Origin of the sequence: Haloarchaeobius caseinilyticus (genome assembly GCF_051207395.1) — an archaeon.
In the GTDB taxonomy this organism is placed as follows: domain Archaea; phylum Halobacteriota; class Halobacteria; order Halobacteriales; family Natrialbaceae; genus Haloarchaeobius.
Window position 1 is genome coordinate 273,852 of sequence record NZ_JBPJZC010000001.1, and the last position, 216,223, is coordinate 490,074.

Sequence of the window (216,223 nt, forward strand, 5' to 3'; positions counted from 1 at the left end):
TCACCCTGCGCGTGAATCAGGGCGAGTTCCGGAGCATCATCGGCCCGAACGGCGCCGGGAAGACGACCTTCTTCAACCTCGTCTCGGGGGCGTTGCTCCCGAGCGAGGGGTCGGTCGTCTTCGCCGGTGAAGACGTGTCGCAACTGCCGCCGCACGAACGCGTCCGCCGCGGTATCGGTCGCTCGTTCCAGATTACGAACGTCTTCGGCGGGCTCTCGGTCAGAGAGAACGTCCGGCTCGCCGCGCAAGCGGTCGGCGAGCGACGGTCGGCGGCGGAGAACGTGTTCCGGCACAAGGACTCGTTCGACGACCTGAACGGGCGAACCGACGACGTGCTGTCGCGCGTCGGCCTCGCGACCCGTGAGGACGAACAGGCGTCGACGCTCTCTTACGGCGACCGGCGGCGGCTCGAAATCGGCCTCGTGCTGGCGACCGACCCGAAACTCGTCATGCTCGACGAACCGATGGCCGGGATGAGTACCGAGGAGACCAGAGCCACGATGGACCTCATCAAGGACGTGCTGGGCGACCGGACCGTCCTCCTCATCGAACACGATATCGAACTCGTGATGAACGCATCCGACACCGTCACCGTCCTCAACCGCGGCGCAGAGTTGGCGACTGGGCCACCGGAGGCTGTCGCCGAGAACGAAGACGTGCAGCAGGCGTACCTCGGGGGTGGCACGCTATGAGCCTGCTCGAACTCGACGACGTACACGGGGGCTACGGCGAGACGGACGTCCTCACCGGCGTCACGATGGACATTGAGGAAGGGGAGGTCGTCTCGCTCGTCGGGCGTAACGGCGTCGGCAAGACGACCACGCTGCGGAGTATCGTCGGTGTGGTCGACCCGACCGCCGGAAGCGTTCGGTACGATGGCGAAGACATGACGGGCGCGTCCGCCGAGGACGTGGCCCGCGCTGGCATCGGCTTCGTCCCAGAGGAACGACGCGTCTTCCCCGGACTCACCGTCACCGAGAACCTGCGAATCGGCCAGTTCGGCGGCGGCGACAGCAGCTATCGCCGGTCGGTCGAGGACATCTGGGAACTCGACGCCTTCGAGAACTTGCGCGAGCGAAAGAACTCGCGTGGGACCGACCTCTCCGGCGGCGAACAGCAGATGCTCGCCATCGCGCGGGCGCTCGTCGCCGGGGCCGACACGCTCTTGCTCGACGAACCGACAGAGGGCCTCGCGCCTATCATCGTCGAGCGCGTCGCCGACCTCGTCGCGGAACTCAACGAGGAGGGCATCACCGTCTTGCTCGTCGAGCAGAACGTCGCCGTGGCGAGCAGGCTCGCCGACCGGGTGTACGTCCTCGACAAGGGCCACATCGTCTTCGAGGGGACGCCCGAGGAACTGGACGAGAATCAGGACGTCAGAGACCGCCACCTCGGCGTGAGTCTCTGACAATCAGCTGACTGCACCGACCTCAAGCTATTTACTGACACGAAAGATGGTTCAAAACATGGTTTACAACGACATCGAGACTGCCTCGCGCGAGCAACTCACCGAGGTACAGACCGAGCGCCTCCGAGACACCGTCGAACACGTTTACGAGAACGTCCCGTGGTACCGCGAGCAGTTCGAAGAAGCGGGCATCACACCCGAGGACGTCGAGAGCGTCGACGACATCTCGAAGCTCCCGTTCACAACGAAAGAGGACATCCGCGACAACTACCCGGACGACCTGTTCGCGGTCGGCCACGAGGACCTCCTGCGGGTTCACGCGTCCTCGGGGACGACCGGCAAGCCGAAAATCGTCGGCTACACCGAGGGCGACCTCGGCGTCTGGCGTGAGGTCATGGCGCGGTCGCTCGCCGCCGCAGGCGTCGACTCGGACATGATGGTCCAGAACGCCTACGGCTACGGCCTGTTCACCGGTGGTCTCGGGTTTCACGACGGTATCGAAGAACTCGGTGCGGCCGTCATCCCGACCGGCGGCGGCAACACGGCCCGACAGATTTCGATGCTGCAGGACATGGAGTCCGACGTCCTCTGCTGTACCCCGTCGTACTGTCTCTACCTCGCCGAGCGCGCCGAGGAGATGGGCATCGACGTACGTGACCTATCGCTCTCGCGAGTCGTCATCGGCGCGGAGCCGTTCACCGACCCGATGCGCGAGGAGATCGAGGAGGCCCTCGGCGTCACTGCGGTCGACGTGTACGGTCTCTCCGAAATCATCGGACCGGGCGTCTCCATCGAGTGCGCCGAGGCACAGGACGGGCTGCACATCTGGGAGGACCACTTCTACCCGGAGGCCGTCGACCCGGTGACGGGCGACCCCGTGGAGCCAGGCGAGGAGGGCGAACTCGTCCTGACGTCCATCACGAAGGAGGCCTTCCCGATGATTCGCTACCGCACCGGCGACATGACGCGACTGCACTACGAGACCTGTGAGTGTGGCCGCACCGCGGTCCGCATGGACAACGTCACCGGGCGCTCGGACGACCTGCTCATCGTCCGCGGCGTCAACGTCTACCCGAGTCAGGTCGAAGAGGTCATGCTCGACATGGAGGCCGTCGCGCCGTACTACCGCATCGACCTCTACCGCGAGGGCAACCTCGACACGATGGAACTCACCGTCGAACACCACGAGGACTACGACGGGACCCACGACGACCTCGAAGCCGACATCGAGTCGAAGCTACTCGACGTGCTGGAAGTCAAACCCGACGAGGTCGAAGTCGTCGGTCCCGGCGTCATCGAGCGCACAGAGGTCGGGAAGGTAAAACGCGTATTCGACCACAGAGACGAGTAGCGCAGTCGACAGTCCAGCCGTCTTTTTCAGTCGACGAACCGGTACACCCGACCGCGGAACGTCGCCACCCGTTCGCCGTCGTCCACTGTCGTGATGTCTATCTGGTACTCGGCGGTTCGTCCGGCCATGTGCGTCTCCTCGGCCTCAGCCCGAAGAGTCTGGCCGACTTCGGCCGCCATGAGGTAGCTCATGTTCGTCTCCAATGCGACCGCAGTCGTCCCGTGGGAGTTCGAGGAGGCGGCGAAGGCGGCGTCGGCGAGCGAGTAGATGACGCCGCCGTGGGGCGTCCCGTGGAAGTTACACATGTCCTCGGCCAGCGTGAGTTCGAGCGTGGCTGTGCCCGCGCCGAGGTCGACCAGTTCGATGCCGAGTCGGTCGCAGAACGGGTCTGCGTCGATTTTCTCTCGCAGTTCGTCGGGGATTTCGTCGGCGTCGTCGCTGGATTCGTCGCTCATCGCTCCACCTCCGCCACGTCCTCGACGGGGCCGCCGTTCACGTACAGTTCTTCCGGGGGCAATCGCTCCGCGTGGTAGTCGTCGTGGTACTCCATGAGTTGAAACAGGGTGCCGGTCGGATTCGCCGGCGAGACGAACGCTTCGGTCCACGTATCGAACTCGGCGCGGTCGACGACGCGGCAGTCGGCCGCTTCGAGCGACTCAACGACGGCGTCGATATCGGCGACTTCGAGCGTGACGTGGTGCAGGCCGGGACCGTGCCTGTCGAGGAAGTCGGTGAGAAACGAGTCCGATTCGATGGGCTCGATGAGTTCGATGCGCGAGGCGTCGCCCAATCTGTAGTAGACCCACCTGAACCGGTCCTCGACGGTCTCGTCGGAGAGTTTCTCACAGCCGAGTGCCGTCAACACGGGTTCGGCATCGGCGACCGAATTCACGGCGATGCCGACGTGGTCGACCCGAATCGGCGTGTCGTGTGTCATCGGGAAACACGAGGGCTGCGGGGACCTTAGCCGTTCAGGTGCGAACAGGCTGCACTCGCCAATTCGTCAGGCGTGCTGTCGAACAATCCGCTCGAGTTCGTGCTGCACTTTCTCGCGGTTCGTCCCGGTGACGGTCATGCCGGCGCGGGACTCGTCCGTGTCGGCCCACTCCGAGAGGAGGCCACCACGCCGGTCGATTTCGAGGTACACTTGCACTGCGTTCTGGCTGGGCGAACAGATGACTTCGAGTTCGTCGAGTTTGCCACGGAACTCGCCGCCGCGCGGCTTGAACTCGAACTCCTGGATGAACGGCTGGCTGTGGCCGAACGAGGCCTTCTCGACGTCGGCCTTGTAGAAGCTGAAACCGAGTCCCTCGACGGCGTCGAACAGCGTGTTCATCCGGTCGCCGGGCTGGACGTCGATGTAGTCCGTGTCCTTCGGGTCGACCGCCCAGTCGATGTCGAGGCCGGTCTTCAGCCAGACCTTGACGTTGCCCATCGTGACCGGTGTGCTGTACGGAACTCGGATGTCGACCGTCTCCTCGCGTCGCTCACCTTCGCCGATGGTGAAGTCGTGGCCGACGTGGAACTTGTCGATAACGGCGTCGCGGTAGCCGTCGTCGGTCTTGTACCGCGTCATCAGCGCGAAGTAGATGTCGTCGATCTCCTGTTCCGTGGAGCCGCCCTCGATTTCGACGGTGGCCTCGACCGTCTCGCCTGGGTTGACCGTCGTCTTCGGGAGGATGGTGTCGACGTTCGCTGCGCCGATTCCGACGCTGGAGAGTATCTTCTTCATGAACGTCCGGGATTACACCCAATCGATTTATAAGTTTTTTGTGAGTTTTCGGACCGGATTCGCCGTCGTGTGCGGGAGTCTATCACCGTAGTTTGATAGGGATACTGCGGGTAGAGTCGAGTATGTACGAACGCACGTTCATGGAAGGGACGCGTGGGACGCAGGCGGTGGACTGGGAAGAGCGCATCGACGTGAAGCGACTCCGTGAAGAGCGCTACGCGAAGGCGCTCGCCCGCCTCGAAGACTCGGACCTCGGTTCCATGCTGCTCGTCTCGGACCCGAACATCCGCTACGTCACCGGCCTCGCGATGACGGGCGGGTCGGGTGCCGACCACTACACCCTGCTCACAGAGGAGGGCGACGTGGTCCACTGGGACACCGCAGACCACGCCACGAACCAGCGGTTCAACTGTCCGTGGCTGACCGACATCCGCTACGCCTGTCCCGGTCTCGGGAACGTGCCGCGGGCCTCTGGGCGCGACTCGGCCCGCGGCTTCCTCAAGCAGAAGATGGCCGACATCGTCTGCGAGGCGATGGAAGAGTACGGCGTCCACAAGGAGCCGATGGGCCTCGACGTGGGCAACGCCGGCCTCATCTCCGCGTTCGAGAACAACGACGTGGAGGTCCGCACGAAGGAGTGCGTCGACCTGATGCACGACGCGCGAAAGGTCAAGACGAAGGACGAAATCGAGTGCCTGCGACAGGTCGCCGCCATCTGTGAGGCTGGCTTCCAGAAAGTCACAGAGAACGCGCGACCGGGCAAACGCGAGTCCGAAGTCTGGGGCGACGTGACGAAGGAACTCTGGCGACACGGCGCGTTCGTCGGCGGCGGCTACCTCACCTCCGGCCCGAACACGTGGCCGAAGCACCAGGCCAACACCACGGACCGGATGATTCGCCCCGGCGACATCGTCTACGCCGACATGTACAACATCGGCTACCTCGGCTACCGTTCCTGCTACTACCGTACCTTCTCCATGGGCGAACCGACGCAGGCCCAGAAGGACGCCTACGAAATCGCCCGCGACAACCTCTACGACGTGCTCGACCGCATCGAACCGGGTGCGACGACGGACGAAATCTGCAAGGGCTTCCCGGACATGGAAGGCGAACACGCCGACTGGTACGGTGCCACCGACCACTGGCAGATGACCACGAACCATTGGGCGCACGGGCTCGGTCTCCAACTGTACGAGGTGCCGCTCATCTGGCGCGGGCTCTCGCCCGACCACCCCATCGAAATCGAGGAGGGCATGACGATGGCCGTCGAGACGATGGAACCCGCCGACCGGCAGGGCGTCCGCGTCGAGGAGATGGTCGTCGTCCGCGAGAACGGCGTCGAAGTGCTGAGTCAGTGGCCCGTCGACGAGATTACGCGAATCGACTACTGATTGCGGTCCCGGGGCTCAAGAGCGCATTTTTCGGACTGTTGCCAGGGCGACATTCGGCGAGAAGATTCATCCTTTCTGCTGTCCATGCTCGGGCAGCACGTATGGATACTCGACCCCCATCTCTCGGCCACCGGCTCTACTTCTGGTTCACGCTGGCGACCCTGTCGACGGTACTCCCGGAGGTGGTCACCTTCAACGACCCAGTTCCGTGGGATTCGGCGTTGGGGTGGTACCTCGGGTATCCAGTCTACGGCCTCCACGTCCTCGTCCTCGGCGGATTCATGTTCCGACACCGATTGGCGGGATACGCTACGTTACTCGCCTACGGCGGCCTGTTCGGCCTCTTCGAAGGCTACCTCATCAAGCAACTCTGGAACCCGAACTGGGGCGTCGAACTCACCGCGAACGTCGGCGGGGTTCGCCTGTTCCACACGACGATGCTGGTCTTTTTCGTCCATCCGATACTGGCGTTCGTCCTGCCACTCCTGCTCGCCGAGCGCCTGCTTCTCCGCCCGGGTCGGCTGACCGAGCGACTCCCGGCCCGGATTCAGGGCTTCCGGGGGACCGCCACGATGCTCGTGCTACTCGGGGTGTACCTCGGGGTCGTGCTGGGCGGAAACTTGCCGGGGCAGGCGGCTATTCGCCAGCCACTCGTCTCCACCGTGGTACTGACGGGGCTGGGGTTGGTGTGGCGGGTCGGGCTGTGGGGACACCGGTACCGACTGGAAGAACTGCTCCCGACTGGCCGCTGGCTGTCCGGGTTTGCAGGCGTGCTGTTCGTCCTCTATCCGGTGTACACCGTCACGATACGACCCGACGCACTCCCCGAGCGACTGCTACCCCACGCCATCGTCTGGGGATTGTATCTCCTCTTCGCTGCGACTATCGTGCTCACCACCTGGGGAACGACCCCCGTGAGCGTCCCACCCCGAGCAGGACTGACGAGGCGGCAGGTGGTGGCGTTGACCGGACTCTTCCTCGGTGTGTTGTTCGTCGTCGCGCTGGTTCAGGCACCGACCACGCAACCCGGTATGACCCTGACGGTCCTCTCGTTCGTCGGTCTCGGGGTGGTCAACTGCTGTTTGCTGGTGGCAGTGGTTGGGCGAGGGGTGGTGAGCAGAATCGTCGGGACGATGTGAGACAGGCAGCGGCGGTGTACCAACGGCTGAAACGACTTTGTCCCGACTATTGCGCCCCAGATGCGACCGTCTCACTTTTCTCTGTCTCTGCTGGCGATCGCTGGTGGAGCCAAATAGCACAACCGAGCGCGATGAGTCCGTTCACGGCAGCGATGCCGAAGGCGACGCGATAGCCGAACAGCGAGTACACGCGCGACCCGGCGACGAGTTCGCCGGTCCAGTACGCGTCGAGCGCCGCGCCCAGTACAGCAGGAAACACTGCACCACCGAAGAAGCCGAGGGCGTTGACCGCACCCGTGGCCGTCCCGCTGACTGCACCGTCGTACCGTTCTCGCATGACGGTGTAGGCGAGGGTGAACGAACCGAGCAGGAGCATCACCGTGAAGAAGATGACTGCGACGAGTGCGAGCGGCGGCGTTCCGAGGGCCGCGATGATGCCGTACCCGAGCGTGTAGACGACGGCGGCGACCACGATGAGGCCGGTCCGTTCGTCGAACCGGTCCGAGAGCCAGCCGATGATGGGCGAGCCGACGACGAGTCCAGTGTTGCCGAGCAGCGTGAACACCGACGCCTCGGAGACGGAGAGGCCGTACGCCTGTACGATGTACGGAATGCCCCACAGCCCCATGACGGTGAAGTTCGTCCCGATGACGAAGAAGAGCATCCCGCCGAGAACCCACGTCACGCGCCCGGAGAGGACGAGTTTCACGTTCGAAATCGCCTCGCGCAGCGTGACGTCTGGCGGGTCGGCCGCGCCCTCGATTGGGTCCATCCCGGCCGCCGCCGGGTCGTCTCTGACCGTGACGAAGATAGCGAGGGTGCCGACCACGCCGACCAGACCGACGGTGAGGAACGCGGACCGCCACCCGTACTCGGCGACGAACAGTGCCAGCGGCGTGGTCGCGATGATGCCGCCGACCGCCGACGCCGAGAGCGTCATCCCGGCGACCGTCGCGAACTCGCCCGTCTCGAACCAGTTCGCACAGAACCGCAAGGTGGCGATGTAAATGACGCTCGCGCCGACACCGATGAGCGCCCGGCTTGCGAAACCCGTGAGATACGTCTCGCTCACTGCGAAGCCGAACACGCCGAACGCCATGACGAGCGAGCCGATAGTCGCGACCCGACGCGTCCCGGTCTTGTCGGCGAGCACCCCGGCAACCAGTTGCATCGGCGCGTAGATGTAGAAGAACGACGCGTGGAGTAGCCCCAGCTCGGCGGCGCTGGTGTCGAACGCCTGTGTGAGGTCGTCGGCGAGGACGCCGGTCGAGACTCGATGGAAGTTCACGAGCACGAAGGCGGCCGCGAGCGTGAACCACCCGAGCCATCGGCGTTTGGTCGGGTCACGCCAGAGAGACATTTCGCTTCGAACACACGGCGGCGACGGGGAAAGTTGTAGGGGAACACTCGACCGCTCGCTGGGGGTTGAGGACTCCTTTTCTCCGTCTCGAAGTGGCAGCAGTCGTACGTCGCGCGAGAACCCGACGCGATGCTACACGTCGATGCGACGCTATTCGACGATACAGCGACCCCCCAACCGCGAAAACGAGGCCTTACTTCGCCAGCACTGCCCGCTCGCTGCCGTCGGCCGTCTCGATGACTGCCGACACTTCGCCGTCTTCGATACCGGTCACGGGCACGCGAACCAGCGCGGTCGATAGCTGGACCTGCTGGGTACACACCGCGTCTTTCTCTTCGACGGCGGCCCGGACGCGCAGGCGACGGCCCTGTTCGGCCCCGCGAATCGCGAGCGACTTGCAGGGGCTGCCGACGCGGGTCTGAACCGCGACGAGCGACTGCGAGGAGAAGTCGGTCTCGTCGACGAACGCCTGTGCCTCGGCGTGGCCCGAGAGTGAGAGGGCGTCGGCCGCCGAGAACGCCTTCACGGCGAAGGCGTTCGTGTCCGACTTCGACATGTCGAGCGCATCGGCGTACAGTCGGTCGGTGTGGTGGAGATGAACCGACTGGGCGTCCACGGACTCTGGCGCTTTCACGGCGAAGGTGCCGGCCGACTCGCCGTCGACTGAGAGCGAGATGGATTCGGTCGCGGCGTCGGCCGCGGGGACGCGTGCGAGGACCGTTTCGTAGGTGATCTGTTCTGCACCCATGCCCTCGCTCTTCACTGCCGCCTGTACGTCGAGTTCGGCCCCCACGCGGGTGACCGAGTCCAGCGAGAACTGCTTCCCGACGCTGTCGAGGTACGTCTGGACGACGAGCAGTTCGTGCGAGGCGAAGTCGGTCCCCTCCACGAACGTGGCCGTCTCGTCGTCGAGCGCGCCGGAGACGAAGCGTTCGGTCGCGGCGGCGTCGGAGAGGACGGTCGCGTAGCGGCCGCCGGTCGATTCGGGACCGAGGCCGTCTTCGACCACGAGGTCGGTCGCACGATACTGGTGTACCTCGAAATCGAGGTCGGCGTTTTCACCGTCGCCAGTTCCGGAGCCGTTTCCGTCTGTGTCGGAACCGTCGCCGGGGGTGGTCGTCGAATCGGTCAGGCACCCGGCCGCGCCGACGATTGCGGCACTGCCGAGGGCGCGGAGCAGGTTTCGTCTGTTCGTCCGCATACTTCCCCCGATGGGGTACGTATTTGAAGCTTTTCGGCTAGCTCAGATATCTCTTTCACCGATATCGATTGATACGATGCTCCTACTGACTGTTTAGTGATTCTACCTGTCGTCGAACGGTCGTAGGACGTTCACTGCTGGGGTGGCCTCGTGGGCCGTCCGCGACTACAGCAGTTTGAGGTAGACGTTCTCGTCGTAGGACTCCCCACCGATGGTCGTCGTCGCACGCTGGACCCGCTCGTAGCCCAGTTTGTGGTAGAAGGCATTGCCGGGTTCGTTCGCGTCCAGCACCATCGACTCCAGTCGGTCGACCCCGCGGGTCGCGAAGTCGTCCTCGGCGAACTTGACCAGTGCCCGGCCCAACCCCTCCCCGCGGTGGTCGGGGTCGACGTACACCCGCATCAGTGTCCCCGTGTCGTCGGCGAGGACACCGTGGGCGAAGCCGACCACGTCGTCGCCGTCGGCCGCGACCAGCACGAGCGCGTCGGCGCTGTCGACGTCGGCCCGAAGTCGGTCCTCGCCGTACCACTCGTGGACGCCGTCACGGATGCTCTCGCGGCTGATGATGTCCGGATAGTCTTGCTCCCACGACCGCTCTGCGACGCGCTGGATGGCCGCGATGTCGGCCATCGTTGCGTGACGGTAATCCATGCTAGTCAGTAACGTCGTCGCGGTGTATCACTGTTTCCGGGGGTGGGTCCCAGTCGGCGGCGTCCCCGTGTCTTCACTATCGTCCGTCGCCCGCTGTCGCACGACACTGTCGGTGTCGACGTAATAAACGAACGCGGCCGTCCACAGGTCCCCGTATCGTTTGGTCCCGTCGACCTCGTAGGTGGCCGACCCCCGCCTGCTCACGACGACTTCGAAGCCGTCCTCAGCGCGCTGGACAGACCCGACGGTGACCGACACTGTTACTGAGTCGGGCAACACGGACTCGCTCCAGAGGTCGTTGTAGACGTATCGGTACTCGTGTGTTCGGACGAACGCTCTCACAGTTCCCTCGGTCAACTCGTCGGGGCGTTCTGGCCGGTCCTTCGGGCCCTCAGGGAAGGGGACCTCCGTGTCGGGGAAGCCAGCGGTGGCTGCCGTCGTCGACGCCGTTCCGGTGGAGGTCTGTGGCGGCGCGCCGGGGTCGGGTTGACCGTCGTCAGCGTCGGACAGACAGCCAGCGACGGCGGCGAGTGCGACGCTCGCACCGCCAGCGAGGAGAGCACGTCGTGTACGAGCCATACGACTAGCTGACGAATAGACCGGTAAGTGTCTTGTCGAAACTACGACCGTTCTTTCAGTGTCGCAGGTTCAGAGCGACTCCCACGTCCGCGGCGAGTCGTTCAGTCGCTCACAGCCGTCCTCGGTGACGACGACGAGGTCCTCGACGCGGACGCCGAACTCACCCTCGATGTAGACGCCGGGTTCGACCGAGAACACCATGCCCGGTTCGAGTTCGAGTGCGTTCCCTTCGACGATGTACGGCGGCTCGTGCACGTCGAGACCGACGCCGTGGCCCGTGCGGTGGATGAACTGGTCGCCATAGCCCGCGTCCTCGATGACTTCGCGGGCAGCCCGGTCGACCGCCTGTGCTTCGACACCGGGTTCGACGGCTGCGACGCCGGCATCCAGCGCGTCACAGACTAGCTCGTGGACTTCCTCGAATCTGGCGGGCGGGTCGCCGGCGAAGACGACCGTGCGGGTCTGGTCGCCCGGGTAGTGGTCGACCCACGCGCCGAAGTCGAGCACGACCGGTTCGCCGGTGCGAATCTTTCGGTCGCTGTGGTGGTGGTGCGGTTTCGCCCCGTTCGGGCCTGCACCGACGATGACCTCGAACGAGAGGCCCTCACCGCCTGCACTCGCCAGTGAGGACTCGATCTCTTCGGCGAGTTCGCGCTCGGTCATCCCGATGGCCGACCTGCCCAGTTTCCGAACCTCGGTGCTGACCGAATCGGCGAGTTCGCCTGCGCGTCGGAGTGCGTCGAGTTCCGTCTCGTCCTTTCGCATCCGCAGGTCGTCGAACACTTCGCTCGCCAGTCCGAACGTCGCGTCGGGCAGCGCGGCTTCGAGGTCCTGCGTGAACAGCGCCCACATCGTGTCGTCGACGAGGACGTGTGCGCCACCGGAGACGATCGGTGCCAGAATCTCGCGGACGTGTTCCACGGGGTCCTCGCCGTCGGCCCACGTGTGGACCTCACCAATCCACGACTCGTCGCGGACCTGCGACCCGTACAGTTCAGGTACCAGAAACACTGGGTCTCCCTCGCTCGGGACGAACAAGAACAGGTGGCGTTCGCCCGGGCTCTCGTGGAATCCGCTCGCGTAGTACAGATTCGGACTCGGGAACAGCACCGCAGCGTCGACGTCCTGTTCGCGCAGTCGCTCCTGACACGCGCGTGTCCGGCGCTCGAAGTCGGTCGTGCTCATGCCCGGATATTCGGGAGAGGGGGTGAAGAACCATGGTGTGCCAGCAGTCCGAGTGCGCGAACGAGTTTGACCGCCGACAGGATGATGTCGGCCCGGTGAGAGCGTCGAATCGATGCGCAGAGAACGGGGTCCCGAGAACCGCCTCTCGAAGCGAGAGCAGATTACCCAGCTCTCGGGCATCGGGTTCGTCGTCGGGCTCTTCGCGTTCGTCGCCGGCGGCCACACCAGTCTCGGACTCCCACCATCGGTCTCGATATCGGTGCTCGTCGGCGGTGTCATCTGCTGTCTCGTCTCTGCCGTCGTCGGCCTTCGATACGGCGACTTCGAACGCTATCACGAGGATTACGACGAGGAGACCGGTCGCGTCGGTGGCGACTCGCCCATCGCACAACTCCAGTTCCTCGTGGACCCACCCGAGGACAGGCCACCGTCCGAACCCGACGACCTTTTTAGCGACGCCGACCCGACCTATCGGTCCACCATGCCCACTGACCATGCCCAGCGATTCGCCAGTACCGAGGAGTACTACGCCCGGTTCCGCCCCGGCTACTGCGAGGAGGCGTTCGACCTGCTCGCCGAGCGATTCGCCCTCGACGACGAGGCCCGCGTTCTCGACCTCGGCTGTGGCGCGGGCCAGCTGACGGTCCCGATGGCCCAGCGAGCGGGTGCGGTCGTCGCCATGGATCCGAACGAGGCGATGCTGGCGAAGGCTGAAGAACGGGTTGAGGCGGCTGGCCGCTCGAACGTCGAGTTCGTCGTCGGCTCCGACGCGGATTTACCCAACCACATCGACGACCTGCGACCGCTCCGACTCACCACTATGGGCCGGTCGTTCCACTGGACGAATCAGGAACGGACCCTCGAACACCTGTTCGAGGCGACAGAACCGGGCGGTGGCGTCGCCCTCATGACCGACCAAGAGTGGCTGACCAGGGGGCGCGAACCGTGGCAAGCCGCGGTTTACGAAATCGCCGCCGAGTACCTCGACGACCTGCCCGAGTGCGTCGACCCCGAGGAAATCGAGTACGACGACCCGTGGGCCAAGAAACTGGCCGCCTTCGGGTTCGAGGACACCCAGACCGATGAGTTCCGGTTTGAACGCGAGTGGACCGTCGACGAAGTGGTCGGCTACGTGTTCTCACTGTCGTACTGCTCACCGCAGAAATTCGGCGACGACATGGCAGCGTTCGAGGCCAACGTTCGGGAGCGACTCGTGGAGTTCGGTGAGCCGCTGACGGCCCCGGCGGTCGTCGAGGTCATCTCTGGGAAGCGGTAAGAGGTGGATGTGGTGTGTCGTCCCGAAGACGACGGCCGGTCTACTGTCCGGTGCGGTTGTCGCGCTGGAAGACGTCCGTCGTGCTGCTGGAGCCGAAGTCGATGACGCCACAGACGTTGTTCTTGACCCACAGGCCGCTAATGGCCGTGTCGTAGAACTGGATGTCGTGGTTCGACCCGCCAGTGAGGTCGTTGCCGACGACGTGGACGTTTTCCAGCGTCTGTGTCCCACCGGCCCACGCACTGATAGCACCGTAGCCGCTCCCCGAGTTGGCTCCGATACGGTTGTTGTCGACCGAGACACCGGAAATAGTCGTCCCGCTGCCAGAGAACAGGACAGCACGACCGGCAACGTCGATGTGCGAGTCGTGGATGTTCACGTCACTACACTGTTTCAGCTTGTAGGCGTGGTGACCGGCATCAGTGCCACCAGAAATATCGAGCGAGGAGTCGACGCTACTCGCGCCACCTTCGACGACGACGAAGTCGTCGGCGAACGTCCCTCGAACGCTGCCGCTCAAGCGTACGTTCGACCCCGTCACGTGAACTGCAATATCCCGCGTGCCAGCCGTATGCTCGATGGTCACGTTCTCGAACGCCACATCGTTGCCTTCGATGTTGAGCAGATACGTTCCAGAACTCCCTTCGGCGGTTCGAAGCGTACAGTTCGAGACGAAGACGTTGTTCGGGCTGGACGACATTATGGCAGACCGACACACCATGTCGACACCCTCGAACTTGTGGTGCCCCTCAGCCGAAGACCCGGAGAACGCGACACCACCTTGGTACTCCTCGGGGCTGCTGGAGAGGGTCGGATCGGTGATACGGGCGGAGAGCAGCCCACCGCGGACTTCTACGTTCCCTCGGACCGTGGCATCGCTGCTGTTGTGATAGGATATGCAGTGCAGCGTTGCCCCACGAATCTTCGGTTCTTCGACCCGGAGGGTCTTACAGCCAGACCGAAGGTCGATGCCGCGGCGACACCCCTCGACGACTGGCCGAACGATGCTGATGTCGCTAGAGCCAGCGACGCGGAAGCACTCGCCGTGGCTTCCGTGGAGGTTGAGTGGGTCTCGGGCACGGCAGTCGACGAGCGTCGCGTCGAGGCCGTCGATGACCTGATACGCGTGCTGTCGGTAGCCGTCACTCTGGCAGTTCTCGGCGCGAGCGTCGCGCGTGTTCCAGAAACTGACGTGACAGCCAGCATCGCCAGTAAAGTGTGCGTTCTCGACGCGCGGCCCGACGACTGCATCGACCTTGTACACGGCGTTGTTCGTGTCGTAATCGTACTTCGCTGGCGTGTGTAGGTGGAGCGTGCTCCCGTCGATGTCCCTGACGACCGCTCTGGTCGGTTCGTACGTTCGCGAGAGATGGCCCTTGTTCGGGTCCTTGATGAGAACGTCGTCGCCGACACTGAAGATCGAGGCGTCCGCGACGGAAACCTGGTCCTCGTGTTTGGTGACCGCACCGGTGATGCCAGTACTCGCTCCGACCGAGCCCTTGAATAGGAACACGGCCTCTTCGCTGTCGTAGAGGTCGTCCTGTGAGACCGTACTCTTGTTCCCGTTATACTGGGTACACTCGAGTGTCGAACCCGCTGCGTCGATGGTGTACGGTTCGGTGAACGTATGGTACTCGTCGAACAGGTAGTCGCCGTTCGTCATCTCGATGCGGTCGCCAGGATTCGCCGCGTTCGCCGCGTCCATCAACGCCTGGTCGGACGGCGTGGTGCCGGTCGGGTCGGCCCCGTAGTCGTCGATGTCGTGCGTCGTCGGACCAGCGGCGGTGAGGTTCCCGCCACTGTCGATGGAGAGGTTATCCCCGACGAGACTCACGAGTCGCTGTTGACCGGTAATCGCCGAGTTGTCGAGTGCCCCGATGTCGTTGAGTGAGCCACCGCGGAACCAGGCGTCGGTCGTCACGATGACCGTCTCGTCGGCGCGGTCCATGTGGAGGAAGTCCAGACTCGCGTTGGCGTCCCGAAACGTCAGGCGGTCGCCGTTGTAGCCAGACTTCGCCTCCATCGTGATAATGTCGGCCACGGTAAGAGAATCGTACGAGGCCGCGGTAGCCGCCGCGGCGGTGCCAACTGCGCCGCCGGAGAGTCCGAACAGTCCACCGGCCCCGAGCAGGCCACCTAACGCGAGTGCGCCTCGGCGAGAGATCTCCGACTCTGCGTTCTGTGTATCGTCAGTGCTTGGTTCGTCAGGCTTCTGCAAATTGTCCACGGTGATTGGTCATGGTGACTAAAGGTAAAACCAGAGTCTATTCTGTTTTTCGAGAATTTACAGTACGATGAGTATAGGTGGGGGCCTCTCCAGTCGGAGTATCCTGACCAACTGGCGTCGGCTGGGTGTGGCATCGGTACGGAGTACCCACTGCCGAATAGCGAATCGTTTTCACCCGACGCGGCAAATCTTTCCAGCATGAAACTCGGCACGGGACTGTTCACCTGTCAGCGACGCCCGGACGACGACCGGACGACGACCGAGATTTACGACGAGATGCTCGAACTCGGTCGGACAATCGACGAGTCCGGCCTCGACAGCATGTGGGTGTCCGAACACCACTTCACCGAGGACGAGTACATGCCGGGGCTGCTGCCGTCGCTGTCGGCGCTCGCGGCCCAGACCGAGAACGTGGAACTCGGGAGCTGTATCGCACTCGCGCCGCTGTACGACGGCGTGCGACTCGCCGAGGACGCGGCGACGGTCGACCACATCTCGCACGACCGACTCACGCTTGGGCTGGCCATCGGGTCGAACCCCGGCGAGTTCGAGGCCTTCGGCGTGCCGCAAGAGGAACGCGTCGAGCGTCTAGAGGACCAGGTGAACATCCTACGCGCAGCATGGTCGGAGGGGCCACTCGACTACGACGCACAGTTCCACGACATCGATTCGTCGATCTCGGTGACGCCGAAACCCGTCGGGGAGCACGTGCCCATCATGCTCGGCGGCGGCGCGAAACCGGCCGTTAGACGGGCCGCCCGGACCGCGGACGCGTGGTGTGCGCCGTCGAAACTCTCCATCGGCGGGCTGAAAAAGCGCGTCGACGACATCCGAAACGTCCGCGAAAAGGAGGGCATCGAGGGTGACTTCGAAATCTACCTCATCAAACACGGGTTCGTCGCGGATTCAGCCGAGGAAGCGTGGGACGCGATGAAGCCCGGCTACTTCTACATCCAGCGTCGCTACGCCGAGATATTCTCGGGCGACGAGGTCGACGAGTTGCCGGACGAGCGCAAGGAAGAACTGAAAGAACAGGCCATCTTCGGCACGCCCGAACAGGTCACTGAAGAACTTCAGAAGTACAGGGAAGCACTTGGCGACGACATCCACTTCATCTTCCGAACGTACCATCCCGGCATCGGCACCGAGACCATGAAGGAGTGTATCGAACGACTCGGCAGCGAAGTCGCGCCCGAACTGCGCTAGTTCTCGTCTGCTCTTTCTGCGTCCTGCCCATCGCACCACTCCTCAACCAGCATTCCCCACGAGAGCAGGTCGTGGTACTCGCCGCAGACGAACGCCTTGTTCCTGGCGGTCCCTTCGTGGCTGAACCCGGCTTTCCGGAGCACCGCTTGTGAGGCTTCGTTCTGGCCGACGGTCGCGGCTTCGACGCGGTGGAGTCGTAGGTGGCCGAAGGCGTACTCCAGCGCCAGTTCGACCGCGGCAGAGGCGTAGCCCTCGCCGTGGTGGTCGGGCAGGACGAAGTACGACAGGCGACAGATACCGGACTGCCAGTGGATGCCTTTGACCTGACACAGGCCGACGAGGCCATCGGCGTCGATGGCGAAGGAGACGTGACCGTCTTCTGCGCGCCAGTCGTCGTACAGTTCGCGGAAGTCGGTGGCCGACTGTGGTTCGACCGTATCCAGCATCTGCCAGACCGCGGGGTCGTTCCACGCGGCGCGGAGCGCGGGCAGGTCGTCGACCTCCACGGGCCGGAGCGAGACACGGCCGTCGGTCAGGAAGGCGTGTTCGGTCATGGCTGTCGCTCGTTCGCTCGGGAGAAAAGTCCACCGAGACACCTCAGAAGTGGCTATTTCTGGGGGTAGATAACCATCGCCTCGAGTCCGACACGTGTCTGACGCTTCACTTGCGGCGGTGGTGGGTATGGGGCGATTGATGTGGGGGCCACCCCAAGCACCGGTATGGGATTTCACACGTTCCCGGTGGAGCGCGCCGACAAACTCGAAGACCCCTCCCGCTATCGCTACTGTTCCCGTGAGGAGCTACTCGCTGGCCTCGCACTCACTGGTGACGAGACCGTCGCAGACCTCGGTTCTGGAACTGGCTTCTACACGGACGACGTGGCCCCATTCGCCGACACGGTCGCGGCCGTCGACGTGCAGGCCGAGATGCACGAACTCTACCGGGAGAAGGGCGTCCCCGAGAACGTCGATCTCGTCACCGCGGGCGTGGCCGACCTCCCGTTCCCGGACGACTACCTCGACGCAGCCTTCTCGACGATGACCTACCACGAGTACGCCGCCGACGACGCCCTCGCGGAACTCGCGCGAGTCCTCGGTCCCAGCGGCCGTCTCGTCACCGTCGACTGGACTGCCGAGGGCGACGGCGAGTCCGGTCCGCCCGTCGACGAACGCTTCTCGCTCGACGATGCTATCTCGCAGCAGGAAGCGGCCGGGTTCACCGTGGAGACGGCCAGTGAACGTCCAGAGACGTTCCTGCTCGTGTCACGACTGGACTGACGCCCCGGACTGCTGGCGGGACAGGTGACCGTTCGGTCACTTTTCTTGGTTCTATGTGTATTATGGCCTTGGCCATGCACCAACAATATGCCTATGTTACAGGATAACGCTTACGTGTGTGAGAAGGTCACAGCCTGTTACGATGGTACGAAGCGACCCATACACCCCGACCCGAACCGAGTACGAGTGCGTCCGGTGCGGTGCCCGCGTCGACTCGCCCGGGAGCTGTGACAACTACCTGTGTGATGGCTCGGTGCGAAACGTCGCAGTACCACGAGAGTAAGAAAATATAACGAACTAGAATCCAATATCAAACTCTTGTAGATTTTACCCGCAGGAGTGAGCTATCGAAACTCCCTGAGAACCCTTGGAATGTTTTAATATTTTAAGATCAGTTAATGCTAAACCGCCACAATTTGCGGTCACCAATTCTATTATTTCATCTCGGTCATTATATGCAACGACTACAATAGCGATATCTGAGGAAAGATTTGAAATGTCTCTCTCAATACTCTCATCTGGTTCTAGTGAGAAAATTCCGTACTGGCGAGCAGAATTTGGAAACTCAATTTTCTCAAATCGTATACTATCACTAGGTGTGGTTTGAGCCGTTCCTTCGCCAATAGTCCGATTTACCACATCACCATCACTATGGAAAATTTGGATAGGACCCGGACGTTCTACAACCGCCACCTTAAACGTATGTGAAGTATTTCCCTTATTTTCTAGTACAAGATGAACTGGTTCGTCTTGCCCAGACCCATCTAGGTATGGTAAAGTGCTACACCCAGACAGTAATGTCATTAGTGTTAGTGCAACTCCGATAATCCGATTTGTTTTAGTCGTCATATCCAATATTATTGAAAATTAACAACTATGCCTATTTAAAACAGGCTCCTACAATAGATTATCTACATCATCTGAAAACATTGGATTAGAACCGTCTCGAAAGCGGTTTGGAGTATCTGGCAACGACTCGGCAGAATCGACTTCAGAACTCCGGCAGGTCTTCCGGCGGCTCGTACGCCGCCTCCCAGTCGATGTACTCGTCTTTGAGCACGTCACAGACGACCTGCCCGAGCTCGGTCATGTTCGCGTTGATGGCCGAGACGGTCCCCCACGACGAGAGGTCGTCGTGGTAGTTTCGCTCTTTCCAGTCCTCTGGGATGCCCGGGGCGTGGTAGCCGACGCGGTCGGCGAAGTCGTCCCAGAAGAAGTCGAACTGCTCGAACATCCCGAGTTCGAGGGCGATGCGGAACTCCTCTTCCGTGAAGTCAGTATCCTCGGCCCAGAGTTCGAACGCGTGCTCCCACGCACCGTCTTTGAGGAAGCCCTCTAACTCTTCGCGCCGGTAGTCGGCGTCGGCCGCGACCGACGCGTCGTCGTACTCGTTCGGGTCGACGAAGTCCAGTTCCGGCGCGGGTGGCACATCGACACGTAATCCCATACTCGGTGATACGAGTCGGGTAGGGATAAGGATACGCGACTTTCCGCTACAGTGTCCCGTCGTCGGCGTGTTCTTTGACCGCCGATGCCCGCTCGCGGATGGCCGCCAACTCGTCGTCGCCCTTGCGGTCCAGATGGGAGTACATCAGCCCCATCCGGTGGTTCGACCGGAGCGTGTCCTCATGTCGGTCGAGGAAGTCCCAGTACAGCGCGTTGAAGGGACAGGCGTCCTCGCCCGTCGTCTCGTCCGGGTCGTACCGACAGTCTCCACAAAAGTCGGACATCTTCTGGACGTAGTTCGCCGAGGAGACGTACGGTTTCGTCGAGAGCACGTCGCTGGCGAACGACCCCATCCCGACGACGTTCGGCGTCGTCACCCAGTGATAGGCGTCGGCGAAGGCGAAGTGGAACCAGCGGTTCAACTCCTGTGGGTTCGCACCGAGGATGGTAGCGAAGTTCGAGAGCACCATCAGGCGCTCGATGTGGTGGCTGTAGGCGTTGTCCCAGACGTGTCCGACGCACTCGGACAGACACCGCATCTCCGTTTCGCCAGTGTAGTACGCCTCGGGCAGGTCTCGGTCGTGGCCGAACTGGTTCGCGTCGGCGAGTTCGGGCATCGACCGGCGGTAGACGTGGCGCATGAACTCGCGCCAGCCGATTACTTGCCGGACGAACCCCTCGACGCTCTCGATGGGTGCCTCGCCAGCCTCGTAGGCGGCAATCGCCGGTTCGACGACTTCGCCGGGCAAGAGCAGTCCGAGGTTCATCGCCGGAGCCAGCAGTGCGTGATTCAGCGACCACGACCGCGTGACCATGGCGTCCTGATAGGGACCGAACTCGGGAAGCCGGTTCTCCACGAAGTCGTCGAGGGCAGCCAGTGCGTCCCCGCGAGTGACGGGCCACGCGAAGTCGTCGGCGTCACCCCACGTGTCGAACTCGGTGTCGACCCACTCGATTATCTCCTCGGTGAGTTCGTCAGGCTCGAACCGCGGAGGATCGAGGAAGCGCTCCTCTGGTCGAGGGAACTCTCTGTTCGACTGGTCGAAGTTCCACTCGCCGCCGACCGGGTCGCCGTCGTCGGTCAGCAGATAGCCCGTCTCGCGTCGCTGCATCCGGTAGAACGACTCCTGTTCGAACGTCACGCGGTCGCCAGCCCACTCGTCGAAGCGCTCGGCAGAACAGAGGAACGTCTCGTTCGCGACGACCGTCAACCCGAGACCGGCCTCGTCCGCAAGTGTGCAGAGTCGGTCGGCCGCGTCGTGACTGGCAGGTTCCATCACCGTGAGGTCGTCGTCGGGGTTGGCCTCGGCGTGTTCGCGCAGGCCGTCGGCGAACGTCTCAGCCTGTCGATACTCGACCTCGTACCCGTCGGCCCGAAGCCGGTCGCGGAAGTGACGCATCGCGCTGAACACGAGGACGAGCTTCTGGGCGTGGTAGGGCATCCGACGGGCGAATCCGCAGGACTCGACCATGAGCACTCGTTCCACGCCCGGGGCGACGTCTGCGAGTGGCCCAGTGTCGGTCGTGAGCTGGTCGCCGAAGACCCAGAGTGTCATCGTTTCCTAGTTAGTTGGCGAAGGGATAAGTGGGGATTCGAACCAGTCAGGGTAGGCGGTCCAGTCCGGCTGTACTCGTCTCTGCGTCACGGAATTAGTAGGAACAGCAACTGTCAGATATTACACTAAATTTATAGTGTCTCGGCAGAGTCGTCAAACCACCAATGCCTGCCATCGAAACGACCGCCCTGACGAAGCGTTTCGGTGAGGACGTCCTCGCCGTCGACTCTCTCGACCTCCGAGTCGAGGAAGGGGAGATATTCGGCTTCCTCGGCCCGAACGGTGCCGGGAAGTCGACCACGATCAACATGCTGCTTGACTTCCACCGGCCGACCGCCGGGACGGCGACTGTCCTCGGCATGGACGCACAGGAGCAGATAGACGATATTCGCCAGCGCGTCGGCGTCCTTCCCGAGGGGCTGGAATTGTACGAACGTCTCACCGCCCGCGAACACCTCGAACTCTGTATCGAAATGAAAGACGCACACGACACAGTCGACGAGATGCTCGGCCGTGTCGGCCTCTCGGACGCGACCGACCGGAAAGTCGGTGGCTTCTCGAAGGGGATGCAACAGCGCCTCGCACTCGGGATGGCCCTCGTCGGCGACCCCGACCTCATCATCCTCGACGAACCCTCCTCGGGACTGGACCCAAACGGCATCCAGCACATGCGCGAACTGCTCCGCGATGAGGCCGCGAGCGGGACGACCGTGTTCTTCTCCTCGCACATCCTCTCCGAGGTCGAAGCGGTGTGTGACCGCGTCGGCATCATGGCGCAGGGGGAACTCGTCACCGTCGACTCCATCGACAACCTCCGCGAACGTTCCGGCGACGCTGGCGACGTTGAGCTCACTGTCGAGCACGTCCCCGACGACCTCGGGCTGAAAGTGATGGACGACGTGAGTAACGTCCGTGTCGAGGACGACGAGATTCACGCCTACTGCCACTCCGGTGAGGCCAAGATGAACATGATTCGCCACGTCGACCGCTCGACGACCGTGACGAACGTCGTCGCCACCGAGACGTCGCTCGAAGAACTGTTCAACAAGTACACCGGTGGCGGCCGCGACGGACTCGACGACGACGCCCGTGAACTCGCCGAAGAGAAGGAGGTCGCGGCATGAGCCTCCAGAACGTCATCAGGAAGGACCTCCTCGACGTTCGCCGTGCGAACGTCGTTCGTGGCGTCGGCGTGGTGTATCTGGCGTTCACGATGCTGTTCTTCTACGGGGTCGGCTCGGGGACCAACACGCAAGTACTCTCCAATCAACTCTACGGAATGGCGATTCTGGGCGTTCTCATCATCCCGCTCGTCGCGCTCGTCGCGGCGTATCTCTCGGTCGCGGGCGAGCGAGAGTCTGGAAGCCTGAAGTTCCTACTGTCGTACCCGAACAACCGTCGTGACGTTGTGTTCGGTAAGTTCGTCGCCCGGAGTGCCGTCGTCACCGCGTCCATCATCCTCGCGTACGTCGTGGGACTCGCGATGGCCCTCTTCTACTTCGACACCGTCGAAATGGCCACGTACGCCGGGTTCGTCCTGCTGACGATTCTGTTCGCCCTCGTGTACGTCAGCATCGCTGTCGGCATCTCCGCGGCGACCAGTTCCCGGTCTCGTGCGATGGGACTCGCCATCGGGTCGTGGTTCATCCTGAACGTCTTCTGGAACTTCCTCCCGGTCAACCCCGCACAAATCGTCAACTTCGTCACCGAGAAAATCGGTGTCGAACTCTCCGACGCAGTCCTCCAATTCATCACGTCGATCAGCCCGACGGCCGCGTACCTCATCACGCTCGACCTCGTCCTCGAACAGAACCCGGCGACCGGAAAGGGCTTCGAGGGGATGGGCGGCATCCCCGACGTGTGGTACCTCACCCCTGAGTTCATGTTCGTCATCCTCGCCTTCTGGTTCGTCGCGCCCCTCCTGCTCGGCTACTGGCGGTTCGAGCGCGCTGACCTCGGATAACTACCGACTAACTGCTCTTTTCGGTCTGTCAGTCCGACCCGTCCCTCCCAAGCGATTATGTCGCCTACCCGAGACTGTGCAGTCATGCCCGACTTCGTCACGCCGCCACCCATCGAGCGCGGCGATTCGGTCGCCATCGTCGCCCCCGCCTCCAACGCCGCCGACGAGTTCCCGCACGTCTACGAACTCGGCCTGTCGCGGATGCGAGACCAGTTCGACCTCGAACCGGTCGAGTTCCCGACTGCCAGGAAGTCGGCCGGGTGGCTCGCGGCGAACCCGAAAGCCCGCGCGAAAGACGTGATGGACGCCTTCCGAGACCCCGACATCGGCGCAGTCGTCGCCAACATCGGCGGCAACGACCAGATACGCGTCCTCGACCATCTCGACCCCGATGTCCTCCGCGAGAACCCGACGCGGTTCTACGGCTGGTCGGACAACACGAACCTCGCGCTCTACCTGTGGAACCAGGGTATCGTCTCGTACTACGGCGGTTCGACGCTGCTCGAATACGCGATGGAAGCCGAGATGTTCGACTACACCGTCGACTACCTCGGTCGGGCGCTGTTCGACGAGACCATCGGCGACTGGGAGCCGACCGACCGCTTCACCGACCAGCCCGGAAACTGGAGCGACCCAAGAGCGGCCGACTACCACCGCGAGATAGAGCCAGCCGACGGTCGGACGTGGCTCGGGAGCGACCGGGCCGCCGAGGGCCGTATCTGGGGTGGCTGCTTCGAAATCCTCGACCAGTGGTTCGTCCACGACGCCTCCCTGCCCGACGACGAGACGCTCGATGGCTGTATCCTCGCGCTGGAGACCAGCGAGGAACTCCCCGACCCCGGCCTGCTCGCTGGCTGGTTCCGCGCCCTCGGCGAACGCGGACTGCTCCAGCGCTTCGACGGCATCCTCGTCGGGCGGGCCTGTGCCCGGAACCACACCAAATTCGGTGACAACCCGAAACTTGAGCGCGAGTCCTATCGCGACGACCAGCGAGCAGTGTTCGAACGTGTCGCCGGGGAGTACGACCTCGACGTGCCAATCGTCCTCGACTGCGAGTTCGGCCACACCTACCCGACCTGCCCACTCCCCATCGGCGGCCGGGTCGAAATCGACCCGCAATCGGAGCGCATCACACTCTCCTGACGGGGCGAAGATTACCACCGTCAGGGACTTTATCGCCTCGTGTTTCCTCCACTCGGGCGTGCCTACGATTCGGATTCGCCCCGCGACACTCGACGATGCGCCAGCAGTCCACGACATCTACGCGCCGTTCGTCGCCAGCACCGCCGTCACCTTCGAGGACGGTGAAGTGTCCGTCTCCGAGGTCGCTGACCGTATTTCCGACACACTCGCTCAGTTCCCGTGGCTCATCTGCGAGCGCGATGGCGAGGTCGTCGGCTACACCTACGGCCACAGTCACCGCGGTCGCGGTGGCTACCGCTGGTCGGCCGAGACGTCGGTGTACGTCGCCGAAAACTACCGGCGGCAGGGTATCGCTCGTGGCCTCTACGAATCGCTGTTCGCGGTGCTCACTGCACAGAACTACGTCAACTGCTACGCCGGCATCATGATTCCCAACGAGCGAAGCGTGGGCTTCCACGAGACGATGGGCTTCGAACCGGTCGGCGTGTACGAGAACGTCGGCTACAAACTCGGCGAGTGGCAGGACACGCAATGGTGGCACTATCTGTTGCGAGAGCCGCCAGAAGAGCCGGACGAACCGGTACCGTTCTCCGAGATCCGAGAGGACGAGAAGGTGAGACAGGCGAGTCGTCGATTCGGTAGTCAGTCTTCTTTCGCGTTCACGGCCGCGTCGAACAGCGTCTGGCCGCGCTCGGTGTCGATGGTCAACTCCGGAACGCTGATGGGGTGACCATCGTCGTCGATGGCGACGAACACCATGTACGACTCCGTGGTGAGTTCCGTCTCGCCGGTCCGGATGTTCTCGCGGTACACCCGGATACGGACCTTGACGCTGGATTTCCCGGCGTCGTAGACGTACGAGCGAACGAGTGCAGCGTCGCCCTGCGGAATGGGTCGCCGAAAGTTCGTCTGGTTCAGTCGGGCGGTGACGCAGGTTTCGCCTGCGAAGCGCATCGCCGACATCGCGCCGATTTCGTCCATCCACTTCATCACGTTACCCCCGTGGGCCGACCCGAGGATGTTCGCGTCGTCGGGGTTGACGAGGAAGCGGTTCTCGATGTAGGTGTCCATCAGATTCGGCATGAGCGAGGCTTCGACGGGCCGTGGGAATAGCCTGCCGGGTCGTGGCGGGCAGAAGGATTTTCTGCGGTGGCTTCGAGCGTCCGCCATGGTTTCACAGTGGGTGGTGCTGGCCGGTGTCGCCGCCACGACTGCTGGTGCCCTGTTCGTCTCGACGACGAGCGACGACCAGTGGCAACAGAGCGTCGAGGGCCCGCTACAGGTCGTGACGAGAGTCGTCTTCGGTACGGTCGTGCTGACGCTCCTCGTCGCTGGCGTCGTCTCGTTCGCCCAGCTCATCGCCGGAACCGAGACGCTCACTGGCCGAACGGTACCGTCGTTCTTCGACGAACTGGTCGCTGTCCTGTGTGTGATCGTCGGCGCCTATCTCGTCGTCGCTCGTGGCGGCCGCTTCGTGGACAAGAACGAATCGCCGATGTCCACACGGGCACAGACGACTATCTGGACTATCACGGGCGCGTCCGCTGGCGTCGCCGCACTCGTCACCTACTTCCTCTGACATCGACTGGGTGGTCGCCGAGGCTCGGGCAGTACCAAGTGTCCGACGCGAAGCAGACTCTGACACCACGACCCGCGTGTGGTACTCCCTCTCGACCCGTCTCCGACAACAGTTTACGATGTGAGACAGAAGCGAAGGGCAATGAGCGAACGAGCCGACCCGCCGGCACCCGAGCCACCCGGACCACCGGGCTCGGGCGAGGGGTCAGTCACCGTCCTCGGGACAGCACACGTCTCCGAGAAGTCGGTGGAGGAGGTCCGAGACACTATCGAGGAGGACCAGCCAGACGTCGTGGCGGTCGAACTCGACGAGGGTCGCTACCGGCAGATGAAGGGCGAGACGCCCGACGACATCGAGCCGCGCGACCTGCTGGAGGGCAACACCGTCTTCCAGTTCCTCGCGTACTGGATGCTCTCGTACGTGCAGGCGAGACTCGGTGAACAGTTCGACATCCAACCCGGGGCCGACATGCTCGCGGCTATCGAAGCCGCAGAGGACCACGGCCTCGGCGTCGCCCTCGTCGACCGTGACATCCAGGTCACGATTCAGCGCTTCTGGCGGCGGATGACCACGAAAGAGAAGTTCCAGATGGTCGCCGGACTCACGTTCGGCGTCGCCGACGCGCTCGTCGTGGGCCTCACGATGGGGCTGGTCGTCGGGATGTTCCTGGGCCCGATTCTCGGCGTCCTCTCCGGGCCGCTGCTCGGCGCGACCACGGCACAGCTACAGGCTGTCGCCGCGGGCGGTGTCGTCGCCGTCGTCGCCGGGTACCTCCTCTGGGAGTTCGGCACGACGAGTCTTCCGATGGACAAAGCCGTCGCACTCGGCGCTGGCGGCGGTATCGCAGTCGGTGGCATCGTCGCACTCACCGGTGCACTGAATCCGGCTGTCGCAAGCGTCGTCGGCGGTGGCCTGTTCCTGAGCGTCGTCGCCGGCTTCGTCGGTGGCCTCGTCGGAGGTGCCGGTCTCGGCATCCTGCTCGGCACCGTCATGGCCGTCCTCGGCTACGATGCGGACCCCGAGGAGGACTACGAAGAGTTCGACATCGAATCGATGACCGACGCCGACGTGGTGACGGTGATGATGGAAGAGTTCCGCCAGTTCTCGCCCGGCGGGGCACAGGCACTCATCGACGAGCGTGACGCCTACATCGCGCACAAACTCGTCGCACTGCGCGAACAGGGCTACTCCGTGTTGGCGGTCGTCGGTGCCGGCCACCGCGCCGGTATCGAGCGCTACCTCGCCGACCCGTCGACGCTCCCGACGCTCGACTCCATCTCCGGGACCGACACATCAAGACGGTTCTCCCCGGTCAAGGCGTTCGCCTACCTCCTCGCAGGCGGCTACGTCGTCTTCTTCGCCCTGCTCATCATGGCCGGTGTGAGCAACCTGTTCCTGCTGAAGTTGTTCGCCGCGTGGTTCCTGTTCAACGGCATCATCGCGTTCTCGCTGGCCAAGTTGGTCGGTGCGCGCTGGTCGTCGGCCGCCGTCGGCGGCGCAATCGCGTGGCTCACCAGCCTGAACCCGCTGCTCGCCCCGGGTTGGTTCGCGGGCTACATGGAACTGCGCCACGACCCGGTCAACGTCGGCGACATCGCTCGCCTCAACGAGATTCTCTCGGACGAGGAGAGTCCCATCCGCGACGTGCTCGGCCGGATGTTCGACGTGCCGCTGTTCCGCCTCATCATGGTCGTTGCGGCGACGAACATCGGCAGCACCATCGCCAGCCTGCTGTTCCCGGTCACGGTCCTGCCGTGGCTGGCACAGGGTGAAGTCGAGACGGTCGGGGAACTGATGGACCTGCTGGTACAGGGCGCGAACAACAGCTTCGACATCATCACGGGGCTGCTATGAGCCGGAGCCAGAACCCGACCCGGCGTCGGAACGTCGGCATCAGCTTCGGCAAGCGCGAACTTCGTGACCTCGCCGTCGCGTGGGTCGCGCTCTCCGTCGCGTTCGCACTCCTCACGTCCGGCCCGAACCGATTCGTGTCACTGGCACCGTCCGAGATGGTCGCCACGCTGCTGTTCACGGGATTGACCGCAGGAATCGGCTTCCTGCTCCACGAACTCGCCCACAAGTTCGCGGCTATCCACTTCGGCTACCCGGCCGAGTTCCGTGCCGACTACCAGATGCTCCTGCTCGCCATCTTCAGCGCGATGGTCGGATTCCTGTTCGCCGCTCCCGGTGCGGTGTATCACCCGAAAACGGGGCCACGAGAGAGCGGTCTCATCGCACTCGCTGGTCCGGCGACGAACGTCGTGCTCACCGTCGTCTTCCTCCCACTCGCCTTCGTGGGCGGCGTGGTGGGGGCCATCGGTGTCTACGGCGTGTTCATCAACGCCTTCCTCGCGGGCTTCAACATGATTCCGTACGGGCCGCTCGACGGCCGGAAGGTGCTGCGTTGGAGCAAGCCCGGATTCGTCGTCTCGTTCGCGGTCTGTGGTGGACTGGCCCTGGCGGCACTGTTCGGTCCCCTCCCGACCCCGTTCTAACCCGTTTCTCGTCCGTTTTCAGTGCAGTCCCATACCACTGTGTACGGAGGTTTCGGATGGGTGAGTCGTCAATATATCTACTCTCACTGCCTCTAAAGCGACATGAGTGTCAGTAGACGTGCCGTCCTCCGAGGGGGGAGCCTTGCTGCGGTACTGTCGCTGGCCGGCTGCCTCGAAGGATTCGCCTTCGGGGGCGGGGGTCAGGCAGTAGTCGATGGACCGACGACGAACTTCGTGTACGACCATACCGACCTACTCGACGGGAACGCGTCGTTTTTCTTCCACCTCGATGCGAACGCCATGGCGACCGCGTTCGTTCCGAAGGACACCGACGCAAAGGTCGAAGCGACGGTCGACGCGGTCGCATCCGTCGACGAGGTACTCGGCGTCGGCTTCCTGAAGACCGGGTCGAAACAACAGGGTGGCGGGACGATGCTGGCCCGTGGTGAGGTAGACACTGGAGCCATCGCCACCGACCTCGTGAAGAAGGGCTTCCGCTCGGCCGGGGACCACTCGGGGTACGACCTCTACCGGGCCGACGTCGCCGGTGGCCTCGACGTTGCTACGGCCATCGCCGGAAACGCCGTCGCCTACGGTGTTGGGACCGCCGCGGTCGGTGCGGCCGACGCGGTCACCGGGATGGTCGACGCTGGTAACGGGAAGGGCTCGCGTCGTCTCGACACCAGCGCCGACGCGAAGTGGCTTCTCGAACGTTTTACCTCGCGGGCAGTCCCGCCGTCTGGTGTGTTCGTCGCCGAGTTCGACTCGAACTCGGTCGTCGACCTCTTCCCGACCCTCGACAAGGGTGTCCGGGCGTCCGTGAGCAGTGCCCGTGCCCTCGGCGTCGGCTGCACGGTGAACGGGAGCGGAACCGACGTAGAGGCTGTCCTCCTGTTCGGGACGCCGACAGAGGCGTCGTCGGCTGCGACCGCGGCACAGGCTGTGGTCGACCGGATGGCCAACGACGACCGGTTGCCCGGCCCGTTGTTCGGCGCGTGGAACGGGAACGTGACCATCGACGGCTCCGCCCTCGTCGTCACGTTCGGGACCGAGACCGCTGCGCTGTGGGGTCACGTCCTCGGCCCGTTCGTCAAACTGGCGACCTCGCTCACCGACATCGACACGTCGGCTGCCCCGAACGTCGGGTTCTCCTACCAGCCGGCCGATGGCGGGAAGATACGCATCAAACACGAATCCGGTGACCCGTTCGACAACGTCAGGGTGGTGTACAGCAGCCGTGGCGAGCAAGTGAGTGAGTTGTGGGCGGGCGGGAAACAGGTCAATCCTGGTGACACCCACACCACGAAGGAGGCCGTCAGCTTCGACCAACCACTGCAGATAATCTGGTACGGCGGGCAGGTGCCCATCATCATAGCCGAGTACAACCAGAAGGCAGAGGAGGAGAAGGACCGAAAGCGCGAGGCCGAAGAGGCCCAAAAGGAGGAGCAGGAGACCGAGCGCGAGGACCCAACTCGTCGCTGAAGGGCTATTCCCTCACTTCAGCGTGACCCACGTGAGGAACACCAGTGCGACGAACTGGAGCGTCCGTAACACCGCGACCGACTGCTGGACGGCGGCCGATTCTCCGTAGAACATCTGCATACTGAAGAAGAAATACAGTGCCGTCGCGTTTTCGAGGAGCATCACCACTGCGAAGGCGATGAGGCCGAGGGTCATCGAGGTGCGAAACGTCAGATAGTTCCGCACCCACACCGCCGTCAGGACGGCGAGCAGTACCACGTTTATGCCGGCGAACACACTCGCGATCACCAGCGTCTGTTCCATTGCCATTGTTCAGTCCATGTGTTGGATTATCTCTTCGAACGACTCGCGATGGTGTTCGAACTGGTCGGTGAGGAAGTACAGCGCGCCGTAATCCTCACTGCCCTTCTCGATGACGTTGTGGTCGAGGAGCATGTCGAGGTGGTGTCGAACCGTGTTGTAGTCCACGTCGATGTCCGCCGAAAGCTGGTTCGCGTTTCGCGGTCGCTCGTCCAGCGACCGGATGATGCGGACGCGGTTCTTCCCGCCGCGCGTCCCGACCAGCAAGTACCACAACGCCTTTTCCATCTGTTCCTGTCGAGTACCTGCCGAGGCTGTCTACTTAGTGACACCGTTACCCCTGCACTGTCTTTCTGACCCAGCCAGAGGCCCCGCTGGGGAACGACTCGGCCTCTTCTTCTGGCTGAAGTGTCCCGGTGCCGTCGGTGGCTCGGACGACCACCTCGTGTTCGCCCTCGGGCGTGAACTCGTACTTCCACATCCGCCACACGTCGGTGCCGGGGAGCGCCATCGAGAGTTCGGCGTCGGTCCACGTCTCACCGCCGTCGGTCGAGACTTCGACGCGGTCGACCCCGCGGGTCCCGGCGTAGGCGTGCCCGGCGACCTGCACCCGGCCGTCGTCCAGACGATTGGTCGCGTGGAGTTTCGCGACGGTGTTGACCGGGCCGGTTCCGTGCCAGCCGCGCTTCTCCCAGTAGCCGTCGGCCGCCTCCTCCAGCAGTTCGAGTTCGGTGATCCACTTCACGTTCACCTCGCCCCAGTGCCCCGGTACGAGCAGTCTGACCGGCCGCCCGTGCTTTCGCGGCAGCGACATCCCGTTCATGCCGTACGCGAGGAAGGCGTCTTCGAGGGCCGACAGCGGGAACTGGACGAAGTAACCGTCGGCGGCGTGGGCCATGACGCAGCCACAGTCGCTCGACGGGCCGGCCTCGTCCAGCAGTGACTTGACGGGCACGCCGGTCCAGAGCGCGGTGTCCATCTTGTGGCCGTTGAGGTGCTCGCCGACGCAGCGGAGCGTGATGAAGCGGTGTTCCGGCTCCATCTCGGTCAGCTGGTCGTAGTTCAGCGAGACCTCCTGGTCGACCGCACCCGTCACCGACAGCGAGAAGTCGCCACTCGTCGTCTCCGGGTCGAACGCGTTGATGTCCGTCTCGTAGAACTCGCCGATGGGCGTGATGAGTCCGCCGAGTCCCTCGACCGTGAACGACTGGCGCTCCGCGTCGGCCAGCAGTTGCTCGGTGTCGTTGGCGCTCGACAGCGGCGTCGGTTCCGGGTCGGCATCCTTCGACGCATTGCTGCCGAGGACCGCGCCGATGCTGGCGAAGACGGCCGTCCCGAGGAACAGACTGATGAGTCGACGGCGACCCGGTTCCGGCGTCGGTTCGTCACTCGCAGAGCTGGCCACGTCCGGGCGACCGAATCCACCCAGCGGTCCCGCTTCGAGCGTCCCGATAGCGACGACTGCGCCCGCCGAGAGGCCGCCGATTGCCGACGAGGTGAGCGAGCCAGTGACGGCGAGTAGCAGTCCGCCGACCGCGCCCGCAGTCAGGGCTGCTCCCACCAATGGCTGGCCGAGTCGCCGCCCGAGGACGAGCGCGCCGAGTGTTGGAAGCCCCAGCGCGACGACGGTCAGCGCCAGCGCCAGCGCGATGTGCAGGATGTGCCCTGCAGAGCCCAGCCACTGGATGCTGTAGCGGACGATTACGTCCGGCGTGTTGTTCACGACCAGCGCGTCCACCGGCGCGACGGCGAAGCGCTCGCGCGACCACCCCGCGACCGCGTACGACCCGGCGACGGCGGCGACCCCGGCGAGCACGGCCAGTACCGCGTCGGTCCGGTTCGTCGATGTTCGAAGCGTCATCTCTACCGAAGGAGAGGAAGCAGCTACTCAAAGGGGTTTTTCGAACTGTGACCAGATTCGTTCTAGAATTCGTCCCGAGACGAGTCGGGACCGGTCGTCGTCGACGGTTTGCTGGTGGCGGGCGTCTGTTTCGACGCAACCGGTCTGGCGCGCGCTGACGGCAGTCCCGAGCGACGCGAGGCGACGCAGTCGCCTCGATGTGAACGGGGAGTACCACGACCCGTGAGCGAAGCGAGTGGCTGCCGTCGATATCGCGCGAGGGATGAGCCAGACGAAGCGGGCGAGGCGGCGAAGCCGCCTCGACGCGAACGGGGAGTGAAACGACCCGTGAGCGTAGTGTAGTCTGGTGAATCGGATGGGGAGGCGCGTGGGAGGTGTGGTCATGTTCCGCCGGTAATCGTGAACTGTTTCTCGGAGATGCCGACCTCGACGCGACCGACCAAACAGACAACGAACACGACACGAGACGACACGAATCGCCACGAATACCGGTGGGCTTTTGCGCGCTGCCGTGTCGCAAACTCGTATGACCGAGGACGAGGAGGAACTCACCTACGCCGACGCGGGGGTCGACATCGAAGAGAGCGAGGCGGCCACAGCCGCGCTTCTAAACGCCGTCGGCAACGTCGTCGACACGGAGTACGCCGGACTGCTCGACATCGGCGACCAGTACCTCGGCCTCGCGACGGACGGGGTCGGGACGAAGCTGCTCGTCGCCGAAGCACTCGGCGACTATTCGACGGTGGGCATCGACTGTATGGCGATGAACGCGAACGACCTCGTCGCGGCGGGCGTCGAACCGGTCGCGTTCGTGGACTATCTCGCCGTCGACGAACCGAGCGAGGAGTTCTCGGAGCAGGTCGGCGAAGGACTGGCAGAAGCCGCAGAACGCGCCGGTGTCGCACTGCTCGGCGGCGAGACAGCCGTCATGCCCGAGGTCGTCAACGGACTCGACCTCGCGGGCACGTGCGCGGGAATCGCGCCGAAAGGGGCTGTCTTCGACGGCGAGGCACAAGCAGGCGACAAACTGGTCGGCTGGCCGTCGTCGGGTATCCACTCGAACGGGCTGACGCTCGCTCGGAAGGCCATCCAGCGCGAGCACGACTACGAGGACGAGTACCCGCCGAACCCCGAGAAAACCGTCGGCGAGGAACTGCTCGAACCGACGCGCATCTACACCGGGATTCTGGGCGCGATGCACGAACACGGTGTCCACGCCGCAGCGCACGTCACCGGCGGCGGGTGGACCAACCTCCTGCGCATGGGCGAGTTCGAGTACGACGTGACCGATCCGTTCGGCGCGCAGTCCATCTTCGGGCTGATTCAGGACCTCGGCAACGTCTCGCCCGAGGAGATGTACCGCACGTTCAACATGGGCACCGGCTTCGTCGCCGCGGTGCCGGCCGACGAGGCCGAGGCGCTGGCTGACGCCACGGAAGACGGCAAGGTCATCGGCGAGGTCAGCGAAGGTGCGAGCGTCGAGATTCGCGGCCTGTCGCTCGACTGAAAATCACGTCTCTGTCTCGCGTTCTTCTACTGGTCGCCCGGAAACGCCCGTTTCAGGTACGCCATCACCGCGCCACCGCCGACGACCAGCGCCGCGCCCAGGCCGAACAGTGGGAGCGTCGCGCCGACGAGACTCGGGGTCAGGTCACCCATCGCGGCCAACGCGTACAGGAGGACGAACCCGCCGCCGATGATGGTGATGCCTGCGGCGTCGCGGATGCGGTTCTCTGAGACCATACGAGAAATAGCCAATGGAAATACAAAGCGTTTGTTCTCGGGGCCCTGCCCGACAACCCGACAGCCTCGTTCAGCCCAGGTGCGTCGCGATGTCGGCCTCGGTGATGATGCCGACCATCTCGCCTCGCTCTTTGACGAAGACCGCTTTCTGGTAGTCCAGTTGGGCGTTGATTTCGTCCAGCGTCGTGTCGAGGCCGACGATGGTGATGCTCTCGTTCATGATTTCGGCGACGGGCAGTTCTTCGAGGTCGTGGTCCTCGCGGTGCTGGCGGATGTCACCGTTGCTGATGATGCCGACGGGTGCGCCCGTCTCACTCACGACCGGGAGTTGCGAGTAGCCAGCTTCGCCCATGATGTCGATGGCACGTGCGACCGGGTCGTCCATGCGGACGGACTCGACGGAGGTGTGCATCACGTCCTCGGCGCGCTTGATTTCGCCTTCGGCAGCGTTGAGTGCGTCGACGATGCGCCCAAGGGTCGAGAGCCGCGGGTCCACGTCGCCGCCCTCGATACGGGCGATGAGGGGCTGGGACACGTCGGCGGCGTCGGCGAGTTCGCTCTGGGTCAGGTCCAGTTCGATTCGCCGCTCCTTGAGGTCTTTCGGCGTGGGCAGTTGCATACTCAGGGATAACCCGGGGTTATAAAATAAGCTTTCGGCGTCCGGTAGCGAGTCGGCCGGTGGCCGTCCGCCGAGCGAATTCGCTTACTCGTCCTCGTCGTCAGGGTCGCGCGAGATGGTCTCGACGACCGAGAGCGGCACGTCACGGAGCGCGCCGCCGACTTCGCTCTTCGCGATGCGCTTTGCGTGCTCGACGCTGTCCGCGTTGAAGACCTCCATCTCGAGGACGAGGCCGACGAGCGCGGTGTTGGCGGCGATGAACGCCGAGTCGAAGCCCTCGCCACAGGCGGGACAGCCCGTGATGCCCACGTCGACTTCGACGTAGTCCTTGCCCTGATTGTTGAGACGCTTGCCGGCCTCGCTGACGGCGACCCCGATGGCGTCGTCGATCTCCTCTACGTCACGGACGAGCCACGCGGCCTCCATGACTACCAGATAATTGCTCATGTACAGAGACGATGGACCGGAGTAAGGCTTGCTTTGCGGTTCGCCTCGGGTTCGCTGGGTGGTCACAGGGGGACCGATGGGAGGATACGAGGCGACCAGTCGACGCGGATGCCCGGCGTATTATTTGCATAACTTATGGCTACGTCCGGTGCATCTGACCCATCATCGACCGAAATCTGGTCCAGATTTTCGCCTCTGCTTGGATACTAGCAAAGTAGAATTGAATCGCAAGACGGCGTCGGGATGACACTCCGTTACAGACTCGGATTTAGGAACAATGTTTATATACTGGTCGTTGCTCACGTCGAATTGAAGGCAGATGATACACACGGCCACCCGCGCCGCCCTGTTCGCCGCGTACCAGCTCAGCATCGCACTCGGCATCGTCCTGATGCCACTCGCACTCGCCATGCGTCGTTTCGGCGTCTCGCTCCCGGTGGGCGAACTCGTCGAGCGGACCGGTGGGGCGTACGAGCGCGTCAACACAAACTGAGCGGTCCTCCACTTCTGACCGACCAGAGAACACACCTCGCGAGCGGTTTCCCTCGACGACCGCACTCTCGTGGGCTTACTGCAGTCGCGACAGCCGACCGTAGTGCAGTCCCAACAGCCCGGCAGTAGTCCACAGTCACCCGTTTTCACCCCCACGAACAACCGCGGGATTATATACCCGTGAACGTGTTAGTCCGCGACAATGCACGAACCCTTCGCCGACGGCCCGTCTCGTCCCGACCCGCTCTCGCTCGATACGGTCGACCCGTACGAGCCGCAGGTCGGGTCGCTCTCGGAGTCGACCCACACGGCCACGGACAGCGACACCGTGAACAAGACCGGCACGACGACGGTCGGCCTCACGACCGCCGACGGCGTCGTCATCGCGACGGACATGCGCGCCAGCCTCGGCGGCATCTTCGTCTCGAACAAGGACGTCCAGAAGGTCGAACAGATTCACCCGACCGCGGCCATGACGCTCGTCGGCAGCGTCGGCGGCGCACAGTCGTTCATCCGGAGCCTCCGCTCCGAGGTCGACCTGTACGAGGCTCGCCACGGACAGGCGTTGTCGATGCAGGCGCTCGCGACGGTCGCCGGGAACTTCGCACGAAACGGTCCCTACTTCGCTATCAGCCCGATTATCGGGGGCGTGGACGACGAGGGCCACCACGTCTACTCCATCGACCCCGCTGGCGGCGTCATGAAAGACGACTACACCGTCACCGGCTCGGGCATGATGGTCGCCTACGGCCTGCTCGAACAGGAGTACGAAGCCGGCTTGACGAACGACGAGGCGAAGACGGTCGCCGCCCGGGCAGTCCGCTCGGCCGCCGAGCGTGACACTGGCTCAGGCAACGGCGTCTTCCTCGCCGAAATCACCGACGAGGGTGTCGACATCGAGGGGCACAAGGACTTCGACGAGGTCTGTTGAGCGAGACGGGCCACCGCCCGCTCCGACCGTTCTTCGTCTGCTCTCCGACTGTTCTCCAACCGCTCGAACCGCCGATTAGTCACGCTAACGTCCGATTCGGTGCCTTTAGAGTCGTCTCTCGCCCACACTCTGGCTCCCGACGGTCCCTCGCAACAGTCAGACCGAACGCGGTATGCTGCGCCTGCCGTGTCTGCTAGCAGAACATTCTCCGTGAGGAATATTTCGTTCCGTTCACACCGTTCTTCCGAAGGATTCGTTCAGACGAGTTGAAGTTCCCCATAGGTAATCTCTCCACTTTCCTATACTTTTTCGACCCTAGGTGGCCCCCATTCGCGGAGGCCCGGGGGAACGACGATACTATGACCACCAAGACATCTTCCAAACTGTCCCGGCGACAGGTGCTCGCCGGGCTGGGAACCATCGGCGTCGCGTCTGCAGGCGCAGGTCTCGGCACGACCGCGTTCTTCAGTGACACAGAACGACTACAGGGCTGGTACGAAGCGGGTCGTGTCGACCTCATCCTCGACTATCGCTCGACGTACAAGCCGTGGGAGCGCTACGACCTCCACATGGTTCCCGAGGACCAGCGGCCCGCCATCGTCAAGGACTCTGGTGGGATGACGTACGAAATCGGTGCGGCACCAGCCATCCGCTACGTAGACTCGGGCGAGGCGCTCTCGCACGAGGAGTGGGGCCGAGTCGTCACTGGGCTGACCGACGTCCCGACCGCGTGTAATTTCGACGACCCGACGGACATCTCGAACTCGCTGCCTGCTCGCTTCGAGACGCTCGCTGGAGCGACCTATCTCCCGGGCTACGTCGACGGCCAGGACAACGATGGCGGTGCGCCAGTGATGTACGTCGACCTCGACGACATCAAACCGTACGACGAGGGTGAGACGACGTTCAGTATCCACCTCTGTGGCAACCCGTCGTTCGTCACCGCACGATTGCTCGACGCAGTGGACGACGAGAACGTCCTCTACGAACCCGAAATCGAAGCGGGCGAACCCGAAGACGAGGCCGGTGTCTTCGAGGGTGGCGAACTCGGCGACTACCTGTACGTCGTCGTCTCCGCCGACCCCGACTGCGACAACCTGAGCGCGAACACTATCCTCGGTGAGAGCGACACCGACGACCTCTCGGGCCCCGTCGACATCGACGAGGACTTCGACGTCGTGACCAACAACGTCCTCTACGCCGGGTCGTTCAAGGGCTGGGTGTCGCTGCTCGAATCGGGATTCGAACTGCCACCGACCGGTGGGTCGACCGGCGCGAACGGGTCCAACGGTGGCATCGAGGTACAACCGCTGAATGGCAGCACCACCGCCCACGCGACCTACTGTGGGCCGTTCTCACCAGGTGCACAGGTCCAGCAGTGTATCGACTGCCTGCCCTGTGACGAACCCGCGGTCCTCGGGCAGGTGTCCGGCCTCTCCGGGTTCACCTACGATGGGGAGATTCCCGAAGGGACGACGCACGTCACGCTCAAAGCGGCCACCGCCTGCTACCTCGCCGCGGTGACGAGCGACACCGAGGAAATCGAGATGCCGGAGTCGAACCCGACGAACGAGCCGAACCAGTACGGCGAAATCAGCAACGCCACGTTCTACCAGTGCGACGGCGAAATCGACACTGAGGGCGACCCCGAACCGGGCGACTGCTTCAAGCCGGGCGTCCACTGCTACGCGATGGAGTGGTACCTCCCCTGCATGGAGAACGACGACGGCCGCTTCGGCTTCACCGACTTGCCTATCTACAACGCGGTGGACCAGGACGGCAACCCCATCGAGGAACAGGACGACGACACCGACGGCTTCGATGGCGCGAGCCGGCTGAGCTTCAACGACGAACTCAGACAGCGCGGCTTCGTCGACGGCGACGACAACACCCTAAGCGCGAACGTCGCCCAAAGCGACGCGTGCCACGTCACCATCGAGTTCGTGGCCGAGCAATGCCGCCACAACACCGAGACCGAGGTGTCGACCGGAATCTGACCGAATCGAGTGACGACCGACTGCTCAGCAGGTTGCCGCTGCTCGTCGGCGATGAGCCGACCCCTTTTATACGAACGTGCCGAATCCACCGGCAATGAAGACCATCAAGGACAGCGTCCACGACCACATCGAGGTCGCTGGGGTGGCCCGAGAGCTACTCGACACACCGGAGATGCAGCGACTCCGGCACATCACGCAACTCGGGACCGTCTCGCTGGTCTATCCGTCGGCGAACCACACGCGCTTCGAACACTCGCTCGGTGTCTACCACAACGCCTGCGAGGCGCTCTCGCACCTCGGCGTCGAGGGCGAGAACGCCGAGAAAGTGCGGGCTGCGGCGATTCTCCACGACGTGGGTCACGGCCCGTTCAGCCACAACCTCGAATCGCTCACCTACCGTCGCACCGGGAAGTACCACGACGACGTGCACGAACTGTTCGAACGCGGGCGCGTCGGCGAGGTCCTGCAAGACCACGACATCTCGCCGCACGAGGTGGCAGACCTCGTCGCTGGCGACGGGAAGTACGGCCAAATCGTCTCTGGAGAACTCGACGTGGATCGGATGGACTACCTCGTCCGCGACGCCCACCACACTGGCGTCCCGTACGGGACCATCGACCACGCACGCCTCGTGCGTGAACTCACCTTCGACGGCGAGGGCAACCTCGTCCTCGACGAAGGGAACGTCCAGACCGCAGAGAGCCTGCTCGTCGCTCGGGCACTCATGACGCCGACGGTGTACGGTCATCACGTCGCCCGCATCTCGAAGGCGATGCTTCGCCAGGCGGGTCGGCGACTCCTCCAAGGGAGCGACACCACCGCAGAAGAACTGCGGCGGATGGACGACCACGACCTGCTCTGTGCGCTGCGGAACACCGAGGCGACGGCCGAAGCCGCCCGCCGAATCGACCACCGTGACCTGTTCAAACGAGCGGTCTGGGCGGAACTCTCGGATGCGCCAGACGTGCTGCTCGCAGCCGAACACGAGGACCTCCGCGGGTACGAACTCGAAATCGCCGACGTGGCGAACGTCGACCCGAGTCACGTCATCCTCGACGTGCCGGGCGAACCGTCGATGACCGAATCCTCGACGCGGGTGCTGGTCAACGGCGAAGCACGTCGACTCGACGAGCAGTCGGCGCTCGTTCGAGCACTCCAGAAGGCACAGGAGTCTCAGTGGCGCTTCGGGGTGTACGCGCCGGAAGAGGACACCGAGGCGGTGCAGGCGGCGGCTGCCAGAACGCTCGGTATCGAAGAGAGTGCCCTCCTCTCTGAGGTCGGCGGTGGCGGTGGCCTGCAGGCAGCACTCGACGAATTCGGTGATGACTGATGACGGGAGACATCAACACGGTCGAAGGAATCGTCCTCCGCGGCGAGGACTTCGACCCCGTGGAGGGCCGCGTCGTCGTCGAAGACGGCGAAATCGTGGCCATCGAGGAGGAAACGGTCGATAGCAACGACATCGTCTGTCCCGCGTTCGTCAACGCGCACACGCACATCGGCGACTCTATCGCCAAGGAGGCCGGCGGCGGCCTCTCGCTCGTGGAACTAGTCGCCCCACCGGACGGCCTGAAACACCGACTCCTGCGACAGGCGAGCACCGAGGAACTGGTCGAGGCGATGCACCGCTCGATGCGGTTCATGCAGTCGACCGGGACGGCCGCGTTCGTGGAGTTCCGCGAGGGTGGCGTCCCCGGCGTGGAAGCCATCCGAGCGGCCGAACAGGGCCTCGACATCGACCCGGTCGTCCTCGGGCGCGAGACGGTCGACGCGATGCACCACGGCGGTGCGGACGGCTTCGGTGCCTCGGGCGCGAACGACGCCGAGTTCGGGGCCGAGCGTGAGGCGACCCGCGAGGCGGGGAAGATATTCGGTATCCACGCCGGTGAGGCGGACCCGACCGACATCGACGCCGCGATGGCGCTCGACCCGGACTTCCTCGTCCACATGGTCCACCCCAAACCCGAGCAACTGGACCGACTCGCGGAGAAGGGGACGCCGGTCGCGGTCTGTCCCCGGTCGAACCTCGTCACGAAGGTCGGTGTGCCGCCGGTCCGAGAACTGCTCGACAGAACGTCGGTCGCGCTCGGCACCGACAACGTGATGCTCGACTCGCCGTCGATGTTCCGCGAGATGGAGTTCACGGCGAAACTGTGCGACGTGACGGCGACAGAGGTTCTGCGAATGGCCACGCTCGCCGGGGCCGACCTCGCGGGCCTGAACTGCGGCTGCATCGAACCCGGCCGGGACGCGAAACTGCTCGTCCTCGACGGCGGCTCTGACAACCTTGCAGGCGTCAGAGACCCCGTCAGGGCGGTCGTTCGCCGTGCTGGTTCGAGCGACGTAGCTCGCGTGTTGCTGTAGACGTGCTGATTTGTTGACGACCACCGTAGTTGCGTTTGCAAGTCAGTACGCACTCGACGGCACGACAGCGTGCGGTCGGGGACGCGAACAGTTCCGAACGCTACTATAATGCCCACTCGTGGCATATGTGGTACCATACGACATGTACGACCGGATTCTAGTGCCGACGGACGGGTCCGAGGGGGTCGAACGCGCCATCCAGCATGCCGTGGACTTGGCTGCAGAACACGGCGCGACGCTCTACGCAGTGTACGTCCTCAACTCGGCGAGCTACGGCGGCGTGCCGATGGAGACCTCGTGGGAAGGCCTTCACGATATGCTGGAACAGGAAGGCGAACACGCCGTCGAGCGCGTCCGAACCATCGCCGAACCCAAGGACGTGCCAGTCGTCGCCGCAGTCCTCGAAGGCTCGCCGAGCAAGGAAGTCGTCCGCTACGCCGAGGAGAACGACTGTGACCTCATCGTGATGGGGACCCACGGCCGCGGTGGTATCGACCGCCTGTTGCTCGGGAGCGTCGCCGAGCGAGTCATCCGCTCGTCGACGGTCCCCGTGCTCACCGTGCAAGTCACGGGAGCGTGATATCGATGCGACAGCCAGACACCGTAAACCCATGATGACGCTCGGCGACAAGGTGCTCGCCGTGGCGGCCATCGCGGTCATCGACGTGTCGTTCGTCTACTTCGAGCCGTGGCTGGGTGCGCTGGCGCTCGTCGCGTCGATACCCCTTCTCGTCGCCGTGTTGCTTCGCTGATTGTTTTCCGGCACGGCGTCACTCCGTCGGCCGGAGATGCTCACAGTCGCCCGCACTCACCCGCCGCGTGCCCTCGTCGGTCTCGACGACGAGCGTGCCGGGATACTCCACGTCGACGGCCTCCCCGACCACGTCACCGCTCGGTGTCTCCACGCGGACGCGCTGGCCCAGCGTGATGGCGTGTTCGCGCCACGCATCGAGGACCGTACCGAGGTCGGTCGACAGGTCGTGGAACGATTCGAGCACGCGCTGGCAGAACACCCGGCGGTCCACCTCACCGACGAGGTCGCTGACACTCGTTGCGGTGTCGGGCAGTTCGTCGACGTCGATGTCGACGTTCACGCCGATGCCGACGACGACCCACGAGACGCGGTCGGCTTCGCCCTCCATCTCGGTGAGGATGCCCGAGAGTTTCTTCGTCCCGTCCTCCGTCTCCACGAGGACGTCGTTCGGCCACTTGATGCCCGCGTCGACGCCGGCTTCCCGGGCCGCCCGCGTGACAGCCACGGCGGCCGCGAGCGTGAGCAGTGGCACCTGCGCTGGCGGCACGTTCGGTCGCAGGACGATAGAGGCCCAGACGCCGCCGGACGGTGCGTCCCAGGGGCGGTCGAGTCGGCCGCGACTCCCGGTCTGTTCGTCGGCGATCACGACGACGTTCTCGGCTCCGTCACCGGCGAGTTCGCGGGCACGCCGGTTCGTCGAGTCGATGCTATCGTGGTACTCGACGGTGTACGGCGTGTCTAGCCCGTGTTCGATAGCGAGACCGCTGTACTCGGGAAAGCCGCCGAGACGGTAGCCGTCGTCCGTACTCTCGATTTCGAAGCCGTCGTCTCGGAGGGCTTCGACGTGTTTCCACACCGCAGCTCGCGAGACGTCGAGTGACTCGGCGAGTGCCGGGCCAGACAGTGGTCCGTCGGCGAGCGCAGCGAGGACGGCCCGCCTCGTGTCGTTCATGGAGGGTCGTAGGAGAGTGCGTGTCTTGAATCCGTCCGAATCCGGATTCGGGTCGTGCTCAGTTTTCGCCGCGAATCTCGCGCAGTTTCTCGCGGCCCGGCTCGATGAGTTCGTCGAGGTAGTCGGCGAGCGTGTTCTTCGCGTCCTGCGGGTGGAGTTCGCCGGATTCGAGGTCGGCTTCGAGCGTCTCGTAGTCATCGTACGTGAGGTCGCCGCCGTACTTGTCGGGGCGCTCGACCGTGACCGTCTCGAAGCGCGGGAAGACGTGGAACTGGAACAGTTCGAGGACCGGGTTATGCAGTTCGTTCCCGTCGTCGTCGGGTTCCGGGTTCGCACTCGGCGGACAGAACGCGGAGTTGACCTTCTCGCGCAGTTCCTCGCTGCCGTCCTCCATCGAGATGGTGACGCCCTTCGAGGAGGACATCTTGCCCGAGCCGGTCGTCAGGTCGGCGATGATGGGCGTGTGGAGACACGGCCGAGACTCGTAGCCGAGGCTCGGAATCTCCTCGCGGTGGAGCATGTGGACCTTTCGCTGGTCCATCCCGCCGATGGCGAGGTCCAAGTCGAGGTACTCGATGTCGAGCGCCTGCATCAGCGGGTAGACGACGTGGCTGACCTTCGCGGCCTCGCCGGACTGGAGTTCCGCCATCGCGCGCTGGGCGCGGTTCAGACTCGTGTTCAGTTCGAGTTCGTGGAGGTCCAGCACGTAGTCCTCGTCCATCTCGAAGTCGCTCCCGTAGACGAACTCGGTCTGGTCGTCGTCGAGGCCGTACGCGAGGAACTGCGCGCGCATCTGCTCGGCCGTCTCACGAATCTCGTCGAAGGTGCCCTTCCCGTTGAGGTAGGCGTGCACGTCGGCGAGCAGGATGACGACCTCCATGCCGGCCTCCTGCAGGTCGATGAGTTTGTTCGCCGTGAGCAGGTGGCCGAGGTGGAGGACGCCAGACGGCTCGTAGCCGACGTAGACCCGCTTTCCGTCGGGGTCGTCGGCGAGCGCGCGGACTTCCTCCTCTGTGATGACCTCCTCGGTATTCCGAGTGATCAGGTCGTAGGTGTCCATATGAACACGATTTCGCCCGGAGGATTTGAAGGTTTTCGACCTGTTCGACCGTTCCACACGCAATACGACGTGACAGCGCGAACGTCGATGAGCGACGACTCGACTAAATCTACCAGTATCCGCGACTTTTCCGTGTAAAACAGTCAACTGTCCCGGTTCAGAAGGGTTTGAAGATTCCTTCGACGGAGTCTCGCACCGACCCGGCGATGTGGCCGCTGGCCGCACCGAAGCCAGCCCCGATGCCGGAGCCGACGGGCCCGAGTGGACTGCCGATTTCCGCGCCGATTTCGGCCCCTTTCTTCGCGCCCTCTTTCGCGTGTTTGTTCTTCCGCATGAAGGGTGGCTTGAGTGGATTCATGGTTCCTCTCGGCGTACGGTGTCGACCTATAAAAAGTTGGACTCGTCATGCGGCCGTGAGTTCGCACTCGGCGTCGAGGGTCCGGCCGGATTTTCTGGGTGCGCCCGGGTGTGATACCGAAGGTTCGGTGGCGCATCTCGTGAAACCAGCTAGTTGTGAGTGACGCCCCCTCGTGACACCGATGTCATCTGGTTGCCCTTATGTCGCCTGAATTATAAGTTGGTTCCAGAACGTACTGGGTTACGTGATGATACTCCGAACTGACGCCAAAGCCCGAATCGTCGACCACCACACGAACGCCACCGAGGAGGCCCGATGACGCTCGAACTCACCGGCACGGCGGGCGCAGTGTTGCTCGTCGCGCGAGTGCTCATCGGTGGCGTTTTCGCCTTCACCGGCCTGAACCACTTCATGAACACAGAGGACATGGCTGGCTACGCCGACATGAAGGGCGTGCCGATGGCGAGTCTGGCCGTCCCGTTCACCGGCGGCTTGCTCCTGTTCGGCGGCCTGAGTCTGGTGCTCGGCGTGTATCCTGCCATCGGTGCGGGCGCACTCGTCGTCTTCCTGCTCGTGTCGACGCCGATGATGCACGACTTCTGGGCGGTCGACGACCCGCAGCAACAGCAGACCGAGATGACCCAGTTCCTGAAGAACGTCGCCCTGCTCGCGACTGCACTCGCCTTCATCGTCCTCGCCGGGACCGACTGGCCGTACGCGCTCGGGGTGGGCCTGTAAGATGGAACTCGACCCGCAGGCGATAGATGGGACGCTCTACCGAACCCTCTCGGGGGCGGTCGTCCCGCGACCCATCGCGTGGGTCAGCACGACGAGCGACGCGGGAGTCGACAACCTCGCCCCGTACTCGTTCTTCACGGTGGCGGCCATCGACCCGCCGCTGCTCGTCTTCGCGCCCGTCGACGGCCCGGATGGGCTGAAGGACACGGCCCAGAACGTCGCGGATACCGAGGAACTCGTCGTGAACATCGTGACCGAGGCGACCGTAGAAGCGATGAACGAGACGAGCGCGAGTCTCGCTCGCGAAGAGAGCGAGTTCGACCACGCGGGCGTGACGCGTGAGGGTTCGACACAGGTCAGCCCGCCGCGGGTCGCCGAGTCGCCCGTCGCCTTCGAGTGCGAACTGTACGACCTGCAGGACGTCGGCTCGTCGAGTCTGATTCTGGCCGAGGTCGTCCACGTCCACATCGACGACGACGTGACGACCGAGGGGAAGCTCGACGTGAAAAAACTGGATGCCGTGGGTCGCCTCTCGGGGTCGCTGTACACGCACACCACCGACCGGTTTGGGCTGGAACGGCCGCCCTGACCGGCGCGTTTTAGTGTTCCTGTACCAGCAACCGCTCGATGGCACGTAGCGCGTGTTGACAGACGGGGACGTACGGTGCAGCCACCAGTGGCACCTCGAAGACCACACGACAGCGGTCCTCGCCGAGGTACTCCGCCCGGTGGCCGGTCGCGGGGAGTCCGGCGACGTCCCACGTCCAGCGTTCGCCGTCCGAGAACGTGATTTCGAACGGGACCCACGGCCCGTGGAACAACTGTACCTTTCCGGTGTCACCGGCAGCGATGAACCGGTCGTCGGCGTCGACGTCAGTCACGGTCGGTCCCCACTCCGGCCACCGCCACGTGTCGGTGAGTAGCTCCCACGCGAGCATTCGAGAGACGGGGAGGTCACGGGTGACCTCGATGCGCCGCCCGTCGGGTGTGGCCGCCACGCGCACCTGTGAGTGTTGGGACATGTTCGACGTACGAAAGAGTGCGTGGTGCAGTCGCATCAAGCTACCGTCGCCACCAGTCGTGTAGAAGCGTTGAACAGTGTGGCCGGTATCTTCAACAGGCCCCCGTCCAACCCTCTCGATATCGAATGATAACCGTCGAAGACCTGCGAAAGGAGTACGACGGATTCGTCGCCGTCGACGGCAGCACGTTCTCCATCGAACGCGGCGAGGTCTTCGGCGTCGTCGGGCCGAACGGGGCGGGGAAGACGACGACGTTGAAGATGCTCGCGGGACTCATCGAACCGACTGCCGGCCGGATTTCGGTCGCCGACCACTCGGCCGGTGACCCGGAAATGCGACGAAATCTCGGCTTCCTCCCGGAGGAGTCACCGCTGTACGAGGAGATGACCGCGCACTCGTATCTGGAGTTCTTCGCAGACCTGTACGACGTGCCCGGCGACGTGGCGACGGAACGCATTTCGGACGCGCTCGACCGCCTCGATCTCGAACACCGCGAGCGACGCATCGGCGACATGTCCAAAGGAATGAAGCGGAAGGTCGCCATCGCCCGGTCGCTCGTCAACGACCCCGACGTGCTCATCTACGACGAACCCGCGTCTGGGCTGGACCCGCTCACGACCAACTACATCATCGAGTTCACGGAGCAGTTGGCGAACCAGGGAAAGACCATCGTCTTCTCGGCGCACAACCTCTACCACGTCGAGAGCATCTGCGACCGGGTCATCATCATGAACCACGGCGAAATCATCGCCCGTGGCTCCATCGACGAGATTCGGCGTGAACACGGCCAGACTGAGTATCACGTCGTCACGGACAAGCGCGTCACCGGCAGCGAGGAGGTCGGTGACGCTCGGTTCGAGACCGTCGTCAGCGACATGGACGACGTAGAAGAACTCCGGACGCAGGCGACGCGCCGCGGCGGGAGTGTCCTCGACATCCAGACCCGAAATCCGAGCCTCGAAGACATCTTCCTCGACGTGGCCGGCGAGACCCCCGAGGAGGCACGCGAAGCCGAGCGCGACCGCACCGTCTCGGAGGCCGAGACGTGACGCGAGGGTCGGACGAGTCCGACAGCCGACTGCGGTCGTTCATCTCGCCACGCAAGACCCTCCGCATCGCGCGCTGGGAAGTGACCAAGAGCGCGGGGACGCTCGACCGCCGAACCCTCGCGCTCGGCCTGATTCTCCTCGCGGTCGGCGCAGTCGTCGGGCCGATGGTCATCGCAGACGGTCCAGGCCTCTCCGACGGCATCTACCGCGTCGGCGTCACCGAGGATTCGCAGTACTACGCTGTCGTCGAAGCGAGCGACGAGTTCGTCGCCCGACCCGACGACGCGAGTGCGGCAGCGCTCAAACAGGGCGACATCGAACTCCTGATACCCCAGCAAGGGCCGCCAATCGCCAGCGAGACCCGCAAGGGACAGGCCGCCTACGCGGAGTTTCGAAGCGCCATCGAGTCGTACAACGACCGGCTGATGGCCAGTGAGGGGAACCAGAGCGCAGCCTTCCCGGTCCTCGTCGAACTCACGTACGAGAGCCGGGTTGCCGCGGCCGGCGCGAACGGAACCGGCGGTGGGGCCGGCGCAGGCGGTACTGGCGGTGGTTCGGGCGGGAGTGGTAGCGGTGGCAGCGGAACTGGCGGCGGTGTCGGAGCTGGCAGTGGCGGAACTGGGGACGACGGGCAGGTCAGTGCGCCGAACCTCGGCGGGTCGTCGCTCGCTCAAGGGTCGACCACGGGCGCGCCTGGAGCCATCCAGCCGCCGTTCCCCTTCGCCTCCCTCGTGCTCGCGTTCCTGTTCATCGTCCCGATGAACTTCGTCATCCAGGCGTACGGGTCGAGTATCATCAACGAACGCATCAACCGCCGTGGTGAGTTGCTGCTGGTTGCGCCGGTCTCCCGACGCGACATCATTGCCGGGAAGACGCTGCCCTATCTCACCGCACTGGTCGTCGTCACGGCGGCCATCGCGGCACTCATCGGCGGGAGCATCGTCTCGGTGGGGGCCGTCATGCCCGTCGCGCTGTTGTTCCTCTCGTCGACGTTCGTCGGCGGGATGTTCGCGCGCTCGTTCAAGGAACTCACCTTCGTCACCATCGCTGTCTCCGTCTTCCTGACCTCCTACGTGTTCGTCCCAGCCATCTTCACCGACGTGACGCCAATCGCGCTCATCTCGCCACTGACGGTGGTCGTGATGGACTTACAGGGTGAAGCCGTCACGGCGGGCCAGTTCACGTTCGCGACGCTGCCGTTCACCCTCACGTCGCTCGTCCTGTTCACGCTCGGGGCGGGCACCTACCGTGAAGAGGACATGTTCAGCCAGCGGCCGGTCCACTACAAGGCGCTCGATGCCATCGCCACGCGTGTCCGCAGCGCCAAAAGCGTCACGCTGGTCACGATGCTCTTGCTCCCGTTCGTCTTCCTCGCCGAACTGCTCGCCATCGCGTTGCTGTTCATCGTCCCGGAAGCGCTCTCGGTACCGGTGCTGTTCGGGGTCATCGCCGTCATCGAAGAGACCGCAAAGAGCATCCACGTCTACGCCGGCTTCGAGTACGCCCGGTTCGAACGGTCGCCGAAGACGGCCCTCGTCCTCGGCATCGCCAGCGGGGTCGGGTTCTTCCTCGCCGAGAAGGTGACGCTGGTCGTCCAGTTGGTCCAGTTACAGACGCTCTCGCTCGGTGAGCAGGCCTATCCCGAGGCGGCCGCGGTCGACCCGCTCGTCGTCGTCGGCCTGCTATTCCTCCCATTGCTGTTGCACACCGTGACCGCCACCATCTCGGCGCTCGGGGCGCAGCACTCGAAACGGGCCTACGCCGCGGCGTTCGCCCTCGCCTCGGTCGTCCACGTGGCGTACAACATGGGGGTGACCCGCTTTGTCCCGTGACCCGCCGAACCCAGAACCGGGCAGCGAGGCAGCCTCGGCGGCAGACGAGGCGCGCAGCAGTAGTACCCGCGCCTCACTTCGGGCCAGACTCGCCATCGCTAAACGTGAGATCGCGTCGCTCCGCAGCGAGAAGACCATCGTCCTCGCGCTACTCATCCAGTTGTTCGTGGCGACGTTCTCGTCGTTCCTCGTCGTCGGGCTGGTGTCGCTGTACGACCCCGGTTCCGTCGAGGGCTACGAACTCGACATGGCCGTGACGGGCAACGCCTCCGACGAGGTGCTGGCGGCGGTCCGCGGGCAGGAGGGCATCGACCCGCGCCGGTACGACTCGGTCGCGTCGGCGCGTGCCGCGTTCACCGGCTCCGAGGGCGGGCCCAGAGTCGACGCGGTGATGGTCGCTACTCGTGGCCCGAACGGGACCGTCTCGGTACAGGCGACGGTGCCCGAGGAGAACATTCAGACGACCATCATCGTCGTCCAGCTACGCGACACGCTGAACGCGATGGAGGAGAACTTGCGTGCCGACTACCGGACGAGTCTGGAGCACGAGACGGTCGACGTGCCGCGAAAACGCGGCTCCAGTCCGTACTTCGGGTTCACGTACACCGTCCTCGTGCCCCTGCTGATGTTCCTGCCCGTGTTCATCAGTGGCTCTATCGCGGTCGACTCACTGACCGAGGAGATGCAGCGCGGGACACTCGAACTGCTCCGAGTCGCACCCGTCTCACTCGCGGACATCGTCGACGCGAAGCTGCTGGCGACGGCGACGCTCGCACCCGTGCAGGCCGCGATGTGGCTGTTGCTGTTGTGGGTCAACGGGACGAACGTCTCGAACTGGCCGATGTTAGTTGCCGTCGTCGCGGGACTCTCCGTGACCGTCGTCACGACGGGGCTGTGTCTCGCCCTGCTCTCGTCCGACCGACGGCAGGCACAGTTCCTCTACTCGACCGGTATCCTCGGTGCCATCACCGTCTCGGGGCTGCTCTACGAACACCCGGCGAACACTATCGCACGACTCGCTATCGGCAGTCCCGGTACGTACACGTGGGCCTTCGCCTTCGGCTACGTCGCGCTGGGCGTCCTCGCGTATCTGGCGATGCGCGTCGGCGTCGACTACGTGAACGCCGAATCGGTGTGAGTCGGTGTGCGGGTCGGTCGTCCCTGTTCTCCGTGTCGACGTGAGCCGTTACAGCCAGTCTGGCGCGCGCTTCCGAGCGTGCCGAGCGAGGCGGCAAAGCCGCCTCGAAGCGAACGGGGAACGGAGTGACCCGTGAGCCGCGCAGCGAGGGCCACGAGGTGTAGGCGCGCGAGGGATGAGCGTCGTGGAGGGAACGAAGTGACCGAAACGACGCGAATCGGATGGGGAGGGTGTGGCTGCGGTATGTACCGTCGTGATTCGTGGACTGGTCGTCGACGCCAGCAACCAGTGTGCTGGTCGCGTCGTGATTCGAGAACGATTCCGCGGTATCGGTTCTAGAGACGACGCCAAAACGCAGTCCCTGGAATCGATCGGGGCGACTATCCGCGCCAGAAGGTCTGCATGATGACCGGCACCCCGATGGTGTACATGAAGACGATGGCGAGCATGAACAGTGCAATGAAGAAGATGAGTGTGAGCCCCGGGACCGGGTTACGGTCGCCACGCTCGTAGCGGTACACGTCCCACGTCTTGCTCGCCTCCAGCGTCCGGCCGTCACTGGTCTCGACGACGACGCGAACCGTCTGGTTCCCTTTCTCCTGCCACGTGTAGGTCGTCGGGGTACCTGACGCGGTACTCCCGTCCGGCAGGTTCCACGTCACGGACTCGATTTCGGCCCCGGAGACGCCGACGGAGAGTTCAGAACTGGCGTTCCACACCGCGGTCTCTGGTCCGTAGATGGTGACCGAATCGCTCCCGGTGGCGTTCTCCGAGGTCGAACTCGTGTTCTCCTGTGCGAGTGCTGCTGGGGAATCGACAGCGACCGGTGCGTCGGTGAGCGACTGACTGGTCGCCGAGTGTGCATGGGGGCCCGCGTCGGCGGCCGCCGCTGGTGGAACGACCAGCGTCGACACGACGACTGCGAGCATGAGGAGGGCTGACAGGCGGCGCATATCCCATCGAAGATACCTCTGTCAGTTAACTATTCCGACCACGCGTTTTTCACGGGACCACGCGTCGGTCCGCATATGGAGTACACCACGCTGGGTGACACCGGACTGGAGGTTTCACGCATCTGCCTCGGCTGTATGAGCTTCGGCACGTCGGACTGGCGCGAGTGGGTCTTAGACGAGGAGGAGGGCATCGAACTCGTCGACCGGGCGCTCGACCTCGGAATCAACTTCTTCGATACGGCGAACATGTACTCGAACGGCGAGTCGGAGCGCGTCCTCGGGAAGGCGCTCGATGGCCAGCGCGACGAGGCCGTCGTCGCCACGAAGGGCTACTTCCAGATGAACGAGGACGACCCGAACTCTGGCGGCCTGTCGCGAAAGGCCATCGAGCAGGAACTGGAGAACTCGCTGGATCGACTGGGAATGGACACCATCGACCTCTACCAGATTCACCGCTGGGACGACGACACACCCATCGAGCAGACGCTGCGGGCGCTCGACGACGCAGTTCGCCGCGGCAAGGTTCGGTACCTCGGCGCGTCGTCGATGTGGGCACACCAACTCGCCGACGCCCTCCACACGAGCGACTCGCTCGGGCTGGACCGCTTCGCCACGATGCAGAACCACTACAACCTGCTCTACCGCGAGGAAGAACGCGAGATGCTCCCCTTCTGTGAGAAGGAAGGAATCGGGGTCATCCCGTGGTCGCCGCTGGCTCGCGGGTACCTGACCCGGCCGCACGAGGACTTCGACGCGACGACGCGCGGGAAGTCGGACGACTACGCGAAGGCACACCCGTACTTCGAGGGTGGCGGCCGTGAGGTGAACGAGCGCGTGCAGGAACTCGCTTCGCAGGAGGGCGTCTCGATGGCCCAGATTGGCCTCGCGTGGCTGTTCTCGAAGGACACCGTCGACGCGCCCATCGTCGGGACGTCGAGCGTCGAGCATCTGGAAGCGGCCGTCGAAGCCCTCGACATCGACCTCTCCGATTCCGACGTCGAGTGGCTCGAAGAGCCGTACGAGCCGGTCCGCGTGTCCGGCCACGACTGAGTCTGCTCGGAGAGTGCACAGTTTTAGGCGAACCAAAATCTATTTGGTGTCGTCTGCACGTACACTCATGCAATGAGTTACCCGGCACCTTCGGGCGACACCGACGTCGAAATCGACGCGGACCACGATCCGCTCCCACCGGTCCGCGCCAACGAGTCCGCACCAGGAACCGTCGTTTTCTCAGAAGACCACAACACCGACGGCTGGATCGCGACGGACCTCACGGTCTCGGTCGAGCGATAACCGAACGACCCACGACGAAAAAACCGACCGACCCGACGCCTCGTCTTACTGGACCAGCGTGTCGTCTTCGAGGTAGTGTTCGACGTGGTGGACGTACTCTTCCAGTTCGAGGAGCTGTTCGCGGAGCATGTGCGCCGTCGCGTGGTCACCGAGGTTCGTCGTCAGTTCGATGTGCTCGCGCATGGTCTCGATGATGTCGCCGCCCATCTCGATGTCGTTCTCCAGTGAGGCACGAATCGTGTAGACGTCTTCGTCCTCTGGGGTGACGGGCGATTTCTCGGCGAGCGCCCTCATGCCACTGACGGGGACGCCACCGAGTGCCTGGAGGCGTTCGGCCTGCTCGTCGGCAGCCTCTTCGAGTTCGTGCGCGAAGTCGCCGAAGAAGATGTGCAGGTCGTGGAACTCCGCACCTTCGACGTTCCAGTGATGCTTCTTGACCTGGTGGTACAGTGTGTACGTCGCGGCGAGGTCCGTGTTGAGCGCGTCGATGATCTGCTCTGCCTTCTTCTCCTCGATGCGAAGTGCGTTGTGTTCGACGGTGTCGGCCTGCTGGCGGACGGATTTCTGGGTGCTCATACGACCCAATATACTCGTGCTGACAGCTTAAGTATGCGCGTCGACTACGCTCTCGCATAGCACAGACGACTATTTGTACTTGTTTCGTGATATTCGTGTTAGCCGTCAGACTGTTACTCCACCGAGCCGGTAGCGTGTTTAATTCTACACCGAGTAAATTTTTTAGTGCTGGAGGACACACCTACGAGTATGGCTACCACGACCGCACAACGGAGAGAGCGGCTCCTCATCGACGGCGAGTGGCAGGGCGCCGACGAGACGCTCCCCGTAACCGACTTGGCAGACGGGGGCACCTTCGCAGAGGTGGCGGCTGCGACGCCGGAACAGGCACGTGACGCACTCGCAGCGGCGCACGCGATGAAAGAACCGCTGCGCGAGACGACCATCGTCGAGCGCGCCGAGTGGTGCGAAGAAATCGCCGAGAAGCTCGAAGCCCGCGAAGAGGAACTCGCGGAGGTCATCGTCCGTGAGGCGGGCAAGCCGATTTCGAGCGCCCGCGGTGAAGTCGGGAGCGCGGCCGAGCGATTCCGCCGCGCCGCCGAAGAGATTCGCCACATCAAAGGACAGTACCGTGAGGGTACCACGTCCGGCCACGAGGGCTGGGAAGCTATCGTCAAGCACGAGCCCGTCGGCACGGTGCTCTGCATCACGCCGTACAACTACCCTCTCGCGACGACCGCGCTGCAAGTCGCACCGGCACTCGCCGCCGGGAACAGCGTCGTGCTCAAGCCGGCGTCGAAGACGCCCATCTCCGGGGCCATCCTCGCCGAGGTCGTGAACGAGGTCGTCCCCGACGGGGCCATCAACTTCGTCACCGGGAAGGGCTCGGTCATCGGTGACGTGCTCTCCGGCGACGAGCGCGTGAACGCCATCGCGATGACCGGATCCTCCGGTGCTGGCGAACACGTCGCGAAGGAGTCCGGCATGGTCGAACTCCACATGGAACTCGGTGGGAACGCGCCGGAAGTCGTCTTCCCCGACGCCGACCTCGACGAGGCCGCCGCGGCCGCCGCGAAGGGCTCGCTCAAGTACGCCGGCCAGCGCTGTTCCGCAGTCAGTCGCGTTCTCGCACACGAGGACGTGCACGACGACCTCGTGGAGCAAATCGACGACGCGATGGACGACTGGATTAAGGGCGACCTGTTCGACGAGGACACCGACCTCGGGCCGCTCATCTCCGAAGAGCAGGCCGAGTGGGTCGAAGAACTCGTCGACGACGCACTCGACAAGGGCGCGACGCTCGTCCGCGGTGGCGAGCGCGACGGCCGTGACTTCGAGCAGACGCTGCTCGCCGACGTGCCCCACGACGCCCGCATCGTCCACGAAGAGCAGTTCGGGCCGGTCTGTGCCGTGACGAAGATTTCGGACGAGGACGAGGCTATCGAACTCGCCAACCACGGCGACCTCGCACTCGACGCCTGTGTGTTCACGGGCGACTACGACCGCGCGATGCGCCTCGCCGACAAACTCGACGCCGGTGCAGTCCGCATCAACGGCGCGCCGAGCCACGGTCTCGGTGACATCCCGTTCGGCGGGAACAAGAAGTCCGGTATCGGCCGTGAAGGCATCGACGCCTCCATCCACGCCTTCCTCCGCCAGAAGAGCATCGTGCTGTAGACGGCCGCACCGTCTCGTCTGCTGCGCTTTCGTCTGTCGCACTTTCGTCTGCTGCCGTTCTCGCCGCGTTTCGGTCGCTGGCTACTCGACTCTGTACAGTGCGATGATCGCCGAGTTGTTCTCGCCGAGCCACTCGACTTTCAGTTCGTCTCCGCTTTCTGCCCCGGCGACGGAGACGGTGAGTGAGTCACCCGCCTGTACCTCGGTGAATTCGTCGGCCCACTGCGTGTCGGTCGGTTCGCCCGCCACCGAGACGTTCAGTTCGCTCGCGGTCAGCGTGTCGCCGCCGTGGTGTTGAATCGTGACCGTCTCGGCACGCTGGTCCTGCTCGAAGCCGAAATTCACCTGCGGGGGCACCTCGTAACTCGTCGGATGGTTGCCGGGGTCGCCGTTCGTGAGCAGGTCGAAGTTCTCCGTCTCGATACTGCCAGTCGAGACGACGACGCGACCGGTCGCCGACGCCTCGAATCCGTCGTAGTCGGCGAAGCCCGCCCGCCCGCTGATGAAGTCGGTGAGTTCTGTCGGGGCGGGTGCGTCGCCCTCGGGATAGGCGATACCGACGTGCAGGTCGGTTCGTGACTCGCCGAACGACCAGGCGTAGCCGATGCCCCTACTGCCGCCAATCGGCGTCGGACCGTCGTCCTGGTCGTCCGAGGAGAGGAACCCGAACTGGCCGTCCGGGAGCGCCTCGTCCAGTGCGACGATGTCCTCGTCGGTCGTGAGGTACGAGTCACCGTCGCCTGCGCGAGCGTCGAGGACTGCCTGTACGTACGCCAGTTTCGAGGACACGTCACCGAGGACGACGAGTGCGTCGCCGACCACGGCGGCCGTCACGTCTTGTCCCTCGACGGTGCCGTCGTACACCGGCACGTCCGCCAGCACGTCGGTATCGGAGAGGCCCGCGTCGGTGAGCGTCGTGGCGAGTTCGTCCGGCCCGAGTCGTGTTCGGGCGAGTGTAACCGTGTCACTCCCGCCGAAGGTGACGCTCTGTCGGATGCTCCCGTCGAGTGGGAGGGCGGCCGCAGGGCCGAGTGTCGAGTTTCGAAGTGCGCCGTACCCGTCTTCCCAGAACGAGTCTTCGAGTCGACGGAGACTGTCGAGGTCTGCGAACATCACCGTGAACGACGACCGGGTGGTCGGGGTGGCGCCCGGCATCGGGACCCACGCACGGATATCGGTCGACGCCGACGCCGTCTTCGTCGACTGTTCGGTCTCGGTAGAATCCGTCTGCGAAGCCGAGGCAGTGATTTCGTCAGTCGTCGGTTCTTCGGGGGTTCCGCTTCCAGAGCTATCAGAGAGGCAGCCAGCCGTTCCGACGGTTGCGAGCGTCGTTCCGACGCCGAGTCGCAACAGCCGACGACGTGTCACGTTCTTCATGAAAGCAGGTCTTTCACCCTGTTTGATAACTGTACTGGCCGCCTCGGCACTCGTTTCTGTCGCCGGTTTCTGCGTGTGTGTTAGTGGACAACTCACCTCACAGGTAGTGACAGTGTACGACTACTAGTGGGGTCGATGCGTGTCGTGCCACCTCTGTTCACGGGTTCCGTCTCTGCGCAATCTTCTGGCTGCCTTCCCGACGCTTTTGCCGAGTGGGGCCGAAGCACTCGTCGTGACGGGACCCACGGCCGCCGCCCGCGAAACGATATGCACGGACCACGCCGAACTCGTCGACGACATCGCAGCGAGTGCCGACGCACTCGCGGCGACGTGGACCGACCCACCCACCGACCGTGCAGCGGTCGTCCCACCGTTCGAAGCGCTACTCGACCAGCGTGGTGTGTTGTCGGCGCTGCCGGCAGTGCTCACCGACGCAGTGGCCGCCGCAGGCTACGAGCTGCGGGCGACACCGGTCGCCGGGCCACCCTACGTCGTCGTGACGAGCACAGGCGTCGTCTGCCGAGCGACCGTCGCTGACGGGCGACTCGTCGTCCGGTTCCGCTGTTTTGCCGTCGACCGAGACGGTGACGGCCCGGCCCGGTACGTCCGCCGTGACGGCGGCCCAGCGCAACTGGTAGACGTCTCGTTCCGCGACGCGTAGGGTGGAACGGGAGCGACGACGCAAGCCTAATACTTATGGGTGCCGAGCCGTGAGCACATCATCATGCACCCGAGCGCAGCGGATTTCGTCGCCGACGCACGCGAGCGATACAGCGTGGACCTCGACGTGAAGGAGTTCCCGGAGGGGACCAAGACGGCGCACGACGCCGCCACGGCCATCGGTTGCGACGTCGCGCAGATCGCCAGCAGCATCGTGCTCGTCGCCGACGGCGACGTCGTCGTGTCGGTCACGTCAGGGTCGAACCGGGTGGACACCGACAGGCTGGCCGCACTCTGCAACGCAGACGAAGCGCGACTGGCGACCGCGGACGAGGTGAAGGAGGCGACGGGCTGGACCATCGGTGGGGTCCCGCCGTTCTGTCACGACCACGACCTGCCGGTGTACATCGACGACAGGCTCACCGACTTCGAGACGGTGTGGGCCGCCGCGGGGACGCCCATGGCCGTGTTCCCGGTCGAACCGGCACAGATAATCGCCTTCGCCGGTGCTGAAATCGCCGACGTCGCGGAGTGAGGACGGCGGGACGGTCGCTCTCCAGACTACTGGTGTGATACGTCAGGCGTGGAGGACTGGCGCGTGCATCATCGTTGCGACCGAACCCACCACCGCTGCAAGTGAAGCGGTACCACGCCCGCTCGCGAAACTCGGGGTTGTGAGACCCGGACACAGTTTTATCCTACGACCGCTCGTCGGTTCGAACGATGGGAACGTTGACAGGCCTGTTCGCCCCGAACCGAGTCGCCGTGGTCGGCGCGACCGACCGCGAGGGTTCGGTCGGGCGAGCGATATTCGAGAATCTCGACGCGTTCGACGGCGACGTGGTCGCCGTGAACCCGAGTCGTGACGAGGTGCTCGGCCAGCCCTGCTATCCCGACCTCGCGAGCGTCCCCGAGCCGGTCGACCTCGCCGTCGTCGTGGTGCCAGTCCAGTACGCGGTGGACGTGGTCCGCGACGCGGGCGAGGCCGGCGTCGACAACGTCGTCGTCATCACCGCCGGTTTCGGCGAGACGGGCGGCGACGGCGCGACACGCGAGCGGGAACTGGCCACAGTCGCCGAGGAGTACGACATCAACCTCGTCGGGCCGAACTGCCTCGGCGTGATGAACAGTCAGGTGAACATGAACGCGACGTTCGGACCGGACCGAGCCTTACCGGGCAGCATCTCCTTCATGAGTCAGTCCGGCGCGTTCATCACGGCGGTACTGGACTGGGCGAACGACCAGGGAATCGGCTTCAAAGACGTCGTCTCGCTCGGCAACAAGGCTGTCTTGGACGAGACGGACTTCGTCCGGGCGTGGGGTGACGACCCAGACACCGACGTGGTGCTTGGCTACCTCGAATCCATCGAGGACGGTCGTGAGTTCGTCGACGCTGCGCGCGAGACGACCGACGACACGCCCGTCGTCGTCGTCAAGTCCGGACGAACCGACGCCGGGGCGAAGGCTGCGTCGAGTCATACCGGCGCGATTGCGGGCAGTGAGGCCGCCTACGAAGCCGGCCTCGACCAGGCGGGCGTCATCCGCGCCGAATCGGTGCAAGAACTGTTCGACTCGGCGCAGGCACTCGCCGGGCAACCATTGCCCGACTCCGACGACGTGGCAGTCATCACGAACGCGGGCGGGCCCGGCGTGATGGCGACCGACGCCATCGGCGACTCGTCGCTCTCGCTCGCGTCGTTCACCGAGGACACCCTCGACCGACTGAAGGAGACGATGCCCGCGGAGGCGAACGTGTACAACCCGGTCGACGCCATCGGCGACGCCGACATCGACCGGTTCGAGACGGCCATCGACATCGTCCTCGCCGACGACAACGTCTCCGCAGCCGTCGTCGTCAGCGCCCCGACCGCCGTGCTCGACTACGCGGACCTCGCCGAGGTCGTGGTCGACCGCCAGCGTGAGTACGAGAAACCGGTCGTCACCTGTCTGATGGGCGGCGACCGCGCCACTGGTGCGAACGAGGTACTCCGCGAGGCGGGCGTCCCGAACTACTTCGACCCCGCCCGGGCCGTCGACAGCATCGACGCGCTGGCGCGCTATCGCCGAATTCGAGACACGACCTACGAGCCAGCGACCGAGTTCGACGTGGACCGCGAGGCCGCTCGTGAGATACTCATGGGCGCGAAACGCCGCGACGACAACCGCCTCGGTGTGGAGGCGATGGGGCTGCTCGACGCCTACGGCATCCCGACGCCAGAGGGCGAAATCGTCGACTCCCCGACCGACGCGGTGCAGGTCGCCGCTGGCATCGAGGGTCCGGTCGTGATGAAGATAGTCAGCCCGGACATCCTGCACAAGTCCGACATCGGCGGTGTGAAAGTCGGCGTCGAAACGGACGACGTGGCCGACGCGTTCGAGGACCTCGTGACCCGCGCTCGGAACTACCAGCCGGACGCGGACATCCTCGGCGTCCAGGTACAGGAGATGGTCGACCTCGACGCGGGCACCGAGACCATCGTCGGGATGAACCGGGACCCGCAGTTCGGCCCGCTCGTACTGTTCGGCCTCGGCGGCATCTTCGTCGAAGTGTTGGAGGATACGACCCTGCGAGTCGCGCCGGTCTCCGAGGCGGAGGCCCGCGACATGATAGACGACATTCAGGCGGCACCGCTGCTGCGTGGGGCACGCGGCCGGACACCGGCCGATATCGACAGCGTCGTCGAGACCATCCAGCGCCTCTCGCAACTGGTCACCGACTTCCCGCAGATACTGGAACTGGACATCAACCCGCTCGTCGCCGGCCCCGACGGTGTACAGGCCATCGACGTGCGACTCACCGTGGACACGGAGCAACTATGAACCCGATTCTCGTCACCGCGAACGCAGAGAGTACCGGCAAGACGGCGGTCACGCTGGCGCTGGCCAGCATCGCCAACGAACAGGACGGCTCGGTCGGCTACATGAAGCCGAAGGGCACGCGACTCCAGTCGAACGTCGGCAAGACGCTCGACGAGGACCCGCTGCTGGCGAAGGCGATTCTCGGCCTCGACGCCGAGATGCACGACCTCGAACCGGTCGTCTACTCGCCGACGTTCATCCAGGGGGCCATCCGCGGCCGCGAGGACGCGACCGAGGTGCGCGAACGCATCCGCGAGGCGTACGACGACCTCGCCGGGAAGTACGACCGCATGTTCCTCGAAGGCGGTGGTCTGAGCGCGGGCAACGTCCTCGACATCGCCGACGGCGACGTGGCCGAACTGCTGGACGCGTCGGTCGTCCTCGTCTGTCCGTACAAGAAGGTCAACGACGTGGACGACGTGCTCGCGGCGGTCGACGACGTGGGCAAAGACCGACTGCACGGCGTCGTCTTCAACGCAGTCCCCGACCAGGCCTACGACGAACTCACGACCGACGTGGTCCCCTTCCTCGAAGGCGAAGGCATCGACGTGTTCGGCATCGTCCCCCGCGAGCAACACCTCGCGGGCGTGACCGTGCAAGAACTCGCCGACGAACTCGGTGCGGAGGTGCTGACCGACGTGTCGACCGATGGGCTCGTCGAACGCTTCAGCGTCGGGGCGATGGGTGCAGACGCCGCGTTGCGCGGATTCCGTCGCGCGAAGAACGCGGCCGTCATCACTGGCGGCGACCGGGCGGACATCCACGCCGCAGCGCTCGAAGCACCCGGCGTAAAGTGCCTCGTCCTGACCGGCGGGCACCGGCCGTCCGGCGCGGTGCTGGGCAAAGCCGCGGACAAAGGCGTGCCCATCGTGGTCGTGCAGGCGAACACCCTGACGACTATCGAGCGCGCCGAGGACGTGATTCGCGTCGGTCGTACCCGCGACGAGGAGACGGTCGAGCGGATGGCCACCCTATTGCGCCAACACGTCGACCTCGACGCACTGCTGTAGCTGTTCCATCGCTGTCCCGGCATCGCTCCGTCTTTGTCGCTAGCCACTCGTGACACCCCCTGAACAGCTAGGCCCGCTCACTTTCTGGCGTCGGCACCTGCGGTCACATATGCAGACCTCAAGTTACGTGGTCCTCGCCGGTGCGCTCATGTTCGTCGTCCCCGAACCGATCACCTCGTTCCTCGGTGCGGCGGTCATCCTGGCAGGCCTCGTGCTCCGGTACGCCTTCGGCGTCTGAGCGCGAATCGACGACGGTCGAAGCCAGACGCCGACAACGCGCTGGCGACGACGTACCGTTCCAATACGCTTTTTTAGGAGACTCACCCACTGATTGGGAGTGACAGACACAGGTGGGTGCGGTCCGGGTGGTGACGGGCCATGGTGAACATCAGCGAGGAGATCTACTGGCTTCTCGTCCAGTCGGTGACGCTCGCCAACATCGTCGTGCTGACCGCGGGGTTCGTCCTCTCGCTGGTCGCCGTCCGCGGGTATCGTGGCGCGCCGATCAATCGCATGCTGAAACCGATGCCGGCGGTGTTCCTCGGCTTCTTGCTCGTGAACGCGCCAGTCGTGGCGTTCTACCTCTACGACCTGCCACACTTCCTCGTCTGGTTCAACCTCGTGTTCACCGTCGGCGTCGTCGGTGCGGTCCTCGCCGCGATACAGGCGGTGTGTCTCCTGACCGAACGGAGGAACCTCTGAATGACAACGGTCGCACTGGCGAGTCTCGTCGACGTGTTCCTCGCCAATCCGGAGCAGGGTCTCGTCGCCGTTCAAATCGCGCTGTTGCTGTCGGCGTCGCTCCTCTTGCTCTACCCGGTCGTCGCCTACGCACAGAACGTCGCCTACACCGAGGGCATCGTCGGCCTCTCTGTGGGCCTGTTCCTGTTGACGGTGTCGAACGTGCTGGGCATCCTCATCGACGCCGACGTGATTTTCCCCGACATCTACAGTTCGCTCCTCGTCACGAGCGTGCTGAACCTCGGCGCGTCGGTCTGTGCCACCATCGGCATCTACTACTTCGCCAGGCAGTTCATCGACACCGAACCGGAACCGTTCGAGACGCAAACCACGACGACAGAAGGAGGGTTCGAAGATGCGGACGACGACTAAGGCACCGCTCCAGATGGAGTCGGGCACACAGGCGCTCGTCCTCATGCCCTCGCTTCACTCGCCGCTCGAAGTCGTTCCCGACGTCGCGTTCGAGAACCTGCTGGTGCTCTCGACGACCCGACCGCCGAGCAAGGTCGAACGGCTCGTCCGCGACCGCGGTGGTGACCCGAACAAGGTCGGCGTCGTCCCCGTCTCCGGCTCACCGGTCGAGTACGACGGCCCGATGTGGACTGCGGACGTTGTCCACCCGAACGACCTGAGCGGTATTCACGCGCAGTTCACGCGCGGGATGGACTACGTGAAACCGGGGCAGGGCTGGGTCGTCTTCGACAACGTGAACGTGCTGTTGATGTATGCGGAGAGTTCCGGTGTGTTCCGGTTCGTCGAATCGGTGGCGACGGCGACCCGAGACCGACGCGCACACGGCGCGTTCGCACTCGTCCGGGACGCCGTCGCGGATTCGACGTACGAGCGATTCGAGCGGACGTTCGATACCAAGCTGGACCTACGCGCCTCCGGCGAGAAGTGACGAATGAGACACGGTCGGCCCCGTGTCGCAGGAATCAGGCCGGGTTCGCGTCCAGCGGGTCCGTCTGCTCGCCCGTGATGGTCTCCCAGGCGTCCGTCGGCGTCACGAGTCCCACGACGTCACCGTCTTCTGTGACGAGCGCGAGTTCTTCACCGGCTTCCTGGAAGCGGTCGATGGCGTCCGAGACTGCCGTATCGGACGGAAGCGTCATCGGCGAGTCCGCGAGGTCGTCGAGCGTCGTCTCCGCCGCGCGGAGTTCGTCGATGTGCTGGAGGACCCGCGGGACGTACACCGGGCCGCGGTAGTCCTCGTACCCGCCGCCGGCGACGAGGGGGAACCGCATGTGCGGGTTCTCTTGCATCTTGGCGAGGCTGGTTTCGAAGTCGTCTCCGGTTCGGAGCGCGACCACGTCATCGACCGGGACCATGATGTCTTCGACCGGCGTCGACCCGATTTCGAGTGCCGCGACGACTTCACGGCGACGTTCCTTCGAGAGGCCGCTCTGGCTCAGGGCACTGCCCATCTTGGTCCGGAGTTCGGCACGCGAGGCGAGGTTGGTGTCGTCGTCGAGGTCCTCTTCCAGTTCCTCTTCGGCCCACGAACGGGTCATCTCGACGCCGAACAGCGAGAGGATGGCTTTGGCCGTCTTGTCGGAGAAGCGGATGAACGGCGACATCAGCTTCGTCCAGAGGTAGAGCAAGCGAGAGCCACGCTTTGCCGCGGTTTTGGTGCGTTCGACACCGAAGTAGGTCGGTGCCTGCTCGCCGATGACTACGTGAAGGAAGTTCATCAGCGCGAAGCCAGTCCCGGCGGCGAGTGCGGTATGCGACCCCGGCTCGGCGAGGCCGAGTGCGACGTAAATCGGGTTGAACACGGCCGCGAGTGCCGGTTCGGCGACGACGCCGAGGCCGATAGAACAGACGGTAATACCCACCTGACAGCCGGATAGATATATCTCCAACTCTTCGGTCATCTCCCACGCCCGTTCGAGGCCGGGGTGGCCCGTGAACTCCGACTCGTCGAACTGGCGAACCCGGGTCATGGCGAATTCGATCATCACGAAGAAGCCGTTCCCGAGCAGGAGGGCGAATCCCGCAAGCAGCCGCGACCCTGTCAGCAACGCGCTCTCACTCATCGTAGTGGGACTACCAGCCGACGGGACTTAAGTCACCAGTCGAAGGGATTGGGGAAACGGCGAGTATCGCCGATTCAGGCGCTCACTGGCGCGGCCTCCGTCGCCGTCACTCGCGCGAGCGTCACCGCGACCGGGACGAACAGAAACCCGGCGACGACGAACGGAACCCACGGGGCGACGGCGGTGTAGAGGAGGCCAGCCAGTCCGGGGCCGAACGTTCGGGCTAGACTGCCCGCGGACTGTGTCAACCCGAACGCGCCGCCCTGGTCGTCCGCGCTCGACGACTGTGAGACGAGTGTCGTGAGCGAGACGTTCGTGATGGCGTTGCCGAACGAAAGCGGTGTGGCTACGAGCCAGAGGGCGACGATTTCCGTCGTCAGCGGCCCCGGAGCGGCTACAGCCGGGAGCGTCGTCGCGAGAGTCGGGGTGAACGGGACCGCGACCAACGTGACCGCCTGAATCGCGGAGCCAGCGACCGCCAGCCGAATTTCGCCGAACCGTTCGGTGAGTGGGCCGACGAGACCGCCTTGCACGACGGCGATGACGACGCCGAAGTACGCGAGCAGGTAGCCGTTCATCGTGGTGTCGTAGCCGAACACGTCGTCGGTGAAGAAGACGAACTGGCTCTCCAGCGCGGAGAAGGCGAACGAGACGACGAAGAAGGAGACGACGAGCGTGCCAAGCAACGGGGTCGCGAGCGCCTCACGGATACGGTCGAGGCGACCCTGCTGGGGCTGCTTTCTGGTTTCAGGATTTTCGTCACCCGAGTCGGCTGGGCGCGTCTCTGGGAGGAAGACCAGCGCGAGCAGGAGGTTCACGCCGCAGATGGCCGCGGCGACGAAACTCGGAAGCGCGTACTGCCCGACCGCGTACTCGATACCTACAGTGGCCAATGTCGTGTTCACGGCGGAGACGGCCGCTGGCGTCGAAGAGAGTGCCCCGAGCGCGGGCCCGAAGACGAACCCGAGCCCGAACGCTGCGCCGATGAGTCCGAGTCCTTTCGCGCGCTCGTCCGGTGACGTCACGTCCGCGACGACCGCCTGTGCGGCCGCGATGTTCCCACCCATCGCCCCGGCGAGGAGGCGGGCCACGAACAGCACGACGATGGACTCCGCGAGGCCGAACATCGTCCACGCGAGAGTACTTCCGAACAACGACAACAGCAGGACGGGCCGACGACCCCTGGCATCGGAGAGTCGTCCGAGAACCGGGGCGGCGAGGAACTGCATCGCGGAGAACGCGGCGATGAGGAGACTCCCGACGAACGCACTGGCACCGAAACTCCGAGCGTACAGCGGGATGACCGGCAGGAGAATGCCGAAGCCGAGCAAGTCGACGAAGACGATACCGAACACGACCGCGAGCGTCCGGCGTGCGTCTCGGTCCATACCCACCCCTCTCGGAAGAGTGGCTTCAATGGTTCGTCACGGCGACGTTACTCGCGGTAGTAAAACAGGGGGGAAGACCCCCTTCATGATGACGGGTCGGGCAGCCCGTCAGTCGAGGGCCGGATTGTCAGAGGCACCCCGGCAAGTACGAGTTCGAACCTTACGGTGATACCCTCATGCATCAACAATCTCACCGGCAGCCGACTACTACTATTTAAAATTTTTGTGTATTCATATGCTCACGTCGGGTTTTCGACTGCGTTCCACCCACCGCGAAATCGGCGTTGACTGTCGCAGTAACGGCACCGAACGAACCAGTATCGTCACCCAAATTGTGCACGCACACTAACACTCAACTACCACGCGGTCGCACGACCCACTATGTTCCCCACCATCGATTACCTGCAGTGGATCGCTGGACGGCCGGAGGCTGCGACGCACGACCTCGGCTCCAGCGACCTCCGTGGGTCCTTCCAGCGCCAGGCCGGTGCGGTTCCGGGCCGACTGGCAGGACTCGAGGACCCACCTCCGGATCGCGAGTTACGGGCACAGGTCGCAGACCTGTACGACGTTCGCCCGGAGAACGTACTGGTGACGGCCGGGGCGACCTCGGCGAACCTGTTGACGGTGGCGACGGCACTCGACGAAGCCGAGACGAGCGCTGACGACGACGCCGGCGACGAGCCACAGGTCCTCGTCGAGAAACCCGGATACGAACCGCTGCTGGCGACGCCCGACGCACTCGGCGCGCGCGTCGACCGATACCTCCGGACACCTGAGACCGACTACCAGCTCGACCCGGGCCGTGTCGAGGGTGCGGTCCGGTCCCAGGCGGCGCTCGTCATCATGACGAACCGACACAACCCGACCGGGACACTCACACCGGTCGACACCATCGCGGCGGCGGCCGACGCTGCCGCCACCGAAGACGCACGCCTGCTAGTCGACGAGGTATACGCCCCCTACGTGACCGACTCGGCCGGTCCCGAAGGGTTCGGTGGACCGACTGCCGCTGGTGTCGAGAACGTCGTCATCACGAACTCACTCACCAAATTCATGGGTTTCGGTGGGCTCCGCATCGGCTGGCTCGTCGCCGACGCCGACTTCGTCGCCCACGCAGAACGCATCGCCGACCACTTCCCCGTACTCGCCCGGCCGAGCGTCGAACTCGGGAAGCGCGTCTTCGCCAATCAGGCCGAACTCGCTGCGGACCGGCGCGAACTCCTCACGGCGAACCACGAACTGCTCGCGTCGTTCGTCGCTGACCGCCCCGACTTAGACGGCACTATCCCGTCCGGGAGTTCGTTCGCGCTCCTCGAACACGAGCGGTACGACGGCGACGAACTCACCGCCGCCGCGTGGGAGCAGGCCGACCTGCTCGTCGTCCCCGGCCGGTTCTTCGACGTCCCCGAGGCCGTCCGCGTCAGTCTGGGCCGCGACCCCGAGGACACCGAGGCCGCACTGTCCGCGTTCGGCGACCTGCTCGATTCGCTCGCGTGAGAGTCTGACCAAGTATTAAGACCCGTCTCCCCCACTGGGTGGATATGAACGGGACACCCCAGGAGATCACCTCCATCGTCGGCCGCGAGGTCTACTCGAACAACGGCGTCTTCGTCGGTGAAATCGAGGACGTCCGACTCGACATCGAGAGTCAAGTCGTCACCGGACTCGCACTCACCGAACTCAACCCGGAACTGTTCGGTGGCCGTGTGAACGGTATGCGTGGCGTACTCATCCCCTACCGCTGGGTGCGCGCCGTGGGCGACGTGGTCCTCGTCAACGACGTCATCGAGCGCCTGAAGACGCCAGAAGAGGAAGAAGAGGTCGCGGCGTAACTGCACCGTACCTACGTTCTACGAGCCGTTTCCGGACTCTCCGCTCTCGACACCCATCGCGAGGAACAGTTTTCGCTTGACAGCTTCTTCGGTGAGTTGGAGGAGCGTATCGCGGTTCTCGTCGGTCGTCTCGATGCCCGTGAAGATGCCGAGCGAAATCTCCGCGCTGGCCTGCGTCGAGTGCCCGGCCGCCTCGCCGATTTCGCCGTAGGCGTCGGCGAGCACTTTCCCGATGTTCATCCGGATGTCCTTCGAGCGTGCGGCGAGGAAGATGGTGTCGTCGGCGATGCCGAACACGGCCGTCGTCGTGATACCCTCCAGATTCAGGAGGTGCTGTGCCGCCTGCGCCAGTGCCTCGCGGTCGCGGATGAAGCCCGCGTTCGAGACGAGGTGGCTGCCCTGTACTTCGCGGTTCTGGATGGCCTCGGCGAGCACGTCCAGCGTCTCGGGGCTCATCGACGGCGACTCGACCTGTTCGAGCAGGTCGTGGTTCGCGAACGGGTAGAGATAGGCCGCCGCGGTCAGGTCGGCCGGCGTCGTGTCGCGCTTGAAGTCGAGCGTCTCCTCGCGGATACCGTAGAGCAGCGCGGTCGCCACGGCCTCGTCGACCTTCATGTCGAATTCTTGAATGTACTTCGTCATGATGGTCGACGTGGAGGACATGTTCGTCCGCACGTCGACGAAGTCCGCGTCGAGGCCTTCACTCGGCTCGTAGTGGTCGATAACCACGTCGACGGCCACCTCGACCTCCTCGCCGCTTTTGGCGTGGTCGACGAGGGCAATCGTGTCGTAGGCGTCCTTCTCCTCGACGTCGGCCCAGTTCAGGAGTTCGATACCAAGTAAGTTCACGAAGGCGCGATTCTCCTGATGGCCGATGTCGCCGAGATAGCAGATGTCGGCTTCGACGCCGAGGTGTTCGGCGATGGCCTGTAGCGCGGCCGCGCTGGCGATAGAGTCCGGGTCGGGGCTATCGTGGGTCAAGATGGCGACGCGCTCTTTCGTGTCGCTCAAGACCTCTGCGAGCTGGTTCGCCTTGTACTCCAGTTCGCCGGATTCGAGCGAGCGCATCGCCGCGTCGGCGATGACCGACGACGGGTTGATGACCACGTCCGCACCCAACTCGGTCAACTCGTCGCCGGAGACGGGGTCCGAGGCGCGGACGACGATGAACTGGTCGCCGTCGCGCTCTCTGATGTTCTGGACTGCGACTTTGTTCGACTCCACGTCCGAAGCCATGATGAGGACAACGTCACAGCCGGCGATCTCCTCGGCGACAGACTCGTCACGGATGTCGGCGGCCTGCGCGTTGAGGTCCTGGTCTCGCAGGGCTTCGACGCGCCCTTCGTCTCGGTCGACGATGAGCACGTTCTTGCCCTGTTCGACGAGTTCCTCAGCGACCGCGTGGCCGACGCTCCCACAGCCGAGGATGGCGTACTTCGACATCGAGGAGATACTGACCCCGGTCGTCATGTATCGAACACCTTTCGCCCGGGGCACTTAACGCTCCCGAACCCGTCGGCTCTCATCCGCCAGTCGCGTGCAGTCCGGCGATTCCGGCCACGACGAGAGCCACGAACCCCGCCCGTGTGAGCGTCGCTGGCTCGTCGAACAACACCACACCGAGCGTCGCCGTCCCAACCGCGCCGATGCCCGTCCACACCGCGTAGGCGGTTCCGACCGGCAGTGTTTCGAGCGAGCGAGCCAGCAACACCATGCTGATGGCGAGTGCGCCGAGCGTGAACGCACTCGGCAGCGGCTTCGAGAACCCATCTGAGTACTCTAAGCCGATGGCCCACGCGATTTCGAACAGTCCCGCGACGACGAGTGTGCCCCACGACATTGGTGGGAATCCGGTCGGCGCAGGGGTACCGTTTGCGATTGGAAGCCAGTGGCGAAGGCGACTCGAATGATAACCCTTTTTAATACCCACCAGCAACGATGAAACGCAGTTGGGCCGGTAGCTCAGTTAGGCAGAGCGTCTGACTCTTAATCAGACGGTCGCGTGTTCAAATCGCGCCCGGCCCGCTTCTTCGATACTCACCGAGACAGAGCGACTTCTCTCCCTCTCCTCTCTGCGTAGTCCGCAGCCACCTCTCGCGTTCGCGCCACCACGACCGGATGCGTTCCCGAATATTCTCTCCCCGCGAACGAGACGGTCGTCGTGACTGCACGGGGCGTCTGGGCGACCACCCGGTCGAACGCGGCCCGGTCGTCGCCGTGATAGCCGACGACGAGTCGCTTGCGACGCTCGACTGTCGAGACGCCGGTACTCAGGCCGGGCGTCTCGGCCGAAAGTCGCTCGGAGACCGCACTCGCACCGACGTGCGCAGTCTCGATATCGCCCCACTGGTCGAAGGGGAGTGACTCGTACACCGGTTCGCCGCCGCGTCGTCTGGCCACGTATCGGATTTCGTCCGTGTCGTCGAGATAGTCGAGCGAGTCTCGGTCGACGGTCGCCGTCGTCGAAATCGGTTCGGCCGCACCCGCGACTGGTTTCCCCGGGTTTGCGTCGGCCTCGTCGGTGTTCGCCGGGTCGTCGCTTCGGTCGACGGCGGTACAGCCAGCGAGCAGGGTGAGGCTGCTGGTGAGGAGGGAAAGGGCGGTCCGCCTGTTCATGCGAGAGAGCCACCCCGCCGACTGATAGCGTCTTCCCCTGAAAATCGCGGGAACGAGCGAGGGTGAGACAGCGTCGTCACTGACTCTCGTTCGAAAGACATCGGGAAAGAGAGAGGGAGAGAGCGGATAGCGACGGGGTCACGCTGGGCAGGCGTGACCGCGTCGGGCCGGCGGTAGCCAGCGGGTCGTGGGCAACGACTCGGGAGGGCCACCGTCGACGCAATGCGGGGATGCATTGCGACTGAACCTGTCTGCTGGTCTGTTAAATACTTTCTGTCTGGTCTATCTACCGACACGTGTTGCGTCGACGGCCAGTGTCACGCCGGTCGGGGTGACGGGCAACACTTTCTCGCTCCGTCTCCTGTCTCACCCATGGTAGAGCAACGTGGCGCGTTCGACGGGGCGGCTGAACGGGTGGAAGACGTGTTGCGCCCGCTCGCGAACGACGTGCGGCTACGAATCGTCCAGGCGCTCGTGCAGTCGCCGGGGAAGACGCTCACGTACTCGGAACTCCACCGGGCGTCGGGTGTCGCCGACAGCGGGCAGTTCAGCTATCACCTGCGGCAGCTGCAGGACCGGTTCGTCAAACAGACCGACGACGGGTATCGTCTCCGACTCCCGGCGGTGACGCTGTATCAGGCACTGCTCGCCGGGACTGCACTGGGCGAGAACGAATCGCGGACCATCGCCACGGAGAGTCCCTGCCCGTCGTGTGATGGGTTGCTCGAAGCGCGCTACGCCGAGGACATGCTGTCCATCGTCTGTCCCGACTGCGACCACCACGTACATCACGTCCCGTTCTTGCCGGGGTCGGCGGAGGGGAAGTCCGACGAGGCGCTCCTTCGGACGTTCGACCAGCAACTACGGTCGACCATCGCGCTGGCGGTCTCCGAGGTCTGCCCGTACTGTGGCGGGTCGATGTCGCACGACTTCTTGGACTCTGCGGAACTGGGCAGGGAGTCGGACGACGTTGCCGGCGATGACGGTGACGACGAAACCGAGGGCCACGACGAAACCGAGGCGGACGAGAACACGTGGAAGCGCGAGAAACTGTGTGACAACGTCGTCCGCTACGAGTGCGACCGCTGTCACGGTCAGTTACGCACGAGCGTCGGCGAGACACTGTTGCAGTCACCCGCAGTCGTCGCCTTCTACCACGACCACGGGCTGGATGCGAGTCGGGTCCCGACGTGGGAACTGTCGTTCGTGGTCGACACCGACGCCGTGGAGACGCGGGCGGCCGACCCGTGGGAGTTCGTGGTGACGGCCCGTGTCGGCGACGAGGTTCTTGCAGTCGTCGTCGACGACAGCCTCTCGGTCGTGGAGACGGTTCGAGAAGTTCGATAAGGGGGTACGCAGGGCAGTTTTACCGTCGTCGCCAGACCGCTTAGCAACTGAAGGGATTTTCAGTTAGCAGACTGCCTGAAATGTTCTTCAGATTATACTTTTTACCCGTGGTGTGCTATCTGGTACTGTCGAACACACATGAAGACGAAACACCCCACGCTGCCCGTCGAGACCGGGACCCGAGCCGACCCATCGTGGCGCACGACCCTGCGTGCGCTGCGTGACCAACTGACCCTCGGTCGCACCATCCTCGCGATACTGGTCGCCGTCGAGTTGCTGTGGCTGGCGTGGTTCGTCACGCCCGTGCTGGCCATCGTCGCCGCGTTCGGGTTCGTGCTGTCGTTGCTCATCGTCGTGCCGTACATCGCAGTGCGACTCGTGACTGCAGCGATGTGACTGGCTGCTGTCGTCGCTGGTCGGCTGCGGAAAGGCAAAAACGCTAGGTGGCACTGCTTTTTCGTTCGCCGCCGTCTCTCCGAGTGCGATGTCCGACTTCGAGACGTACGCCTGTGCCGAGTGCGGGGCAGACTTCGTCGCCCGCTCCGGCGCGAACGCCGCCGAAAACGAGTACTGCTCGCCAGCCTGCGAAACAGCCGGAAAGGGACTTTAGCTCCCGTCCGGCTTGTAGTTCGGCGCTTCGTCCGTGATCATCACGTCGTGTGCGTGACTCTCGGTCTGGCCGGCCGCGGAGACGCGGACGAACTCAGCGCGCTCTTTGAACGAGGGCACCGTCTCGGCACCGACGTAGCCCATCCCGGACTGCATCCCACCGACGAGCTGGTGGAGTTCCTTACTGAGTGGTCCCTTGTACGGGGTCGCGGCCTCGACGCCTTCAGGGACGTACTCCTCGTCCTCGTCGTCGTCCTTGAGGTAGCGCTGGCCGTCGCCGGACTGCATCGCGCCGACTGAGCCCATGCCGCGGTACTGCTTGTACTTCTTGCCCTTCATCGTGACGACGCGGCCCGGTGCCTCGTCGGTGCCCGCGAAGTACGAACCGAGCATCACTGCATCTGCGCCGGCTGCGACGGCCTTGATGGCGTCGCCGGAGTAGCGGATGCCACCGTCGGCGATGACGGGAACGTCGTGCTCCTTCGCCACGTCTGCGACCTCGGCGACGGCCGTAATCTGGGGCATGCCGGAACCGGAGACGACGCGAGTCGTACAGATGGAGCCCGGGCCGATGCCGACCTTGAGGCCGTCTGCGAAGTCGACGAGGTCTTCGGCAGCCTCTCGCGTGCCGATGTTCCCGACGACCACGTCGGCCTCGACGTTCTCCTTGATCTCTCGCGCGCCGTCGATGACGTTCAGGTTGTGCGCGTGCGCGCAGTCGATGAAGAGTACGTCCGCGCCAGCCTCGTCGGCGACGATTGCGCGGTCGGTCTCGAACGGGCCGACTGCCGCGCCGGCGATGAGACGACCGTCGTCGTCACGGGCCGCGTTGTCGTACTCACGGCGGTGGAGGATTCCCTGCATCGTCACGAGGCCGATGAGTCGGTCGGCCGAATCGACGATGGGGACGCGCTCGATTTTGTGCTCGTACATGAGTTCGAGCGCGTCGCGCGCGTTGACACCTTTCGTGGCCGTGACGACCTCTTCGGTCATGGCCTCGCGCACGTGGTCTTCCTCACCGACTTCGAGGTACGGGCGGATGTCGGTGCCGGAGATGATGCCGAGGACCTGTTTTTCGTCGTCGACGACCGGCGCGCCGTTGACGCCTTCGCGCTCCATCATCTCGTCGACTTCTCGCACGGTCATGTCGGGGGAAGCCGTCACGACTTCGCGGATGATGAGTTCGTCTGCGCGCTTGACTCGCTCGACGTGGGCCGCCATCTCGTCCTCGTCGAGGTTCCGGTGGATGACACCGAGCCCGCCGTGTCGGGCCATCGCGATGCCCATGTCTGCCTCGGTCACGGTGTCCATCGCCGCCGAGAGCACCGGGACGGGTACCTCGACGTTCTTCGATACACGCGAGGTCAGGTCGGCCTCGTCTGGCTCGACACGACTCTCCTTGGGTCGGAGCAGTACGTCGTCGAACGTGAGCGCTTCTGGTACTCGCAGTTTGTCTGAGAATGTGCCGCCGTCGGGAGCGTCCTTCGCCATATAAGGGGTCCGCACGATTCCGTCAAAAACGTTCCGAGACGTTCGCTGCGTGGTTCTCCCTTTCACATTCTCCACAACCGAGAGGAACCGTGCGGAATATTGGTACTTTTTCGGCCTATGCTATACACTAGCTATGAATCGTAGATTTCGAATATACTTTGGCGTGGGTTCGGTGGTGCTTGCAGACTTCTATCACACAATCTTTATCAGTTCGGCGGACTGACCTGTGGGTATGAACTCCGCTACGCACATCGGAGCGCGCACGGTCGCTGACGGACACGACGACACCGCTAGCTCGCGCTTTCTGTTCGTAGCGAAAACACCGACGCTTCGGCGGCGACTCATCGCACTCGACGCGATTCGCCGGTCCGATATCTCTCGTCCTGCGGAGCGTCGTCCTCGGTATCGCCCCGCGGCCACGGGTCAGGTCGCTCAGGCAGCCGAATGAGTACGTCACGTCACCCCGTCGCCCTCAGACTAGAGGGTCTCGTCGGCGGGAAGACCAAGCTGCTCGCGACCGTCATGGGCCTCCCGCTCGTCGACGGTATCTTCCCCGCGCTCGTCCTCGCGGGCGCACTCGACGGGCCACTCGGCATCCTGCAGGTCGGCCTCCTCGTCTTCGGCGGCAGCGCCACCGTCGCGGTCATCCTCGCCGAGATGCAGGGGACGCAGCGCGAAATCGTACTGAGCGTCGCTGCGGTCGGCATCGGTCTCGTCGCCCTCGCCGCGGTCGAAGCCGCCCTCGCGCCGACCATCGAGAGCGTCCTCGACATCCCGACGTTCGAGCACGCGGCCGCGCTGGTCATCCTCGCCGTCGCCGCCAAGACCGCCTCGGCGCGCATCGGCGAGTACCTGCCCCGACCCGCCGTCATCGTCGGTCTCGGCCTGCTGCTCAGCCTCGACCTCTCGAACCCGCAGCTCGCCCTCACGCCCGACGCGATGCTCGTGCTGAAGGCCACCGCCGCGGCCGCTATCGGCGCGACGTTCGCCCTCGCCGTGGCCCTGCTCGCCCCGACCCTGCGCCGCAACGTCGACGTGGACCGCTTCCGCTTCGGCAGCGCGGTCGCCCTCGGCCTGCTCGCGCTGTCCATCTGGGGCCTCGAAGTCGGCTCCGCCCCGCTGGCCGTCGTCGCCGTCGCCGCCGTGTTTGCGCTCGAACCCTCCGGCGACGAGGCCGACGCACTGGACGACGCCAGCGAGTGCGCCGACTGATTTGCTCCTGCTGCTTCTCACGTCTCGCTCTCCCTGACCGGAGGGCTTACCTCTCCCGAGTGTCGTTCTCGACCCATGGCAGACAATCGCGTCGTCCAGGGGCGCATGGTCACCCCCAAGAGCCTCGCCGAACTCGTCGAAGGCGAATCCGTCATGGAAGCCGAGAACATCGCAGACGCCGACCGGAAGTGTCCCGACTGCGGCGAAGACGTCCTCTCGGTCGTCTACATGCCCAGCGTCACCGAACTCGTCACCGGCTACAAGTGCCAAGAGTGCGACTGGGCCGACGACGACCGCGACGAGTGACCGACTCCCGTAGAGAATCTGAATCGAAACCCCTTTAATCAAAACCGCCAAACGAAGGCACGAGGGGACGTGGCCAAGCCAGGCATGGCGACTGACTCCAGAGGCCACGCGCCCGGGACGAAACTCCAGACTGATATACCGAGCGGCCGACTGATCATCGGTACCGCGACGACGACCCTCTGGAGTTCCGAGGCGCACACACCGGAGATATCAGTCGATCAGGGGTTCAAATCCCTTCGTCCCCATTCCGTTCTTAAAGACCAACAGTACAGATAGAAGATACTTCTTCCTGTTCACCACCCTCGCAGAGCCACCTATCTGCGACTACTGCGGTGGGTACATCGAAGAACAGCACCAGCGGTGCCCAGCACTCGACGAAGGGGGGTGTCTGCCGTGACGACGACGACGCTCGCCGACTTCTCTGACGCAGCCGCTACCGACGACGGCGATGACTGCGAGTGTAACGAGCGCGTCGTCTGTTGGGACTGCTACTACGCCGGTCGCCGCGACTTCGGAGGTGACGAGTGATGCCGGACGACGAACACGAGTCCTGCGAATCCTCACACAGATACTGGCGGTCCACCGGCTGGGAATACTGCCCAGAGTGCGGCGAGACCTTCGACGACGGAGGTGACGAGTGATGCCGGACGACGAACACGAGTCCTGCGAATCCTCACACAGATACTGGCGGTCCACCGGCTGGGAATACTGCCCAGAGTGCGGCGAGACCTTCGACGACGGAGGTGACGAGTGATGCCCACCGTTCTCGACTTCGAGGCGGAACGCGACCGCAACAGTCAGTCGTGGCAACGCGCCGACCCCGACGCAGCCCTCATCGAACCACTGAACCGCTACGGCTGGCGCGTGCTCCTCCCCGACGGCGACCAAGTCCATCACGTGATGCTCGCGCTCGAAGACGGCGAGTACATCGGCCGCTGTCACACGTTCGTCGATGGCAAACTCACGGTGTGTGACGGTCACCACTACGGCCAGATACGAGGCGACTCAACTCCCGAGTGCGCCCACCTCTGCACCATCCGAAAGGCCGACTTCGGCGACCCCACAGACGACCTCCACGACCAGCCCATCACCGTCCAACCAGTCACCGACGACACAGTACGGATTGACCCCGACACCCACGCCGACCGCATCCGCGCCGACGGAGGTGTTCGGCGGTGACCGACGCACACGCAGGGTCGGTCGAGCGGCCGAACAACCACGTCTCGACGTTCCCGTACCCCGGTGGCAAAGGCCGCGGGTCCGACTGGATACTCGAGAAGGTTCCCGAGCACCGCTGTTTCGTCGAAGTCTTCGGCGGCAGTGCCGCTCTCACGTACAACAAGCCACCCAGTCAGAACGAAGTCTACAACGACGTGAACGACGACCTCGTGCAGTTCTTCGAGACCCTCCGTGAGCGAACAGACGAACTCACCGAGTGGGTCAAGAACGTGCCCTACTCCCGGTCGCTGTACGACGACTGGGTAGCGGACTACTTCGACGGCGTACGCCCAGACGACCCGATACGCCGTGCAGGGCGCTTCTGGACACTCCGATACATGCAGTTCGCCGGAGACATCTCCAGCCCGAACGGCTTCAAAACCCGAGCCAAGAAGTCACCAGCCCGGACGTTCGACAACGCCCGGCACCGCCTCAACGTGTTGGCCGACCGGTTCCACGACGTAATCATCGAGAACAAGGACTACACCGCGATTCTCGAAGACTACGACCAAGAGGCAGTCCTGTTCTACATGGACCCGCCGTACGTCGACGCCGAACACTACTACGACTGCGAGTTCAACCACGACGACTTCGTCGACGTCCTCCACGATGTCGAGGCCGACTGGATGGTTTCCTACGAGACGCTTCCTGACGGTCTCGACGACTTCCACATCGTCGAACGAACCCGCCGACACCGCATGTGTCGAGGGACCTCTGACGCCACCGAGCGACTGGTCTGCAACTTCGACCCATCCGAAAGAGAACGGTTCGTTCGCGTCGGCCTCTCTCAGACGACGCTTGGCGGAGGTGAGCGACGGTGAACCTCGACGAACTCCGCGACCTCGTCGACAACCGCCAGCAACGCGGCTACTGCCCCGACCACAACGAAACCACGACCATCGCCTGCACAACCCACCGATGCCACCTCTGCCACAACACGTTCAAGAACGTCATCCACGGCACCCGCTGCCCCGACTGCCCCGGCGTAGCCACCTGCGTCATCGAGGAGGAACCATGCCAGTGAACACCCGACGACGACGGCGGTCCCACACGCACACGCGGTTGGGGCGCGCCCACGCGAGTCCCCCGCAGACTCTCGTGGGGGGGCTAGTACCCACGTTCCGATTCTCGGGGGTACCCCAGCCACGTCATGCGGTTTTCGCATGGTACCACCCGCTGGGAGAACGGTACCACTCTGAGGTGGCCGCATGAGCAAGCACATCCACGGCGGTGAGAACGGGCGCAAGAAGCAGGTCAAGTTCCGCGCCGACGAGGGCCTCATCGACGCGCTTGACGACTCTCTCGACGTGTCCCGCGCCGAGTTCTTCCGGCAAGCAATCGTCGACCACCTCGACGACGACGCAACCGACGCAGACGCGGACCTTCCCGACGATGACCGGCTCCGTGACGGCTACCAGCGACTCCGACAAGTGACCGGCCCGAACGGTCGCATCGACACCGACGCCGCACTCTCCACCGTCGCCGAAGCGACCGGCGTGAAGAAGGGAGCGGTCAAGCGTACCATCATCAAGCCGCTCGACCAGCGCGGCTACCTCACGCCACGCTGGGGCGTCATCACCGTCCACGACCCAGACGAACGCGACACCACCGACGACGACGGCGACGACCGCGCCGACTCGCTCGGCCACACGTCACCCGGCAAGTGCATCGGCCACCATCCGAACGCCGACGGCACGCGGTGTCTGAAGTGTGATGAACCGCTCGGCAGCGAGTTCGAACCCGACCGCTGCACGTGCGGCACGCCGCTCGAAGACGGCGAACGCCAGTGCCCGAACTGTCGAGTCGTCGCCGACGAGGTAGAAGCATGACCTCTCGCTGCACCATCGCGAGAGAACACCTGCTCGGTGCGACCGTCTGGGCCTACGGAGCCGGAGCCGCCACCGTCCAAGCATGGACCCAGCGAGAAGACTTCTCGCGGTTCCAGTTGACTGCTACCGTCTGAAAAGAGTCGAGAACAGCCCGCTACGCCCGCTTTCTTCTTTCGTCGGTTCCGAACTCCATATCGGCGACCGACGTATCCGACCGAACCCACCCGTCTTCGTTCTCCCGGTCGTAGACGACCAGTTCCTCACCGTCACTCACGTCACGATACTCCGCGTGACCCGCGTCGGCGACACCGACCGGCGGTTCCCGCTCAGAGGAAGCCATCGAGCCACCTCCCCACGGGGAGCATCCCCCGGTGGAACAGTAGGTCGAGCGGTGTCGGCGGATACAGCGCGTGACTGACTGCATCATCGAGCGCGATTACCAACCCGACCACGACGACGACCTGCACCACGCGCGACTGAGCGCCCCAGTACGAGCGACGAAAGGCCAGCGCGGCCAGTGCCCCCACCAGCCCGACGAGCGTCATCGCCGCTCCCACACGTGGCGACAGGTACGGCCACACCGACGCGAATCCGAACAGTGCGACCAGCACGCCGCAGACGACGACGAGTGGCTCACGCTCCGGTTCGTCGTCCCACACGACCATGCACGCCACCAGCGTAACGAGCGCGCCGATGTACAGGTGATGCGGCGCGGCTGCGATACCGTCCGGAACGCGCTCGACAGGAAACGTCGGAACCATCACTCGCCCCCGCTGGCGGTCTCCTCGTCCGGCTCGTACTGTGGTAGCTTCGCCACCCAGAACTTGCCGAACCCACGAATCCGCGTCATAGCGAACTCGAACGGCACGAACAGGCCCGCGAGGAACGCCAGTATCAGCGCAGGGTCGACCGTAGGCAGTTCCGCAGCCATCAGCAGACCCTCCGAATCGTCACCGTCGCGTGGAAGTCGATTCCAGCATCAGTGCCACCGTCGTCCCCGACAATCGCTATCTCCTCGCCGCTGTGAGCGTACGCACCGATTGCCGACGTAGATATCCCGACACCGTTGTCAGAATACTTCCCCGTCGTAGTGGCCAGCCCGTACTTATCGGACGTAGTGAGCGGCAGAGACGGCTCATTGATGATGGCGATACCGGCGAAAGCCTGCGCGTTCGTGCCTGAGTCACCCATCGATGAGAGTTTCACCGAATCGACGTACCAGATTTCATCCAACGGAACCGTTCGAGAGTCGAGAACCCGCTTCCCAGACCCATCCGCACTGAACGTGAGGGTCTTCGTCTTGTCCTCAACAGTCATGCACTCTCACCGTCGGGCTGCAATCGGTCGGTCGGAAGTTCCACGTCTTCGACCGCGGCCACGCTCCCACCAGCCGCTCGAAGCGCGTCCATCGCGTCGGCGTAGGCCGTCCGCACCTCGTTCACGGTCGCGTCTCCCGGTCGGTCCGAGGTAGACTGCGACTTGAGGCGGTCGGCGTCGGAGATGATGGCCGCCTGCTTGTCCATCTTCGCCGCCAGAACTGCTGGTCTCTCCTTCATCACAGGACCCTCCGAATCTTGACGAACCATTCCGCGGTCGCACTTCCACCGTTGATTTCAGCCCACCCCTGAATCACCAGCCGCTCCTCGTCAGTGAGGTAGACACCAGCGGTAGACTGGTCGGTGTCCGGGCCGTTGAAGTTCCCCGCGCGGGCTTTCGTAGACTGAGGCAGATACGCGGGTAGCGAAGTCTGCTTATCCTGCACGCCGAACTCGATGCCGATGTGCGGGTCACTGCTGTCTGCGTCTTGGTCGTTCGTCGACAGCACATACCCCACATCGACGTACCAGAGTTCGTCGCTGCCGGGAGTGAACGAATCGAGTTCCGTCCCGTTCTGAGAATCGTCGACCGTCCCCCGGAACGTCTTCGTCTCGAACGTCATCCCGAGAACCCCGGCGCGAAGCCGTTACTGTGTACGAGAGCCAGTTTCTGAGCTTGTTCCTCGGTGATACCAGCCGCCGGAGCGCCAATGTTCGTCTTGCCGTTGAGTGCCATCAGTAATCGCTCTCCTCGTGCTCGACGCGCAGCCCGGACGATGCCGGGAACTGCCGCCGGAACTTCGTGTTTCGCTCAACCTCGTGAACCAGCCCCTCGCGTTCGTCGGTCGCACCGAGGAGCACGGTCACGGCGGTCTTCGCGTCCTGCCGCGCCGCCCGGACGTAGGCCACTACACCCAGCCCGCTCAGCGCCGTCACCACACCCGACCCAGCCATCACGAGTTCGGTGGGAGCAGTCACGTCGCCGCCCCCACGCCAGCGCCGGTCGCCGTCGCTATCTCGTCGCGGAAGATGAACAGCACGCTCAACAGAGCGGCCGGGGCCATCCACCACTGGTACCAGCCGCCGAAGAGTTCCTTACCGGCCGTCGCCAGCAGTTCCTTCTCGAACGACACCATGCCCTTCGTCATGTCGATAAGGGCGTCACCGGCCACGTCCACCCCGTCGTTCGCAGCGTCACCGGCTAGATCAGCGAAGCCACCACCGGGCGTGCTGTCGAACTGGCGTGCCCACGCTTCGTCGGTCGAGCCCGCCATGTGGTCCGCCCACCCGGCGTAGGTGTCGTAGTCGAGTATCCCGCCGCCCGCTTCGTCGTCGAACTGGCGAGCGAACGCCTCGTCGGTCGAGCCTGCGAGATGGTCTGCCGTACCTGCTACGGTGTCGTATCCTGCACCGATGGTCTCGGTCGTACCGTCGATGATGCCGCCACCGGCTTCATCGTCGAACGTCCGCGCCACCGCCTCGTCAGTCGAACCTGCGAGGTCGTCGGCGAGACCAGCCGCAGAGTCCCACAGCGACGGCATCACGCACCACCCGAGAAGACGACTGCGAGCACTGCGAGCGCGACGACTGCGTACATCACGAGGTTGTCGCTGCCTGCCGTCGCCATCGCGGGTGTGTTGTTCGGCTGGTCGTCTGGCGTCGTGTCCTCGACCGCGGACCCGCTCCCGATGTCGTCCACCTCGTCGGGGTCGCCGAACGCCAGTCCATCGAGCGCGTTCTCTAACGACTGTTCGTCTTCTTCGACTTCGGCAATCGTGTCCGACCCGTCGTTCGTGAAGACATGGATGTCGTCCTCCTGTGATTCGCCGTACGTCACGGTCGGGCCGCTATTCCCACCGCCGATAGTCTGCTCTGCTCGGCCCGTGTCTTCATCGACACTCGTCTGAAGTCCACCCGACCCGATTGCGTCGTGCAGGCTGTACTCATCACCGTCACTCGTCGTCGTGGAAGGGGTGTCAGTCTCGATTGCCCCACCGCCCCCACCACTGTCGTAGGTGTACACCATCAGTTGTCCTCGCCGCGGAACTGCGCGGCTCCAGAGACGGTCTGCCCGTCCGTGTTGTTGCGGACCTGCACTTGCAGGTCGGTGTGATACTGCTGCTGGACGTTGAACACGTGATGGTCGCCGTCGGCCAGTCCGAGCACTTCGGCGACAGTCTGGAACGGTTCACCCTTCGCCGTCCGGGCCACCAGCCGGACGTCGACCGCGTTCTCGTTCCCACTGGTGTTCTCGACAGAGACGGTCGACTCCCGGCCGTCGACCGGGATGGTCGCGTCTGCGTGCGTCGAGTAATCGCCCTCGCGGGTCGCCGTCTCCGGCGTCGTCCAGTCGAGCGACTGGTAGGCGTCGGGGGTGCTCGCTTCGAGCTGTGCAGCGCGAACGAACGCGCCGTTCGTCGTCGTCATCGGCGTCGACCGAGTGGACGCGATAGCCGCTATCCGAGCGGGCGCATCCGTCACGATGCGAATCTGCTGGAACTTCGTCGCCTCGATGAACTGAAGCCCCGACTCGACTTCGAACGAGTCACCGCCGTCGATGTCGACCGCCGCGGGCACGTCGATGTAGAGCGCGCATGACCGGAGGTTGTCCGCCCCACTGAGTTCGGCCAGTGGCTCGAACTCGGTCACGTCCTCAGACATCTCCGAGTTCGTCATCACGCCATCGAAGAAGTCGATGAGCGTCGACCCGGCAGGGACGCCCGTCGCACCTCCCTTCGGCGCGGCGATGTAGTCGTAGACGTTGGTGACGTTGTCGGTGCTCGCGGCTACCTCACCGTCGCTATCGGCTTGTGCAGCGACGACGTGCGTCTGGTCTTGGACCGCGCCGTGCGTCGGCGACTCCGGTTCGTCGAACCCGAGCAGGTCACGAATCCAGCCCCAGCCGTCGGTCACTGTCCTGCCTCCTTGTACGTCACGTAGGCGAGCATGAGAGTCTGAAGTGCCATCAGCAACACAATCAGGTCCTCCGAGTCGAGTTCAACCGCCGTCCCGTCCGCGGTCTGGAACGCGATAGACGGTCCGCTCTCGGTCGTCGTCGAACTCGAAGAAACGTAGGATGTGCTGACGCCACCGGCAGACCCGCTCTCGCCCTCGATGAGCGGGCGGTTCATGGCTCAGTCCTCCGCGAGATTCAGACGGACCGCCCGTGACAGGCCCGGAATCTGCTTCTGGGAGCGAGCGACGGGAATGGTCATCATCGCGTTGACCGCCACGTCGCCGTTGTTCGTCGCCAGTCCGCTGTCGTCCCACCGGTACGCGACCGGCCCGTCAGCGTAGACTTCCAGCTTCCAGTCCTTCGGGACCACGCGCTTCAGCGGGTCCTCACCGAACTCCATCCGCGGCGGTTCCTTCGTCTGGTTACGCTCGTGGAGTGCCGCACTCACGTCGTCGTAGACCACGTCGGCCATCCGACCCTGCGACTTCGGAGCGACACGCTCGATACTGACCTTCACCGGGTCACGCGCGACGTAGAACGCATGCAGCGTCTCGTCGTTGCCGCTGTCGGTGTAGTCGAACGAGTTGGCGTCGTAGTCCACCGAGTCCGGCTGCACACGCTGACCGTCGCTGTAGAGTTCGAGCGAACTCGTGTTCGGCGTGTCGATGAGTTCGTTCGAGAGGTTGTGCGTCTCCGTGTTACCGGTCCCGTCGGCGGTGAACTCCTCACCGACGACGAAGACCAGACGCATGGCCGCCTCACGAAGCACGAGCGGTACCTTCGCCTTGAACGAGGCTATCTTCGTGCGCTGGTTCGTCGCACCGTCGGTCAACTCGAAGTCGGCGCGCTTGAGACTCTGGTTCTTCGCGGGCGTGTTCTTCAGCGCGGCCTCGGCTTCCTGCTGTTTCATCCGTTCAGGCCCCCGTCTCGACGACACCCTTGCGGTACGCGTACAGTTCCGAGTTCGCCCAGTCGATCTGCTCGCTCGACTGGAGCTCGAAACGGAGCACGTCGCTGTCGCGGATGTTGATGCGTTCGCCCGCGAGTTCGACCTTCACGGCGTCGATGTTCTCCGCGTTGCGCTGGTCGGCCGTCGAGAGCGTGTTCCACGCCGCGATGTCGCCCGTCGCCTTTGCGACCTGCACGGGCGCGTCGTCGGTCGGCCGGAGAACTCGGATGACCAGCGACGTGTCCGGCGGGAGGTAGGCGTCACCGCTGTTCTTGAACTGCGCGATGATGGGCAGTCCCACCTCTTTGCCCTTCGCCACGCGGTTCAGGAGCGAGATAATCGTGCCGTCGGTCGGCTGCACTTCGAGGATAGGCGTGAGCGTCCCGGCGACGTTCTGAGACTGCGTTGCCTCGTCGGAGAGGTGCGAAAGCGAGCGCGCCATCTCAGTTACCTCCGAAGCTGGTAACGCGGTTCTTCAGCCCGAATCGCTGGGCGAGTGCGTCGATGGTGTAGACACCGGAACCGACCGAGACCATCCGGCGACCCATCTTCTCACCAGCGGCGATGCCAGCGAGACCGTAGGCTTCGTTCGGGATGTCGAACGGCGTCGAACCCTCGGCGACATTGGCCACCATACCAGGGCCGAGGTACCCCGCCGCGACCTCCGCGGCGTCCATCCACGTATCATCGTCTGCGAGCGCGTCGAACGCGCCACCAAATTCCATTGACATTGCTGCACGCCGACATCGAAGAGTAGAGGCGATAAAACGCCGCGTGCGGCTTTCATGATGACTGCGTATTGTGACGGAAAATATTCGTCAAACGCAGGCGTAAGGCTTGTCGGAGAATCCGTTAGTGCCGGAACTACAAATCTCGGTTATCGAGGGTCTTTCCCTCCCCTCGCGATGTACTTGTCTTCCTCGTCCTCGTCAGCGATTATGTCGAGGCCAGAAACCACAAAGTCATCGTTGAGCAACTGGAGTATCTCGCCTACCTTCCGGAAATCAGTTACCCGTAACTGCCACGTTCCGTCTTCTTCGGTTTCTACTTTCAGTGAAACGTCTTCAGATTCAGAAATAAGCGTCTCTGCCCTTTCCTGAGTAACATCCTGGTACTTCCCTCTATTCTTTATCTCCCTCATCTTCCGAAGGCCACTGCGGCTATTGCGTACTGTTTGCTCGACCTTCTCCATGTCTGCGATATTTATTTCGGAGTCAACGAGGTACTCGAAAATCTCGTCTGCGTCTTCTTCGTAGTTCTCGAAGTAGTTGAACAGACGCTCGAAGCTGGTGTGATTGAAAATGAAGAACACGCCATCATAGTAGACTACATCAAACGTGTCTGGGAGTGCCACAGGATTTTCCTTTAGTTTATCATATTCTTGATTTCCGAATGTGGCAATCTTAACTCGGTAACTGCTCCCAATAATCTGTCGTGTAGTGAAATCACGAAAAGCGATTAGCTCAGGTCGTATGTTGTTTTTCACTCTGAAGACCTGGAATTGGATATTATCTGTCCGAGTAAAATCGGTTTCATCACTGATTGTGAGGTCGTTCAGGACACTACGAAAATGCTCCTCATCTCCAAGACCGTCCTCTTCTATGTACTGAACTGGTCGCGGTGACTGAGTTAGGTTTTCTACGTCGTACTCTTTAATCTCTACTCTTGGATCAACATCATCATCATCCTCCTCATCAGATTCACCGAGGGCAGAAAGCTGGTATTGAATCTGGTTCGTGAGATTGATATTTAGCTCGGTAAGGATATCAGAGTGAAAACCAACTTTTTCAACGTCATTCTCCTCTTCCGAATTGTCCGAAGAGCGGACCAACAGGAAATCGCGATAATACTCTTCAGGGTCGCAATTAGCCACCTCTTTGGCCTCCTGAAGCATATTTTTCGCCTCGCGGTCAGAAACCATTACTAGATTGCGATGTAGACGCCATTACTTAATTCCACTGCTGATATGTCGGTCGGCCGGTCCTCTATCCGCTGGTTAATCAGTAATGTCAGTTGTTGGTCTTCGGTGTTGACTTCATAGATGTTGTATCCAATGATTCCAAGCACCGGGTTTATAAATAAGTGATTTGACCGAATCTGTATAAATCCGATTACTAAAAAGAAGCTAACGAAGACAACCCAGTTTGCCAACTGTGATAGGTCAAGAACGACGAACGGAAATATGTATACCAATATGTAGTTCGTGATTGCATCATTCCTGCTTCTGGCTTTTTGTATCTTCTTGGGCTCTGGCTCCTTCGATTTTCTAATCTTGAAGACAGTACCCAGTATTACCAGTGAAACAATGGTCAGTAATAGCCAAAATATCGAAACAAGGGGGACCTTTGCATGGTGAACTACAGGAATAACAGCCGGTATCTCCACTTGAATACTAGAGTGTTTGTAGGCGAGAATCAAGTACAGTGGAACGTAGGAACTAAAGAAGATGCCCCACTTGAATATTGATCTGATTCTCGCCATCTGAACTAGGACTTGTCATCGTGTTCGTAAAATCTTTGCGTGGCAATTTGGCCTTCGGAGAACCCAAGACGAAATATCAGACCAAACTGCTCCGCGTTCCGTTCCAACACCCCATAAGATAGCCAATCACTTCTGGTCGTGATGGTTCATATCCGAGTTCTTCGGTGAGTTCAGCCCTTATCTCTTGGAATCGTTTGGCTTTCCCACTTCGTAGTGTTACATCTATTCTCATTCTCAGAATGGGTGCTTGATTTGCTTCCGGTCACTCGCGTAGTGCGTACTCTGCATCTCGAAGTCGCGTGAGTCCAGCCGCTCGGTCCGCTGGTCGTCGGTGTATATCCACTCGCTGCCGACCGTGTGACCATCGTCGTCGACGAACCGACGCAGTGCGAGCGGCTTACCGTCGACACAGAGTTCGTCGGAGAGGTGGGAGACCCGCTCTTTGTCCTTCAGGTGTACGTCGGAGTCGTACTCGATGGTGTCGAGTTGGTCGATGTCGTTGGTCGTGCCGAACCCACCGAGCATCGAGGCGGTGCAGCATGAGAGGATATCTTTGTCGATCTTGGCGAACCGCTGGAACATCCAGCACACGCCGAATCCGTCGCCGTGATAGGTCGTCGCCAGCGTCGATATCTCCTCGGGATAGCTGCCCTTCTGCGGGGCGAAACGGTGCGCTTCGTCGAGCACGAGGAACACGGAGATGTCCATGCGTTCGAGCGCGATGATGAGGCTCTCCAGAAGCTTCTGCCACTGTTCGTCCCTCAGTCCGACGCGGACGATCTGGAGTCCGCCGACCGACGAGACGATGCCCTCCCACTGGTCGGGCGAGATGTTCTCGCTCCCGCTCGGCGCGGTCATGCGCTTCAGGTGGCCAGTCTCGACAAGTCCACTGTACTCGTCCTTGTAGTCGAGCACTATCGTCACGTCGTAGTCCTCGGAGTTCTCCTCGATGTAGGAGTGACTGACGTAGGTCTTGCCCCAGCCGGTCTGGGCGGCGAACGCGAGGTTCACTGTCCCCTCACGTTGTCGTCGATGCCGATGCGGACCGACCGGCCGACGGCGTCGTTCAGCAGTCGTTTGTTCTTCGTCTCGCGGTCGTGGCCGTCGTACCCCGGTACAGGTTCCTCCTCGGAGAGACACGACGCTTCGAGCCACTGCATGTAGTCCGGTGGGACGTGCCATGACGCCTGCCCGGTCGGGAGAACGACCCAGACCACCGGCCAGTCGCTTCCCTCGTCGTCGAAGTAGAACCCGGCGTCACAGCCGATACGCTTGCGGTTGACCGCCATCGAGAGTGCCAGCAGGTTCCGGTCTGTGTAGGCCTTCTCCGCCTCCGTCCGTGCCTCCTCAGCCGCACGCTTGGCGTCCATCGCCTCCGAGAGACCGTCGCCGACACCGCGGGCCGCGCTATACGCGAGGCCGTTGATGAACGAGTCACCCATCGTACTCACCACCCGGCAGCGTCTCGGGTCGAACGAACACGTCTTCGATGTCGACCGTTGGTTCGTCGATGCCGTCCCACGGTGCCCGCAACTCGCCGTCGAAGTCGTTCGCCCACCGAACCCGGAAGTACCCGAGGAAGGGGCCATTACTCCCCTCACGTAGTACCACGAACGGCTCCCCGTTCGGGTCCTCACCGAAGGGGTCGACCACCGTCTTTGTGGCACTGAACCCACCGCGAGCGCACGTCAAACCGAACGCGGACAGACCGGCGTCGACCACCGCGCGACGAGCGTCACCCATCGGTCTCACCCTCGCGCAGTTCCTCGGTGACACGCTCGATGCCTTCGTTCGCCTTCGTGACGCCAGCCGCGATGACGCCCTTCATCTCCTCGGCCTCACGCGAGTTCGCGTTCTCGTCGCCCTCTGGCCACTCCACAACCAGCGTCTCGAACTCGGAGAGCGTGCAGCCGTAGCGCGACCGGACGTAAGCCCCGGCGAGTGCGTCTGTCTCGCCCTCGGTCCCGTTCTCACGGAGTAGGTCCGCCCATCGCTCTAACTGCGCCTGCCAGTCGTCGAGCCCGACCTTCTGCGCGGCTTCGTCGGCGTTTTCCAGCCCGGAACAGTGCGTTACCCACCACTGTCGGAACCGACCGTTCAGCTTCGCCTCGACGACGTGCTGAATCTGTGCCTTCCGGTCCTCCACCGTCGGCATGGCCGTGATACGCTCCTCGTCGTCGAACCCGGCTGCCTCCTGCAACTCGGCGACGGACGAGACGAGTTCGACTTCGGCGGTCGCGACGATGTTCAGTGTCGCGTCTCCCATCCGCGAGTTGAGCATCTTCCGGGCCATCTTGCGCTTCATGCCGTCGGTCATCGCGCCCATCATGCGCCGACACCTTCCATGACCGCGTTCGAGAGTTCAGCGTCTTCGACCATCACGGAGCCACAGAAGACGACCGTGAAGACGACGATACCCTGTCCGGGCGTTAGTTCACTCGACTGGCCGTGCTCTGCCAGCCAGTCGTCGATGAACTTGTCCAGGTCGAGCTGTCGAGCGAGGTCGGCGTACTCATCCATCGCGGCCTGCCGGTCGTCCACCTCGGTCCCGGCGCGGTCCTTCGCGGCGACGGTCGCCATGCCGAGCGCGTTACAGTACACGTCGCCCAGCGTGGTTCGGTCGGACTCCGGCGAGTGCGACGGCGTCGTGTCGTCGGCAGACTCGCTCTGTTCGTCGTCGCTTTCCTCGGTCTCGTCGTCCTCAGTCTGCTCTGCGTCTGCTTCGGCGACCTGTTCGGCCACGTCGTCAGGGATGTCGAGATAGTCGTCGTCACCGAGGTCGGGAGTGTCAGCACCCTCGGGACTGTCTGGAACGGCTGGTTCAGCCTGGTCTCCCGCCTGTTCGTCGGTCTCGGCGTCAGTCATCGGTCGGACCCTCCTCGATGAGCGTGACTTCCGAGCCGTCGTCGCCGCTCTGGCCGCTCTCCGGCTGGTCTACCGTCTCCGTGGGTTCGCCCGACCCACGCCGACGAATCAGCCAGAACAGCACTACGGCGAGCACGACACCAGCGACGAGAAGGGTGGTAGTCGAGAACGGGAGCGGGATACCACCGCCGAAACCACTGCTACCACCGTCAGAACCACCCGATTCGGTACTACTTTCGCTGGTAGTTTCAGTGGTAGTCGAGTCTTCGCCGTCAGTCGATTCTTGCTGGTTCCACTGCTGGTCGATTTCTTCATCCGTCGCCATGTCCTCCTCCTCAGGGGTGCTACCAGTTGCTTCACCACCGGTTTCGGCGGTGCTTTCGGTGGTAGTCTCGCTGGTAGTCGAGTCTTCGCCGTCAGTCGATTCTTGCTGGTCGTCGGTGGTCTCCTCGGTGGTAGTCTCGTCACTACCAGCGTCGGCTTGCTGCTCGACCACCGCTTTCAGGTCGGTCCAGTCGTGGTAGTCGTCGCCGGTCGAGTTGACGTGCGTCCGTACCTGCGTGAGTGATTTGTCGTCCGATTCTCCGTAGTCGCACCCCTCCACGGGGCACCAGTGAGTGTCATTCATATCGTCGTCTGGCCGCCCTCGGCGACCTGAAATTCGTCGGGTATCTGCTGCTCTGTACTCTCAGGGTCCGGGCCATCGTCGGGTCGCTCATCAGCCATGATGCCGCCAGGATTCTCGTCGATCTGTTTCTCTGTCTCCGGCTCCACGTCGCTCCGGTCCTGTCCGGGGAACCGCGTCTGGTCGCTCGCCCGGCCACCTTCGAGGTCGCGCTGCTCGTCGTGCTCGATAACTTCGCCGTCGACGTCCGCCGCGAAGTGTTCGAGCGTGCGAACCTCGGGGATGTCCGCGGGCAGGCCATCGAGCGCGTCGAGTAGGTCATGCAGCCGGTCGGGATGCAGCCGGTCCTGCCCGTGACGCTCCCGAATCGCGTTGATAGCCGCTATCGCACCGCGGGCGTTCGTGACCGCCTCGCGCACGTCGTCGAGTTCGCGAGAGAGTCGGCCGATTCCGGACTTGTAGCCCTGCCAGCTACGGTGCAGCGCGCCCGCTTCCTGCGGGGACACCTCCATCTCGGGATACTCGCCGCCACCGACCGTGACGAGTTCCGACTGCTCGCCGGAGTCGTCCGCGGTGTCGTCGAGGAACAGCCCCACCTGCTCTCTCGTGAACCCGCACTCGTCTTGGAGGAACTCGCAGGCTTCGGCCTCGCCGTTCTCGCAGTGACCGGCCGCGTGTTCGCACTGGCCATCGAGTGCCTGTTCCAGTTCCGCGAGTCGTTCGTCGTTCGACTTCTCCGCGTCCAGTCGGTCGCCGGTCTCGTCGCGGGCCGCGCGCTGCATCACGCCGCGGTGTTCGTCGGTCGTCAGCGTACCGTCGTAGTAGGCGGTCCAGTCGTCGACACCGGCATCGGCCGCGATAGCCTTCACTGCCTGTGCGTGCGGGACGTTCGCCCGCGACTGCGAGAAGTCGATACGGTCCTTCTCTGCCTCGGTCAGCGAGAGTTGGCCGACGCTCCGGTAGTCCTCGCGAGACACCGCCGACACCACGGCCGCCTGGTCGAGCACGCGGTCGGGTGCATCGCCGACGAGCGTGACCGTCAATTTCCGAGCGTCGTCGTGCGGACAGAGGTAGTCGTCGTGAGCGTCGCGGAACTCGCGGGCATCGTCGAGACTCCCGAACTCGAAGTCAGGCACCCTCAGACCTCCGTAACCGGTTCGTGGTCGCGGGCGAGATGGACGCATATCCCGACTTTCGACCACCGATGCTCGCCACAGTCCTTGCGGGGACACGACCGCCACCCCTCGTGATTTATTCCGAACTCTTGCCTACTCGCCATAGACACACCCAGCCTTTTCGACGCTCTGCACGAACCGAATACAATTCTCGTCCCACCGAATGGTCTCCGTTTCAACCATACACCAGCGTCATTCACGGAAAAGATAAATTTCCACCAAATTGTAACTTCATATTATGGTAAGTTCTTAACTCCGAACTGCTATGGAAAGAGTTGTACGTATCGTTTGGATAACTTCTCAGGAGATGGGCCGAGAACAATTCTCAGCACCGGAAGAGTCCAGTCGAGAGAAACGACGAAAATCTGCCCTACAAGTCGAGTATTCACTTTTAGGAGCATTTCTTGGGGCATTAGTTGGATCGGCAAATATCCCGAAAACCACTATATTGCCGTTGATTGCCTTTCTCATCGCTTTGCCGTTTTTGACAAATCGGTATTGGGAACGAATTTACTCGAAACTCCCCCGTTAGGGTTGAAAAGAACCCAATTAACTAGCATACAGTCAATAATCTTATTATTTAGTACACCTGTTGTTCGTGTTAATGACCGAATACGAGCACATCATGTACGCCTCTGATTCCCACATCAGTCAATTATTCTCGGAACACTTTGGTGATGTAAGTCAAATCGAGGTCGAATCGACTGAAGAGATTTCCTCGACTGTAGAGGGGAAACTTGGAGCTCTTGTAGCAAGTCTAAATGGTGATGTCTCTGGCGGAGTCAGCACGAGCGAAATCAAGAAAATGAATTTCGACGATGACCTCTTTCAGATTAAGGCAGTAGTGAATGAACTGGTTCAAGATGATAGTATCCCTCAGGTTTCTGAATTGGGTAACCTGAGTGGGAATCTCAATAGTCTCTATCGGTTTTCATCAGAGGTCATTCTAACCCCGGCAGAGAGCCCGATCGACGATGAAAATTACGTAGAGGTGACTGGGTTTGAGGGCGATGTAAAATTTCGAGGAATCACTTCACTCGAAAACTGGGGCTCCCGAAGCCACTTGTTAAACGCTAAGCGTGCTGATGATACGTATCCGTTTCAGGGTGTGTTTACTCCCATCTCGGTTGATAGACAGGTGTTGGATACGGTCGAGCTAACCGTGCAGTTTCTGTTTATCTGTGCCCCGGACAAAGAGGCTCGGAACAGGTGGTTTAATAGGCAGAATCTCAAGAAGGAGTTGTTCGAATTGGAAAGCTAATTAATTCATGCTTGATTTGCTAAACCTCTAACCCACTGTAGACCGATGGCAATTTTCAAATTCCGCTATACCTGAACTCATCGGGGAAATCTTCTGGTTCAGCTTTAAATTCACCTTTCTTTGCCCAATCCATTACGTCTGGGACTACAGCCTTAGTCAGGGACATCGGAATTGGCGAGTTATCCGGAATCCGACTTTCGACTTTTTTACGGTCGAATCTCAGTTCCTTTTCATACTCTACTCTGGTTCCTCCAGGGGCATCATGCTGGTAATCTACCAATCCGAACATTCCCCCATTGATGTTGTCTACAACGTTGACTTTGACGACGACTTCAGAATCTGTTGTCTCAATAACCTCTCCAGAGACAATCCGCGAAAACGTTCTCTGACCATAATCATGATCTCCCGGGGAATCAACTATGCTGAATCGGATTTCGTCGACACCCACATCAGGCGAATTAATCGGATCTGATTCCGTAAAGGTGTAATCCATGAGTAAACCTGTTTCTAACTTCGTATAAATCTATGCAGGAGGAAATTGGAGTTCAACGCGATAACCTATAGTGATTCAATCGTAAATATGGATTCGTAGTTGTTGGAGAAGTACGACGGCGAAGCGCGTAATAGGCCGATTTCAGGCTGGTTCTCCCGCTGGAGAAGATTCTAGGTGTCGTAGTTCTCAGGAGTAGTGTATGCGCATCGAACGCAACGAGAACCAGCACTCCTACCGATGTTGGCTCACCCCCGACGAGTACGATAAACTTCAGCGCGCGGCTGGCAGCTACCGAGACTCTCTCATCATCCGGCTCGGTGGTGAGGTTGGCCTCCGGTCCTTCGAGATTCCGCAGGTGAAGCCGAAGCACGTGCGTCAGGTCGACGGTCACGCTCGGTTGCGCATCCCACGGGGCAAGGACACCGAAGGTGGTGGTGGGAAGCCACGAGACGCCTACCTGCCGGAAGATGTCGAGTCCGACCTGCTTCGATACGCGAACGTCGAAGGCATCGAGCGCGACGAGCAACTTGTCTCGATAGGCGACCGGCAGGTACAACGCCGAGTGAAGACGACGGCGAAGCGAGTGGCTGACGAGACTGGCGACGGCGACTGGCGAAAGGTGAGTAGTCACGACCTACGGCGGTACTACGCCCAAGACCTGCTCGTCCGCGAGCAGATGAACCCGCGAATCGTCATGGCGGTCGGTGGCTGGAACTCGTTCAGTGCCATCGAGCCGTACCTGAACGCGCCCACCCCCGAAGTGGTAAACGAAGCCTTTGAGAAATCGGGCCGCGCCTGACTTCCGGAACTCTTCCGGAACGCTTTCCGGCCCCTTTCCGGAACGCCCCCTGTTCCGGATAGTAGACCTGTCGAGAGTCCCGATTTCGGAGGGTGCTATCACTTCCGGAACTTTCGGAACGCACCCTCTAAACCCTATATGTCACACGATTTTACCTGTCTGTGTATGCCCGCCAACGATGATTCAGCCGTCGAGAAGTTCGAGGTCCGTGTTACGGTTCCCGACGAGATTCTCGAATCTGTCGAGCGCCGGTTAGCGGAGACCGGTCAAGCAGACAACGAAGAGAGAAGAGAGGAATTTGTTCTGGAGCACCTGAGAATTGAGTTCGACAACATCTGACTCGTAGCAATTACTCGTTTGAACTGAGAGAGTCGAGAACTTCTGCAATACGTTCGTCGTACTCTTCTTCAGAAGGAATCTCCTCAAACTGAGAGTCGACTTCTAACCTCAGCTTAATCGAATTACGAATCCACTGTGACTTAGAATCCCCATACGAGAGCCGGTTTTCCACCTCTCTGTCCAGACTCTCATCCATGTTGATTGTCGTTCTAACCATGTTCTGCATTTCAGAGGTTGTGAAGTTAAGACCACCGGAGCCTCCAATCAGCCACTGGTAATGCATCCATGCACCACAGTAAAGACTAAGTAATGCAGGTAGGAAGTGCATAACTGCATGACGGATGAAAGTGCAACCGACCGTCAGCGGTCGAAGGTATCCGCTATGGTCGACGACAAGACGAAAAACGAACTGAACAGAATCGCACACGAGAAGAGCGAACCCGGCAGCACCGTCGGTGTCTCGGAGATTATGCGCGAAGCGTTCCAACTGTACATTCAACAGTACACCGAGAACCCCGACTTTTGCGACCCCAGCAAGCGCGGTGGCGTCGAACTCGAAATCGAAGAGGGGGCCGCCTAAACATGTCCAGTGCCAACGCAGCCCCTGAATCGGACGAGGAGAGCCGCCACGAAAAGACTGGCGCACCGGAACCCCGTAAGGTCGCCACGGAGAAACTGGCGAAAGACCAGTGCATCTTCCCCAACAGCGACGACGACCGGTGCAAGAACGACTCGATTCCGGGTATGCTCGTGTGCCCGGACCACGCGGGCATGGCCCTCGAAGCGGCCGGGAGCGACGACGAGACGCCCGACATCGACGGCGTGGTACTCGCCACGACGGGCGCGACGAACCTGCGCTACCGTCTCGAAGCCGACGACGACGCGATTCTGCACCCGGTCGACGACGACGGGCAGCCCGTCTCGATGACGTGGCACGAACTCGCGTGCGTGTACAACTCCGGCGAGATGTACATCCCCGACCGGAGCGATGTGAGCAACTTCGGCCGCGCGGTCTCGTCTCTCGCGACGACGAACTACGCTGCCGACGCCCGCGACCCCATCGAAGCAGAGACCGACCGCGGTGAGGTGCGGACCGACGGCGGGCGAGACTTCGACACGCGCGAGAAGGTCGAGCGCACCGACACCGGCTACCGACTGACGGTGGAGAGCAAGCGCGGGACCGGCACGCGCGATGAGGACAAGGTGAAGGCCGAACTCCGTACCGAGGAGTGGCCGAGTCGGGAGCAAATCAACTCGCTCACGACGGACGTGGCGCACGTGATGGAACGCCGTCGCGAGCACCAGCCGGACGAAGACGGGGACGACGAGTGAGCGACGAACCGTTCGCTCTCACCGTCAAACTGACTCGTGGAACCGGTTCGAAGGACAAGGACGAGTTCAAGGTCGACATCGAGGCCGGGGACATCGACGAGTTGGACGACCGCGTTGAGGCGATTCGAGAGCGCGCCCAGAAGTGGTCGGCCGACTTCCGAGCTATCCAGCCCGACTCACAAACCGGCCGGAGAGTCGACGACGACCAGCAGGCACTCGGCGAGGTTGGTTCCCCGTGAGCCGTCTCGACTGGCCCACGTTCTTGGACCGGACCACCCTCGGCGACCGGTCCAACGCCAAGAAGTTCAGCGTCACGCTCGCACAGGCGTTTGACGACCTCGAAGGCGAGTTAGGCCGTCTCGGTGTCGACGACTACCGGTACAGCTTCGACGCCCAGCAGCGCAAGCGCGACGGCCGCCCGTACAGTCGTGCCCGTCCCGACGACCCCGGATTCGTACTCCGGTGGAGTGTCGACGGTGACAGCTACGCCGCCGCGTGCGACGAGTTCACCGCGCTCCGCGACAACGTTCGCGCGGTCGGTCTCTGGCTTCGAGAGACGCGGAAGCGTAGTTCGCGGCCGGTCCGCACGGCTGACACAAAGTTCGCCGCAGCCCGGCTGCCCAGCGGTGACGACGACGCGATTGCGGCCGGACCGCGACCCTACGACGTGCTCGGTGTCTCGCCCGACCCGACCGACTCTGAGGTGAGAGACGCGTTCCGCAAGAAGGTGAAGCAGGTTCACCCCGACGCGGAAGACGGCGACGAGGAGGCGTTCAGACGGGTGAAGCGCGCGAGAGACGACCTTCTCGGAGGTGACGAGGAGTGAGCGACGCACCGAGCGACCCACGCGACCTTTCGCCACGGGACGCGCGGGATAGACTCCTCGCCCGGCGGAAGACCGACGCCACGGAACGGACGCTCAACTCGTACCACTACCGACTCGCTCACTGGGTCGAGTGGTGCGAGGAGAACGGTATCGAGCGCGTTGGCGACGTGACGCCGTGGCACATCGACGAGTACGACATGCACCGTCGTCAGCAGGGCAACGCTCCGACGACCATCAAGGGCGAACTGACCACGCTCCGGGTGCTGTTGAAGTACCTCGCTCGCATCGACGCCGTCGACGACAAGATACCCGAGGCTGTGGACGTGCCGAACCTCTCGCCGAAAGAGGAATCGAGCGACGAGCGCCTCACCGCCGAAGACGCGACCGCGCTCCTCACGTACTTCCGCAACTCCAGAGCGGAGTTCGGAACGGCGAAGCACGCCTTTTTGGAAGTGACGTGGAACACAGGTGCGCGAGTCGGCGGTATCCGTGCGCTCGACGTCGACGACTACGACGACTCGGGGACGCTCGCGTTCCGACACCGCCCACGGACCGACACGCCCCTGAAGAACAAGGAGGACGGCGAGCGCATCGTCGGCATCCCGCCAGCGGTCTGCGAGGCGTTGAACGTCTACATCGAACGGGAGCGCCACGACAAGCGCGACGACCACGGCCGGGAACCGCTGTTCTCGGCTCGACAGGGCCGCCCGTCGTTCAGCACGCTCCGTGCGTGGTCCTATCTCGGGACTCAGCCGTGTCTGCACTCTCAGTGCCCACACGGACGCGACCGGCCTCGGTGTGGCTACGTCTCGCGGAATGATGCCAGCAAGTGCCCGTCGTCGCGGTCGCCTCACCGGATACGGACAGGGAGTGTCACGGAGCAGTTGAACCGCGGGTTCGCCGTCGAGAAGGTGGCGACTCGGGTCAACGCGACCCCTCAGGTCCTTCGAGACCACTACGACGTAGCGGACGAAGACGAGGAGTTCCAGCAACGACGCCGCGCGGAGTTCGCGGAATTTGACATAGGAAATCAGCCATGAGCCAGAGCCAACAGCCGGTTTCGGTCGGTACCACGGACGAGGGACCAGAACAGGTCAGTTCGGTACGACCCTTCGTCCCCATTCTTTCGTTGCTACAGTCGACGAGTGATAAGTGCGGTGTGGATTTTCGTGTTTCAGTAGCGTACTTGAGGAGAGATGTTCGTTCCAGTCGTCGAAGCGTTTCTGCACGTCGCTACGTCGTTCGGCATCCGGGCCGAGATTCCTTCACGAGTTCGCTTCTGGCCATCTCTGCCTCGAACTCTGCGAAGGCGCCGAGGAGTCGGAACAGTGCGTTCTGTAACGGGTCGTCGTCGGGCTTCATCTCCAGCGACTCGTCGACGACCTCAACATCCACGCACCTGCAAAAGTCATTCTCACATACAACTCGTTCTCCACGCGTAGCGTTTCGTCGTCGGCACGCCTGCAACCGGAATCACGCCGGGTTATTCCCCAATCACCAGCAAGCGTAAACTACCGAAATCGACAACATCAAGCCCCCAGACGACAGCCTCATCTGTTAGGCGATATTCGTATTAGTACGAGTACCTACGTACCTAGTGAGTAGACGGTTTCCAACCGAGAATTATCACCCGCATCCCTTCGTCGGGAGGCCTCACCCAAAGCGAAACGGTGAGGGGTAATTGTTCACTGGTCGACCTACCCACTCAAGCTACCATGATTACCCTCACGTTCACGCGAACCCGAGACGGCACTGGCGGACAGGTGATGCGAAAATGACTTCCACGGTTGTCGTGGCCGACGACGACGAAGACCTTCGAGTCACGCTGGAGATCTGGCTGAAGGACATCGGCTCGAACATCGTTCCGGCGACGAACGGGCAAGAGGCGCTGGAGGCGCTGGAGTCGCTGTCGAACGACGTCGACGTGTTGCTCATCGACCGCCGGATGCCTGGCCTCTCGGGCGACGAGGTCGTCAAGCGACTCAAGGAGTCGTCGTTCACCGGTCGCATCATCGCGATGAGTGCGCATCCGCCGAACGACCACCTGAGCGAGGACGACGTCGACGAGTATCTGACGAAGCCGCTGTACCAGAACGACGTGGTCGATACGGTCAGGAAGGCGGCGTTGTAGGGTGGGCCAGTTTTGCGGGCAATTTTCGCACGTGATGCAGCCGTCATTGTGAGCGAGCAGCGACGCTGGCCAGTGTGGTGTGAAGTCCGGAGTACGGTCGGTTGTGGCCGCGTCTCACCGGGTCCGAGAGAGCGGCTTTCGCTCGGTCGGTGGTCGCGTGTACTCGGCGGAGAAGGTCATTTTCGCTTCGCGCAGTCGTCGTTCGTACAGGAGTTTCGACAGTGCAGCCTCGACGACTGGGTCGTCGTAGTCGGCGCACACGTCCTGCAACTCCTGCAGTAGTTCACCTCGCTGTTCGTCGAACTGGACAGCCCACGAGCCCCTTGCCATGGTCACATCAACACGCTAACGCTTAAAACGGTTGTGGCGCTTTCACGCACGACACGAGTCCGCACAGACCACGGTGACCGAACAGTAGCCTGTCGACGCGGGTGCAACTGCTTCTGGTTACGGAACGGCCAAATAGTTCGCTGAAACAGTTACTCTCGTGCAATCACGCCGGGCACTGTTGCGTGGGGTCGTCGGGGTCGCTGCCGCGGGAGCGGTCGGTTCGTTCACCTACGGACAACTCCGTGCCGACAGCGGCGACGACACACCGACGGCGCTCGTCGCGGGGTCGTTGCTCGCGCTCGCGGCGGAGACATCGGGAGCGAGCGTCGAGGCCCACGGCTCAGGCACGGTCCGACATCTCGTCCTCGATGGACTCCGAGAGCCAGACGTGGTCGCGCTCGCCGACCCGTCGCTCTTCGCGGGCGTGACAGACGCGTACACGCTGTTCGCTACCAACGCGCTGGTGTTGGCTTACGACCCCGACTCGCCGCACGCAGCGGCCATCAGGCGCGACTGGCGGCGGGCGTGTACCGACCCGGCAATCAGGGTCGGCAGAACCGACCCAGACCTCGACCCACTCGGCTACCGGACTGTGCTGGCGCTGGAACTCGACGACGAACTCGACGCGCCTGCCGTGTTGGACCAGACCCGCATCTTCGCCGAGACGGGGCTGGTGAACGCGCTCGAAGCCGGCGGCGTCGACGCGGCGTTCACCTACCGGAACATGGCCGAAGAACGTGGCCTGCCCATCGTCGACCTGCCAGCGACGCTCGATTTCTCCGACCCGGCGCACGCCGACCGGTACGCGAGCGTCTCGTACGACCTCGACGGGCAGACGATTCGCGGGGCCCCGATTCGGTACGGCGTCGCCGCGCTGACACCCCGCGGCGAGGCGTGGGCGAAGGCACTCGCCTCGGCCGACGGGCGGCTGGTCGCCCACGGGTTTTCGGTCCCAACCAGCTACCCCAGGATGGCGGCCCCGTGACTGGCTGTGTTTCCAGCTTGCTCGACCGGCGTGTTTATCCGGTCCCCAGTCGCTGTTGCGGACATGACGTTGGCGGAAACGACGCGTGACGCGGCGGACGACCACCCGTTCCTCGTCGAGGCGTTGCGAGCGGGTGTAGTGAACTACTCGGCCGCGGCCCGGTTTCTGACGGTCGACGGTGACGACGAAGCGGTCGCGACTGCCCTGCGGCGCTACGCCGAGGCACTGCCTGCCTACGAGCCGACGGCCCGTGACGTGCGCGTGACGATGCAGAGTGGGCTCGACACGGTGGCGCTGGACGAGGCCGAACGATACGAGTGTGACACAGCAGGCGCGCTACTCTGTGTCGGCGACGTGGCCGTCACGGCGACGGGCGGTGGAAAACAGACAGCCATCCTCGCGACGGGCGAGGTCGACACGAAACTGTGCGCCCGCGCACTCGGCCGACTGGCAACGGCGGACGTGGCCGTCGAGGCGGCCGGATTTGCCGGAGACGCGCTGGTCGTCGTCGTGACCCGTCGAGACGGTGCGAACGCGCTCCGGGCGGTCGAGCAGGCAGCAGAAACCGTCGCCGGTCCCGGGGCTGTCTCGGCCTGAGCGTAACCGCGGCGTGCCGACGTGTGCCAGCCCACCGTATCTGTTAAAAGGGCTGGCGCGGAAAAATTGGATAATGACCCTGTACGTGTCGAACACGCTGACGGGTGAGAAGGAGCCGTTCGAGCCACACGACCCCGAGGAGGTCTTGCTCTACTACTGTGGCTTGACGGTCTCCGACCCCGCCCACCTCGGCCACGCCCGCGGCTGGGTACACGTGGACGCGATGCATCGCTGGCTGGAACACCTCGGCTACGGCGTCCGACACGTCGAGAACTTCACCGACGTGAACGAGAAAATCGTCGCCCGCGCAGGTGACCCCGAACTCGGTGAGGACGAAGCCGAAGTCGCCGAACACTACATTCAGGACGTTCTCGACGACATGCGCGGCCTGAACCTGAAGCGGGCCGAAGTGTACCCGCGCGTCACCGAACACGTCCCGGAAATCATCGACCTCATCGAGACGCTCGTGGAGTCAGGCTACGCCTACGAGTCGAACGGCTCGGTCTACTTCGACGTGACCGAGTTCGAGGACTACGGGAAGCTCTCGGGCCAGCAAGTCGACGAAATCGAAGAACAGGGCGACCCCGACGAACTGGCGGAGAAGCGCCACCCGGCCGACTTCGCGCTGTGGAAGGCAGACGGCGTCAAACCCGACGCGGTCCGCGAACACCGTAAGGACGGCCACCCGCTCGGTGACGACGACTGCCCCAGCGGCCAGACGTGGGAGTCGCCGTGGGGCGAAGGTCGGCCAGGTTGGCACATCGAGTGCTCGGCGATGGCGATGACGCACCTCGACAGCTCCATCGACATCCACGTCGGCGGGATGGACCTCGTCTTCCCGCACCACGAGAACGAAGTCGCCCAGAGTGAGGCAGCCAGCGGCGAGCAGTTCGCCAAGTACTGGCTGCACGTCCGTCTGCTGGAGACGAAAGCCGAGAAGATGTCCTCTAGTCTGGGCAACTTCACGACCGTCGCCGACCTGCTGCGCGAAGAAGGCCCGAACGTCCTCCGGATGTTCCTGCTCTCGACCGCATACCACAACTCCGCTGTCTTCAGCGACGAGACGCTGACCGAGGCCCGCGAGCGCTGGGACCGCCTCGAACGCGGGTACCGCGCCGCCGTCGAGGCCTGCGACTCGGTCGACGCCCGCACCAAGGTCGACGACCGTGACCTGAAGTCCACTGTCGAACGCACACGCCGCGAATTCCGCGATGGGATGAACGACGACTTCAATACGCGCGAGGCGACGACGGCCCTACTCGAACTCGCCAGCGCGGTGAACCGCCACGTCGCCGACCGCGACGAGTTCGACTACCGCGGCCTGCACGACGCCATCGACACCTTCGAGGAACTGGGCGGCACCGTCCTCGGCTTCCAGTTCGGCGCACAGACCGGCGGCAACGTCGAACTCGCCGACGACGTGATTCAGCTCGTCCTCGACGCTCGCGAAGAAGAACGCGCTGCCGGCAACTACGAACGCGCCGACGACTTGCGCGACGACCTCGAAGCACTCGGTATCACGGTCGAAGACGGCGACGACGGCGTCAGCTTCCACTACTGACCTCGGGGTACGGTCAGGTTTTTGTAGGGTGACTGCCCTTTGGGCCGTATGGACCTGAATCGACGGACCCTCCTCGCTGGCACGGCGACGGGAATCGCGGCGGGTGCCGCGGGCTGTCTCGGCATCCTGGGTGGCTCGGCCGACTTCGCGGCCGACCTCGCACTGGCCAACGAAGGGACGGCCAGTAGCAACAACTTCGTTCGGCAGGAACCGCAAGAGGACTCGATAGAGAAGACGTTCTCCGCGGGCGGCCAGTCGAAGACCGTGACGGTCCGGAACTGGGTCACCGAGTACAACAAGACGCTCGACCTGCCCATCCTGAGCGACATGAAGGCGGGCGTGTTCGCCGTCGTCTCGACGCCGAAAGTGGAAATTCTCGGTCAGTCGTTCAACCCCATCAAGGACTGGGACCCGAAAAAGACGGCTCGGATGCTACAGGACCAGTACGAGGGCTTCTCCATCGGCGAAGAGGTCGGCTCGGGGACGGTACAGGTGCTCGGCAGTTCGACGGCCATGTCGAAGTTCGAGGGCACCGCGACCATGGCTGGCCAGAACGTCGACGTGTACGTGCTGATCGCGAAGGCAGTACCCAACGAGGGCGACTTCGTCCTCTCGCTCGGTGTCTATCCGCAACAGGCCGACGAAGAAGGGACCATCACGGCACTGATGGAGTCTATCGAACACCCAGCCGAGGCGTAATCGCGGTCACCGCCCGTCACCTTCTCTCGCTTTATCCTCGCCCGGTCACCCGAGCGTGACTTCGGTCACGGAGACCGTGATGGGCGGGTTCGACCCGTAGGCGATGTAGCCCCACGAGACGTGACTCCCGTCCACGGTGACCGTCTCGACGACTTCAGTCAGTTGGAACAGGACGACGGCGTCCTGGAAGTCGGCAGCAGACGAGTCGAGGTCTTCCGTCCCGAGTTCGAACAGGAAGATGACCTCGTCCGGTTCGAGCGAAATCTTTCCGTCATCGATGTAGTCGGTCAGGAACGCCTTCACGTCGTCCTGGCCCTCGTGTCCCTCGATGTTGGGGACCGGGTCACCATCCACCAGGAGCTTGACCTGCTGGTCGGCTCTGTCCTGCGAATCTGCGGAGTAGTACCCCTGTGCCCGCGCACCGACTGATATCGCGGTGCCCGCCGGCTGGCGCGAGAGTTCGTACGGGTCGTACTCCTGTCCGACACCGACGTTGAGCTCGCCCGGCCACGGGTTCACCCTGCTCTCGTCGACGTTCAGCCAGACGAACACGGGCACGTCGTTCCCTCCCGCCTGGATGGCCGTCCCGAGCAGCGTGAGGTTCGCCGAATACTGGCGCGTCGACGAAATCTCGCCACCGTCGATGACGATGGTGTCACCGCGGTAGACCGCGTCGCCCGGAGCCGTGAGCCACTCCTTCGAGACGACCACGGCGACGGTGTTTCCGGTCTTCGTCACGTCGCCCGGGAAACTGTCGCGCAGGTACGTCTCCCAGAGGTCGACGTACGTGCTGGTCACGCTGATGGTGACGTTGTCCGGTGCACCCTCGTCACAGACGGAGCCACCGACCAGCGCGGTAGTCGCTGCACGTGAACTCACGCGAGACGCGTCGTCGTCGCGCTGCACGGAGACGTCGCCTGAAAGGACGGTCTCGCCCGTGACGTTCACGAGTGGGAGGCGAATCCCGTAGTTGGCGTATTCGAGGTCGGGCCGTGACACCTGTACAACACCACTATCCGTGAACCTCCAGACACCGCCGCCCTGATAGACGACGGCGTCGCCGGCCTCGTTCTCGTAGCCGAACGCCGGAAGCGGCAGGGGACCGGTCGAACAGCGCGGGTCGGCGTTCAGGGTGACGACGACGTTGTTCTCGGCCAAGTCGGTCTCACCCACGAGCGGGCGCTGCGTCGGAATCGAGAGGTGTGCAGCAGTCCCATGGCCGACCGACACCGAGCCGAACTCGGCGTCGAGTTTGTGAACCGACCCTTCCGCGGCGGCGAGGTTCAGTCTGTCTTCCGACTGGTCCATCGTCACACTCGCGGCGATGAGGACGCCACCACCGACCACGGCGACCAGTCCGAACAGCATAATCAGCCCCAGTATCTCCGTCGCCCCCCGTTCGTCGAGCGATGCGTCTCTCCCCCAGTGATGCCTCTGTTTGTGGTTCATCTTCCCGTCTCAGGCGTGCCTGAGCCCCTTCCAAGCGACACCTGTCCACTCCCCGTGAGACAGTCTCCCTGCCGCTCGTACCAGACATTACTACGTGTGAGAAGATATAGTTATGCTATATTTCCGTGCTACAGACCGTCTCAACCGGACTCGCGGGATAGCGCCTGAGAAAAACTAGCCGAGTCGACCGTTAGGAGACGAACACGACTCGTTCGTCCTCGTCGTCGTTCACAGCGACTTCGTGGACCGAGACGTGCAGGAACGTAATCGGCGGCGGGAACAGTCCGTCTTCCAGCTGCAGGGTCGGTTCGACGGTTTCCAGACTGTCGTCGTACTCGAGTGTGTTGCTCTGTCCGACGTAGGTCGACCCACCGATTATCGCCCCCTTGACGTAGCTGTTTCCGGCGGCGATGCAGATGTCGTACTCGTCGCATTTGTTCTCCTTGTTGACCGCGACGGCCGCGTCGTTCAGCCCCGGCGCGTCCTCGTCACGGGGGGCGTAGATGGAGCCGTAGAACTGTGAGCCGCTACCCCCCGTGATAGCGACCTCCATCGTCGAGGTGCCGTACATCTGGAGGTGAGTCGCGTTCCCGCTTCCGACCCTCGCGTTCTTCATCGCGAAGTTCCCGGTCGTGTACACCCTGACTGTCTCTCCGCCGGTCGCGCCGGACACGTCGAGGCTACCACCGTCTAAGGTTGTGTTGCCAGCGATGAGCAGTGTCACGTCACCGCCTGAGAGGTCCACGTCGATGCTATCGCCGGATTCGGCCAGTATATCGCCCTCGACGAGGTACGTCTTACCGTCGTCGAGCGTCTGGGTGAGCGGGTCGACCGTCGGAATCGAGGCATTGTCCTTCGCACCGTCTATCTTCGTCTTTATCGCCTCGTCGAGTTCGGGGAGCGACGAGCCGACGTTCGAATCCGCAGACCCGGTTATCGAGCCTGCGCCCCCCGTGGTCACGTCGCCGGTCGCCCGGACATCGCCGTCGATTTCTGCGTTCCCGTTTGCGACCTCGACGTCGCCGTCGTCGCCGCCGGTCGCGTACAGGCCACGGGAGAAGTTCCCGGTGGCGACTGGCCGCCCGAGTTTGACCGTCACGGTCTCGTTCGGGTGGTCGACCGACACTGCCACGTCGTTCGTCTGCTCGTCGAGGTACTCCGCCCAGCCGGCGTAGTAGTCGCTGGTGATGGTGACGGTGACGAGTTCACCTTCGACGTAGCTACTGTTCTTCGTGATGGTCGCGTTCTTTCGCAGTTGGACCCGACCGGACGAGAGTTCTTCTTCTCCAGTCACGACCGGAATCGGGAGGTTCAGCGTCCCGTCGCGGTAGTTGAACGTCGGCGAGGCGATGACCTGCGAATTCTCGCCCTCGCCACGCCAGAGGCCGCCGGCCTGATAGGCGTACACTGTCCCGTCGTTCTCGTAGACGATGGAGCCGAAGGTGTGGTTCTGTAGCTCCGTCCCATTCGCCGAGACGACGATACGACCGGTGTCCTCCCGGTGTACCGCACCCTGTCTCGACCGGATGTCGAAGTCGACTTCCTCGCTGGAGCCACTGCCGAGGGCGACCGAGTCGACGCTCGCATCGAGCTTAGAGAACACCTGCTCGATACGCTGTGACTCGGCGTTGTGTTCCGTCTCCTCGATGGTCATACTGCCGAAGAAGACGATGGTCACTGCGCCGACGGCGACGATTCCGATCATGAGAACCACACCGAGGACCTCGGCTTGTGCTCTCGTCGGTCGCCGACCACCACCGGTGTCCCCCCCACCGATGAAGACTGCACCTGTACTCATTGAAACACGAGTTGCCCCCGAATTCCTTATAGTAGGTATACAGTTATGGACCGTTTTTTCAGATAATTACCACTTTTCCCATCTGTCTTTTTACGCGGTACGCGCAGAAAGGAGCGCCGAGAAGTGTTTGTGAACCGTCTAGTCGGTGTATAAACTGTTTTGCAAACCCCGGCGTCTGTGCCCGAACTGGGGCCGTACCGACCTCCCATACATGTCGTCGTGATGTATAGTCCACGCGAACTCGACCGGTCACTCTTCCTCGCCGTCGTCGACGACGACTTCGTGAATGGAGACGTGCAGGTAGGTGATCGGTGGCGGGAACAACCCGTCTTCGAGTTGGAGCGTCGGCTCGACGGTAGCCAGCCCAGCGCCGTACTCGACGGTGGTGCCGTCCCCGACGTAGGTCGACCCACCGAGTATGGCTCCCTCGAAGGAGCCGTGTTCGTTGACGAGACAGACGTCGTATCCACCACAGTCGGACACTGCGCCGACGGCTGCTGCGGCGTCGTTGTCTCCCGGTGCATCCTCGTCACGTGGTGCGTAGATAGTGCCCGAGAACGTAGAGCCGGACCCGTTCTGTCCGGTGATGGCGACGTCCATCTCGGACGTGCCGTACACCTGCAGGTGACGGGAGTCACCGACGACGCCGGCGCTCGCGTTCTGTAGTGCGAGGTCGCCAGACGTGTACACTCGAAGGACCTCGTCGCCGGTCGCACCCGAAACGTCCAGGTCACCACCGTCGAGCGTCGTACTGCCGTCGACGAGCAGTGTCACGTTCCCAGCGGAGAGGTCCACATCGATACGCTCGCCAGCACCGACGACCACGTCGCTCTCGACGAGGTACGTCTGTCCACCGTCGAGCGTCTGGTTGAGGGGGTCGACCACAGCTATCGACCCATCGTCGCTCGCCCCGTCGAGTTTCGTCTCGATTGCCAGGTCCAGTTCGGCCATGGACGACTCGACGCCCGAGTCGACCGGGCCGGTTATCGAGTCAGTGTCGGCCTCGACGACGGTGCCCGTGGCACGCACTGGCCCGTCGACACCGGCCGCTCCGTCGGCGTCGACAGTCACGTTTCCGCCGCTACCGCCAGTTGCGAAGACCGCCTGCGAGAAGTTGCCGGTGGCGACCGGCCGCCCGAGTTTGACCGTCACCGTCTCGTTCGCTGCATCGACCGACACGGCGGCGTCGTTCGTCTGCTCGTGGAGAAATTCCGCCCAGCCAGCGTAGTAGTCGCTGGTGATGGTGACGGTGACGAGGTCACCTTCGACGTAGTCGACGGTCGTGATGTCGGTGACCGTGTCGTGCTTTTCGAGCGTGACGCGTCCCGAAGCCAACTCTCTCTCGCCAGAGACGACCGGAATCGGGAGGTTCAGCGTCCCGTCGCCGTAGTCGAACATCGGTGCTGCGAGAACCTCCGATGATGCGCCCGTTCCGCGCCAGACGCCACCGGCCTGATAGGCGTACACCGTCCCGTCGCTTCGATACTCGATGGCACCGAACGTCCGGTTCGCGATTTCGGTCCCGTTCGCCGAGACGACGATGCGACCCGCCCCCGTCTGGTGAATCGCTCCACGATTCCGCTGCAAGTCGAAATCGACCGCTTCGCTGCCGCCGTTTCCGAGTGCGACCGAGTCGACACTCGCCCCGAGTTCGGCGAACGCGTACTCGACCCGCTGCGTTTCCGCCGTGTCGCTGGTGCGTTCGAGCGTCATCCCCCCGACGAAGAAGATACTGATTGCCCCGATGGTGACCATCCCGATCATGATAGCCACACCGAGGATTTCCGTCGTTCCCCTCCCCTCCCAACCGTGATTTCTGTCTGTTCCCTGAGCGAAGGCCGGGGAGCCGAGCCTCATTGAAATCGTTTACGGCCGACCCCCTGATATAACGATGTTACCGTTGGTCCTGAACGTTCAAACAGTCTTCCAGTCTGATTGTCGTATCCTCCGTCGACGGCCAACCGGCGGCCTCCGACGCGTCACTTACCGGGACTGCCACTCGGGTTCGCGGTCTTCGAGGAAGGCGTCGATGCCTTCGTTCTTGTCTTCGCCCGCGAACAAGAGCGCGAACAGTTCTGCCTCGTACTCGATTCCCTCGTCGAGTCCCATCCGAGAGCCAGCTTTCACTGCTTTCTTGGCGATTTCGAGTGCGAGTGGAGATTTCGCCGCCATCTTCCCGGCGAGGTCGTAGACGCGCTCGTCGAGGTCGTCGGGGTCGTACACTTCGTCGACGAGTCCGATGTCGGCCGCCTCTTCGGCGTCGACGAGTTCGCCGGAGAGGATGAGACGCATCGCCTGTCCCTCGCCGACGAGTTTCGGGAGTCGCTGCGTCGCGCCGCCGCCAGGCATAATGCCCAGATTGATTTCGGGCTGGCCGAGCTTCGAGCCCGCCTGTGCGATGCGCACGTCACAGCCGAGTGCGAGCTCGGAACCGCCACCGAGGCAGTGCCCGTTGATGCGGGCGATGACCGGCTTTTCGAGGTCGTCGACGTACTCGTAGACGCGCGGGCGCTTCGACGCTTCGCGCTGTTCGACCGCGTCCCGCGCTCTGAGTTCTTTGACGTCTGCGCCGGCGACGAACGAACTCGACTCGTCGGAGCCGGTCAAGACGACGACGCGCACGTCTTCGTCGGCCTCCACCGCATCGAGGACCGACTTCAGTTCCGTGCGAAGTTGCGCGTTCAGCGCGTTTCGAGCATCTGGGCGGTCGAGGACGACCGTCGCCACGCCTTCGGCCTCGTCGCCGACGCGAACCTGCACGAGGTCACAGTCGGCGGCGGCGTGCTCGGAACCGGTTTCGTGGTCGCTCATTCGTCGTCACCCCAGTCGCCGGAGGTGCCCACGATTTCGCCGTCTTCCCAGACGTAGAACCCCTCGCCTGTCTTCTTGCCGAGTTTGCCCGCACGGACTTTCTGTTTGAGTACCTGCGGCGGGCGGAACCGCTCGCCGAGTTCTTCGCGAAGGTACTCCAGAATGTCCAGTCGCACGTCGAGGCCGACCACGTCGCCGAGTTCGATGGGACCCATCGGGTGGTTGTAGCCGAGTTCCATCGCGGCGTCGATGTCCCGTGGCGAGGCGACGCCGGATTCGACCATCCGGATGGCTTCGACGCCGAGTGCCACGCCGAGGCGCGACGAGGCGAATCCGGCCGAGTCGCGCACCGTCACCGGTTCGCGGTCGATGCCCTCGACGAACGACTCGGCGAAGTCGACCGTCTCCTCGCTGGCCTGCTCCGGCACGACGATTTCGACCAGTCGCATCAGGTGAACCGGATTGAAGAAGTGCAGGCCGACGGCCCGCTCGTCGTGTTCGAGCACACTCGCGATTTCCGTGACCGAGAGCGAGGACGTGTTCGAGGCGATGACCGTTTCCTCGTCGACGAGTTCCTCGACGTCCGAGAACGTCGACTTCTTGATGTCCATCTCTTCGGGAACGGCCTCGATGACGACTTCGGCCCCGGTGACTGCGTCGTCGAGGTCGACTGCGGTCTCGATTCGGTCGAGAGTCGCGTCCATCTCCTCCTGCGTGAGCTTGTCGCGGTCGACGCCGCCTTGCAGGTTCGACCGAATGCCGTCCATTCCGGCGTCGACGAACTCCTGCTCGATGTCGCGCATCGTCACGTCGTGGCCGGCCATCGCGCAGACCTGTGTGATTCCGTGCCCCATCGTTCCCGCACCGAGTACGCAGACTTGCATACCAGAACGCGCACGGCCGAGCGTCGTAAACGTTGGCGGTTCGGCAAGCCGTGGTGTGGTGACAGTATCGACGGCACGCCGTTACTGCCGTTATTTCCGCGCCGAATCAGTTGCTCCCGGGTCGAACAGCCACAGTTGATTCGGGACGTGGGCACCGTCCTCACCGACGAGTACTCGACCGTCGTCGAGGACGACGACGTTGTCCGGTCCCCAGAGTCCGTTCCGTGAGCCGACCACTGCCGGTTCGATTCGTGCGATGTCGTAGGTCGCACCCAGTGTGGCGCGATAGAGGACACCCTGGCGAAGCCCGTCGAGTCGGATGTCGTTCCCGCCGCTCGTCGACCCGCCGTCGAGCATCTGCCCCTCGATTCTCGAAACGGCGAGGTAGAGACCGTCGCCCGGCACTGCGTCAGGCTTGGCGTTCACCCCCTCCATCTTCGACCACTCACCCGTGGCCCCCACCGCGATGGCGGCCCGCCGGGATTCGAGGAACGCGGCGCGGTCGTCTGCGCCGTCGCCTGCGGCCCACTCGGCGATCTCCTCGTCTGTAATCGACGCCCCACCGACTTCCTGCCCGTCGTACTCGCGCACCCACGACGCCACCTCGGACTCGGTCGCGTGACCGAGTTCGAGCCACGTCACGTCGAACCCGACAGTCCCGGGGTCGCTTCCGGCGTCCTGGGTGAGTTTCGCGGCGAATAGCGTCCCCGCCGTGAGGTCGCCGGGCCGGTCCGCGACGAACTTGAAGAACACGCCCCACAGGCCGTCGTCGCCGTCCACGTCGTCGGTCAGGTACACCGTCCGCCTGTCGGGCAGCACGAGCGCGTTCTCGTGGGAGAACCGCCCGAGTGCGAACCGCTTCTCGAACCGCGGACTCGACGCGAGCGGGTCGACCGCTTCGACGACCCAGCCGTAGCGATACGGGTTGCCGAAATAGCCGAGGTACTGTTCGACGAGTTCGTGGTCGGGGGGTTCACCCGCTTCCTGGTAGGATTCTCCCTGATACCACTTGCGAGCGTCTGGTTCGTACTCTTCCGAGAACAGCGGCGTCCCCCACGGCGAGACCGTCCCGAAGCATGGCCGCCAGATGCCCGAAATCGGCCGCATATCGAGGTTTTCGCTCCGGAGGACTGTCCATCGCCCGGTTGAAGCGTCGCCGTCGCGTCTGAGGTGCAGCCTGCTCACGGCACCAGTGGTGTGCTCCCACGATGTGTACAGATAGCCCGCCGTGGCCCCGTCGGTGCTCGCTTCGAACGGGACGAACGCGTTGAAGTCGGGTTTGCTCGCGTCGGTCAGTGGCTCGCCGTCGGGTTCGGTCGTGACGCCCAACTGCTCGCCGTCGTCGGTGGGGTCGCCCCCGTTCGCCAGCACGCGGTGGCTGCCGAATCGCGACCGGAATCGCTTTCGTCCCTGTCGTGTCCACGACGGCGAGAGACCGTCGAACTCGACCGGAATCGACCGGACGTCGACACCCTCGAACACGCCGATTGCCGCGCGGTCGTACGGCTTGTCGTTCGTCGCAGCGGGGCCGTGAACGTTACAGAAGAGGGTCCCGTCGTCGGTCACGAACAACCCGGTGAACTCGGCCCCTTCGACCGTCGTCGCGAACCGTCTGAGTGCTCCGGTCGCGGTGTCCTTTCGCGTCAACTGGTCGCCGAGTTCGTACCCAGCGACGTTCAGCCCGACGAACGTCCCACCGACGAGCGCGAGACTCTGTCGTCGTGTGAGTGCGTCTCGCATACTGACTGTCAGGTAGGCACCGGGGAGTGATTACCTCGCGGAGAGGCCGTCACCACCCCGGAACGTGATGCCTACTCGGAAACGTCACGAAAGCTGGTCATCGTCGAGTAAGTGGATTTGTTGAGAGGTTCGGTGAAACGCGCGGGGACCTCTCAGCGCGAAATGTATGCTTGTTGCTAGCGTACCTCTCGTATGCGCCTCGACTACACCCTCACTGCCGTCAGGCGACCGGTTTCGACGCTGGGATTCCCGGTCCGTGCCGCGCTCGCCCTGCTGGCGTCGCTCGTCGGCAACGCGGTCCTGCTGGCAATCGCGCAGTCGCTGTCGGTCGCACCGGACTTCGACCCACTCGCGTACCCGCCGGTACTGTTCCTGACGACCGTCGGCACGCTGGGCGCGGCCGTCGTCTACTGGCTGCTCACTCGGTTCGTCGAGCGGCCCGAAGTGACGTTCACACGGGTCGTCGTCGCCGTCCTCGTGCTCTCGTTCGTGCCCGACTTCGCCCTGCTCGTGTACGACCCGACGGCGACGATTCTGGGCGTCGTCGTGCTCATGCTGATGCACGCCGTCGTCGCCGTGGCGTGTGTCGCGCTGTTTCCAGCGAATCGAGTCTAGTGCGTGGTCTCGTGTCTCGAATAGCCGCGGCGACACGCGGAAGTTCACGATTCTCTCGCTGGTCGAACATTGAACTTCCGACGGACACGTCCGGCGGCGTTCAAAGTTCTCCCGCTGGTCGAACTTTGAACCCGTACCGCGTCACGCCTTCCTGCGTGTAGATTCGTCGAATCGTCGTCTCGACGTCGTCACCGACCGAGAGCGCCTCGGGGTCGACGTCGGTCGCCTGCGCCGGCACACTCACCATCCCCGAATTCGGCCCGTCGAGGGCGACGATGGCGACCGCGAAGTCGCCGGAGCGGGCCTGCTGTTCGGCGAACTCCGGTGGGGCACCGCCCTGTGAGATGGTCGTGACAGCCTCGACCGTGCCGGTTCCCGGGAGTTCGACCGGTTCGAACGCCTGTCGGGAACCACAGTTGGTACAGGCTCCTTCTGGCGGGAACGCGAGCGACCCACAGTCCATGCAGCGACCGGCTTCGAGTCGGTAGCGTTGTGGGATGGAGCGTTGCCACGTCGGCACCGAGACGTACGCGCCGCCGCCAGAGGGCGGGCCAGAGGTAATCTCGCCACGCTGGCGGAGGTACTCGGCGTAGGAAACCGACGCATCGCCGTCGAGACGGAGCGACGACGGCAGACCCACGTCGGATTCGAGGACGAGTGCGTCCGCGCCGCCACCGCTGCCGTAGCCGACAGCGAGAACGGTGTCGTGCTCGTCGGCCGCGAGCGCCTTGGCGAGGCTGAGTGGGACGCTCGCCGCACCGGTATCACCGAGATTGTGGACGGTCGCCGCGGCCGAGATGGCGTCGGTATCGACACCGATGGGACCAGCGGCTCGGTAGGGGAGTCGCCCGTTCGGGGCCTGCACCGCGGCGACGTCGTAATCACGGGCAGCGAGCTGGTCGACCGCACCGGCGACTACCTCGGTGAACGCCTGTCGGTCGTACGTGGTCACGTCCAGCCCGTCGACACGCTGGCTTCCAGCCTCGCGGAACCGCGTTCCAGGGTACGGTTCTGCGTACTCGGCGTGGTCGACGACCTGCGCCGGGCCGTTTTCGACGATGACGAACGCGGCCGCCCCTGCGCCGGCCGCGTGGTCGGTCGCGTCGTCGGGGTCGCCTTTCGGACAGTCGGCGGCGACGACGAGGCCGACGCCGTCGCCGAGGTCGGCGTCCATGGCCGCCTTGAGCGCGCGGGTGCCAGCCCGTGTGCTGCCGGTGAACACCTGCCGGCCCGCCGCTTCCGGCACGCCGAGCATCGCACCCAGACGTGCCGAGATGTCCTCCTCTTCGAGCGGCGGGGTCGAGGTCGCGAACGCGAGGTACGAAATGGATCCGCCATCGGTGCCGTCGGCCCGGAGCACGTCGCGCGCGACCTCCGCGCCCATCGTGAGTGCGTCCTCGTCCGCGCCGGCGACCGCCTTCTCCTCGATGCCGCTCGCGTTGAACTGTCCCCACGCCTCGGTGAACTCCTCGGCTGTGATACGATACTGCGGCGCGTACGCCGCCACGGCGCGGATACCGAGCGCCATCAGTTGCTCACCTCCGTGGCTCGCTCGAGCACGTGGACGACCGCTGCGCCGCCGCTGCCCCCGACGTTGTGGGTCAGGCCGCGGGTCGCGCCTTCGACCTGTCGGTCGCCCGCTTCGTCGGTGAGTTGCTCGAACGCTTCCACGAGTTGGCCAGCGCCGGTCGCCCCGATTGGGTGGCCCTTCGACTTCAGCCCGCCCGAGGTGTTGACGACGACTTCGCCGCCGTAGTCGGTCGCGCCCGAGGCGACCAGTTTGCCGGACTCGCCCGGTTCGCAGAAGCCGAGGTCTTCGTAGGCCATCAGCTCCGCGATGGCGAAGCAGTCGTGGACCTCCGCGAAGTCGAGGTCGCCCGGCGTCACGCCAGCCATCTCGTAGGCGGTTTCGGCGGCCGAAACCGTCGCTGGAACGTTCGAGTAGCTGTCGCGCTGGAACAGGCCCACGCGGTCCGATGCGGCACCGACGCCCGCGACACGGACCGGGTCGTCAGTGTACTCGTCGACAACGTCCTCGCTCACGACGACGACGCAGGCTGCGCCGTCGGTCGTGGGACAGCAGTGATAGAGCGTCAGTGGGTCCGCGACGACCGGCGCGTTCATCGCGTCGTCCAGCGAGCACTCGAAGCCGAGTTGCGCGTGGGGGTTCATCGCGCCGTGGCTGTGGTTCTTCACGGCGACGTGCGAGAGTTGCTCTTTCGTCGTCCCGTACTCGGCCATGTGGGCACTGGCCATCTGGGCGTAGACGCCGGAGAAGGTCGTGCCGGAGAGGCGCTCCCACTCGGTCTCGCCGGAGACACCGAGCCAGTACTTCGTGGCGTCGGAGGACGTGTCGGTCATCACTTCGACGCCGCCAGCGAGGACCACGTCGGCCATGCCCGATTTGACTGCCTGTACAGCCTGTCGAACCGCGTAGCCCGAGGCCGCACAGGCGTTCTCGACCCTCGTCGTCGGCACGCCGTGAAGGCCGACGTGTTCGGTCACTGCCGGTCCCGAGAGGCCGAGTTGGCGACCACCCACGCCGAGGGTCCCGACGACCGCCTCGTCGAACGCCTCGGTGTCGATACCGTGCTCGACGCTCTCGACGGCGTGGTCGAACGCCGTTTCGAACAGCGAGCGATAGCTCTCGTCGGGGAACGACCCGTAATCGGACTGGCCCGCCCCGACGATGTACGCATCACGCATATACAGGGCAGTCCGCGGCGAGGCGCGAAATAAGTGGGTGCCTGCGCCTGCTGGCCGCAGTGCTTCTGTGAGAGACCAACAATTAAGCACCCCGGGAAAGTTCACCAATTATGCGCATCGAGGACGCGGACGGCGTACGAACCATCACTTTCGACCGACCGAACGTCATGAACGCGATGAACCTGGAAGTCGCTCAGGAACTCGCCGAGGCGGTGGCCGAGACCGACCCCGTCGAACACGATGCTATCGTCCTCACAGGTGACGACCCGGCGTTCTCCGCGGGCGGCGACATCATGGCGATGAAAGAGCGCGACGAAGGTCCGCGTGAAGCCTACGAACGCGTCGCGGAGACGTTCAACCGCGCTGCCGCCGAGATGCTGAACTCGGACGTGCCCATCGTCGCGAAGGTGAACGGTGACTGCGTCGGTGCAGGACTCGCCCTCGTCGCCGCCGCCGACTTCGCGTACACGGTGCCCGACGCGACCTTCTCCTGTGCGTTCATCCGCGTCGGCCTCATCCCCGACACCGCGGCGACGTTCACGCTCCCGCGACTCGTCGGCCTTCGCACCGCGAAGCGACTGACCCTGACTGGTGAGTTCTTCGACGGCGAGGAAGCCGCCGAAATCGGTCTCGTGAACGAAGCGGTCGACGAGGACGAACTCGACGAGAAAATCGAATCCATCGTCGGCAAACTCTCGCGCCGCCCGACCCGAACAATCGGGATGACCAAACAGGCCATCCACGAGAACCTCGACAACGACTGGCGGAAGGCGCTCGACTACGAGAACATGCTGCAGGTGCAGGCGTACATGTCCGAAGAACACGAAGAGGGCGTCGACGCCTTCCTCGAAGGCCGCGACGCCGACTGGGACTAAGCGAGAACGAGGCGACTCACTCTTCTGGAATCACGTACTCGATTCCCTCCAGCTCTTCCGCGGGGACGGACAGGACGAGGGTGTCCGTGAGCCGGTTGGTCAGCCGGAGCTTCGTCCCGGACATCGCCAGCCAGCCGACGAGACAGTCGATGGGGAGGAAGAACGCCTTCCCGAACGCCTGCCCAGCCGCCGCGAGGAAACTCGGATGGTCGCCACGCCGGTCCGTGAGTCGGAGGTTCATCACGGCTTTTCCAGCCGACTGCCCCCAGATGCCCTCCGAGAGCGTCCAGTAGGCGAACAGGGCGACGCCATTCGTCCCCAGCGTGAGGCCGAGTCCGCCGACAGTCGTGAGGTCGACGGAGAATACGGTCGGGAGACCGGCGATGGCACCGTCGAACAGTTCGAGAACGGCCCCGACGACGATGACGTCGATGAGCCACGCCCAGAAGCGTGACTCCCAGGTTGCGAGAGAGAGTTTCGTATCGCTCATGGATACTGAGACGTCGCCTGAGGAGAAATACTCGCGCGGTCGTTCCTACGCTGTGAGGAACTCGCGAACCGTCCCGTCGAACGCATCGGGATGCTCGATGACCGACTCGTGACCCGCGTCCCGGAGGAGCGCGAGCCGGCCGTTTGCCAGCCCGTCGGCCGTCTTTCTGTAGCCCGACTCGTCGAAGAACACGTCTGAGTCCCCACCGACGACCAGCGTCGGGCAGCCGATGTCCCCGAGGACGGCCGTTCCATCGTGTGCCAAACAGGCGTCGGCCGAGATGCAGAAATCTGCTGGAACAGCGGGTTCCGAGAGGAGGTCGTAACCGACCGACCCCGCTTGCAAAGTCAGCGATAGCGCGCCGTCGGCGACGATATCATATGCCTCGCGGTAAATCGGTCCCCAGCGACGACGGTCTGCGAGGTCACGCCAGCGCCGGACGATAGTCGCACCCTCGTCGCTGAGCGTCGCAGCCGAGAGACCGAGGACTGCCCGGCGAATTCGGTCGTCATTGGCTGCGAGGTGCTGGGCGAGGAAACCACCCATCGACAGCCCGAGTACGTCGACCGAGGCCGGTTCGGCCACGCCCAGTTCGTCGAGGACTGTCTCGTACCCGGCGGCCATGTCGGCGGTCGTCGCCCCATCGGGAAGGCCGCGAGGCCGACTGACCATGTACACCGTGTGGCTGTCGGCGTACCGCTTGAGGTACAGCGCCATCAGCCGCGGGAACCATCGGGAGTCGCCAACGCGGTGGAGTGGGTCGTTCAGGCCCGGAATCACGAGCAACGTTCGCGGGCCGTCGCCAGTCTGTACGTACGAGTGTCCGGCGAGTGACCCAGTATCGACGCGGGGGAACACGGCCGGACGTAGGGAGAGGCCACGGTAATACGCGCCGATGGACCACCATGGCAGCTCCCACTCTCGTCTTTTTGCTGTCTCGCTCCGTCTATTGGTGCATGCAGTACACCCTACTCGGCGACACTGGACTCCGCGTCAGCGAATGCTCGCTCGGGACGATGACCTTCGGCGACGACTGGGGCTGGGGTGCGGAGCGAGAGACGTGCGAAGAACTGTTCGAGACCTACGCCGACGCCGGGGGGAATTTCATCGATACAGCCAACGTGTACACGAACGGCTCGTCGGAGCGTATCCTGGGTGACCTGCTCGACGGCCGTCGCGACGACTTCGTCCTCGCGTCGAAGTACACCCTGAGTACGAATCCCCGGGACCCGAACGCGAGCGGGAACCACCGCAAGAACATGTTTCGGGCGGTCGACGCGAGTCTCGACCGACTGAACACGGACTACCTCGACCTCCTCTGGGTCCACGCCTACGACGGGCTGACACCCCTCTCCGAGACGATGCGGGCACTCGACGACCTCGTTCGGCAGGGGAAGGTACACTACGTCGGCCTGTCGGACTTCCCGGCGTGGGCCGCCTCGCGCGCCGTCACGCTCGCGGAGGAACGCGACTGGACCCGGCCAGCAGCCCTCCAGTTCGAGTACAACTTGGTCGAACGAACCGTCGAGCGTGAACTGCTGCCGATGGCCGACGCGCTGGACCTCGGCGTCACCGCGTGGGGACCGCTCAAGGCGGGCGTCCTGACCGGGAAATATCTCGACGACGCGGGTGAGGGACGACGAACCCAGACCGGACAGGGCGTCACCGAGCGTGAAAACGATATCGCCCGCGAAGTCGTCGCCGTCGCGGAAGAACTCGAGGCGTCTCCCGCACAGGTCGCGCTCGCGTGGGTCCGCCAGCAGGGCGACGTCATTCCCATCGTCGGCGCGACGAAACCGGCACACCTCGAAGACAATTTGGCGAGTCTCACCCTGGCGCTCGACGACGACCACCTCGAACGGCTGGACGAGGTGAGTGCGGTCGACATGGGCTTCCCCCGGGACTTCCTCACGCAACCGCGCATCCGTGAGGTACTGTACGGCGAAACGGACGAACGCCTCGACGTCGACACGCGGTCGAACCTCTTCTGACGGTTACCAGCCGTACTCGACAACCCCGACGCGGCCGTCGAGCGACGGATGGTCGAACCACGCCACTCGGTCGTCACCCCAGGACAGCTCGTCCCCGAGCGCGAACGCTTCGCTGGCCGCGTCGAAATCGTCCGTCTCGACGAGGACGGCACAGACGGCCGACCCGACCGTGTCGAGTCGCTGGCGCAATCGGTCGCTGGTCGGTTCCGCGACAGCGACAGGCGCGCCCGCGAAGCGATGGAGTGTCGCACCGAACTCGTCGGCATCGACCTGCTCCGGTCGAGGAAGCCGCAGCAACTGGTCGAGCGAGCGAACGAGTGGGTCGGGTTCGGCCGTGAGCACGAGGACCTCCGCGAGTCCCACCAGCGAACTGCCGTCGAGGGCCGGATTCGGGCTGACGCGGTAGCGCCTCGGTGTCCGGTCCTCGATGGCGAACGGTAGCGTCAGGCCCAGGTCGTCGCCGACCGTCGCCGTCTCCCACTCGACCTGGGTACCGTCTGGTCGCCGGCGTCCGTCGCGGTTCGGTCCGGCGACGCGCTCGCCGGAATCGAGACACCGGTGCATGAACCCGCGCACGTCGTCGGTACCGAGACACCACGCGCACGGTCCGGCGTCCTCGTGGATGAACGTGGGCCAGCGGACCGGTGGCTCGGCACCGGTGTTCGTGATGCATTCGAGGTACGACCCGTCGGGGAACCCGACGATACGCATCTCGGTCGTCCCGTCCGCGTGTTCGCCGCCGTACTCACTCGGCAGGTCGACCGCGTCGAGCGCGGCCACAGCGTCGTCGAGGTCGCGCCACGCCGTCGCCACGTGGTCGAGGAATAGGTCCATGGCTATTGCGCGTCGCGCAGGCAGAAAAGTCGATTCCCGACGGTCGTCGTGTCGCTTAGTTCAGACCGAGGAACTCTTCGGCGTTCTTCCAGAGAATCTTGCGCTGGACCTCCGGCGGGAAGTCGAGTTCGGCGAACTGGTGGAGCCACTTCGCGGGGTCGAGCATCGGGTAGTCGGTACCGAACATGACCTTGTCCTTGAGCAGCGTCTTCGCGTAGTGGAGCACCTGCTCGTCGATGTACGCGGGCATCCAGCCGGAGAGGTCCATGTAGACGTTACCCTTCTGCTGGCAGATGGCGAGTTGTTCTTTCTCCCACGGGAACGCGGGGTGGGCGATGAGTATCTGCAGGTCGGGGTGTTCGGCGGCCACGTCGTCGATGAGCATCGGGTCGCCGTACTTGATTTTGAGGCCGCGGCCACCGGGGGCGCAGGCACCGAGCGTCGAGTTGCCGCCGTGGAAGACGCATGGCACGCCGAGGTCCTCGATGGTGTCGAACAGGTCGTAGTGCTGCGGGTCCGACGGGTCGAAGCCCTGCGCGATTTGCTGGAACTTGAAGCCGACGAGGTCCAGGTCTTCGACACAGCGACGGGCTTCTTCCACACAGTCGTCCTTGAGCGGGTCGACGCTGCCGAACCCGACGAAGAAGTCGTCGTAGTCGTCGCGAACTTCCGCGACGTACTCGTTCGGGACCGGCGGGTTACCCGTGTTCGTCTCGGCGTCCCAGCCGAGCAGAACGGCCTTGTCGATGCCGACGTTTCGGTACTCCTCGACCATCTCGCCGTAGGAGTTCGGGACCATCTCCTTACCGAAGCGCTCGGCCGCGTCCTGCATCATCTCGCCGCCAGCGTCGAAGAGGAACTCCTCGGTCGGCTGGTGGGCGTGCGTGTCGATGATCTTCGGGTCGTCCGGGTCGACCACGCTCGGGAGAGTCATGTCCAGAACTGCGCGTGGCGACGTGAAAAACGTCCCTGTTCGTTCGTGAAATTCGCGTCCCCACGATGGTCACTCGCCGCCGAACAGACGCTCGACGCGGGATTGCAGACCGCGGTCGCCCGTGGCCATGATAACTGAACAGGTGACCCGACGCCCGACCGCTTCCGGAACCGCGCCGACGCCGACGAACGTCACGTCCAAGAGGCTCATGTCACGCGTCGGGTCTGTCTCGATGGCATCCTCGCCGCCGTCGCCACCTGGGTCGGTCATTCGCACCGAACGACAGCCGGCAGTCGTAAGGCCGTCGTGCCTGACTGTTCAGGGTCGGACCACGACAGTCAGGTCATGAAACACTGTCGACACGAACCGGCCGAGTTACACAGTGCAGTGGACAGCCCAGCCGCGTGAGTTATCGCTCGGCCAGTAATGCGCCGCTATCCGCGTCTGGCCCGTATATCTCACGGGGAGTATCATGGCAACTGGAACTACGACAGACACCGTCTCGGGGGGCGAAACACAGACAGCGTGGCGGCTACGACTCGCGTTCGGTATCATCCTCGTCGGACTGGGCATATTCATCGCCGTGATGCCATCGGTCGCGGGGAGCCTCATCCGCATCTGGCTCGGCGTCGTGCTGTTGGCTGCCGGCGTCGCCATGACTGCCGACGCGAAGGCCGCCGGTTCGTTCAGGAACGCGTTCGTCACGCTGGGCGAAGCGGTCGGCTTCTTCATCGTCGGTCTCTTGCTCGTTCTGGCTCCTGTCGGGTTGACGCGGCTCGCGGTCATGTTCGCCACCCTCTACGGCGGCGTGGGATTGCTGCGAATCGGCGCTGCACTCGCGAACCGTACGGAGGACCGCCAACAGTCACTACTCACGGGATTCGCCCTCCTGGTAGTCGCGACACTCCTGATAACTGAGTGGCCGAGCGACGCAGTCTGGGCTCTCGGCCTGCTGTACGGGTCAGGTGTCGCCGTGGTCGGGTTGTCGGTCATCGTCTCCGCACTGCGGGGTCGTCCCGCGTCTGAACCGGCCGAGGAGACGGAACCGCCCGAGTCGACGTTCGCAGAGGAACAGCTATGAGCGACGAATCGACCGAGCGCAGTCTGCGCACTCGTCTCGAACACTGGCTTCCGCTGCTCGTGGTGTGTTCGGCGATGCTCATCGTCGTCATCGACACCTCGATGATGACGGTCGCTATCTCGGCTATCGTAGCCGACCTGGACACGAGCGTGACGGCCGTGCAGGCGGCCATCTCGCTGTACGCACTCGTCATGGCCGCGTTCGTCATGGTCGGGGCGAAACTCGGCAACGTCTACGGTCTCCGCCGGATGTACCTCGTCGGACTCGGTATCTACACCACGGGGACGATTCTCGCGGCCATCAGTTGGAACATCTACGTGCTCTGGCTCGGCTGGTCCATCATCGAAGGCCTCGGGGCGGCTATCTTGCTCCCGCTCTCGTACGCGATTCTGCCACTGGTCTACCGGGAAACCACCGAGCGCGCGCTCGCGTTCGGCATCTTGACCGGTGTCCAGGCCGCGGCGGCGGCGGTCGGCCCCATCGTCGGTGGCACGTTGACGACCTTCTTCACGTGGCGGTGGGGCTTCGGCCTGGAAGCGCTCATCGCCGTCCCGACGTTCCTGCTGGCGCTCCGGCTGACCGAGCACCGACCCGAGCCTGACGGGTCCATCGACGGGGTCGGCGCGGCCCTGTCGGTCACGGGGCTTTCGCTGGTCACCATCGGCGTCCTCCTCAGCGGGCACTACGGCTGGTGGAAGGCGCTTCGACCGGTCGAAATCGCGGGCACCGAGGTCTCGCTGTTGGGGCTGTCCCCGACCCCGATACTCGTCGCGGCGGGCATCGCGCTCCTCGTCGGCTTCGTCCACTGGCAGTACAAGCAAGTACGGGTCGGCGGTCCCACGCTCGTCAGGACGAGTCTGTTCGGCAACGGTGGGTATCTCGGCGGCCTCTCGACGTACTTCATCGCGTGGGTCGCCCTCGGCGGTATTCTGTTCGTGGTGCCAGTGTTCCTGCAAGGGGGACTCGGCTACAATGCGTTCCAGACCGGTATCGCGCTCTTGCCGTTCTCGATGGCCGTGTTCGCCGTCTCGCTCGGGACGGCACGGCTCACGGCCACCCTCGGTGGGAAGCGGCTGATTCAGGCCGGCATCCTCATCGTGGCCGTCGGTCTCGCGCTGCTGTACACGGCGAGCGCGCCGTCGATGACGCTGGTGGATATGGCGCTCCCGATGCTGGTCCAGGGTGTCGGCATCGGTCTCATCATGGCGAACATCGTGAATCTCACGCTCTCGACCGTCGAGGCGGACGAGACGATGGAGGCGTCGGGTGGGAGCATGGCGGTGAACTGGATGGGCACGTCCATCGGGACCGCCGTCATGGGGTCGTTCCTGCTTACGTCCGTCTTCGGCACGGTCGTCGACCGTGTGTTGACGAGCGCCGGACTGGCGGCGACGGCCACCGAACGGCGTGAACTCATCGTCAAACTGGAAGACACGACGGAGTACATCACCGAGCAGGAGAAGACCGCCTTCGTCGAATCGCTCCCGCCGGCGGTGCAACAGGACCTCCTCTCCATCATCGACGTGGCGACGGTCCAGGGCTTCAGAAACACTGTCTTGCTCCTCGGCCTGTTCGTCGTCGCACTCGCGCTCACCTCGTCGTTCCTCCCGGCAGGGAAGACGGGAGATGTGCCGATGGAGACTACGCCGGTCGACCCGGTCCCCGACCGGGCTGACGACTGACGGGAGAGACCGCTTCGTCCACTACCCTGTCGTCGGCCGGTTCGAGGACGGTTCGTTCCGGAATCGGCGCGAGTGGCTGCTTACGACCGACCAGCACCCGCTGCAGCGGTGTGAGTTCGTGGGGCGTCTCCTTCTCGATGGTCTGATATTCGACGACGACCCGGTCCTCGTCGGCCGAGAGGCGAAAGTAGTTCAGACAGAACGATGGCCGGTAGACCGGCGGGAGCAGGCCGAACCGGACGGGAATCCGGTCGAAGCGTTTGAGCCACGTCCCCGTGTTGATGATAGCACGACTGTCGATACGCCGTAGCGAGGGGCGGTGCGTGTGGCCGTATATGAACGCCGCGACGTTCGGGTGCGTCGAAAAGACTTCGAGCGCGGCGTCGACGTAGTGCGCGTCTTCCTCCTGTACGACCTTCTCAGAGCTCAGCAGGCCGAACCGGCGAAGCGTCTGTTTCGCGTCACGCAGCAGGAAGAACACCGGTATCGAGAGCGCGATGAGCAGGCCCATGATGACGAAGTTGAGCAGGAGGACGAGGTTGAACGCCTCGCCGACGAAGCCGAACTGGCGGAACAGGTCGGGGTTCGAGAAAACCTGTGTGTTGAGGATACCGACGTGTTCGAGCGTCGCCCCGGCGACCCAGAGCAGCGTGACGTTGAACAGCAACAGGAACGGGAGCGACGCGTACCTGAGGAACGGGCTCATCTCGCGGTAGTAGTAGTTCGAAATCATCCACCACGGGATGTCGTCCATCGGTGTCACCGACTGGATGTCCTTGAGCCAGTTGTACTTCCCACGCTCTGAGAGCTGTCCAGCCTTCCCAGTGACACGCTGGTTGACGAAGTAGCCGGGTGGGTTCGCGAACGGATTGCCGAACTGTGGCAGGCGGTTGTTCGGGTCCTCTTGCATCCCGTGTTCGATCCAGATGCGCCGTGACCCGACCGCACGCACGAGGTGGATTTCGTTCTGCAGGTCGATGTTGTACGCCGCGAGTCGTGTGACGTAGTCGGGATAGCCGGCCAACTCGGCGTCGTGGTTTCCCGGGATGAGCGTTATCTGGACCGTCTCACCCGTCTTCCGGAACTGCTCGAACAGCTCCGGATGGTGTTCGACGAGCGAGTCGAGTTTCGCCAAGCCCGTCACCTGTGTGAACTCCCAGAGGCCGAAGAGGTCGCCGTTGATGATGAGTTCTGCGTCCTCGTCCGTCTCGGCCAGCGACTGAAGAAACGCGATGAGTTCCGACTCGAACGCGCACTCTTGCAGTTCGTCGTCGCCGCCGATGTGGAGGTCGCTGATGAAGTAGTACACTGCAGCCATACTACCGAGAGAGAGGGTCTCGATGGTGATAGACGCGCTGTCGTTTCAGCGGTCTCCTCAAACGACCGGGGCGACTAACGGGCTTCGGACCGACACACCGACACGTCGAATCGCTCGCTCGGGACCGCCGGTCGTCTCGCTGCGTCCCGGTTCCACGGGAAAACAGTTTACCGGACCGAGCACTCACTTCGACGCGAAGTCCACGACGACTTTTCGGACCGCTGCTGGACGTCTCCCGATTTGACGCGGTCATTAGCTAACGCCTGACAGCGCGTACAGTGAGTGACCATGAGTATCGACGACACTCCGTCGGACGAGAAGTCGACCGACGAGACGACAGAGTTCGAGACCGAAGAGACGACTACGACGACGGCGGTGACCATGACGCAAGAGGAACTGACCGCCCTCGGCCTCCAGAACTCCTGGCGGACCCTGATGGCGACCGGTGCTATCCTCGCGATTCTCGGCCTGTTAGCGATGATATTCGCGTTCTTTACCAGCGTCGCACTCACGCTTCTGTTCGGGGCTTCACTCGTCGTCGCTGGCTTCGTGACGATTGCGCACGCGTTCTCCGCGAAGAAGTGGACTGGGTTCGTCTGGGAAGCCATCCTCGCAGCCATCTACGGTATCGCTGGGTTGTTGGTGTTGGCGAATCCGGTCCTCGGACTTGCCTCGCTGACGTTCCTGCTCATCGCGTACTTCCTGGTGAGCGGCATCGTCGAAATCGGGATGGGCATCAAGACGCGGGGACACCCGAACTGGGGTTGGCTCATCGCGAGTGGTGTCCTCGGCATCATCGTGGGGGTCCTGTTGTTCATGGGCCTTCCCTCGACCGCAGCGTGGGCCGTCGGCCTGCTGTTCGGTGCGAACCTGCTCGTGTCGGGCATCTCCATGATCATGCTCGCCATGGGTACGAAGAAGACCGTCGAGTCCGGCGTCGCCCCGCCGGCCGCGAAACCCGGTGCCGGTGTCTGAGCGTGACACACCTGCACTGCTGACCTGCTGACTCGTCCACACTCGGGCGTCGGTTCACTACCGACGTCCCGCACCGCCGACCCGACCGACGACTGTATCCACTGCACACAACATCCGAGAGAGACCACTATGTTACCGACGATGACACCGACGACGACAGACCAGCAACAGGGACCGAGTAAGACCGCGCTTCGGTACGTGGGGGCCGGCCTCGTCCTCCTCGGCCTGTTCGCAGTGGTCTTCCCCATGGTGAGCAGCTTCTCGCTCGCGTTCGTCGTGGGGTCGGCACTGGGCGTCGCCGGCGTCTTGCAGGTGGCCAACGCACTGGCCGCCCCGAAGTGGACCGGCTTCGTCTGGCAGGCCCTACTCGCCGTCGTCTTCCTCGTACTGGGCGTGCTCATCATCGCGAACCCGACGCTCGGACTGACGACGGTCACGCTCTTGCTCATCGCCGAGTTCGCGGCGGCGGGTATCGTCCAGATTCTGCTCGGTGTCGGTATCCGTGGTCACCGAAACTGGCAGGCACCGATACTCTCGGGCGCGTTTTCACTCGTCGCGTCGGTGTTGCTCGGGCTCGGTGTCGTGTCGACCGCAGTGGGTATCGGGAGCCTGTTCGGTGCGACGCTCGTCGTGACTGGGCTGGCACTGTTGATACTGTCGCTCGGGGCGAGTGACGAGACGGCGAGCGACGAGACGACACCGCCTGCACCACGCGCTGGCGGTGTCTGAGCGACGCTACTGGAAAAACCGATATTCGACCGGATTCAGGGGCTTCCGGGCTTGTCGCCGTAGAAGTCTCGGCGCTTGAACATGAATTTCATGTCTCCTTGTAGCAGTATTTCGCCGTCCTGATTCGTCGTCTCCGCGTCGATGACGACGAGTCCGGCGTCGTCGCGCGACTCGAACTCTTTCGTCTCTGTGACCTCGAACTCGGCCTGAATCGTGTCGTCGATGAACATCGGATTCGGCACGTCCATGTAGTTCATCCCGAGGAAGGCGATGACGGTGCGCTCGACGAACCCACATCGCTGGACCATCCCGGTCGTGAGGATGAACGTCATCGGACCGTGGCCGATGCGCTTGCCGAAGGGACCTTCCTCGGAGTACTCGGCGTTCGTGTGGAGTTCGGTCCAGTCGTCGGCGAACATCGAGTGGAAGACGAAGTCGGACTCGGTGACGGTCCGGCCGGCGCTCTGGAACGTCATTCCCTCTTCCATGTCCTCGAAGTAGTGGGGTTCGTAACTGTAGACCATGAACGAGTGATTCAGCGGGGGTCGATAAAAAGGGTGCTGTCGTCGCCGGTCTCGAACCGATGGCACCGACTCAGTACGCGTCGTCGGTCTCGTACTGCGTGTCGTCGTAGCCGTAGTCCTCGTACGTCGACGTGCCACCGTAGGTGCCACTGTTGCGGCGGAAGTCGTCCTCCCACAGCATGTGGCCGAGCAGGCCACCGACCGCGCCGAGGCCGATGGTGTAGAGCGCACCGATAACGGCGAACACGGCGATGACGGCGAAGATGAACATGAAGAACGCGAGTCCCGCGCCGCCGTCACCGGCGAACGCGGTGAACAGCCCGAGCCCGCCGAGGAACACGAACAGGAGTCCGAAGACGAGCACTCCGGGAATCATGAACAGCGCGCCCGAGGCGGCACCGACTTTGATGTTCTCGCTCTTGTCCGTATCCTTTCGGAGATACGATGACGCCGCCCCGCCGAGGATCGGCGAGAACGGCAGCACCGTCAAGACGGTCGCCACGACAGCCCCGAGTACTGCACTCAGCCAGAAGCTGTTCCCCTCGCCGTGCTTGTCGAAGTTGACCATGCACGATATTTGTCCATCTCATCATATAAACCTGTGGAGGGGTATCGTGGGTCGTCAGTCGGCCGTCGCAGCTGTCACAGACTCAGCGTTCGGTCTCTTCGTCCCCCGAGTGGTCGTCGCCGGAATCGGCTTCGACCAACTCGTCCCCGAGACCGGCTTCAGTCCACTCCTCACCGTACGCCTCGCGCGCTGTTGCCACCGACACCTTTCCGAGGCGCACGTCTCGCGCGATGGCCGTGGGGTCGCGGTCGGCCGGGTCGCCGTAGCCGCCAGCCCCGGGTGTCCGGAGACTGACCGTCGTCCCGGGCGGGAGTTCGTGCGTCGACTTCTGTGGCAGTCGCTCGGACTCGCCCTCCGAGAGCAGGTATGCCGCGCCACATTCGCCTGGCCCGCCACCGAGTAGTCCGTAGGGCTGGTGCTCGTGTCGGTCCGCGAGCAGGCTGAACTGCGCTTCGTGGTCGCGGACTTCGATGTCCCGGCGGAGGCCGAGGCCGCCCCGGAACTGGCCCGCACCGCCCGAGTCCTCGCGGAGTTCGTACCGCTGGACTCTGAGGGGATACGCGGTCTCCAGCACCTCGACGGGCGTGTTCATCGTGTTCGACATGTGGACGTGGACGCCGTCCATCCCGTCGCCGGTCGCGCGACCACCGAAGCCGCCACCTTGCGTCTCGTAGAAGGCGTACGGACGGCCGTTTCGCGGGTCGGTGCCCCCGAACGTGACGTTATTCATTGTCCCCTGTCCGGCCGCGGTGACGCGCTCGGGTGACTCTTTCGCGAGTGCGCCGAGCACCACGTCGGTCACGCGCTGACTCGTCTCGAGATTGCCGCCGACGACGGCCGCCGGTGGGTTCGGATTCACGATGGTTCCTGACGAAGCGTCGACCGTAATCGGTCGGTAGCAGCCGTGATTCGGCGGGATGTCGGGGTCGGTCACGCAGCGAACGGCGTAGTACGTCGCCGAGGCGGTGACCGCGAAGACGGCATTGATTGGCCCGGTCGTCTGCGGCGCGGTCCCGTCGAAATCGACCGTGACCTCGTCGCCCGTGATAGTGACTGCCGCCTCGATAGCGAGGTCTTCGTTGCCACAGCCGTCGTCGTCCAGCACGTCGGAAAATTCGTACGTACCGTCGTCGAGGTCGTCGAGTTCGGCACGCATCCGGCGCTCGGAGTAGTCTTTCACCTCTGCCAGCGCCTCGGTGAGCGTGACGTGGCCGTACTTCTCGACGAGTTCGAGGAAGCGGCGCTGGCCGGTCTGGTTCGCGGCTTCTTGCGCCCGCAGGTCGCCACGACGTTCGTCCGGCGTCCGGACGTTCGAGAGTATCATCTCGAAGACGGCGTCGTTCGGTTCGCCCCCGACGAACAGTTTCACCGGCGGAATGCGGAGCCCTTCTTGGTAGATTTCGGTCGAGTCGGCGGCGACACTGCCGGCGCGTGAGCCACCCACATCGGCGTGATGGGCGCGGTTCGCCGCGAACGCAACGAGTTCGCCGGGCTCGTCGTCGCCCTCCCCCGCTCCTCCCGCATCGCCGTCTCTGGCTTCGCCCTCGTCACTGCCGGCAAAGATGGGCGTCACGAGTGTCAGGTCGGGCAGATGCGCGCCGCCGTGGAACGGGTCGTTGAGCAGGATGGCGTCGCCCGGCGAGAGCGTCTCGGGCGGAAACCGGTCGATGGCCGCCTCGACCGAAAACGGCATCGCACCGAGGTGGACCGGCATGTTCTCGGCCTGGCTAATCATCTCTGCGTCGGCGTCGAACAGCGCGCACGAGCAGTCGCGTCGCTCCTTGATGTTCGGCGAGTACCCCGTCCGGATGAGGTTCGCGTTCATCTCCTCGCAGATGGCGATACAGGCGTTACGGATGACTTCCAGCGTGATCGAATCTATCTCGGTCATCGGGTCACCTCCACGAGCAGCGTGCCGTATTCGTCGATTTCGGCGGACTGGCCGGGGTGAATCACCACGGTACTCTCCGGTCCTTCGACGACTGCTGGTCCGTCGAACGACCCGCCGGTCGGGAGCTGCTTGCGGTCGTACACCCGCGTCTCGTGCGTCTCGCCGTCGTAGACCACGGGGCGCGTCTCGGCGATAGCGTCCTCGGTCGTCCCGTCGACCGCGTCCGGATGCAGGTCGGGCGTCTCGACGACGCCTCGGGCACGCAGTCGGACCGTGACCAGTTCGACCGGTTCGTCGGTGTAGGCGTGGCCATATCGCTGGCGATGCCGGTCGTGGAACCGTTCGACGACCGTCGTCAGTGTCTCAGCCCCGATTTCCTCGTCGGGGACGGGCACGGTGAGGTCGAACGACTGGCCGGCGTAGCGCATGTCGACGGAGCGTTCGAAGCGCATCTGCTCCGGGTCGATGTCCGCGCTGGCCAACTGGGCCGTCCCGCGCTTGCGGAACGTTGCGAACGTCTCCGTGAGGGGTCCCGGCGTCACCTCGTCCCACGGGCGCACTTTCGAGGTGCTGTGGTCGTAGAGGATGTCGCTGATGAGCAGGCCGAGTGCCGAGAGCACGCCCGCCGTCCGGGGGACGACGACTTTCGGGATACCGAGTTCTTCGGCAAGCCTGCAAGCGTGCAGCGGGCCTGCGCCACCGAACGCGACGAGGCCGAACTCCCGGGGGTCGTAGCCCCGTTCGACCGAGACGACGCGCAGGGCACGGGCCATGTTCGCGTTGGCAACATCGAGGATGCCTTGTGCGGCTTCTTCGACGGACAGGTCCAGCGGGTCCGCGACGTGTTCCGAAACCGCGTCGCGTACCGGTTTGCCGGTCGCATCGAACTCGCTGGAGACGAAATTCGACGGGTCGATACGCCCGAGCAAGGCGTGGGCGTCGGTGATTGTCGGCTTCGTCCCGCCCCGACCGTAACAGACCGGCCCGGGTTCGGCACCGGCCGAGCGTGGGCCGACGCGGAGCGCACCACCCGCGTCTATCCACGCGAGTGAGCCACCGCCGGCCCCGACCGTATGCACGTCTATCATCGGCACCGAGACCGCGTAGTCGCCGACTTTTACGTCGGTCGTGACGAGCGGGTCGCCGTGCTGGACCAGCGACACGTCACAGGAGGTGCCGCCCATGTCCATCGTCACGAGGTCGTCAATATCGGCGAGTCCGGCGACGTAGGTCGCACCCTGCACGCCCGCTGCTGGTCCCGACAAGAGCGTGTTCACGGGCCGGTCTCGCGCCGAGTCGGCCGTGATGATGCCGCCGTTCGACTGCATTATCTTCAGGTCTACGCCCACGCCGCGGGACGCGACCCGCGATTCGAGCCGACCGATGTAGCGCTCCATCACCGGCTTGAGCGCGGCGTTGAGCGCCGTGGTCTGCGTTCGCTCGTACTCCCGAATCTCCGGGAGGACGCGCGACGAGAGTGAGACTGGCACGTCGAGTTCGTCCTCGATGCGCTCGCCGACGCGTCGCTCGTGGTCCTCGTTCTCGAACGAGTAGAGGAGGCTCACGGCGACCGACTCGGCGTCGGTCGACGCGAGGTCACTGACGAGAGCCCCGAGGCCGTGTTCGTCCAGCGGTTCGACGACCGCTCCACGTTCGTCGAGTCGTTCACCGACTTCGAAGCGACGGTCACGCGGGACGACGGGGTCGGGCTTCTCGGCGGTGAAATCGTAGATGTCCGGTCTGGCCTGCCGGCCGATTTCGAGGACGTCACGGAACCCTTCGGTCGTGACGAGTGCCGTGTCGGCCCACGTCCCTTCGAGGACCGCGTTGGTGGCGACGGTCGTTCCGTGACCGAGGAAGTCGACCGCACCAAGGTCGACACCGTCTCGCTCGGCGACCGCGTCGAGGCCGTCGATGACACCTTGCTCTGGGCTCTCCGGGGTCGATGGCGTCTTGAGCACTCGTACGGTCCCGTCCCGGATGGTGACCAGGTCGGTGAACGTCCCGCCGATGTCGACGCCGACCCGTGCGTCCTCGTTCACAGGCGGCCCTCCGTGTCGGTGGCTGTCGGAGCGAGTATCGTCGGCGTCGCGAAACGGGTGAGGCGGGCTGTCGGCATGCTCGCACCCACGCAAGCGAGACGTTTCAAGTTCACTCACCCCACGGTGCGTCTTCGCGGTCGAGACGGCCGTCTGGGGCGGACCGTCCGTGTCACACAATCCGCACTCAGTCCAGTCCGAGTTCTTGTCGTTCGTGCGCCAGCGTCTCTCGCAGGCCCTCCTCGAACGGGCGATGTTCGAGCCCCAGTTCCTCCTCCGCCTTCGAGTTGTCACCCAGATACGTCGTGCCACCGAGGACGCGCAGCGCCTCGGCGCTGTAGGTCTCGGGCAGCGTCACCACGTGCCCGGCGACGCCAGCGACGCCTGCGAGCAGGCGGAACCAGTTTGGTGAAATCGCTCGCGGCGGCTTCTTGCCCACGATGTCGCTGGCTTCGACCAGCGTGTACGGTTCGCCCGCGACGATGTACTCCTCGCCGACCGTCCCCTCCTCCATCGCCAGCACGTGTGCCTCGACCACGTCCTCGACGTGCGCCCAGCAGTACGCGGTCTGTCGCGGAATCACGGGCAGGTCGCCGCGTAACCAGTCGACCCAGAGGTCGCGCATCTGACTGGTGTCTCCGGGTCCGTAGATGACGCCCGGCATGACCGTGACCAGCGGGAGGCCAGCCTCGGCCATCGGCTCGGCGACTTCGTAGTGGGCACGCCACTTCGTCTCGTCGTAGATGGAGAGATGGTCGCCGTCGAATCGGTAGTCCTCACCGACGACGACGCCTTTCGTATCGGAGTTCACGGCGAGCGTGCTGGTGTAGACGACTCTCCCGACCCCGAGTTCGTCGGCGAGTTCGAGGACGTTCCGTGTCCCCTCGACGTTGACCGCCTCGGCAGTGCTCGGGTCGTCGACACCGACCCGATACCACGCCGCCAGGTGAAACACGCAGTCGGCGTCCGTCATAGCCGCCCGCATACTGTCCTTGTCGGTGATGTCGCCGCCGTAGATGTCACCGCCCAGTTCGGCGAGGTCGACCGCGTCCTCTGGATTCCGCACGAGTGCGACTACCTCGTGTCCGTCGTCGAGCAGTCGCCGTGCGAGTCGGCCACCGACGAACCCAGTTGCGCCAGTGAGAAAACATCGCATACGTCCTGTCCGCACGAGCGAGGTATAACTGTTCAGCCATTTCGGGCCCTGTACACGTCCCCGGTTTCCGGGCGCCGTGCGGCGGTTCGGGAAGTCATCTACCGCGCTACTGGCGTGTGGAAAGTAGCCAACTCAGTCGGTATCGTCGATGCGGCCATTATCTCTCAACCGCCGCATAGAAGTTCGTGTGTCCAGTACGGAGGATTGGAGGGGGAAGATTCGCGGAGCATACACGAGCACCCCTCACTGGCTCCATACTTCATAACCACCAGCGGCTCTCCGCATTTTTCTGTGCTGCCACGAACCGGCCCCGAAAACGGCTACGGCGAGTCTTCGCCCACGCGAAGGAGGTGGAACACGTACGTCTGGACGTACCCAGCGTACTCGCCACCGAAGCGGTCGCGCAGCGCGCGCGAGGTGTCGGCGTAGTTCCCCCGGTCGCAGTCCGGGTAGTAGTCGGCGACGACGGTCTGCATCCACGTGTCGAGCGGGATGGCTTCGAGGTAGCCCAGCGAGAACAGCAGGATACAGTCTGCGACCTTGTCACCGACGCCGACGAACGTCGTCATCGCGTCGCGCGCGTCTTCGTACCCCATGTCGAAGAAGTCCGCAGGGTGCGCCTCGCCGGTGGCGACCATCTCGGCAGTTCGCTGGACGTACGGCGCGCGGTAGCCGAGGCCGAGGTCCCGAAGGTCGGCTTCGGTCGCGGCCGCGAGTTGTTCCGGGCGTGGGAACGCGTGGTAGGTTCGGCCGTCGAACGAGACTTCGTCGCCGTAGGCGCGCGCGAGCGACGAAACCATCTCGTGGATTCGCTCGACGCGCATCTGCGCCGAGCAGATGAACGAGACGAGACAGCCGAAGGGCGGGTCCTGTACGAGTCGGAGCCCACGGTAGGCGTCGTAGGCGTCGTGGATGAACGGGTCGTCCGGCGCGTCGGCGACGATGGCATCGAGGTCGTCGTCGAGGCGGAGCAGGTGGACGACCAGGTCGTGCGCGTCACAGGTCGCCTCCCACTCCAGTTCGTCGTCGACGACGCGCGCCCGAACGACGTGCGGTTCGTCGTCCGGCGCGGGAACCGCCGCGCGGTCCGCCGCGTCGAGGTCCAAGACAGTGTAGTACCATGGCGACTCGGCAGCGTCCGCTTCGGCGACGGCGTCGCCACTGGCGTACGCGTGCCCGTCTTCTCGACGCCAGAGGTAGGACTGGCCGCTCTCCAGCGTGGCGCGCAAGTCGAGACCACCAGACAGCGAATCGAGCGACAGCGACCCGGAGTGCATCACCAGTGGGTTGGCCTACCGGCCTATCTGGGTTTCGAAACCGGCCGTCGCGGGACTCGGGCCGGCTGGCCGTCGTCTCCAGCGTTCATCCCTATTCCGTCCCTGACTTTCGGTTCAAGGTGAGGCTTTTTGGGAATCCGTGTGTAACACGCTTACATGAACTGCAGAGTGGTCGTCGAGGCTGCAGTGCCTGTGTACGACGTGGAGACAGAGGACGAGGCAATTCGTATCGCCATCTCGAAAACTGGCGAGATGCTGAATCCAGACCTCAACTACGTCGAAATCAACATGGGCTCGCGCACGTCTCCCGGCGGTGAGGAACTCCAACCCGCCTTCATCGCCGCCGACGAAGCCCTCGTGGCGCTCGAACTGGAGATGACGGTGTTCAACGTCGAGCGTGAAGAACACGCCTCTCGCATCGCGCGCAAAGAGATCGGGATGCGACTGGAGAACATTCCACTCGAAGTGTTGGACGTGAAGGTCCTCGAAGAGGAGGACGACGAAGCGGACGACGAGGAAGAAGCAGAGACAGCGGCGGAATCGGCGGCCGAACCGAAAGCGGCCACGGACGGCGACGGCGAGAGCGACGAGATTCTCCCCGAGTTCGAAGACCTCATCGAGTGACGCGCGCGCAGCTCGATGAGGAGCGTACACCGACAGATAGCGGCAGTTCTCTCGTGGCGTCGCCTCGCGCGCGCACCCTGAGACCCCGACTATCGCTCGCGCGCGGCCGGACGCATCGCTCGTCTCGGTGAGATCGTCGCAGGACTAGGTCTGCGGTTCAGTCCGCGGAGACTGGGACCGTTTCTTCGGTTTCGGTGCCGTCCATGTCGGACGTGATGCCCGTCGCAAGTGCAAACACGGCCGCTTTGTGGTCCGTTTTCGACTTGTGAATCGATGTCGGACGAATTCCGAGGGACTCGTACTCGTCGAGTGCGAGATCTCCCTCTGTTCGTGTGTCGTAGTGATTGCTTACCTCTGCGAGCAGGCCGTGAAGGTGAATGAGCTCCTGCTTCTTCATAACCAAAATAGGGTTGCGGTTCAAGGGTTATATTATTATCCTGAGAAGCGCTAACATACGTCGTCTGTATTTTCCCCGGAACACTGTGTAGAGCGCATGTGAAATAAATTGATTTGGTTGTATTTATCGTCGATGGTAATGTACTGAACGACTTTCTTTTTCGGTACCGGGATATTCCGGGTCGGTGACCCTGCGACGATCGCACGACCGCCACGGTATTTACTCCGGACCGTTCAACGACTCGCCATGGGATACGACGACCAACTCGACAGAGCCATCGCACAGACGGACGACGAGGAGTCGTCTGACGAACGATTCTCGGTGCCCGACCCGGTCGTCACTGAAGCCGGTGCGGCGACCGTGTACGAGAACGTCGGCGAGACTGCCGACGCACTTCGACGGACACCAGACCACCTCGCGCGCAACCTGCAGCGTGCGCTCGGCACGAGTGCGACGGTCGACGACGCCGGTCGGGCACGCTTCGCGGGTTCGTTCGCGCAGGCGCGCGTCGCCGACCTACTCGACGAGTACGTCGAGACGTACGTCCGATGCGACGCCTGTGGCTCGCCCGATACGCGACTGCTCGAAGAAGGCGGCGGCGAATCGCTGCGGTGTGACGCCTGCGGTACGTCAGAATCGCTTCCGACCGAGTGATTACTGCAACTGGCGGAGGGTTTCGAGGTCGCGCTCCGTCCGCATGAACTCGGCCAGCCGGCGGGTCGCGTGGCAGTTCGTGCAACTGTAGTTCTCGCGCGGGTCGTGTAGCTCACTGGGAACCGATTCCCAGTCCTTCCCGCACTCGGGGCACAGTAGGCGAACGTAGGTTTCGACCATGAGGTTGGGTAACACTGCCACGGGTGAAAAACTTTGCCGCAGTGGAGTGCGGATTCGTCACGAAAACGGGGAGAAGTGAGGGGAGAGCGACCACCGAGCCGGCCTACATCGAGGTCAGGCCAGCGTCGGAGGCGTCGAGTAGTTCCTTGTAGCGGTTGCGGATGGTGACCTCGGAGATGCTCGCCACGTCCGAGACCTGGTTCTGGGTGACCTTCTCGTTGGTCAGCAGCGCGGCCGCGTAGACGGCGGCGGCGGCGAGACCGACGGGCGACTTGCCAGAGTGGATACCCGCGGTGCGGGCGTTGTCGAGCAGCATCCGGGCGCGGCGTTCGGCCTCGTCAGAGAGACCGAGTTCGCTGGCGAACCGGGGCACGTAGTTCTCCGGGTCGGCCGGCTTGATCTCCAGTTTGAGTTCGCGGACGATGTAGCGGTACGTCCGGGTCAGTTCCATCTTGTCGACGCGGCTGACCATCGCCATCTCGTCGAGGCTGCGCGGTGCGCCTGCCTGTCGGGCGGCGGCGTACAGTGCCGCGGTCGCGACGCCCTCGATGGAGCGTCCCGGCAGCAGGTCGTCGCTGAGCGCGCGGCGGTAGATGACCGACGCCGTCTCGCGGACGGTGTTCGGCAGGCCGAGCGCGCTGGCCATCCGGTCGATTTCGCCGAGCGCCTGCTTCAGGTTGCGCTCTTTCGAGTCCCGGGTGCGGAAGCGCTCGTTCCAGGTGCGGAGGCGCTGCATCTTCTGGCGCTGGCGGCTGGAGAGTGCTCGGCCGTAGGCGTCCTTGTCCTGCCAGCCGATGTTGGTCGAGAGGCCGTCGTCGTGCATCATCTTCGTCGTCGGCGCACCGACGCGTGACTTCTCGTCTTTCTCCTTCGAGTCGAACGCGCGCCACTCCGGGCCGCGGTCGATGTTGACCTCGTCGACGACCAGTCCGCACTCGCCACAGAGCGTCTCGCCGTGCTCCTCGTCGTAGACGAGCGAGCTACTGCACTCGGGGCAGACTGTCGGCTCCTCAGCCACGTCCTGTTTCTTCGTCTCTGCCTCGCCAGTGTTCGTCCGGGTGGTTGTATCGCTCATGATGGTGTCCCTCGGTGTGGGGTGAGTCGCGTCGCCAGTGGGGTGAAAAAATCCTCCCTCGGGCGGGGCGGCTGCCCTCACTACAGGTAAGACCGGAAACTACTTAAATCTTTGCTTTACTTTAAATACTCTGTTGCAAAGAGGATATGAGTCCATCGGAAAATTGGAGAAACTTGATAAGCAAATCGGTTCCTCTAAACGTATAACAGTGTCGGCTACTGAGGAGTCGGCCTGTCTCGGGAGAGTCAGTTACTCCCGCGACGGAAGCCGACTGCGAGGAGACCGACCAGAGCGAGTGCGACTGCGACGATGCCGAAGCCGGGCGTGCCTTCGCCCTCGCCACCGTCAGTTTCGCTGGTCATGTCGTCCATGGCGGTCGTGCTGTCGTCCATCGACGTAGTGCCGTCGCCCATGGTCGTGGTGTCGTCGCCCATCGTGGTCGTGCCGTCCTGCATCGAGCCACTGTAGCTCACGGACGCTGCCGAGACGCCTGCGCCGTTGGCCATGTACGGGCCGTCGTTCTCACCCTCGGTCGTGTCGAAGGTGTACTCCTCGTCCCCGTCAGTGCCCTTGTGCGCCATCGCCGAGCGTCGCGTCGTGTATCGTGACGAACCCACCCTCGGTGAGCGTCACGGAGTCGACCACTACCGTGTAGCCGCCAGCGGTTTGTTGGGTAAACGTTACGGACGCGTCGGCCACGTCGGTCTCGGTGTCGGCGGCCGCCACGCCCGCCAGCCCAGAGCTGATGAGCATCGCGACGACCACCAGCGTGATGATGCGTTGCCACGTACTCCGAACCTGTCCGAGGGTATAAAAAACGATTTTCCAGACTACCACCAGATACGCACCCAATTTTCGCCGAAGTATCGCCGCAGTGTGGCGGTTTTCTGGACCAAGTAGCGAATGCAGGCTCGGTGGCTACGAACGGATTCGAGTATTACAGTAGAGCGTGGAAATCTGTCGACGACGGGACGGCAGCGAGGAAAAGTCGGCGGGCGTGGGGTCCGAGTGAGTGTCTCAGTCGTTGTCGTCCGTTCCTACGGTCAGTCCCACGTCACCCACGCGAGGAACGCCAGCCCGACCGTCTGGAAGGCGTGTATCACCATCTGCCACTGCCAAACGATGGTCGGCACGCTGCTGCCGTGCCACCACTCTGAGAGCTGGGGGTCTAACGAGTAGTAGTAGAGCACCAGCAGGTTCTCCGCCAGCAACAGGCTGGCGAAGACGAGCAGGCCCATCGTGTGCTTCGAGCGGAACTTGAGGAAGTTCCGGCCCCACACGTAGCCGAGGGCGAGCAGTAACACGACGTTTGCCACCGTCGTCGCCTTCGCCAGGTCGACCCAGATGCTCATCTGTCTCCTCCTTTCTTGCTGTCGTGGATATACTCTTTCCCAATTTCGGCCATAGTCGTTAGACACGCTCCATGATGTCCTCGACCGTCTCCCAGTGGTGTCTGGCCTGGTCGGTCGGCAGGTATATCGCGCCATAGTCGTCACCGCTGTCTTTCACGATATCGTTGTCGGCGAGGACGCCGAGGTGGTGTCGCACCGTCTTGTAGTCGAGTGCTAAGTCCTCCGCCAACTGGTTGGCGTTACGCGGCCGTTCGTCGAGGGCACGCAAGATGCGGACACGGTTCTCACCACCTCGCGTCCCGGTCAATACGTACCACAGGACCGCCTCCATCGTCCTGCCCGACACGTTCACCCCACGTAATTCCATCGACAACGGCGAGGCAGGGCGGTTGCCAGCGAAATTCGGGTCGAGTGTCCGGATAGGCGACCGTGTCGCTACCGAGACAAACTGCCGATGCGACTCAAACGGTGAACAGGTGGCCCTCGCGGGGGACGTCGAACAGACCGATCCGTGCGCCCGCGTCCAGCCACGCGTGTCCGTAAGAGAACGCCGCCAGCGCGTTCACCCAGTCGTCGTTCTCGCGGAAGTGTTCGCCGTCGTCGAGGTAGGACTGGGCCATCTCCAGACACTCGAGTGCGGCCTCGCCCATCGGGGTGTCCGTCTGGGGGGCGACCTCACACACGTCGAGTGCCTCGGCGAGCAGGTCGTGGTACCGGTTCGTCTTCTCGTGGAGGTCGGCGGTCATGCGCGAACCGAGGCGAGGTGGTGGGGTAAGCCCTTCGTCGTGGAGTGCGGGCTGACGGACGACGGGTTTTCGAGGGCCACCGACGCCGACTGGTCGTCGTCCGGTTGCTGGTACGTCTCGAACCGGACACGAACGGCCACGTCTTGGCCTACTACTTCTCCGAGCCGTTCCTCAAGGTCGTTCGCCAAGTCGGGGTAGAACTCACCGTCAGGATGGCTCACCACGACGGTCACCGTGTCGGTTCCGGCGGTGGTGTCGAGACCGTGGTACTCGGCTGCGACGCTGTCCAGTTCGACCGCTGAGTACTCTCCCTGTGCGAGTACGTCGTTCACGCCGTCGTTGACTGTCCGCTCGAATCGGACCTGTTCGTAGGTTGCGAAACCGGTGACGACCACGACGACGGCGAACGCGAGTATCGCCAGCCCGTACGCCCCGGCGCGAACCGACGGCCGCAGGTCGTCTCGAATGGTCTGGAGGGCCGACGAGCGGTAGCCGAGCGCGACGAGCGTGAGGTACGCCGTGAGGTTGATGAAGACGATGTTCATCGCCAGCAACACCACGGCACCGACGACGACCACCCAGTCGCCCCAGACAGTGCCGATGCCGGCGGTGGCAGCCGAGGGGACGAGTGCCGCGGCGACGGCCACGCCAGCGATAGAGACTGGGAGGTCGGTCGCCAGCGCGAGCGCACCGGCCGCACCAGCACACACCGCGATGGCCAGCGTGAGGACGTTCGGTGTGACGAACGAGGAGAGGACGCCGAGCTGTGTCACGACGAGTTTCTCCGGGACGAATTGCGTCCAGCGGAGGACGGCGGCGACCGACGCCGCGCCGACGAAGCCGATTGCGAGGCCGAGCAACTGCGAGACGGTACTGTGGACGACCATGTCCCAATCGTCGATGACCGCACCGACGCTCGCCGAGAGCGAGGACCCGGCGAACGGAGAGATGACCATCGCGCCGACGACCACGATGGCCGAGTCGAGCAACAGTCCAGCAGCAGCGACGAGCGCGGAGAGGAACGCCAGTGCGATGTACGTCGGTCGGTTCGGCTGGAGGTCCTCGGCCCGTTTCCGTATCTCGGGGTGGGAGATGCCGAGGTCCCCGAGTGGGCCGTCGACGTACTCGGAGACGCCCTGGTCTGCGACTTGGGCACGTTCGATCTCGGCGACCGTCAGATACGTGTCTTCGGGGACGCCGGCATCGTAGAGGAGTTGCAACACACTATCGACGGCTCCCGCGGGAACGGGAAAACGAAGGAGCATCGTGCCCGGGGCCGAGCCACGGTCGATGACGGTGTACTCGACACCCGCGTCGTCGAGTGTCGTCGTCGCCGACCCGCTGACGTCGTCGGGCACGCGGAGTTCCACGAGGCGCATATCGGTGACCACATCTGCCACAGGGATGAGGATGGAGCCAAATTGTCGCAGCGGACGGTGCTTCGACTGTTGACAGTCATCTATCACTCGTTCGATGAGGGGTACTTGGCTGTAACATTATCTACCCCGCACGCGCACCGTGACACACAAGATGCGGCTGGTTCGTGCGCTGGTCCCCGAAGACGGGATTGACGATTTCGTCGGTGTACTGGACGAAGAGAACGTAGATTACGTGGTGACCGCAGAGACGCGCGACGGGTCGGAGAACGTCCTCATCGAGTTCCCGCTGCCGATGCAAGCCGTCGAGTACGTCCTCGACCAGTTGCGCGGTGCCGGGTTCGACGACAGCGAGTACACCGTCATCTCGAGCGCGGAGACGGCCAAGACGCGCCACTACGACGAACTCGAAGACCGGTTCGTCGCGGGGGTCGAAGAGGACGACACCGTCACGCCCGAAGAGATTCGCGGGAAGGCGCTCGGGATGCACCGGAACGCGACGGTCTACTACACGATGACGCTGTTCAGTGCGGCGGTCGCGGCTATCGGCCTACTGCTCGACTCGCCGGCTATCGTCGTCGGTGCCATGGTCATCGCGCCGCAGGTCGGCCGCGCGCTCATCTCCAGCGTCGGGATGGCACTGAACGACAGGCGGATGATCTGGCTCGGCGTGAAGACCCAACTCGCCGGCTACGCGCTGGCCATCGTCGGCGCAACACTGCTCGGGGTGATGATACGCTCTGGCGCACTCGTGCCGGTCTCACTGCAAGTCTCCTCGGTCGGGCAGGTCGCCAAACGAATCTCGCCCGGCATGCTGTCGCTCCTCGTGGCAGTCTGTGCGGGCGGCGCTGGCGGGTTCGGCCTCGCCACCGCACTCCCCGTCTCGCTCGTCGGCGTCATGATAGCCGCGGCGCTTATCCCTGCAGCGGCCGCCGTCGGCATCGGTCTCGCGTGGGGTGACCCGTCGGTCGCCATCGGCGCGTTCGTCCTACTCGTGGCGAACGCCGTCGCGGTCAACATCTCGGGGTTCACCGTCCTCTGGTACCTCGGCTACCGGCCGACGCCGTGGGACGGGCCGCGAAGCCTGCTGAACGTGCGCGACCACTGGCCGGTACTGTCCGCGCTGTTCGTCCTGCTCATCGTCGTGACCGCCGCTGGCACCGTCCTCGTCGGCAAGGCGTCGTTCGACTCGGCGACGAACGAGGCAGTCACCGACACGCTGGAAACCGACGAGTACACGCAACTCGAACTCGTCTCGGTTTCGACGGAGATGACCGGCATCGACCTCGGAAACGGGGGTGAGCGTGGCGTCACCGTCGTCGTGAACCGACCGGCGGACCAGGCGTTCCCCGACCTGTCGAGACAGTTAGAGCGCGCTATCGAGGAGCGGACAGGGACGAACGTGCGCGTGACGGTGCAGTTCACGGAGAGCCAGTCGTCCGGTGAGACTGCGCCGAAATCGGTCGAGTTGGCTCAAGCCCGCCCGTCGCCGTCTGTCGTCGGTTTAGGGCGTGCGGCCGTGGCTGCGTGAGCGGTCCGCGAACCGGGTTTTTGAACGGTCTTGTCATGCTATCACACGACGGGCTGACGCGAGCAATGCCCGACAACGCAACTATAAAACCGGTTCACCGGCTACTTGTGTCCATGACAGACTCGCCGCACGTGGAGATTTATACAAAGGAGAACTGCCCGTACTGTGACAAGGCGAAGGACCTGTTCGACGCGAAAGGCGTCGAGTACGTCACGTACAACGTGACCGGCGACGACGACCTGTTCGACGAGATGGTCGAGCGCGCAGACGGGCGAAAGACGGCTCCGGAAGTGTTCATCGACGACGAACTTATCGGTGGCTGGGACGAGACCTCGGCACTCGACGAGACTGGCGAACTCGACGAGAAACTCGGCATCGCGCACGCCGACGGCGCAGGCGACGTGACCGAACACCGCCGCATGATTATCGCCGGAACGGGCATCGCCGGCCTCACGGCGGCCATCTACGCGGCGCGGTCGAACAACGAACCGCTCGTCATCGAGGGCGACGAGCCGGGTGGCCAGCTCACCCTGACGACCGACGTCGAGAACTATCCCGGCTTCCCAGAGGGCATCTCCGGGCCGGACCTCATCAACAACATGAAGGAACAGGCGAAGAAGTTCGGTGCCGAGACGAAAAACGGCATCATCAAGGACGTCGACGCGTCCTCGCGCCCGTTCCGCGTCGAGATGACGAACGGCGACGTGTACACCGCCGACGCGGTCATCGCCGCCTCCGGTGCCTCGGCCCGGCTCCTCGACGTGCCCGGCCAGGAGGAACTGATGGGCTACGGGTTGTCGACCTGTGCGACCTGTGACGGCGCGTTCTTCCGCGACGAGGACATGCTCGTCGTCGGTGGCGGCGACGCCGCGATGGAGGAAGCCTCGTTCCTCACGAAGTTCGCCAACAAGGTGTACATCGCCCACCGCCGCGACGAGTTCCGCGCGGAGGACGTCTGGATCGACCGTGTGATGGACAAGGCCGACGACGGCGAAATCGAAGTCCTCTGGAACACCGAACTCACGGAGATTCACGGCTCGCAGGCAGACGGCGTCGACCACGTCACGCTCGTCGAGAACCCCGAGGGTCACCCGACGGACAAACTGGACGACGACGAGACGACGGAGTACGACCTCGACGTCGGCGCAGTGTTCTACGCCATCGGCCACACGCCGAACACCGGCTACCTCGAAGGAACGGGCGTCGAGATGGACGACGACGGCTACCTGAAGACGCAGGGCGGCTTCGGTGGCGATCAGACCGCGACCGGTGTCGAGGGCATCTTCGGCGCGGGCGACGTCGTCGACTATCACTACCAGCAGGCGGTCACCGCAGCCGGGATGGGTTGTAAAGCAGCCATCGACGCGGACGAATATCTAGAAAACCTCGAGCGGGCGGCCGCTTCGGCGGCGAAATCCACAGCGGAAGCGGACGACTAGCCTGAATACTCGGGTTATTGCTTTTTGTCGATGGCGTGATTGTCTACGCACAGCATGGGCACAGTGACGGCGACACGCGCCAGACGGCACCTCGACCGACCTGCCGGCGTCGCCGTACTCAGCGACGGACGATGCGTCTTCGCGAACGGAACGTTCGGTGGCGTGGTCGGGCACGACGACCCGGCGGCACTGCTCGACGTCCACTGGCGTGACTATATTTCGAACGACCACCATCGCGTGTTCGAGGAAGGACTGGCAGCCGCCGCGCGGACGGGCCGCTGGTTCGGCCGCCTCGACTGTGGGCCAGCAGCCGACGATACTGGACCAGCATTCGTCGATGCCGACCAACAGGCGTCGGAGTCGGCTCGACGGGTCACCATCGTCAGGGCGACGAACGACGACATGATCGTCGTCATCAAATCGGGACGCGAGCCGCTCGACCACGACGAACGACTGGCAGCCCTGAGCGATGCGACGCGGGACCTGTTCGAAGCCGACGACGAGAACGTCATCGCTCAGACGACGGTCAACGTCGCCGAACACGTCCTCGACCAGTCGTTCGTCTCGCTGTGGTTGCGAGACGGGGACGACGGCTCACTCGAAGGTATCGCGGGGACCGACGGCGCACGCGTCATCGATGGCACGAACTCGCTGGACATCCGACCGATTCCACCTGGGACGTTCGAGATGGAGGTGTTCGACGGCGGCGACCGGGTCCTCGTCGAGGACTTCGGTGAGACGGCCGACCGGTCACACCCGGAACTCCCGCTCGCTTCGGCACTGTTCGTTCCACTCGGTGACCGCGGCCTCTTGGCGAGCGGGATTCCCCACGCGGGCCAGCTCGCCGAGTCGACGGTCGAACTACTGACTATCCTCGGTCGGAACGCGGGGGCCGCCTTCGAACAGGCGGCGCGACGACGTGAGCTACAGGAGCGAAACCAGCGCCTCGACGAGTTCACCAGCATCGTGAGTCACGACCTCCGCAGCCCCCTCTCGGTCGTCCTCGCGGGGACCGAGTTCGCCATCGAGACAGGTGATTTCGGCTACCTCGAAGACGTCAAACAGGCTGCGACACGAATGGAACGCCTCACCGACGACCTGCTGACACTCTCGCGGCAGGGCGACGATATCGGCGAACGGTCGCCGGTCGCACTGTCGCACATCGCCAGTGCCGCGTGGACCTCTATCGACGCCGATGAGGCGACCCTCGACGCGTCGACTGACTGTGTAATCTACGCGGACCGCGAACGGCTGCGCACCGTCTTCGAGAACCTCTTTCGGAACGCCCTCGAACACGGTCGGTCGGACGTGGTCGTCTCGGTCGGCACCACCTGTGATGGCTTCTTCGTCGAGGACGACGGCCCCGGTATTCCACCCGACCGCCGCGACCAGGTCCTCGAACGGGGGTACACGACGAACCAGAACGGGACCGGCTTCGGGCTCTCCATCGTCGGCCGTATCGCCGACGCCCACGGGTGGCCGCTCTCCGTTACCGAGAGCGAGTCGGGCGGCGCGCGATTCGAGTTCGGCGGGTCGCTTGAGCAGCCGGCGGAGTGACCCGTACGGACTGACCCACAGAGGCTTTAGGCACGGCTCTCATGGGGGCAGGTATGGCAGACGACATCGAGACAGTGACGTTCAGTATCGAATCCGACGACGACGAAGACGAAGTGACGCTGCCCCTCGAACTCGTCGAACTCCTCGCCGAGGGCGACCAGAGCCCGGCGCAGGTCGTCGGCGATATCACGATGCTCTCCTTTGCCTCCCGGGCACACCACATGGTCCACCACGCTGAGGACGCCGACGACCGCCTCCACGACGTCGAGTCGACTGCGATGGACCTCTTCGAAGAGCGCTTCGGCGTCACCTTCGGTGAGGCGACCGGCCACCAGCACTGAGCCGCGACGACTCACCGACTGTTCCGTGACACCACGGGACGGCCGCATTCAAGGGCGACGCTCGCCCATCTGTTGCTATGCCGACCGATTCGTCCGCAGACTCGTCTGAACCGCCCGACCTCGACGCCGCGTTGGCGGCGGTCGAACGCGAGTACGACTGTACGGTTCTCGCTGCCCGTGACACCGGTAGTCGTGCGTGGGGGCTTTCGGACCGGGACAGCGACTACGACGTGACGGTCCTCTTTCGCCAGCCAGCCGTGGCGTACGCGACGCTCGGCGAATCGGTCGCGACCATCGAGACCGAGTACGGTGACGACCTCGAACTGACCGGCTGGAACGTCTCGCGCTTCGCCGAGTTACTCGTCGAGTCGAACCCCTCCGCGCTGGAGTTCCTCCACTCACCGCGTCGCTACCGCGAGTTCGAACCCCTCGCGGCACTCGAAGCGGACGTCGGCGAGTCGTTCGAACCAATCGCGCTGTATCACCACTTCCGGTCGCTCGCCGACCGCCAGTACCACAAGTACCTCGAACGTCGACTGCTCGAAGACGGCCACCCGGCGTACGTCGTCGTCGACGAGACGGACGACGAGTGGATTTGTGTCCCTGGCGACGCCGACTCGGCGGCTGGGCCAGCTGCCGACTCGGACCTGCAGCATCTCCCGAAGACCGATGGCCACCTCGAACTGGGGGCGTGCGACCAGACGGTCAAACGGACTCTGTACGTGGTTCGGGCGGTGCTCTACGCCCGGTACATCCGAGACAGACACCGGTTCCCGACACTCGACTTTCCCGCGTTCCTCGACGAGATTGCGGCAGGCGACCCGGATATCGCCTCCGCGTCGGTCGTCGAGCGAACGCGTGACCTCGTTCGCAGAAAACGGGCCGGCGAGGGCGACGCCGTCGTCGGCCAGGTGTTCACCGCGGCGGAGCTATCGCTCCCGAGTAAGATTCCGCCAGCAACACACGCCGTCGGCGGCATCGCCACTGCGCGAGTGAACGAGTTCGTGCGGGCGTCGTTCGCCACGGAAAAGCCGTCTGAGTAAGTTAGGACCTACTCAGTCGTCAGCCGTCACAGGACCGAATATCAGTTGCGTCTCTTCGTCGAGTTCGATGTCACCTTCGTCGAGCGGATACTCTTCGGCGACTTCGCCTGTTTCTACCCGCTTGGCGTAGTGGAGGTCTTGTTCAAGAACCTGGGATTCCTTACCGCGGTGTTTGCGTTCGCGTCCACGTTTGGTGTCTCCCATGACAATGGGTATCTACGCTCACGCCTCTTGTAACTCTATCGCCCGACGACGACCTTACCGGTGCTTACAGTTCCACTTCAGCACGACGCCATCGTCCAACCGGTCGACACCGACGAGGTCCAACCGCGGAAAATCCGCGGTAAAGCCGTCTCCGTCGGCCAGTGTCGGTGCTTCGCGGCCGCCGACGACGAGCGACCCGACGTACACCGAGAGTTCGTCGACGAGCGAGTCCTCGAACAGCGAGAAGATGAGTTCGCCGCCGCCCTCGACCATCAGGCGCTCGATACTGTGGTCTTCGAGGGCGTCGAGACCGGCGGTGAGGTCGACACGCTCCTCACCCGCGACGACGACCGTGGCTCCGGCGTCGGCCAGCGCCGCCCGTCGCGATTCTGAGGCCGCCTCACTCACGAGCAGATACGTCTCGGCGGTGTCGTCGAGAATTCGGGCGTCGGTCGGCGTTCGCGCCCGGGAGTCGGCGACGACGCGGGCCGGATGTGCGGGGCGACCGGTCGACTCGCGCTTTTCGATGCGCTCCGCCGCGTCGAGCGTCAGCGATGGGTCGTCGGCGAGGACGGTGCCGACGCCGACCATCACCGCGTCGTTCTGGGCTCTGACGTGGTCCACGCGCTCGAAGTCCTGTGGCCCGCTAATCTTCAACTGTTCTCGCGTGCGCGAGGCGAGCTTGCCGTCGGCGCTCGTCGCGGCGTTGACGTGGACGTGCATTATCGGGTAGTGCCACGGGAGCGAGAAACTGGTTTCGGTGGTGAGACTTCGAGTGTTGAGGAGTACGACCAGAGTCTCGCTCAGGAAGTGTTTTCACCTTGACTCGTTTCGAAAACGAATCCCCGAACGCTGGTGTACATGACCGCACCGCAGCCACTACCTCCCCATCCGATTCCGGTACTCACGTCGCTCCGCGACGTTGCGTTCCTCATCCCTCGTGAGAGCACGCTCTCACTTGCCGCCGTTCGCAGGCTCACGGCGACCTCGCGCGATTTCTGCTCGTGGTCTGCGCCGAGGCGCAGACACACTCGCCAGCGCGCGCCAGAGCGTCTGTTCAGGCTCGCGATTCCCCAGAACTCCAGCACTCCGACTCCGCGAACCCTTTTTAGGGGATGCCGCCGAACGACTTCCCATGAGTCTCGACGACCGCGCTGAGGAACTCGCCTCCGACCTCGGCGTCGACAAACAGGAGGTCAAATCGGACCTCGAAAACCTGCTATCGTACAGCGTCCCGATGGACGAAGCCGTCCAGAGCCTTCGCCGCAAGTACGGTGACGACTCCGGCGGTGGCGGCGGCTCCGCGCCATCGGAAAAGCGCATCGGCGACATCACGCCCGACGACGGGAACGTGAGCGTCACCGGGCGCGTCCTCTCGGTCGGCAAGCGCTCCATCCAGACACAGGGCGAGGAGAAGGTCATCTTCGAAGGCGAACTCGCCGACGAGAGCGGCAAAATCTCCTACACCGCGTGGACCGACTTCGGCCTCTCCGCGGGTGATACGATTCAGGCCGGCAACGCCGGCGTGCGCGAGTGGGACGGCAACGCCGAATTGAACCTCGGCGAGAGCACCTCGCTCTCGTTCCTCGAAGACGACCTCGACGTGCCCTACGACGTCGGTGGCGACGCGACCCTGCGCGAGCTTCGCTCGGGCGACCGCGGCGTCACCGTCGAAGTGAGCGTCGAAGAGGTCGAACGCCGAACCATCGACGGCCGAAACGGCGAGACCGACATCCTGAGCGGTGTCTTCGGCGACGAATCCGGCCGACTCCCGTTCACCTGCTGGGAGGTCTCCGAGGCTATCGAGGCGGGCAAGCCGGTCCGCATCGAGAACGCCTACGTCCGCGAGTACCGTGGCGTCCCGGAGGTCAACGTCTCCGAGTTCACGACCGTCACCGAACTCGACCACGACGTCTCGGTCGGCGAAGCCGCGACCGAGATGGCCATCGACGACGCGATTTCGTCGGGCGGCATCTACGACGTGGCCCTCGTCGGCAACGTCATCGCAGTCCGTGACGGTTCCGGCCTCATCGAACGTTGTCCCGAGTGCAACCGCGTCGTCCAGAACGGTCAGTGCCGCGCCCACGGCGACGTGGACGGCGAAGACGACCTTCGCGTCAAAGCCATCCTCGACGACGGCTCGGCGACCGCGACGGTCGTCCTCGACCGCGACCTGACCGAGAAGGTGTACGACGGTACCCTCGAAGACGCCAAAGACGAGGCCCGCGACGCGATGGACAAGGAAGTCGTCGCTGACAGCATCCGCGAGCGCATCGTCGGCTTCGAGTACAGGGTGCGAGGGCACTTCTCGGTCGACGACTACGGCGCGAATCTCGACGCGACAGCCTTCGACCGATCCGAAGACGACCCGGCAGACCGTGCAAGTGCGCTGCTTAGCGAGGTAGAAGCATGAGCGCGAGCGGAATTCAGCGACGCGAAGTCGCCTACCGACTGTTCGCCACGGAGTTCGACGCCGCGACGCTCTCCTACCAGGAGTCGGACGAAGAGCGCGCGCCGAACTACGTCATCACGCCGACTGGCGCACGGGTCAACCGCCTGTTCGCCGTCGGCGTCCTCACCGAAGTCGAGAACGTGAACGAGGAAGTCCTTCGCGGGCGCGTGGTCGACCCGACGGGCGCGTTCGTCGTCTACGCCGGGCAGTACCAGCCCGACGAGATGGCCGTCCTCGAATCGACGACGCCTCCGGCGTTCGTCGCCATCACCGGCAAGGGCCGGACGTTCTCGCCCGACGACTCCGACCGCGTGTTCACCTCCATCCGCCCGGAGAGCATCACGCAGATCGACGCCGACACCCGGGACCGCTGGGTCGTCACGACCGCAGAGCAGACGCTTCGACGCATCGCCACGTTCGCCGAAGCCGCGCTCATGGAGGAGACCGGCGAGGACCTACAGGCCGCACTCGAAGCCCGCGGCGTCCCATCGAGCCTCGCTGCGGGCATCCCGCTCGCGATGGATCACTACGGCACGACTCCCGCGTACCTCGCTGGCCTGCGCCAGGCCGCCATCGACGCGGTTCGGATGGTCGCCGGCGAGCGCGACGAAGTCGGCGACTTCTCACTCGCTCCGGCAGACGCCGGCGACGGCACCGCGACGTGGGCCTCGCTGCGAAACAGCGAACTGAGTGCGCTGGGTGAGGTAGATGCCTCGGCGCAACCGACGCCCGAGGCCACCGACTCGACGGCTGCCGAGGCCGAAACCGAAGCCGGGTCCGCTGCAGCCGACGCTTCCGCCGAAGCAGACGATTCCGGTGTGTCCAGCGACGACGCTGCGGCAGCATCGGAATCGGAGCCTGAGCCTGAACCCGAGTCGGAACCTGCGGAGACCGAACCGGTCGCCGCGGCCGACGAACCGAGCGACGAGGACCTCGCAGCAGCCGAACCAGCGGCGAGTGAGGGAGAGCCCGTCGACGACGAGCCAGCCTCCGAGTCCGAACCGGCACAGGTCGAAGTCGCTGCCAGCGCCGAGGGTTCGAGCGAGTCGGCGACTGTCGACACCGCTTCCGAACCCGAGTCGAGCGACGACGGCGGTATCGGTGACTTCGAGCCGGGTGACCTCGGCGGCGATAGCGGGGCCGAGGACGATACTTCCGCCGACACCACCGACTCCACAGCGTCTACAGAGACCGCAGACGCGGCAGTCGAAGACACCGGTGGGATGTACGAAATGGACGACGAGGAACGCGAAGAAATCGAGGCCGAGTTCGGCACCGATTTCACCTCGGGGAGCGAGGTCGACGACCCCGGTGAGGCCGGCATCGAGACGCCGGAGCCAGAATCGGCGACGCCCGAAGCAGCTGACGCCGAAGCGGCGGCAGAACCCGAACCCGAAGCTGACACCGACACCGACGAGTCCGAAGCCGACGACGCTGCTGCAGAAGAAGCCGACGAGCCAGCCGAAGACGTCGACCTCGACGACTACGTCATCGACGTGATGTCGGAACTGGACGACGGCGACGGTGCCGCCCGCGCCGACGTGGTCGAGAAGGCCATCGCCGACACGGGTGCGGACGAGGACGCCGTCGACGACGCCATCCAGAACGCGCTCATCGGTGGGCACTGCTACGAGCCGGACGACGACACGCTCAAGCCCATCTGATGGCCTCGGTCGAACCGGTCCCGAACAGCCCGGCCGCGGTGGTCGAAACCGGCGACGAGCGCGTGCTCGTCGTCGCCGATTTTCACGCGGGTATCGAAGACGCGCTTCGGTACGAGCGCGGCCTCCACGTCGAGAGCCACGCGGCCGACCGCCGCGAGCAGGTACAGGCCCTCGCGGCGCAGACGAACCCAGACAGATTTCTCGTGTTGGGTGACTTCATGCACTCCATCGGCGGCCCGGGCGGCGCAGAGCGCGGCGAGTGCGAGGTATTACTCGAAACGCTCAACCTGCCGACGACGGTCGTGAAGGGCAACCACGACGGCGGTATAGAGGGCTGGATAGATGCCGAGGTCACCGACGGCGCCGGTGTCCGTCTCGGTGATGTCGGATTCGCGCATGGGCACATGTGGCCGTCACGAGACGTGCTGGCGGCAGACATCGTCTGTATGGCTCACGAACACCCGTGTGTCCGACTGACAGACGAGGTCGGTGGCAGCCGCATCGAACGCATCTGGCTACGCGGGGCGCTCGACTCGCGACCGTTCGAGAACCGAGACTCGGCGCTGGTCGAACACTGGCAAAACCCAGAACTGGTCGTCTTCCCGGCGTTCAACGACCTCTGTGGCGGCACGTGGGTCAACACGGGTTCGGACTTCCTCGCGCCGTTCCTCCCAGACGGCCTGCGTGATGGCCAAGCCTATCTGCTCGATGGGACGCGACTCGGCCCCTACGAACGCGTTTAGTCCTCGCTCGCCTCTTCTGCTGCCGACTGTTCCGCAGCCGACTCTGCGTCTTCCGCTTTGAGAGCCGCGAGTTCGGCTTCGAGTGTCGCGAGTTCGTCGGTCACCCGGTCGATTTCCGCCTCCAGCCGTTCGATGTTCGCGGCTCGGTCGGTCGTCGACTCCTCCGGGTCGTCCACCGAGCCGAGTTCGTCGAAGCGAGCGCCCCATTCAGGCGGTGCAGGTGCATCTTTCTGCTCGGTTTCTCCACCGCTGCTTTCGACGCCGGATTCGCCGACGGTGACCGACTCGACCATCTCTTCCACCCAGTCCATCTCCGCGGGGTCCTCGGCTGGTTCCGCGTGAGCGGTGTCGGCGTGGTCTTCTGCTTCTACTAACTGGTCGCGTTCGTCATCGAGGTCATCCGTATCGTCGTCGTTGGTCTCGTCGGCATCGCTGTCGTCGCCATCGTCTCCGATGGTCGCGTTCTCCGTAATGTCCGGGAAGTCGGTCGCGTCGAGTTCGGCTTCGAGTTCGGCGGATTCGACCGGCGAGAAGCTCGACGCGTCTTCGGCTGCCGGTTGTCCGGGACCCACCGCGGGCATCGGTTCCGGCGCGTCGGACTCGAACAGTGGGGAGACGAGCACGTCCGAGACTTGCTCACGAGCGAGCAGTCGTGTCGCGACGTGTCGAGTCGGTCCGTCCGTCGCGACGACGGCTTCGACCACCTCGTCGTCGACTACGCGACGGCCCCGAATCTCGAAGGCGTTGGCGAGTTCTTGTGCGACGACGACGGGACCGCCACCGTGATAGGTGTCCTGCGTCCCCACGCGGACGAAGTGGTCGCCGTCGCCGCCGGCTTCGGGTGCGAGGGCAGTCACCGCGTCTTCCGTCGGTAAGTCGAGCGCTTCCTCGCCGCCTCGGTGGACCGGGTGCGGCCACGCCGTCGTGCCGTGTTCGACCGTGACACTCGGTTTCGAAGGCGCAGGCGGCGGCGTCGCCGCACGGGCACTCAGCGAGCGCTCAACGTCTTCGACGACGCTGGCGAACCGGTCCGCCTTTGCGAAGCGACCGTCGACGATGCGGAGGTCGGTCTCGACGCCGACCGGCCGGAGCGACGGCGCGTTCGGGTCGGAGGCCACTCGCAAGTACGGCTCTGTGAGGAAGCGATAGACGTGCTCGGGTCGTTCCAGCCACACCATGAACAGGGTACAGACCGTCCCACCCGGCGGCACCGCTCCGGTGTACACCAGTCTGCCGTCTTCGAAGGCGCTCCAGTCGATGCCGCCGTGGTCGGTGTGGACCGCGACGTGGTCGAACGTGATTCCCTCCGGCAGTTGCTCTGTGAGCCGTACACCCACCGCGCTGTCCCGTGCTGACCGGAAGCCGAACTTCAGCGCCGGCAGCGGTAACGTCGTCAAATCCAGCCCCTTCCGCACCACGACGCCGTCCCGTTCGACGTCGATCGTGTACCCCCCATACCACCCGCTGGGTACACTCATTGCGTGTGGAAGAAACGGTGACAGGACACGATAATCGTATTGCTCAACGCAGTAACACGATATCTGAAAGAAAGGTGCGAGCGATTCAATAGATTCGCCCCACTACACCCACCGATGACAGCCGGAGCGGCCGCGTTCACGGTCCTCGGAGAGTCGGTACGAGCGGCGCTCTCAGAGCGTGGCTTCCAGACGCCGACGCGGACCCAGCGGACTGCGTTGCCAGCCATCGCGGACGGCAGGCACACGCTCGTCGTGGCACCGACCGGGACCGGTAAGACCGAGACGGCGATGCTCCCGGTGTTCGACGCACTCGTTCGAGCGAGGGAGGCCGATGGGGAACGGTTCGGCATCGGTGCGCTGTACGTCACGCCGCTCCGGGCGCTGAACCGCGACATGCGTGAGCGACTGGACTGGTGGGGTGAGACGCTCGGACTGGAGGTAGACGTTCGTCACGGGGACACGAGCGACTACCGCCGGAGTCAGCAGGCGAACGACCCGCCCGACGTGCTCGTGACGACCCCGGAGACGATTCAGGCGATGCTGACGGGCAAGAAGCTCAGGGTCGCCCTGTCCGACCTCGACCACGTGGTCGTCGACGAAGTCCACGAACTCGCCGCCTCGAAGCGTGGGGCACAGCTGACAATCGCACTCGAACGATTGCGCGAACTCGCTGGGCCGTTCCAGCGAATCGGCCTCTCGGCGACCGTGGGCGACCCCGAAGAAGTGGGCGCGTTCCTGACCGGCGGCCGTGGCTGTGCGGTCCGCGAGGTCTCGGTCGGCAGCGACATCGACCTGCGCGTCGTCGACCCCGAAGTCACCGACGAGGACGAGACGCTCGCGGGCGCGTTAGTGACCGACGCGAGCGTCGCCAGCCACGTCCGAACGATTCGGGACATCGTCGCCGCCCACGACTCGACGCTCATCTTCGTCAACACCAGACAGACAGCAGAAGCGCTCGGCTCCCGGTTCAAGGAACTCGACTTGCCCATCGGCGTCCACCACGGCTCGCTCTCGAAGGCGGCCAGAATCGAGGTCGAAGACGCGTTCAAGGCGGGCGACATCGACGCCCTGCTCTGTACCTCGTCGATGGAACTCGGCATCGACGTGGGCCGTATCGACCACGTCGTCCAATACCAGAGTCCGAGAGAAGTCGCCCGACTCCTCCAGCGCGTCGGCCGGGCCGGACACCGCCGCGACGAAGTCTCCTCGGGCACTGTCGTCACGACCCGGGCCGACGACACGTTCGAGGCGATGGCCATCGCCCGACAGGCGAAAGCGGGTGAGGTCGAACCGGCGGCTATCCACGACGGGAGCCTCGACGTGGTCGCCAACCAGTTGCCGGCGATGTGCAAGAGCATGGGCGAAATCGGGGCGCGGAAAGCGTACGAACTCGTCACGCGCGCCTACCCGTTCCGTGACCTCTCGGAGGACGACTTCCGAAACGTGGTGCGTGAACTTCACGGGAATCGCGTCCTCTGGCTGAACGAAGAAGCCGACATGCTGGAGACCTCTGGTGGGACGTGGCAGTACGTGTACGCGAACCTCTCGATGATTCCCGACGAGGCGACCTACGAGGTGTACGACATGGCCGCGGGCCAGCAAGTCGGGACGCTCGACGAGCGATTCGTCGTCAACTTCGCCACGCAAGGTGAGGTGTTCATCCAGCGCGGCGAGATGTGGCGTATCGTCGAGGTCGACGACGAGGAGTCACAGGTCAAAGTCTCACCCATCGAGGACCCGGCGGGCGAGGTGCCGACGTGGATTGGCCAAGAGATTCCGGTCCCCGAATCGGTCGCTCGCGAGGTCGGCGAGTTACGCGCTGTTGCCGAACCGCAGTTCGAGCGGGGTGCGCCCCGGACCGCCGTCGCACGCGAGTTCTGTAGCCGGTATCCCGCCGACCAAGACACCGTCGTCTCCGCACTGAAACAGTTCGAGCGACAGGTCGAGGCCGAGGCCCCGATGCCGACCGCAGACCGTATCGTCGTCGAGGGCCGGGCGAACACGTTCGTCGTGAACGCCCCGTTCGGCCACAAGGTGAACGCGACGCTCGGCCGACTCCTCTCTGCCCTGCTCGGCCAACGAACCGGTTCCAGCGTCGGCATGGACTCGGACCCGTACCGCATCGAGTTGGAGGTCCCCTCCGGTGTCGCACTGGGCGAAATCGTCGAGGTGCTAGAGACGACCGACCCCGACCACGTCGAACCGCTCATCGAACTCTCGCTCAAGAACTCTGACGCACTCAAGTTCCGCCTCTCGCAAGTCGCCGCGAAGTTCGGCAGTCTCAAGCGCTGGGAAGGCTCCGGCGTCTCCGGTGACCGGTTGCTCGCCGCGCTCCGTGACACGCCGATGTACGACGAGTCAGTCCGCGAAGTGTTCCACGAAGACCTCGCGGTCGACGCGACCGGTCGTCTCCTTCGGGCGATTCAGGACGGTGACCTCGACGTGGTCGTCCACGGCGACCTCACACCCATCGGGACCGACGGCCACTCGGCTGGGAAGGAACTGCTCGCGCCAGAGAACGCCGACGCGAGCGTCATCGAGACGGTCAAAGAACGCATCCAGAACGACCGCGTCATCCTCTGCTGTACCCACTGCCACGACTGGAAACAGCAGAAGAAGGTCTCTCGCGTGCGCGACCAGCCCGAGTGTCCAAACTGTGGGTCGACTCGTGTCGCGGCGCTCAACCCGTGGGCAGACGAGGTGGTCAAAGCCGTGCGAGCGACCGAGAAGGACGACGAGCAGGAGAAACAGACCGAGCGAGCCTACCGCGCGGCGAGTCTCGTCCAGACGCACGGAAAGCGGGCAGTCATCGCGCTTGCCGCGCGCGGCGTCGGCCCGCACAACGCGGCCCGCATCATCAACAAGCTACGAGAGGACGAGATGGACTTCTACCGGGATATCCTCGCACAGGAGCGCGAGTACGCCCGGACGCAGAGTTTCTGGTGAGCGGCAGTCGGCCGAGGCTCCGTGTGTTACTTCCGCAGAATTGTGAACGGACCCCCGGGGGGAGTAGTGGGAGTCCGGACGAGAGCCGGCCACCGGGGGAGTTGGTGACCGGCCAGGTGAACGAGCGCCCGGGGGGAGTAGTGGGCGACCGTTCGTCAGTGCGGTTCGCGTCCGGGGGAGGTGGACGACGAACCAGCGTCGGGGCGTCCCGACAGTTGCCTGCAGCATCCGTTCGACTGCGCCACCACCGACGGCGGCACAGTTCGGGGAGAACTGCGTATCACTACTTACCCTGCTGACAGTAAAGCTCCTCGTTCTAATATATTAGATAGACAAGCATTCGCATACTCTAACCAGTGTGGTCGGCCGACCTCGAAACGCACAAATCGCTCGGCCACACCTCCACGAACGAGATGCGTTTCGTGCCCGCTGGCCGACGACTCGCCGCGTACTTCGCCGCCGCCTCACCACTCGCCGCCGTGCTGGCGACGCCACTCGCCGGCCTCGGCTGTCTGCTGGCGGCGGCCGCGACCCTTCACTTCTTCCGCGACCCACCGCGGTCGCCGCCGAAGTCAGGAATCGTCTCCCCGGCGGACGGGCGCGTGTCGGTGGTTCGTGAAGAGGGCGACCGCCTCCGCGTCGGCGTGTTCATGAACGTCACCGACGTGCACGTCAACCGCGCGCCGGTCGCCGGGACGGTCGAATCGGTCGAGCACTCGCCCGGCTTGCACCGCCCGGCGTTCTCGAAAGACTCGGACAAGAACGAGAAGGTACACATCGAACTCGACGCCGACGATGGGCCGTACGAGGTGACGCTCATCGCCGGGGCGTTCGCTCGCCGTATCCACCCGTGGGTGGGCGGCGGAGAGAAACTCGGCCGTGGCCAGCGCCTCGGCCACATCTCGTTCGGCAGTCGGGCGGACGTGCTGTTCCCGCCGGAAGTCGAGCGTGACGAGTTGCTCGTCGAGAAAGGCGACGTGGTTCGGGCAGGCGAAACGGTGTTCGTCGAAGCGTCGGAGTAAGGCGGCTGCTCAAGCCGATTCTCGTCGGGTCTCGACTAAGTCGACCGACCGGTCGAGTGTCAGAACCAACCGCTCTTCTTCCAGTTCGATGGTCACGTCGACCCGAAGCGGTTCCCGCTGAACGACGGACGCGTTGTGTATCGAGAGCCAGCTATGCGCCCACAGTGGCGTCTCGCGAACGTCGACACCGTGTTCGTACAGGAACGAGACGACTGCTGGGTGGGACAGCACGGCGATGCCGGCGTCGCTGTGCCAGTTTCGCTCGCACCGCTGACAGTCGTAGCGGACGCCCGCTTCGCCCTCGTCTTCGTCGGGGTCGACCCACGACGGCGCGTCGTCACCGTCGACCGTGAACACGTACTTGTCGACCTGTCCGTCACAGCTGAAACAGAACCCGTGGTCGGTGACCGCCATCAGTCGTTTTAGCCAGCGGTCTAACACTGCCGGTGCGTCGGCCGGGTCGACGCCTTCTAGGATGCCCGGTGGCACGTCCATGTCGGTGAAGTCCACGTCACAGGCGGGGCAGGTCAATCGAACAGCTCCCGGCCGGAACTGAAGTTCCATCGACTCACCACACCCGATACAGGGCTCACCAGTGTCGACTGGTTCTGCGTCCATCTCCTTCGTGTACCCGCCCGAGAGTACCCCGCCGACGATTTGCATTCCGGCTCCCGAGAGCCGGTAGCCTTCATTCTCCTCGTCACCGTCCTCGTCGTCCCCGTCTTTCCCGCCTTTGACGACGAATCGGCCGGTCAACTTCCCAAGGTGGTAGTTGAACTGGCCGGGGTCACGCACCCCGGTCCGCTCACGCAACTCGCTGAACGGCAACCGACCGTCGGCTTCGAGGAGGACTTCGAGGATGCGAAACCGCGTCTCGTGTGCGAGCAACTCGAACGCCTCGTCCGGCGGCAGTCGCTCGACGACGACATCGCTCATGCTGACGTGTTCGAGAACAGGTAGTAAGTGGCTTCCGGGCGGTCGCAGTCGTGCTACTGTTCGAGTCGCGCCTTCGCCTCCTCGAAGTGTCGGGCCTCGATGATGAGTTCGTCGCGTTTCTCGTTGGCCTCGTCGGGACTCAGACCGTTCGCGAGTTCGCGGATGGCGCGCATCGACGCGTCTCTGACGACGGCTTCGAGGTCGGCCCCGGTCGCCCCCTCAAGCTCGCCCGCGAGGGCGTCGAGGTCCACGTCGTCGCCCAGCGGTTTGCCCGCGGTCGTGACCTCCAGAATCTTCCGGCGACCGTCGTGGTCGGGTTCGGGCACTTCGATGTGAGTGTCCAGTCGCCCCGGCCGAAGCAGTGCACGGTCGATGAACTCCTTGCGATTCGTCGCGGCGAGCACGACGAGGTTTGGGTTCTCCGCGAGGCCGTCGAGTTCGGTGAGCAGTTGCGAGACGACGCGCTCCGTGACCTCGTGGCTGTCGCCGCCGCGTTCGCCCGCGATGGCGTCGATTTCGTCCAAGAAGATGATGGAGGGTGCGGCCTGTCGTGCTCGCTCGAACACCTTGCGGACCGCACGCTCGGATTCGCCGACGTACCGGTCCAGCAGTTCCGGTCCGTCGACCCGGATGAAGTTCACGCCGGATTCACCGGCGAGCGCGCGGGCGAGGAGCGTTTTCCCGGTGCCCGGCGGCCCGTACAGCAGGACTCCAGAGGGCGGCGAGGTCTTCGCCGCGTCGAACAGCGGTCCGTACGAGAGCGGCCACTCGATGGCCTCGCGAAGCGTCTGTTTCGCCTCGTCCAGCCCACCTACGTCGTCGTAGTCGACGTTCGGCTTCTCGGCGATGTACTCGCGCATCGCACTGGCTTCGACCGAGGCGAGTGCGGCTTCGAAGTCGGCTTTCGCGACGTTCGGGCTCTCGTTCCACGCCTGTCGCTCTTCGTCGGCCTCGGGCCGATTCCGGATGGCGACCATCGCGGCCTCACTGACGACACTGTCGAGGTCGGCCCCGACGAAGCCGTGGGTCCGAGAGGCGATTTTGTCGAGGTCCACGTCGTCGGCCAGCGGCATCCCGCGCGTGTGTACGTCGAGAATCTCGCGCCGGCCACCGGCGTCGGGGACGCCGATTTCTATCTCACGGTCGAATCGCCCACCGCGCCGAAGCGCCGGGTCGAGCGAGTCGACGCGGTTCGTCGCGCCGATGACGACCACGTCACCGCGAGATTCGAGGCCGTCCATCAGCGAGAGTAGTTGGGCGACGACGCGGTTCTCCACGTCGCTCTCGTCGTCGCGCTTGCCCGCGATGGAGTCGATTTCGTCGAAGAAGATGATGGCCGGAGACTCCTTGCGAGCGCGCTCGAACGTCTCGCGAATCTTCTCCTCGGATTCGCCCTTGTACTTCGACATGATCTCCGGGCCGGAGATGTTGATGAATTCGGCGTTGACCTCGTTGGCGACGGCTTTCGCGATGAGCGTCTTGCCAGTGCCCGGCGGGCCGTAGAGGAGGACGCCGCGCGGCGGGTCGATGTTCAGTTTCCGGAAGAGGTCCGGTTCGGACATCGGCAACTCGACCATCTCGCGGACGAGTTCGAGTTCGTCGTCGAGGCCACCGATGTCCTCGTAGGTGATGCCGCTCGGCTGTTCCGGCGGCGGTGACTGGGTCTGTTGACTCTCTGCCGATTCGGTTCCACTCGGTGGCTGTGCAGCCTCGGGGTCGTAGCTCTGTTGCTCGACGACGACCTCCGTGTCGGCCGTGATGCGCACCGGCGACTCGGGGCCAGTTCGGACGATTCGGAACGGCGCAGACGAGATGCGTTCGAGTCGGATTCGTTCGTTGACGCTCACCGGTCGCCCTTCGAGGTCACGACGAATGGCGCGCTGGATGACGCCAGCGGGGACGCTCTTGAGCGATTCCGGCGGTGCGAGGTGGATGACTGCGGCGTCTTCGACCTCTGCGGCCATCACCGTCACTGAGTCGCCGACTTTCGCGCCGGCGTTCGCTCGGCCGTCGGCGTCTATCTGGATGACGCCGTCGGGGACGTCTGGGCTGGCGGGCCACACCTTCGCGACGGTACGGCGGGACCCCTCGATGAGGACCGTGTCGCCGCTCAACACGCCGAGGGCTTTGCGCGCGGATTCGGGGATGCGGGCGACCCCGCGACCAGCGTCGCGCTTTTCGGCCGCACGGACCGTCAGGACGAGGTCGGTCCCTTCCTGGGAACTCATGACAGGTAATTTTCACCGGGGTCTCTTGAGAATTACTCTCCGTGGCTGGAACGTCCGCCGTGTGGACCAGAAGAATCGACACCTCGTAGACGTGTTACAGCTTCGCGCGGTGTTCGTCGGCCAGTGTCGCCGCCTGCTCGCGGGTCTGGGTCGTCTGCCACCGGACCTTCTCGCCAGTGCCGTACGAGAGCGCGTCTTTGAGTTCGTCGCGCAGGACGCCGTGACCGACCTCGACGACGGTTCCGTCTGCATTGCCGAGTTCGTACACGCCCAGTCGGTCCGGCACGTCTCGGAGGACCGACCGGTCGAGGTCGTGCCAGCGTTTCCGAAGCGGCATCAGACGATTTCGAACGAGTGTTCGCTCATCTCGTCCTCGGCGAAGACGAACACGCGACCGCGGGCCGTCTCGGGGTCGGCTTCGACGGTCACGCGGTACGCACCGTTCTTCACGACGACGCCGGGGAACAGTTCCTCCTCCTCGTGCTGGCCGAGCAGGAGGCGGCCCACGCCGGTCGATTCGAGGATGTCGTCGTCGGTCTTGCGGTCGTTCACGTAGACCAGGACACCCTCGGTTTCGGTCGGGTCGGTCACGAGGACCTGCACGTGCTTGCCCGGCGGGCACTCGACGCTGCCCTCTTTCGCCTCGGGGACGCCGTGGTAGAACACCTCGCGGCCGTCCGTGTACTCGACGGCGACCCCACCCTCTTGCAACTCGACGCCCAGCGTACTGGGTGCGACGTTGCGCCGTTGACTCGACATGGACGGAGGTTGGACGCGAGATGGGAAAAGCGCCCCGAAGCGCCCCGAAACGACTCGTCGTACCGTGTCGGTTGGCCGCCGTCTCTGTCGATTCACCCGGTCGTTCCCCGTGTTTGCTAGAGAGTCACACCGGCCGACAACGTTATGCCCTCGTCCACGCTACGAGTGGTAATCCCGACGCGACGACCGGTCGCGCCTTCCCCCCAGAATGGCCGAACACAGCGACGACGAGAGGCTTGACTTCGATAGTGTCGACGACCCACGAGTGAACCCGGACCACGTTCGGGTCGTTCCCGAGACGGACACCGACGGGCAGGTCGCCCTCCTCGGTGTGGTCCACGACCATCCCGCGAGCGTTCACCGTGTCCAGTACGTCATCGAGCGATTCGTCCCCGACGTGGTCGCGCTCGAACTCGCACCGCTCGCGATACCGCTGTTCGAACGGTACGCGACAGACGACCGAACACCACCGAGCCGCGGCGGTGAGATGAGCGCGGCCATCCAGGCGATGGGACCAGATGCGAGCGTCGTCGGCATCGACGCACCGACGCGGTCGTTCCTCCGAACCGTCGTCGGTGAACTGCGCGACGAAGAAGCGCCAGAGCCGATTGCACGACGGGTCGCCCGAGACGTGTACGACCTCTCTCGCCACGCGCTCCAGTGTCGTGTCGCGGCGACTGCCGGTCCCATGGGACTCGTCTCGATGGAGCAGACAGTCCAACACATCGACCACGACTGCTCGGCCACAGACCCGCCGGCAGTGCAGGCCGACGACGAGCAGCGGTTCGTCGCCCGCAACCGGGCGCTACGCCAGGCCACCGAGACGCCGCTGCCGATATCCGTCCTCGACACGGCACGCGAGAAGACGATGGCGAGACACCTCAGCAGTCTGCGAACCGACCACGGTGCTGTCGTCGCAGTGGTCGGACTCGAACACCTTGACGCGGTCGCTGCGCGACTGCGTGCCGGCGACTGTTGACCCGCTGAGGGAACTGTTGAAACACCAACAGAATTATCAAGTATTAGTTATATGCTGGTGGGGAGAGTCGCTTTCGATGGGCACTCGCCGGACAGATAGTCCAAGAGCGGGTGCATCCACCACACACACATATGGTCCGAAATTTCGAAGACAACGACAAGGGGAAGAAAGTAGTCTCTAGCGATGGCGACATGATTGGTCACGTGGAGAACGTCGCCGGAGAGAGCGCGTACATCAAGCCGGAGTCGACACTCTCGAAAGGCATGCGAAAGAAACTCGGCTGGACGGACGAGCACAAAGACACGTTCGAGCTCAAGCACGACGCTGTCCAAGACATCACCGACGACGAAATCAAACTCTCGCACAGCGCGTAAACAGTTCGCCTCCCGACACTACTCGTCTATTATATTTTTCTATCAATTTCTTGGCCAGTCCCACCGCTAGACGAACCGTGTCGACGGGAGGTTTTTCACGGCCATGGCCGAACCACCAGCTATGGCGACCGACGACCGCGTTCGCGCACACGTCTACGTCACCGGCCGGGTACAGGGCGTCTACTACCGGGCGAACACCCGTGACACCGCCGACGACCTCGGCGTCGAGGGCTGGGTCAGAAACCTCGACGACGGCCGCGTCGAAGCCGTCTTCGAAGGACAAGAGGAGACGGTCGAGGAGATGGTCGAGTGGTGTCACGATGGCAGCCCGGCCGCTCGTGTCGACTCGGTCGAGGTCGAGTACGAGGAACCGGAAGATGAAATCGACTTTCGTGTTCGCCGGTAGCCGTGTTGCGCCGGCAGTAGTCATTTGCCGGTCCGTCCAGAAGCGAGCAGTATGAGCGACGACCAGTCCATCACTGCCCTAAACGACCGCTATCGCGAGACGCTCTCCGAACAGGCCGACCTTCGTCGACGTGGCTTCGAGACCTTGCAGGACGCAGACGAGTTTCCGCCGCTCGACGTGGACGCCATCGCGGCCGTCTGTCGAACGCACGCGAGCGAGTTCGACGGCCACCTGCTGTTCTTCGGGGCGTCGGACTTCGGCCACCCGGCGGCGTTCGTCCCGACCGCGGTCGACGCAACCGCGGTCAAACAGCGCGTGCTCGACGGCCTCCACGAGGAGGCTGGAAAGTGGCAGGGCATGCACGATGAACTACGGGCGGTGAAGACGGCCTGCTTCGACGCCGAACCGAACCTCCACAAGGGACTCGCCGTGCTCGTCACCGACGACGGCGTGACCTACGACGTAGAAAGCGGCGTCGCCGAGTCGAACAACTTCGTCACCATTCGCCAGGTCGCAGGACTGCTCGACTGGCTCACGAACAGTTATCAGGCAGACCGGTTGACCACGGTGTACTGACTGCCTCCCGAGGTCGGGCCGAGGTGGCAGACGATTACTCGGGGAACAACTCTTCGCCACGGTCCAGTGCGTCGATTCGCTCGCACTCGGCATCGGTGAGTGCGAGGTCCGCCGCCGCGAGATTGCTCGTCTGGTGCTCGCGGCTGCCCGCCTTCGGAATCGTCACGACGCCCTCTTTCTGACAGAGCCACGCGATAGCGACCGCCGCAGGCGTGCTGTCGTGTGCGTCGGCGATGTCCTGCAAGACCGAGTCGTCGAAGACCTTCCCCTGCGCCAGTGGCGAGTACGCGACGACTCGCTCGTCGTTCGCGCGGTTGTCGGCGAGTAACTCGGGCGTCTGGAAGAACGGGTGGTACTCGACTTGGTGGGCGAAGATGGGCGCGTCGAGGTGCTCGCGCGCCTCTGCCAGTTCCTCCCGCGTGAAGTTCGAGACGCCGACGTGGTTCGTCAGGCCGTCGTCGACCAGCGCGTCGAACGCTTGGAGCGTCTTTTCGGGATCGTAGGCCTCGATGGGTCGGTGGACGTACAGCAGGTCGACCGAGTCGACGCCGAGTCTGTCGAGGCTGGCTTCCGTGCTCTCGCGTACGTCTTCGGGCGCGAGGTTCGTCGCCCACACTTTCGTGGCGAGGAACACGTCGTCTCGGGAGATTTTGCTTTGCTCGATGCCCGCACCGACGACGGCTTCGTTCTCGTAAATCTGTGCGGTGTCGAGGTGGCGGTAGCCGGCGTCGAGTGCGCTCGCGATGGCGTCCGGGTCGCCGATGCCCATCGTGCCGAGACCGACTGTCGGGAGGTTCATGAATGGGTACTCGGGTGCGAGTACGAAATTCTTGTGTGACTACGTCGTGTGTTCGTCGGTTGTACTTCGGGTTCCCTACGTCTGGAATCGCGGTTTCACGTGACTGGTGGCGACGAGCAGTTCTCGAATGCCGGTGTAACATGTCCGCATCCACACCCTCCCCATCCGATTCCTCACCCGACTTCGTCGGGTTCGTCATCCCTCGCGCGACTACACCTCGCGGGCTTCACTTCGTTCAGCCACGCTCGCCAGCGCGCGCCAGAGTGACTGCAACGACCCTTTCGCCAGCCAGTTTTTGCCAGTCCCGACACCAGTCTTTACCTGCCACCGGTCGAAGCTGCTGCCATGATTACGAGCGACCGAATGGCACAGGTCGACGAGAACGCCGAGGCCCTCGGCGTGCCCCGCAAGCAGCTCATGGAGTCGAGCGGGCACGCGCTGGCCCGCGTCGTCCGCGAGCACGCCGACCCCGGCGACCGAATCGTGGTCGTCGCGGGCCGGGGGAACAACGGCGGCGACGCCTTCGTCGCGGTGCGATTCCTCGACGAGTTCGAGACGGAGACGCTCTTGCTCGGGCGCGAGGAGACCATCACGACCGACATCGCCCGCGAGAACTGGGACGCCTTGCAGGAGTCCGAGTACGAGACACGCGAGGTGCGCGACTCGGCGGATGTCGAACTTCCCGAGTGCGACATCGTAGTCGACGCGATGCTCGGCACTGGCGTGACGGGCGCGCTCCGCGAGCCCGAGGCGACCGCCGCCGAAGCGATAAACGAGTCCGCAGCGACGGTCGTCTCGGTCGACGTTCCCTCTGGTATCGACGCCGACACTGGGGAGGCCGACGGTGTCGCAGTCATGGCCGACCACGTCGTCACCTTCCACGACGAGAAGCCCGGACTGGCCGCCCTCGCGGCCGACGTGACCGTCGCAGACATCGGCATCCCCGCGACGGCCGAACTGTTCGTCGAAGCGGGCGACCTGCGTGTCCTCGGCCGCGACCCGATGGCGCACAAGGGCGACTTCGGCGAGGTGCTGGTCGTCGGCGGCGGGCCGTACACCGGCGCACCCGCACTCGCCGGACAGGCAGCGATGCGGGCCGGGGCGGACCTCGTCCACGTCGCCTGCCCGGAGAACGTCGCCAGCGAAGTGGCGGGCTTCGAGGAAGGACTCATCGTCCACGGACTCGCCGGCGAGATGCTCCGCCCGAAACACGTCGACGAGTTGCTCGACCGGGCGACCGACGCCGACTGCGTCGTGGTCGGGCCGGGCCTCGGTCGGGCGGAGGGAACGCTGGAGGCTGTCCGGGAGTTCCTCACGGCCTTCGACGGCCGAGCGGTCGTCGACGCTGACGCGCTTCGTGCGGTCCCTGACGCGGACACCGAAGCGACACTGCTCTGTACGCCGCATCAGGGCGAACTCGCCGCGATGGGCGGCGAGACGGCCGACGGTTGGCGCGAGCGAAAAGAGCTGGTCGAATCGTTCGCGGCCGACCTCGGGCACACGCTGCTCGTCAAGGGGCCGTACGATATCGTCTCCGACGGCGAGACGACGCGGGTGAACCGAACCGGGAACCCGGGCATGACCGTGGGCGGCACCGGCGACGTGCTGGCGGGCATCTGTGGCGCACTGGTGAGTACACAGGACGCGGTGACGGCTGGCGGCGTGGCGGCGCACGTGAACGGGAAGGCAGGTGATGCGGTGGTCGCAGCGCAAGGGTACGGCCTGCTCGCGTCCGACTTGCTGGATGCGATTCCGCACGCGATGTGGGGTGACGACCGATGAGCGACGAGAGCCCGGATGAAGCGAGACCGACCGAAGAGACGCCACCAGAGAACGCCGCGGACGACCTCACACACGTCGACGAGTCCGGTGAGGCACAGATGGTCGACGTTGGCAGCAAGCCTGACTCGAAGCGACGAGCAGTCGCCGAGGGGACCATTCGCCTCCAGCCGTCGACCGTGACGGCGATTCGCGAGAACGAAGTGGCGAAAGGCGACGTGCTGGCGACGGCCAGAATCGGCGCGATTCAGGCGGTCAAGCACACGTGGGAGACCATCCCCATGTGTCACCAGATTCCGGTGACGAACGTGGATACCGACTTCGCGGTCGACGACGACTCGGTTACGCTCCAGGTCGGCGTCGAGACGACCGGCAAGACCGGTTGTGAGATGGAGGCACTCGAAGGCGTGACCACGGGCCTGAACGTCGTCTGGGACATGGTCAAAGCCGCGGAAAAGGACGACGACGGACAGTACCCGGATACGCGAATCGAGGACGTTCACGTCGTCCAGAAGGAGAAACGGACTGCGTAACGACGGACAGCCTAACGATTCCGCGTCGCGCCCCGCGCGGGAGGCTCGAATCCGCGATGGGGGCGCGACGCGCTGGAGCCGAGGCCAGCAGGGAAGGTCTGCTCGACGCTCGGGGCAGAGGTACAGACCGCGAGCGACGCCTTCCCTGTCCGAGGTAACGAGATTGGTGGATAAATAATTTTTCACCATCAGAATTGCGCACTCCGAAATCATACGATTGATTTTTATCTGTTGGCGGATTCAGTGGCGAATGGCGCCGCCGGTAGACACGGCGTTCGACACATGTCTCACTCGCATCACGCACTGCTGGTCCGAACGAACGGTTCTCTCACCGACGGCATCGTCCTGCTGGCTGCGGAACTCGCTGGCGGCGGCCTGCCCGAGGGATACGGGCCGACCATCGTCGCGGTCACGAATCGCACCGACGACGAGGTCGTCCCGGGGGAGACGCGTCGACACGTCGCTTCCGACGCGTTGCACGCCAATCGACTCGCCGCCGACGCGACCGTCAGGTGGCACACGGTCGACGCCGAGACGCCGACCGACGCACTCGAATCCGCTGTGGAATCGGAAGCCCCTGGAATAACCGTCGTCCCGACGGAACTCGGCGCGGACGTGGCCGAATCAATCGCGGCGTCCAGCGACTCGACCGTCGTTCTCGCGCCGAACGACCCGGCACTCGGCCGGAGCGAGTCCGTCCTCGCCGCGGTCGGCACTGGGCCGCACAGTGGGGCCGTCGTCGACACCGCCGTCGCTCTCTCTCGGGCTACCGACGCCACAGTCACGCTGGTCCACGTCGGCGACGACTCGGCTGGAAGGGCGCTCCTCGACTCGGCCGCAGCGCGTGCTGACGACTGCGCCGTCGAGACGCGCACCGTCGCTGGCGACCCGACCGACGCGTTGCTCGACCTCGCACCGGACTTCGACGCGTTCGTCATCGGTGGCCCGACACACGGCGGTCTCAGACGCTTCGCCTTCGGTTCGACGAGTGAACGGCTCCGCGAAGAGAGCGACACGCTCGCACTGACGGTCTGGGGCGACGGCGACGACGCGCTCGGTCCTCACGGGGGTACCCACTGATGTACGTCATCGTCGTCGGCGCGGGCAACATCGGCCAGCCAGTCGTCGACATGGCCACGTCGAGCGGGCACGAGGTCGTCGTCGTCGAGGAAGACGAAGTGGTCGCCGAAGACACTTCCCGCAACTTCGACTGTCTGGTCCTCCAAGACGACGCGACCGAAGCGGCGACGCTCGAAGAAGCCGGAGCCGACCGCGCCGATGCAGTCATCTCGACCACGCAGTCCGACGCGACAAACATCATGGTGATGCTGCTCGCCGACGAGTTCGGTGTCCCGTCCCGGGTGTCCGTCGTCCACGACACCGAGCACATGTCGCTGTTCCGGCGCGCCGGTGCCGACGTCATCGAGAACCCCCAGCGACTCATCTCCGAACACCTCTTTCGTGCGGTCCAGCGACCCTCTGTCGTCGACTGGATGCACCTCGCCGAAGAAGCCGAAGTGTTCGAAGTCACCGTCACCGAAGACGCACCAATCGTTGGTCGTACGCTCTCAGCGGCCGACGCCGACGGCTTGCTCGACGACACACTGGTCGTCGCCGTCGAACGCGACGGCGAGGTCCACACCCCGAAAGGCGACACGACGATTCGACACGGAGACTACGTCGCCGTGTTCTCGGAGCGCGGCTTCGCACCGGACGTACTCGCCACGTTCGGGGCGGATACGAAGATAGAACGAGAGTCGAGCGGGTTCCTCTGAGCACCCGGGGTCAGTTCGACGCTGTACGCACTACGCGGCAGGTGACAGTTCACCCGCTTTCGACCGCGCCTGCTGGACGACCGACGGGCGGGCCTCGAAGTCGATGAGTACGTCCTCGTCACCGTAGTTCACCTCGAAGACGTTCCCCTGGTCGTGAATCCACGAGACGACGCTCATCGTGTCGTCGGTCATCGGCAGGACGAGTCGCTCACGCTCCCAGTCCGGGAGTTCGCCGACGATGCGCTCGTGTAGCTCGTCGATGTGCAGGCCGTCACGCCCGGAGACGATGACCGGGTTCGGCGCGAGCGCCGACAGGGCAGCCTGCTTCTCCGCGAGTTCGGACTCGTCGACCTTGTCGACCTTGTTCAACACGGTGACGATGGGCGCTTCGTTGCGCTCGTACAGCGTGTCGTGACTCGTGACGAGTTTCTCGCGGATGTCGTCGACCGGTTCGGACACGTCGACGACGAGCAAGACGAGGTCGGCCCGATACACCGAATCCAACGTGGACTTGAACGACTCGACCAGCCAGTGTGGCAGGTCCGAGACGAACCCGACCGTGTCGGTCAAGAGGACATCTCGCGCATCGAGGTCCATGCGGCGCGTCGTCGTCCCGAGCGTCGTGAACAGGCGGTCTTCGGACTCGGCCGTCTGGTCGAGGTCCGGGTGGATGTCCTCGTTCTCGTCCACGTCCAGGTCCGCGGCGAGTTGACGCATCAGCGTCGACTTCCCGGCGTTCGTGTAGCCAGCCAGCGCGACGAGGTCGAAGCCGGCTTCGTGGCGACGCTCACGCCGGTTCTCCTCGGTTCGCTCGATGCGCGACAGTTCGTCGCGGATGCGGCTTATCTGGTCTTTGATGTCCTGCTCGCGCGATTCGTCGTACTCCCCGAGCCCCATGAAACCGGGGTGCTCGTCGCGCTTGGCGAGGCTCGTCTTCGCCTCCGCACGCGGGAGTTCGTACCGTAGTTCCGCGAGTTCGACCTGTAACTGTGCTTTCCGGGTCTGGGCCCGCTGGCCGAAAATCTCCAGAATCAGCGTGAAGCGGTCGATGACCGTACAGTCCTCTGGCAGTTTCTGGCCCAGATTGTACATCTGGTACGGCCCCAGCCGGTTGTCGAAGATGACTGCCTCTGCCCCCTCACGGGCGGCCAGTGCGGCCAGTTCGTCGGCTTTCCCCTCCCCGAACTGTAGTCCCGGGTCTGCCCGGCGCGACTGCGTGAGTTCTCCCACCACGTCGTAACCCGCGGCGTGTGCGAGTTCGCGGATCTCGGCGGTGTCTGCGGTTCCCGTATCGACTCGTTTGGCGATGATTGCCGTCATTTGGTGTGTGGTCTCCCTCCGGCGTTGCCACTGGATGCTCTGCTGTCGATGCACGCTCCGAGCGGGGCGACGCCCGCCCGGCAGGCCGTGCTAACCGTGCCGGTCCTGCACCTCAGTTTTGCGACGGTGGCTCATAGTCGAACGTTGCGGCCCATCCCTCTTGAATCTCTTGCTGGTCTGGTACGTTCGGTGACGTATCGCGCCCAGAGGTCGGCCGTCTCACCGGACGAGAGCGGTCCGGTGTCGTCACTGCCCAAAAGACTTATCGAAGAGTAACATGCCCTTACCCATATGTTGCCGCTATTAGAGCTGAATCCGCAGGAACTCATGCTCGAACTTGGGTCGGGTGCTGCCATCGGTGGTGTGATGGGATTCGCTGCGAAGAAAATCGCGAAGATCATCGCCGTGCTCGTCGGCCTCGAACTGGCGCTGTTCAAGTTCCTTGAATCGAAGGGGTACATCACTGTCAAGTGGGACGAACTCTCTGGTGGGATGCTGAAAGCCGCCGAGAGCGGCCAGGACGTCGATACGGGCTGGGTCGAACCCATCCTCTCGACGCTGTCCGTCGGTGCGGGCTTCACCGGCGGCTTCATGGCCGGCTTCAAGATGGGATAGTTTCGGTACTTAGTTTCCTGGCGACTCTTCTTTCGGCGTGAACGGACCGATGGACGCAGAGAGCCGTGCAATCGTCGCGATTCGGATGACGTAGGCGAACAGGACGGCGAAGGGTGCGAACCCGATGGCGAGTGCGACGGCGACGACGACGAGCAGCGTCGTCCCCGACACCGGCGGCCCGCTCGACAGCGCGTAGCTCAACACCGTCAGCGCCATCGCGAGCAGCGCCGGCACGCTGACGTAGAGGAGCAACCGTGAGAGTCGCGCGAGTTCCTGATGGACGTACAGCGTCTTCAGATACTGTCTGGCGACGCCGACGGTCCGAAACAGTTCCCGGATGGCTTCAAGCGCCGACCGGGAGTCTTCGGAGAGGCTCGATTCGTGTTCGTGCCGGAGCGAACGGGCGCGTCGCATGTGCTGTGAGTAGTTGTCCATCAACACCGCGGAGAGGACGTTGAACGTCGTCTCGCCGCGCTCGTCGAGCGTCGCTTCGACGCCGTCGGCGTAGGACTCGATTTCGGTCGCGAACTCGTGGACGGCATCGTCGGCGTCACCACTCGCCTCACCGAGTCCATCTTCCAGTGCGGTCGCTCGGTCCTGAATCGTATCGACGAGGAGTCGTGTGAACTCGTCCGGGTCGGTCGGCGTCGCACTCACGTCCGCCCGGTCTTCGAGTGTCTTCCGAAACTCGATGGAGCCGTCCATCTTCTCAGAGAGTTCACCCGGCGCACCCAACACCCGCGAGAGGACGAGTTGGTTGATAGAGAGGACGACGCTCACGATGGTGAACACGCCAGTGATGGTCGCAGAGAACACCGGGATGACCGCACTCGATTTCGACACCCCGGCGAGACCGGCCAGGCCGGCCGCGACGACGGCCACGAACACGGTGAGAACCAGTGCGACGACCAGAACTCGCCGGTCGCCGCCGAGCAAGACGTACCGACGCAGCCCCTGCCACCCCGATTCGTCCGTTCCCGTCGTCGCCTCGTCGTCCGACGACGGAGTGGCCTCCCGTGTCGTGTCGGACTCGGCAGTGTCGACTGTCGGCATCTGTACGTGAACTATCACGGGCGAGAGACTTACAGCCCCAGCCAAATCCGCCGACGAGCGGAGTCGAAACGGGCCGAAATCGGCAGTTTCAACGCCTCTTGATGTCGTCCTCGTCGCGGACGATTCGCGTCTCCGCCGTGCCGCTGGTTCGGTCGTTGACCATGTCGTAGAAGTCGTTTTGCATTCCGGCGGGGAAGGTGACGACGCCGATCCACGACCCGTCGTTCTGCCACTCTTCGCGTTCGAGTTCGCCGTAGTTTCGGACTTGTGCCTGCGTACTGCCCGCATAGTCGGCTGGAATGTTGACTGCGATAGTGACCTCGTCGAATCGGATGGGGATGACCGGTCGGAGCGCGTCGAGTGCGTCGTCGACCTGACTCTCGACCGGCTCCATCGGGTCGACCGTGAACCCAGCCTGTTCGAGCGCCGACTCGATGCGCTCTGGCGGGTGCGGTGCGTTGTCCATCTGCGGGTTGACCGCGTTTCTGGCGATTTTGTTCACCAGCTGTTTGCGCTTCTGTTCTTGCATCTCGCGGCGCTGGTCCGCCGTAATCTGGATCTCACCGCGTTTGATGACCTCGGGGATAATCTCCAGTGGGTCTGTCGTCTCGAAGACTTTCTCCAGATCGTCTTCTGCCGGCCGGTCGCCACGAGACGCGTCCTCGAACACGTCTTCGGCTGCGATGACCTCCGTCAGGTCGCCGTCGAACTCGCCTCGCTTGATGGCGAGTGCGGCGTCAGGGTCTACCAGTACCTCGAAGCGTGCGCCGTGCGATTCGAGTCGGGCAGTCACCGCTTCGTCGAGTGAAATCATACCTGCAACTAACGCAGGACAGTTTAAAAGATGTTCCCCGAAAAGTCCACGAAAGGACGGCGGGACGGCTTATTCTTCGTCGGTCGCGTCGCTCTCGTCCGCATCGTCGTCTTCGCTCGGGAGCAGGTCGTACTCGGTGACGTAGGCTTCGACGGTGTCGTCGGAGAGCGTGGTGAACGATTCGGATTCCGTCTCGACGGTCGCCATACCGACGCTCTCGGGGTCGAGTTGGCCCTCGTGGGGGCTGGCGAGCGCGCGGAGTGCGAGTTCGATGCCGCCATCGAGGTCGGCGTCGGCGTCGTAGTTCTCTTCGAGGTGGTCCTGGATCTCGTTGCGGTTCGCGCCGACGGCGAGCGCCTTCCACTCGTAGGGCGTGCCCGAGGGGTCGGTCTCGTAGAGGCGGGGTTCGCCGTTCTCGATGCCGCCGACGATGAGTGCGACGCCGAAGGGGCGTGCGCCGCCGACCTGCGTGTACTGCTGAATGTGGTCGGTCACGTCCTTCGTCAGCGTCTCGACACCGATGGGTTCGCCGTAGCGCAACTGGTTCACCTGTGCGTCGCGCCGGGCGAAGTCGATGAGTTGGCGAGCGTCGGCGACGTGGCCGGCGCTGGCGATGCCGATGTGGTCGTCGGCTTTGTGTATCTTCTCGACGCTCGCGCGCTCCATCAGTTCGGAGTGGATGCGCTTGTCGACGGCGAAGACGACGCCCTCGGGCGTCCGCACCCCGATACTCGCGGTCCCTCGCTTGACTGCCTCCCGTGCGTACTCGACCTGGTAGAGACGCCCGTCCGGGGAGAAGATGGTGATTCCCCGGTCGTACGCCTGCTGTGAAGCTTGTCCCTGCATAGTGTCACTCGAAATCGAGGTTCGTCGCGCCGACGAAAGCGCCGTTGACGCGCACATCGAGAAGACTGCCCCGCTCGACGGCGTCTCGGTCGTCAGACTCGAACGCGACGGTTCTCTGGGTCGATTCTTCCGACGGCCGTCCTAAATACTTTTCTTCACACGCACGGATGGTGCCAGAGATTCCCCGGACGTGGAGGCCGAGGTCGTGGCCGTTCACCGTCGAGAGACAGGCCAGTGCGGCCCGTGCGGTGTCGGTGTGGCCGTGGTGGGCGCGGACGACGGCCTCGCCGCGACCGTCGGCGAAGTCGAACCTGATGACGGTGCAATCGGACTCGGCACTGCCCACGTCGCCGACGAGGTTCTGTACACAGTACCACAGTTCGCGCTGGAAGTCGCCGCGGTCGATGGTCGCGTCGGGCGTCGTTTCGAGGGCGACGGCGAGGTAACGCCAGCGCGGGCGCAGATGCTTCGGGAGGTGCTTCATTCCTCGTCGAGGGTCGCCTGTGCCACGTCGACGCGCTCGCCGACGAGCACGCCGACCTGGTCGTGGACCGGTTCCACGGCGGTCAGGACGAAGCCAGCGTCGGTGAAGGCGTCGGCGAGGTGACCCACCGTCGAGGGGTCGTCGACCTCGGGCGAGTAGAACGGCTCGTCGGGGTTCGGCTCACCGAAGAACATCACGTCGCCGAGGACGAACTTTCGCGGCTTGAGGTCGGCGATGACCTGAATCGCCTCGCGCTTTTCCTCGTCGGAGAGGTGATGCATGGCGAAGTTGGTCACCACGACGTCGACCTCGCCGTCGTAGTTCGGTTCGCGGAAGCTGCCTTCGCCGACGTCGACGTTGTCGAGACCAGCGTCCGCAGCCTTCTCACGGGCCTGTTCGAGCATCCCGTCGCTGATGTCTCGGCAGACGACGTTGCCAGCCGCGTCGGCCAGCGAGAGGCCGATGGCGCCGGTGCCACAGCCGAGGTCCAGCACGGTGTCTTCGTCGGTCAGGTCGTCGAGTGCGTGTTCGAGCACCAGCGAGACGCAGGCGCGGTACTCGTCAGTGTTGTTGACCTCGTCGTCGTAGCGACCGGCCATCTCGTCGAAGCGGGCGGCGTGGTCCTCAATCGGTCTCTTCATACCGACCTCTACGCACCCCGGGTTCGATGAAAGCGTCGGAGTCGCGCTCGCGATTCCGGTCGGCCAGCCGACCCCACTCCGTGAGTCCGTCGCGAATCTGCTCGGCCGAAAAGCCGATGCACTCGCCCAGCGCGACGAGTTCGCGTGAGGCCCGCAGTTCGAGGTGCGAAGTCGGGTCGCCGCTGACGACGTAGGGCACGTCGAACTTCTCGACGAGTTCTCGTAGTTTTCGCAGCGACCGGAGTGACTGGACCCGGCCGCCGCCGGTGATGCCGAGGACGTTCCGAAAGTTGAACTCGACCCGGACGCCGTTCTCGGCGGCTGCTTTCGCCAGCACGTGATTGAAGTCACCTTCGCGGCGCATCGGATGTGCAAGCACGTCGATGCGCTCTTGTTCGACCGCGAAGCGGTTCATCGTCACGTCGCCGCCGTGGACGAGCAACAGTGGGAACTGTCGGCGGTAGTTGCCGACGTAGCCCGAGGCTTGCGTCGGATTGTCCGCGCGAATCTCCAGCGCGGGCACCACGTCGAGGTCGTACTCGTCGCCGATTCGTTCGGCGTCGTACTCGGCGCGGGTGTCACCGTGATTGCGCACGACGATGCCGTCGTAGCCGTACTCGGCGGCGGTGTGGGCGAAGCGCGAGACGGTCGACGCGCCATCAGGATGCGCGTGGACGGCTTCGTAGAATCGCATGAAGATGTACTCCGTCAGTCGTCTCGGTCGTCGCGCTCGCCTTGCTCGCGGAGCATTTCGAGCGTCTCGCGGGCGTTCTCGACCGCCTTTTCCTTCTTCGCCGGGTAGGCTTCGACCTTCGCGCGGAAGGTGATGCCCGGCCCGAGTGCGGTTTCGCCGGAGAACGCGGCCTGCTTGTCGAGTCGTAAGAACAGTTCGCAGTTGTCGGTCACTCGCTGGTCGAGTTCACCGACGACGGACTCGATGTCGTCGAGTTCCGCCACCTTCGACAGGACGGCGCGCACGTCGTCGGCGTTCTCGACGCGGGCCGAGAGGATGACGATGCGGTCGCCGTGGTGGCCCTCGTTGACCATCCGGTCGACTTCGAACTCCTCGGGGAGGTAGTATCGCAGTGCCTCCTCGACTCGTTTCTCGTCCTCGGTGGCGTAACAGAACGCGCGGAGGTCGACGTAGTGGAACGGAACTTTCGACATCGAAATAGAGAGAGTTACTCTTCTTCGTCTTCGTCCGGTTCGGGTGCGGCGTCGAGCTGGTCCTCCGGGATGCCCTGCTCCTGGCCGTCGTCGAACTGGATGGTGTACGTGCTGTCACCGAACATCGACTCCATGACCTGCGTAATCTTGCCGGTCTCGCCGTCGTGTTCGCTGTGCTTGTCGTGCAGGACGACGTAGTCGCCTTCCTCGAAGCTCATACGTCGTCGTACCTCCGGCCCGATTAAAAAGGGACTGATTCACGTCGGCCGTCGCGGCCTGCGTCGGGGGACGACGACGCGCGCTGGTCGTCGCCGACACTCGGTGTGGCTATCGTCGCGGTTTCGTCAGGCTGTCGTCTCGATGCCGAGTTCGGCCAGCAGCGTCTCGGCTGCCTCGCTCGACGAGCCCGGGCCGCGAGCCGTCACGAGGTCGCCGTCGACCGTCACACTCGTCTCGCTGTCGAGTTCGGCGTCCCACTCGCCACCGGCAGCGACGACTTCGTCTTCGACCCAGTACGGGAGCTTTCGCCCGTCTGGCATCCGGTCGTACTCGTCGACGATGTCCGCTTCCCACGCGTTCGGGAAGCCGGTCACGTCGCGGCCAGCGACGATGTACTGGCCTTTGTCGTCGTGGGCGAAGCCGAGGATACCGACCGCGTGACAGACGACGAGTGCGACGCCGTCGTCGCCCGACACGGTGTCGCGGAGCAGACGGCGTGCGTCACTGTCCTGATTGATGTCCCACTCGGTGCCGTGGCCGCCGGGGAACACCACGGTGTCGTAGTCGTCCGCCTCGGCGCTGGCGACGGGAATCGGGTCGTTCAGTCGCTCGTCCGTCTCGTGAACCTCGCGGAGTCGCTCTGCTTCCTCCTCGCCGATGTCGTCCGGGTCGAGCGATGTCTCGTCGACGACCGGCGGGTCGCCAGACGGTGTGGCGACGGTCACGTCGACGCCCGCGGAATCGAGCGTAGTCAGCGGTTCGATGCACTCCTCTGCCCAGTAGCCTTCTTCGCTGACGACGAACAGTGCGGAACTCATGCACGGGTGAGTTGGGCCGCGACCCGTGAAAACGGCGTGAAAGCGGGCGGTGGTGCCGGAACCACAGACCCGTTACGGGGACACCGCGCTGGCTGGCTCCGACAGGCAACTGACGACTCATCGTCCGAGACTGTCTCAGTCGAAGCGATTTTGCTGGTCGATACAGTACACCCTCCCAATGACTCCCTTCGCGCTCTCCCTCACGTGTCTCGTGGTCGACCGCCCGCCTTCGCCGTCGGTGGAATGACGCGCGTCGACGACCTCTGGTACCTCGCGCAGGAGGCCGACCAGTACGGTGAACAGGCGTTCCACGAGTTGCGGGACCGACACGACGACGTGCTCCAGACCGAACGGACCAGATACGTCTCGCGACGACGCTTTCGAACGCTCGCAGAGCGCGTCGAACGAACCGGCGCGCCTTACGGTGCACACACCATCGTCTACCGCGACGATGGCGACATCCTGCTGGTTCGCCACGAGGGCGTCGACATGTGGGTCTTGCCCGGGGGCGGCGTCGAGGGCAGCGAGTCCTACGCCGAGGCCGCTCGGCGCGAACTCGCCGAGGAAGCGGGTGTGAGAGCCAGCTACGACGGCCTCGCCATCCTCACCAGACTCGAAATCGTCAGCGGCGAGCAGTCGATGTGTGGTGTCCTGCCGGTGTACGCCGCAAGCGCGGAGACGACCGACACGTCGGTCACCGACCCCGACGACGAGATTTCTGCTGCGCGGTGGTTCTCCCGACTCCCCGAGGACACCCGCGACCGAGACGAACTCGTGGCGTGGCGCGAACGTCGGTTCTCGTAACCGACGGAAAACGAACTCGGGCGACTACTCGGGCTTCCCGAACGTCTCGCCGTCCTGCGAGTCGGCTTTCATCCGGCGAATCGTCGCCCGCGCCTGACTAGCGTCGTAGCCGAAGTACACGTCCTCGGCGTAAGCGTCGGCGACTTCGGCCGCGTGTGCGAGATTGTCGATGTCCACGTCCACTGCGTACAGTTCGATGGAGAACGGTTTCGAGAGCGCGTCTTCGAAGCCGGTGGCGATGACTTCCAGCCAGTACGTCGTCGTGTAGCCCATGTCGTACAGCGGGACGACGAATTCGTCGACGTATTCGGCGATAGCGTCGAGGTCTAGCCCGGCACGTCGGTAGAGGTGCCCCGGATACGGGTCCGGATACAGCGTAAAGTACGTCTTGCCGGGGATTCGCTCGGTCGCTTCGGCGACGAACTCGGTGATGACGTTGGCACGCCACGCGAACCAGTCGTCGTACTCGCTCGCGGCGAAGGCTGCCTCGCAGTGGCTACAGTGACAGTATTCTTCGCGCGGGAACCCCACGTCGTCGAGGCGCACGTCCGCGTTCGCCGCGGCCGCGTCCTCGATCATCGAGAGCAGGCCCTCGCGGTAGCGCTCGCGCGATGGACAGATGTACCCCCAGTCGAAGTAGGGCTGCTCGCGGGTCGCGCGCTCGCCCTCGTCACTGACCGGAATCAGGTCCGGTTTCGCCTCGCCCGCTGCAGTGTCGCCGAAACACGACACCATGTTGACCGCGCCAGCAACCGGTTCCGTCGCGCGGCCGGTCACGTCTTTCACCTCGTAGAACCCGTGGTCGAACTCCGCCCAGTCGAGTTCCTGTTCGTTCCGCGTGACGACGCCATACATACGACAGGCTAGGGGACGAAAGCGGGGTAAGTGGTTCGAAAGCGACGGCGGTGGGTCGTCGTCACCGCCGACGGCGACGGAAGGCCGAATACGGTAGAACCGGCGGCAGTTAGTCGGTGGTCAGTTGGTAGGAAGCGTGCTGCCAGCAGTGCCCCCCGAGGAGAAACACCGTCCGCTCACACGGTGTCCCATCCTCGCACGTTGCTCCACATGTCGGACGGTCAACCGCCCGGTCGTTCGTTGTCGACATGCGGATGATTGTTGAACATATGGGACCAAAAGACATTACCGTTGGATGTAATGCTCTTTTATACCACGCGGCACCCGGTTACCTCGAAATACCAGGTCGGTGCGAGGGCAGGGAACGCGCTCGCTCCCGCGCGTCACAGGTTACTCTTCGGAGGCGGAGTAGTTCACGTGCTGCCAACAGCGTCGGCGATGAAACGCCACCTGTCGCTCGCACGACGTCCCGTCTTCACACTCTTTACCACAGGTACGCTCCCCGTCCACCGTCGTCGACTTCGACATGCGTTCTGTTTCCGCCAGTCGCCACCTTAGCAATCCGGCTTTAATCTACTGGCCGTTCATGACGGGGAAACTGGACGGCGGTGGCTAGGGAAAGAAGATAGCGAGGAAAACGGGCTGCGACGTTATTCGTCGACGTCGTAGTCTACTTCGACCGTCGACGTCGAACCGCCAGCGACCATCTTGTAGACGAGGACCATTGCGATCAGGGCGAGCGCGATTTTGAACTTCTTGGACATACCGAAACGTTCGAACGGTGACTATTTAGTGTTTTCTGGAACTGTCCGAATTCAGGTCTCGGTGGAATGAACAGAGACGATACCGTGAACGTGCGGTATGATACCGAATTGGGTGACTGCGTGGCAGCAGTAGTTGCCCCCTCTTCAGCACCCGGGATATCCACGACGTGCCAGATTTCCGGAATTCGGCTGTCGAGTACCGTCGACTCAGTCGGTGATGTGCGCGGCGATGTCCTCGCGGATGATGGTCTCACAGTACGCACAGCGAACGCCGTCGCCGAGGACGGCGAATTCGGTGTCGACCGGTTCCTTGGCGTTGGTGATGCAGTTGTGGTTCGGACACGAGAGGACACCCCTGACGGACTCGGGGCGTTCGACCCGGTGCTTCTCGACCACTTCGTAGTCGCGGACGATGTTGATGGTCGCGTCGGGCGCGATGAGCGAGAGCACGTCGACTTCGTCCTGACTCAGTTCACGGCCTTCGACCTTCACCACGTCTTTGTGTGCGAGCGTCCCCGACGGGACGTTCATCCCGATGGACACCTGCTCGCCGCTCGTCCCCTCGATACCGAGAATGGTGAGGACGTTCAGCGCCTGCCCAGCGCGGATGTGGTCGATGACGGTCCCACTCTGAATCTTGGCCACGCGAAGTTCCTTGTCCGAATCGCTCATGCGTCTCCCTCCAGCAGCATGTCCAGCAGTGCCATCCGTACGGGCACCCCGTTGTGCGCCTGTTCGAAGTACGTCGCGTACTCGGTGTCGTCCACGTCCGGCGCGATTTCGTCGACGCGCGGGAGCGGGTGCATCACAGTCAAGTCGTCGCTCGCCACTTCCAGCGTCTCGGCGTCTATCTGGTACTGGCCGGCGACCTGCTGATACTCGTTCTCGTCCGGGAAGCGCTCGCGCTGGATACGCGTGACGTAGAGTACGTCGAGTTCCGGCAGGACGGCTTCCAGTTCGGTGTGTTCGCGCACGTTCGCGCCCTCTTCGTGCAGGTCGTAGCGGACCGAGCGCGGCAGCCGAAGCGACTCCGGCGCGATGAAGTGCTGGCTCGCGCCGAACGTCGTCAGCGCGTTCGCCAGCGAGTGGACCGTCCGACCGTACTTCAGGTCGCCCATGATGCCGATGGTCAGGTCGTCCAGTCCGGCGTTCTCACGGATGGTGTACAGGTCGAGCAGCGTCTGGGTCGGGTGGTGGCCCGCACCGTCACCTGCGTTCACGAGCGGGACGTTCACGAACTCGCTGGCCATCTTCGCCGCACCCATCAGCGGGTGGCGCAGGACGAGTGCGTCGGTGTAGCCCTCGATGACCCGCATCGTGTCGGCGAGGGACTCGCCCTTTTTCACCGACGACGAGTCGACCGGTCCCATGTCGACCACGTCGCCGCCGAGGCGTTTCATCGCCGTCTCGAAGCTCATCTTCGTCCGGGTGCTGGGTTCGAAAAAGCAGAGACCGAGGAGCTTGCCCGCATGACGTTCGCCGAACATCGCGGGGTTCGCGTCCACCTCGGCCGCCCGGTCGAGCACCGTCTCGATGTCTTCCCGCGAGAGCTGCTTCGCGGTCAACAGGTGGTCGTGGCGCATCACGTGGATGGGGTCGGGCACACACCTTGAAGGTCACTGTTCGTCCCCGCCGTGGCGTGCAACTGTGGTTTCCCGGGGGCGACCGACTCAGGCGCTGTCCGTCGTCACCGACGCTCCGTCTTCGACGAGGTCGAGCAGTCGCTTCGCCTCGCGGACTTTCTCGTCCACGCGGTAGGCGTGAGATTTCACCGTCCCGACGTCGAGGCCGAGGCGGGCCGCGATGTCGGCCTGCGTCATGCCACCAGACCGAAGCACCTGTACCGCAGCCTGTCGGCGCGAGAGGCCGGCTCCAACGAGTCCCGAGAGCTGGTTCGAGGGGACGACGAGCGGCGTGAGTCCGTCGACGGTCGCAGCCCCGGCCGAGACACGCGCCGCGTAATCGGCGTGAACGCCCTCGACCGCGGCCGCGAGTGCCGAATCGAGGTCGGCGGTCGTCTGCTGCCAATCCGCGTCGGTGACCGCGATGACCTCGACCAGTCCGTCGTCCGCGAGCGTCGGCTCGGGCAAGTCGTCTCGTCCGAGGTCACCGCCGAACGTGGGGGCGTCGTCGGTCGCGCCGACGTAGTAGGCGTGTATCGCGTCCGCGCCGTCGGTGAGGTCGGCGTGAATCGTCACGAGTGCGTCGGTCAGTTCGGTACTGTCGACGCCGTGGTCGGCCGCGGTCTCGGCGACCAGTTCGGTGGAGAACGGGACCGTGACGCCGGAGCTGGTGGCTGTTGCCATCGTACACACTCTTCGCGCCCTCGCAGCAAGAAGTTTACGCCATTTGTAAACTATTGGCTGTGGGTCGGGACATCTCGACGCAATCCGTCGTGAACGACGAGCAGCGAGACGACCGGGAAGGAGACGACGACCAACGCGGCCAGCAGTGCGGGACCGGCACCACCGACGAGCGTGAGCGAGTTCCCGATGTCGGGACCCAGCAGGCCGAGGAAGACGACGTCGGCAGCGATGAACGCGACGGCCGCGCCGCTTGCGACCATCGCATCCAAGAGTGCCACTGGCGACAGTTCACCGTCACCGGGTGCGTGATGGTGCCGTCCGTGTTCGAGAACGCGGTAACAGACAGCGGCGACCGCCAGCCCGGCGACCATCACGAACGTGGCACCGACGGTGACGCTCGAATCGCTGGGCAACTGCCCCACACCGAGCAGGGCCACGAGGACGAGCACCAGCATCGGGACGTTCACCGCCGTATCAACCAGAAGGTGCCCACCGAGACGACCCCCGGCAGTTCGTCGGGACGCAATGGCGAGCGCGATACCGATGCAGGTGCCGAACAGGAGTGCGCCCACGGTCAGCACCGTCACCGCGCCGAGGTCGACGACGACCGCACCAATCGACGGCCCAGCGGTCGACGAGTCTGCTGGAGAGAGTGCCACGAGCGCGACCAGCCCGAGGACGAGTGCCGCTCCGAACGTGGCACCACCCAGTCTGACCTGTCGGCTCTCTCGGACGACCGCCGTGACCTGCTCGACGAGCGCAGAGCGCTCGGTTGTGGTCCCGCCGTCCGTCTCGACACCTCGCCCTACACCGTCGTCGGGTGCTGGCGCGCTCGACCCCTGCGAACCCTCCCAGTAGAGTTCGCGGAGGCAACTCCCGAGCAGAAGCGGCACGGAGAGCGCTGCCAGTCCAGCGTGAAGGATGGGGACGTCACCGGTCGTAAACGCCTCCGTTACGAGGCTTCCTAGCCCGGAAACGCCGAAGACTCGTTCTACCACCAGCGTGGTGCCCACGAGCCACCCCAGCCACAGCCAGCCGGCCGGTTGGAAGAGCGCGAGACAGGCCGCAGTGACCGAATCGTCTCGACTGGCCCGTGACCGCCAGCCAACCGCGGCGATTGGGACCGCCAGCATACTCGCCGGGACCAGGAGTTCCGCCGTGGAAAAGGGTGGCCCCGGTAGTCCGACGACATCTCGCTCGACCAGCAGGAACAGGCCGAGCCACCAACCGACTGTCGGCACCGCGCCAACGAACCCCAGTGCTCGTGGGATACGTGCGTCCCGCCGACCGAGCATCGAGCCGAGCGCGACGAGTCCCACCGCCACGACGATGGCGAGGCCGAGCAACGTGAACGTCGTGACGGCGGGGTCCGCGACGAAGTCCCACGCCGACGTGCCGGGCGCGAAGACGTACGAGTTGCCGAAGTCGAACGTCACCGTCGCGATGAACGCGTCGAAGAGGGACGCTTCGAGCCCCAAGTCGGTACGGACCCGTCGGACCGTCGCTTCGCTCGCACCGGAACCAATCAACAGTCGAGCAGGGTCTCGCTGAACCGTCGCCCACGACAGGACGAACGCGAAGGCGACCCAGGACCAGACCGCGAGCCCCACCGCCCGAATCGCCGCTTTTGTGTCAGGTGTTCCCATTTTGGTCACCATGCTCAGTCAGTTGGCATAACACCTGTGGCTGGCTGGGGCCAGTCCAGCGGTTCAAGTATCAGGCCGCGGCCAGACACGGCATGCTCGCAGTCGCCGGGGGAAAGGGAGGAGTCGGGAAGACGACGACGGCGCTCGCACTCGCTGCGACGCTCGCACGTCGCAGGTCACCGGTCCGAGTCGTCGACACCGATTGCGACATGCCGGACCTGCACACCATGGCGGGGTGTGCCCGCCAGCCGACGCTCTCGGCAGTCCTCGACGGCGACAGAGTACCGGACCAGCCGGTGCCTTCGCTCTCGGGCGTTCGGGTCGTGCCTGCACCGACCGCCGCAGTCAAGACGAGCGTCGCCGACGCACTCGTTGCATTGGCAGCCCGCGACAGTTGCCAGACCGTCGTCGACACGCCCGGCGGGGCCGGCCCCGAGGCAGTCACGCCGTTGCGCGCCGTCGACTCGGTACTGCTCGTCAGCGACGCGACCCCGCAGTCACTCAGCGATTGCGCGAAGACGGCGGCGATGGCGCGCGAACTCGACGCGCGAGTCGTCGGCGTGGTCCTCACCGCGACGACTACCCTGCCAGATGGCGTGTCTGACCTGCTCGATGCGCCGGTCCTCACCGCCGTTCCGCCGGCTCGGCGACCACTGGACGAGGCGGGGGTCTGGGCCGCGTACGCGGAAGCGACTCAGAGATTGAGCAGGCACACAGTTATTTAGGGAGTGACGGTCTACGAGACACGTACATGGCCGGCCGGTTGGAGACTGGAATCGACGTCCTCGACAGAAAGCTGAACGGTGGGCTCCCACCGGGGTCCATCGTCGCGTTCACCGCGAACCCCGCGAGCCAGTCCGAGCTACTGCTCTACGAACTCACGGCCGCCCGAGGCACGCTCTATCTGACCACCGAACGCTCTGACCAGGCAGTTCGCGACGCCATCGAGAACACGAACGCGCCAGTCGGCAGTCCGACCGTGCGCGACATCGCTGGCTCCGAACCGCTCGACCAGGCCAACCGGCTCATTCGCGCGCTTCCCGAAGGCGCGAACCTCATCATCGACACGACCGACGTGCTCGAACGCGGCGACCGGAATCGCTTTCGGAGCTTCATGACCGAGTTGCAGACCCACATGGTCAACACGGGCTCTATCGCCTTCTTGCACTGTCTCGACGGCGACCACGTGCCGGTCAACCGCGACACGACCAAGCACATGGCCGACGTGGTGTTCCAGTTGACCACGCAGGTTCGCGGGACCGAACTGGAGAACCGACTCGCCATTCCGAAGTTCCGCGGCGGCACTGCGCTGACCGAGACGGTCAAACTCGAACTGGCAGACCAGGTCGCCATCGACACGTCGCGCGACATCGCCTGAACGGCGGTCTCCGCCCGATTCGTCGTCTACAATCGTTTTCCACGCCTATTCGACCCTGAAGTCGACGAGCAGTGCCTCACTGTCGAGGCCGATACGGCGACTCCCCAGATTCAAAATCAGAACTAATTACATAGTGGGTTCTGAAACACCCGGTAACGCGCGCATTCGTCCATCGTGACGATGCCTACTCTCTACCATGACCGAAACATACGATGTTGTCATCGCGGGTGCGGGCCCAGCAGGGGGGCAAGCGGCGCGAGACCTCGCGTCTCGCGGCTACGACGTCGTCGTCCTCGAAACCGAGGGCGAAGACGAGTTCCCGAGCAGAAGTAACAAATCGACGGCGGGCACCTTCCCGGGGACCATGTCCTCGTTCGGCATCCCCGACGACGTAGTGATGCACTACACCGACGACGTAGTCCTCGAATCGCCGAGTCACTACTTCCGTCGCCACCAGCCCGGTGCCGTCCTCGAATTCGCCGACTTCAAGAACTGGCTGGTCGACGAGGCCGAAGCCGACGGGGCGGAGTACCGGTTCGACGCTCGCGTCTCGAAGCCCATCATGGAGAAGGGCGAAATCGTCGGCCTCACCTACAACGGCGACGAGGAAGTGTACGGCGACATCGTCATCGACGCGACCGGTCCCGGCGCACCCATCGCCAAGGCGCTCGACGTGTGCAACTTAGAGCGCGAGAAGCAGGCCATCGGCATCGAGTTCGAGTACGAGGGGATGGACTTAGACGCCGACGGCTACGGCGACATCACCGACTCGATGATGCTCCGCTTAGACCACGACATGGCACCCGGCGGCTATTCGTGGATCTTCCACACGGGCGAGGACACGGCGAAGGTCGGCGTCTGTTACATCCAGAACTCCAGTCACCGCCAGAACGCGAAATCTGGCTACACCGTCGACGACTACCTCCAGTACTGGGTCGACACCGACCCACGCTTCGAGAACGCGACGCGCCTCGAAGGCAAGCAACACCGCGGCTCCGCCCACATTCAACTTCCCGACCGGATGAGCACGGACAACTTCATGGCCATCGGCGACACCGTCCCGACGGTCGACCCGCTCTGGGGTGAGGGCATCGACAAGTGCATGCGCTCCGGTCGCTGGGCGGCCGCGACGGCCGACCGCGTGCTCACCCACCGCGGCAGAGACACCTCCGCCGACGCGCTGGCAATCTACGACAAACTCTGGCACGAGCGAGTCGCGCCGAAGGTGAAGACACGGCTGTTCATGACGGAGATGCTGTACCGGGCGTCGAACGAGCGCTACGACCAACTCATTTCGGACCTGCACAGTGTCCCGAAGAAGCGACTGGAGTCTGCGAACAGGGGCGAAAAACTCGGCATGGTCCGGATGCTGAAGCCCAGCGACTTCTCGCTGCTGGCACGGACGGCCAAAGACTGGTTCTCTAGCTGAGCGAGCGGTGACGGTCCCTGCGGTGCTGCTGACAGGGTGTCGATTATGTTTCTACCTGTCGTACTGTCTGCAATATGGAGACAGCACGGGAACGAACGGTCGTCGTCACAGGGTCGAATCGGGGTATCGGCCACCACGTGGCGTCGACACTGGTCGATAACGGCTATCTCGTCGCCTGTCTCGACATCGAGGGAGACAACGTCGAGCTACTGCACGACGAGACACCTGACCGTGTTCGCTACTACGAGTGTGACGTGCGAGACGACGAGGCGGTCGAGTCGGCCATCGCAGACATCGTCGACCACTGGGGCAGCATCGACATCCTCGTGAACAACGCCGCAGTGGCGACTGTCGCTTCGTTCGACGCGAAGCCAGTTGACGAATTGCAACGGGAGTCTGACGTGAACTTCTTCGGCTACTTGCGGACGATTCGTGCCGTCTTGCCCCACATGCGAACGAACGGTGGCGGCATTATCCACAACGTGAGTTCACCGACGGGACGACTCGGCCATCCGGGGCTGTCTGGCTACGCTGCGACCAAGGGTGCGGTAGATGCGTTCACGCGCTCGCTCCGACTAGAGCTCCGCGACGAGAACATCTCGTGTTCCGTGATGTATCCGCCCACGACGGAGACCCGGATGACCGCCGACTTCGCCTATCCGGCGTGGATGGTGACCGATGCAGCCACCGTCGGCCGGAAACTCGCCCGAAAGGTCGAGTCGACGGCCGCCGTCGTCACGCCAGATTTGCAGACGCGAATCGGCATCTGGTTCCTCGGTCGGTTCCCGTCGCTGTGGGCGCGCCTCTCCGGCGCGTCGGTCGACCTGCAATCGGACACGTCCGAGGAGAGCGTCGGCGGCGATACGCCGCCACCGCAGTAGTTTCCCCTCAGTACACAGCCAGCATCACCGGAGACGACACACGTCGCTACCGGACGCCGAAAAATCGTAGAAAGGGGTCCGACTTACTCTTCGTCGAGTTCGGCTTCGATGTCCTCGGCGTCGAGGTCGGCCTCTTCGAGGACCTCCTCGATGTCTTCGGCGGACGCGCCGCCTGCGCCACCGGCACCGCCCATCATGCCACCCATGCCACCCATCATGCCGCCCATGCCGCCGGAGATGGTCTCACGGACGACGATCTGGTCGACGTCGAGGTGCTGCATGAGCTGCTGTGCGACCTGCTGCTTGCCGAACATCCACTGCTGGTTCATCTGGAGCTGCGGGGTCGCCTCGATGAACAGCGTGTCCTTCTCGACCGTCTCGGTCTCGAACTCTGGCTCGGCGTCTTCGTCGTCGGACTCGACCTGGACCTCCTCTTCGACTTCGTCGGTGTCGAAGTACATGTCGAGGTCGACGTCGAAGAACATGTCCATCAGGCCCTGTGCCTTCTCCAGACGGTCGTCGACGACGCCTGCGATTTCGTAGTCGTATTCGAGGTCCTCACCCGCGAGCGGGTGGTTGAAGTCGACGCGAGCGCGGCCACCGATGATGGTGTTGATGTAGCCCTGCTCGCCGTCGATCTGGACCTGTGCACCGGGACGGCGCGAGTCCTCGGGAATCTTCTCGGCGCTGATGGTGCGGACCTGCTCGTCGTCGTACTCGCCGAAGGCTTCGACGGCGGGGATGGTGACGTGACCGGAGTCACCGACTTCCTTGCCGCGAATCTCGCTCTCGACGGCTTCGAACATGTGGCCCTGACCGAGCACGATGGTGCGCGGCTTGAACGGACGACCCTCGTCGTCGACGCCCTCTTCCTCGGCGACCTCGGGGTCTGTGGTGTCGACCAGCTGGTCGCTCTCGGCGGTTCGGGCTGTGTACTCGAGCAGGACGAAGTCTCCGTCCTGCAGTCCGGTCGTTTCTTCCTCGGTGGCCTCCTCTTCGGCGGCCTCCTCGCTCACTTCGTCCTCTTGCTCGGCCATCTCGGCCTCTTGGTCATCGGTCATACGTTATGCCTCTCACGGTCAGCATTTAAGAACCACGTTTCGGACCGAGCGAGACGGCTACGCTTTTGCCGGGGCCGGCGCGAGTGGGGAGTATGTACGAGGTCGAAGTGAAGGTCAGGGCAGCCCACGACGAAGTGCGTGAGCGATTGCGAAAACGGGGCGCAGAACCACTGAACGCGGTCGTCCAGGTCGACACGTACTACGATGCACCGCACCGAGACTTCGCCGAGACCGACGAGGCGCTTCGTATCCGCCGCGAGGCGGCCCTCGAAACCGGCGAGTTCGGCCTCGCTGACGACGACGACGAAGCGACCAGCGCCGACGCGGCGACGTTGGCCGACTCACTCGACGAGGACGCGTTCGACGCACACGTCACGTACAAAGGGCCACTCGTCGAGGACGAGTCGAAGACGCGTGAGGAGTTCGAGACGCTCGTCGCGCTGGGCGAGACGATGGACGAGATTCTGGGCCGCCTCGGGTTCGAACCGGCCGCGACGGTTAGAAAGCGCCGCGAACGGTTCGCCCTCGACGACTACACCGTGACGCTCGACACCGTCGACGGCCTCGGTGAGTTCGTCGAGTGCGAAGTCGAGACGACCGAAGAGGACGTCGAGCACGCTCGTGAAGGCGCGTTCGACGTGCTCCGGTCGCTCGGACTGGACCCGGGCGAACAGATTCTGACTTCGTACCTCGGTCTGTTGCTCGCCGATTCCTCACCGGAACAGTGATTAGTGTTCCTCTGGTCGATGCAGGTAATCGATGGCCGTCCCCATTCTGAGTCTGGCGCAGAGCCAGTACGCGCGTCGCGTGCACGAGTTTCTCGACGCGAGCGGGCTGAAACTGTCACTGATGCATCTCTACCGCCGTGATATCCCGGCAGAGGCCGACAACCTTCGCCGGGATGGGAAAACTCATCCGAACGGTGTCTCCTTCGACGTATTTAGAGCCGCAGACCTAGCACCTGAAAAGTACCCTCACTCGGGATTCGAGGCACTCGATCCGACCGACCACGTCCTCTTCGCCCGCGCGGACGACGAGGTCGTCGGGTGGACGTTCCTCACTCACGGCAAACCGGCGTACGTCCAACCGGTGGAGACCACGCTCCGATTTCGCGGTCTCTACATCTGGAACCTGTGGGTTGACCCGGAGTACCGGCAGGGCGGCATCGCGTCTGCGCTGATAAACGAAGGACTCCGGTTCGGCCGGTCGGCCCTCGACGCCGAGCGAGCCTTCGCCATCGTCTCTGTCCTCAACGGGCCGTCGAAGAGCGTGTTCGAGGGACGAGATTTCGACCCGGTGCGCAAGGCAGTGTACTGCCGAGTGGCAGACACGGAGTGGCGGAGTAGCCTGCTTCGCTCGTCCGCGTAACTAGCGACGAACGCTCACTGCTATCGTGGCTGCGACTGACTTGTCAGTGAAGTCTGTCCCCTGACATTTTATTACTGGTGTGAATATATCGGAACGTCTCGCTTTTCGCAAGTTATAGAAACAGTGGAGCAGAAGGACGGGTAATGACTGAGCGCAATATTCGCGTCGAACCCATCGACCGCCGAGCGGTCGAGGACCAGGAAGTCGAAATCGTCGAGCGAAAAGGTATCGGCCACCCGGACTCTATCTGCGATGGCATCGCCGAGTGCGTCTCGCAGGCCCTCGCGAAGACGTACATCGACCGCGTCGGCAAGGTGCTGCACTACAACACAGACGAGACACAACTCGTCGCGGGCACAGCCGCACCGGCGTTCGGCGGCGGCGAAGTCATCGAACCCATCTATCTCCTCATCGTCGGTCGTGCGACCAAGTATTACGTCGAAGAAGACGACGACGGCAACGAGGTCGAGTACCGCATTCCGACCGAAACCGTCGCCCTCGAAGCCGCCCGCGACTACCTCTCCGAGCACTTCCCCGAAATCGACTTCGGGACCGACATCGTCGTCGACGTGAAACTCGGCGAGGGCTCGGGTGACTTACAGGAGGTCTTCGGCGAGGACGGCGCGACCGTCCCGATGGCAAACGACACCTCCTTCGGCGTCGGCCACGCGCCGCTCACCGAGACGGAGACCATCGTCAAGGAAGCCGAACACCGTCTCAACGGCGAGTTCCACGACGACCATCCGGCACTCGGGCAGGACGTGAAGATCATGGGCAAGCGCGAGGGCGACGAAATCGACATCACGGTCGCCGCCGCGATGGTCGACAGCTACCTCGACGGGTTGGAAGACTACAAGCAAATCGTCGAGGAGGTCCGGGAGTTCGTCGGCGAAGTCGCCCACGAACACACCGACCGCGACGTGGAAGTCCACGTCAACACGGCCGACGACTACGAGGACGGTGCAATCTACCTGACGACGACCGGCACCTCCGCCGAGCAGGGTGACGACGGCTCCGTCGGCCGCGGTAACCGGGCCAACGGCCTCATCACGCCGAATCGCTCCATGTCGATGGAAGCGACATCCGGCAAGAACCCGGTCAACCACATCGGGAAGATTTACAACCTCCTGAGCACGCAAATCGCAGAATCGGTCGTCGCTGAGGTCGACGGCATCCGCGACATGCGTATCCGTCTCCTCTCGCAAATCGGCCGTCCCATCGACGAACCCCACGTCGCTGACGCGCACGTCGTCACGGAAGAGGGCGTCGCCCTCTCCGACATCGAAGCAGATGTGACCGAAATCGTCGACCGTGAACTGGCGAACGTCACCGACATCACCCGTCGTGTCATCGACGGTGAGCTGACGACCTTCTAACGACGCGCCGACTCACTCCGCAGAAGTCGTTCTTTCTACTACCGTCCCTATTTCGGGAAGACGAGTACTGCAACCCGATTCTCGGTGAGCGGTGCGGCCCGACAGTCGCACTCGACCTCGGTCCCGCCGTGACCGGGCAGGGACGCGGTCGTCGTCGCCGACTGGTCCGTGTCGAGAACGCGTGCGACGAGCGTTGCGACTGACTCGCCGAGAACGTCCACCGGTTCGTCACTGAGCCCGTTCCGGTGCTGCTGGACGAGAGCCAACACGCCGTCGCTCGCGTGAACGATGCGGTCGCCGTCGACGACGAGCGCGCCAGCACGGTGTGCGCCGACGACGGTGTCGATGGTCGACTGGTCGGTACCCGGGGCGTCGCTCGCGCTCAGGTCTCGACTCACACAGATGTGGCACCCGTCGTCCATGTACGTCAGCGAGAGGTCCTTGGTGAATTCAGAGCCGTCGGCACGGACGCCCACGGTCCGGCCTTGCCACGTCCCGCCGTCTCGAATCTGTGGGATGATTTCGTCACTGAACGCGGCGACGTCGCGGTCGGTCGAGAGGACCTCCCACGACTGCCCGACGAGGTCGTCGGCCGAGTAGCCGTGCATCCCCGCGTACGCTTCGTTGAGGTAGAGGTAACAGCCGTCTTCGTCGAGGAGCGCGATTCCCTCCCGTGCACTCTCGATGGCACGCATCCGCCGGTCGAGTGCCAGTTCGGTCCGGCGTTTCTCGACGAGTGTTTCGACGCGATTCGCCAACAGGGTGTACTGGTCGGGTCCGCCCTTCTGGAGGTAGTCGCTGACTCCGGCGGAGATCGCCTGGCTAGCGATTTCTTCGGAGCCTTTGCCGGTGAACAGCACGAACGGGAGCGAACCATCGCGCTCTCTGACGGCCGCGAGGAGTTCGAGGCCGTCCATCTCCGGCATGTCGTAGTCGCTGACGATACCGTCGAACGACCGTGAGTCCAGCAGTTCGAGTGCGGCCGCGCCGCCGCTGGCGGTCGTCGGCCGGATGACGTCTGACTCTCGCTCGAGGTAGGTCGCTGTGAGTCGGAGCAGTGCTTCGTCGTCGTCGACGAGGAGAACGTCAGCGAAATCGACCGTCTCGGTCGGGCCGACCAGTTCGGTCGTCCCGATGCCGTCGTCACCAACCACCCTGTCGGTCATCGATGACTGACCTTTAGTATTCATGCACCAAGACTGTTACCGCTGTTCGACGCCTGTTTACGTCTCGGTCGGATACAGACCGCTATGCACCCACCGGGGGCCGATACGGTCGTCGTTCGACACGGCGACCTCAACGTGAAGAGTACCGGCGTCCAGCGACGCATGGAGCGCCGACTCGGCGAGAACGTCGAGGCCCTGTTAGACGCTGCGGACGTACCCGGCGAGGTCGACGTGCAGTGGTCGCGAATCCTGATTCGGACGACGCCCGACGCCGTCGACGCCGCCACCGAAGCCGCCTCGCGGGCCTTCGGCGTCGTCTCGACGAGCGCCGCCCTGCCGGTCCCGTCAGAACGCGAGGCTATCGAGGACGCGCTGGCGGCGACCGCCCGCGAACACTACGATGCTGGCACCTTCGCCGTCGACGCACGCCGGGCAGACAAGTCGCTCTCGTTCGACAGCGAGGACGCCCAGCGATTCGGCGGGCAGGCCATCTGGGACGCGGTCGAAGACGACTTCCACCCCGAGGTCGACCTCGACGACCCCGACCACACGTTCGAAGTCGAGATACGCAAAGACGAGACGTTCGTCACGCTCGGCCGAACCGACGGCCCAGGCGGCCTTCCGCTCGGCACACAGGCACCGATGGTCGCACTCGTCAGCGGCGGCATCGACTCGCCCGTCGCCGCCTTCGAAGTGATGAAACGCGGGAGTCCCATCGTCCCAGTGTACGTCGATTTGGGCGACTACGGCGGCCCGGACCACGAAGCCCGCGCTGTGGGGACGGTCGCGACGCTCGCCGACTACGCGCCGAACTTCGACTTCGACGTGTGGCGCGTGCCCGGTGGCGACGTCGTCACAGACCTCGTCGACCGAATGGACTCCGGGCGCATGCTCGCGTTCCGGCGGTTCCTCTTCCTCGTCGGCGAAGCGGTCGCCCGCGAGGCCGGCGCGGCGGGCATCGTCACGGGCGAAGCACTCGGTCAGAAGTCGAGTCAGACCGCCCAGAACTTCGCCGTCACGACGCCGGTGACCCAGATTCCGGTCCACCGGCCGCTCTTCACGTGGGACAAACAGGACATCGTCCAGAAGGCCCGTGACATCGGCACCTTCCACGACTCGACTATCCCGGCCGGTTGTAACCGGATGGTCCCGAACCAGCCAGAGACGAAGGGGTCGATTCCGAGCGTCGAAGCCCGCGAACCAGACGACCTGCGCGAGCGAGCAGTTGCTGCTGTCGCCGAGGCGACGAGAATCGACCCCTGACCGACTCGCACAGGCGAAATCCACAAACCCCCCCACACCGAATGGCCGAGCAGTGACCGACGTCTGTCTCATCGGCTCGGACGACTGCCTCCTGCGGTACGAGTTGCTCTCGCGTGAGACCGCGCGTGACGCGCTCTCGACGTACCAGCTCTGGGAGCCGTTCGAGAACGCAATCGCCTGTCGGACGGTCAGCGTCGGCTCGGCCGTCTCGCTTTTGAACGACCTCGACTGGTACCTCGTCCGGTTCGTCAGCGACGAACTCGTCCGTGAACCATCCATCGCCGAGACCGAGTGGCTCTCGCGCGACCTCGCCACGAAGGTCAGAAACGACGCCGTCGCCCCCGGCGACACCGACCGCTTCTACAAGCTGTACGGTGTGGTCGAGTGCGAAGACGGCCCGCCGGATATCGTCGAACCGCTGTACGTCACCCGGACCGGCGAACAGTTGCCCGAGTACGACCTGCGCCCGGACGTGTCTGAGACCGTCCCGGTTCGCGTCTCCGAGGAGGAGTTCGGCGCATGACCGGTGGCCACGGCGTTACGCGGGTGGACGGCCGCCGGGTCCACTATCGACGCGCCGGCACCTCGGGTCCGGTCGTCGTCCTCTTGCACGGCGCGGGTGTCGACGACGCCGAACTGTCGTGGAAGCTCTGCATCGACACGCTGGCCGAAGCGGGCTATCAGGTGTACGCCCCCGACTGGCCTGGCTACGGCGACAGCGACGACTCGTCGCCGCACTCGATTCCGGGGTACGTCGACGTACTCGACGGGTTCCTCGACGCGCTGCGGCTGGACCCGGTCTCGCTCGTCGGTATCTCGATGGGTGGGGCCGCCGCGCTCGGCTACACCCTGGACCACCCCGACCGCGTCGAGCGACTCACACTCGTCGACAGTTACGGGCTCGGTCGAACCGTCCCCGCCGGGTCGCTCTGGTACACTCTCGCCCATATGCCGGGGGCGAACGCCATGGGCTGGTCGATGATGGGCATCTCTCGCGAGGCGACGGCGCTCGGGCTCATGAACATCGTCGACGACCCCTACGCGATGCCCGGAAACTTCGTCTCGGACGTTCGGTCCCGTGCCATCGAACCCGGCGCGGGGAGCGCGTTCACCGCGTTCCAGCGCAACGAAGTCGGGCCCGCTGGGGGTGTGAAGACGAACTACACCGACCGACTCGACGAACTCTCGCTGCCAGTGCTGTTGGTTCACGGGAAGGGCGACCCACTGTTCCCACTTCGCTGGTCTCGCCAGGCACACGACAAAATATCGGATTCACGACTCGTCGTCTTCGAAGATTGTGGCCACTGGACACCACGCGAGCGCCCACTCCGGTTCAACACCGTGTTGGCGGAGTTCCTCCGCGACGGGCCACGACTCGGCCACGGAGCAGAGGAACGGCTGTCGAACGTCAGCGTCGACGTATCGACCACCGAGAACGATTCCGAAGAGTCGATGACTGACTGACTGACTGACTGCACGGCTGAACAGTCGGTATCGGCCCGACTGCGCACCCCCGAAGGCGTATCGAATTAGTTTTCTAACAGGACGTGGTTCGTCCTGTCGATGCAGTTCGAGGAGCGCGAGCGAATCTACGGCCAGCCGGGGTACTACTGGGGGCGAGAGCAGAACGACTTCGCCGAGCGAACGCTGGCGGCCGTCGACGACGACCCCGAATCGATGAAGTTGGTCGATATCGGTGCGGGCGAGGGTCGTGACGCCGTCTTCTTCGCCGAGTCTGGCTTCGACGTGTTCGCCACGGACGTGTCGCCGACCGGTCTCGAAAAGGCAGAGCGACTGGCCGAGGAGCGAGGCGTCTCGCTCCGAACAGTCGAAGCCGACGCGAACCACCTGTTCGTCCCGTGGACCGTCGACGTGATGTACTCCATCGGGGCGCTTCAGTACGTCCGCCCCGAGAACCGCGAGGCACAGTTCGACCATTTCAAGTCTCAGACGAACCCCGGTGGTGTCCACGCACTGTTCACCTTCGTCGACCATCCCAAGATTCCGACGCCGCCGGACTGGACCGAGAACGAGTACTTCTACGAGCGCGGCGAACTCGCCGGCTACTACGAGGACTGGGACGTCATCGAGGCGAAGGGAATGGTGTTCCGCGACGAGTCGGGGAACGAACCGCACAGACACGCTGCGGAGCAGTTACTGCTCAAAAAACCGGAATAGCTGGTTCGCACACTCGTTCTCCCGCTTGCTCGCTCTTTCTCAGTCGAACATTCCGAGCGACATGTAGCGCTCACCGGAGTCCCAGAACACCGTGACGACGAGCGGACAGTCGTCGTAGTCACCGCCGTCGGCACGAGTGCCGTCTTCCGACTCTGTCGACTCCTCGATGTCTTCGGGGCCGGGTGGGCACTCCGCGGCCGGATTCGCGATTCGTTCCGCGACGCGCTTGGCCACGACGCTCGTCGCGCCCGAAGACTGGCCGACGAGGATGCCTTCTTCGCGGGCGAGTCGCCGTGCCTCCGCCTCGGCGTCGGGGAGTTTGACCGTCTCTACGTCGTCGATGAGCGAGGTGTCGAGGTTGTCGCTGATGAACCCCGGCCCCATGCCCTGGAAGTCGTCGTCACCGGGTTCACACTCGGTGAGGACGGCGTTTGAGGCCGGTTCGACCGCGACTGCGGTCATGTCGGGGAACTCCTCTTTGAGCCGTTTCACGTTCCCAGAGAAGGTGCCGCCGGTCCCGACGCCAGCGACGAAGGCGTCGATCTCGCGGCCGTCGACCTGTTCCAGAATCTCTTCGGCGGTCGTCCGATAGTGGGCACGGGGGTTCGCCGCGTTCTCGAACTGGCGCAACTGGAGCGCACCAGTCTCTTCCTCGATTTCGTCGGCGCGCTCGCGGGCGACCGTCATGTCGCCCTCGACGAGTTCGATGTCGGCCCCGTACGCGGCCATAATCTGGCGACGCTCGACCGACATGTCGTCGGGCATCACGATGGTCACGTCGTAGCCGCGCGCTGCGCCGACCATCGAGATGCCGATGCCGGTGTTGCCGCTGGTCGGTTCGACGATGGCGTCGCCGGGTTCGAGTTCGCCCGCGCGCTCGGCCGCGAGCACCATCTCGCGGGCCGGCCGGTCTTTGGCCGAGCCGCCGGGGTTGAACGACTCGACTTTCGCGGCGACCGTCGCGCCGGGAGGTGACGATACCTGGACGAGGGGGGACCCGATGGCGTCCAGAATGCTCCGTTTCATACACCGGGATTACTCGCCCACGGATAAACCAGTCTGGGTCTCCGGCAAGCGGTCCGGGTCAGCTGACACGTCGCGCGGGCGCAGGCTTGGCGAGACACACCCGGAGGAAGTCGCTGTACAGCGAAACCGCGTCCGGGACGCCAGCGAGACTGACGACCGGATTCACGTCGACGACCACCCACTCGTCGGCCTCGGTACGGACGACGTCGAGTTCGAAGACTCGGAGGTCGAGCACGTCGCGGACACGCTCTACGAGTCCAGCGACCGCATCGTCGAGACGTGTCGGTGTCCACCCGCTGCCACCGTCGCTACGGGCCCCGTCCGTGCGACAGACCTCGTCACGGACAGCACGCGACTCGTCACCGAGGACGTGGACTTTGACCGACTCGCTGTGCGGGACGTACGACTCGACGAACTGGTGTCCGGTGTACGCCAGCGGGCCAGTTCCGACGAACTCGTGGTCGTGACTGCCAGGGACGCCCTCGGAACGAGACTTGACCAGCACCGGCGGGTCGAGCGAACAGGCCGTCGCGGGGCCGTATTCGACCTTCGGAACCGGGACGCTCGCCGCGAACAATACGCTGTGTCGGTCGACGCGGTCGCTTGCCAGCCGGACCGCACTTGGCGGATTCACCGTGGGAACGCCGTGTGTCGCCGCCAGTTCGAGCGTTGCAAGTGATTCGGGCCGTCGCTTCGCCACGTGGAGCAAGTCGAGGTCCATCGTCTGCACGTCGGTGTGCACTCGCTCGGGGTCGAGCCAGACCACGTCGGCGTGCGTGGACAGCGACGCGAACGCCCGCCGCTTTCGCTCGTTCCCCCGCTCGCGCCAGTAGGTCACACCGAGGCGGGGCCGGTTGGTCGACAAAACTTCTCTAGGTAGGCGGCGAGCCGTGTTAAGGAATCCCACGGCAGCGTTATACTTCGTGGGGCCAATCCTCATTCGACCGATGAGCGCCGACGACGGCGAATCCGGGGTCGCTCGCGCGAATCCCGGCTTCGTCGCTGCAACGGACACCGACTGGCTCGGTGGGGACGGTGATGGCCCCACCGGGTTCGCACGCATGGCCGACTTCGAGGACGTTCCCCTCCGGGCCGACGGCCCGGCGCTCCTCGCCCGGTTCGCCGAACCGACTGCCGACCAGCCGACTCGCATCGGCGTCGTTTCAGACGTGCACCTCTCGACACGCGAGTCGGGAACGTGGAAGGCCTTCCACCGCACCGAATCACTGCTTACCCGCGCTATCGCCGACCTGAACGATCACGACTTGGACGGAGTCGTGTTCACGGGCGACCTGACCGAGAACGGCGCGACCGACGACTTCGAACTCGTGAGCGACTGTCTGGCCGCGCTGGACCACCCGTTCGTCGCGGTGCCGGGCAATCACGACGCGCCGAAGTCCTTCGACGACCATCCAGCCCCGCCCATGTCGTGTTTCGAACGCGAGTACACGCCCGACGGGGCGGGCTTCCCGTTCCACACCCGATTCGGTGATGTGGATGTCCTCGGACTCAACACCGCACACGACCCCGATGGCTCGCTCGCGAACACCCACGAGGGCTGGGTGTCGCCCGACCAGCGCGACTGGCTCGCCGAGACGATGTCCGACACCGACGCGCCGCTCGTCGTCGGCCACCACAACCTACCCGGCCTGCTCTCGGCGACAGACGGCCAGTCGTGGCGCGGGTCGTTCCCGATGCGCGACGCGCACGGGTTCGGCGACTCGCTCGCCCGCGCTGACGTTCCACTCTACCTCTCCGGCCATCTGCACGTTCCTGCCGTCGCCGAAACCGCTGGCGTGCGAGAACTCGTCGCACCGGCGCTCTGTTCGTTCCCACAAGCCTACCTCGTCCTCGACGTCGACCCCGCAGGCACGAGCGTCTGGCACGTCCCCATCGCCACCCACGAAGACGCCGAAGAGGCGCTCGCCCTTGCACACGACTACTCGGAGCGAAGTCGGATGGTCGCGGGTATCGTCCGTCGCCAGACCGACGCCTATCCGCTCGTCGACGAACTCGACGCGACTGGTGTGCCGACGCCGCCGGTGTCGGCCGAGTGCGACTGATTCTCTCCTCGAAATCGTTCGCCGACTGTTGGCTGGCGTGCAACCGCTGGGTCCCAGACGCAACCGTACTGGACGGAATCGACGCCCTGGGCTGGGTCCGCCGGCCATCGCGGTCGCTCGCCCTCGCACCTGCTCGGCCGTTTTCCCCGCTCGCAACGATACCGGTAGCGTGTCGCTTATGCCGGAAACCGACGAATCAAGGAGTATGGAACTAGAGACGATGCGACCCACGCCGACGTGGGACGAGGCGTCCTACGAGGACACCGTCGACGTGTGGGCCGCGCTGGCCGACCGAATCGTGGTGAAGGTCTGGGGCGGCGACTGGTGCAAGGACTGTCGCTCGCAACTGCCCGACTTCGGCGCGGCGCTGGAAGCCGCCGAAGTCCCCGAGGACCGAATCGAGCACTACCCAGTCGAACGCGAAGACGGCGAGAAAGTCGGCCCCGGCGTCGAGGAGTACGGCATCGAGTACATTCCGACGGTCGTCGTCGAAGACGCGGAATCTGGCGACGAACTGGCCCGCTTCGTCGAGGAGGAGGACCGACCCATCGCGGTGTGGCTGGCCGAGGAACTGGAACAGTACGTCTGAGACGGTCTGGCGCGCTTTCGCGTCGCTCAGCGCACAGTTTTTCTCTCCTGCCAGCGAACTATCTCTATGATCGAACTACTGGTAACGCTCTTCGTCGCCCTCGTCCTCATCGGGGTGGTCGTCGTCGGGGCGGCGGCACTCGGACTCGTCTCTCTCGGCGAGTTCTTCCGCGGGCGAACCGAGGGTGCGGCCGACCCCAGCGACCTGAAAGACCTCGACGAGTTCGACGACACGGCGAACTGAGTCTGTGTCTTCTCTCGGATTCTACTCGTTTTCTGTCCCGACCAGCCAGTCGAGCGCCTCCCGTACGTCGTGCGTCGGTGGCGAACAGGAGAAGTACCGACAGGCGTAGATGGTCGGTTCGCCGTCGGTCGCGTCGCGGTCGGCCCACACCGGCGGTGCGGTCACGAGGTCCACATCGGCCAACCATCGCTCCAGTTCGCCCGCGGTCGGCGGTCGCTGGGCCAACACCCGCGTCGGCAGGTACGTCTCGCCGATGGCCTCGCGCCACGACTCGGGTAGTTCCTCGGCGGCGACGGTCAACTCGGTGTCACCGGCCGTCCAGCGGTCGCCAGCCAGCGCGAGCGAGGCGTACTCCAGCGGACTCGACTCGATGCGGTCGCCGTGGGTCTTGAGCACAGCTTCGACGATTCCTTCGAAGTCTGCGTCTACGAAGTGGTCCAGCGACAGAAGCGCGTCGAGTGCGACCCCGAGCGACGACGGCGTCGACTGGTCACGCAGTTCCTGCGGCCGCGCGACGAGTTCCTCGCCGTCGGCCGGCGTGTAGTAGATGGTGCCCGCCTCCTCGTCCCAGAAGTCGCGTTCGATTGTCCGTGCGAGGTCGAGTGCGAACGCGAGGTGGTCGTGGTCCCCAGTCGCCTGGTACAGGTCGAACGCGCCACGCGCGAGGAACGCGTAGTCTTCGAGGAATGCGTCTCCTTTCACGTCGCCGTCGGCGAAGCGACGCGAAAGCTGTCCCGAATCCGCGTCCCAGAGGTGTTCGCGGACGAACGCGAGCGCCTGCTCGGCCGGTTCGGCGTAGTCCGAATCGAGGACGATGGCGGCCTCGGCGAAGGCCGAGAGTGCGAGGCCGTTCCAGCCCGCGATGACCTTCTCGTCGCGCCGGGGGCGCGGTCGGTCTTCGCGTGCCTCGAACAGGGTCTCGCGGGCGTCGTCGAGGCGGGACTCCACTTCTCCCTCGTCGAGGTCGTACTCTTCGGCGAGGTCCGAGAGACTCGCCTCGATGGTGAGGACGGTCTGGTCGTCCTCGAAGTTCCCCTGTTCGGTGACGCCGTAGCGGTCACAGAACAGGTTCGCGTCTTTCTCCTCGCCCAGCACCTCGTGAACCTGCTCGGGCGTCCAGACGTAGAACACGCCTTCTTCCTGCTCGCCGTCTTCGGTCGCCGACTGCGCGTCGAGCGTGCTGAAGAAGCCGCCGTCGGGATGCTGGAGTTCGCGCGTGAGGAAGTCGAACGTCTCCTCACAGACCTCTCGATACCGCTCCTCGCCCGTCACCTGATAGCCAGCGAGGAAGATTCTGGGCAACTCCGCGTTGTCGTACAGCATCTTCTCGAAGTGCGGAACCGTCCAGTCGCGGTCGGTACAGTAGCGGTGGAAGCCGCCGCCGAGGTGGTCGTACAGGCCACCGTCAGCCATCGCGTCGAGCGTCTCCTCGACGACGCCGATGTAGTTGTCCCGGCCGACCCGGTCGTAGGCCCGCAAGAGGACGTGCAGTCGGGCCTCCTGCGGGAACTTCGGTCCCTGATTGCCGAAGCCGCCGTACTCGCGGTCAGCCGTGCGGAGGATAGCGTTCGCTGAATCGGTCAACAGGTCGTCGCCCGGGGCGTCTTCGCCCGGCGACTCGACGTTTTCGAGTCGGTCAGTGGCGATGCGCGCCCACTGGTCCGCACGATTCTCCATCTCTTTGCGCTGCTCCGGGTCGTTCCACGACTCGACGACGTTCTCCAGCAGGGTCAGAAAGCCGGGCATGTTCCGCTTCGACTCTCGCGGGAAGTAGGTGCCAATGTAGAACGGTTTGCCCTCGGGCGTGAGCCAGACCGAGAGTGGCCAGCCACCGCGGCCGGTGACCGCCTGTCCGACGGTCTGGTAGATGGAGTCGAGGTCTGGCCGCTCCTCGCGGTCGACCTTGACGGGGACGAAGTGTTCGTTGAGGACCTCGGCGACCTCGTCGTCCTCGAAACTCTCGTCCTCCATGACGTGACACCAGTGACACGCCGAGTAGCCGACGGAGAGGAAGATGGGCTTTGCCTCTTCGCGGGCTTTCGCGAGGGCCGCGTCGTCCCACGGCTGCCAGTTGACCGGGTTGTCCGCGTGCTGTCGGAGGTAGGGTGACGCCTCCTCGTCGAGTCGGTTCCGCGCGGTGGGGTCGCTCATAGCCGCCCTTTGGCTCGACAACGGGTAAAAGCGTGCGACTCCGGCGGGCGGTTCGCCTTCTCTCCCGGAAGGGTCGTCCGAGGGAAGCAGCGGCAGGCCCCTCGACAAGCTGAAATATTATTTTCACCATTCTGAAGACATATTCGACTGGATGGTGTACTGTCCCCATGAAGCGACGAGCGTTCCTCGGGACGGCCGCATCGGCAGTCGGCGCGGCGCTCCTCTCCGGCTGTCTGGCCGAGAACCAGGATGTGGGCGGCGCAGATGACCTCTCCGACACCGCGACGACGACGCCAACCCCGACAGCGACCTCGGCGCCGGGTTCGACGGCAGACGCACCCGGTACGACGACCGACCGGGGAGACGACACGACGACCGACTACTATCCGACCGACGAACCGAACCCCGACCACTCGGTCTACGTCGATAACTACCACGACGAGACGCACACGCTGTCGGTGACCGTCACGCGGGAGTCCGGAGACGTCGTCCACGACGCGACCCACGAGTTCGAACCGGGCGCGAGCACCGAGATATACAACCTGCGGCAAGCGTCTCCCGACGGCATCGAATCGTTCACCATCGAGGTGACGATGGGCGACCAGCAGACGTCGGTCACTATCGAAACGAGTGCGTGTTACGGGTCCGCCCTCATCTCCATCACCGAGGACGGCGACCTCGACTCGACGTACTCCATCTGCTGACGAAGTCGTCGATAGCTGCCCGGCTGTCGGACCCCAGCCGGTAGCCATATCCGTGTATATTTCGCTGGTTCGGAACAGCAACCTTTACACTCCCATGCGTACCGCTATCGCGTATGTCCGAAACCGTCCTGCTCGTCGGTGGCGGCGGCCGCGAGCACGCTATGGCCCGCGCGCTCGCCGACTCGCCGGAGAGCGACGAGTTCGACCTGTACGCCTGCGCAGGCAACCGGAATCCCGGAATCGCCCGCCTCGCCGAAGGCTTCGAGATACTGGACACCAGTGACACCGAAGCCGTCGTCGACTACGCCGAAGAAATCGGGGCGACGCTCGCCGTCATCGGTCCCGAAAAGCCGCTCGCCGAAGGTGTCGTCGACGCCCTCGAAGACGCCGGCGTGTACGCCTTCGGCCCGAAGCAGGCCGACGCCCAAATCGAGGTCGACAAATCGTTCCAGCGGGATTTCATGGCCGAGAACGACGTGCCCGGCTGTCCCGACTACGCGGTCTTCGACGACATGGACGAAGCCTGTGCATACATCGACGAGTACGACGGCGACCTGGCAGTGAAGCCCGCCGGGCTGACCGGCGGCAAAGGCGTCCGCGTCACTGGCGACCAGATTACCAAAGAAGAGGCGAAGGAGTACCTACAGGCGGAAGAGTACGACCGCGTCGTCCTCGAAGAACGCCTCGTCGGCGAGGAGTTCACCGTGCAGGCGTTCGTCGCCAACGGCGACGTGCTCATCATGCCCGCCGTGCAGGACCACAAGCGCGCCTACGAGGGCGACGAAGGCCCGAACACGGGCGGCATGGGCAGCTACACCGACGCCAGCTTCCAGCTCCCGTTCATGACCGAGATGGACTCCTTCGAGGCGATGGAGGTCATCAAGGCCACCGTCGATGCCCTCGACGACTACCGCGGCATCCTCTACGGCCAGTTCATGCTGACGGCCGACGGCGTGAAAGTGGTCGAGTTCAACGCCCGCTTCGGTGACCCCGAAGCGATGAACGTCATGCCCATCCTCGAAACGGACTTCTTCGAGGTGCTCACGGCCGCGCGCGACGGCGACCGACTGCCCGAACTCGACTTCGCCGAGCAGGCCACCGTCTGTAAGTACGCCGTCCCGGCAGGCTACCCGACGGACCCGCAAGCCGGAACCAAGGTGAAAGTCGACGAGGACTCCGCAGGTGACGCCTTGCTCTACTACGCCTCAGTCGACGAGCGTGACGACGGTATCTACACGACGACCTCGCGAGCGTTCGCCGTCGTCGGTGTCGCGGACACCATCGCCGACGCGGAAGAAATCGCCGAGGACGCACTCGCCGTCGCTGGCGAAGACGGACTCCACATCCGCCACGACATCGGCAAAGCCGACCTCGTGCAGCGCCGCATCGACCACATGGCGGACCTGCGCGACGAGTAACGGAAAAGCGTCGAACCGGCTTGGTGTCAGGTCGGCTTCGAGTCAGGCCGGTTTGACCGACCCACGTCGGTCGAACGCGGCTCTGACCGCCCGACTTAGCTGTAATTTTTCCACTTCTTCACTGACGTCGACGTCGACCAGTTCCTCCGGCACCTCATCGCCCTGTTGCAAGACGTTCACCGTGTAGAGGTACGAGAGTCGGAGTAGCCAGCGGGCGTGTTCGAAGTCGCCGGGCTCGACGATATCGTAGGTCGTCCATCCAGAGGACGTGAGCAGGTGGTGTTGGTTCGTCAGTCCCTCGGCCACGAGTTGGTCCCGGAGCGCTCTGAGGTACGGGATATCGAGCATCCCCGACCCGTGGACGTGGCCGATTTCTCGTGACCCGACGAGGAAGGCCGTTCCGCCGTAGCGGTGTTCCTCCTCCCGAACACCCGGCCACGACCCGACTTCGGTGACGAGCGAGTCAACGACCTCTCGGACGAGTCTTTCGTCACGGACCATGCGAGAGCTAGGGGCCACGGCGAGATGAGGACACCGCCGGGCCACGCGCGGATTTCGCCGGCGACACACCGACTGGACCGGCGCCTTCATACCGAGTGCCTCCCAATCCGTGCCCGATGGACGACGAGTCGCGCCACGACCGCGTGGTGAGCCACCCGACGACCGGCCCGCTCAATTCGCTCCAACACTGGCCCGACTACAAGTCGCCGGTGCGGGTCGCGTTCAACTACGTCCTCGTCTGGCTCATCCGTATCTCGCCGTCGCTGAAACTGAAGAACTGGGCGCTCCGTCGCCTCGGCGTCACGGTCGGCGAGGGCGTCTCGTGGGGACTCGAAGCCACGCCCGACGTGTTCTGGCCGGAGAACATCACCCTCGGTGACCACGTCATCATCGGCTACGATTCGACGCTGCTCTGCCACGAGTTCTTACAGGACGAGTACCGGACCGGCGAAGTCGTCGTCGGTGACCGGGCGATGATCGGTGCAGGCGCTATCGTCCTCCCCGGCGTCGAAATCGGCGACGGTGCGCAGGTCGCTGCGAACTCACTCGTCACGCAGGACGTGCCTGCAGGCGAGACGGTCGCAGGTGTCCCTGCGAGACCGATGAGTGAGTGGGCGCTGCACGACTCGGACGACTAACCGGTCGAGTCAGTCGAGTCATCCGACGAGAAACCCCAGACAGAAAGTCAGTCGCGGACGCGGACGACGCCCGACTCCAGCACCTGATTGTTCGGGACGACGTACTCCTTGCCCTCCGACTCGAACTGCGTGACGAACAGGTCCATCTCCTGGACCACACCCGCCTTCTCGTCGACCTCGATGCGGTCACCGATGCCGTAGGGCTGTTTGAGCAGCAGGTAGACGCCCGCCGCGCTCGCCCGGAGGAAATCCCGGAACGCCAGCCCACCGAGGAAGATGACCGCGAACAGGTACGCCGCGAGCAGGACGATGAGCGCCAGCACGTTCACGCCGACCTGACTGAGGGCGACGAGGAACGTGATGTAGATGACGCTCAATTTGACCATCCGCGGGAGCAGGTTCACCTCCGGGAGCTTGATACCGCGGAGTCGTTCGCTCGTCAGCAGTTCGGCCTTGTCGGCGATGACGAACCCGACGATGAGCACCAGCGCGGCGACGAACAGCCCCGGAATGAAGCGGACGACGCTCAGCCAGAACTGGTCGGTCCTGACGAGGTTGGCGACGTGGACCGCCGCCAGCAGCGCGATGCCGTAGATGAACCACGAACTCAGCCGCGCGACGATTTCGACCGTCGTCGTGCCGAGACTGCGCGCACTCGACTCGAACGGCGTCCCCTCGACCATCTCGGGGACACCGACCGCAGTGAGCAATCGCTCGTTCAACTTCCCGACGAGCAAGCCGGCGACGATGCCGACGAGGATGACGACCGTCGCCAGCACGATCGGCTCGTTCAACAACGCTGCCGGGTCGAAACTGCCCCCGGAACTCGGGTCCTGCGCCGTCTCGGTACCGGGAAGCGTACTCGTTCCGTCCTGTGCCAAGACGACACCGTCGGCAAGTACACCGCGTACCCCCGACATTGTCAGTAGTCCTCCGGGTCGATTTCCAGCAGCAGTTCGCCGCTCTTGAACGCCCGAACCAGGCCGTCGGACTCGGACAGCACGATTGCCGTCGCGTTCGTGTCCCGCGTGACCGCCCCGGCCGCCATGTGGCGTGCGCCGAGACCTTTCGGGATGTCGACGCCCTCGGCCGAGGGTTCGAGGTAGCGGTACGCACTGACGATTTTCCCCGAATCGGAGATGACGAACGCGCCGTCGAGTCGCGAGAACTCTTTGAGCATCACGTTCACGATGGGGTCACCCACGTGGACGTGGCTCTTCTCGAACGGGTTGTACGAGAGCGGCCGAGACTTGTTCATCACTTTCCCGGCGTCGCCGACGACGAAGAGCGCGCCCACCGGCTTGCCCTTCTGTCCCTTCTTGCCCAGTTCGACCGCGAGTTCCAGCACGTTCTTGATGACGGCCGGTTCCGCCCGCGAGTTCGAGAACAGGTCGTACACGCCGGACTGTTTCGAGGCGTCGGCGCGCACGCGCGACACCGTGTCGATTCCACTGTCGAAGACGCTCGTCGCACAGAGCAACACGTCACCATCGTCGATGAGTCCCGCGTCGAGTGCGCCCTCCAGCCCGAAGCGCACCCGCTCTGCGACGTTCTCGAACTCTAACGGGAGTTCGACGAACTTCGCGGCCCCCACCGTGTTCTCCGTCCCGATGACCACGACGTCCGGCTCCTCCATGGAGGCGAAGCGCTCGTGGTACGAGCCACTCGGGGAGAACAGAATGATAGCGTCGACGTCTGCGAGTATTTCGCCGAACAGCTCGCCCAGATTCGCCATTGCGCTGTACGACTCACCGGGGGTGAAAAAGGTTTGTGGGGTCGGCAGCCTACGTCGCCGTCGCGTTTGCGCCATCCTGCCAGATGACACTGTTGGTCGGGACGTGCACGATGAGAATTTCAACACGCTCACCGGCGTCTAACCCCGGTAACTCCACGGCCAGTCGCTCGGCCGCCTCCAGTTCGCCGTCAGCATCTCCACCCGAGACGAGTTCACCCATCGTCGTCGCGTTCGCGACCATGCTCGCATTGCCTTCCAGATTCGCTGCGTCGAGTCCACCAGTCGTCGACGGCAACGATACGAGTCTGACCTGCCCGCCCGCACCCTCGCTCCGGATGACGACCTCTAAGTTCGCCATCTCCAGCGTTTCGCCACCGTTCGTCGTGACCGCCAGCACGTCGTCGCTCGCCGACACCGGCTCCAGCGTCGCGTGCATCTGCGGTGACGGTTTGCGCTGTTCGTCCGTAAACTGCAACGCATAGACACTCGTCGTAACCGCAATCAGCAACACCACCGCGATGAGGAGCACCGTGCTCACCACCGACGACACACCCCGTTCCTTCTTCATGACCGGAACCATGACATTCGCCTATTTGTGTCTGCTGGCCGTCCAGAGGATTTTACATCGTTCGCACAGAAAAATACGTGACAATCGAAACTAGATTGCGAATTTAAATAATATTTCACAGAAATATCGAGGCGAGCGACAGCCATCGAGAGTGAACGACGACGGTTCGTCGTCGTCACGGTGGTCGCCTCAGAGGTAGGACGCGTCGTACTCCTTGCCGGGTTTGTGCGTGTTGCCGCAGTTGGTACACTGGATGCGGTCCATGCTGTCCATCGAGACGTCGGTGACGCCGCAGTTCGCGCAGTAGTAGCCGTGTTCGTCGGTCCGGGCCGCGTCTCCGTACGTCTGGAGGAAGTAGCCCTCGGACCCGGCAAGCGGGTCGTCGCCGAGGTACTCCGTCCCGTCCTCCCCGTCGACTTCGTCCGGCAGGTCGGTGTCGACCGCTTCGGCCGACTCCCGGTCCATCTCGTCGGTAGAGCCACGGTCTATCTCGTCGGTCGACTCGCCGGCCTCGGCCGCCTCGGCTTCGTCGGTGTAGACGTACTCGACCAGCGTTCGGCCGGCTATCTCGGTCTGGCGCTCCGCCACCTGTGCCAGTGCGAACCGCTCGAAGAACGTCCCAGCGGACGTACTCGAAGCCAGCGTGACCGCCCGGAGACCACTTCCCCTCTCGTCGAGTTCCGAACGCGCCCGCTCGAACAGTGCCGTCCCGACTCCTCTTCCTCGCCGCTCGGGGTCGACGTGGAGCCATCGGACTTCCGCCCCCGCAGTGAGTTCGACGAACCCCGCGACCACGTCGTCGACCTCGGCCACGAACAGTTCGCGCTCAGCTCCCGCAATCTGCTCGCGAATCTTCTCCGCGGCGAACTCGGCTTCGACGAGCGCGTCGATGTCGTCGGGGCTCATCGCGTACGACGCGGTCATCGAGGACTCGGCGATTTCCTGAATTCGCTCGCTCTCGGACCCGTCGGCCAGCCGGACTGCTGGTTCTGAATCCATCGGTCAGTCCTCCCGCTGCTTGGTGACTTCGTCCGACCCGCAACTCGGACACTCGTCCGGAAGCCCGTCGTCGAGTTCGCCGACGGTTCCGCACTCTTCGCAGCGCCAGACGACGTAGCCCTCACCGAACTCTTGGCCCGGGTCGCTCGCTTCGGTCTCGACCGCTCGTTTTCCGTTCTCGTCGACCGCGACGCCGTCGTCGAGCGAGACCGTGACCTCGCTCGCCCTCACCGCTGCGACGACGCCGAGTTCGGAACCGCTCTCGTCGTAGACTGCCTCTCCAGTCTCTATCGTGGTCGTATCGTCGCTCATCGACTGGACCTTTGGCCCACGGAGGCAAGCACACATGCCTTGCGAGGGCAGGTTCGGTGTGTCGGGGGCGGAGACGGGATGGTACATCGACTGCGGCGGGCTCGATGCCGACGCGTCGACCGAACCGCGCCGCTGTAGAGTTGGTTGCAGCAACAAGACGTGGGACCGGATTTGAACCTCGCCCGAGAACCTGCGCTCCGCGCAGAACCTCGGTCTGGTTCAAATCCGGACCATCCGCTATTCGTCCTCACTTCGTTCGGACAGAATATGCGTGGGACCGGATTTGAACCGGCGGACCTCTATAGGACAGCGTCCTAAGCGCTGCGCCGTTTCCTGGCTTGGCTACCCACGCGCGACTCCGACTTCTCCCGAGACGAGTAAGAACCTGTCGGGTTCCACCGGAGCCACGCAGTTTATCAGCGAGAGGGCGCAAGGTCGACCGTGTACAGCGCCCGGGACCAGGTCGAGAACGAGGAGTGGCTGACGGAGTTGGAGACGGCGGCGGACAGACTCGACCTCGGGCCGGACGCGCGGTCGTACGCAGTCGACCTATTTCTCACGTCGGTTCCCGAAGAGGACCGCTCGAAGAAGCCCCAGCTCGCGGCGAGCCTCTACGCCGGCGCGCTCATCGCCGACGAGGGCCAGACGCAGACTGCCGTCGCCGATGCAGTCGGTGTGTCGCGACTGTCGATTCAACAGCGGTGGAAAGACGTCCTCGAATCGGCGGGGTTAGAGCCGCCGTCGTGGTAAGGACCAGAGAGAACTAGCGTTTCGCTTCGCGTCCCTTGCGCTCGGGTGTGAGGCGTCCGTGTTCGTCGATTTCGCCGTTGACGATTCTGGTACTGGAGATGATGTCGTCGTCCTCCGCGAGGACGTGGTCGACGACCTCGATTTCGAGCGGATTCGCACCGTTTTCGACACGAATCTCGTTGATGCGCTTTGCGCCCTCGACGGTCTCGGGTGAGACGACGAGGTAGTCGAAACGCGGTTCGGTCGCGATGCCAGTCGGTTCGACGAGTTCGTGAATCTCATACTCGCGGTCGTACTCCTCGGCGAGGGCGTCGAGTTCGGCCGCGAGGTCACGCCGTCGCTCGGCGAACGAGCGGACGTATCGGTCAACGTTTCGCGTCTTCGGGGCGAGTTCGTCGCTCGTCAGGCCGACTGTCACGTCGCCGAGTTCGAACGCCCGTTCGAACAGCGCACGATGTCCGTCGTGCACGGGGTCGAACGTCCCGCCCAGCGCAACCTTCATAACCAGTTCATCGCCTGCCCGTGCCATAAAAGAGTCGAAACACCCGGTCCTCAGTCACGCGTCGAGGGGGAGTCCACTCCGTCGTCGGTCGGCTCGTCGTCGTCCGTGTCGGTGTCCGACGTACCGTCGTTCACGTCGGTTTCAGACGGCGTATCGTCCCCGTCGTCGACCTCTTCGACGGTGATGGTGACCGGTTCCGACCGGTTCTCGTCGAAGTCGCCCTCTCGCTCTAAGAGTTTGTCGAGGTTGAACACCGTGTTGAGTTCTTCTTGCACCTGTCCGACGATGCTCCCGACGAGTTCGCTCGGCGGGATGGCAGTGTACTCGTAGGGGTTGTTGCCCGCACCCGCGCTCTCGCGCTTCTGGCGGTGGACGGTCTCCTCGTCGTGGAGTTCGGCGAGTGCCTCACGGACCGTGCTCGGGTAGAGGCCGGTCGCCTTGGCGATTTCCTCGCTCGTACTGCCCGGATGGCGCTGCAGTGAGACGTAGATTTTCGCACGCGTCTCGGTGTCGAGAATCCACGACAGGAGGTCGACGAGGCCCTGGTCGAAGCTCTCGACGGCCCGGTCACCAGTCGAGTGCGTCGGCTCGGTCTGCTCGTCGTCTGTCACGTGGTCGTCGGAATCAGTTGCATCGTCCGCAGACATGTCCTCTTCGGTGGGACACAAGCCACCGAGGAGTAAAAACCCATTGCTCGTACGGACTGCTGTCAGTCGTTTCGGTAGCGACCGCACTCATGCGAACGGCCGGAACGAGACACAGTGACAGCAGTTCGTATCAGAGGACGAGCGAATCGCACACCGCGTCGAGTCCACCCTCGTCGAGGAGTCGGCGCTGTCGGTCCGCCCCGCTCTCGCCGTCGAAAACGTCACTGATTCCCGAGATTCCGAGGCGGTCGCACTCGCGGTCGACGACTTCCCCGAGCGAGATGGTCCCGTCGCCCGCTCTGGTCACGAACGACGCGTCGTGGCCGTGGCGAAGTGCGCGCCACTTGTTCTCGTCGAGGACCTCGCGCCGGAGTCCGAAGTCGTCGCCGGCCGTTTCGCCGTCCTCGTATCGGGCCGAAAAGTCCTCGACGAGCGCGGCGGTGTACTCGGCGAACGCCATGACGACTTCGGGGTCGGCCTGCGCGTCCGGCGTCCGGACTTCGACCGTCCCGTGCGCCGAGTGCGGGCGGACCTCGTACCAGAGCGCGCCGCGGTCGTTGATAGAGTCGGTGTCTATCATCAGGTTCTCGAATCGCTGGTAGGACTCGAAGTCCTCGAACCGCGTCGGCATCCCGGTGTTCGGCAAGTTCTCGAAAATCTTCGCGCGCGCCGACGCGAGTCCAGTGTCGAAGCCGTTCCAGTACGGCGAGTTCGCGGACAGCGCGAGCATCACGGGCAGGTACCAGCGCAATTCGTTGGCCACCCAGACCGCCTTGTCGGCGTCGTCCACGCCGACGTGGACGTGTAGTCCCGCGGTCGTGTTGCGGTGTTGTGGGTACTGGATGCGGTCGAGTTGCGCGCGATAGCGTTCCTTCTCGGCGTGTTCGAGTTCGCGCCACTTCGCGGCCGGGTGGAGTCCGGCGGCGGCGATCTGATAGTCGTACTCGGCGGCGAACTCGACCAGTGCCTCACGAACGGCGTAGAGATTGTCGCGGACCGACACGAGGTCTTTCGACTTCGGGGTCTGCGTCTCGACGACGGTCTTGAACAGTTCGTGGTCGAGTCGCCCCTCCAGAATATCCGGCGGGTCGCCTTCGTATACGAGCTCGTCACTCCCCGAGATGGGGCGACCCGACCGGTCGACGACGAAGAATTCCTCTTCGATACCGAGCGTTCCCTCGTCGGTGAACGCGTCGGCCGACCCTCGCTCCATACTGGCTGGCTTCGGGGCCACTCATAAAAAGACGTTTGGAGTCGGGTGGTGCTACCGCGGCTTCGCCACGACGCCGAGGTGGTCCTCGTGGAGCGGGTCTAACCGCTCGGTTTCGAGAATCTCGTATTCCTGCTCGATGTCGGCCAAGACGGCCGAAAACACGTCCTCGGGGTCGCCGGTCACGTCCTCGCTTCGGGCCTTGATGACCGTCACGAGTCGGCCGTCGTCCGCGAGGAACTGTCGATTGCGACACGAGACGTCGCCCTGCCCGCGAGTCGCCACGTCTTGGACGATGGCGTCGACTTCACTCTCGACGACGTGTGCGTAGGTGTCTGGCTTGCGGGCGTCCTTGAGCAGTGGGAACAGGTTCCGGCGGTCCTCGGCGACCGAACAGAGGTCGCGCACCGGGCGTGCCGCGAACTCGACGGCGTAGGTCGGTCCAGCGAAGTCGGAGACGTGGCTCACGGTCGTCCCGCTCGCCGCGCCGAGGTAGAGGACGGTGTCGCCGCCGGTGAGGCCGGTATCCATCCCACGGGCGAACATCGCGCCGAGTTTCGACCGGCCGGGGTCCCACGCGCGCCAGCCGTCGTCGGTCGGCTCGCCGTAGACGGGCGTGCCCTGCGTGGCCAGTCGCTCGTCGCCGGCGATGGTGCGCTCTTCGACGCCATCGGGAAGTTGGAGACTCGGACTCATCGGTCGACACCTCCGTCTGTCGCGGCGTCGTCGTCGCTCGCGTCATTCTCGGCGCGTGCCTGAATCGTCTCGATACGCTCGTTCAGTTCCTCGTCGAGTTCGGGCTTCCGGTCGCCGGAGTAGTGGTCGACCCGGGCCGCGAGAGTCAACTTCCCGGCGACGGCGCGCGCAGCCGACCCGCGGTCTTCGGGTCGCGTCCCACGAACTGCGTCGTGCATGTAGATGACGCCGTGTTTGGGCGAGGTTGCGTGACCGCGAAGGTGGGCGAACAGCGCGTCCTCCGCGCCCAGAACTTGCACAGTCCCGCTCGGTTTCTTCGCGAGGGATTCGAGGCCGCCAGCGAGCGAGATGAGCCGCGCGGCCAGCACCGGCCCGGCCATCGCGGCGAGGTTCGGGGCCACGTCGGGCGCGCGTGCTTCGACGTACCCACGCAGGTCGTCCGCTTCGTCGGCCAGTGAGACGACTTGTGACGCGAGCGAGACGACGCGCGTCTCGTCCGGGCCGGTCGGCTCACGGTCGGCTAGTTCACGGGCGTAGCCGACACCGGATTCGCTCTCGTCGTACAGCGCGCCAGCCCACTCGGTGAGTCGTTCCGCGAGTTCGTTCGCGGTGCGAGAACAGTCGTCCATCGCCCGGACCGCGTGGACGAGTTGCTGGTCGCCCGCACGTTCGCGCTCGGTCGCGGCGGCACGCGTCGCCGCGATGGTCGCCTCGTGGAGGAGCGCGTAGTAGTCGTCGTCGTCCGCGGCGAAGCCCGATTCGACGGCCAGTGCCGGCCAGTCGTCGGGGGCCGCGGCCGAACCCGACCGGATGGCCGCGCTGGCAGCGTCTGGGTCGTCGCGGTCGAGTCCGGCGAACCAGCCGGACCCGGTGGCGTCCTCACTCATGTCGCAGTCGTATTCGCCCGGTCTGTAAATGCATCCCGATACGGGAGTGTGTGGGAAGCCGTAACGAAACCCAACGTACCTGTACAAAAGACTCAATACGGTGCTAGCCAGAGCCTAGCATAGAAAGTATTCCAGAGAATGATTCGAATATCTTCGCCATCGTCGCACGAACGTCCACAAACCAATGCAATCGAGGTAACCGACGCGGGCTGGCAACTCGACCCGGAGCGGTACGGTGACTTCGTCGAGACGGTCACCGGCATCCCGCTCGGCGACGACCTCTCCGCCGCCGACTGCTATCGCATCCGAAACCGTATCGAGGCCAAGGTCGACGCGAAACGCCGACGCGGTGAGTGGACACCGACGGTCGCCGAGGAGTATCCGGACGTGGAGTCGCGCGACGACATCCTCGCAGTGGCACGGTTCTTCCGCGAGTGTCACGACCACTATCGGGACGCTGCTGGCGACGGCGGTCCCATCTCGCAGTGACGACGACGCGACGCGGGATTCACATCACGTTCTGTACGGAGTCACCTGTAGAAACGAAGTTCGATGTTTCTGAAGTACATATGAGAAACGTAGTCGTACGTGGATATACGTCCGAGAATTCCCAGCAACAGGCGCGCCGTCCAACAGTTTCATGGGTTCCATCGACGTCTTCACAACTGATGATTGCCAGTGTGGCACACGCTCGAACGTGGAGACGGGAGATCACAGGTGGTCACGACGATGAGTAACCACCAGCCCCCGGGAGAGACAGACACCGCCGTCGACCTGACCGACAGCGAGTACTACCTCAACCGAGAACTCTCCGAACTCGCGTTCCAAAAGCGCGTCCTCTACGAAGGCCTCGACGACCGCAACCCGCCGCTCGACCGCCTTCGGTACCTCGCGTACTTCACGAAGAACACGGACGAGTTCTTCATGAAACGCGTCGGTGGGCTGAAACAGCAGATGGACGCCGGCGTCACGGAGCAGACGCCCGACGGGCGGACGCCCGAAGAGCAGTGGGAAGAGGTCATGGACACTGCACGGCCATTGTTCGAGGAGCAGACAGACTGCTGGGAGGACGAACTACGCCCGGCACTGGCCGACGCCGGCATCACCGTCTACGACTTCGACGACCTGCCGGCAGAGAAGCAAGCCGACCTCCGTTCGTACTTCGAAGAGTCGATTCAACCGACGCTCACACCACTGGCGTTCGACCCCGCGCACCCGTTCCCGTTCATCTCCAATCTCTCGCTCTCGCTGGCGGTCCTCTCGGAGTCGCAGGTCGACGACGGCATCACCTTCACCCGAATCAAGATACCGCAGAACCAGCCACGACTGGTCGAGGTTCCCGACGAGTCCGAAGGCTACGTCCTCGTCGAAGACCTCATCGAGTCGAACATCGACCTGCTGTTGCCGAACATCGACATCCTCGACGTGTCGAAGTTCCGGGTGACGCGTAACGCCGAGGTCAGACGGAACGAAGAGGTCGCAGAGGACCTCATCGACATGATCGAGGAGGTCATCGAACAGCGCCGGTTCGCCACCGTCGTCCGGCTGGAAGTCGCCGAGGACATGCCGACCCACTCGCTCGAAATCCTCAAAGAGCAACTCCACCTCTCCCACCGGGAAGTGTTCCGCCGGGGCGGCCCTATCGACTTCCGGGACTTTTTCGATCTCGTCGAACTCGACCGGCCGGACCTCAAACTCCCGGAGTGGACGCCACAGCCCCACCCGCGACTGCAGCAGACGTCCGACCCGCTGGGTCGACGCGACGAGGAAGACGACGACATCTTCGACGAGATTCAGAAGGACGACCTGCTCGTCCACCACCCGTACCACTCGTTCGAGGGGACGGTTCAGCGCTTCCTCGACGCGGCTGCGCACGACCCGAACGTGCTCGCGGTGAAGGCGGCCATCTACCGGACCGCCAGCGACTCGAAGGTCATCCAGAGTCTCATCGACGCGGCCGAGAACGGGAAGCAAGTCGCGGTGATGGTCGAGTTGAAGGCGCGCTTCGACGAGCAGAACAACCTCGAATGGGTCAGAAAACTCGAAGAAGAGGGTATCCACGTCGCCTACGGGACGGTCGGGCTGAAGACCCACACGAAGACCGCACTCGTCGTTCGGCGCGAAGACGACGGCGTGAAGCTGTACTCGCACATCGGCACCGGGAACTATCACTCCGAGACGGCGAAGGGGTACTCAGACCTCGGCATCCTGACGACCGACCGCGACACCGGACAGGACCTGACGAAGGTGTTCAACTTCTTCACCGGGCCGACGCTCGACGAGAAGTTCAGAAAGCTGCTCATCGCACCGGTCAACCTCCGCAAGCGGTTCACAGAGTGCATCCGCCGCGAAGCGCGCCACGCCCGCGCTGGCCACCCGGCCAAAATCATCGTGAAGATAAACGGACTGGAAGACCCGAAAATCGTCGAGGAATTGTACAAGGCATCGATGGCTGGCGTCGACATCGACCTCGTCGTGCGGGACATCTGTCGTCTCCGCCCCGGCCTCGACGGTATCAGCGAGAACGTCACCGTCCACTCTGTCGTGGGCCGGTTCCTCGAACACTCGCGCATCTTCTACTTCCGAAACGGCGGCGACCCCGAGTGGTACATCGGGTCTGCCGACTGGATGACGCGCAACCTCGACTACCGCGTCGAAGCGGTCACACCGGTTGAGGACGTCGCCATCCGTGAACAGCTCCGGTTCATCCTGGAGACACAACTCGCCGACAACCGTCGTCGCTGGGTCATGCAGAGCGACGGTGCGTACGAGCAGGTGCGGCCGGGCGACGACGAACAGGTGCTGGACACCCAGGAGGTGCTGATGGCAGTGACGCGGGCCGCACTGTCGCGCGAGGCCGAGCGCGGCATCGCAATCGCCGACCAGCCCTCGCGAAGCGACATGCTGGTCGAACCCGTAGACGAGCCGTATCAGGACCCGAATGGCGAGGCGGCCGAGACGGCTGCAGCCGAAAAACCGGTCGACGACGAGGAGCAGACCGCCGACGCTGATGGCGGCGAATCGCTCCCCGCAGTGTTCGAGGCACACGCCGACCACTGGTACGTCCCCGAGAGCCACCAGTACGGGTGGGTGGTCGAGACGACCGACGGCGAGCGCCGGTACTTCAAGACGCAAGACGGTGCGGCACAGCGACTTCGAGAAGAGTACGAATAAACCGCAGTACGACGATTTTCTGGGCGACTTTCACACTTTCTGGTACCTTCTCGGTATCGTGACAATCAGTCTGACAGTGAAGTGTGTAGGACCACAATTGTTATGGTATCGCGGTAATGGTTTACATGTAGCACAGACGGGACACACCCCAGACCACCAATGAACAGCACGAACGACGACGCCGACCCAGACCCGCCCAGCATCCCCGAGCAATACAGAGCGCGCGACACCGACGATGGCCGAATCGAGATCTACGATTCGGAGAACGAGAACGCGTGGATTCGGTCGGACTACACACTCGAATTCGCGCGACCCAGCTGAGTCGGTCAGCCTCCCTTACCAATCCCGAGGAACGACGAGATAGCGCAGCGTGAAGTGTTCACGCTCCTGAACGACCACGAGCGGTTGGCCCTGTCCCGTCTGGACCACGACCGGTCCCCGCACGGCAGCGACGAGTCGAGCGAACGCTTCACCGTACTCGTTTCGCACGTCCGGTCCGTTCACTGTCCCCGAGAGCCTGTCCGAGACCCACGTCCCGCGACCGTCGTCGAGGTCGAGACAGAACGCACCATCCTGCACCGTGACCGGATACCGATTCGTCCTCGACATCGAGTCGACGGCGGTCGTGATTCGTGCGAGTTGGTCCGCCGTCGTTTCGACGACCGTCGGTGCGATCGACCCGTTTTCGAGGACGAAGCGCTCCTCGTCGGTGAACCGGTCGGGGAGTTCGAGCGTCACGTTCTCCAAAATTTCCCGGTCACGTGAACACGGCAGTCGCGCACTTGCGGACCCGCTGGTCAGTTCCAGTGCGCTGACCGTACGTCGCTCGGCGTCGCCGACGAACCGGACCGCGATGTCCGCCCCTGTCGTCGTCGCGCCGGCGACCCACGAGAGCCACGAGAGGAGTTCGTCGATGTCGAAGATGGCCGTGAGTGGACCGCGTCCCTGCAGTTCGTACGCTGAGAGTGCCCCTGCCTGCAGCGTACAGTACGTCGCCAGCGACGCCGACGAGCACTCTCACCTCACGACCCCGGCTGGAAAATCAGTTCGACCGGCTCACTCGAACTTCTCGAACGGCTGTTCGCAGGCGTTGCAGAAGTGCATCGAGCGACAGAGCGATGGCCCCTTCGGGTGTTCGCGCACCGTCTCGTCCGAGCCACAGTACGGACACTCCGCGCCTTCGGTCTCGCCACCGGTCGTCACGGATGGGTCTGGTCGTCTCATATGCTCAAGCCGAACTCCCGCAGGTCGTCTTTGCCCTGTTCGGTCACCAGTTCCAGGTTCCACTCGGGCGACCAGACGAGGCGCAGGTCGACCGACTCGACGCCATCGGCGGCCGCCACGGAGTCACGAATTTCGTCCATGAGCATCGTCCGGGCGGGACAGCCCGAATACGTGAGCGTCATGTCGATAGTCACGTCACCTGTCTCGTCGTCAGCCTCGACCGCGTAGATGAGGCCGAGGTCGACGATGGTGATGGGCATCTCGGGGTCCTCTATCGAGTAGAGTACGTCCCAGACGGTGCGTTCGAGGCCCTCGCTCCCGTCGCCGGTCGCGGGCACCTCGTCGTATGCTTCGCCTTCGACGTACTCCGTGTACGCACAGGCCGTCGGCTCGACGCAGTCGTCGTCCATGGGGTCGACGCTCTCTGGAACGTCGTCCGGGTCGTACGTGTTACTCATCGTCTGGGTCCTTCATGATGCGGTCGGCTTCGTGCCGACCCAGCTCGCGGTAGGTGTGGGTGAAATCGTCGTAGAGGTCGAACCAGTCGTCGGTGTGCGTCTGGTCGCGACCCTTCGCCTCGGGCAGTTCGAACTCGGCGTGGTGGACGTCGTACTGCTCGGGCAGTTCGGCGTCGTCGAGGACGAGGCCCAGCGATTCGAGGAACGGGACGACCTCGTCCAGCCACTCCTCACGCATCGTCACGAGCGGCTCGGAGCGGATACCGAGGTCGACGATGCGGTCGTCGATTTCCTCGTCGGTCGGGAGGAACAGGGTCAGGGCGTACGGGAATAGCCGGTCGAGGCTGTCCTGAACGCGGGCACGGGACTCGTCGTCCTCGCAGAGTCGCGAGAGCCAACTCGTCGCGTGCTTCTTGTGGTAGTCCTCCTCGCCGAGAATCTTCCCGACGCGGTCGCGGATGCGCGGGTACGAGGAATCTTGCAGGGCGCGCAGGCGGATGTCCTCGGCCACGTCGTAGAGGTACGAGCGAAGCACCGGGTCGGCCCAATCGCCGTCGCCGTAGGCGAGTTCACAGAGACTCGAGTGTCGCCAGTCCTCGGGCGGACGCTCCCAGATGAGTTCCGGCTCTTCGGCACCCCAGTCCTGCAGCAGGTCGTACCAGAGACGAGCGTGACCGTACTCGTCCTGCGCGATGTTGGCCAGTGCGATGTCCGACTCCAGCGTCGGTGCGAGCACCTGCCACTCGGTGTAGCGCTCGGCCATGACGAACTCGTCGTCGGCGAGGCGGAACAGCTGATGGCGGACGGCTTCGCGCTCCTCGTCGGAGAGGTCAGCCGGTGCGGACAGTTCGGCAGCGGCCATCAGTCACCACCTCGCTGGGCACTGGCGACGGCCTGTTCCTTCTCGGAGTCGGCGACTTCCTCGGCGAACGAGGCGTCGAAGTTGTACGTCATCGCCCAGCGGTAGGACTTGTCGGTCGTGCCGCCGAATTTGGCCTCCTCGGTGTCGACTTCGCCGATCTCCTTCTGGGGGCAGACCCAGAGGCTGTTCGTCGGCTTGCGCCGCCCGTGCTGTACTTCGGCGAACAGCAGTGCCATCTCGCGGTCCGGCGCGTGCACGTTGCCGCAGTGGGTGTGGTACCCGCCTTCTTTCTCCTGTCGGAAGACTTCGTAAATCATGGGTCTCAGTCTGCTGCCTGTGGCTGCGTCGCGCTGGCGGCGCGCTGTTCGTGACGGTCCATCGATTCACGGACCCACTCGACGGCCTCCTGTGCGGCCTTGCGACCGTTGATCTGGGTGTGGCTGCCGTCGTAGTCGTTCTTCGCGATGGTGAAGAACTCGTCCCAGTCGAGGTCCTCTTCGACGACCTTGTAGGTGCCGTCGTCGCGCTTTTCGATGCGGGGTTCGTCGGGAATCGTCAACCCGTACTTCTCCGCCTTCGGGATGTACGCGTTGAGGAACGCGTTCCGCAGGTCGTCGTTGGACATCTGCTTGAGGCCGACCTCACTCGCGAAGCCGTGGTGCGTCGACTTCTCGTTGGTGGGACCGAAGAACTGGATGATGCGGGGCCACCACATCTCGAAGGCCTCCTGCACCATCTCCTGTTCCTTCTTCGACCCGGACATCAGTTCGTGAAGGATGGCCTCGCCGTGCTTGACGTGGAAGCCCTCCTCGAAACACACCTTGTCCATCGCGTGAGCGTACGGCTCCCACGAGGTGGACTTGAGCGTCGCCTGTCGGCGCATGGCTGCTCCGTCGACGAAGAACGCGATCATCGGCGTCTCGACGTAGCTCTCCATCGGGTAGTGGAAGCAGTTCAGGAACTTGCCTTTCCCCTCGGCGAGTTCGTCGAGCATCTCGTCACGCGTCTTGATGCCGAGGCTCTCGGCGGCGCGGTAGAGCAACTGGCCGTGCCCGATTTCGTCCTGACACTTCGCCGAGAAGGCGAGCTTGCGGTCGAGGCTCGGGGCCTGGCGGATGAAGGGCTTTTCGAGGTATGCGCCCATAATCTCCGAGTTCGCGTGGAACTGGATCATCCGTGTGGCTGCTTTGCGGTACTCCTCAGGCATGTCGTCTTTTGGACTGAACGCCCGCGGCCCAGCCCGTTCTTTGACCTCCTCGATGTCCATGGAAGTTCATCCACAACTAACCGCCGAAGGAACAAACCGGTTAACCCGCCCATACGCGGGGTTTATATAATCTCTCGGCCTACAATCGCGTGTGATTGAGGAGTGCCTCGTCGTCGAGTTTCGGGTGACTGGCGACGATTGCCCGCTGGCGAAGGCCACCCGTGAGACCGGCGTCGTCGTCGACGCCCACCCGCCACAGCGACGGAGCGACGGCAACGCACTCCTCCGATTCAGCGCCCCTGCCGACCCCGCGTTCGCCGAGTGTCTCGACGAGAACGAGGGGATTCGGTATCTGCACGCCGCCGACACCGGCGAGCGGGTGAACTACCGTTGTCTGTCGAAGCACCCCTGTGTCGTTCAAACACTCTCGGATGCCGGGTTCATGGCCGAGAGCTTGCGATATCGCGATGGTGTCGAGACGTACACCGGAGCCGTCGTCGGCCACGATGTCCTCCAAGGCGTCCTCGAAGCCGCGGGTGAGACGGTAGGGGTCACGCTCGAACGAATCTATCCGCTCGGGAGCGAGGACGAGGAAGTCGTCGCCCAGCGCTGGAGTTTCACCCCGGCACAGGAGGCCGCACTGCGGACCGCCGACGAGATGGGCTACTTCTCGGTGCCACGTGGCGCGACCGCGAGCGATGTCGCCGACGAACTCGGCATCAGCAAGTCGGCGTTCCTCGAACGGTTGCGCCGGGGACAGGCGGCACTGATGGACCAGGTGTTCGACTGAGAGAAACGGTCGATTCGCAGCTATTCGCTGTTATCCCGTCTTGTACACGCCTCTCGCGTCCGCGATGAGCGTGTCGTCGTCGGCC

General features: G+C 64.0%; 252 protein-coding genes, 3 tRNA genes and 1 pseudogene (2 of these 256 only partly in view). 121 read left to right on the forward strand and 135 right to left on the reverse strand.

The annotated features are described in order from the left end of the window. The 3 genes in view from ACSC1P_RS01465 to paaK are tightly spaced (at most 58 nt apart) and all read left to right on the forward strand, a layout consistent with a single transcriptional unit that may run on beyond the window. Positions 1-692, forward strand: partial view of an ABC transporter ATP-binding protein gene (locus ACSC1P_RS01465; RefSeq protein ID WP_435358349.1) — the 3' portion only. The gene continues 106 nt to the left of window position 1, outside the view; only the last 692 of its 798 coding nucleotides appear in the window; the start codon falls outside the window, past its left edge; it ends in the stop codon at positions 690-692. Continuing rightward, on the forward strand, positions 689-1,408 hold the full coding sequence (locus tag ACSC1P_RS01470; RefSeq protein WP_435358350.1) for an ABC transporter ATP-binding protein: 720 nt from the start codon (positions 689-691) through the stop codon (positions 1,406-1,408). The genes ACSC1P_RS01465 and ACSC1P_RS01470 overlap by 4 nt, the downstream gene beginning before the upstream one ends. 58 nt (positions 1,409-1,466) lie before the next feature. Then, complete coding sequence (gene paaK, locus ACSC1P_RS01475; protein WP_435358351.1) at positions 1,467-2,759, forward strand: phenylacetate--CoA ligase PaaK; 1,293 nt, start codon at positions 1,467-1,469, stop codon at positions 2,757-2,759. A 26-nt stretch (positions 2,760-2,785) separates the two neighbouring features. Here the strand turns inward: paaK and paaI are convergent, their stop codons facing one another. The 3 genes from paaI to ACSC1P_RS01490 all read right to left on the reverse strand — a co-directional run bounded on the left by paaI (position 2,786) and on the right by ACSC1P_RS01490 (position 4,491). Beyond that, complete coding sequence (gene paaI / locus ACSC1P_RS01480; RefSeq protein WP_435358352.1) at positions 2,786-3,214, reverse strand: hydroxyphenylacetyl-CoA thioesterase PaaI; 429 nt, start codon at positions 3,212-3,214, stop codon at positions 2,786-2,788. After that, positions 3,211-3,696 (reverse strand): VOC family protein, encoded by a 486-nt coding sequence (locus ACSC1P_RS01485; RefSeq protein WP_435358353.1) that lies wholly within the window; start codon positions 3,694-3,696, stop codon positions 3,211-3,213. The genes paaI and ACSC1P_RS01485 overlap by 4 nt, the downstream gene beginning before the upstream one ends. A 66-nt stretch (positions 3,697-3,762) precedes the next feature. After that, positions 3,763-4,491 (reverse strand): sporulation protein, encoded by a 729-nt coding sequence (locus tag ACSC1P_RS01490; protein ID WP_435358354.1) that lies wholly within the window; start codon positions 4,489-4,491, stop codon positions 3,763-3,765. A 122-nt stretch (positions 4,492-4,613) separates the two neighbouring features. Here ACSC1P_RS01490 and ACSC1P_RS01495 point away from each other — a divergent pair, with 122 nt between their 5' ends. Beyond that, the gene (locus ACSC1P_RS01495; protein ID WP_435358355.1) at positions 4,614-5,882 is read left to right on the forward strand and encodes a M24 family metallopeptidase; all 1,269 of its coding nucleotides are present in this window, start codon (positions 4,614-4,616) and stop codon (positions 5,880-5,882) included. 101 nt (positions 5,883-5,983) lie between these two features. Next, positions 5,984-7,021: an AF_0692 family protein gene (locus ACSC1P_RS01500; RefSeq protein ID WP_435358356.1), complete on the forward strand. Its 1,038-nt coding sequence runs from the start codon at positions 5,984-5,986 to the stop codon at positions 7,019-7,021. A gap of 46 nt (positions 7,022-7,067) precedes the next feature. On the opposite strand, the gene ACSC1P_RS01505 is transcribed toward ACSC1P_RS01500, so the two are convergent. From ACSC1P_RS01505 to ACSC1P_RS01525, 5 genes are all read right to left on the reverse strand, one after another. Beyond that, a complete protein-coding gene (locus tag ACSC1P_RS01505; RefSeq protein ID WP_435358357.1) occupies positions 7,068-8,381 on the reverse strand; it encodes an MFS transporter in 1,314 nt (437 codons plus the stop codon). A gap of 193 nt (positions 8,382-8,574) precedes the next feature. Continuing rightward, entirely contained in the window at positions 8,575-9,582 is a 1,008-nt protein-coding gene (locus ACSC1P_RS01510) for a hypothetical protein (protein ID WP_435358358.1), read from the reverse strand. A 165-nt stretch (positions 9,583-9,747) separates the two neighbouring features. Then, positions 9,748-10,233 (reverse strand): GNAT family N-acetyltransferase, encoded by a 486-nt coding sequence (locus tag ACSC1P_RS01515; RefSeq protein ID WP_435358359.1) that lies wholly within the window; start codon positions 10,231-10,233, stop codon positions 9,748-9,750. A gap of 27 nt (positions 10,234-10,260) precedes the next feature. Further along, positions 10,261-10,812, reverse strand: a complete 552-nt coding sequence (locus ACSC1P_RS01520) for a hypothetical protein (RefSeq protein WP_435358360.1) — start codon at positions 10,810-10,812, stop codon at positions 10,261-10,263. 69 nt (positions 10,813-10,881) lie between these two features. Then, positions 10,882-11,997, reverse strand: coding sequence for a M24 family metallopeptidase (locus tag ACSC1P_RS01525; RefSeq protein WP_435358361.1), 1,116 nt, complete (start codon positions 11,995-11,997; stop codon positions 10,882-10,884). A 112-nt stretch (positions 11,998-12,109) separates the two neighbouring features. On the opposite strand from ACSC1P_RS01525, the gene ACSC1P_RS01530 reads away from it, so the two are divergent. After that, complete coding sequence (locus tag ACSC1P_RS01530; RefSeq protein ID WP_435358362.1) at positions 12,110-13,273, forward strand: class I SAM-dependent methyltransferase; 1,164 nt, start codon at positions 12,110-12,112, stop codon at positions 13,271-13,273. Between the two features lie 40 nt (positions 13,274-13,313). On the opposite strand, the gene ACSC1P_RS01535 is transcribed toward ACSC1P_RS01530, so the two are convergent. Next, on the reverse strand, positions 13,314-15,500 hold the full coding sequence (locus ACSC1P_RS01535; protein WP_435358363.1) for a hypothetical protein: 2,187 nt from the start codon (positions 15,498-15,500) through the stop codon (positions 13,314-13,316). A 198-nt stretch (positions 15,501-15,698) separates the two neighbouring features. On the opposite strand from ACSC1P_RS01535, the gene ACSC1P_RS01540 reads away from it, so the two are divergent. Further along, on the forward strand, positions 15,699-16,706 hold the full coding sequence (locus ACSC1P_RS01540; protein ID WP_435358364.1) for an LLM class flavin-dependent oxidoreductase: 1,008 nt from the start codon (positions 15,699-15,701) through the stop codon (positions 16,704-16,706). On the opposite strand, the gene ACSC1P_RS01545 is transcribed toward ACSC1P_RS01540, so the two are convergent. Continuing rightward, positions 16,703-17,260 carry a GNAT family N-acetyltransferase gene (locus ACSC1P_RS01545; RefSeq protein ID WP_435358365.1) on the reverse strand — a complete coding sequence of 186 codons (558 nt, stop codon included), beginning with the start codon at positions 17,258-17,260 and terminating at the stop codon, positions 16,703-16,705. The two genes, ACSC1P_RS01540 and ACSC1P_RS01545, sit on opposite strands and share 4 nt — an antisense overlap. Before the next feature lie 165 nt (positions 17,261-17,425). On the opposite strand from ACSC1P_RS01545, the gene ACSC1P_RS01550 reads away from it, so the two are divergent. Both ACSC1P_RS01550 and ACSC1P_RS01555 read left to right on the forward strand, forming a co-directional pair. After that, entirely contained in the window at positions 17,426-17,983 is a 558-nt protein-coding gene (locus tag ACSC1P_RS01550) for a class I SAM-dependent methyltransferase (RefSeq protein WP_435358366.1), read from the forward strand. 142 nt (positions 17,984-18,125) lie between these two features. Beyond that, positions 18,126-18,266, forward strand: coding sequence for a rubrerythrin-like domain-containing protein (locus ACSC1P_RS01555; protein WP_435358367.1), 141 nt, complete (start codon positions 18,126-18,128; stop codon positions 18,264-18,266). A 44-nt stretch (positions 18,267-18,310) separates the two neighbouring features. On the opposite strand, the gene ACSC1P_RS01560 is transcribed toward ACSC1P_RS01555, so the two are convergent. The 3 genes from ACSC1P_RS01560 to ACSC1P_RS01570 all read right to left on the reverse strand — a co-directional run bounded on the left by ACSC1P_RS01560 (position 18,311) and on the right by ACSC1P_RS01570 (position 20,985). Next, positions 18,311-18,832, reverse strand: coding sequence for a hypothetical protein (locus ACSC1P_RS01560; RefSeq protein ID WP_435358368.1), 522 nt, complete (start codon positions 18,830-18,832; stop codon positions 18,311-18,313). Positions 18,833-18,974: 142 nt separating this feature from the next. Further along, on the reverse strand, positions 18,975-19,430 hold the full coding sequence (locus tag ACSC1P_RS01565) for a DUF7992 family protein (protein WP_435358369.1): 456 nt from the start codon (positions 19,428-19,430) through the stop codon (positions 18,975-18,977). A 46-nt stretch (positions 19,431-19,476) separates the two neighbouring features. Continuing rightward, the gene (locus ACSC1P_RS01570) at positions 19,477-20,985 is read right to left on the reverse strand and encodes a cryptochrome/photolyase family protein (protein WP_435358370.1); all 1,509 of its coding nucleotides are present in this window, start codon (positions 20,983-20,985) and stop codon (positions 19,477-19,479) included. A 164-nt stretch (positions 20,986-21,149) separates the two neighbouring features. On the opposite strand from ACSC1P_RS01570, the gene ACSC1P_RS01575 reads away from it, so the two are divergent. The 4 genes from ACSC1P_RS01575 to ACSC1P_RS01590 all read left to right on the forward strand — a co-directional run bounded on the left by ACSC1P_RS01575 (position 21,150) and on the right by ACSC1P_RS01590 (position 24,821). Continuing rightward, positions 21,150-22,109 carry an ABC transporter ATP-binding protein gene (locus ACSC1P_RS01575; RefSeq protein ID WP_435358371.1) on the forward strand — a complete coding sequence of 320 codons (960 nt, stop codon included), beginning with the start codon at positions 21,150-21,152 and terminating at the stop codon, positions 22,107-22,109. Further along, a complete protein-coding gene (locus ACSC1P_RS01580) occupies positions 22,106-22,948 on the forward strand; it encodes an ABC transporter permease subunit (RefSeq protein ID WP_435358372.1) in 843 nt (280 codons plus the stop codon). Before ACSC1P_RS01575 ends, ACSC1P_RS01580 begins: the two co-directional genes overlap by 4 nt. Positions 22,949-23,032: 84 nt before the next feature. Next, positions 23,033-24,091: a S66 family peptidase gene (locus tag ACSC1P_RS01585; RefSeq protein WP_435358373.1), complete on the forward strand. Its 1,059-nt coding sequence runs from the start codon at positions 23,033-23,035 to the stop codon at positions 24,089-24,091. 58 nt (positions 24,092-24,149) lie between these two features. Further along, positions 24,150-24,821: a GNAT family N-acetyltransferase gene (locus tag ACSC1P_RS01590; protein WP_435358374.1), complete on the forward strand. Its 672-nt coding sequence runs from the start codon at positions 24,150-24,152 to the stop codon at positions 24,819-24,821. On the opposite strand, the gene ACSC1P_RS01595 is transcribed toward ACSC1P_RS01590, so the two are convergent. Continuing rightward, on the reverse strand, positions 24,734-25,174 hold the full coding sequence (locus ACSC1P_RS01595; protein ID WP_435358375.1) for an acyl-CoA thioesterase: 441 nt from the start codon (positions 25,172-25,174) through the stop codon (positions 24,734-24,736). The two genes, ACSC1P_RS01590 and ACSC1P_RS01595, sit on opposite strands and share 88 nt — an antisense overlap. Positions 25,175-25,259: 85 nt before the next feature. On the opposite strand from ACSC1P_RS01595, the gene ACSC1P_RS01600 reads away from it, so the two are divergent. The 4 genes from ACSC1P_RS01600 (at position 25,260) to ACSC1P_RS01615 (ending at position 29,647) form a co-directional block, all read left to right on the forward strand. Then, positions 25,260-25,670, forward strand: coding sequence for a hypothetical protein (locus ACSC1P_RS01600; RefSeq protein WP_435358376.1), 411 nt, complete (start codon positions 25,260-25,262; stop codon positions 25,668-25,670). Between the two features lie 141 nt (positions 25,671-25,811). After that, positions 25,812-27,524, forward strand: a complete 1,713-nt coding sequence (locus tag ACSC1P_RS01605; RefSeq protein ID WP_435358377.1) for a TraB/GumN family protein — start codon at positions 25,812-25,814, stop codon at positions 27,522-27,524. Then, positions 27,521-28,165 carry a zinc metalloprotease gene (locus tag ACSC1P_RS01610; RefSeq protein WP_435358378.1) on the forward strand — a complete coding sequence of 215 codons (645 nt, stop codon included), beginning with the start codon at positions 27,521-27,523 and terminating at the stop codon, positions 28,163-28,165. Before ACSC1P_RS01605 ends, ACSC1P_RS01610 begins: the two co-directional genes overlap by 4 nt. Positions 28,166-28,267: 102 nt before the next feature. Then, entirely contained in the window at positions 28,268-29,647 is a 1,380-nt protein-coding gene (locus tag ACSC1P_RS01615) for a hypothetical protein (RefSeq protein ID WP_435358379.1), read from the forward strand. Between the two features lie 12 nt (positions 29,648-29,659). On the opposite strand, the gene ACSC1P_RS01620 is transcribed toward ACSC1P_RS01615, so the two are convergent. From ACSC1P_RS01620 to ACSC1P_RS01630, 3 genes are read right to left on the reverse strand one after another with little or no spacing between them, the layout of a single operon-like run. Next, complete coding sequence (locus ACSC1P_RS01620; RefSeq protein WP_435358380.1) at positions 29,660-29,956, reverse strand: DUF8036 family membrane protein; 297 nt, start codon at positions 29,954-29,956, stop codon at positions 29,660-29,662. 3 nt (positions 29,957-29,959) lie between these two features. After that, complete coding sequence (locus ACSC1P_RS01625; protein ID WP_435358381.1) at positions 29,960-30,235, reverse strand: winged helix-turn-helix domain-containing protein; 276 nt, start codon at positions 30,233-30,235, stop codon at positions 29,960-29,962. A gap of 46 nt (positions 30,236-30,281) precedes the next feature. Then, entirely contained in the window at positions 30,282-31,808 is a 1,527-nt protein-coding gene (locus ACSC1P_RS01630; RefSeq protein ID WP_435358382.1) for a molybdopterin-dependent oxidoreductase, read from the reverse strand. A gap of 526 nt (positions 31,809-32,334) precedes the next feature. On the opposite strand from ACSC1P_RS01630, the gene purM reads away from it, so the two are divergent. Beyond that, entirely contained in the window at positions 32,335-33,315 is a 981-nt protein-coding gene (purM, locus tag ACSC1P_RS01635; protein WP_435358383.1) for a phosphoribosylformylglycinamidine cyclo-ligase, read from the forward strand. Between the two features lie 26 nt (positions 33,316-33,341). Here the strand turns inward: purM and ACSC1P_RS01640 are convergent, their stop codons facing one another. The 3 genes from ACSC1P_RS01640 to ACSC1P_RS01650 form a co-directional block, all read right to left on the reverse strand. Continuing rightward, the gene (locus ACSC1P_RS01640; protein ID WP_435358384.1) at positions 33,342-33,551 is read right to left on the reverse strand and encodes a hypothetical protein; all 210 of its coding nucleotides are present in this window, start codon (positions 33,549-33,551) and stop codon (positions 33,342-33,344) included. Positions 33,552-33,621: 70 nt separating this feature from the next. Next, on the reverse strand, positions 33,622-34,170 hold the full coding sequence (locus ACSC1P_RS01645; protein WP_435358385.1) for a CBS domain-containing protein: 549 nt from the start codon (positions 34,168-34,170) through the stop codon (positions 33,622-33,624). 84 nt (positions 34,171-34,254) lie between these two features. Beyond that, positions 34,255-34,617, reverse strand: a complete 363-nt coding sequence (locus ACSC1P_RS01650; protein ID WP_435358386.1) for a DUF555 domain-containing protein — start codon at positions 34,615-34,617, stop codon at positions 34,255-34,257. A gap of 319 nt (positions 34,618-34,936) precedes the next feature. Between ACSC1P_RS01650 and ACSC1P_RS01655 the strand changes: the two genes are divergently transcribed. From ACSC1P_RS01655 to ACSC1P_RS01685, 7 genes are all read left to right on the forward strand, one after another. Continuing rightward, the gene (locus ACSC1P_RS01655; RefSeq protein ID WP_435358387.1) at positions 34,937-35,110 is read left to right on the forward strand and encodes a hypothetical protein; all 174 of its coding nucleotides are present in this window, start codon (positions 34,937-34,939) and stop codon (positions 35,108-35,110) included. A gap of 201 nt (positions 35,111-35,311) precedes the next feature. Further along, positions 35,312-36,040 (forward strand): archaeal proteasome endopeptidase complex subunit beta, encoded by a 729-nt coding sequence (psmB, locus tag ACSC1P_RS01660; RefSeq protein WP_435358388.1) that lies wholly within the window; start codon positions 35,312-35,314, stop codon positions 36,038-36,040. 359 nt (positions 36,041-36,399) lie between these two features. Further along, on the forward strand, positions 36,400-38,037 hold the full coding sequence (locus ACSC1P_RS01665; RefSeq protein ID WP_435358389.1) for a hypothetical protein: 1,638 nt from the start codon (positions 36,400-36,402) through the stop codon (positions 38,035-38,037). 94 nt (positions 38,038-38,131) lie between these two features. Beyond that, positions 38,132-39,367 carry an HD domain-containing protein gene (locus ACSC1P_RS01670; protein ID WP_435358390.1) on the forward strand — a complete coding sequence of 412 codons (1,236 nt, stop codon included), beginning with the start codon at positions 38,132-38,134 and terminating at the stop codon, positions 39,365-39,367. Further along, entirely contained in the window at positions 39,367-40,401 is a 1,035-nt protein-coding gene (locus ACSC1P_RS01675; RefSeq protein WP_435358391.1) for an amidohydrolase family protein, read from the forward strand. Before ACSC1P_RS01670 ends, ACSC1P_RS01675 begins: the two co-directional genes overlap by 1 nt. A gap of 142 nt (positions 40,402-40,543) precedes the next feature. Beyond that, on the forward strand, positions 40,544-40,981 hold the full coding sequence (locus ACSC1P_RS01680) for a universal stress protein (RefSeq protein WP_435358392.1): 438 nt from the start codon (positions 40,544-40,546) through the stop codon (positions 40,979-40,981). Between the two features lie 31 nt (positions 40,982-41,012). Then, the gene (locus ACSC1P_RS01685; protein ID WP_435358393.1) at positions 41,013-41,153 is read left to right on the forward strand and encodes a hypothetical protein; all 141 of its coding nucleotides are present in this window, start codon (positions 41,013-41,015) and stop codon (positions 41,151-41,153) included. A gap of 18 nt (positions 41,154-41,171) precedes the next feature. Here ACSC1P_RS01685 and ACSC1P_RS01690 read toward each other — a convergent pair whose 3' ends face one another. The 3 genes from ACSC1P_RS01690 to ACSC1P_RS01700 form a co-directional block, all read right to left on the reverse strand. Then, the gene (locus ACSC1P_RS01690; protein ID WP_435358394.1) at positions 41,172-42,107 is read right to left on the reverse strand and encodes a biotin--[acetyl-CoA-carboxylase] ligase; all 936 of its coding nucleotides are present in this window, start codon (positions 42,105-42,107) and stop codon (positions 41,172-41,174) included. Positions 42,108-42,165: 58 nt separating this feature from the next. Beyond that, entirely contained in the window at positions 42,166-43,167 is a 1,002-nt protein-coding gene (locus ACSC1P_RS01695; protein WP_435358395.1) for a tyrosine--tRNA ligase, read from the reverse strand. Between the two features lie 157 nt (positions 43,168-43,324). Further along, on the reverse strand, positions 43,325-43,525 hold the full coding sequence (locus ACSC1P_RS01700; RefSeq protein WP_435358396.1) for a hypothetical protein: 201 nt from the start codon (positions 43,523-43,525) through the stop codon (positions 43,325-43,327). Between the two features lie 315 nt (positions 43,526-43,840). On the opposite strand from ACSC1P_RS01700, the gene ACSC1P_RS01705 reads away from it, so the two are divergent. Both ACSC1P_RS01705 and ACSC1P_RS01710 read left to right on the forward strand, forming a co-directional pair. Continuing rightward, positions 43,841-44,263 (forward strand): DoxX family protein, encoded by a 423-nt coding sequence (locus tag ACSC1P_RS01705; protein ID WP_435358397.1) that lies wholly within the window; start codon positions 43,841-43,843, stop codon positions 44,261-44,263. A 1-nt stretch (position 44,264) separates the two neighbouring features. Beyond that, positions 44,265-44,852, forward strand: a complete 588-nt coding sequence (locus ACSC1P_RS01710) for a flavin reductase family protein (protein WP_435358398.1) — start codon at positions 44,265-44,267, stop codon at positions 44,850-44,852. Between the two features lie 10 nt (positions 44,853-44,862). On the opposite strand, the gene ACSC1P_RS01715 is transcribed toward ACSC1P_RS01710, so the two are convergent. Next, complete coding sequence (locus ACSC1P_RS01715) at positions 44,863-45,321, reverse strand: SRPBCC family protein (RefSeq protein ID WP_435358399.1); 459 nt, start codon at positions 45,319-45,321, stop codon at positions 44,863-44,865. 89 nt (positions 45,322-45,410) lie between these two features. Here ACSC1P_RS01715 and ACSC1P_RS01720 point away from each other — a divergent pair, with 89 nt between their 5' ends. The 3 genes from ACSC1P_RS01720 (at position 45,411) to ACSC1P_RS01730 (ending at position 49,304) form a co-directional block, all read left to right on the forward strand. After that, positions 45,411-46,334 (forward strand): ABC transporter ATP-binding protein, encoded by a 924-nt coding sequence (locus ACSC1P_RS01720; protein ID WP_435358400.1) that lies wholly within the window; start codon positions 45,411-45,413, stop codon positions 46,332-46,334. Continuing rightward, positions 46,331-48,166 carry an ABC transporter permease subunit gene (locus tag ACSC1P_RS01725; protein ID WP_435358401.1) on the forward strand — a complete coding sequence of 612 codons (1,836 nt, stop codon included), beginning with the start codon at positions 46,331-46,333 and terminating at the stop codon, positions 48,164-48,166. The genes ACSC1P_RS01720 and ACSC1P_RS01725 overlap by 4 nt, the downstream gene beginning before the upstream one ends. Before the next feature lie 94 nt (positions 48,167-48,260). Next, on the forward strand, positions 48,261-49,304 hold the full coding sequence (locus tag ACSC1P_RS01730; RefSeq protein WP_435360251.1) for an ABC transporter permease: 1,044 nt from the start codon (positions 48,261-48,263) through the stop codon (positions 49,302-49,304). A gap of 380 nt (positions 49,305-49,684) precedes the next feature. Here ACSC1P_RS01730 and ACSC1P_RS01735 read toward each other — a convergent pair whose 3' ends face one another. Next, positions 49,685-50,257 (reverse strand): PKD domain-containing protein, encoded by a 573-nt coding sequence (locus ACSC1P_RS01735; protein WP_435358402.1) that lies wholly within the window; start codon positions 50,255-50,257, stop codon positions 49,685-49,687. Between the two features lie 75 nt (positions 50,258-50,332). On the opposite strand from ACSC1P_RS01735, the gene ACSC1P_RS01740 reads away from it, so the two are divergent. Then, positions 50,333-51,307 (forward strand): aldo/keto reductase, encoded by a 975-nt coding sequence (locus ACSC1P_RS01740; protein ID WP_435358403.1) that lies wholly within the window; start codon positions 50,333-50,335, stop codon positions 51,305-51,307. A gap of 72 nt (positions 51,308-51,379) precedes the next feature. Beyond that, the gene (locus tag ACSC1P_RS01745; RefSeq protein ID WP_435358404.1) at positions 51,380-51,550 is read left to right on the forward strand and encodes a hypothetical protein; all 171 of its coding nucleotides are present in this window, start codon (positions 51,380-51,382) and stop codon (positions 51,548-51,550) included. Between the two features lie 45 nt (positions 51,551-51,595). On the opposite strand, the gene dpsA is transcribed toward ACSC1P_RS01745, so the two are convergent. Further along, entirely contained in the window at positions 51,596-52,126 is a 531-nt protein-coding gene (gene dpsA / locus ACSC1P_RS01750; protein WP_435358405.1) for a DNA starvation/stationary phase protection protein DpsA, read from the reverse strand. 189 nt (positions 52,127-52,315) lie between these two features. Between dpsA and ACSC1P_RS01755 the strand changes: the two genes are divergently transcribed. Next, entirely contained in the window at positions 52,316-53,743 is a 1,428-nt protein-coding gene (locus ACSC1P_RS01755; RefSeq protein WP_435358406.1) for an aldehyde dehydrogenase family protein, read from the forward strand. 81 nt (positions 53,744-53,824) lie between these two features. Here the strand turns inward: ACSC1P_RS01755 and ACSC1P_RS01760 are convergent, their stop codons facing one another. Further along, complete coding sequence (locus tag ACSC1P_RS01760; protein ID WP_435358407.1) at positions 53,825-55,120, reverse strand: hypothetical protein; 1,296 nt, start codon at positions 55,118-55,120, stop codon at positions 53,825-53,827. A 232-nt stretch (positions 55,121-55,352) separates the two neighbouring features. On the opposite strand from ACSC1P_RS01760, the gene ACSC1P_RS01765 reads away from it, so the two are divergent. From ACSC1P_RS01765 to ACSC1P_RS01800, 8 genes are all read left to right on the forward strand, one after another. Next, positions 55,353-55,781 (forward strand): DUF7988 family protein, encoded by a 429-nt coding sequence (locus tag ACSC1P_RS01765; protein WP_435358408.1) that lies wholly within the window; start codon positions 55,353-55,355, stop codon positions 55,779-55,781. Between the two features lie 63 nt (positions 55,782-55,844). Next, positions 55,845-56,315: a YbaK/EbsC family protein gene (locus tag ACSC1P_RS01770; protein WP_435358409.1), complete on the forward strand. Its 471-nt coding sequence runs from the start codon at positions 55,845-55,847 to the stop codon at positions 56,313-56,315. Between the two features lie 188 nt (positions 56,316-56,503). Beyond that, positions 56,504-58,600, forward strand: a complete 2,097-nt coding sequence (gene acs / locus ACSC1P_RS01775) for an acetate--CoA ligase alpha subunit (RefSeq protein WP_435358410.1) — start codon at positions 56,504-56,506, stop codon at positions 58,598-58,600. Beyond that, entirely contained in the window at positions 58,597-59,649 is a 1,053-nt protein-coding gene (locus tag ACSC1P_RS01780) for a phosphotransacetylase family protein (protein ID WP_435358411.1), read from the forward strand. The genes acs and ACSC1P_RS01780 overlap by 4 nt, the downstream gene beginning before the upstream one ends. 109 nt (positions 59,650-59,758) lie before the next feature. Further along, positions 59,759-59,887, forward strand: coding sequence for a transporter (locus ACSC1P_RS01785; RefSeq protein ID WP_435358412.1), 129 nt, complete (start codon positions 59,759-59,761; stop codon positions 59,885-59,887). Positions 59,888-60,027: 140 nt separating this feature from the next. After that, the gene (locus tag ACSC1P_RS01790) at positions 60,028-60,351 is read left to right on the forward strand and encodes a hypothetical protein (protein ID WP_435358413.1); all 324 of its coding nucleotides are present in this window, start codon (positions 60,028-60,030) and stop codon (positions 60,349-60,351) included. Then, positions 60,352-60,762 (forward strand): hypothetical protein, encoded by a 411-nt coding sequence (locus tag ACSC1P_RS01795; RefSeq protein WP_435358414.1) that lies wholly within the window; start codon positions 60,352-60,354, stop codon positions 60,760-60,762. It abuts the gene before it with no gap. Beyond that, positions 60,746-61,291, forward strand: a complete 546-nt coding sequence (locus tag ACSC1P_RS01800) for a DUF7504 family protein (protein ID WP_435358415.1) — start codon at positions 60,746-60,748, stop codon at positions 61,289-61,291. Before ACSC1P_RS01795 ends, ACSC1P_RS01800 begins: the two co-directional genes overlap by 17 nt. 34 nt (positions 61,292-61,325) lie before the next feature. On the opposite strand, the gene ACSC1P_RS01805 is transcribed toward ACSC1P_RS01800, so the two are convergent. Together ACSC1P_RS01805 and ACSC1P_RS01810 are read right to left on the reverse strand one after the other, a co-directional pair. Continuing rightward, positions 61,326-62,426, reverse strand: a complete 1,101-nt coding sequence (locus ACSC1P_RS01805; protein ID WP_435358416.1) for a CNNM domain-containing protein — start codon at positions 62,424-62,426, stop codon at positions 61,326-61,328. Positions 62,427-62,500: 74 nt separating this feature from the next. Next, complete coding sequence (locus tag ACSC1P_RS01810) at positions 62,501-63,814, reverse strand: MFS transporter (RefSeq protein ID WP_435358417.1); 1,314 nt, start codon at positions 63,812-63,814, stop codon at positions 62,501-62,503. A gap of 381 nt (positions 63,815-64,195) precedes the next feature. Between ACSC1P_RS01810 and ACSC1P_RS01815 the strand changes: the two genes are divergently transcribed. Both ACSC1P_RS01815 and ACSC1P_RS01820 read left to right on the forward strand, forming a co-directional pair. Beyond that, on the forward strand, positions 64,196-65,314 hold the full coding sequence (locus tag ACSC1P_RS01815) for a pyridoxal phosphate-dependent aminotransferase (protein WP_435358418.1): 1,119 nt from the start codon (positions 64,196-64,198) through the stop codon (positions 65,312-65,314). A gap of 44 nt (positions 65,315-65,358) precedes the next feature. After that, positions 65,359-65,649, forward strand: coding sequence for a PRC-barrel domain-containing protein (locus tag ACSC1P_RS01820; RefSeq protein ID WP_435358419.1), 291 nt, complete (start codon positions 65,359-65,361; stop codon positions 65,647-65,649). A gap of 18 nt (positions 65,650-65,667) precedes the next feature. Here the strand turns inward: ACSC1P_RS01820 and ACSC1P_RS01825 are convergent, their stop codons facing one another. Together ACSC1P_RS01825 and ACSC1P_RS01830 are read right to left on the reverse strand one after the other, a co-directional pair. Then, entirely contained in the window at positions 65,668-67,119 is a 1,452-nt protein-coding gene (locus ACSC1P_RS01825; protein WP_435358420.1) for a DHH family phosphoesterase, read from the reverse strand. A 52-nt stretch (positions 67,120-67,171) separates the two neighbouring features. Beyond that, on the reverse strand, positions 67,172-67,489 hold the full coding sequence (locus ACSC1P_RS01830; RefSeq protein WP_435358421.1) for a DMT family transporter: 318 nt from the start codon (positions 67,487-67,489) through the stop codon (positions 67,172-67,174). Positions 67,490-67,600: 111 nt separating this feature from the next. Here ACSC1P_RS01830 and ACSC1P_RS01835 point away from each other — a divergent pair. Continuing rightward, positions 67,601-67,674, forward strand: a tRNA-Lys gene (locus tag ACSC1P_RS01835). Between the two features lie 12 nt (positions 67,675-67,686). On the opposite strand, the gene ACSC1P_RS01840 is transcribed toward ACSC1P_RS01835, so the two are convergent. Next, positions 67,687-68,265 (reverse strand): hypothetical protein, encoded by a 579-nt coding sequence (locus ACSC1P_RS01840; RefSeq protein WP_435358422.1) that lies wholly within the window; start codon positions 68,263-68,265, stop codon positions 67,687-67,689. 372 nt (positions 68,266-68,637) lie between these two features. Here ACSC1P_RS01840 and ACSC1P_RS01845 point away from each other — a divergent pair, with 372 nt between their 5' ends. The 3 genes from ACSC1P_RS01845 (at position 68,638) to ACSC1P_RS01855 (ending at position 70,222) form a co-directional block, all read left to right on the forward strand. After that, on the forward strand, positions 68,638-69,612 hold the full coding sequence (locus ACSC1P_RS01845) for an ArsR/SmtB family transcription factor (protein ID WP_435358423.1): 975 nt from the start codon (positions 68,638-68,640) through the stop codon (positions 69,610-69,612). A gap of 138 nt (positions 69,613-69,750) precedes the next feature. Continuing rightward, on the forward strand, positions 69,751-70,008 hold the full coding sequence (locus ACSC1P_RS01850) for a hypothetical protein (protein ID WP_435358424.1): 258 nt from the start codon (positions 69,751-69,753) through the stop codon (positions 70,006-70,008). 88 nt (positions 70,009-70,096) lie between these two features. Beyond that, positions 70,097-70,222: a hypothetical protein gene (locus tag ACSC1P_RS01855; protein WP_435358425.1), complete on the forward strand. Its 126-nt coding sequence runs from the start codon at positions 70,097-70,099 to the stop codon at positions 70,220-70,222. On the opposite strand, the gene guaB is transcribed toward ACSC1P_RS01855, so the two are convergent. Next, complete coding sequence (guaB, locus tag ACSC1P_RS01860; protein ID WP_435358426.1) at positions 70,219-71,712, reverse strand: IMP dehydrogenase; 1,494 nt, start codon at positions 71,710-71,712, stop codon at positions 70,219-70,221. The genes ACSC1P_RS01855 and guaB overlap by 4 nt on opposite strands. Before the next feature lie 232 nt (positions 71,713-71,944). On the opposite strand from guaB, the gene ACSC1P_RS01865 reads away from it, so the two are divergent. The 10 genes from ACSC1P_RS01865 to ACSC1P_RS01910 all read left to right on the forward strand — a co-directional run bounded on the left by ACSC1P_RS01865 (position 71,945) and on the right by ACSC1P_RS01910 (position 76,411). Continuing rightward, positions 71,945-72,160, forward strand: coding sequence for a hypothetical protein (locus ACSC1P_RS01865; protein WP_435358427.1), 216 nt, complete (start codon positions 71,945-71,947; stop codon positions 72,158-72,160). Beyond that, complete coding sequence (locus tag ACSC1P_RS01870; protein WP_435358428.1) at positions 72,157-72,924, forward strand: DUF5794 domain-containing protein; 768 nt, start codon at positions 72,157-72,159, stop codon at positions 72,922-72,924. Before ACSC1P_RS01865 ends, ACSC1P_RS01870 begins: the two co-directional genes overlap by 4 nt. A 75-nt stretch (positions 72,925-72,999) precedes the next feature. Further along, complete coding sequence (locus ACSC1P_RS01875) at positions 73,000-73,230, forward strand: DUF5795 family protein (RefSeq protein WP_435358429.1); 231 nt, start codon at positions 73,000-73,002, stop codon at positions 73,228-73,230. 63 nt (positions 73,231-73,293) lie between these two features. Then, positions 73,294-73,475: transfer RNA gene (locus tag ACSC1P_RS01880), tRNA-Trp, on the forward strand. Positions 73,476-73,623: 148 nt separating this feature from the next. Beyond that, positions 73,624-73,758 (forward strand): hypothetical protein, encoded by a 135-nt coding sequence (locus tag ACSC1P_RS01885; protein ID WP_435358430.1) that lies wholly within the window; start codon positions 73,624-73,626, stop codon positions 73,756-73,758. Positions 73,759-73,983: 225 nt separating this feature from the next. Continuing rightward, complete coding sequence (locus tag ACSC1P_RS01890) at positions 73,984-74,409, forward strand: hypothetical protein (RefSeq protein WP_435358431.1); 426 nt, start codon at positions 73,984-73,986, stop codon at positions 74,407-74,409. Then, positions 74,406-75,269, forward strand: coding sequence for a DNA adenine methylase (locus ACSC1P_RS01895; protein WP_435358432.1), 864 nt, complete (start codon positions 74,406-74,408; stop codon positions 75,267-75,269). The genes ACSC1P_RS01890 and ACSC1P_RS01895 overlap by 4 nt, the downstream gene beginning before the upstream one ends. Next, a complete protein-coding gene (locus tag ACSC1P_RS01900; RefSeq protein ID WP_435358433.1) occupies positions 75,266-75,472 on the forward strand; it encodes a hypothetical protein in 207 nt (68 codons plus the stop codon). The genes ACSC1P_RS01895 and ACSC1P_RS01900 overlap by 4 nt, the downstream gene beginning before the upstream one ends. Before the next feature lie 184 nt (positions 75,473-75,656). Further along, entirely contained in the window at positions 75,657-76,277 is a 621-nt protein-coding gene (locus ACSC1P_RS01905) for a hypothetical protein (RefSeq protein ID WP_435358434.1), read from the forward strand. After that, a complete protein-coding gene (locus ACSC1P_RS01910) occupies positions 76,274-76,411 on the forward strand; it encodes a hypothetical protein (RefSeq protein ID WP_435358435.1) in 138 nt (45 codons plus the stop codon). The genes ACSC1P_RS01905 and ACSC1P_RS01910 overlap by 4 nt, the downstream gene beginning before the upstream one ends. 20 nt (positions 76,412-76,431) lie before the next feature. Here the strand turns inward: ACSC1P_RS01910 and ACSC1P_RS01915 are convergent, their stop codons facing one another. The 23 genes from ACSC1P_RS01915 to ACSC1P_RS02025 form a co-directional block, all read right to left on the reverse strand. After that, a complete protein-coding gene (locus tag ACSC1P_RS01915; protein WP_435358436.1) occupies positions 76,432-76,617 on the reverse strand; it encodes a hypothetical protein in 186 nt (61 codons plus the stop codon). Beyond that, positions 76,604-77,038 (reverse strand): hypothetical protein, encoded by a 435-nt coding sequence (locus ACSC1P_RS01920; protein ID WP_435358437.1) that lies wholly within the window; start codon positions 77,036-77,038, stop codon positions 76,604-76,606. Before ACSC1P_RS01920 ends, ACSC1P_RS01915 begins: the two co-directional genes overlap by 14 nt. Then, positions 77,038-77,208 carry a hypothetical protein gene (locus ACSC1P_RS01925; RefSeq protein ID WP_435358438.1) on the reverse strand — a complete coding sequence of 57 codons (171 nt, stop codon included), beginning with the start codon at positions 77,206-77,208 and terminating at the stop codon, positions 77,038-77,040. Before ACSC1P_RS01925 ends, ACSC1P_RS01920 begins: the two co-directional genes overlap by 1 nt. Next, entirely contained in the window at positions 77,208-77,594 is a 387-nt protein-coding gene (locus tag ACSC1P_RS01930) for a hypothetical protein (protein WP_435358439.1), read from the reverse strand. Before ACSC1P_RS01930 ends, ACSC1P_RS01925 begins: the two co-directional genes overlap by 1 nt. Continuing rightward, the gene (locus ACSC1P_RS01935; protein WP_435358440.1) at positions 77,591-77,833 is read right to left on the reverse strand and encodes a hypothetical protein; all 243 of its coding nucleotides are present in this window, start codon (positions 77,831-77,833) and stop codon (positions 77,591-77,593) included. The genes ACSC1P_RS01930 and ACSC1P_RS01935 overlap by 4 nt, the downstream gene beginning before the upstream one ends. Continuing rightward, positions 77,833-78,216: a hypothetical protein gene (locus ACSC1P_RS01940; protein ID WP_435358441.1), complete on the reverse strand. Its 384-nt coding sequence runs from the start codon at positions 78,214-78,216 to the stop codon at positions 77,833-77,835. Before ACSC1P_RS01940 ends, ACSC1P_RS01935 begins: the two co-directional genes overlap by 1 nt. A 112-nt stretch (positions 78,217-78,328) precedes the next feature. Then, a complete protein-coding gene (locus tag ACSC1P_RS01945) occupies positions 78,329-78,571 on the reverse strand; it encodes a hypothetical protein (RefSeq protein WP_435358442.1) in 243 nt (80 codons plus the stop codon). Beyond that, on the reverse strand, positions 78,568-79,134 hold the full coding sequence (locus ACSC1P_RS01950; protein WP_435358443.1) for a hypothetical protein: 567 nt from the start codon (positions 79,132-79,134) through the stop codon (positions 78,568-78,570). The genes ACSC1P_RS01945 and ACSC1P_RS01950 overlap by 4 nt, the downstream gene beginning before the upstream one ends. Then, a complete protein-coding gene (locus tag ACSC1P_RS01955) occupies positions 79,134-79,619 on the reverse strand; it encodes a hypothetical protein (protein WP_435358444.1) in 486 nt (161 codons plus the stop codon). The genes ACSC1P_RS01950 and ACSC1P_RS01955 overlap by 1 nt, the downstream gene beginning before the upstream one ends. Next, a complete protein-coding gene (locus ACSC1P_RS01960) occupies positions 79,619-80,506 on the reverse strand; it encodes an SDR family oxidoreductase (protein WP_435358445.1) in 888 nt (295 codons plus the stop codon). Before ACSC1P_RS01960 ends, ACSC1P_RS01955 begins: the two co-directional genes overlap by 1 nt. Then, positions 80,503-80,724 (reverse strand): hypothetical protein, encoded by a 222-nt coding sequence (locus ACSC1P_RS01965; RefSeq protein WP_435358446.1) that lies wholly within the window; start codon positions 80,722-80,724, stop codon positions 80,503-80,505. Before ACSC1P_RS01965 ends, ACSC1P_RS01960 begins: the two co-directional genes overlap by 4 nt. A 3-nt stretch (positions 80,725-80,727) precedes the next feature. Then, positions 80,728-81,459 (reverse strand): hypothetical protein, encoded by a 732-nt coding sequence (locus ACSC1P_RS01970; RefSeq protein WP_435358447.1) that lies wholly within the window; start codon positions 81,457-81,459, stop codon positions 80,728-80,730. 4 nt (positions 81,460-81,463) lie between these two features. After that, positions 81,464-81,940 (reverse strand): hypothetical protein, encoded by a 477-nt coding sequence (locus ACSC1P_RS01975; protein WP_435358448.1) that lies wholly within the window; start codon positions 81,938-81,940, stop codon positions 81,464-81,466. Position 81,941: 1 nt separating this feature from the next. Then, on the reverse strand, positions 81,942-82,229 hold the full coding sequence (locus ACSC1P_RS01980) for a hypothetical protein (protein WP_435358449.1): 288 nt from the start codon (positions 82,227-82,229) through the stop codon (positions 81,942-81,944). Between the two features lie 146 nt (positions 82,230-82,375). Continuing rightward, positions 82,376-83,419, reverse strand: a complete 1,044-nt coding sequence (locus tag ACSC1P_RS01985) for a Kiwa anti-phage protein KwaB-like domain-containing protein (protein WP_435358450.1) — start codon at positions 83,417-83,419, stop codon at positions 82,376-82,378. Positions 83,420-83,421: 2 nt separating this feature from the next. Beyond that, positions 83,422-83,979: a KwaA family protein gene (locus ACSC1P_RS01990; RefSeq protein WP_435358451.1), complete on the reverse strand. Its 558-nt coding sequence runs from the start codon at positions 83,977-83,979 to the stop codon at positions 83,422-83,424. A 234-nt stretch (positions 83,980-84,213) separates the two neighbouring features. Then, positions 84,214-84,990 carry an ATP-binding protein gene (locus ACSC1P_RS01995; protein WP_435358452.1) on the reverse strand — a complete coding sequence of 259 codons (777 nt, stop codon included), beginning with the start codon at positions 84,988-84,990 and terminating at the stop codon, positions 84,214-84,216. Continuing rightward, positions 84,987-85,421 (reverse strand): WDGH domain-containing protein, encoded by a 435-nt coding sequence (locus ACSC1P_RS02000; protein ID WP_435358453.1) that lies wholly within the window; start codon positions 85,419-85,421, stop codon positions 84,987-84,989. The genes ACSC1P_RS01995 and ACSC1P_RS02000 overlap by 4 nt, the downstream gene beginning before the upstream one ends. Then, positions 85,414-85,722: a hypothetical protein gene (locus ACSC1P_RS02005; protein WP_435358454.1), complete on the reverse strand. Its 309-nt coding sequence runs from the start codon at positions 85,720-85,722 to the stop codon at positions 85,414-85,416. The genes ACSC1P_RS02000 and ACSC1P_RS02005 overlap by 8 nt, the downstream gene beginning before the upstream one ends. Further along, on the reverse strand, positions 85,715-86,308 hold the full coding sequence (locus ACSC1P_RS02010) for a hypothetical protein (protein ID WP_435358455.1): 594 nt from the start codon (positions 86,306-86,308) through the stop codon (positions 85,715-85,717). The genes ACSC1P_RS02005 and ACSC1P_RS02010 overlap by 8 nt, the downstream gene beginning before the upstream one ends. Then, entirely contained in the window at positions 86,305-86,844 is a 540-nt protein-coding gene (locus tag ACSC1P_RS02015; protein WP_435358456.1) for a hypothetical protein, read from the reverse strand. The genes ACSC1P_RS02010 and ACSC1P_RS02015 overlap by 4 nt, the downstream gene beginning before the upstream one ends. Further along, a complete protein-coding gene (locus ACSC1P_RS02020; RefSeq protein ID WP_435358457.1) occupies positions 86,837-87,472 on the reverse strand; it encodes a hypothetical protein in 636 nt (211 codons plus the stop codon). Before ACSC1P_RS02020 ends, ACSC1P_RS02015 begins: the two co-directional genes overlap by 8 nt. Next, positions 87,469-88,605 (reverse strand): hypothetical protein, encoded by a 1,137-nt coding sequence (locus tag ACSC1P_RS02025; RefSeq protein WP_435358458.1) that lies wholly within the window; start codon positions 88,603-88,605, stop codon positions 87,469-87,471. Before ACSC1P_RS02025 ends, ACSC1P_RS02020 begins: the two co-directional genes overlap by 4 nt. Positions 88,606-89,248: 643 nt before the next feature. On the opposite strand from ACSC1P_RS02025, the gene ACSC1P_RS02030 reads away from it, so the two are divergent. Next, a complete protein-coding gene (locus ACSC1P_RS02030) occupies positions 89,249-89,905 on the forward strand; it encodes a hypothetical protein (protein WP_435358459.1) in 657 nt (218 codons plus the stop codon). A 55-nt stretch (positions 89,906-89,960) separates the two neighbouring features. Here ACSC1P_RS02030 and ACSC1P_RS02035 read toward each other — a convergent pair whose 3' ends face one another. Beyond that, a complete protein-coding gene (locus ACSC1P_RS02035) occupies positions 89,961-90,398 on the reverse strand; it encodes a hypothetical protein (RefSeq protein WP_435358460.1) in 438 nt (145 codons plus the stop codon). A gap of 199 nt (positions 90,399-90,597) precedes the next feature. Here ACSC1P_RS02035 and ACSC1P_RS02040 point away from each other — a divergent pair, with 199 nt between their 5' ends. Both ACSC1P_RS02040 and ACSC1P_RS02045 read left to right on the forward strand, forming a co-directional pair. After that, the gene (locus tag ACSC1P_RS02040) at positions 90,598-91,197 is read left to right on the forward strand and encodes a site-specific integrase (protein ID WP_435358461.1); all 600 of its coding nucleotides are present in this window, start codon (positions 90,598-90,600) and stop codon (positions 91,195-91,197) included. A 165-nt stretch (positions 91,198-91,362) separates the two neighbouring features. Beyond that, positions 91,363-91,536 (forward strand): hypothetical protein, encoded by a 174-nt coding sequence (locus ACSC1P_RS02045; RefSeq protein WP_435358462.1) that lies wholly within the window; start codon positions 91,363-91,365, stop codon positions 91,534-91,536. Positions 91,537-91,546: 10 nt separating this feature from the next. On the opposite strand, the gene ACSC1P_RS02050 is transcribed toward ACSC1P_RS02045, so the two are convergent. Further along, positions 91,547-91,864 carry a hypothetical protein gene (locus ACSC1P_RS02050; RefSeq protein WP_435358463.1) on the reverse strand — a complete coding sequence of 106 codons (318 nt, stop codon included), beginning with the start codon at positions 91,862-91,864 and terminating at the stop codon, positions 91,547-91,549. A 54-nt stretch (positions 91,865-91,918) separates the two neighbouring features. Here ACSC1P_RS02050 and ACSC1P_RS02055 point away from each other — a divergent pair, with 54 nt between their 5' ends. From ACSC1P_RS02055 to ACSC1P_RS02075, 5 genes are read left to right on the forward strand one after another with little or no spacing between them, the layout of a single operon-like run. Then, a complete protein-coding gene (locus ACSC1P_RS02055; protein ID WP_435358464.1) occupies positions 91,919-92,116 on the forward strand; it encodes a ribbon-helix-helix domain-containing protein in 198 nt (65 codons plus the stop codon). Between the two features lie 2 nt (positions 92,117-92,118). Beyond that, positions 92,119-92,868, forward strand: coding sequence for a DUF7389 domain-containing protein (locus tag ACSC1P_RS02060; RefSeq protein ID WP_435358465.1), 750 nt, complete (start codon positions 92,119-92,121; stop codon positions 92,866-92,868). Next, positions 92,865-93,107 (forward strand): DUF7389 domain-containing protein, encoded by a 243-nt coding sequence (locus tag ACSC1P_RS02065; RefSeq protein ID WP_435358466.1) that lies wholly within the window; start codon positions 92,865-92,867, stop codon positions 93,105-93,107. Before ACSC1P_RS02060 ends, ACSC1P_RS02065 begins: the two co-directional genes overlap by 4 nt. Next, on the forward strand, positions 93,104-93,694 hold the full coding sequence (locus ACSC1P_RS02070; RefSeq protein ID WP_435358467.1) for a DnaJ domain-containing protein: 591 nt from the start codon (positions 93,104-93,106) through the stop codon (positions 93,692-93,694). The genes ACSC1P_RS02065 and ACSC1P_RS02070 overlap by 4 nt, the downstream gene beginning before the upstream one ends. Further along, entirely contained in the window at positions 93,691-94,734 is a 1,044-nt protein-coding gene (locus ACSC1P_RS02075; RefSeq protein WP_435358468.1) for a tyrosine-type recombinase/integrase, read from the forward strand. Before ACSC1P_RS02070 ends, ACSC1P_RS02075 begins: the two co-directional genes overlap by 4 nt. A gap of 193 nt (positions 94,735-94,927) precedes the next feature. Here ACSC1P_RS02075 and ACSC1P_RS02080 read toward each other — a convergent pair whose 3' ends face one another. After that, positions 94,928-95,089, reverse strand: a complete 162-nt coding sequence (locus ACSC1P_RS02080; RefSeq protein WP_435358469.1) for a hypothetical protein — start codon at positions 95,087-95,089, stop codon at positions 94,928-94,930. 379 nt (positions 95,090-95,468) lie between these two features. Between ACSC1P_RS02080 and ACSC1P_RS02085 the strand changes: the two genes are divergently transcribed. Then, positions 95,469-95,825 carry a response regulator gene (locus ACSC1P_RS02085; RefSeq protein WP_435358470.1) on the forward strand — a complete coding sequence of 119 codons (357 nt, stop codon included), beginning with the start codon at positions 95,469-95,471 and terminating at the stop codon, positions 95,823-95,825. Between the two features lie 114 nt (positions 95,826-95,939). On the opposite strand, the gene ACSC1P_RS02090 is transcribed toward ACSC1P_RS02085, so the two are convergent. Then, a complete protein-coding gene (locus ACSC1P_RS02090) occupies positions 95,940-96,155 on the reverse strand; it encodes a hypothetical protein (RefSeq protein ID WP_435358471.1) in 216 nt (71 codons plus the stop codon). A gap of 157 nt (positions 96,156-96,312) precedes the next feature. Here ACSC1P_RS02090 and ACSC1P_RS02095 point away from each other — a divergent pair, with 157 nt between their 5' ends. From ACSC1P_RS02095 to ACSC1P_RS02110, 4 genes are all read left to right on the forward strand, one after another. After that, a complete protein-coding gene (locus ACSC1P_RS02095) occupies positions 96,313-97,140 on the forward strand; it encodes an extracellular solute-binding protein (protein ID WP_435358472.1) in 828 nt (275 codons plus the stop codon). A 63-nt stretch (positions 97,141-97,203) separates the two neighbouring features. Beyond that, entirely contained in the window at positions 97,204-97,737 is a 534-nt protein-coding gene (locus tag ACSC1P_RS02100; protein ID WP_435358473.1) for a DUF7523 family protein, read from the forward strand. A 73-nt stretch (positions 97,738-97,810) separates the two neighbouring features. Next, positions 97,811-99,298, forward strand: a complete 1,488-nt coding sequence (cysS, locus tag ACSC1P_RS02105; protein ID WP_435358474.1) for a cysteine--tRNA ligase — start codon at positions 97,811-97,813, stop codon at positions 99,296-99,298. Positions 99,299-99,346: 48 nt separating this feature from the next. Then, positions 99,347-99,997, forward strand: a complete 651-nt coding sequence (locus tag ACSC1P_RS02110; RefSeq protein ID WP_435358475.1) for a DUF6517 family protein — start codon at positions 99,347-99,349, stop codon at positions 99,995-99,997. A 45-nt stretch (positions 99,998-100,042) separates the two neighbouring features. Here ACSC1P_RS02110 and ACSC1P_RS02115 read toward each other — a convergent pair whose 3' ends face one another. The 6 genes from ACSC1P_RS02115 to ACSC1P_RS02140 form a co-directional block, all read right to left on the reverse strand. After that, a complete protein-coding gene (locus tag ACSC1P_RS02115; protein ID WP_435358476.1) occupies positions 100,043-101,446 on the reverse strand; it encodes a DUF7289 family protein in 1,404 nt (467 codons plus the stop codon). Positions 101,447-101,636: 190 nt separating this feature from the next. Continuing rightward, positions 101,637-103,244, reverse strand: coding sequence for a DUF7289 family protein (locus ACSC1P_RS02120; RefSeq protein WP_435358477.1), 1,608 nt, complete (start codon positions 103,242-103,244; stop codon positions 101,637-101,639). Positions 103,245-103,493: 249 nt separating this feature from the next. Beyond that, on the reverse strand, positions 103,494-105,101 hold the full coding sequence (locus ACSC1P_RS02125) for a DUF7289 family protein (RefSeq protein WP_435358478.1): 1,608 nt from the start codon (positions 105,099-105,101) through the stop codon (positions 103,494-103,496). Positions 105,102-105,227: 126 nt separating this feature from the next. Next, the gene (locus tag ACSC1P_RS02130; RefSeq protein ID WP_435358479.1) at positions 105,228-106,055 is read right to left on the reverse strand and encodes an enoyl-CoA hydratase/isomerase family protein; all 828 of its coding nucleotides are present in this window, start codon (positions 106,053-106,055) and stop codon (positions 105,228-105,230) included. Continuing rightward, positions 106,052-106,939 (reverse strand): 3-hydroxyacyl-CoA dehydrogenase family protein, encoded by an 888-nt coding sequence (locus tag ACSC1P_RS02135; RefSeq protein ID WP_435358480.1) that lies wholly within the window; start codon positions 106,937-106,939, stop codon positions 106,052-106,054. The genes ACSC1P_RS02130 and ACSC1P_RS02135 overlap by 4 nt, the downstream gene beginning before the upstream one ends. Before the next feature lie 90 nt (positions 106,940-107,029). Further along, a complete protein-coding gene (locus tag ACSC1P_RS02140) occupies positions 107,030-108,679 on the reverse strand; it encodes an alkaline phosphatase PhoX (protein WP_435358481.1) in 1,650 nt (549 codons plus the stop codon). Positions 108,680-108,871: 192 nt separating this feature from the next. Between ACSC1P_RS02140 and ACSC1P_RS02145 the strand changes: the two genes are divergently transcribed. Beyond that, positions 108,872-109,294 (forward strand): DUF6069 family protein, encoded by a 423-nt coding sequence (locus ACSC1P_RS02145; protein ID WP_435358482.1) that lies wholly within the window; start codon positions 108,872-108,874, stop codon positions 109,292-109,294. 100 nt (positions 109,295-109,394) lie between these two features. Here ACSC1P_RS02145 and ACSC1P_RS02150 read toward each other — a convergent pair whose 3' ends face one another. Next, complete coding sequence (locus ACSC1P_RS02150; RefSeq protein ID WP_435358483.1) at positions 109,395-110,822, reverse strand: zinc ribbon domain-containing protein; 1,428 nt, start codon at positions 110,820-110,822, stop codon at positions 109,395-109,397. Beyond that, the gene (locus tag ACSC1P_RS02155) at positions 110,822-112,000 is read right to left on the reverse strand and encodes a thiolase domain-containing protein (RefSeq protein ID WP_435358484.1); all 1,179 of its coding nucleotides are present in this window, start codon (positions 111,998-112,000) and stop codon (positions 110,822-110,824) included. The genes ACSC1P_RS02150 and ACSC1P_RS02155 overlap by 1 nt, the downstream gene beginning before the upstream one ends. A 110-nt stretch (positions 112,001-112,110) precedes the next feature. Between ACSC1P_RS02155 and ACSC1P_RS02160 the strand changes: the two genes are divergently transcribed. Further along, on the forward strand, positions 112,111-112,875 hold the full coding sequence (locus ACSC1P_RS02160) for an enoyl-CoA hydratase/isomerase family protein (RefSeq protein WP_435358485.1): 765 nt from the start codon (positions 112,111-112,113) through the stop codon (positions 112,873-112,875). A gap of 16 nt (positions 112,876-112,891) precedes the next feature. On the opposite strand, the gene ACSC1P_RS02165 is transcribed toward ACSC1P_RS02160, so the two are convergent. Together ACSC1P_RS02165 and ACSC1P_RS02170 are read right to left on the reverse strand one after the other, a co-directional pair. Next, positions 112,892-113,365, reverse strand: coding sequence for an RDD family protein (locus ACSC1P_RS02165; protein WP_435358486.1), 474 nt, complete (start codon positions 113,363-113,365; stop codon positions 112,892-112,894). Between the two features lie 45 nt (positions 113,366-113,410). Beyond that, positions 113,411-114,223, reverse strand: coding sequence for an alpha/beta fold hydrolase (locus tag ACSC1P_RS02170; protein WP_435358487.1), 813 nt, complete (start codon positions 114,221-114,223; stop codon positions 113,411-113,413). A gap of 98 nt (positions 114,224-114,321) precedes the next feature. Here ACSC1P_RS02170 and ACSC1P_RS02175 point away from each other — a divergent pair, with 98 nt between their 5' ends. Beyond that, positions 114,322-115,356: an aldo/keto reductase gene (locus ACSC1P_RS02175; protein WP_435358488.1), complete on the forward strand. Its 1,035-nt coding sequence runs from the start codon at positions 114,322-114,324 to the stop codon at positions 115,354-115,356. A 3-nt stretch (positions 115,357-115,359) separates the two neighbouring features. On the opposite strand, the gene ACSC1P_RS02180 is transcribed toward ACSC1P_RS02175, so the two are convergent. The 3 genes from ACSC1P_RS02180 to ACSC1P_RS02190 form a co-directional block, all read right to left on the reverse strand. Beyond that, positions 115,360-116,190 carry a VOC family protein gene (locus ACSC1P_RS02180; RefSeq protein WP_435358489.1) on the reverse strand — a complete coding sequence of 277 codons (831 nt, stop codon included), beginning with the start codon at positions 116,188-116,190 and terminating at the stop codon, positions 115,360-115,362. A gap of 55 nt (positions 116,191-116,245) precedes the next feature. After that, complete coding sequence (locus tag ACSC1P_RS02185; RefSeq protein ID WP_435358490.1) at positions 116,246-117,124, reverse strand: amidohydrolase family protein; 879 nt, start codon at positions 117,122-117,124, stop codon at positions 116,246-116,248. A 69-nt stretch (positions 117,125-117,193) separates the two neighbouring features. After that, positions 117,194-117,394, reverse strand: coding sequence for a hypothetical protein (locus ACSC1P_RS02190; protein WP_435358491.1), 201 nt, complete (start codon positions 117,392-117,394; stop codon positions 117,194-117,196). A gap of 202 nt (positions 117,395-117,596) precedes the next feature. Here ACSC1P_RS02190 and ACSC1P_RS02195 point away from each other — a divergent pair, with 202 nt between their 5' ends. Then, positions 117,597-118,205: an HdeD family acid-resistance protein gene (locus ACSC1P_RS02195; RefSeq protein WP_435358492.1), complete on the forward strand. Its 609-nt coding sequence runs from the start codon at positions 117,597-117,599 to the stop codon at positions 118,203-118,205. After that, positions 118,202-119,887, forward strand: coding sequence for an MFS transporter (locus ACSC1P_RS02200; protein WP_435358493.1), 1,686 nt, complete (start codon positions 118,202-118,204; stop codon positions 119,885-119,887). Before ACSC1P_RS02195 ends, ACSC1P_RS02200 begins: the two co-directional genes overlap by 4 nt. On the opposite strand, the gene ACSC1P_RS02205 is transcribed toward ACSC1P_RS02200, so the two are convergent. After that, positions 119,847-121,205, reverse strand: a complete 1,359-nt coding sequence (locus ACSC1P_RS02205) for a metallophosphoesterase (protein WP_435358494.1) — start codon at positions 121,203-121,205, stop codon at positions 119,847-119,849. The two genes, ACSC1P_RS02200 and ACSC1P_RS02205, sit on opposite strands and share 41 nt — an antisense overlap. A 288-nt stretch (positions 121,206-121,493) precedes the next feature. Between ACSC1P_RS02205 and ACSC1P_RS02210 the strand changes: the two genes are divergently transcribed. Both ACSC1P_RS02210 and ACSC1P_RS02215 read left to right on the forward strand, forming a co-directional pair. Next, positions 121,494-122,180, forward strand: a complete 687-nt coding sequence (locus tag ACSC1P_RS02210) for an HdeD family acid-resistance protein (protein WP_435358495.1) — start codon at positions 121,494-121,496, stop codon at positions 122,178-122,180. A gap of 129 nt (positions 122,181-122,309) precedes the next feature. Beyond that, a complete protein-coding gene (locus ACSC1P_RS02215) occupies positions 122,310-122,909 on the forward strand; it encodes an HdeD family acid-resistance protein (protein ID WP_435358496.1) in 600 nt (199 codons plus the stop codon). 35 nt (positions 122,910-122,944) lie between these two features. On the opposite strand, the gene ACSC1P_RS02220 is transcribed toward ACSC1P_RS02215, so the two are convergent. From ACSC1P_RS02220 to ACSC1P_RS02245, 6 genes are all read right to left on the reverse strand, one after another. Next, positions 122,945-123,433, reverse strand: a complete 489-nt coding sequence (locus tag ACSC1P_RS02220; RefSeq protein WP_435358497.1) for a MaoC/PaaZ C-terminal domain-containing protein — start codon at positions 123,431-123,433, stop codon at positions 122,945-122,947. Between the two features lie 70 nt (positions 123,434-123,503). Beyond that, positions 123,504-124,001 (reverse strand): DUF5518 domain-containing protein, encoded by a 498-nt coding sequence (locus tag ACSC1P_RS02225; protein ID WP_435358498.1) that lies wholly within the window; start codon positions 123,999-124,001, stop codon positions 123,504-123,506. Between the two features lie 82 nt (positions 124,002-124,083). Then, positions 124,084-125,892, reverse strand: a complete 1,809-nt coding sequence (locus ACSC1P_RS02230) for a hydantoinase B/oxoprolinase family protein (RefSeq protein WP_435358499.1) — start codon at positions 125,890-125,892, stop codon at positions 124,084-124,086. After that, positions 125,889-127,934, reverse strand: a complete 2,046-nt coding sequence (locus ACSC1P_RS02235; RefSeq protein ID WP_435358500.1) for a hydantoinase/oxoprolinase family protein — start codon at positions 127,932-127,934, stop codon at positions 125,889-125,891. The genes ACSC1P_RS02230 and ACSC1P_RS02235 overlap by 4 nt, the downstream gene beginning before the upstream one ends. Positions 127,935-128,118: 184 nt before the next feature. Next, entirely contained in the window at positions 128,119-129,087 is a 969-nt protein-coding gene (locus tag ACSC1P_RS02240) for an NAD-dependent epimerase/dehydratase family protein (RefSeq protein WP_435358501.1), read from the reverse strand. A gap of 320 nt (positions 129,088-129,407) precedes the next feature. Further along, positions 129,408-130,364 carry a DNA-3-methyladenine glycosylase family protein gene (locus ACSC1P_RS02245; RefSeq protein ID WP_435358502.1) on the reverse strand — a complete coding sequence of 319 codons (957 nt, stop codon included), beginning with the start codon at positions 130,362-130,364 and terminating at the stop codon, positions 129,408-129,410. Between the two features lie 156 nt (positions 130,365-130,520). On the opposite strand from ACSC1P_RS02245, the gene ACSC1P_RS02250 reads away from it, so the two are divergent. Next, entirely contained in the window at positions 130,521-130,988 is a 468-nt protein-coding gene (locus ACSC1P_RS02250) for a DUF555 domain-containing protein (protein WP_435358503.1), read from the forward strand. 157 nt (positions 130,989-131,145) lie between these two features. Here ACSC1P_RS02250 and ACSC1P_RS02255 read toward each other — a convergent pair whose 3' ends face one another. Then, positions 131,146-131,385: a UPF0058 family protein gene (locus ACSC1P_RS02255; RefSeq protein WP_435358504.1), complete on the reverse strand. Its 240-nt coding sequence runs from the start codon at positions 131,383-131,385 to the stop codon at positions 131,146-131,148. 246 nt (positions 131,386-131,631) lie between these two features. Between ACSC1P_RS02255 and ACSC1P_RS02260 the strand changes: the two genes are divergently transcribed. Further along, positions 131,632-132,039, forward strand: coding sequence for a translation initiation factor IF-2 subunit beta (locus ACSC1P_RS02260; protein ID WP_435358505.1), 408 nt, complete (start codon positions 131,632-131,634; stop codon positions 132,037-132,039). On the opposite strand, the gene ACSC1P_RS02265 is transcribed toward ACSC1P_RS02260, so the two are convergent. The 7 genes and pseudogenes from ACSC1P_RS02265 to ACSC1P_RS02295 form a co-directional block, all read right to left on the reverse strand. Then, entirely contained in the window at positions 132,040-132,219 is a 180-nt protein-coding gene (locus ACSC1P_RS02265; RefSeq protein WP_435358506.1) for a DUF7836 family putative zinc-binding protein, read from the reverse strand. A gap of 103 nt (positions 132,220-132,322) precedes the next feature. Further along, entirely contained in the window at positions 132,323-133,294 is a 972-nt protein-coding gene (locus tag ACSC1P_RS02270; protein WP_435358507.1) for a transcription initiation factor IIB, read from the reverse strand. Between the two features lie 245 nt (positions 133,295-133,539). Continuing rightward, positions 133,540-134,047, reverse strand: a pseudogene (locus ACSC1P_RS02275) (DUF7282 domain-containing protein). Between the two features lie 290 nt (positions 134,048-134,337). Beyond that, the gene (locus tag ACSC1P_RS02280; protein ID WP_435358508.1) at positions 134,338-134,646 is read right to left on the reverse strand and encodes a DUF8036 family membrane protein; all 309 of its coding nucleotides are present in this window, start codon (positions 134,644-134,646) and stop codon (positions 134,338-134,340) included. Positions 134,647-134,704: 58 nt separating this feature from the next. Further along, positions 134,705-134,977: a winged helix-turn-helix domain-containing protein gene (locus tag ACSC1P_RS02285; RefSeq protein ID WP_435358509.1), complete on the reverse strand. Its 273-nt coding sequence runs from the start codon at positions 134,975-134,977 to the stop codon at positions 134,705-134,707. A 130-nt stretch (positions 134,978-135,107) separates the two neighbouring features. Continuing rightward, the gene (locus ACSC1P_RS02290) at positions 135,108-135,392 is read right to left on the reverse strand and encodes a DUF357 domain-containing protein (RefSeq protein WP_435358510.1); all 285 of its coding nucleotides are present in this window, start codon (positions 135,390-135,392) and stop codon (positions 135,108-135,110) included. After that, positions 135,389-136,771 carry a DUF389 domain-containing protein gene (locus tag ACSC1P_RS02295; RefSeq protein ID WP_435358511.1) on the reverse strand — a complete coding sequence of 461 codons (1,383 nt, stop codon included), beginning with the start codon at positions 136,769-136,771 and terminating at the stop codon, positions 135,389-135,391. The genes ACSC1P_RS02290 and ACSC1P_RS02295 overlap by 4 nt, the downstream gene beginning before the upstream one ends. 151 nt (positions 136,772-136,922) lie before the next feature. On the opposite strand from ACSC1P_RS02295, the gene ACSC1P_RS02300 reads away from it, so the two are divergent. The 5 genes from ACSC1P_RS02300 (at position 136,923) to ACSC1P_RS02320 (ending at position 142,679) form a co-directional block, all read left to right on the forward strand. Then, a complete protein-coding gene (locus ACSC1P_RS02300; RefSeq protein ID WP_435358512.1) occupies positions 136,923-138,299 on the forward strand; it encodes a TIGR00341 family protein in 1,377 nt (458 codons plus the stop codon). Between the two features lie 113 nt (positions 138,300-138,412). Next, on the forward strand, positions 138,413-139,738 hold the full coding sequence (locus ACSC1P_RS02305) for an FAD-dependent oxidoreductase (protein WP_435358513.1): 1,326 nt from the start codon (positions 138,413-138,415) through the stop codon (positions 139,736-139,738). A gap of 54 nt (positions 139,739-139,792) precedes the next feature. Next, positions 139,793-141,295 (forward strand): GAF domain-containing sensor histidine kinase, encoded by a 1,503-nt coding sequence (locus tag ACSC1P_RS02310; protein ID WP_435358514.1) that lies wholly within the window; start codon positions 139,793-139,795, stop codon positions 141,293-141,295. Positions 141,296-141,348: 53 nt separating this feature from the next. Beyond that, on the forward strand, positions 141,349-141,636 hold the full coding sequence (locus tag ACSC1P_RS02315) for a DUF7545 family protein (protein WP_435358515.1): 288 nt from the start codon (positions 141,349-141,351) through the stop codon (positions 141,634-141,636). 77 nt (positions 141,637-141,713) lie between these two features. Continuing rightward, positions 141,714-142,679, forward strand: a complete 966-nt coding sequence (locus ACSC1P_RS02320; protein WP_435358516.1) for a nucleotidyltransferase domain-containing protein — start codon at positions 141,714-141,716, stop codon at positions 142,677-142,679. Between the two features lie 12 nt (positions 142,680-142,691). On the opposite strand, the gene ACSC1P_RS02325 is transcribed toward ACSC1P_RS02320, so the two are convergent. Both ACSC1P_RS02325 and ACSC1P_RS02330 read right to left on the reverse strand, forming a co-directional pair. Next, positions 142,692-142,883, reverse strand: coding sequence for a hypothetical protein (locus ACSC1P_RS02325; protein ID WP_435358517.1), 192 nt, complete (start codon positions 142,881-142,883; stop codon positions 142,692-142,694). 54 nt (positions 142,884-142,937) lie between these two features. Further along, positions 142,938-143,606, reverse strand: coding sequence for a 2,5-diamino-6-(ribosylamino)-4(3H)-pyrimidinone 5'-phosphate reductase (locus ACSC1P_RS02330; protein ID WP_435358518.1), 669 nt, complete (start codon positions 143,604-143,606; stop codon positions 142,938-142,940). A 412-nt stretch (positions 143,607-144,018) separates the two neighbouring features. On the opposite strand from ACSC1P_RS02330, the gene ACSC1P_RS02335 reads away from it, so the two are divergent. From ACSC1P_RS02335 to ACSC1P_RS02345, 3 genes are read left to right on the forward strand one after another with little or no spacing between them, the layout of a single operon-like run. Next, positions 144,019-145,296, forward strand: coding sequence for a Single-stranded DNA binding protein (locus tag ACSC1P_RS02335; protein ID WP_435358519.1), 1,278 nt, complete (start codon positions 144,019-144,021; stop codon positions 145,294-145,296). After that, positions 145,293-146,999, forward strand: a complete 1,707-nt coding sequence (locus tag ACSC1P_RS02340; protein ID WP_435358520.1) for an RPA family protein — start codon at positions 145,293-145,295, stop codon at positions 146,997-146,999. The genes ACSC1P_RS02335 and ACSC1P_RS02340 overlap by 4 nt, the downstream gene beginning before the upstream one ends. After that, entirely contained in the window at positions 146,999-147,742 is a 744-nt protein-coding gene (locus ACSC1P_RS02345) for a metallophosphoesterase (protein WP_435358521.1), read from the forward strand. Before ACSC1P_RS02340 ends, ACSC1P_RS02345 begins: the two co-directional genes overlap by 1 nt. On the opposite strand, the gene ACSC1P_RS02350 is transcribed toward ACSC1P_RS02345, so the two are convergent. Next, on the reverse strand, positions 147,739-149,220 hold the full coding sequence (locus ACSC1P_RS02350; RefSeq protein WP_435358522.1) for a hypothetical protein: 1,482 nt from the start codon (positions 149,218-149,220) through the stop codon (positions 147,739-147,741). The genes ACSC1P_RS02345 and ACSC1P_RS02350 overlap by 4 nt on opposite strands. 114 nt (positions 149,221-149,334) lie before the next feature. Between ACSC1P_RS02350 and ACSC1P_RS02355 the strand changes: the two genes are divergently transcribed. Both ACSC1P_RS02355 and ACSC1P_RS02360 read left to right on the forward strand, forming a co-directional pair. Continuing rightward, complete coding sequence (locus ACSC1P_RS02355) at positions 149,335-152,166, forward strand: DEAD/DEAH box helicase (RefSeq protein ID WP_435358523.1); 2,832 nt, start codon at positions 149,335-149,337, stop codon at positions 152,164-152,166. Between the two features lie 413 nt (positions 152,167-152,579). Beyond that, positions 152,580-153,188 (forward strand): protein sorting system archaetidylserine decarboxylase, encoded by a 609-nt coding sequence (locus tag ACSC1P_RS02360; protein ID WP_435358524.1) that lies wholly within the window; start codon positions 152,580-152,582, stop codon positions 153,186-153,188. A 9-nt stretch (positions 153,189-153,197) separates the two neighbouring features. Here the strand turns inward: ACSC1P_RS02360 and ACSC1P_RS02365 are convergent, their stop codons facing one another. The 4 genes from ACSC1P_RS02365 to ACSC1P_RS02380 all read right to left on the reverse strand — a co-directional run bounded on the left by ACSC1P_RS02365 (position 153,198) and on the right by ACSC1P_RS02380 (position 157,111). Further along, positions 153,198-154,124, reverse strand: coding sequence for a winged helix-turn-helix domain-containing protein (locus ACSC1P_RS02365; RefSeq protein WP_435358525.1), 927 nt, complete (start codon positions 154,122-154,124; stop codon positions 153,198-153,200). A gap of 53 nt (positions 154,125-154,177) precedes the next feature. After that, complete coding sequence (locus ACSC1P_RS02370) at positions 154,178-156,352, reverse strand: CDC48 family AAA ATPase (protein WP_435358526.1); 2,175 nt, start codon at positions 156,350-156,352, stop codon at positions 154,178-154,180. A gap of 94 nt (positions 156,353-156,446) precedes the next feature. Next, positions 156,447-156,689, reverse strand: coding sequence for a DUF7508 domain-containing protein (locus ACSC1P_RS02375; RefSeq protein ID WP_435358527.1), 243 nt, complete (start codon positions 156,687-156,689; stop codon positions 156,447-156,449). After that, positions 156,689-157,111 carry a DUF5796 family protein gene (locus ACSC1P_RS02380; RefSeq protein WP_435358528.1) on the reverse strand — a complete coding sequence of 141 codons (423 nt, stop codon included), beginning with the start codon at positions 157,109-157,111 and terminating at the stop codon, positions 156,689-156,691. The genes ACSC1P_RS02375 and ACSC1P_RS02380 overlap by 1 nt, the downstream gene beginning before the upstream one ends. 208 nt (positions 157,112-157,319) lie before the next feature. Between ACSC1P_RS02380 and ACSC1P_RS02385 the strand changes: the two genes are divergently transcribed. The 4 genes from ACSC1P_RS02385 to ACSC1P_RS02400 all read left to right on the forward strand — a co-directional run bounded on the left by ACSC1P_RS02385 (position 157,320) and on the right by ACSC1P_RS02400 (position 159,446). After that, the gene (locus ACSC1P_RS02385; RefSeq protein WP_435358529.1) at positions 157,320-158,090 is read left to right on the forward strand and encodes a TraB/GumN family protein; all 771 of its coding nucleotides are present in this window, start codon (positions 157,320-157,322) and stop codon (positions 158,088-158,090) included. A gap of 131 nt (positions 158,091-158,221) precedes the next feature. Beyond that, the gene (locus ACSC1P_RS02390; protein ID WP_435358530.1) at positions 158,222-158,464 is read left to right on the forward strand and encodes a DUF8593 domain-containing protein; all 243 of its coding nucleotides are present in this window, start codon (positions 158,222-158,224) and stop codon (positions 158,462-158,464) included. A 121-nt stretch (positions 158,465-158,585) separates the two neighbouring features. After that, a complete protein-coding gene (locus ACSC1P_RS02395) occupies positions 158,586-158,870 on the forward strand; it encodes an acylphosphatase (RefSeq protein WP_435358531.1) in 285 nt (94 codons plus the stop codon). A gap of 51 nt (positions 158,871-158,921) precedes the next feature. Continuing rightward, complete coding sequence (locus ACSC1P_RS02400; protein ID WP_435358532.1) at positions 158,922-159,446, forward strand: hypothetical protein; 525 nt, start codon at positions 158,922-158,924, stop codon at positions 159,444-159,446. 34 nt (positions 159,447-159,480) lie between these two features. On the opposite strand, the gene ACSC1P_RS02405 is transcribed toward ACSC1P_RS02400, so the two are convergent. Next, the gene (locus ACSC1P_RS02405; RefSeq protein ID WP_435358533.1) at positions 159,481-160,245 is read right to left on the reverse strand and encodes an aldo/keto reductase; all 765 of its coding nucleotides are present in this window, start codon (positions 160,243-160,245) and stop codon (positions 159,481-159,483) included. Positions 160,246-160,590: 345 nt separating this feature from the next. On the opposite strand from ACSC1P_RS02405, the gene ACSC1P_RS02410 reads away from it, so the two are divergent. From ACSC1P_RS02410 to ACSC1P_RS02425, 4 genes are all read left to right on the forward strand, one after another. Further along, positions 160,591-162,027, forward strand: coding sequence for an NAD(P)H-hydrate dehydratase (locus ACSC1P_RS02410; protein WP_435358534.1), 1,437 nt, complete (start codon positions 160,591-160,593; stop codon positions 162,025-162,027). Next, a complete protein-coding gene (gene moaC, locus ACSC1P_RS02415; protein WP_435358535.1) occupies positions 162,024-162,557 on the forward strand; it encodes a cyclic pyranopterin monophosphate synthase MoaC in 534 nt (177 codons plus the stop codon). Before ACSC1P_RS02410 ends, moaC begins: the two co-directional genes overlap by 4 nt. A gap of 282 nt (positions 162,558-162,839) precedes the next feature. Continuing rightward, a complete protein-coding gene (locus ACSC1P_RS02420) occupies positions 162,840-163,637 on the forward strand; it encodes a universal stress protein (RefSeq protein WP_435358536.1) in 798 nt (265 codons plus the stop codon). Next, complete coding sequence (locus ACSC1P_RS02425; RefSeq protein ID WP_435358537.1) at positions 163,637-164,332, forward strand: potassium channel family protein; 696 nt, start codon at positions 163,637-163,639, stop codon at positions 164,330-164,332. The genes ACSC1P_RS02420 and ACSC1P_RS02425 overlap by 1 nt, the downstream gene beginning before the upstream one ends. A gap of 30 nt (positions 164,333-164,362) precedes the next feature. On the opposite strand, the gene hflX is transcribed toward ACSC1P_RS02425, so the two are convergent. Continuing rightward, positions 164,363-165,652, reverse strand: a complete 1,290-nt coding sequence (hflX, locus tag ACSC1P_RS02430) for a GTPase HflX (RefSeq protein WP_435358538.1) — start codon at positions 165,650-165,652, stop codon at positions 164,363-164,365. A 291-nt stretch (positions 165,653-165,943) separates the two neighbouring features. On the opposite strand from hflX, the gene ACSC1P_RS02435 reads away from it, so the two are divergent. Beyond that, positions 165,944-166,267: an FUN14 domain-containing protein gene (locus ACSC1P_RS02435; RefSeq protein WP_435358539.1), complete on the forward strand. Its 324-nt coding sequence runs from the start codon at positions 165,944-165,946 to the stop codon at positions 166,265-166,267. Between the two features lie 9 nt (positions 166,268-166,276). Here ACSC1P_RS02435 and ACSC1P_RS02440 read toward each other — a convergent pair whose 3' ends face one another. The 9 genes from ACSC1P_RS02440 to ACSC1P_RS02480 form a co-directional block, all read right to left on the reverse strand. Continuing rightward, entirely contained in the window at positions 166,277-167,320 is a 1,044-nt protein-coding gene (locus ACSC1P_RS02440) for a DUF7972 family membrane protein (RefSeq protein ID WP_435358540.1), read from the reverse strand. Between the two features lie 88 nt (positions 167,321-167,408). Then, a complete protein-coding gene (locus tag ACSC1P_RS02445; protein ID WP_435358541.1) occupies positions 167,409-168,134 on the reverse strand; it encodes a ribosome assembly factor SBDS in 726 nt (241 codons plus the stop codon). A 69-nt stretch (positions 168,135-168,203) separates the two neighbouring features. After that, the gene (gene psmA, locus ACSC1P_RS02450; RefSeq protein WP_435358542.1) at positions 168,204-168,980 is read right to left on the reverse strand and encodes an archaeal proteasome endopeptidase complex subunit alpha; all 777 of its coding nucleotides are present in this window, start codon (positions 168,978-168,980) and stop codon (positions 168,204-168,206) included. A gap of 4 nt (positions 168,981-168,984) precedes the next feature. Continuing rightward, complete coding sequence (locus tag ACSC1P_RS02455) at positions 168,985-169,464, reverse strand: Rpp14/Pop5 family protein (protein ID WP_435358543.1); 480 nt, start codon at positions 169,462-169,464, stop codon at positions 168,985-168,987. Further along, positions 169,461-170,105 carry a class I SAM-dependent methyltransferase gene (locus ACSC1P_RS02460; protein WP_435358544.1) on the reverse strand — a complete coding sequence of 215 codons (645 nt, stop codon included), beginning with the start codon at positions 170,103-170,105 and terminating at the stop codon, positions 169,461-169,463. Before ACSC1P_RS02460 ends, ACSC1P_RS02455 begins: the two co-directional genes overlap by 4 nt. Next, positions 170,089-170,799 carry an RNase P subunit p30 family protein gene (locus tag ACSC1P_RS02465; protein ID WP_435358545.1) on the reverse strand — a complete coding sequence of 237 codons (711 nt, stop codon included), beginning with the start codon at positions 170,797-170,799 and terminating at the stop codon, positions 170,089-170,091. The genes ACSC1P_RS02460 and ACSC1P_RS02465 overlap by 17 nt, the downstream gene beginning before the upstream one ends. 14 nt (positions 170,800-170,813) lie before the next feature. Continuing rightward, positions 170,814-171,272, reverse strand: coding sequence for an RNA-binding protein (locus ACSC1P_RS02470; protein ID WP_435358546.1), 459 nt, complete (start codon positions 171,270-171,272; stop codon positions 170,814-170,816). A 14-nt stretch (positions 171,273-171,286) separates the two neighbouring features. After that, positions 171,287-171,490, reverse strand: a complete 204-nt coding sequence (locus ACSC1P_RS02475) for a DUF1918 domain-containing protein (protein ID WP_435358547.1) — start codon at positions 171,488-171,490, stop codon at positions 171,287-171,289. Positions 171,491-171,616: 126 nt separating this feature from the next. Further along, positions 171,617-172,309 carry a type 1 glutamine amidotransferase domain-containing protein gene (locus tag ACSC1P_RS02480; RefSeq protein ID WP_435358548.1) on the reverse strand — a complete coding sequence of 231 codons (693 nt, stop codon included), beginning with the start codon at positions 172,307-172,309 and terminating at the stop codon, positions 171,617-171,619. A 243-nt stretch (positions 172,310-172,552) separates the two neighbouring features. On the opposite strand from ACSC1P_RS02480, the gene ACSC1P_RS02485 reads away from it, so the two are divergent. Continuing rightward, on the forward strand, positions 172,553-173,113 hold the full coding sequence (locus tag ACSC1P_RS02485; RefSeq protein ID WP_435358549.1) for an NUDIX hydrolase: 561 nt from the start codon (positions 172,553-172,555) through the stop codon (positions 173,111-173,113). 24 nt (positions 173,114-173,137) lie between these two features. Here the strand turns inward: ACSC1P_RS02485 and ACSC1P_RS02490 are convergent, their stop codons facing one another. The 5 genes from ACSC1P_RS02490 to ACSC1P_RS02510 form a co-directional block, all read right to left on the reverse strand. Then, entirely contained in the window at positions 173,138-173,968 is an 831-nt protein-coding gene (locus ACSC1P_RS02490; protein ID WP_435358550.1) for a hypothetical protein, read from the reverse strand. Positions 173,969-174,939: 971 nt separating this feature from the next. Further along, the gene (gene pyrI / locus ACSC1P_RS02495) at positions 174,940-175,404 is read right to left on the reverse strand and encodes an aspartate carbamoyltransferase regulatory subunit (protein ID WP_435358551.1); all 465 of its coding nucleotides are present in this window, start codon (positions 175,402-175,404) and stop codon (positions 174,940-174,942) included. Beyond that, complete coding sequence (gene pyrB, locus ACSC1P_RS02500) at positions 175,401-176,315, reverse strand: aspartate carbamoyltransferase (RefSeq protein WP_435360252.1); 915 nt, start codon at positions 176,313-176,315, stop codon at positions 175,401-175,403. Before pyrB ends, pyrI begins: the two co-directional genes overlap by 4 nt. A gap of 87 nt (positions 176,316-176,402) precedes the next feature. Next, positions 176,403-177,038 (reverse strand): DUF8048 family protein, encoded by a 636-nt coding sequence (locus ACSC1P_RS02505; RefSeq protein WP_435358552.1) that lies wholly within the window; start codon positions 177,036-177,038, stop codon positions 176,403-176,405. 50 nt (positions 177,039-177,088) lie between these two features. Beyond that, on the reverse strand, positions 177,089-178,684 hold the full coding sequence (locus tag ACSC1P_RS02510; protein ID WP_435358553.1) for a hypothetical protein: 1,596 nt from the start codon (positions 178,682-178,684) through the stop codon (positions 177,089-177,091). Between the two features lie 92 nt (positions 178,685-178,776). Here ACSC1P_RS02510 and ACSC1P_RS02515 point away from each other — a divergent pair, with 92 nt between their 5' ends. The 4 genes from ACSC1P_RS02515 to ACSC1P_RS02530 all read left to right on the forward strand — a co-directional run bounded on the left by ACSC1P_RS02515 (position 178,777) and on the right by ACSC1P_RS02530 (position 182,372). Next, positions 178,777-179,409, forward strand: a complete 633-nt coding sequence (locus ACSC1P_RS02515; RefSeq protein WP_435358554.1) for a MinD/ParA family ATP-binding protein — start codon at positions 178,777-178,779, stop codon at positions 179,407-179,409. Between the two features lie 26 nt (positions 179,410-179,435). Then, entirely contained in the window at positions 179,436-180,062 is a 627-nt protein-coding gene (locus ACSC1P_RS02520) for an RAD55 family ATPase (protein WP_435358555.1), read from the forward strand. 196 nt (positions 180,063-180,258) lie between these two features. Further along, positions 180,259-181,491 (forward strand): digeranylgeranylglycerophospholipid reductase, encoded by a 1,233-nt coding sequence (locus ACSC1P_RS02525; RefSeq protein ID WP_435358556.1) that lies wholly within the window; start codon positions 180,259-180,261, stop codon positions 181,489-181,491. A gap of 74 nt (positions 181,492-181,565) precedes the next feature. After that, on the forward strand, positions 181,566-182,372 hold the full coding sequence (locus ACSC1P_RS02530; RefSeq protein ID WP_435358557.1) for an SDR family NAD(P)-dependent oxidoreductase: 807 nt from the start codon (positions 181,566-181,568) through the stop codon (positions 182,370-182,372). An 83-nt stretch (positions 182,373-182,455) separates the two neighbouring features. On the opposite strand, the gene ACSC1P_RS02535 is transcribed toward ACSC1P_RS02530, so the two are convergent. Then, positions 182,456-183,433: an FKBP-type peptidyl-prolyl cis-trans isomerase gene (locus tag ACSC1P_RS02535; RefSeq protein ID WP_435358558.1), complete on the reverse strand. Its 978-nt coding sequence runs from the start codon at positions 183,431-183,433 to the stop codon at positions 182,456-182,458. Between the two features lie 92 nt (positions 183,434-183,525). Between ACSC1P_RS02535 and cyaB the strand changes: the two genes are divergently transcribed. The 3 genes from cyaB to ACSC1P_RS02550 all read left to right on the forward strand — a co-directional run bounded on the left by cyaB (position 183,526) and on the right by ACSC1P_RS02550 (position 186,177). Next, entirely contained in the window at positions 183,526-184,161 is a 636-nt protein-coding gene (gene cyaB, locus ACSC1P_RS02540; RefSeq protein ID WP_435358559.1) for a class IV adenylate cyclase, read from the forward strand. Between the two features lie 31 nt (positions 184,162-184,192). Next, complete coding sequence (locus tag ACSC1P_RS02545; protein WP_435358560.1) at positions 184,193-184,801, forward strand: GNAT family N-acetyltransferase; 609 nt, start codon at positions 184,193-184,195, stop codon at positions 184,799-184,801. Positions 184,802-184,944: 143 nt separating this feature from the next. Further along, the gene (locus ACSC1P_RS02550; RefSeq protein WP_435358561.1) at positions 184,945-186,177 is read left to right on the forward strand and encodes a methionine adenosyltransferase; all 1,233 of its coding nucleotides are present in this window, start codon (positions 184,945-184,947) and stop codon (positions 186,175-186,177) included. A 47-nt stretch (positions 186,178-186,224) separates the two neighbouring features. Here the strand turns inward: ACSC1P_RS02550 and ACSC1P_RS02555 are convergent, their stop codons facing one another. Next, positions 186,225-187,343, reverse strand: coding sequence for a PAS domain-containing protein (locus ACSC1P_RS02555; protein WP_435358562.1), 1,119 nt, complete (start codon positions 187,341-187,343; stop codon positions 186,225-186,227). An 84-nt stretch (positions 187,344-187,427) separates the two neighbouring features. Here ACSC1P_RS02555 and ACSC1P_RS02560 point away from each other — a divergent pair, with 84 nt between their 5' ends. The 4 genes from ACSC1P_RS02560 (at position 187,428) to ACSC1P_RS02575 (ending at position 190,784) form a co-directional block, all read left to right on the forward strand. Next, positions 187,428-188,606: a tRNA sulfurtransferase gene (locus ACSC1P_RS02560; protein ID WP_435358563.1), complete on the forward strand. Its 1,179-nt coding sequence runs from the start codon at positions 187,428-187,430 to the stop codon at positions 188,604-188,606. Between the two features lie 52 nt (positions 188,607-188,658). After that, positions 188,659-189,129 (forward strand): DUF5804 family protein, encoded by a 471-nt coding sequence (locus tag ACSC1P_RS02565; protein ID WP_435358564.1) that lies wholly within the window; start codon positions 188,659-188,661, stop codon positions 189,127-189,129. Further along, positions 189,126-190,070: an alpha/beta fold hydrolase gene (locus ACSC1P_RS02570; protein WP_435358565.1), complete on the forward strand. Its 945-nt coding sequence runs from the start codon at positions 189,126-189,128 to the stop codon at positions 190,068-190,070. Before ACSC1P_RS02565 ends, ACSC1P_RS02570 begins: the two co-directional genes overlap by 4 nt. Positions 190,071-190,169: 99 nt before the next feature. Beyond that, a complete protein-coding gene (locus tag ACSC1P_RS02575; protein WP_435358566.1) occupies positions 190,170-190,784 on the forward strand; it encodes an SAM-dependent methyltransferase in 615 nt (204 codons plus the stop codon). Between the two features lie 39 nt (positions 190,785-190,823). Here ACSC1P_RS02575 and ACSC1P_RS02580 read toward each other — a convergent pair whose 3' ends face one another. Both ACSC1P_RS02580 and ACSC1P_RS02585 read right to left on the reverse strand, forming a co-directional pair. Beyond that, a complete protein-coding gene (locus ACSC1P_RS02580) occupies positions 190,824-191,810 on the reverse strand; it encodes a PLP-dependent cysteine synthase family protein (RefSeq protein WP_435358567.1) in 987 nt (328 codons plus the stop codon). A 58-nt stretch (positions 191,811-191,868) separates the two neighbouring features. Then, positions 191,869-192,648 carry an ATP-grasp domain-containing protein gene (locus ACSC1P_RS02585; RefSeq protein WP_435358568.1) on the reverse strand — a complete coding sequence of 260 codons (780 nt, stop codon included), beginning with the start codon at positions 192,646-192,648 and terminating at the stop codon, positions 191,869-191,871. 109 nt (positions 192,649-192,757) lie between these two features. On the opposite strand from ACSC1P_RS02585, the gene ACSC1P_RS02590 reads away from it, so the two are divergent. From ACSC1P_RS02590 to ACSC1P_RS02600, 3 genes are all read left to right on the forward strand, one after another. Beyond that, complete coding sequence (locus ACSC1P_RS02590; protein ID WP_435358569.1) at positions 192,758-193,873, forward strand: metallophosphoesterase family protein; 1,116 nt, start codon at positions 192,758-192,760, stop codon at positions 193,871-193,873. Between the two features lie 205 nt (positions 193,874-194,078). Next, positions 194,079-194,462: a TlpA family protein disulfide reductase gene (locus tag ACSC1P_RS02595; protein WP_435358570.1), complete on the forward strand. Its 384-nt coding sequence runs from the start codon at positions 194,079-194,081 to the stop codon at positions 194,460-194,462. Between the two features lie 66 nt (positions 194,463-194,528). Next, the gene (locus tag ACSC1P_RS02600) at positions 194,529-194,705 is read left to right on the forward strand and encodes a hypothetical protein (protein WP_435358571.1); all 177 of its coding nucleotides are present in this window, start codon (positions 194,529-194,531) and stop codon (positions 194,703-194,705) included. Between the two features lie 21 nt (positions 194,706-194,726). Here ACSC1P_RS02600 and ACSC1P_RS02605 read toward each other — a convergent pair whose 3' ends face one another. Then, positions 194,727-196,856 (reverse strand): thioredoxin domain-containing protein, encoded by a 2,130-nt coding sequence (locus ACSC1P_RS02605; RefSeq protein WP_435358572.1) that lies wholly within the window; start codon positions 196,854-196,856, stop codon positions 194,727-194,729. 167 nt (positions 196,857-197,023) lie between these two features. On the opposite strand from ACSC1P_RS02605, the gene ACSC1P_RS02610 reads away from it, so the two are divergent. Next, positions 197,024-197,560, forward strand: coding sequence for a hypothetical protein (locus ACSC1P_RS02610; protein ID WP_435358573.1), 537 nt, complete (start codon positions 197,024-197,026; stop codon positions 197,558-197,560). A 113-nt stretch (positions 197,561-197,673) separates the two neighbouring features. Next, on the forward strand, positions 197,674-198,978 hold the full coding sequence (gene purD, locus ACSC1P_RS02615; RefSeq protein WP_435358574.1) for a phosphoribosylamine--glycine ligase: 1,305 nt from the start codon (positions 197,674-197,676) through the stop codon (positions 198,976-198,978). A gap of 42 nt (positions 198,979-199,020) precedes the next feature. Here purD and ACSC1P_RS02620 read toward each other — a convergent pair whose 3' ends face one another. Further along, positions 199,021-199,479, reverse strand: a complete 459-nt coding sequence (locus tag ACSC1P_RS02620) for a luciferase domain-containing protein (RefSeq protein ID WP_435358575.1) — start codon at positions 199,477-199,479, stop codon at positions 199,021-199,023. Between the two features lie 116 nt (positions 199,480-199,595). On the opposite strand from ACSC1P_RS02620, the gene ACSC1P_RS02625 reads away from it, so the two are divergent. Beyond that, positions 199,596-200,117, forward strand: coding sequence for an acyltransferase (locus ACSC1P_RS02625; protein WP_435358576.1), 522 nt, complete (start codon positions 199,596-199,598; stop codon positions 200,115-200,117). A gap of 47 nt (positions 200,118-200,164) precedes the next feature. Here ACSC1P_RS02625 and ACSC1P_RS02630 read toward each other — a convergent pair whose 3' ends face one another. The 6 genes from ACSC1P_RS02630 to ACSC1P_RS02655 all read right to left on the reverse strand — a co-directional run bounded on the left by ACSC1P_RS02630 (position 200,165) and on the right by ACSC1P_RS02655 (position 204,083). Next, entirely contained in the window at positions 200,165-201,037 is an 873-nt protein-coding gene (locus tag ACSC1P_RS02630; protein WP_435358577.1) for a mechanosensitive ion channel family protein, read from the reverse strand. A gap of 2 nt (positions 201,038-201,039) precedes the next feature. Continuing rightward, positions 201,040-201,852, reverse strand: a complete 813-nt coding sequence (gene dacZ / locus ACSC1P_RS02635) for a diadenylate cyclase DacZ (protein ID WP_435358578.1) — start codon at positions 201,850-201,852, stop codon at positions 201,040-201,042. Between the two features lie 49 nt (positions 201,853-201,901). Next, a complete protein-coding gene (locus ACSC1P_RS02640) occupies positions 201,902-202,420 on the reverse strand; it encodes an archaellin/type IV pilin N-terminal domain-containing protein (protein WP_435358579.1) in 519 nt (172 codons plus the stop codon). Positions 202,421-202,609: 189 nt separating this feature from the next. Next, entirely contained in the window at positions 202,610-203,419 is an 810-nt protein-coding gene (locus ACSC1P_RS02645) for a GNAT family N-acetyltransferase (protein ID WP_435358580.1), read from the reverse strand. Between the two features lie 3 nt (positions 203,420-203,422). Further along, on the reverse strand, positions 203,423-203,731 hold the full coding sequence (locus ACSC1P_RS02650; RefSeq protein ID WP_435358581.1) for a TFIIB-type zinc ribbon-containing protein: 309 nt from the start codon (positions 203,729-203,731) through the stop codon (positions 203,423-203,425). A 268-nt stretch (positions 203,732-203,999) separates the two neighbouring features. Further along, positions 204,000-204,083, reverse strand: a tRNA-Leu gene (locus tag ACSC1P_RS02655). Positions 204,084-204,172: 89 nt separating this feature from the next. Between ACSC1P_RS02655 and ACSC1P_RS02660 the strand changes: the two genes are divergently transcribed. Continuing rightward, complete coding sequence (locus tag ACSC1P_RS02660) at positions 204,173-204,481, forward strand: transcription initiation factor IIB family protein (protein ID WP_435358582.1); 309 nt, start codon at positions 204,173-204,175, stop codon at positions 204,479-204,481. Between the two features lie 13 nt (positions 204,482-204,494). Here ACSC1P_RS02660 and ACSC1P_RS02665 read toward each other — a convergent pair whose 3' ends face one another. From ACSC1P_RS02665 to ACSC1P_RS02685, 5 genes are all read right to left on the reverse strand, one after another. Next, positions 204,495-204,983, reverse strand: a complete 489-nt coding sequence (locus ACSC1P_RS02665) for a phosphopantetheine adenylyltransferase (RefSeq protein ID WP_435358583.1) — start codon at positions 204,981-204,983, stop codon at positions 204,495-204,497. A 50-nt stretch (positions 204,984-205,033) separates the two neighbouring features. Beyond that, positions 205,034-205,630, reverse strand: coding sequence for a helix-turn-helix domain-containing protein (locus tag ACSC1P_RS02670; RefSeq protein WP_435358584.1), 597 nt, complete (start codon positions 205,628-205,630; stop codon positions 205,034-205,036). 130 nt (positions 205,631-205,760) lie between these two features. After that, entirely contained in the window at positions 205,761-206,843 is a 1,083-nt protein-coding gene (locus tag ACSC1P_RS02675) for a glutamate--cysteine ligase (RefSeq protein ID WP_435358585.1), read from the reverse strand. A 51-nt stretch (positions 206,844-206,894) separates the two neighbouring features. After that, positions 206,895-207,536, reverse strand: coding sequence for a fibrillarin-like rRNA/tRNA 2'-O-methyltransferase (locus ACSC1P_RS02680; RefSeq protein ID WP_435358586.1), 642 nt, complete (start codon positions 207,534-207,536; stop codon positions 206,895-206,897). After that, positions 207,533-208,423, reverse strand: a complete 891-nt coding sequence (locus ACSC1P_RS02685) for an NOP5/NOP56 family protein (protein WP_435358587.1) — start codon at positions 208,421-208,423, stop codon at positions 207,533-207,535. The genes ACSC1P_RS02680 and ACSC1P_RS02685 overlap by 4 nt, the downstream gene beginning before the upstream one ends. A 138-nt stretch (positions 208,424-208,561) precedes the next feature. On the opposite strand from ACSC1P_RS02685, the gene ACSC1P_RS02690 reads away from it, so the two are divergent. The 3 genes from ACSC1P_RS02690 (at position 208,562) to ACSC1P_RS02700 (ending at position 211,918) form a co-directional block, all read left to right on the forward strand. After that, entirely contained in the window at positions 208,562-208,912 is a 351-nt protein-coding gene (locus ACSC1P_RS02690; protein WP_435358588.1) for a hypothetical protein, read from the forward strand. Between the two features lie 240 nt (positions 208,913-209,152). Then, positions 209,153-211,597: a polyphosphate kinase 1 gene (gene ppk1 / locus ACSC1P_RS02695; protein WP_435358589.1), complete on the forward strand. Its 2,445-nt coding sequence runs from the start codon at positions 209,153-209,155 to the stop codon at positions 211,595-211,597. Between the two features lie 159 nt (positions 211,598-211,756). Beyond that, positions 211,757-211,918 (forward strand): DUF7331 family protein, encoded by a 162-nt coding sequence (locus tag ACSC1P_RS02700; RefSeq protein ID WP_435358590.1) that lies wholly within the window; start codon positions 211,757-211,759, stop codon positions 211,916-211,918. A 15-nt stretch (positions 211,919-211,933) separates the two neighbouring features. Here the strand turns inward: ACSC1P_RS02700 and ACSC1P_RS02705 are convergent, their stop codons facing one another. The 6 genes from ACSC1P_RS02705 to paaA all read right to left on the reverse strand — a co-directional run bounded on the left by ACSC1P_RS02705 (position 211,934) and on the right by paaA (position 215,408). Then, on the reverse strand, positions 211,934-212,335 hold the full coding sequence (locus ACSC1P_RS02705; RefSeq protein ID WP_435358591.1) for a hypothetical protein: 402 nt from the start codon (positions 212,333-212,335) through the stop codon (positions 211,934-211,936). Positions 212,336-212,653: 318 nt separating this feature from the next. After that, the gene (paaE, locus tag ACSC1P_RS02710; protein ID WP_435358592.1) at positions 212,654-212,821 is read right to left on the reverse strand and encodes a 1,2-phenylacetyl-CoA epoxidase subunit PaaE; all 168 of its coding nucleotides are present in this window, start codon (positions 212,819-212,821) and stop codon (positions 212,654-212,656) included. Beyond that, complete coding sequence (gene paaD, locus ACSC1P_RS02715; RefSeq protein WP_435360253.1) at positions 212,818-213,231, reverse strand: 1,2-phenylacetyl-CoA epoxidase subunit PaaD; 414 nt, start codon at positions 213,229-213,231, stop codon at positions 212,818-212,820. The genes paaE and paaD overlap by 4 nt, the downstream gene beginning before the upstream one ends. 40 nt (positions 213,232-213,271) lie before the next feature. After that, a complete protein-coding gene (paaC, locus tag ACSC1P_RS02720; protein WP_435358593.1) occupies positions 213,272-214,141 on the reverse strand; it encodes a 1,2-phenylacetyl-CoA epoxidase subunit PaaC in 870 nt (289 codons plus the stop codon). Beyond that, complete coding sequence (gene paaB, locus ACSC1P_RS02725; protein WP_435358594.1) at positions 214,141-214,458, reverse strand: 1,2-phenylacetyl-CoA epoxidase subunit PaaB; 318 nt, start codon at positions 214,456-214,458, stop codon at positions 214,141-214,143. Before paaB ends, paaC begins: the two co-directional genes overlap by 1 nt. A 5-nt stretch (positions 214,459-214,463) precedes the next feature. After that, a complete protein-coding gene (paaA, locus tag ACSC1P_RS02730; protein WP_435358595.1) occupies positions 214,464-215,408 on the reverse strand; it encodes a 1,2-phenylacetyl-CoA epoxidase subunit PaaA in 945 nt (314 codons plus the stop codon). Between the two features lie 91 nt (positions 215,409-215,499). Between paaA and ACSC1P_RS02735 the strand changes: the two genes are divergently transcribed. Further along, positions 215,500-216,138, forward strand: coding sequence for a helix-turn-helix domain-containing protein (locus ACSC1P_RS02735; protein ID WP_435358596.1), 639 nt, complete (start codon positions 215,500-215,502; stop codon positions 216,136-216,138). Positions 216,139-216,168: 30 nt separating this feature from the next. Here the strand turns inward: ACSC1P_RS02735 and ACSC1P_RS02740 are convergent, their stop codons facing one another. Further along, a protein-coding gene (locus ACSC1P_RS02740; protein ID WP_435358597.1) for a PaaI family thioesterase crosses the window boundary here: on the reverse strand, positions 216,169-216,223 show its 3' portion. Its footprint extends 332 nt past the window's final position; only the last 55 of its 387 coding nucleotides appear in the window; its start codon lies off the right edge, out of view; its stop codon occupies positions 216,169-216,171.

Coding starts and splice junctions, on each gene's coding strand:
- ACSC1P_RS01470 (WP_435358350.1), top strand. CDS start 689: ATGAGCCTGCTCGAACTCGACGACGTACACGGGGGCTACGGCGAGACG.
- paaK (WP_435358351.1), top strand. CDS start 1,467: ATGGTTTACAACGACATCGAGACTGCCTCGCGCGAGCAACTCACCGAG.
- paaI (WP_435358352.1), bottom strand. CDS start 3,214: ATGAGCGACGAATCCAGCGACGACGCCGACGAAATCCCCGACGAACTG.
- ACSC1P_RS01485 (WP_435358353.1), bottom strand. CDS start 3,696: ATGACACACGACACGCCGATTCGGGTCGACCACGTCGGCATCGCCGTG.
- ACSC1P_RS01490 (WP_435358354.1), bottom strand. CDS start 4,491: ATGAAGAAGATACTCTCCAGCGTCGGAATCGGCGCAGCGAACGTCGAC.
- ACSC1P_RS01495 (WP_435358355.1), top strand. CDS start 4,614: ATGTACGAACGCACGTTCATGGAAGGGACGCGTGGGACGCAGGCGGTG.
- ACSC1P_RS01500 (WP_435358356.1), top strand. CDS start 5,984: ATGGATACTCGACCCCCATCTCTCGGCCACCGGCTCTACTTCTGGTTC.
- ACSC1P_RS01505 (WP_435358357.1), bottom strand. CDS start 8,381: ATGTCTCTCTGGCGTGACCCGACCAAACGCCGATGGCTCGGGTGGTTC.
- ACSC1P_RS01510 (WP_435358358.1), bottom strand. CDS start 9,582: ATGCGGACGAACAGACGAAACCTGCTCCGCGCCCTCGGCAGTGCCGCA.
- ACSC1P_RS01515 (WP_435358359.1), bottom strand. CDS start 10,233: ATGGATTACCGTCACGCAACGATGGCCGACATCGCGGCCATCCAGCGC.
- ACSC1P_RS01520 (WP_435358360.1), bottom strand. CDS start 10,812: ATGGCTCGTACACGACGTGCTCTCCTCGCTGGCGGTGCGAGCGTCGCA.
- ACSC1P_RS01525 (WP_435358361.1), bottom strand. CDS start 11,997: ATGAGCACGACCGACTTCGAGCGCCGGACACGCGCGTGTCAGGAGCGA.
- ACSC1P_RS01530 (WP_435358362.1), top strand. CDS start 12,110: ATGCGCAGAGAACGGGGTCCCGAGAACCGCCTCTCGAAGCGAGAGCAG.
- ACSC1P_RS01540 (WP_435358364.1), top strand. CDS start 15,699: ATGAAACTCGGCACGGGACTGTTCACCTGTCAGCGACGCCCGGACGAC.
- ACSC1P_RS01545 (WP_435358365.1), bottom strand. CDS start 17,260: ATGACCGAACACGCCTTCCTGACCGACGGCCGTGTCTCGCTCCGGCCC.
- ACSC1P_RS01550 (WP_435358366.1), top strand. CDS start 17,426: ATGGGATTTCACACGTTCCCGGTGGAGCGCGCCGACAAACTCGAAGAC.
- ACSC1P_RS01555 (WP_435358367.1), top strand. CDS start 18,126: ATGGTACGAAGCGACCCATACACCCCGACCCGAACCGAGTACGAGTGC.
- ACSC1P_RS01560 (WP_435358368.1), bottom strand. CDS start 18,832: ATGACGACTAAAACAAATCGGATTATCGGAGTTGCACTAACACTAATG.
- ACSC1P_RS01565 (WP_435358369.1), bottom strand. CDS start 19,430: ATGGGATTACGTGTCGATGTGCCACCCGCGCCGGAACTGGACTTCGTC.
- ACSC1P_RS01570 (WP_435358370.1), bottom strand. CDS start 20,985: ATGACACTCTGGGTCTTCGGCGACCAGCTCACGACCGACACTGGGCCA.
- ACSC1P_RS01575 (WP_435358371.1), top strand. CDS start 21,150: ATGCCTGCCATCGAAACGACCGCCCTGACGAAGCGTTTCGGTGAGGAC.
- ACSC1P_RS01580 (WP_435358372.1), top strand. CDS start 22,106: ATGAGCCTCCAGAACGTCATCAGGAAGGACCTCCTCGACGTTCGCCGT.
- ACSC1P_RS01585 (WP_435358373.1), top strand. CDS start 23,033: ATGCCCGACTTCGTCACGCCGCCACCCATCGAGCGCGGCGATTCGGTC.
- ACSC1P_RS01595 (WP_435358375.1), bottom strand. CDS start 25,174: ATGCCGAATCTGATGGACACCTACATCGAGAACCGCTTCCTCGTCAAC.
- ACSC1P_RS01600 (WP_435358376.1), top strand. CDS start 25,260: ATGGTTTCACAGTGGGTGGTGCTGGCCGGTGTCGCCGCCACGACTGCT.
- ACSC1P_RS01605 (WP_435358377.1), top strand. CDS start 25,812: ATGAGCGAACGAGCCGACCCGCCGGCACCCGAGCCACCCGGACCACCG.
- ACSC1P_RS01610 (WP_435358378.1), top strand. CDS start 27,521: ATGAGCCGGAGCCAGAACCCGACCCGGCGTCGGAACGTCGGCATCAGC.
- ACSC1P_RS01615 (WP_435358379.1), top strand. CDS start 28,268: ATGAGTGTCAGTAGACGTGCCGTCCTCCGAGGGGGGAGCCTTGCTGCG.
- ACSC1P_RS01620 (WP_435358380.1), bottom strand. CDS start 29,956: ATGGCAATGGAACAGACGCTGGTGATCGCGAGTGTGTTCGCCGGCATA.
- ACSC1P_RS01625 (WP_435358381.1), bottom strand. CDS start 30,235: ATGGAAAAGGCGTTGTGGTACTTGCTGGTCGGGACGCGCGGCGGGAAG.
- ACSC1P_RS01630 (WP_435358382.1), bottom strand. CDS start 31,808: ATGACGCTTCGAACATCGACGAACCGGACCGACGCGGTACTGGCCGTG.
- purM (WP_435358383.1), top strand. CDS start 32,335: ATGACCGAGGACGAGGAGGAACTCACCTACGCCGACGCGGGGGTCGAC.
- ACSC1P_RS01640 (WP_435358384.1), bottom strand. CDS start 33,551: ATGGTCTCAGAGAACCGCATCCGCGACGCCGCAGGCATCACCATCATC.
- ACSC1P_RS01645 (WP_435358385.1), bottom strand. CDS start 34,170: ATGCAACTGCCCACGCCGAAAGACCTCAAGGAGCGGCGAATCGAACTG.
- ACSC1P_RS01650 (WP_435358386.1), bottom strand. CDS start 34,617: ATGAGCAATTATCTGGTAGTCATGGAGGCCGCGTGGCTCGTCCGTGAC.
- ACSC1P_RS01655 (WP_435358387.1), top strand. CDS start 34,937: ATGATACACACGGCCACCCGCGCCGCCCTGTTCGCCGCGTACCAGCTC.
- psmB (WP_435358388.1), top strand. CDS start 35,312: ATGCACGAACCCTTCGCCGACGGCCCGTCTCGTCCCGACCCGCTCTCG.
- ACSC1P_RS01665 (WP_435358389.1), top strand. CDS start 36,400: ATGACCACCAAGACATCTTCCAAACTGTCCCGGCGACAGGTGCTCGCC.
- ACSC1P_RS01670 (WP_435358390.1), top strand. CDS start 38,132: ATGAAGACCATCAAGGACAGCGTCCACGACCACATCGAGGTCGCTGGG.
- ACSC1P_RS01675 (WP_435358391.1), top strand. CDS start 39,367: ATGACGGGAGACATCAACACGGTCGAAGGAATCGTCCTCCGCGGCGAG.
- ACSC1P_RS01680 (WP_435358392.1), top strand. CDS start 40,544: ATGTACGACCGGATTCTAGTGCCGACGGACGGGTCCGAGGGGGTCGAA.
- ACSC1P_RS01685 (WP_435358393.1), top strand. CDS start 41,013: ATGATGACGCTCGGCGACAAGGTGCTCGCCGTGGCGGCCATCGCGGTC.
- ACSC1P_RS01690 (WP_435358394.1), bottom strand. CDS start 42,107: ATGAACGACACGAGGCGGGCCGTCCTCGCTGCGCTCGCCGACGGACCA.
- ACSC1P_RS01695 (WP_435358395.1), bottom strand. CDS start 43,167: ATGGACACCTACGACCTGATCACTCGGAATACCGAGGAGGTCATCACA.
- ACSC1P_RS01700 (WP_435358396.1), bottom strand. CDS start 43,525: ATGAATCCACTCAAGCCACCCTTCATGCGGAAGAACAAACACGCGAAA.
- ACSC1P_RS01705 (WP_435358397.1), top strand. CDS start 43,841: ATGACGCTCGAACTCACCGGCACGGCGGGCGCAGTGTTGCTCGTCGCG.
- ACSC1P_RS01710 (WP_435358398.1), top strand. CDS start 44,265: ATGGAACTCGACCCGCAGGCGATAGATGGGACGCTCTACCGAACCCTC.
- ACSC1P_RS01715 (WP_435358399.1), bottom strand. CDS start 45,321: ATGCGACTGCACCACGCACTCTTTCGTACGTCGAACATGTCCCAACAC.
- ACSC1P_RS01720 (WP_435358400.1), top strand. CDS start 45,411: ATGATAACCGTCGAAGACCTGCGAAAGGAGTACGACGGATTCGTCGCC.
- ACSC1P_RS01735 (WP_435358402.1), bottom strand. CDS start 50,257: ATGCGCCGCCTGTCAGCCCTCCTCATGCTCGCAGTCGTCGTGTCGACG.
- ACSC1P_RS01740 (WP_435358403.1), top strand. CDS start 50,333: ATGGAGTACACCACGCTGGGTGACACCGGACTGGAGGTTTCACGCATC.
- ACSC1P_RS01745 (WP_435358404.1), top strand. CDS start 51,380: ATGAGTTACCCGGCACCTTCGGGCGACACCGACGTCGAAATCGACGCG.
- dpsA (WP_435358405.1), bottom strand. CDS start 52,126: ATGAGCACCCAGAAATCCGTCCGCCAGCAGGCCGACACCGTCGAACAC.
- ACSC1P_RS01755 (WP_435358406.1), top strand. CDS start 52,316: ATGGCTACCACGACCGCACAACGGAGAGAGCGGCTCCTCATCGACGGC.
- ACSC1P_RS01760 (WP_435358407.1), bottom strand. CDS start 55,120: ATGAAGAACGTGACACGTCGTCGGCTGTTGCGACTCGGCGTCGGAACG.
- ACSC1P_RS01770 (WP_435358409.1), top strand. CDS start 55,845: ATGCACCCGAGCGCAGCGGATTTCGTCGCCGACGCACGCGAGCGATAC.
- acs (WP_435358410.1), top strand. CDS start 56,504: ATGGGAACGTTGACAGGCCTGTTCGCCCCGAACCGAGTCGCCGTGGTC.
- ACSC1P_RS01780 (WP_435358411.1), top strand. CDS start 58,597: ATGAACCCGATTCTCGTCACCGCGAACGCAGAGAGTACCGGCAAGACG.
- ACSC1P_RS01785 (WP_435358412.1), top strand. CDS start 59,759: ATGCAGACCTCAAGTTACGTGGTCCTCGCCGGTGCGCTCATGTTCGTC.
- ACSC1P_RS01790 (WP_435358413.1), top strand. CDS start 60,028: ATGGTGAACATCAGCGAGGAGATCTACTGGCTTCTCGTCCAGTCGGTG.
- ACSC1P_RS01795 (WP_435358414.1), top strand. CDS start 60,352: ATGACAACGGTCGCACTGGCGAGTCTCGTCGACGTGTTCCTCGCCAAT.
- ACSC1P_RS01800 (WP_435358415.1), top strand. CDS start 60,746: ATGCGGACGACGACTAAGGCACCGCTCCAGATGGAGTCGGGCACACAG.
- ACSC1P_RS01805 (WP_435358416.1), bottom strand. CDS start 62,426: ATGAGTGAGAGCGCGTTGCTGACAGGGTCGCGGCTGCTTGCGGGATTC.
- ACSC1P_RS01810 (WP_435358417.1), bottom strand. CDS start 63,814: ATGGACCGAGACGCACGCCGGACGCTCGCGGTCGTGTTCGGTATCGTC.
- ACSC1P_RS01815 (WP_435358418.1), top strand. CDS start 64,196: ATGTTCCCCACCATCGATTACCTGCAGTGGATCGCTGGACGGCCGGAG.
- ACSC1P_RS01820 (WP_435358419.1), top strand. CDS start 65,359: ATGAACGGGACACCCCAGGAGATCACCTCCATCGTCGGCCGCGAGGTC.
- ACSC1P_RS01825 (WP_435358420.1), bottom strand. CDS start 67,119: ATGACGACCGGGGTCAGTATCTCCTCGATGTCGAAGTACGCCATCCTC.
- ACSC1P_RS01830 (WP_435358421.1), bottom strand. CDS start 67,489: ATGTCGTGGGGCACACTCGTCGTCGCGGGACTGTTCGAAATCGCGTGG.
- ACSC1P_RS01840 (WP_435358422.1), bottom strand. CDS start 68,265: ATGAACAGGCGGACCGCCCTTTCCCTCCTCACCAGCAGCCTCACCCTG.
- ACSC1P_RS01845 (WP_435358423.1), top strand. CDS start 68,638: ATGGTAGAGCAACGTGGCGCGTTCGACGGGGCGGCTGAACGGGTGGAA.
- ACSC1P_RS01850 (WP_435358424.1), top strand. CDS start 69,751: ATGAAGACGAAACACCCCACGCTGCCCGTCGAGACCGGGACCCGAGCC.
- ACSC1P_RS01855 (WP_435358425.1), top strand. CDS start 70,097: ATGTCCGACTTCGAGACGTACGCCTGTGCCGAGTGCGGGGCAGACTTC.
- guaB (WP_435358426.1), bottom strand. CDS start 71,712: ATGGCGAAGGACGCTCCCGACGGCGGCACATTCTCAGACAAACTGCGA.
- ACSC1P_RS01865 (WP_435358427.1), top strand. CDS start 71,945: ATGAACTCCGCTACGCACATCGGAGCGCGCACGGTCGCTGACGGACAC.
- ACSC1P_RS01870 (WP_435358428.1), top strand. CDS start 72,157: ATGAGTACGTCACGTCACCCCGTCGCCCTCAGACTAGAGGGTCTCGTC.
- ACSC1P_RS01875 (WP_435358429.1), top strand. CDS start 73,000: ATGGCAGACAATCGCGTCGTCCAGGGGCGCATGGTCACCCCCAAGAGC.
- ACSC1P_RS01890 (WP_435358431.1), top strand. CDS start 73,984: ATGCCCACCGTTCTCGACTTCGAGGCGGAACGCGACCGCAACAGTCAG.
- ACSC1P_RS01905 (WP_435358434.1), top strand. CDS start 75,657: ATGAGCAAGCACATCCACGGCGGTGAGAACGGGCGCAAGAAGCAGGTC.
- ACSC1P_RS01910 (WP_435358435.1), top strand. CDS start 76,274: ATGACCTCTCGCTGCACCATCGCGAGAGAACACCTGCTCGGTGCGACC.
- ACSC1P_RS01915 (WP_435358436.1), bottom strand. CDS start 76,617: ATGGCTTCCTCTGAGCGGGAACCGCCGGTCGGTGTCGCCGACGCGGGT.
- ACSC1P_RS01920 (WP_435358437.1), bottom strand. CDS start 77,038: ATGGTTCCGACGTTTCCTGTCGAGCGCGTTCCGGACGGTATCGCAGCC.
- ACSC1P_RS01925 (WP_435358438.1), bottom strand. CDS start 77,208: ATGGCTGCGGAACTGCCTACGGTCGACCCTGCGCTGATACTGGCGTTC.
- ACSC1P_RS01930 (WP_435358439.1), bottom strand. CDS start 77,594: ATGACTGTTGAGGACAAGACGAAGACCCTCACGTTCAGTGCGGATGGG.
- ACSC1P_RS01935 (WP_435358440.1), bottom strand. CDS start 77,833: ATGAAGGAGAGACCAGCAGTTCTGGCGGCGAAGATGGACAAGCAGGCG.
- ACSC1P_RS01940 (WP_435358441.1), bottom strand. CDS start 78,216: ATGACGTTCGAGACGAAGACGTTCCGGGGGACGGTCGACGATTCTCAG.
- ACSC1P_RS01950 (WP_435358443.1), bottom strand. CDS start 79,134: ATGCCGTCGCTGTGGGACTCTGCGGCTGGTCTCGCCGACGACCTCGCA.
- ACSC1P_RS01955 (WP_435358444.1), bottom strand. CDS start 79,619: ATGGTGTACACCTACGACAGTGGTGGGGGCGGTGGGGCAATCGAGACT.
- ACSC1P_RS01965 (WP_435358446.1), bottom strand. CDS start 80,724: ATGAACCGCCCGCTCATCGAGGGCGAGAGCGGGTCTGCCGGTGGCGTC.
- ACSC1P_RS01970 (WP_435358447.1), bottom strand. CDS start 81,459: ATGAAACAGCAGGAAGCCGAGGCCGCGCTGAAGAACACGCCCGCGAAG.
- ACSC1P_RS01975 (WP_435358448.1), bottom strand. CDS start 81,940: ATGGCGCGCTCGCTTTCGCACCTCTCCGACGAGGCAACGCAGTCTCAG.
- ACSC1P_RS01980 (WP_435358449.1), bottom strand. CDS start 82,229: ATGTCAATGGAATTTGGTGGCGCGTTCGACGCGCTCGCAGACGATGAT.
- ACSC1P_RS01985 (WP_435358450.1), bottom strand. CDS start 83,419: ATGGTTTCTGACCGCGAGGCGAAAAATATGCTTCAGGAGGCCAAAGAG.
- ACSC1P_RS01990 (WP_435358451.1), bottom strand. CDS start 83,979: ATGGCGAGAATCAGATCAATATTCAAGTGGGGCATCTTCTTTAGTTCC.
- ACSC1P_RS02000 (WP_435358453.1), bottom strand. CDS start 85,421: ATGGGTGACTCGTTCATCAACGGCCTCGCGTATAGCGCGGCCCGCGGT.
- ACSC1P_RS02005 (WP_435358454.1), bottom strand. CDS start 85,722: ATGGGTGACGCTCGTCGCGCGGTGGTCGACGCCGGTCTGTCCGCGTTC.
- ACSC1P_RS02010 (WP_435358455.1), bottom strand. CDS start 86,308: ATGATGGGCGCGATGACCGACGGCATGAAGCGCAAGATGGCCCGGAAG.
- ACSC1P_RS02015 (WP_435358456.1), bottom strand. CDS start 86,844: ATGACTGACGCCGAGACCGACGAACAGGCGGGAGACCAGGCTGAACCA.
- ACSC1P_RS02020 (WP_435358457.1), bottom strand. CDS start 87,472: ATGAATGACACTCACTGGTGCCCCGTGGAGGGGTGCGACTACGGAGAA.
- ACSC1P_RS02030 (WP_435358459.1), top strand. CDS start 89,249: ATGACCGAATACGAGCACATCATGTACGCCTCTGATTCCCACATCAGT.
- ACSC1P_RS02035 (WP_435358460.1), bottom strand. CDS start 90,398: ATGGATTACACCTTTACGGAATCAGATCCGATTAATTCGCCTGATGTG.
- ACSC1P_RS02040 (WP_435358461.1), top strand. CDS start 90,598: ATGCGCATCGAACGCAACGAGAACCAGCACTCCTACCGATGTTGGCTC.
- ACSC1P_RS02045 (WP_435358462.1), top strand. CDS start 91,363: ATGCCCGCCAACGATGATTCAGCCGTCGAGAAGTTCGAGGTCCGTGTT.
- ACSC1P_RS02050 (WP_435358463.1), bottom strand. CDS start 91,864: ATGCACTTCCTACCTGCATTACTTAGTCTTTACTGTGGTGCATGGATG.
- ACSC1P_RS02055 (WP_435358464.1), top strand. CDS start 91,919: ATGGTCGACGACAAGACGAAAAACGAACTGAACAGAATCGCACACGAG.
- ACSC1P_RS02060 (WP_435358465.1), top strand. CDS start 92,119: ATGTCCAGTGCCAACGCAGCCCCTGAATCGGACGAGGAGAGCCGCCAC.
- ACSC1P_RS02085 (WP_435358470.1), top strand. CDS start 95,469: ATGACTTCCACGGTTGTCGTGGCCGACGACGACGAAGACCTTCGAGTC.
- ACSC1P_RS02090 (WP_435358471.1), bottom strand. CDS start 96,155: ATGGCAAGGGGCTCGTGGGCTGTCCAGTTCGACGAACAGCGAGGTGAA.
- ACSC1P_RS02100 (WP_435358473.1), top strand. CDS start 97,204: ATGACGTTGGCGGAAACGACGCGTGACGCGGCGGACGACCACCCGTTC.
- cysS (WP_435358474.1), top strand. CDS start 97,811: ATGACCCTGTACGTGTCGAACACGCTGACGGGTGAGAAGGAGCCGTTC.
- ACSC1P_RS02110 (WP_435358475.1), top strand. CDS start 99,347: ATGGACCTGAATCGACGGACCCTCCTCGCTGGCACGGCGACGGGAATC.
- ACSC1P_RS02115 (WP_435358476.1), bottom strand. CDS start 101,446: ATGAACCACAAACAGAGGCATCACTGGGGGAGAGACGCATCGCTCGAC.
- ACSC1P_RS02120 (WP_435358477.1), bottom strand. CDS start 103,244: ATGAGTACAGGTGCAGTCTTCATCGGTGGGGGGGACACCGGTGGTGGT.
- ACSC1P_RS02125 (WP_435358478.1), bottom strand. CDS start 105,101: ATGAGGCTCGGCTCCCCGGCCTTCGCTCAGGGAACAGACAGAAATCAC.
- ACSC1P_RS02130 (WP_435358479.1), bottom strand. CDS start 106,055: ATGAGCGACCACGAAACCGGTTCCGAGCACGCCGCCGCCGACTGTGAC.
- ACSC1P_RS02135 (WP_435358480.1), bottom strand. CDS start 106,939: ATGCAAGTCTGCGTACTCGGTGCGGGAACGATGGGGCACGGAATCACA.
- ACSC1P_RS02140 (WP_435358481.1), bottom strand. CDS start 108,679: ATGCGAGACGCACTCACACGACGACAGAGTCTCGCGCTCGTCGGTGGG.
- ACSC1P_RS02145 (WP_435358482.1), top strand. CDS start 108,872: ATGCGCCTCGACTACACCCTCACTGCCGTCAGGCGACCGGTTTCGACG.
- ACSC1P_RS02150 (WP_435358483.1), bottom strand. CDS start 110,822: ATGGCGCTCGGTATCCGCGCCGTGGCGGCGTACGCGCCGCAGTATCGT.
- ACSC1P_RS02155 (WP_435358484.1), bottom strand. CDS start 112,000: ATGCGTGATGCGTACATCGTCGGGGCGGGCCAGTCCGATTACGGGTCG.
- ACSC1P_RS02160 (WP_435358485.1), top strand. CDS start 112,111: ATGCGCATCGAGGACGCGGACGGCGTACGAACCATCACTTTCGACCGA.
- ACSC1P_RS02165 (WP_435358486.1), bottom strand. CDS start 113,365: ATGAGCGATACGAAACTCTCTCTCGCAACCTGGGAGTCACGCTTCTGG.
- ACSC1P_RS02175 (WP_435358488.1), top strand. CDS start 114,322: ATGCAGTACACCCTACTCGGCGACACTGGACTCCGCGTCAGCGAATGC.
- ACSC1P_RS02180 (WP_435358489.1), bottom strand. CDS start 116,190: ATGGACCTATTCCTCGACCACGTGGCGACGGCGTGGCGCGACCTCGAC.
- ACSC1P_RS02185 (WP_435358490.1), bottom strand. CDS start 117,124: ATGACTCTCCCGAGCGTGGTCGACCCGGACGACCCGAAGATCATCGAC.
- ACSC1P_RS02190 (WP_435358491.1), bottom strand. CDS start 117,394: ATGACCGACCCAGGTGGCGACGGCGGCGAGGATGCCATCGAGACAGAC.
- ACSC1P_RS02195 (WP_435358492.1), top strand. CDS start 117,597: ATGGCAACTGGAACTACGACAGACACCGTCTCGGGGGGCGAAACACAG.
- ACSC1P_RS02200 (WP_435358493.1), top strand. CDS start 118,202: ATGAGCGACGAATCGACCGAGCGCAGTCTGCGCACTCGTCTCGAACAC.
- ACSC1P_RS02205 (WP_435358494.1), bottom strand. CDS start 121,205: ATGGCTGCAGTGTACTACTTCATCAGCGACCTCCACATCGGCGGCGAC.
- ACSC1P_RS02210 (WP_435358495.1), top strand. CDS start 121,494: ATGAGTATCGACGACACTCCGTCGGACGAGAAGTCGACCGACGAGACG.
- ACSC1P_RS02215 (WP_435358496.1), top strand. CDS start 122,310: ATGTTACCGACGATGACACCGACGACGACAGACCAGCAACAGGGACCG.
- ACSC1P_RS02220 (WP_435358497.1), bottom strand. CDS start 123,433: ATGGTCTACAGTTACGAACCCCACTACTTCGAGGACATGGAAGAGGGA.
- ACSC1P_RS02225 (WP_435358498.1), bottom strand. CDS start 124,001: ATGGTCAACTTCGACAAGCACGGCGAGGGGAACAGCTTCTGGCTGAGT.
- ACSC1P_RS02230 (WP_435358499.1), bottom strand. CDS start 125,892: ATGACCGAGATAGATTCGATCACGCTGGAAGTCATCCGTAACGCCTGT.
- ACSC1P_RS02240 (WP_435358501.1), bottom strand. CDS start 129,087: ATGCGATGTTTTCTCACTGGCGCAACTGGGTTCGTCGGTGGCCGACTC.
- ACSC1P_RS02245 (WP_435358502.1), bottom strand. CDS start 130,364: ATGCACTCCGGGTCGCTGTCGCTCGATTCGCTGTCTGGTGGTCTCGAC.
- ACSC1P_RS02250 (WP_435358503.1), top strand. CDS start 130,521: ATGAACTGCAGAGTGGTCGTCGAGGCTGCAGTGCCTGTGTACGACGTG.
- ACSC1P_RS02255 (WP_435358504.1), bottom strand. CDS start 131,385: ATGAAGAAGCAGGAGCTCATTCACCTTCACGGCCTGCTCGCAGAGGTA.
- ACSC1P_RS02260 (WP_435358505.1), top strand. CDS start 131,632: ATGGGATACGACGACCAACTCGACAGAGCCATCGCACAGACGGACGAC.
- ACSC1P_RS02265 (WP_435358506.1), bottom strand. CDS start 132,219: ATGGTCGAAACCTACGTTCGCCTACTGTGCCCCGAGTGCGGGAAGGAC.
- ACSC1P_RS02270 (WP_435358507.1), bottom strand. CDS start 133,294: ATGAGCGATACAACCACCCGGACGAACACTGGCGAGGCAGAGACGAAG.
- ACSC1P_RS02280 (WP_435358508.1), bottom strand. CDS start 134,646: ATGAGCATCTGGGTCGACCTGGCGAAGGCGACGACGGTGGCAAACGTC.
- ACSC1P_RS02285 (WP_435358509.1), bottom strand. CDS start 134,977: ATGGAGGCGGTCCTGTGGTACGTATTGACCGGGACGCGAGGTGGTGAG.
- ACSC1P_RS02290 (WP_435358510.1), bottom strand. CDS start 135,392: ATGACCGCCGACCTCCACGAGAAGACGAACCGGTACCACGACCTGCTC.
- ACSC1P_RS02295 (WP_435358511.1), bottom strand. CDS start 136,771: ATGCGCCTCGTGGAACTCCGCGTGCCCGACGACGTCAGCGGGTCGGCG.
- ACSC1P_RS02300 (WP_435358512.1), top strand. CDS start 136,923: ATGCGGCTGGTTCGTGCGCTGGTCCCCGAAGACGGGATTGACGATTTC.
- ACSC1P_RS02305 (WP_435358513.1), top strand. CDS start 138,413: ATGACAGACTCGCCGCACGTGGAGATTTATACAAAGGAGAACTGCCCG.
- ACSC1P_RS02310 (WP_435358514.1), top strand. CDS start 139,793: ATGGGCACAGTGACGGCGACACGCGCCAGACGGCACCTCGACCGACCT.
- ACSC1P_RS02315 (WP_435358515.1), top strand. CDS start 141,349: ATGGCAGACGACATCGAGACAGTGACGTTCAGTATCGAATCCGACGAC.
- ACSC1P_RS02320 (WP_435358516.1), top strand. CDS start 141,714: ATGCCGACCGATTCGTCCGCAGACTCGTCTGAACCGCCCGACCTCGAC.
- ACSC1P_RS02325 (WP_435358517.1), bottom strand. CDS start 142,883: ATGGGAGACACCAAACGTGGACGCGAACGCAAACACCGCGGTAAGGAA.
- ACSC1P_RS02330 (WP_435358518.1), bottom strand. CDS start 143,606: ATGCACGTCCACGTCAACGCCGCGACGAGCGCCGACGGCAAGCTCGCC.
- ACSC1P_RS02335 (WP_435358519.1), top strand. CDS start 144,019: ATGAGTCTCGACGACCGCGCTGAGGAACTCGCCTCCGACCTCGGCGTC.
- ACSC1P_RS02340 (WP_435358520.1), top strand. CDS start 145,293: ATGAGCGCGAGCGGAATTCAGCGACGCGAAGTCGCCTACCGACTGTTC.
- ACSC1P_RS02345 (WP_435358521.1), top strand. CDS start 146,999: ATGGCCTCGGTCGAACCGGTCCCGAACAGCCCGGCCGCGGTGGTCGAA.
- ACSC1P_RS02350 (WP_435358522.1), bottom strand. CDS start 149,220: ATGAGTGTACCCAGCGGGTGGTATGGGGGGTACACGATCGACGTCGAA.
- ACSC1P_RS02355 (WP_435358523.1), top strand. CDS start 149,335: ATGACAGCCGGAGCGGCCGCGTTCACGGTCCTCGGAGAGTCGGTACGA.
- ACSC1P_RS02360 (WP_435358524.1), top strand. CDS start 152,580: ATGCGTTTCGTGCCCGCTGGCCGACGACTCGCCGCGTACTTCGCCGCC.
- ACSC1P_RS02365 (WP_435358525.1), bottom strand. CDS start 154,124: ATGAGCGATGTCGTCGTCGAGCGACTGCCGCCGGACGAGGCGTTCGAG.
- ACSC1P_RS02370 (WP_435358526.1), bottom strand. CDS start 156,352: ATGAGTTCCCAGGAAGGGACCGACCTCGTCCTGACGGTCCGTGCGGCC.
- ACSC1P_RS02375 (WP_435358527.1), bottom strand. CDS start 156,689: ATGCCGCTTCGGAAACGCTGGCACGACCTCGACCGGTCGGTCCTCCGA.
- ACSC1P_RS02380 (WP_435358528.1), bottom strand. CDS start 157,111: ATGTCGAGTCAACGGCGCAACGTCGCACCCAGTACGCTGGGCGTCGAG.
- ACSC1P_RS02385 (WP_435358529.1), top strand. CDS start 157,320: ATGGCCGAACACAGCGACGACGAGAGGCTTGACTTCGATAGTGTCGAC.
- ACSC1P_RS02390 (WP_435358530.1), top strand. CDS start 158,222: ATGGTCCGAAATTTCGAAGACAACGACAAGGGGAAGAAAGTAGTCTCT.
- ACSC1P_RS02395 (WP_435358531.1), top strand. CDS start 158,586: ATGGCGACCGACGACCGCGTTCGCGCACACGTCTACGTCACCGGCCGG.
- ACSC1P_RS02400 (WP_435358532.1), top strand. CDS start 158,922: ATGAGCGACGACCAGTCCATCACTGCCCTAAACGACCGCTATCGCGAG.
- ACSC1P_RS02405 (WP_435358533.1), bottom strand. CDS start 160,245: ATGAACCTCCCGACAGTCGGTCTCGGCACGATGGGCATCGGCGACCCG.
- ACSC1P_RS02410 (WP_435358534.1), top strand. CDS start 160,591: ATGATTACGAGCGACCGAATGGCACAGGTCGACGAGAACGCCGAGGCC.
- moaC (WP_435358535.1), top strand. CDS start 162,024: ATGAGCGACGAGAGCCCGGATGAAGCGAGACCGACCGAAGAGACGCCA.
- ACSC1P_RS02420 (WP_435358536.1), top strand. CDS start 162,840: ATGTCTCACTCGCATCACGCACTGCTGGTCCGAACGAACGGTTCTCTC.
- ACSC1P_RS02425 (WP_435358537.1), top strand. CDS start 163,637: ATGTACGTCATCGTCGTCGGCGCGGGCAACATCGGCCAGCCAGTCGTC.
- hflX (WP_435358538.1), bottom strand. CDS start 165,652: ATGACGGCAATCATCGCCAAACGAGTCGATACGGGAACCGCAGACACC.
- ACSC1P_RS02435 (WP_435358539.1), top strand. CDS start 165,944: ATGTTGCCGCTATTAGAGCTGAATCCGCAGGAACTCATGCTCGAACTT.
- ACSC1P_RS02440 (WP_435358540.1), bottom strand. CDS start 167,320: ATGCCGACAGTCGACACTGCCGAGTCCGACACGACACGGGAGGCCACT.
- ACSC1P_RS02445 (WP_435358541.1), bottom strand. CDS start 168,134: ATGATTTCACTCGACGAAGCGGTGACTGCCCGACTCGAATCGCACGGC.
- psmA (WP_435358542.1), bottom strand. CDS start 168,980: ATGCAGGGACAAGCTTCACAGCAGGCGTACGACCGGGGAATCACCATC.
- ACSC1P_RS02455 (WP_435358543.1), bottom strand. CDS start 169,464: ATGAAGCACCTCCCGAAGCATCTGCGCCCGCGCTGGCGTTACCTCGCC.
- ACSC1P_RS02460 (WP_435358544.1), bottom strand. CDS start 170,105: ATGAAGAGACCGATTGAGGACCACGCCGCCCGCTTCGACGAGATGGCC.
- ACSC1P_RS02465 (WP_435358545.1), bottom strand. CDS start 170,799: ATGCGATTCTACGAAGCCGTCCACGCGCATCCTGATGGCGCGTCGACC.
- ACSC1P_RS02470 (WP_435358546.1), bottom strand. CDS start 171,272: ATGTCGAAAGTTCCGTTCCACTACGTCGACCTCCGCGCGTTCTGTTAC.
- ACSC1P_RS02475 (WP_435358547.1), bottom strand. CDS start 171,490: ATGAGCTTCGAGGAAGGCGACTACGTCGTCCTGCACGACAAGCACAGC.
- ACSC1P_RS02480 (WP_435358548.1), bottom strand. CDS start 172,309: ATGAGTTCCGCACTGTTCGTCGTCAGCGAAGAAGGCTACTGGGCAGAG.
- ACSC1P_RS02485 (WP_435358549.1), top strand. CDS start 172,553: ATGACGCGCGTCGACGACCTCTGGTACCTCGCGCAGGAGGCCGACCAG.
- ACSC1P_RS02490 (WP_435358550.1), bottom strand. CDS start 173,968: ATGTATGGCGTCGTCACGCGGAACGAACAGGAACTCGACTGGGCGGAG.
- pyrI (WP_435358551.1), bottom strand. CDS start 175,404: ATGAGCGATTCGGACAAGGAACTTCGCGTGGCCAAGATTCAGAGTGGG.
- pyrB (WP_435360252.1), bottom strand. CDS start 176,315: ATGCGCCACGACCACCTGTTGACCGCGAAGCAGCTCTCGCGGGAAGAC.
- ACSC1P_RS02505 (WP_435358552.1), bottom strand. CDS start 177,038: ATGGCAACAGCCACCAGCTCCGGCGTCACGGTCCCGTTCTCCACCGAA.
- ACSC1P_RS02510 (WP_435358553.1), bottom strand. CDS start 178,684: ATGGGAACACCTGACACAAAAGCGGCGATTCGGGCGGTGGGGCTCGCG.
- ACSC1P_RS02515 (WP_435358554.1), top strand. CDS start 178,777: ATGCTCGCAGTCGCCGGGGGAAAGGGAGGAGTCGGGAAGACGACGACG.
- ACSC1P_RS02520 (WP_435358555.1), top strand. CDS start 179,436: ATGGCCGGCCGGTTGGAGACTGGAATCGACGTCCTCGACAGAAAGCTG.
- ACSC1P_RS02525 (WP_435358556.1), top strand. CDS start 180,259: ATGACCGAAACATACGATGTTGTCATCGCGGGTGCGGGCCCAGCAGGG.
- ACSC1P_RS02530 (WP_435358557.1), top strand. CDS start 181,566: ATGGAGACAGCACGGGAACGAACGGTCGTCGTCACAGGGTCGAATCGG.
- ACSC1P_RS02535 (WP_435358558.1), bottom strand. CDS start 183,433: ATGACCGATGACCAAGAGGCCGAGATGGCCGAGCAAGAGGACGAAGTG.
- cyaB (WP_435358559.1), top strand. CDS start 183,526: ATGTACGAGGTCGAAGTGAAGGTCAGGGCAGCCCACGACGAAGTGCGT.
- ACSC1P_RS02545 (WP_435358560.1), top strand. CDS start 184,193: ATGGCCGTCCCCATTCTGAGTCTGGCGCAGAGCCAGTACGCGCGTCGC.
- ACSC1P_RS02550 (WP_435358561.1), top strand. CDS start 184,945: ATGACTGAGCGCAATATTCGCGTCGAACCCATCGACCGCCGAGCGGTC.
- ACSC1P_RS02555 (WP_435358562.1), bottom strand. CDS start 187,343: ATGACCGACAGGGTGGTTGGTGACGACGGCATCGGGACGACCGAACTG.
- ACSC1P_RS02560 (WP_435358563.1), top strand. CDS start 187,428: ATGCACCCACCGGGGGCCGATACGGTCGTCGTTCGACACGGCGACCTC.
- ACSC1P_RS02570 (WP_435358565.1), top strand. CDS start 189,126: ATGACCGGTGGCCACGGCGTTACGCGGGTGGACGGCCGCCGGGTCCAC.
- ACSC1P_RS02575 (WP_435358566.1), top strand. CDS start 190,170: ATGCAGTTCGAGGAGCGCGAGCGAATCTACGGCCAGCCGGGGTACTAC.
- ACSC1P_RS02580 (WP_435358567.1), bottom strand. CDS start 191,810: ATGAAACGGAGCATTCTGGACGCCATCGGGTCCCCCCTCGTCCAGGTA.
- ACSC1P_RS02590 (WP_435358569.1), top strand. CDS start 192,758: ATGAGCGCCGACGACGGCGAATCCGGGGTCGCTCGCGCGAATCCCGGC.
- ACSC1P_RS02595 (WP_435358570.1), top strand. CDS start 194,079: ATGGAACTAGAGACGATGCGACCCACGCCGACGTGGGACGAGGCGTCC.
- ACSC1P_RS02600 (WP_435358571.1), top strand. CDS start 194,529: ATGATCGAACTACTGGTAACGCTCTTCGTCGCCCTCGTCCTCATCGGG.
- ACSC1P_RS02605 (WP_435358572.1), bottom strand. CDS start 196,856: ATGAGCGACCCCACCGCGCGGAACCGACTCGACGAGGAGGCGTCACCC.
- ACSC1P_RS02610 (WP_435358573.1), top strand. CDS start 197,024: ATGAAGCGACGAGCGTTCCTCGGGACGGCCGCATCGGCAGTCGGCGCG.
- purD (WP_435358574.1), top strand. CDS start 197,674: ATGTCCGAAACCGTCCTGCTCGTCGGTGGCGGCGGCCGCGAGCACGCT.
- ACSC1P_RS02620 (WP_435358575.1), bottom strand. CDS start 199,479: ATGGTCCGTGACGAAAGACTCGTCCGAGAGGTCGTTGACTCGCTCGTC.
- ACSC1P_RS02625 (WP_435358576.1), top strand. CDS start 199,596: ATGGACGACGAGTCGCGCCACGACCGCGTGGTGAGCCACCCGACGACC.
- ACSC1P_RS02630 (WP_435358577.1), bottom strand. CDS start 201,037: ATGTCGGGGGTACGCGGTGTACTTGCCGACGGTGTCGTCTTGGCACAG.
- dacZ (WP_435358578.1), bottom strand. CDS start 201,852: ATGGCGAATCTGGGCGAGCTGTTCGGCGAAATACTCGCAGACGTCGAC.
- ACSC1P_RS02640 (WP_435358579.1), bottom strand. CDS start 202,420: ATGAAGAAGGAACGGGGTGTGTCGTCGGTGGTGAGCACGGTGCTCCTC.
- ACSC1P_RS02645 (WP_435358580.1), bottom strand. CDS start 203,419: ATGGATTCAGAACCAGCAGTCCGGCTGGCCGACGGGTCCGAGAGCGAG.
- ACSC1P_RS02650 (WP_435358581.1), bottom strand. CDS start 203,731: ATGAGCGACGATACGACCACGATAGAGACTGGAGAGGCAGTCTACGAC.
- ACSC1P_RS02665 (WP_435358583.1), bottom strand. CDS start 204,983: ATGAAGGTTGCGCTGGGCGGGACGTTCGACCCCGTGCACGACGGACAT.
- ACSC1P_RS02670 (WP_435358584.1), bottom strand. CDS start 205,630: ATGTCTGCGGACGATGCAACTGATTCCGACGACCACGTGACAGACGAC.
- ACSC1P_RS02675 (WP_435358585.1), bottom strand. CDS start 206,843: ATGGAGCGAGGGTCGGCCGACGCGTTCACCGACGAGGGAACGCTCGGT.
- ACSC1P_RS02680 (WP_435358586.1), bottom strand. CDS start 207,536: ATGAGTCCGAGTCTCCAACTTCCCGATGGCGTCGAAGAGCGCACCATC.
- ACSC1P_RS02685 (WP_435358587.1), bottom strand. CDS start 208,423: ATGAGTGAGGACGCCACCGGGTCCGGCTGGTTCGCCGGACTCGACCGC.
- ACSC1P_RS02690 (WP_435358588.1), top strand. CDS start 208,562: ATGATTCGAATATCTTCGCCATCGTCGCACGAACGTCCACAAACCAAT.
- ppk1 (WP_435358589.1), top strand. CDS start 209,153: ATGAGTAACCACCAGCCCCCGGGAGAGACAGACACCGCCGTCGACCTG.
- ACSC1P_RS02700 (WP_435358590.1), top strand. CDS start 211,757: ATGAACAGCACGAACGACGACGCCGACCCAGACCCGCCCAGCATCCCC.
- paaE (WP_435358592.1), bottom strand. CDS start 212,821: ATGAGACGACCAGACCCATCCGTGACGACCGGTGGCGAGACCGAAGGC.
- paaD (WP_435360253.1), bottom strand. CDS start 213,231: ATGGACGACGACTGCGTCGAGCCGACGGCCTGTGCGTACACGGAGTAC.
- paaC (WP_435358593.1), bottom strand. CDS start 214,141: ATGGCCGCTGCCGAACTGTCCGCACCGGCTGACCTCTCCGACGAGGAG.
- paaB (WP_435358594.1), bottom strand. CDS start 214,458: ATGATTTACGAAGTCTTCCGACAGGAGAAAGAAGGCGGGTACCACACC.
- paaA (WP_435358595.1), bottom strand. CDS start 215,408: ATGGACATCGAGGAGGTCAAAGAACGGGCTGGGCCGCGGGCGTTCAGT.